Here is a 230,686-nt window from a genome sequence, read left to right on the forward strand (position 1 = left end):
ACGTGCCCAAATTTCCAAACTGGTCAAAGCCTTACGACACAGCGCATATTTCCCTTCCGTTACAGAGTCGGTCATTTTGACATTAATACGCCAGTCGGTACTTAATTTACGGGCAGGTTTGCGGACTTTATCTTCAATTAAGTTACGCTGTTTACGATACACGTACGGCTCAACTTCATTCATTAATTCCCACGCGGCTTGCGCATACACAGTCGCATCATTGGTGAGTTTTGGCGCAGGCTTAATTTCTACTGTTTTTTGCGGGTTGTTGTCATTGCTACACGCTTGCAATAACAGGCTACTGCATAACATTGAAGCAAGCAGGATTACAGGTGTTTTCAATTTCAACATATCGGTTCGCCCATACAAACAATTCGGCATCATGCTAATGAATTCAAGTATAATACACAATCTTCATTTGACCCATCGTTCAACTTTCTCCCACAAGGTGTGTCGTGTCCGTACACAATATTCAAACTGCGCCCGCAGCAAGTTTTTGGCAAGGTGCAAAAGATAGTCAGGCGATTATTTTCACCTATCTGCCTGTTTCTTTTGCTTTTGGTGTTTCTGCAACTCAATTCGGCTTTAGCGCATGGGAAGCCTTATTTTTATCTTGCTCGATGTATGCAGGGGCGAGTCAATTTTTAGTCGTTGCCTTATTGGGCAGTGGAACTTCAATCTGGATGACCGCATTAACGGTAATCGCCTTGGATATTCGACATTTACTTTACGGCCCGGCCTTACAAAACCTGATTCAAGATCGTTTAAACCTAAAAAAAACTGCAATTTGGTCATGGGGTCTGACCGATGAAGTTTTTGCCTCAGGCATGATTAAACTGTCACAGCGCCGTCAGGAATGGTCTGAATCATGGATGCTTGGACTGAGTTTATTTAGTTGGTTGTCTTGGGCATTAGGCTCTTTATTAGGCGGATTATTTGCCGATCAAGTCACTAAAATGCCACAGTTTTTGCAAGCGGCGCTCGACTTTTTACTGCCCGCTTTATTCCTTAGCTTCTTATTGGCAGCATTTGAAAAGAAACACACCTTTGTCGTGGGAATCACCATTCTAGTATCTGCCGTAGCTTGTTATTTTATTGACTTATCTGCTGCAATTTTTATTGGGATTTCTTCAGGTATTTTGGCGGGATTATTTAAACACTATGTTTTAAAACAACCCGACCCTGAACATACAGGATCAAAATCATGAGTTTAGAAATTATTTTGGTCGGTATTATAGTCGGTATCGCAAACTTCGCCTCACGTTTTGGGCCATTTTTTGTGATTCAAAAGTTTCAACAAGGCTCACAGCAACGTGGTGCTTTATGGCTTAAAATCGCTTTGGGCAGCATTGGTATAGCCGCAATTAGCTCTATGCTCGTGGTTGCAACCTTGCCACCTTTGCTTGAAACACCCAATAAAAGTTTTGCGATGTTGATTGGCTTTTTAGTGCTGACAGGTTTGTATTTTAAGTTTAAGAAAATCGTACCTGCAACGCTTACCGCAGCCATCACCTATGGTTTAATTTATACTTATGTGCCATTTTCGTTCTAATGTTGCTGAAATTTAGAGGTTGAATCGTCCAAATGATCTATTTCAGGATTCAGCCTTAACTGCTTTAAAGCACTGAATGCAATATAAGTAGATGACAAAATCATGATTTTGTTGCAAACAGGGCTTAACTCATGGAACAGTTCTGCTATGCTAAAAGCCCACTTTAGCAAGGACGATTCACATGAGCGTGACCATTGGTACTCCCCTTCAATCTTCTGCTTTTAAAGTTTTGCTATTGGGTTCAGGGGAACTCGGTAAAGAGGTGGTAATTTCACTGCAACGCTTAGGCGTAGAAGTACATGCCGCCGATCGCTACGACCATGCGCCAGCCATGCAAGTCGCACATTATGCTTATACTTTAAACATGGCAGATGCCACAGAATTAAAACAACTGATTGAAAAAATTCAACCCAATTTAATTGTGCCTGAAATTGAGGCCATTGCGACATCAGTTTTACTTGAAATTGAAGCGCAAAATATTGCAACAGTGATTCCATCTGCCAAAGCGGTAAATTTGACCATGAACCGTGAAGGCATTCGTCGTTTGGCTGCAGAAGAATTAGGTTTGCCGACATCCGCTTATCGCTTTGCCAATTCTCTCGAATCTTTCCGCGCTGCATGTGATGACATTGGTTATCCAAACTTTGTGAAGCCTGTGATGTCATCTTCAGGCAAGGGACAATCGCGTGTCACCTGCTTTGATGAAGTTGATGCAGCTTGGGAATATGCCCAGACTGGCGGGCGCGTCAATCAAGGCACTGTGATTGTTGAATCACAAATTGACTTCGATTTTGAAATTACCTTATTAACCGTACGTGCTAAAAACCCAGAAACTGGTGCGATCGAAACTTCATATTGCGACCCAATTGGTCACCGTCAAGATGCAGGCGACTATGTAGAAAGCTGGCAACCTCAAGCCATGAGTGATGCTGCCTTGACTGAAGCCAAACGAATTGCACACAAAGTGACTACTGCCTTAGGTGGTTGCGGTATTTTTGGTGTAGAGCTGTTTGTGAAAGGCGATAAAGTCTGGTTCAGTGAAGTATCTCCACGTCCACACGACACAGGTTTGGTGACATTGGCTTCACAATTCCAAAGTGAATTTGAATTACATGCCCGCGCGATTTTAGGCTTACCTGTCAATACCACACGCCATAGCGTTGCAGCCAGTGCGGTGATTTATGCAGGTGTCGATGCAACGAATCTTTCATTTTCTGGCCTGAATCTTGCATTAGCACATCCCGATACAGATTTACGTTTATTTGGCAAATCTGAAGGTTTTGAGCGTCGTCGTATGGGCGTTGCCACTGCACGAGCAGAAACCACAGAGCAAGCGCGTGAGCTAGCTCAGCATACTGCGGACACTGTTCGCGTACATTTAAACGAAAATCAAAATTAAGCTCGTCATTGCATAACGGAATTGTCCATGATCATTACATTACCCTTGCTGAATTATGTAAAAAGCAACCATGACATTCAGGCCATTAACCAATGGCGCACCGATGTCGAAAATCAGCTACAACAATGTTTTGAAAATGGACAATCCATTCGTGAAGTGATTTTGGCGCGTTCTAACCTGATTGATGAAGCGCTCACTTTCTTATGGCAACATGCTGAATTAGACAAAACCGATTTAAGCCTATTTGCGGTAGGTGGCTATGGGCGCAAAGAAATGCTGCCCTATTCAGATGTCGATATTATGGTGTTATCGGAAGATGCAATTACAGCAGAACAAGAACAACTTATTTCGACCTTTATTTCGTCTTTATGGGATGTTGGCAACTTCAAACCTGCCACCAGCGTGCGGACTATTCAAGACTGTGTGATTCAGGCAACCAGTGATTTAACTGTTGCAACTGCCTTGATTGAAGCGCGTTTAATTACAGGAAATCAGCAGCTTGCCAAATGGCCGCGTCGTATTGTTTCGCAGACTTGGACAGATAAAACCTTTTTTGATGCCAAAATGGAGGAGCAAAGCAAGCGTTACGCGCAGCACAATGACACCGAAAGTAATTTAGAACCCGATATTAAAAATGCTCCGGGCGGTATTCGTGACATCAACCAAATTGGCTGGATTGCCAAACGCCATTTTCGCGTCAATCGTATTTACGACTTGGTGCATTTAGGTTTTATTTCAGAATTTGAATTGGGTGTACTCGAAGAAGCCGAAAGCTTTTTATGGGAAATCCGTCATCATCTCCATCGTTTAACCAAACGTGATGAAAACCGTTTATTGTTTGATTATCAACGAGATATTGCAGCAACTTTTGGCTATGTTCGAGAAGAAGGTAAACCGCAAAATTACCCGATTGAACAATTTATGAAGCGTTATTATCGCTCTGCACAGCAAGTTTCCACTTTAAATGAAATGTTGCTGGCCTATTTTAATGAGTCGGTCATTACCCCGCGTTTGCCTAATTATGAACGTAACATTGAAGAAATTAATGAAAATTTTAAACTGGTCGATGGCAAACTTGCCGTGCAGCACCACAAAATTTTCTCAGAAAAACCAAGCGCAATTTTAGAAATTTTCTATTTATTGGCCAATCGTCCTGAAATTGAAGGAATTCGCGCACGAACACTGCGCCTGCTGACACTTGCAGCCAAGCGTATTGACCAAAGTTTCCGTGATGATCCAACGCATCAAGCGCTGTTTATGGCAATTTTGCGCTCACCGCACCGCTTGTATAATACCTTGGTGACTATGAAACGCTTAGGTGTATTGGGCAATTACATCCCCGCTTTTGGTCAAATTACAGGTTTAATGCAATACGACTTATTCCATATTTATACAGTCGATGCGCACATTTTACTATTACTCCGCAATTTAAGCCGCTTCAAAGAACCTGAATTCGCGAAAGATTTTCCTGTGGTCAGTTCGGTATTTCAGCGTTTAGCCCGTCGTGACATTATTTATTTGGCTGCGATTTTCCATGATATTGCTAAAGGTCGTCGTGGTGATCACAGTGAACTTGGTGCGGTAGATGCGATTGAGTTTTGCCGTAAACACGGATTTACTGAACGTGAATGTAACCTTGTGGCATGGTTAGTCAAAAATCACTTGTTGATGTCAGTCACAGCACAGAAAAAAGATATTTCTGACCCCGATGTGGTCAAGGAATTTGCTGAAAAAATGGGAGATATGGAGCATTTAGATTATCTCTATACCTTAACGGTTGCTGATATTAATGCGACTAATCCAACACTCTGGAACTCATGGCGTGCATCCTTAATGCGCCAACTTTATACGCAAGCGCGTGATGTCATTCGCTCAGGACTTGGGCGTCCCGTCGATTATCAAATGCTGATTGAAGACACCAAATTTGCGGCAAGCGAGTTACTGGTTAAAGATTTTGAACTCAGTGCTGTTGAAAAAGTCTGGCAAGAACTGGGCGATGAATACTTTATTAAAGAATCTGCCGATGAAATTGCATGGCATACCCGCGCGATTTTGGAGCATGGCGATAATCCTGCACCATTAGTGCTCATGCGCGCGCACCGAAAATCAGCACAAGACGCAGTACAAATCTTTATTTACACGCAAGACCAACCTAACCTATTTGCCACAACTGTCGCTATTTTAGACCGCATGAACCTTGACGTTCAGGATGCACGAATTATTACTGCGACCAAAGCCTTTAGTTTGGATACTTACGTGGTCTTAGACCGTTTTGGCACACTCTTAACAGACCCTGAACGTGAAGAAATGGTGATTGAGGCTTTAGTGAATGCCTTGAGCCAGTCAGATAAATATCCGGGTTTGATGCAACGCCGCATTCCGCGTCAATTACGTCATTTTGACATTGAAAATACAGTAGAAGTGACTTTCAATGCAGCGCTGAATCAAAACATGGTCGAAATTGCCACACTAGATCATCCCGGGTTACTCGCCAAAATTGGCGGCTTGTTTATGATGCAAGGCTTAGATATTCACTCCGCCAAAATTGCCACCCTGGGCGAACGTGCCGAAGATATTTTCTTCGTCACCAAAAAAGATGGCAACCCAATGACAAAATCTGAAGCAGATACCTTTGCAATCCAGCTCAAAGCTGCTTTAGATGAGGCCTCTAATCAGGTCTGTGGTCAACATTAACTTCAATTTACGGAACATCCATGAACTCAAGTTTGTCCTTATTACATCCTTACCCTTTTGAAAAGTTAAACAAACTATTTCAGGACGTACAACCTGCAAATTTGCCGTTAATTCCACTGTCTATTGGCGAACCTAAACATCCTGCACCTGAATTTGTCAAACAGGCCATTATTGATAATTTTCAGCATTTATCAACTTATCCGAACAGCAAAGGTCTGCCTGAATTACGTCACAGCATTGCCCATTGGCTGACACAACGCTTTCATTTAAAGCAAGTTAACCCAGACACACAAGTACTCCCCGTTTCAGGTACACGTGAAGCGATTTTTTCCTTTGTACAAGCCTTGATTCGACGTGAAGATGCGCCTTATGTAGTGATGCCCAATCCGTTTTATCAAATTTATGAAGGGGCAACTTTATTGGCAGGTGCTCAACCCTATTTCATCAATTGCACCGAAGACAATAATTACTTGGGTGATTTTGATGCTGTACCTGCAAAAGTCTGGGAAAAAACTGCTTTATTATTTGTCTGTACACCGGGAAATCCAACGGGTGCTGTCCTTTCAAAAGAACAATTTAAAAAGCTGATTGCCCTGTCAGATCAATATAATTTTGTCATTGCATCTGATGAATGTTATTCAGAATTATGGTTTGACCAAGCGCCTACAGGTTTACTGGAAGTCTGTGCCGAACTTGGACGCGATGACTACAAAAACTGCATCGTATTCCATTCTTTGTCTAAACGCTCAAACTTACCCGGCATGCGTTCAGGCTTTGTTGCGGGCGATGCCAACTTATTAAAACCTTATTTGCAATATCGTACCTATCATGGTGCGGCAATGCCTGTACAACATCAATTGGCATCTATTGCAGCTTGGGATGATGAACAGCACGTTGAAGATAATCGTCAACAATATCGCGCCAAGTTTGAATTATTCCAAACGGAACTTGGGCATTTACTGCCATTAAAAAAACCAGATGCAGGTTTTTATTACTGGCTCAAAGTCGACCATGATGAAAATTTTGCCAAAATATTGATGGAAAAAGCCCATATTAAAGTGCTGCCAGGTCGGTATTTATCTCGTGAAACCGCACAAGGTAACCCGGGTGAAAACCATGTTCGCTTGGCTTTGGTTGCAGATTTGGCACAATGTGAACAAGTAATTCAACGTCTTAAAGCGATTTTATAAGTTAATGATTTCAACTAAATTTAAGGCGATCATCTGATCGCCTTAATTATCTTACTTGCACAAGCGCAAGCCTTTATCGTAAAGCCTTTTCAATTTCCGCCTGCAAATCTTCAGGTTTTGTGGTCGGAGCAAAACGGTTCAACACCTTGCCATCTTTGCCAATTAAAAACTTGGTGAAATTCCATTTAATTCCGTTGCCCAAAATACCTTTACTGTTATTGGTCAGGTAACGGAAAATCGCATGTGCTTCAGGACCTTTCACATCAATTTTGCTAAACATTGGAAAACTGACACCATAGTTTTTATGGCAGAAGCTCCCAATTTGCTCATTGGAGCCTGGATCTTGCCCACCAAACTGATTGCACGGAAAGCCCAAAACTTCCAGACCTTGGTCTTTATATTGTTGGTATAACTTTTCCAAACCCGCAAATTGAGGCGTAAAACCACACTTGCTGGCTGTATTTACAATCAACAAAACCTTCCCTTCATAATCGCTAAAGGCTTTATTTTGTCCATCTAACAACTCAGCTTCAAACTGATAAATGTTGGTCATGGATAATTTCCCTCATCATTTTTTTCTTGTGTTTTGAGTTCTAAAGAAGCCGAATTGACACAATAGCGCAATCCTGTTGGCTGTGGACCATCATCAAAAACATGCCCTAAATGTGCGTCACAATGATGACAAACAATCTCAGTACGCTGCATGCCATGCGAACCATCCTGATGTTCTTCAATCACCCCAGGCTGGATTGGACGATAGAAACTTGGCCAACCGCTACCGCTGTCATATTTTGTTTCAGATGAGAATAGCGCTGTACCGCAACAACGACAGGTATAAATCCCCTCTTGTTTAGTATTCCAATATCTCCCCGTAAAAGCAGGCTCCGTGCCTTTTTGACGTGTAATCCGAAATTCCTCTGGTGATAACTCTCTTTGCCATTCTCGGTCTGTTTTATTGAGTTTTCCCATCACTAACTCCTTTAAATCTTTGACATTCAGTGTCATGCTTCAGTACTTCCATTTTTACGCTAGACCTTGCAAAATATCTAGCTAAATTTCAGCATAGATTGTGATATTTCAGTAATCTATAATTTATTTATCTTCTAATCATTGGATGGAACTATGTCCGTACTAGGTAACACGACTCCGCGCGAAATAAAAAAATCATCAAAACTTGAGCATGTATGCTACGACATTCGCGGACCTGTGTTACGAGCGGCCAATGAAATGGAAGAGGCCGGTCATAAAATTATTAAACTGAATATTGGCAACCCTGCCCCATTCGGTTTTGAAGCGCCACAGGAAATTATTAATGATGTCGCATTGAACTTGCCTAATGCGATTGGTTATACCGACTCCAAAGGGATTTTCCCTGCGCGTAAAGCGATTTGTCAGTACTATCAGCAAAAAGGCATTTTCGATATGCATGTCAATGATGTGTATATTGGCAACGGCGTGTCTGAACTGATTGTTATGGCGATGCAAGGCTTGTTAGACGATGGCGATGAAATGCTGGTACCAATGCCTGACTACCCGCTTTGGACTGCGGCAGTGAATTTATCGGGCGGTACTGCTATTCACTACAAATGTGATGAAGAAAACTTTTGGTATCCAGACATTGCCGATATGGAAAGCAAAATCACGCCAAATACGCGCGGTATTGTCATTATTAACCCGAATAACCCAACGGGTGCGGTTTATCCACGTCATGTGTTGGAACAAATTGTAGCATTGGCAAAAAAATATGACTTAATTTTATTTGCCGATGAGATTTACGACAAAATTATTTATGACGGCATTGAGCATGTTGCGGTTGCAGCTTTAGCGGGTGATCAGCTTTGTATTTCATTCAATGGCTTGTCTAAATCGTATCGCATTGCAGGCTTCCGTTCAGGCTGGATGGCGATTACAGGCGATAAATCACGCGCTGCAGACTACATTGAAGGTTTAGACATGCTTGCGTCTATGCGCTTGTGTGCCAACCATCAGGCGCAGTACGCGATTCAAACAGCATTGGGTGGTTATCAGTCTATCAATGACTTGATTCGTCCGGGTGGTCGTTTATACGAACAACGTAACATTGCATGGGAAATGCTGAACGACATTCCTGGCGTGTCTTGTGTCAAACCTGAGGGTGCAATGTATTGCTTCCCGAAACTTGATCCAAACGTCTATCCAATTGAAGATGACGAAAAGTTAATGCTCGATTTACTCAAAGCAGAAAAAGTTTTGTTGGTTCAAGGTACAGGTTTTAACTGGCCAACGCCTGATCATTTCCGTGTGGTGTTCTTGCCAGCAGAAAATGAATTACGTGAAGCAATGACACGTTTAGGTCGTTTCTTGGCAAAAATCCGCTAAGACTTCACCGAATCTCTGTTGTAAAATGCCGTGTTAAACACGGCATTTTTTATGGATTTGATTTTTATTTCTATTTTATCTTTACATCTCTTGTTCATCATCAAGTGGTCACATAGCAAAGCGATACTCAGACACTTGGGGATACACTTTTACACGCCCGCAAAAGCATGCTGTAATAGCCACAAGCGATTAAGTTTCAGGAACTGAGCATGCACTACCAAGTTCATCTTATTGATGCGCAGAAACCATCACAAAACTATATTTGGTTGCTTGAACATTGTGCCAGCAAACAAGTGGTGGTGGTTGACCCAACTGATGCCAAACCTGTTGAAGGTTTTTGCCAAAATCATGGTTTAGAGATCGCGCAAATTTGGTTGACGCATTGGCATCAAGACCATATTGGCGGTGTGCCTGAACTCATTGCAGAACGTAATTTACCTGTTTATGGGCCACGTGAAGAATTGAGCAAAATTCCGTTTATCACGCATCCTTTACAAAACCAAGACCATATCAATTTTCATGATTTACAGGTCGATGTTATTGCCGTTCCGGGACATACCTTGGGGCATATTGTGTATTTTATAGATGCGTTGGATGTATTGTTCTGTGGCGACACTTTATTTGCGATGGGCTGTGGGCGTGTTTTTGAAGGTACATATTTGCAAATGTATCAATCTTTAAACCGCTTGGCAGCGCTGCCTCCGCGTACCCGAGTATATTGCACCCATGAATATACATTGGCGAATGCACAATTTGCACTGCATGTAGAACCCGACAATGTTGCCATTCAAGAGCGTTATCAACAAATTGAAAGTTTACGCATGCTTAATCAACCCACTTTGCCAAGCAGCATCGAACTAGAACTGGAAACCAATCCATTTTTAAGAGCCGAAAGTGTCGAAGAATTTCAGAAATTACGTGAACTCAAAGACAACTTTTAAATTGATGCTTTGATCATAAAGCATCTGATATTTCTCTCGGATTATAAAATCTGATTACTGGCAGCAAACTCATCTAATTGAGTTTGCGTCACCACACGCACAGCATTCATTTCATCGACCCGCACCAAAAGTAAATTGGACAATGCAGGCTGATAACGGCGTGCGCTGCCAAAAGGCGTATAAGCCACTTTGGATTGCGAGGAAAACAGTAACCAATCTTCATGCCCAAGCATCACAGCAAAAGGCTCTAGCCCTTGATTTTGCATCTGCTTCACTATGTACTCAGCCTGCTGTTGGATTGTTTGTGCAGTCATGTTTATTTTCCAAATCTTCAAACTCAACCATAGTATAAGCTAATGTCCATTTGGTGCCGACATGCTCCACACTGATATGCATTGCGCTAAATTAAAGCTTTGCATGAAAACAATGGAAAATCTTCATGTGTTCATGCTGAAAATAAATACAGTCTAAAACCAAAAATCATCAACAAATTATTTCCAAGTCATCTTTTGGCAATATATCTAAGACCTTAAAATTAATTACGCCACCTCAGTTAAAATAATAAATATCAATAATTTACAAATAAATAATTCTTTTAAAATATTCTAATTGCTTAAAAGGACTTTAGATTTCTAAAAATCAGTGAAAAAAATGTCAAAGAAATACATTTCTGCCCTTTAAAAATTCAAGAAATATCCCTATTAATAATTAAATAAATGGATAGGAGTTCTCTCGTGAAAAAAGTTGTTAAAGCAAAAAATTTAATTGCGTTTCGTATTTGGTTAGAAAAATTAGGTTATTCAGTCAAAAATTTGGCGGATGGTCACGGTTTCACATTTAGCTTTCAAAAAGAATATGGTTTGGTCACTTGCGAGCTTTCTGGTAATGCTTTAGCAATGAAATTAGGCGAGGAATTTGAAGACCATTTAAAAGCATAAGTACTTATACAATATAGATAAGTATGCGATAACGGTTGAACTTGATAGGATGCAAAAATAAAAATTCAAATCGTATTTCATCAACACTTAAAGATGATCTTGCCCATAACCTGTTTATGGGCTTTTTTTTATACTGAACTTTAAATCTTAAAATACATCTAAGCCTTGTCAAAGAGATGCAATGATTTAAAGCTAAAATAACAGGCAATAAAAAAGCAAGGTCATTGCCTTGCTCTTTAATGTATGGTGGGGACGGAGAGACTCGAACTCTCACACCTCGCGGCGCTGGAACCTAAATCCAGTGCGTCTACCAATTTCGCCACGTCCCCAACATCGGGTACCAACTGAGTTGTTGGATTTTAATTTGGCAGAGGATCAAGGATTCGAACCTTGACGAACGGTTTTGGAGACCGTCATGCTACCATTACACCAATCCTCTGTAACTTAAAATCAAGCTGACTTGATATTTAAGTGGTGGGGACGGAGAGACTCGAACTCTCACACCTCGCGGCGCTGGAACCTAAATCCAGTGCGTCTACCAATTTCGCCACGTCCCCGATGGCTGTGTATATTATAGAGATCACTTCCTGATGACAAGCCTTTTTTATAAAAAAGCACAATGACTGTTTAAATAAAAAACAAAAAACTATTTTTTGATTTTTTCTTAAGCATATTCAGCCACTAAGCCATAATTTCAACTCTGCAATACTCGTTGCACGCTGCGAATAAGACTTTGCCAACATGTGATTCAGCAGTGGTAAAAATGCTTGTAGATGTATGGGAAGTTGAATATGCAATCTTTGACAGTGCAAATATGCCCAATCGTGGTAACTCTTTGCCTGTAAGCGTTGTTGCGTTAACCACTCATAAAAAATAATGCCTAACGCATAAATATCACTTTGTGCAGTTTTAGGCTGTCCGTGAAATAATTCTGGCGCCATATAACGTGGTGTGGCGGTCATCCCCTGACATTGAATATCTGCAACTTGCTGTGCTTGCTCAAAATCTAACAGTTTGATTTGCCCATCTAACTGCACAATATGTTCAGCTTTTAAGTCGGCATGAATCCAACCCAATTGATGCAATGCATCCACTGCTTCAAAGACACGCAAAAATATGTGTTTAATCGCTTCTGTATATTCAGGTAGATTACCCATCGCAAAAATAGCTTGCGCCTCAGACAGAATTAAAGCACGTGAATAGACCTGTGAATAATGCGATGAAATGTCATGTGAATTACCCTGCGGCTGAATATGAATGGGTGCAGCATCCATCAATTCACATGGCAATAAAAAAGATAAATGTGATGATTGCGCGTACTGTTTATAAAAGTTCCATTCTTGTGCAAAGCCCTGCTCTACTGTCGCATAAACTCCCTGTTGTTGGGCTTTCAGCCAATAAAACTGCCCTTGATGTTCAAAACGATAAATATGCCGACCATGTTGCAAACTTTGCGCTTTACTGCGCAACTCGAACTGCGCAGTATCTAGCTGTTGAACATCCAAATTTAAAACATTAAACAACACTTGCGCCAGTGCGCATTTCTGCTGCGACTTCGGTGGATACCTCTATTTGAGGTGCATTTAATAATTCTAAGCAATGTTGCAAAGTTTTACCGACACGTGCATGCGTTTCAATCGATGAAATTTTCGGCCAAGTCGCACGCTCGCCTTCACGCTGTAAAATTTTAAATAAATGTGGTTTCGGGTTTTGCAACATATAGCTGTAATGACGCAGGTTATAGCTTCCTACAATATTCACATCACCATAATAGCGTTGATCGACAATGCCATAGCCATGATCTAGCAAACGACGCACTGGCGGTACAGCTCCTGCGCGCTCACGTACAAAATCCATTACCCCACGACTAATGACTTTGCCCTGACGACGAATAATCCGTTCTGGCCAACTCAGCATATCTTTACGATAACGCTTAATATCATCCTGCATAAAAGGCACTACATGTGGATTGACCTGACTGGCGATGGTGTAGTTAATATTATACAAACGTGCCATTTTTTCCTGTGGGAAATCGCTACGCACACTGCCATCCACCCAACGGGTTTTACCCATATATGGAGTGTGTTCGCCATCATAACGCTTGTTGGTTAAACGTACTGGTGGAAATAAAATTGGCACAGCACACGAGGCCAACACCGCACTCCAAACCAACAAATCTGGCGCAGTGAAGCTGTTCATAATGCGTGAGTCTTGCGATGCATCATAAGGCGCAACCGCCACATTAATATGCAAACCTGATTTTTGAAAAGCTTCTTCAAACGTGGTATCGCCCAAGTTTTTGATCAGGAATTTTTTTAAATAATGCACATCGGCAATTCCACCATTGCCTTTAAGAATTTCGCGCATTTGTCTAAACTGAAATGCTTCGTGGAAAAATGACTCACCACCCAAAATATGCTGTACTTCTTCAGGTTTTGCGATGCCTAGCATTGCAGTCATTATTGCACCCGCGCTCGAACCCGACAGCACTTTAGGCATTAAATCCTGTTCAAGTAAGGCCTTACAAACACCAGTATGAAACAAACCTAGCGTTGTCCCACCAGAGAACATCAAGGCAGGTTGTCCGTATGCAGTTTGGCATTGCTGAAAAAACTCTATTTTTTCTACTTTGGTTAAAGCCTGACATTCATCTGAAGCGACAAAAGCCAAACTTTTACTGACTTCATCCACATAATCTTCAATAATTTTTTTAGTACCCACATAGGTTGCAGTAAACAACATCGGATGGGCAATATTGGCGATGTCAAAAGTTAAACCTTCACGCAAAATATAAATTAAATCGTGACTGCGTTCGGTGGTGCGATAACGGCGTAATAAATTTAAACGATGCGAGATAATTTCCGCATCAAAATATGGCGAACTGTTGTCATATTTCCATTCTTGCGCACCAGTTTCTTCATCTATACGAATGGCAATACTTTTCCATTCTTCATACGATTCGGCATTTTGAATTTGGCGCTTGAGTTTTTTTATGCGATAGGCTTGATGCGGATTAACATCTTCGGTGAAATCTTTAAATAACATAGCATTCCTCAATCCGTTGGTTTATTCGCAGCACTACGCTTGCCTATGCCTACTATACACAACAATATCTAAAAAATTGTAATACGCGTCAATGACTCGATTCACACTTTGATTGTCAAATCTAGGTCAATTGCGCTAGTCTTAAAGTGTAGCAATCTGATCTGCATTTTTTAAGCTGAATTATCATGGCAAACCTAGATTTACCCGACAACATCTTATTATCACTTTCTCATGTACTCCAACAACTACAGCAAAGTTTACCTGCTTTAAAACAAGAAACCGACTTTTCCGCCATCGCATTCAAATGGCAAGATCGACAATTGATAGCGATTCAACAACCAAGAAAAATTGATTTAGATGATTTAAAAGGCATCGAAAAGCAAAAAGAAAAAGTCATTCAAAACACCTTGCAGTTTTTAAATGGCTTACCTGCCAATGATGTGTTACTTACAGGCTCACGCGGTACGGGAAAATCATCTATTGTACGTGCCCTATTGACCGAGTATGCCAATCAAGGATTACGTTTAATTGAAATTGAACGCGATGATTTGTCTGAATTGCCAGAAATTCAAAAAATCATTCAGCATCGTCCTGAAAAATTTATTGTCTACTGTGATGATTTAGCTTTTAACGCAGAAGATGAAAATTATCGTAGTTTAAAAAGTGTTTTAGATGGTTCATTACAATCAGGTTCCAGTAATTTTATTATTTATGCAACCAGTAACAGACGTCATCTATTACCTGAATTTATGCATGAAAATACACCTGTCACTCGTGTAGATGTACCGCAATATACTGAGTTGCATCCTCAAGAAGCAATTGAAGAGAAAATTTCACTGTCTGATCGCTTTGGTCTATGGCTGTCGTTTTATCCAATGGATCAAAATCTATATTTAGAAATTGTGGAGCATTATTTACACAAAGCCGAAATGCCAATGACTGCCGAAGTACGTGCAGAAGCATTAAGATGGTGTCAGGCACGTGGACAGCGTTCAGGGCGTGCTGCCTATCAATTTTCTAAACACTGGATTGGCTCGCAGCAACTTAAAGCACTTTAAATATTTTAATGGGTTGTTTGCATATAGAAGATAGTCAGCAACCCACTCTATTTAAACGCGCTAAATGACTGAGCGACTACTGACCTTGTTCTGCAGCAATCCGTGCCAATGTGTCTTTATAAAATTCTTCGCCATGCGCCTGCATTTCTGCCACAGTCGGCTCTCCTACATATACTTCTTGCGGTACTCTCGCTTCAGGTGTGATAGCCGAAGGATGAGTTGCTACAGTAGTCAAACGAGTCGGTACTTCGACCTGTTGGGCTGTCACTGAACTCGGCTGATTTTCTGTACTATTTATATTTTGCTGTATTGACTCAGCCCCTTCGCAAGCGGTCAATACCATCATCCCCATCACACAAATAATGCAAAATGTATTTTTAAATCGCATGTTTATCTCAATTGGTTTTATATTAAATATCTACCAAAAATCATAGTTTAAAGTTGAAAACACAACAATTGGACAGGATTCACAGATTTAAATACTGCTGTCAGCTACTTTATGGATTTCTATAAATTGTAGGATGAGTGCACAAAAAAAATAAAGAAGTTCTATTTGAAACCAATACGTGAAATAAAGTTTGGGATAGAATATGACTATAAAATTTCAGAAAAATTATTAAAAAATATTTATATTGCAATTATTTAATTTTACTTAATAAGATCAACTTTAGTCCATTGTATTATTTTATGAACCCATTATTCGCTTAAGATGCAATCTCTTTAAAACAAACAACGGTTAAAAAATAATGTTTAAATTTAAAAATTTGTTAATTACAGTAAGTTTAATTACAACGCTTACAGCATGTACACAAGTGAAAACGCAAGAGTATTATGCCGAGAACTTAGATGAAGCTAAAAAAGTTTTGCAGAAGTGCGAAGAAATGGCCAATCAAGGTAAATCACTAGAAGGTAAAAAATTAGAAAACTGTACAAATGCAGGGAATGCTGTGATGCAAGGCATGATGAAAGATCTTACCAAAGGTTTAATGGACGCAGTTCGCTAAGTCTTAAGTATTCGTTTCTAATATTAATGTAAAAATTTAGCATATAAAGTCAGAGGCAGATTATTGCCTCTGATTGATTTTATGCTACGAACAACTTAACCCGCAGTTGGATTGGTAAGCTCCGTCATTGGCCAACGTGGTGTAGTCGTAACCGATAAACCATCTTGCTGCCCTGCTTTTAAACGCTGATAGCCCGCAAAAGCAATCATTGCACCATTGTCGGTGCACAATGCAGGTTCTGCATAATAAACCGTTGCACGAATTTTAGCTAAATCTGCTTCTAAACGCTCACGTAACCGAGTATTTGCACTCACCCCACCCGCGATCACCAAGCGTTTTAAACCTGTTTGTTTTAAAGCTTTTACCGATTTTTTCACCAAAGTATCAACAATCGCTTCTTGGAAACTTGCCGCAATATCGGCATCACGGTTTTCATCACCTAACTTTTTCATTTGTACTGAAACCGCAGTTTTTAAACCGCTAAATGAAAATTCTAAGCCTTGGTGCAACATTGGACGTGGAAATTCAAAAGCTTTGGCATCGCCTTGTTCAGCTAGTTTGGCGATATTTGGCCCACCCGGATACGGTAAACCCATCATTTTGGCAACTTTGTCAAAAGCCTCGCCTGCAGCATCATCAATCGACTCGCCTAACAATTCATATTGGCCAATGCCATAAGCTGCCATGAGCTGTGTATGTCCACCCGAAACCAATAAAGCGACAAACGGAAATTCTGGCGGTGTCGCAGACAATAATGGTGCAAGCATGTGCCCTTCCATGTGATGCACCCCAATTGCAGGTTTATTTAAAGCAAAAGCTAAAGTTCGTCCAAATAATGCGCCTGTCATGAGTGCGCCCATTAGCCCCGGCCCACGGGTATAAGCCACTGCATCAATTTCAGATTTTTTGACTTGGCTCTGCTCAAGCAATTGATTGATTAAAGGAATAAGTTTGCGCACATGGTCACGTGAAGCCAGTTCGGGTACCACACCACCATACTCTGCATGCAATTTAATTTGGCTATACAGTACTTGCCCGCGCAAACCTAACTCGCTGTCATACAGTGCAAGTCCTGTTTCATCACAAGATGTTTCTAAGCCTAAAACGATCATTAAATTGCCTATAACCTGTATCAATTCTATTGCGAAACCTATTATAGACTTGTGATATGAGATGTAAATGAGTAAAATACTGACCTTCACTTGTGATCGTGGGCAATTTCGCCCAGATCTTATCCATAACTTAATGAGGATTCTTCATGCCACAAGTTAAATTGAAAGAAGGCGAACCAGTAGACGTAGCTATCCGTCGTTTCAAACGTTCTTGCGAAAAAGCAGGTGTTTTAGCTGACGTACGTAAGCGTGAATTCTACGAAAAACCAACTCAAGAACGTAAGCGCAAAAAAGCTGCTGCTGTTAAACGCTACCAAAAGAAATTGGCGCGTGAATCAGTACGTACTACTCGCCTTTACTAATTAATTTGTGATTGCCTGTCTGGATTAAATGATGACGACTTTAAAAAACCAAATTACTGACGTTTTGAAAGCGACAATGCGCGCCAAAGAAATGGATAAGTTAACGGTAATTCGTAGTCTACAGGCGGCAATTAAGCAAATCGAAGTCGATGAGCGCAAAGAGCTTGACGAGGCTCAGGTTCTTGCGGTCATTGAAAAGCAAATTAAACAACGTAAAGAATCGGTTAAAGCCTTTGAAGGCGCTGGCCGAGAAGATTTAGCTAGTAAGGAACAAGCCGAAATTGAGGTGTTATCTCAGTTTCTACCAGAAGCTATGACTGAGGAAGAACTTGATTCCATGATTGCGCAAACCATTGAAGCGCAACAAGCTACTAGCATGAAAGATATGGGTAAGGTGATGAACTCTCTGCGTCCGCTCATAGCCGGGCGCGCCGATCCTGCTCAAGTATCTGCCAAAATTAAAGCCAAATTAAGCTAATTAGCTCACCCCAAATTTGTGCTTCTCCGAACACTGATTTAAATGTCAGATTAAGCCCGCTTTAATCTTTCTATCTAATGCTATTAAGTAAAATGCTAAACCTAGGATGAGATAGATTATCTATTCACCCTTAGACACTTCTGCTTTAACTTTTTACTTTAAATCGCAGTTCACTTGATATTTTTTCAGTAATTGCATTTCTTTAGATGTGCTGACCTGCTGAATCACGTCCTGTTTATTAATATTCTGATAACGACGATCCAAATAGGCACGGTTTTCATCTGCTGCCTGATATAAACGATCAACATAACGACTAACAATGCCGCAAAACTGCTGCTGTTGCTGCGGATTAAAACCCTGCTGTTGTGGGTTTAAGCCTCGTAAAAACTGTCGGGTATCTTGTTTATATTGCGCATTAATTTCTTCAACAGCCAACACATACTGCTCTGCACTCGCAGCATAGACATTTTGCAAGGTCATCCCCAAAGTAAGGCATAAATAAATATATTTTTTCATTTTCAAGTCAGGGTCGTTTCAACTCAAGTTCTATTTTAGCATTGTATATTCGGTGAATAACTATTCACACGACTCAATTGCCAAAAAGTTGGGTTTGTATTGCGCAAATGCTTGCTCACATGGTTCGGGAACTTTGCCTTGAGTCACTGTCCCTAAGCGTAAGCGAATAATATCGGGTAAATCTAGCCGATAAGAATAAATCGGGCTGCCACACTCCTGACAAAATACCCGTGCTTTATTGGGACTATGAAAATATTCTTTTAGATATTTTAAGCCACGCACCACTTCAAAATGTTCGCGTGCCACTGGACTATTCCATCCCATAATACCGCCTTGCGCACGACGGCAATGCTGGCAAAAACATAATATTGTTTTTTCAATTTCGGCATGGTAACGGTAATACACCGCACCACATAAACATTGTCCCTCAATCATTCTTAAACTCCCTTTCTTTATTGTTATGCCACCGTATGTACGCCCGACTTATATTTTTAACTGTCGTTCTCTTTGCATTTCAGTCACACGGTTTTTTATATTTGCCGACATCGCCTGATTGTCTTTGGCTAAACGCTGCGCGTGCAGTAATGATTTAATTGCCTCTTCTTCCCAACCTGACCAATACTGTACTTCTGCACGATACCGTAACACATTTACCGTGCGTAATGCAGAGCTTCGGTCTACATTTGCCGCTTGCTGCATTAAATTCCATGCCGATAAATCACGTGGATTTTTTTGCAAGAAATCCTTCAAAATACTTTCTGCTTGCGTAGTTTGATTTTGACGAATCAAAACCTCGGCCCATTTATAATTCAGCGCACGATTTTCAGGCATAATTCGCGCAGGTGAACCAATTGTTTTGAGCGCTAAATCAATTTTATTTTGCCCTAAATAAATGTCAGTTTGAATAAGTGTCAATAAATTATGTAAACGATTGTGACTTTTGGCCTGATCTATACTTTGTTGCGCCAAAACAAAATCGCCTTGCTGGCTATAAAAATAAGCCAAAGCCAAATTCGCCGCAAAATGGTTACGGGTTGCAAATGCTTTAAGCTGCTGTTCTGTCGCCTGCTGCGAAACCACCAAACTATATAACTTTAAAATCTCAAAGTCTTCATCACGCAGCGAGGTTGGCACTGGTGGCAATTGATTGGCACGTAAACGCGCCTCACTCATCCGCTCTGTGGTTAAGGGATGGGTAAACCAAAAGTCAGGTAAGAAGCTCACTCGACTCGTAGTACGGTGCATCACCTCAAAAAAGTCTGCCATGCTTTGTGGGTTATAGCCTGCGCTATACATATATTGCATGCCAATACGGTCTGCTTCACGTTCCTGATTACGGCTATAAGTCAATTGCTGATCCATTAAAGCGGCTTGAGAACCCATCATCACCGCTGCGCCTGCATCACCATCGGCTTGTGAGGCAACCAATGCACCAACCACAACCCCAGCCAGTGCCAACAAACCCTGTCCTTTAAATGCCTCTTGGGATCGGCTGTAATGACGTTGCGACACATGGGCAATTTCATGCGCCATCACACCCGCAACTTCATCCATATTGCGGGCAGAATTAATGAGACCTGTGTTTAGCGCAAATAAACCGCCTGGCACAGCAAAAGCATTAATTTGTGGATCATTGATAATGAGTAGCCCAATGGGTTGCCCCAACTGAGTTTGGCTGAGTAGATGCGAAAATGTATTGATTAATTGATCTTCCAACCACAGGTTTTGCGTGACAGGCATTTTACGCTGCACTTCCCGATAGACTTTTTCACCAATACTGCGTTCTTTTTGCTGATCAATTAATCCCACACCACTACCTATTTCAGGCACATTAAATTGTGGTGTGGTGGTTAAATTGGCACTTTGGGTTGTCGCAATACTGGCAAAACTCAAACCGCAAATCAGTAATAGACGTTTCAATGGATGATCTCAAATACATATCTTGCATAATGATTCACTATAACATTGAAAAATGAACGCATTTGCAATGATGTGTTATCAATTTTTACCAAATCATCTTTAACTTTAAAGCGTATAGCATGCAGGATTGACCACATATTGCGGACAACGCCCTTCCAACGCATCAACCAAATTTTTATAGGCCAAATTTGCCATTTTTTTTCGAGTTGCTGCGGTTGCCGAACCAATATGTGGCAAAGTCACGACATTATCTAACTCAAATAATGGCGATTCTTGCAGTGGTTCTTTGTCATAGACATCCAAAGCCGCGGCAAAAATTTTGCCTGCTTCTAAAGTCTGAATAAGTGCCTGCTCATCAATGACTGAACCACGCGAAATATTGACCAAAATTGCATGTGACTGCATTAAATCAAGTTCACGCTGACCAATTAAGGCTTTAGAGTCTGCATTTAAATCGACTGCCAGTACCACAAAATCAGACTGTTGCAGCAATTCATCCAGACTTAAATATTCTGCATTAAATGCCTTCGCCACTTCCATTTTTTCACGACGATTGTGGTACACCACATTCATATTAAAACCATGAAATGCACGCCGTGCGATAGCCGCACCAATATGCCCCAAACCTACAATACCAATGGTTTTACCATAAATATCCTGTCCAAACTGTGCTGCACCCACGGTACGTTTCCATTGCCCTTGTTTAGTCCACCGATCTAAATATGGCACTTGTCGTGCTGCACTCATCAATAAAGTAAAGGCTAAATCTGCTGTGGTTTCAGTCAAGACATGCGGTGTATGGCAAAGACTAATCTTTTGTTGAGTTAAATAATCTACATCATAGTTGTCGTAACCGACACTTACACTCGAAATCACTTTGAGTTTAGTCGCAGTATGCAAGTTGCTTTGATTAAGCAAGCGCCCTGCACCAATCATGCCATCCGCATCTTGCACATGCTCAAGCAACTGTTGATTCACGTCACCCAACTTCGGGCTGACCTGCACCACCTGATAATCTTGCTCTAGCTTACTTAAAATTTCTGCATCAATTTGACTAAACACTACCACTTTTTTACGCATGATTATCCCTGTTTCGTGTCTACAATTGCTTGTATATGTAGAGTTTTAAATATCTGAATTGACTTAGGCTTTAGGCTGTAACGATGTGATTTGTATCGCATCCCACAGACTTTTTTTCAACAGCGGTTGATCTAACATCTCTTGCAAGCTGGCTAAATGCAAACATTGTTCAGATTTAAAATGTGGTAATTGACCTAAAATCAGCATGTTTTTATCTGTGCTCAAGACATCAACAAAACCTTGCACATAATTTTCTACCCCGATGCCGTCTTGTAATACTTCTAAAGCAAAAGGCCATTGCAATACGTGATATTCGGCCTGTAGCGCATGTTGAATATTACGCCACAATTGTTGCTGTTCCTGACTCAAGGTAGTGCTTTCTACCAAAATGACACAATGTGGCAACTGCAAAGCTTCAATACTAAATGCTTCAATTTGCAGCATGACACGCGCTTCAGGAACAACTTCTGGCGCGGCCGCTTCAACTGTCGTATGTTGCGGAGATGGTTCTTGCTTAGGCTTTTCGTGAATAATCGGCTGTTGTTGTTTTAATTGTTGAGGTACTGCAGCAGGAACAATAATTTCGCTGTGTATTTCAGGTGCAGCTTGGTCGCGCCAAACCGATGATTGTGGCAAAGTTTGAGACACAGCCATTCTGGAAACCCAAATATCGATTCCCAAACTGGCTAAAATGTCACGCTGATGCCCCATCATGTTTATCATCACCCATCTAATTTTTCGCTGCACGTATTTATCACAGAACAACATGCAAGATAGCACCTATTCTACCTAGAAAGGCTGCACAATGCTGTGCTTTCTTTCACCCAATCTGACCTATTCGTATTTTTTCAAAATCTGCTTTAAACACACCTAGTCAATCAGTGTCACACAATCATCAAACTGTTTTGTTTTTGCATTTGCTCGACAATTTCTTCGGTTTTAAAACCTAAACGCCAATAGAGCAACTCCAAAACATCCAATTCATCTTGGGTGATAATACGGTCATTCCACAAACAAATTTCAGCAATGCCTAACACCATCAGTCGATCACGCAGCAGCAAACCTGCCATATCATTTAAAATTTCTGATAAATCAATCGGTTCATCTGAAATTTCTTCATAATCAATCAATTCATCTGCAGTTAAAACACGTTCTAAAATACGTTCACGTACATCTAACTGATTAACACTATTAATTTGCTGCACATGCAATAAAGCATCGATTAAACGTACAATTTGCGGTTTAACTTCGTGTAACGCTGCAGGTGTATGTAAAGGCAGCAAGTTCAATTCAAACTTAATACGTTCAAGCAGCAAGGCATCCAACAAACCAATCTCGCCATCTTCCTGAATGATTTTTGCCAATTTGGTTAGAAACTGCCGTGCGATACTCAGCGGCATACCACCAATATTTTTACACGCTTCATGGAAAATCGAGATATGTACTCGCCCATCCAAATGTAATAAAGCATCTACAATTGCACGACTCACTTCTGCTTCAGCAGGAATAAATTCACGATATTGGCGAATCATCAAAATAGCGACAATCACCTCACGCGAACCCGTTGCCGTTTGTAAGGCACGCTGAATTAGCTCTGGACGCGGCATGTTATTGCGAATTTCAGGCTTGAGTGGCTTAATTGCATCATTAATTGCAAAGCTAATCGGCGACAAGCGCAGCAAAGGCAAAGGTTGCGGCGAGCTCCACGGCGCATAATATTCAGCATTCATTTCTTCTAACGAGCGAAATAGGCTAAACAAAGGCTGATTGCGTAAACGCTTCAAATTTTCGAGTTGTAAGTCTTGCACCAAGGTTGGATCAAGCTCAAAAATACGGGCTTCAATACTTGGATGAATATTCATCCAGCTTTGCGGACTGAGCGAGTTAGCAAAGCACATGTGGGAAATAGATTCTGAATATTCACTATGAATTTGCGACCCTGCATGATGCACATAAATTCGCAGCAAAGTTTGAATATTGGCATTATTTTGAATCAAACGTTTGGTTTTTAAATCATTTTTAAAGGTACGTCCGCTTAGACTAATATATTTAATTAAGCGGGTAATCAACACGCCCAAGCTACCAAACAACCAGATACCACCACCTACAGCAACAAAAAAAGTCGCTAACTTATGTGGCGGTGCATCACGATGTTGTCCAAAGCCAAGTTTGGCGATGCTACTGCCCCACTTACTAAACGTGGTTAGGCTACTGTAGAGGATTTTAAGCTTGGTATTATCAATGGTTTCACCACTTAAAATATGGTTAAACTCATGGCTGAGTAGTCCATAAAGCTCTTGCTCATCCAAGTTTTGCAAAGCACCCCAAGTCAAAATAATCACAATATCTTTATGACTAAAGCCTGCAGTGAGGGCATTTACCCCAATTTCATCGGGCAATACATATACAGTAGGCGCTGGGATTTGAAAGGTATCGGCCAATTGTTCGGTCAGTTTAAGTGCGGTACTTTCTTCTGGGGTACTTTCGAACTGGGTTAAACGACGCGCACCCAATTGTTTTGCCAAAGAATGACCACCTGAGCGAAAAACGTAAAATTCCAAAATGACGGATACTGTCATAATCAGCACCAAGACCGTAATCCAGTATGGGCTTAGACTGTGCCAATAGATGGATTGGCTTGAATCGACATAATAGACCAACAGACCCAAAACTGTGTTTAAGATAAACATGGTCAAAGCGACTGCAACCAAACATAAAATTGCAGACCAAATCATATTTTTGTTTTTAATCAAGTAACTACTCACAGACCTCAATGTAAACATCCTGAATTACATTGTATTTGAGCCACCATCATAAATGAAAAAAGCGGGAATTTCCCGCTTTTCTCACTGAGCTGATCAGAAAAAAAATTAACTCTCTTTTACACCAGTTAAGTCTACTGACGCGGCATCAATATTGACATCAATATAACCATCTTTGCCTTTTTTAGCCAAGTCGTTGCGCTTTTGCTCAAGATCATTCAGATAAGCTTCGTCAATTCCGCCAGCTACATACACGCCATCAAATACTGAACAATCGAATTCAGTTAAATGCGGTACTTTATGGGTACGAACGGCTTGTTTTAAATCTTCTAAATCTTGGAAAATTAAACGGTCTGCACCAATAATTTCACGAATTTCTTCGAGATTACGGTTAGACGCGATTAATTCATCTTTGGCTGGCATATCAATACCATACACGTTTGGATATTTCACCATTGGCGCTGCAGAAGCAAAGAATACTTTTTTCGCCCCAGCATCACGTGCCATTTGAATAATTTCGTTACAGGTCGTACCACGGACAATCGAGTCATCCACCAACAGTACATTTTTGCCTTTAAACTCAAGCTCTACAGGGTTCAGTTTTTGGCGCACTGATTTTTTACGCAATTGCTGACCTGGCATAATAAAGGTACGTCCGATATAGCGGTTTTTCATAAAACCTTCACGGAATTTAACCCCTAAAGTATTTGCCAATTCTAAAGCTGATGTACGTGATGTATCTGGAATTGGAATAACGACATCAATATCGTGTTGCTCGCCCCACTCTTGGGTAATTTTATGCGCCAGTTTTTCACCCATTTTCAAACGCGCTTTATACACTGAAATACCATCAATGGTCGCATCTGGACGAGCAAAATATACATACTCAAAAATACATGGGCGATATTCAGGTTTAGCGGCACATTGCTGGGTAAATAATTCACCTGCGTCATTAATAAAGATCGCTTCACCCGGCGCAATATCACGTTCAACTTTAAAGCCAAGTGCAGTAATTGCCACAGATTCTGATGCAATAATATATTCCATGCCCTGTTCAGTTTCACGTGAACCGTAAATCAATGGACGGATACCATTTGGATCACGGAAGCCAACCAAGCCTTGACCTGTAATCATAGCAACAACGCCATAAGCACCCTTACAACGCTCATGCACACGGCTGATCACATGAAAAATATCTTCTGAAGTTGGGTTTAATTTGCCACGTTTTTGCAATTCATGTGCAAATACGTTCAATAACACTTCTGAGTCAGAATCGGTGTTCATGTGACGTAAATCTGTTTTAAACAGATCTTCGTGAATTTCTTCGGCATTGGTCAAATTACCATTGTGTGCCAAAGTAATCCCGTACGGCGAGTTCACATAAAATGGCTGCGCTTCGGCACTGCTAGATGAACCTGCAGTTGGATAACGCACGTGCCCAATACCATAATTACCTTGCAACGCACGCATGTGACGCGTATGGAATACATCACGCACCATACCGTTATCTTTACGCAAGAACAAACGTCCATTGTGGCAAGTTACGATCCCAGCTGCATCCTGTCCACGATGTTGTAACATCGTTAATGCATCAAACAACATTTGGTTAACAGGTGATTTACCAGCTATACCAACAACTCCACACATAGCAACCTCGCAGACCAGCTAGGGATTAATAAAAAGGATTATTCGTTGAGCCATCTGCGCCAGAGCGGTTTTCTTTTGCGTCAGATGCGATGTCGGAAGATGGCGCGGCATCTTTCGACTTGATGTGCTGTAAAGCCTCATTGGCAGCGTCTTTGGACAGTTCTGTTGCCCACGGTGCATACGGCAATAAAGTTTGTACAAATTTAGACTGTTTCCAATAAGGCGAGCTTTCGACCCAAGGACCAATGCCTTGAATGGTAATAAGGACAATGAGTAAGCCTTTCAAGGTACCAAATGCACCGCCTGCCAAACGATTTAATGGGCCAAGCTTCAAGCTCTTTAAAACACCATTTAGAACAGCGGTTACAATCCAGGTCAGTACCACAATTACCAAGACAATAAATGCAAAGGCTGCAATTTTTTGTACCACAGGATCGCTACTGAGTGCTGTCATCGAAGGTGCTAGGACAACTGCATATTTTGCCGCAACAATTAGGGCAAAAATCCATCCTACCAAGTTCGCAAAGGCTTTAATAAATCCTTGTCGCAAACCGTTCAACCCTCCAATAAGCAAGAGAATCAGAATAACGATATCAATGGTATTCATAAGTTATAAGGCGTTCACACAATCTTGAACCAACTCAGGACCTGCATAGATTAAACCACTATACACCTGAACCAAGCTTGCACCTGCATTTTTTTTGGCAACCGCTTGTTCGCCCGACAAAATGCCACCGACACCAATTAAAGGAATTTCACCTTTCAGTGCTGCTGAAAATGCTGCCAAACATGCAGTACTTTTTTCAAACACAGGCGCGCCCGATAAACCACCAGCTTCATCGCCATGCGGCAAGTTTTCTACGCCTTCACGCGACAAAGTGGTATTGGTCACAATCAGGCCATCAATTTTGAATTGCAATAATTGTTTGGCAATAAACTGAATATCTTCAGGGTCTAGATCTGGAGCAACTTTTAATACCAACGGCACATAATGTTGATGTTCTTCGGCTAACTCCAACTGACGCTGTTTGAGGGTTTGCAATAACTCAGTCAGCGCATCACCACTTTGCAAACTGCGCAAGTTTTTGGTATTCGGTGATGAAATGTTTACGGTGATATAAGAGGCATAGTTATAGACTTTTTCTAAACAAATCAGATAATCATCTACTGCATTTTCAACTGGCGTATCGGCATTTTTACCAATATTAATCCCCAAAATGCCTTTAAATTTTGCCGCTTTGACGTTTTCAATCAGCTGATCGACCCCATCATTATTAAAACCCATACGGTTAATAATGGCTTTGGCCTGCGGAATGCGGAATAAACGTGGATGCGGATTGCCCACTTGAGGACGTGGCGTAATGGTACCAATTTCAATAAACCCAAAGCCTAAACCAGCCAAGGCATCAATATACGCACCATTTTTGTCTAGACCTGCTGCCAAACCTACTGGATTAGGGAATTCAATTCCCATACACGTCACAGGTTTCGCTACAGTCTTTTGACGCATCAAGCCCATTTTATGGCTCGATTTCAATAGTGATAGTGTCAGCTCATGTGCACGCTCTGGTGCTAAAGAAAATAACAACGGGCGGGCTAGAGAATACAACATATCTGCAAAAGTCTACTGCTTTCTAAGTCGCCATATTATAGGCTTAGCCCAGTCAAAACGCTATGCTTGACATGGGTTTATTTTCCGAGTTTCGGACTTTATTTTTAACCTTTACTGGACTGTCGCTGTTAATTTAATCTGCCCTGCTTCAGAAATTAATTCCATTTTTTCGATACTTAAACCCATTTGCGCCAATTGGGTTAAAAAATTTGCCAACACAGCATAATTGGCATGACTCGCCACCAGTAGCATCTTGTCACCACTTTGCTGCGAAGCAACCGATAAACCCTGTTGCTGAGCCACACGCTGAATTTTATCGGCTGCACTGAGTTGTGCATCATTGGCAGGTTTCATGGTGACTGCATGACTTTGCATCACCACCACCAAATCTTTAAGGTCATTTACCCGTTTTTGCTGTTTTTCGGCTGCGGCATGCATATACCACAACGCAGAACCCACAGCAGCAACGATCACAAAGATTGTGGTAAATACCACCAAAACACGTTCACGTGTATTTAAACGATCTAGATAATCTTGTATCAGTTCAATACGTTGATCGAACCAAGTTGACATTTTTTCCATGGCTTTCATTATTGTATTTTCACCAATCCTACTGCACCTGACGCGCTCGGCTGAATATTACCCAGCTCGACCTTAAAACCCTGCTGATTCAATTGCTGAGTGAGCGCTTGTAAGGTCGCTGCCGAGTTGGCATTCAATTCCATGTTCAACATATTGGCATCAAAACTCACACGATTGGCCACAATTTGATTTTGCATCAACACAGGGCCAACACGACTGAGCAATTGCAGCGCTTGAGTATCTGCATTTTTACTCATGCGTACCTGACTTTCAAACTGGCTTTGAATATTTTGTTCGGTAATACGACTATTTGCACCAAACCAATATTGATATTGTTCTATGGCTTGAACCGCTGTTTGATCTGCTACTTTTTTAAGTTTGCTCCAACGCAGTGCATCATAGCTAAACTGTACAATTAAAATCCCAAGAAATACTGCTGCACAGGCTTTCCAATAACCTGAAACACCCGTGTCTTGCTTGGATTTTGGCAGCATATTGAATGGATGCTGTTTGGCTTTCACTAATGCAGGTACTACATAATGAAAGCTTTCTAATTGTTCTTGTGTTGCAAATGCTTCAATACTTTGCATTTGTTCTGCACTAAAGTTGGTGATTTTATAGTTTCGTTCTGCAGTTTGATAATCTAGATAAAGTGCCAGATCATCAACTGAATAACCTAAAAATTCACTTTCACGTACCAACAAGCGTCCGCAAATATTTCCAATCACCGTTTGCCCTGGTTCAGGTTGCGGCAAAATTAAAAAATCAGGTAACAATGCACTGATTTTAACTGGCAACAAACTTAATACATGCAAATAGGTTTCAATACTATGCTTGGCAACTCCCAGCACGGTTATTTGCTCAGGTGGCTGAAAATGATGAACCACCTGCATCGCATCAATTGGCAATACGGTATATTCTTCTAATAAATACTTCACGCCATCGGTACCCAATTGTTTATATTGAGCTTTAGGCAAAGTTTGTTGCATGATTTGCACATCACGGCTTGGGAAAAACACCACAGCATCTTTTCCTTGAAAAGCCTGCAATGCCTGAATCAAGGCATCAAGACTATCTGCCTCTGTCCAGTATTCCTCATTTGACCATTGCCAAACCCCATTGGCTTCTGGCATCCATAAATACAGCATTATTATCGTTCTACCGTTGAATTATATTTAACTTTATACATTTATTTTATGCGTTTGGAATAAAACTTTTGATTTGGGTTGAAAGCCCCGCAGCAATTACTGCCTGCTCATAAATCCGTGCTTCTGCCAAATGATAGGGATGGAATGATTCTGAAGTCAAAATCTCTGCCATGTGCGCCACTACATTCATGTGACACACCACTGCAATTGACTCATACGGCAATTGTGACAACCATTCCACAGCAACTTTTGCATCATCTTCAGGTTTAATGGTATTGCAGACCACCACAGGCACATCTTTAAAATATTGCTGCAAATGTGCCAAAGTTTCTTGTGCACGCAGTAAAGGACTGACTACAAACACATCGGGCTGAATGATATTTTTTAAATAATCTGCCGTTTCTTGTGCTTGTATATGACCACGCTCAGTCAATGGACGCTGATGATCATTGCCCATAATCGCAGGAGCGGCTTCACCATGACGAACAAGAGTCAGTTGCATATTATTTCCTTATTGGGTGGCGCAAATTTAAGGTTTATCTGGTTGTATATAACGCACAGTATAACCTGAGAATATGACAATTCAGTTCACCAAACTGTCATATTCCATACAAGTTTTTGCAAGTGATAGCACTTTATAGCATTGAACCCATAACTAGACTTGATGATGTGGCAAGACAAATTCCACATCGCTACGATGCCCATTTTTCATTAAAGACAAAGCAATCGTCATCGGTGGTGCACCCTCAAAAATCACTTCATAAAGCGCACAAGTGATCGGCATATATACATCCAACTCATTCGAGCGTGCCCACACCTGAACAATAGTGTTAATCCCTTCGGCAGTTTGTCCCAATTCTTCGGTGGCTTGCTCTAAAGTTTTACCTTTACCCAAAGCATAACCAACCTGATAGTTACGACTCAGCGGGCTACTACAGGTCGCAAATAAATCTCCAACCCCCGACAAGCCGAGGAAGGTCAACGGGTTTGCACCAAGTTTCACCGCAAAACGGCTCATTTCTGCCAATGCACGAGTTAAAATCATACTCTTGGTATTTTCACCCACGTTATAAGCTGCAGCCATCCCCATTGCGACTGCATAAATATTTTTCAGCGAACCGCCTAATTCCACACCATTCACATCATCGCTGGCAAAAACACGGAATAACGCACTGTGTAAAGCTTGCTGCACCGCATAACGCACCAATTCAGAATGACTGGCAATAACCGTACCTGCAGGCTGCCCCGCCACAATTTCTTTGGCAAGGTTCGGGCCAGACAATACACCATACGGCACTTCTGGCAATTCTTCGCGGATAATATCGCTCATAAAACTAAAGGTTTTGGCTTCAATACCCTTGGTTAAAGACACCACTGCTTGCGCACTAATAAAAGGTTTAATTTGACGCAACACATCACGGAAAGAATGACTTGGAATAGCCACTAAAATAATGTCACGGTCACGAACTGCAGTTTCCAAATCTGAAACGGCTCTTAAACCCTGCTCCAACTGAAAATCTGGCAAATAACGTCGATTAATATGCGTTTCATTAATTTCTTTGGCAGTCGCTTCATCACGAATCCAAATCATCGTGTCGCAGCCATTACGCACTGCTGTATTGGCCATTGCTGTACCAAAACTGCCACCACCTAGCACTGTAATGCGTAACGCAGTTTTTCGATCTATTGCTACAGGTTCAACCAAATCGGCAAAATTTAACTCTGACATTATTGTTATATCCTAAAAATAAAGACTTATGCGTTCCAATAACGAACATAAGCTTGCGTATTCAACTCAGCGCGTGCAGGAATGGCTTTAGCCGCTGTTCCCACATAAATAATGCCTGAAATTAAATCATCTGCATTTAAGTTTAAAGCTTGTTTCAGCAAGTTCGACTCAACGACTGCCCCACTACGCCACATACTGGCAAAGCCCTGCGCCTGCAAAGACAGTAAAAAGTTCTGTACCGCAGCGCCTGTACTTAAAGTCTGCTCAAAACGTGGCACTTTTGGATGATCCTGAAATTGCGTTAACGCCAACACTAAAAGTGGCGCACGAAATGGATGCTGTTTCACTCGCTCCAACTGAACCGCATCGGTTTCGCCCATGTCTGCCAAGGCTTGAGAAAGTAACTCACCAAATGCTGCACGTTGCTCGGCAGTAATCACCACAAAGCGCGTAGGTTTTAAACGATGATGATCTGGCGCGGTTAAAGCTGCCTGAAAAGCCATTTCTAGCTGCTCAGTATTTGGTGCAGGTTCAACTAACTGCCCCGTAGACTGACGTTGATGAATATTTTGATGAACGATTTCTACCGCTGTATCCGTCATTGACTTATATAACTATTTCAAAAAGCTCGGTTAAGATTAGCATAAACTCAAAAATTTGCGCTATTTCCGTATGCTTATTTGCAAGATTCTGATTAGTATTCTGTATGTCTACACTTTTAAGATAACCCAGCACAAAACATCTAAAAATAAAGCTTTGACTCATTCATCTATAGCTTAAGAGCATGAAAATACATTATGGATTGGGTTTGATGTGTATAAATGAATGACGAATTATCAACACAGCCTATACAGTGTCTACATCTAAAACCATCCAGATTATGTTCAACTAGATCAAATTGTTATTTTCAATCTCTACACATTTGAATTGAAATATCATCAACAAACAATACGCGCTACAGCGTTTTAGCCCCGAGGTAGATATGAAAAAAATAGTCGCCTTTTCTAGCCTTGCCGTTTTTGCACTTTTAACCGCATGTGCCACCACGCCAAATAATTCTCTTGCCATTCAAAAAGAAAACAACCTATATGAAGTCACAGGTTTAGGTAAAAGTAATATTATTGCCAAAAATAATGCAATTACAGCTGCCAATAAAACCTGTGGTACTCGTGCCGCTCCAGTCTTGGTTGATGAAAAAACATCTTATAACGGCGCACTCAAAGGTGTAGTCGATGAGCAAACGGGACAAATGATTCAGGCGGCAGCAACTGTTTTAGGTACAATTGCGGGACGTAATACTGATATTGCCCGTGATGATGATTATCAAACTGTGCTGACCTTTAGATGTCAGGCAAAGTAAATTATTACAGCACGACATAAGAAGCAAATACAAAAAAGTCGCTCCACTGAGAGCGACTTTTAAACTAAGAACAGCAGGATTTAAACTAAAAAATAGCTTAAATGAGTAATTAGCAATAACCATCTAAACGTGTTAATGGCAATTTTTGACCAATGGCTTTTTCAATTTCTGGTAAATAGAACGCATCATCTTCCGACAAGAAGCTAATACTCACACCACGTGTACCTGCACGACCTGTACGACCAATACGGTGCACATAATCATCTGACTGTTCAGGCAAAGTGAAATTCACCACATGCGAAACACCATCGACATGAATACCACGCCCTGCAACGTCTGTTGCAATCATGATGTTATGTTTGCCATTTTTAAACTGATCCAGCATTTTTAAGCGTTTGTCTTGGGCAATTTCACCTGACAACATCACCACTTTATAGCCATCACGCTTTAAATGATCATAAAGCTTACGCACCTGATCACGCCGATTGGCAAAAATCATGACTTTTTCAATCGGCTCATCACGTAAAATTTCTTCAAGCAATTTGTATTTATCGGTTTTGGCAACCATATATACCCGTTGCTCAACATCGGCATTGGTTTTCTTTTCAGGTTCAATTTCGACTGTAACAGGTTCAAATAACCACTGTTGAGCCAAGTTCAACACATCATAACTAAAAGTTGCCGAGAACATTAACGTCTGACGCTGTTCCTTACGCGGTGAATAACGCACAATACGTTTTACCGATGGAATAAAGCCCATATCCAGCAAGCGGTCTGCTTCATCAATCACTAAAAACTCAATCTGATCTAGCCAAACTTCTTTTTGTTCTACAAAATCAATCAAGCGCCCTGGTGTCGCAACAATAATATCGACAAAGTTTTTATTGAGTTGTGACTTTTGCTTATCAAAATCTACACCACCCAACAAAGTCACCACATTTAAGTCGGTAAATTTGGTTAAGTCTTTTGCATCACTTTCGATTTGCAAAGCCAATTCACGCGTAGGCGCTAAAACCAATGCACGTGGTTCACCACGATAACGCTGCCCTTGAATTGGGTTATTCAATAAATCGTTGATCACACTAATTAAAAAGGCAGCAGTTTTTCCTGTACCTGTTTGCGCACGACCAATGGCATCATGTCCAGCCAAAGTAAATTTTAAAACCTTTTGCTGAATTGGCGTCATTTCCTTGAAACCCAAAGCATCAATAGCCTGTTTCAATTGCGGATGTAAATTTAAGGTTTCAAAACCAGATGACATAAATATGTGCTCGAACTTATACAGACAAAAAACTGACCTATTATAAACAGAAATACAAATAAAAAACGCCCCAATCAGGATTGGAGCGTTTTTTTAGAATAATCGAGTGATTAGTCTAATGGCTGTACTTCTTCAGCTTGGAAGCCTTTTTGGCCTTTTACTACGCTGAATTCAACACGTTGGCCGTCACGAAGTGAACGGTGGCCGTCACCTTGGATCGCACGGAAGTGAACGAATACATCGTCGCCGCCATTGCGTTGGATAAAGCCAAAGCCTTTAGTGTCGTTGAACCATTTAACTACGCCTTGTTCACGAGCTGTCATAAGTTAATCCTCATTGATTAAAAAGAAGGACCACCCGGTGTTGCAAACAGCAGAGCAAACAAAGTTTAAAAATATTTTTATTTCTAAGCTTGTAATCATTCTGTATAACTATTAACAAAATCCCGGTTACATCCATTTGTAATAGGGCGACAAACAACGATTGTCTATCTAAAATCCTAAATACGCATCGAGCTTAACACGGGTTTATGACAATTAATAGATTTTTTTTGATTTATCTTGTTCAGTTTGAAACGATTTGAACAAATGGAAAATTTTTATTTCTGTTAAGTGACTTAGCACAATTTTGATCTATAAATTTTATTGCAAATATCTCACAAAATAAGCCAATTCTCTTGCCCTTATGCGCAGTAAGCCGCGCAATGAATAGCCCCGATGCTTCAGATGAAATTTATTTGGGATTTGTGAACGAATTTGCTAATATGATCATTCTGTTTTTTAAGGCGAAATTTTACTTCAATGCTGTGTGATGCTGAACAACCTATCATAGTGATTGATGCTATGGGACAACCTTGTCCTATGCCTTTATTGATGCTGAAACGTGCCCTTAAACATTCAGATTCTGCACGGTTTTTATTGAAGTCATCTGATCCGCACAGCCAGCAAGATGTGGCGCGTTATTGTCAGTTACATCAATACGGCTGTGAAGCAAGCCAGATTTCGGCAACAGAGTTTCATTATGTGATTGATGTTGCCAAGCCAAAATCATCGCAATAAGTGCATCTATTTGATTGTTCATTTGTTTTAATGACTTAATATTCGCCGCTTATTGCTATAAAGATTTACATATCTACACCAATTTTACTTATTTAAGTAGAATATTGGCATTAAGATAAAGACATCGGTTATTTTACCTACCCAATCCTATAAGGAGATCTCATGAGTGACAGCAGCAATCAGTTGATGCCCCTGTCATTATCTGCACCAGGGGTAAACCTCGGGGCTTATATTAGTACTGTTAACCAAATTCCTATTTTAACGGCTGAACAAGAAAAAGAGTTAGCCGAGCGTTATTATTACGATCAAGATTTAGACGCGGCCAAAATGTTGGTCATGTCGCATTTACGTTTTGTGGTGCATATTGCACGAAGTTATGCGGGCTATGGTTTACCGCAGGGCGATTTAATTCAGGAAGGCAACTTGGGCTTAATGAAAGCCGTGAAACGCTTTGACCCGAATATGGGCGTGCGTTTGGTGTCATTTGCCGTGCACTGGATTAAAGCTGAAATTCACGAATATGTGATTCGTAACTGGCGTATTGTTAAAATTGCCACCACCAAGGCGCAGCGTAAATTGTTCTTTAATTTGCGTAGCCTCAAAAAATCTAGCAAAAAACTGACGCTCGAAGAAGCACAATCTATTGCCAATGACTTAAATGTGACTGCAGAACAAGTCTTGGAAATGGAAGGTCGTTTAACCGCTTATGATGCGGCTTTTGAAGCACAAGGCGATGATGACGATGAAGGTTCAACTTATGTTGCACCTGCATTGTATTTGGAAGATAACCGTTACGACCCTGCACGTTTAGTCGAAAACGAAGACTACGAAGAACAAAGCACTTCTGCCCTACATGAAGCTATGGAGCAGTTGGATGATCGTTCACGTAATATTTTGCAGCGTCGCTGGTTAGATGATGATAAATCGACCCTGCATGAATTGGCAGCAGAATATAATGTTTCGGCAGAACGTATTCGTCAGCTCGAAAAAAATGCCATGGAAAAAATTAAAGTGGCGATGTCATCAAACTAAACTGACACTCTCAAGATGAATACAAACACATCGAAAAATAAAATTGGGCAAACTGCCCTTTTTTATTGTCTTGGATTTGTACAACCCACATACGGGCAGGCAATTCTCAGATTTTCCCAAGCTTAAAAATGTGCTAAGGTTAAGCGCAAAATTAAATAGGTCAATTTGCGTATGTGGATTGCAATTTCTGCCTTGAATTTAGCGGTTGCGGTATTACTTGGTGCATTTGGTGCACATGGTTTAAAAGCCCGTGCAACTGAGGTTCAATTGGATTGGTGGCAAACTGCAACAGATTATTTTTTCTATCATGCTCTTGGACTTTTGGCATTAGGCATCTTAGCTAAAGTGATTCCACAACTTCCCATTAAAGCCAGTTTTATTCTAATCCAACTGGGTATTTTATTTTTCTGCGGTTCACTTTATATCATGGCATTGGACATTGTACGCGGCTTGGGCATGATTACCCCAATTGGTGGTGTGCTCATGATTGCGGGCTGGCTGACCTTAGCATGGCAAGCCATGAAATATGCTAAATAAAGCTCAATTGTATTTTGTAATTTTGAAGATGGATTCACGGTCATGCAAATTTATCTGAATGGCGAAACACAACAGACCTCTCACACGACCCTGTTACAACTGATTCAGGCATTAGATTTAGAAGGCAAACGTTTTGCTGTGGAGCAAAACGAAAAAATTATTGCCAAAAGTAAACTTGCCGAAACCCCTATTTGCGATCAAGACCGCATTGAAATTATTCATGCCGTTGGTGGCGGCTAAACTCGGAGCACCCATGCAAGATACCTTTAAAATTGGTTCACGTACCTTTAATTCACGTTTATTGGTGGGTACGGGCAAATATAAAGATTTAACCGAAACAGATTTGGCGATTCAAGCCAGTGGCGCAGAAATTGTCACGGTTGCCATTCGTCGTGTAAACATTGGGCAACATCCAGATCAGCCAAACTTACTTTCCGTAATTCCACCAGAAAAATACACCATTTTGCCAAATACCGCAGGCTGTTTTGATGCCAACAGTGCCGTGCGCACCTGCATGCTGGCGCGTGAATTGCTAGATGGTCACAACCTTGTCAAACTGGAAGTTTTGGGCGATGAAAAAACCCTTTACCCAAATATCACCGAAACTTTAAAAGCTGCACGCACGCTAATTGACGATGGTTTTGAGATCATGGTCTACACTTCCGATGACCCGATTGTGGCGCAAGAATTGGAAAGTATGGGCTGCGTGGCCATTATGCCATTAGGTAGTTTAATTGGTTCAGGCTTAGGTATTCTTAACCCGCATACCATTTCGATTATTAAAGAAAATGCCAAAGTACCTGTATTGGTAGATGCAGGTGTGGGTACTGCCAGTGATGCTGCGATTGCAATGGAATTAGGTTGCGATGGTGTGCTGATGAATACTGCAATTGCAGCAGCACAAAACCCAGTGCTAATGGCATCTGCGATGCGTAAAGCAGTAGAAGCAGGACGTGAAGCTTATTTGGCAGGACGTATGCCACGTAAGCGTATGGCGAATGCCAGCTCACCTGAAACGGGTTATTTCTTTAAATAATCATTAGGGTCTTTTCCAAGTCCGACAACTCAAATAAAAAGACGTTAAGTGTTAACTCAACGTCTTTTTTATTATCTGATTCTGGCAAGTAAAAGCCGATTAAGGAATCAAGCCTTCATCACGCATAGCAATTTGTACCGACTGACGCGCAGCAACTTTATTACGGATTTCAACCACATGGCTATACGGAGTTAAATCATGCTCAATATAGTTTGACCAATTAGTGATAACAAACAAATACGCATCGGCTGGACCAAAGTTATCATCCACCAAATATTCATGGTCTGATGATGCAATCGCTTGATCAATATAAGTCAACAAACGATCAATTTCTGCATAGGCTTTTTCTTTGGCTTCTGCATCTAAAGGCGCGCCAAAAAATACTGCGTAAGCGTCATGTAATTCAGAGTTTAAATAACCCAACCATTCCAAAACTTTAGCACGACCTAAACCAGATGGCGGAATTAAATCCTGTTTAGGGTCTTGCTGCGCTAAAAATGGCAATAGCGCTACGTTTTCCGTCAAAATTAAACCTGGGTTAATTTCTAAAGCAGGTACATAACCTTTAGGGTTAATTTCATAATAATCGGCACCCTTTTCTGTTTTATGGGTTTTTAAATCTACACGCTCAATATCAAAATCGACATTCACTTCATTTAAAATAATATGTGCTGCCAAAGAGCATGCGCCAGGTGAATAATAAAGCTTCATATTTGATCCTTGTTATATAACTATCTCTGTTGTAAATCGCTTGTCACAAACTTGCAAGTGATTGAACCTATAAATTGCAAAAAAGCGAAAATGTCTTAAAAAGCCCTTACGCTTTGACTATCCTGCAAAAGACAGGCTTTTTCAAGTCTGTTTTGCCTGCTTTTTTATCTCTAGATGTTTTAACATACAGCCCTTTAAAGTTTCATGAAATTGAGATTGTGATTAGCCTGAAAAAAGAAGAATGGTTTTCCAATATCCGCACCGATGTTTTGGCAGGTTTAGTGGTAGGTTTGGCATTAATTCCTGAATCAATTGCCTTTTCGGCTATAGCAGGCGTCGATCCGCAAGTCGGCTTATATGCATCGTTCTGTATTGCGGTCACGATTGCTTTTTTTGGTGGGCGTACTGCCATGATTTCTGCCGCGACAGGCGCTATGGCATTACTGATGATTACCCTCGTCAAAGAACATGGTTTGCAATATTTATTGGCTGCAACAGTACTCACAGGGCTGATTCAGGTTATAGCAGGCTATTTTAAAGTTGCCAAACTGATGCGTTTTGTTTCGCAATCGGTAGTTTATGGCTTTGTAAATGCCTTGGCGATTTTAATTTTTGTGGCGCAACTGCCTGAATTATCGAAAATGGATGGCTTAGGCTATTTATTTGTAGGATTAGGTTTAGCGGTAGTCTATCTGTTTCCATACATTCCTAAAATTGGTAAAAGCATTCCCTCGCCTTTGGTCTGCATTATTGTGCTGAGTGTGGTTGCTTTATTACTTGGTGCAGATATGCGTACCGTAAGCGATTTGGGACAATTTCCCGACACGCTGCCTATTTTTCTAGTGCCTGACATTCCACTGAATTTTGAAACTTTATTTATTATTTTTCCTTATGCCATGACCTTAGCCACAGTCGGTTTACTCGAAACCATGATGACCACTACGATTGTCAATGAAGCCACAGGCACAGAAGCAGATCGGCATCAGGAATGTCGTGGTCAGGGTTATGCCAATATTGTGAGTGGCTTTATGGGCGGTATGGCAGGCTGTGCCATGATTGGGCAATCTATTATCAACGTCAGTTCTGGGGCGCGTACACGGCTATCTACACTTACAGCAGGCGTATTTTTGCTGTGCTTGGTGGTTTTTCTCAAAGATTGGTTGGCATATATTCCTATAGCAGCCTTGGTTGCGATTATGATTATGGTGTCATTCACGACTTTTAACTGGGATTCCATCCGTAATTTTAAAAAGCATCCGAAACAAAGCAATATAGTCATGTTAGCTGTGGTGATTGTGGTGTTAGCTACCCATAACCTTGCTTTGGGTGTTTTTGTTGGCGTACTGCTTTCTGCTTTATTTTTGGTGAATAAACTGGAAAGTGAAGTTAAAGTCAGTTCGTTTTTATTGGGCGAACATACCCGCCAATATGTGATTTCAGGGCAAATTTTCTTTAGCAGTTCAGAAAAGTTTTATCAGTTTTTTGATTTTTCAGAAGATATTAGCAATGTCACCATCGACTTAACGCATGCGCATATTTGGGATATTACCTCTGTAAATATGCTGAATAGCGTGGTGAACAAATTTAAAGCCCAACAAATTAAAGTGCATATTATTGGATTGAATGAGGCCAGTCATACCTTAATTGATCAATACAGTACCCATTCGTAATTATTGTATTAAAATACCGTTGATGATGTTAAATGCTGAATCTTAATGATTCGGCATTTTTTATGCTCAAAAGATGCAGATGTATCGCAATCTTGCTCGGCGCTGCGAAAAAGAGCGAAAAAATTTGACTTCAATGGCTCAGGACTTAAAATACCGCATTCGAATTTATTAGATTTGCCAAAATTATGTCGAACGATCAATTAGACCAGCACGTTGTCGAGCTGGACAACCTCAACGAGCATCGTGAAATTGTAACGTTCATGCGCCGTTCTTCACCATTGAATACGTCACAACGTAGCGCCTTGGAACAATACGGCGACTTAATTTTGGAATATCCTGTTGGCGATTTACGTCAACATTTTGAACACCCTGAACGCCCGCTTACAGTAGAAATTGGTTTTGGGATGGGGCGTTCTTTGGTACTTATGGCGCAGGCCAATCCTGAACGTAACTTTGTCGGGATTGAAGTCCATATTCCAGGGATTGCACAGTGCGTTTATGAAGCAGGTACAGCAGGTTTAAGCAACTTACGTGTCTTAGATGCCGATGCAATTCAAGTACTGCGTGAAATGCCAGACAATAGCATTGATACGGTGCAGTTATATTTCCCAGACCCATGGCAGAAAAAACGTCACTTCAAACGCCGTTTTGTTGCTCATGAACGCATGGAATTGGTAGAGCAAAAATTAGTGTTAGGTGGTACGTTCCATGCAGCAACCGACTGGGAACCGTATGCAGAATGGATGCTGGATGTATTGGACAACCGTCCACGTTTAGAAAACTTGGCGGGCAAAGGCAATAGCTACCCTCGTCCTGAATGGCGTCCACAAACTAAGTTTGAACGTCGCGGAATTGAAGCAGGTCATAAGATTAATGATTTTATCTTCAAGAAAATTAACTAATTTCTGCTAGAAAAGAATGCTTCCACTGGGAAGCATTTTTTATGTGAACTCGTTTTATCTCATCAAATGGCTAAGATTGATGCCGCTTTAAAATCTGTTGACTCATCATCGCATAAACTTTGGCAAGTTCATGTTGCTGCCCTACTGCCAATAAGTCCTGATGCATTTTTAAAATATTGTGATCGCCCCGCATGGCAGGCCCTGTTTGCATTTGACGCGGATCATTTTGGGTTGCTTTATGCGCAGTTTCCAAAATAAGAGGATACAGCAAACTAAAATCTACTTGCTGAGCATCGACCACTTGCTTAGCCATGTCATAACAATAATTACTAAAATTACAGGCAAATACCGCAGCCAAATGCAAACTCAAACGCTGTGCTGAAGTATAGGCATAAACCCTTTTGCTTAGGCTATTTGCCAAAGTCATTAAAAGCTGTTGATCTTCAGCAAATGCAGCTTCTATAAATAAAGGCGTTTCTGACCAATCAATTTCACGCTCTAAACTAAAGGTTTGTAAGGGATAAAATACCCCTGAACGCGCATGATGCTGTTGCAATATATCTAGTTTAGTACTGCCAGAGGTATGCACAATCAACACATGATTTAAGTCACGATGAACTTCCTGAATCACCTGTCCAATGGCCTGATCACTCACTGCGATAATTACTAAATCCAGGTCTGAATGAAATTGTTCTACTTCTGCAATTGCTTCTGCGCCAACCTGTGCAGCCAACTGCTGTGCCTTGTCCAGACTGCGGCTATAAATTTGCACAATTTGATGCTGTGCGTTTAAAACATGAGCCAAATGATGTGCAACGCGCCCTGCACCAATCAAACTAATTCGCATAATATTTTCAGATAAAATAAGATGAAATAATCTGCACACAGCATGCCAATAAAAAAAGGACGAAGCAATTCGTCCTGATGTTTTTTGTTTGATATTGAATAGATTTAGAATTGACGCAAAGTTAAAATCTGCTCACTACGTCCAAATGGCCCTTGAGTATCATGCAAAACTGCACTCGCTAAGCCAATTCCATCTTCACCATATTGTTGTGTTACTTCCAAGCCTAGCCATTCGCCTTGCGGTAAACGGTGTAAATGCATTTGCAAATCTAAATTTGGAAAACCCCAGCCCGCATTCGGGTCTAAGCGTGGCACTACGCCATTGGCGGTATCCACCATCCCCAATAAACGCACAAAACTGGATGTGTTTTGATTTTCAACCATATCCAATTGGTTTCTTAACCAAACGATGCCCTTACCTGCACGACGATCTAAATGCGCACGGGTTTCAATGCTTTGAATATAGCCGCCCGGCCAACAACGCATGCCATCCCAATCGGGCAAATATTCAGGGTTTTCTATCGGTAAATCTTCCAATCCTGCAATTGCGCGTGTATCTGAGGTTTTCATTTTCCATGCACGCGCCACAATACAGGTTTTTCCTTCAGCACACATTTCCGCTTCAATCAGCTCAATGGTTTTACCCGGTCGAATCATACGGGTGGTGATACTAAATTCACCAAAGGCAATTAAGCCAAAAATATCTAAACCGACCCGACCAATTCGCATATCATCACGCGGCATAAATTGCTCAAGTTCTGCACACAAAATACCCGTTGCAGGTGCCATGTGTTGTTCATGCGGATTCCACGCGCCTTGTGCATGAATGTTGCAACGATAGTGCGCAGTACAGCCACCATCGGCATGTTGTTCACGTTTGAGTAAAGTGTAATATGCTGACATTTTGTCTCTTTCCCTGATCTAACTTTTCTTGTGCGGATACTTTTACTACAAAGATTACTGACTAAATAATGTTATTGATCAACTATTTCTCTGCAAAAAAACCATAATAATTCATAAGTTGACAATATGTTTTACACTGACGAAAACCCACTTGAGTAAGCAATGCTGCCTGCGCATCTGCCGTAATTAAATGAAAATCATCGGCCAGTCGTGCAAGCATTTTTTCCGCTTGAGTCGTAGTTAAACCACAATCCAAAGCCAAATTCTGCATCCAGCGCAGTTCTATATTTTCAGTCTGCTGCATCAGATCATAGCTTAATAAAATCGCTGTAGGTTTTAATGTTTGGTAAATATCTTGAAAAAATAATGTTTTTTCTGCGACTGGCACAAAATGCGCCACCAAAATCGCCAATGCCGCATCAAACTGCAAATTTTCAACCTGCGCTTGTTGGGCAAATTGCTGGGTATCTGCCTGTATAAAACGTACTCGCTCATGCCCTGCCACAGACTGAATGTTTTTTTCTGCCTGCTGTAACATGCTTAAAGATGGGTCGATGGCCGTAAATTGCCACTGTGGATGTTGCTGCAGTAAATACTGCAACTCATAGCCTGTGCCACACCCCACCACTAAAACTTGTGCTGTTTCGGGCAAATGACTACTTAAAATTGCATTGATGTGTTGATGTACCAATTCATATCCGGGAATGAGTTTCCGAATATGACTGTCATAGCCTGCAACCACAGTTGCACTGTGAAAATCTTTTGCCATATCACATGATTCTTCTTTAATTTACTGACATTAAATATCTGAGTCTTTTTCAAGATCTGCTTAAGCCACAGCCATTGCATCTACCGACAATTCCGAAACGGTTGGCTTGGCACGTTCAGGCACTAAGCCTAATTTTTGGAACAATTGTTTGTCTTTGCCTTCGCCTGCGTTTGGTGTGGTCAAAAGCTTTTCACCTGAGAATAACGAGTTCGCACCTGCCATAAATGCCAACGCCTGATCTGAATCGGATAACGATTCACGCCCTGCAGATAAACGAATATAGCTGTTTGGCATGATAATACGTGCAACTGCAATGGTACGAATCCACTCAATCACATCCAGTTTTTCTACTTCAGCCAGTGGTGTGCCTTTAATCGGTACTAACATATTGATCGGCACAGATTCAGGATGTAACGGTAAAGTCGCTAATTCATGTAATAAACCAATACGGTCTTGGGTATCTTCACCTAAACCGACAATACCGCCACTACATACTTTCATACCTGTTTGACGCACAATATCCAAAGTGTTTAAGCGATCATCAAAACAGCGGGTACTAATCACATTAGGATAATACTCACGCGATGTGTCTAGGTTATGGTTGTAATAATCTAAGCCTGCATCTTTTAAGCGTTCTGCCTGCGATTGGTTTAACATCCCTAAAGTCATGCAAGTTTCTAAGCCCAGAGCTTTGACTTCACGCACCATTTCCAGAACATAGGGCATATCGCGTTCATGCGGATTACGCCAAGCAGCGCCCATACAAAAACGTGAAGAACCTGATGCTAAAGCTTCTTTGGCTTCCTGAATGACTTTATCAACTGCAATACGTTTTTCAGCTTCAAGCTGTGAATCATAATGCGCAGATTGCGAGCAATATTTGCAGTCCTCAGGGCATTTGCCTGTTTTAATAGACAATAAGGTACTGACTTGTACGGTATTGGCAGCAAAATGTTGGCGATGCACACGCTGTGCTTCAAAGACTAAATCCAGAAAAGGTTGTTCATATAACTGCTGAATTTCTTCTCGAGTCCAATCATTGCGTACGGTCATTATTTTCATCCTTGATTATCACGCATCATGCTTAAACTTGTGCCATCTTTTATTAAGCCGAGCATGCGATATATTTTTAGTGTGATTATTCCTGTATAGAGTATCCCTTTATCTCTGCGTGAGAAATAAAGGGTGTGTGCTGACAAAATTAAAAGGTCGATCTTGCGGCAGTAAATAGCTGAAATAATGCCTTAAGCAATTTCCTTTAAATTTAATTCTTCACGCATAAATTCACGTAATTTAAATTTCTGTGCCTTGCCTGAAGCGGTCATTGGAAATTCACTAAAGAAGCGCACATAACGTGGGACTTTATTGTGTGAAATGTGTTCTGCACAGTATTGGCGAATTGCCTCTTCGGTACATTCATGGTGTTCATGCAAAATAATACAGGCACATAGTTCTTCACCATAACGATGATCTGGCACGCCAATTACTTGCACATCGCAGACCGCATCGTGAGTATATAAGAAATCTTCAATTTCTTTCGGGAACAGGTTTTCACCGCCACGAATCACCACATCTTTAATGCGACCTTTGATTTTTACAAAGCCTTCATCATCCATTTCTGCAATGTCGCCTGTGTGCATCCAACGTGCAACATCAATGACTTCTTGGGTTTTGTCATGTTCATCCCAGTAACCCAGCATGACTGAATAACCACGCACACACAATTCTCCTAACTGTCCGCGCGGCACGACTTTGCCTTCTTCATCGACAATTTTTACTTCCAGATGTGGATGTACACGCCCCACCGTACTGACTCGACGTTCCACCGAATCTTCAGTCGAACTTTGTGCGCTCACAGGCGCTGTTTCGGTCATGCCATAACAAATGGTGATTTGCGCCATGTGCATACGGTCGATGACGCGTTGCATAATTTCTTGCGGACACGGACTGCCTGCCATGATGCCTGTACGCAAGCTAGATAAATCAAATTCATCAAACTGTTCATGCTCTAAAATGGCAATAAACATGGTCGGTACGCCGTAAGCAGCTGTACATTTTTCTTGCTGAATGGCTTTTAAGGTATCGAGCGGGTTAAACACTGCCGATGGATAGACCATGGTTGAACCATGTGTGATACAAGCTAAATTGCCCATCACCATACCAAAGCAGTGAAACAGCGGCACGGAAATACAAACACGGTCTTGTGGACTTAAATGAATTGCTTCTCCTACAAAGTAACCATTATTTAAAATGTTGTTGTGGGTCAGCATAGTGCCTTTCGGATTGCCCGTCGTGCCTGAGGTAAATTGAATATTAATGGTTTCATCGAACTGCAACTCACTAGCAATGTGTTGCAGTTTTTTCAGCATGTGTGTGGTTGGAGCTGTCAATAAATCCTGAAAACGATGCATTCCTGTATGTGCTTGATCATCAATTTTAATCACATGCTTTAAATGCGGTAAACGCTTGGCGTTGAGGACTTTATTGTCTGCCTGACACAGCTCTGGGGCAATTTTCGTTAAGATGTCCTGATAGTTGGTACTTTTAAACTGCGATGCAATTACCAAACCTTTACAGGAAACTTTGTTGAGCACAAATTCCAGTTCATTGCTTTTATAGGCTGGGTTTAAATTCACCAAAATCACCCCTGCCTTAAAGGCTGCGAATTGAGTGATCGTCCATTCCACACAATTCGGAGACCAAATGGCAAGGCGGTCACCTTTTTTAAAACCGAGTTTTAACAAACTACAGGCAAAGGCATTGACCTGTTGCTGTAGTTGCTTATAGGTCAGACGCACATTTTGATGCACGCTTACCAAAGCATCCTGATCTGCATATTGCTGGCAAGCCTGATCAAACTTTTCACCAATGGTCATGCCTAACAAAGGCTGATTACTGGTGCCATAGGCATAACTTAACCGTACTTGTGTCATTGAATCGATCTCCTTGATTCTTTGTAATTCTGTTTTCCATTATGACGACGATTACTTTTTGCCTGTTTTGTGCGTTGTTTTTACTACCCTCCCTGCTGTTTTCGCACTGCATTTACACAAAAGTCGGCAATTTGTTTGACAAAGTAATCTTTATAATTTTGATCAAACATCACATTGCGAGACGGGTTTAAAGGTTCAATCACTACAAAGGTCATGGAGCCAACCACACCTAAAGCAGCAGTGTTCAAATCTTCAAAATCAAACTCACCATTGACTTTTCCTTCAGCCAAAATTTCCTTGATGCTCTGTTTGATCAGTTGTTTACTGCGAAAACGCTCATGTTCCATTTCTGGGTCTACAGGCTCGAACATTAACGAATACGCCAATTGAGGGCTGTTCATCGCACGCTTCACAAAAGTGGTGACAGATTTTTGCAATTTTTGTTTTGCACTTAAATCTGACTTCGCAATGTGGTCCAAAATTTCGACCTCACGACGAATCGCATCCGATAAAACTTCAATCAAAATCTGACTTTTATTTTCAAAGTAGCGATACACCAAACCTGTAGATACGCCTGCGCGTTCTGCAATGGCTTGGATAGACGCTTCTTTAAAGCCCCCATGAGCAATAAGTTCACGAGCAGAATCTAAAATCGCCATGCGATTTTGTTCCATACGTTCCTGCATCAATGATGATCTTTTATAACTCATATCTTATTCTCAACCAGATAAAATGAATTGTAAATCATTTTGTGAATTTTAGTTCACTTTTTTAAATTTTCGATGTATGTTAGAACCTAAGCACAACAACAATGCTTGTTTTAGGAACAACAAATATAACCACAGGATGGATGAACACATGATTTTACAAAGCTTAGACTTCGGCTTAGATGAAACCTTAATCGCCCTGCGCGATTCAATCGCTGCTTTTTGTGCAAAGGAAATTGCACCCATTGCTCAACAGGTTGATCGTGATAACGAATTCCCTGCCCAGCTTTGGAAAAAATTTGGCGATATGGGCTTACTTGGCTTAACCGTGAGTGAAGAATACGGCGGCACTAACTTAGGCTATTTAGCTCACATCATTGCCATGCAAGAAATTTCTCGTGCATCAGCATCCATTGGTTTGTCTTACGGTGCTCATTCTAACCTATGTGTGAACCAAATTAAGCGAAATGGGACAGAAGAACAGAAGCAACGCTATTTACCAAAACTGATTTCAGGCGATTACGTCGGCGCTTTGGCAATGTCTGAACCAAATGCAGGCTCAGACGTGGTTAGCATGAAACTGAAAGCTGAAGATAAAGGCGATCATTACTTGCTCAACGGCTCAAAAATGTGGATTACCAATGGCGGTGATGCCGATGTTTTGGTGGTGTATGCCAAAACTGACTTACAGGCAGGCGCCAAAGGTATGACTGCTTTCTTAATTGAAAAAACCATGTCAGGTTTTAGCCACGGCAGCCATTTAGACAAACTCGGGATGCGCGGCTCAAATACCTATCCATTGTTCTTTGACAATGTTGAAGTACCAAAAGAAAACGTCTTGGGCGGTGTGGGCAATGGTACAAAAGTACTAATGAGTGGACTGGACTATGAACGTGCAGTTTTAAGTGCAGGGCCGCTAGGCATTATGGATGCCTGCATGGATACCGTGATTCCTTATATTCATGAGCGTAAACAGTTTGGTCAGGCATTGGGTGAATTCCAGCTTATGCAAGGCAAAATTGCCGATATGTATTCGACTTGGTTGGCATGTAAAGCACTGGTCTATGCCGTTGGCGCAGAATGTGACAAAGCTGAACACAGCCGTAGTTTACGTAAAGATGCAGCCAGTGCCATTTTATACGCTGCCGAAAAAGCCACATGGATGGCAGGTGAAACCATTCAAACCTTGGGCGGTAATGGCTATATCAATGAGTTCTCTGCAGGACGTTTATGGCGTGATGCCAAACTCTATGAAATTGGTGCGGGTACTTCAGAAATTCGCCGTATGTTGATTGGCCGTGAATTGTTTAACGAAACTGCCTAAAAATAAATCACAAGAATAGACAAGGATGTTGGCATGAATCAATTACAGAGCAAAATTAATATTCGCAGCGACGAGTTTAAAAACAACCAAGCTGCGATGCAAAGCCTAGTCGATGACCTCAGAGAAAAAGTCCAAAAAATTGCTTTGGGTGGTGGCGAAACTGCACGCCAAAAACATTTAGACCGTGGCAAATTACTGCCACGTGAACGGATTGACCACCTGATCGATCCGGGTACTGCATTTATTGAAATTGGTCAGTTGGCCGCTTATCAGGTCTATCAGGATGATGTCCCTGCTGCGGGTGTAGTGGCGGGTGTCGGTCAAGTGAATGGCGTGACCTGCATGATCATTGCCAACGATGCCACAGTAAAAGGTGGAACGTACTATCCACTGACTGTGAAAAAGCATTTACGCGCACAGGAAATTGCCGAACAGAATCACCTGACTTGTATTTATTTGGTCGATTCTGGCGGTGCATATTTGCCGCTACAAGATGAAGTCTTTCCAGACCGTGATCATTTCGGACGCATTTTCTATAACCAAGCGCGTATGTCGAGCATGGGCATTGCCCAAATTGCCGTTGTGATGGGAAGTTGTACCGCAGGCGGTGCGTATGTCCCTGCCATGTCAGATGAAACCATCATTGTGCGTAATCAGGGGACAATTTTCTTGGGCGGCCCACCGCTGGTTAAAGCCGCAACAGGTGAAGTGGTTAGCAGCGAAGACTTGGGTGGTGGCGATGTACACACTCGCCTTTCAGGTGTAGCCGATCATTTGGCAGAAAATGATGAACATGCCTTGGCAATTGCCCGCAACATCGTTGCCAATTTAAATAAAAAGCCAAACCCGCAGCCTGAGCATATAGAAGCACCATTATTCGATGCCTCTGAACTGTATGGCATTGTTCCGACTGACGCGCGTAAACCGTTTGATGTACGTGAAGTGATTGCCCGTATTGTCGATGGTTCACGTTTTGATGAATTTAAAGCGCGCTTTGGCACCACATTAATTACAGGTTTTGCCAAACTATATGGTATGCCTGTCGGGATTATTGCCAACAACGGTATTTTATTTTCCGAGTCGGCACAAAAAGGCGCACACTTTATTGAACTATGCACCCAACGCAACATTCCCCTGTTATTTATTCAAAATATCACAGGCTTCATGGTTGGACGCCAATATGAAAATGAAGGCATTGCCAAAAATGGTGCCAAACTGGTGATGGCGGTTGCCACAGCCAATGTGCCTAAACTGACTTTGGTGATTGGCGGTTCTTTTGGTGCAGGTAACTACGGGATGTGTGGTCGTGCTTATTCACCACGTTTTATGTGGACATGGCCAAACTCACGTATTTCAGTGATGGGTGGCGAACAAGCATCGAGCGTATTGTCTACCTTAAAGCGTGATCAGATTGAAGCCAAAGGTGGTAGCTGGTCTGCAGAAGAAGAAGATCAGTTCAAACAGCCAATTCGTGAGCAATACGAGCGTCAGGGTCATCCATATTATGCGTCTGCACGCTTATGGGATGATGGTGTGATTGATCCAGCACAGTCGCGTGAAGTTTTGGCATTAAGTTTAGCCGCTGCCCTCAATGCACCCATCCAACCGACCAAATTTGGCGTGTTCCGCATGTAAGAGGTGACAAAATGGATTATCAGTTTTTACAGCTCGAACAGAACAACCAAGTGGCTACGGTTTGGATTAATCGTGCGGAATTGCATAACGCTTTCAATACAGAGGTGATTGAAGAATTACACGCCTGCTTTCAGACACTGAATAGCCGTGATGATATTCGAGTGGTGATTTTGGCAGGACGCGGCAAAAGCTTTTCTGCAGGTGCAGATTTGAACTGGATGAAACAGGCAGGTCAAGCTTCTACAGCAGAAAATCAAGCCGATGCCCTAAAACTGGCAAAAATGCTGCAAAGTTTAGCGACGTTAAAACAACCGACTATTGCCCGTGTGCATGGTATTGCCTTTGGTGGTGGTATGGGTTTGGCAGCTGCCTGTGATATTTGCGTTGCCAGCACCGATGCCAAGTTTGCGACCTCTGAAGTACGTTTAGGTTTAGCACCATCTACCATTAGCCCTTACGTCATTCGTGCGATTGGCGCACGTCAGGCATCACGTTACTTTTTAACGGCAGAGCGTATTTCTGCAGAACAGGCACAGCAAATTGGTTTAGCGCATGAAGTCACTTCAGCCGAAGACTTAGACAGCAAAATTGATGAAATTGTGCAAGCCTTATTGCTTGGTGGCCCAGAAGCGCAACATGCTTCTAAACAACTGATTCAGATGGTTAATCATCAAGTTTTGACCGAAGATTTACTCCAACAAACTGCACAGCATATTGCACATGTTCGCCAAGGAACTGAGGCGAAAAATGGCTTAAATGCTTTTTTAAATAAACAAAGCCCGGCTTGGATCAAGACCACGGCAGAATAAAAGAAGGATCGCACGATGTTTGAAAAGATTTTAATTGCCAACCGTGGTGAAATTGCCTGCCGTGTAATTCGTACCGCAAAAAAACTTGGGATTGCGACTGTCGCGGTGTATTCAGATGCCGATGCGCAATCACAACACGTTAAACTGGCAGACGAAGCCATTTATATTGGTGAATCGCCTGCGGCACAAAGTTATTTGCAAGTTGAACGTATTATTCAGGCAGCCAAAAGCACAGGTGCACAAGCGATTCACCCGGGTTATGGTTTCTTATCTGAAAATGACCAATTCGCACTTGCCTGTAAAGACAACAATATTGTTTTTATTGGCCCGCCAGTTGAAGCCATTTTGGCGATGGGTCTAAAAGCAACCTCTAAAGCCTTGATGGAAAAAGCAGGTGTGCCACTAACTCCGGGCTACCACGGCAGCAATCAAGATGCGGCATTTTTAAAGCAACAAGCCGACAGCATTGGTTATCCTGTGCTCATTAAAGCCAGTGCAGGCGGTGGCGGTAAAGGCATGCGTTTAGTAGAACGCAGTGAAGACTTTCTCAGCTCACTCGCTTCATGTAAAAGTGAAGCACGTTCTAGCTTTGGTAATGAAGATGTGCTGATTGAACGCTATGTGATTCAACCACGTCATATTGAAGTACAGGTTTTTGGCGATACTCACGGCAACTACGTGCATTTGTTTGAACGTGATTGCTCGGTACAACGTCGCCACCAAAAAGTGCTTGAAGAAGCACCTGCACCAAAAATGCCAGAAGATAAACTCGAAACTATGCGCCAAGCCGCAATTGATGCCGCACGTGCTGTAAATTACGTGGGCGCAGGTACGGTAGAGTTTATTGTCGAGCAAGACGGTACTGCTTATTTCATGGAAATGAATACCCGCTTGCAGGTCGAACACCCCGTCACAGAAATGATTACAGGGCAAGACTTGGTTGAGTGGCAATTGCGAGTTGCTTTTGGTGAGCCATTGCCAAAACAGCAACATGAATTGCAAATTCATGGTCATGCCCTTGAAGCGCGTGTGTATGCCGAAGAACCAGAAAAAGGCTTTATTCCTGCCATTGGTCAAATCAGCTATCTGCATTATCCAGAGCAAAATGATGCCGTACGTGTCGATAGCGGGATTGTCGAAGGTGATGAAATCAGCACCTACTACGACCCAATGATTGCCAAACTGATTGTTTGGGGTAAAAACCGTGAAGCAGCATTAACGCAAATGCACCATGCTTTAGGTCAGTTCCACGTCGATGGTTTAGGCAACAACATTGCATTCTTGGATCGTTTGGTGCTGTGTGATTCCTTTAAACATGCCAATTTGGATACAGGGCTTATTCAACGTGAGGAAGCATTTTTACTTAACGCAAAACCTGAAGTCGCTACAGAAACTGTCGTTGCAGCTGCGTTAATTGATGTACTTTCTCGTATTCAAAACAACAAAGCGGCAAACAACGCGGTTTGGCAAAAAGACCACTTCTGGCGCTTAAATCAGCAAAGCGCCCACACAGTGCAATTACAGTGCAATGACCAAACACTCAAAATCCAGTTAAAACCATGCACTTCTGGTTTTGAGGCTCACTACAATGGGCAAACGCTGAGCGTTCAAGGCGAGCTTTTGGATGCACATCGTCTACAGGTTTGTATCAATGGTCAGCAACAAAAAATAGCATTTAACCAACATGCGCAAGGCATCACCCTGTTCCAAAACGGTCAGCGTCATGTGTTTAGCTATGTACAAGCAAACTTTAACAGCGATGATCAACAAGACAATGCCAACAATCTGACTGCACCAATGCCGGGTGTAATCACCCAAGTTTTGGTGGCAGCCAATGCCCGTGTGAAAAAAGATGATGTACTGATGACACTGGAAGCCATGAAAATTGAATATTCAATTCGTGCGCCTTTCGATGGCATTGTGGCAAGTTCGTACTTCCAAGCGGGCGATCAGGTCAAAGCAGGCGATGAACTGGTTGAATTTGAAGCCTTGACGGAGGAAGTTGCATGACTGAATTTGTCAAAATTGTAGAGGTTGGCCCACGAGATGGTCTGCAAAATGAGAAAACGCCACTCACTTTGGCAGACCGTAAAAACCTGATTTTGGATTTAATGCAAACAGGTTTAAGCAGCATTGAGGTCGGTTCTTGCGTATCGGCCAAATGGGTACCGCAAATGGCAGACAGCGATGTGCTGTTTGCCAGCCTGCCACAAAACCCAAACATTCAATTCAGTTTACTGACCCCAAACTCAAAAGGTTTTGAGTCGGCTTTGGCGGTGGGTTGCAAAGAAGTTGCCGTGTTTACCGCCGCTTCTGAAAGCTTTACCCGAAAAAATATCAACTGTTCAATTGAAGAAAGTTTGGAAAAATTTAGCGATGTCATGCGTCAAGCCAAAGCGCACAACATTCGCGTGCGTGGTTATGTATCTTGTATGGTGGACTGTCCTTATGAAGGCGCAATTGACCCGAAACAAGTCGCAAAAGTCACACAGCAATTATTGGACATGGGCTGCTATGAAGTGTCTTTGGGTGAAACCATTGGTACAGCAACCCCTGACCGTGTGCAAAAAGTCTGGGATGCATGTTTGGCAGAGGTCGATGCCAAAGTTTTAGCAGGTCATTTTCACAATACTTACGGCATGGCGATTGCCAATATTTATCAATCGCTCTTACAAGGCATTCGTGTATTTGATTCATCCATTGCTGGTTTGGGTGGCTGTCCGTATGCCAAAGGTGCATCGGGCAATGTGTCTACCGAAGACTTGTACTATTTACTGTCCAAGATGGGTTTTGAAACAGGTGTGCGGTTAGAGCCGCTGATGCAAGCCAGTCGCAACATCAGCAATATCTTACAGCGTGATAATCCATCTCACTATGCCAATGCCTACTGGCAAAAGGTTTGTGCTTAAAACCCATTTCATCCTCAATAGCATTGGAACATAAGCAATAAGGATGGCAACAACACAACATGGCAAGTGAATGCCGTGCAGAGAATAAAGAGGTGACAAATGTCCAATAAAGTATATGACAGCGCACAAGCTGCATTAAATGGCGTGGTTCAAGATGGGCATACCTTGGCGGTGGGTGGTTTTGGTTTATGCGGTATTCCTGAAGCCTTGATTGCTGCGTTAAAAGATACAGGTGTGAAACAGCTGACTTGTATTTCCAACAACGCAGGGGTCGATGGTTTTGGTTTAGGCTTATTGCTTGAAACCAAACAAATTAAAAAAATGATTTCATCTTATGTCGGCGAAAATAAAGAATTTGAACGCCAGTTTTTAAGCGGTGAACTGGAAGTTGAACTTACCCCGCAAGGCACACTGGCAGAAAAATTACGCGCAGGCGGTGCGGGTATTCCTGCATTTTTCACCCCAACAGGTGTAGGCACTGTCATTGCAGAAGGCAAAGAAGTCCGTGAATTTAACGGCAAAGATTATATTTTAGAAGAATCTTTGACTGCAGATGTCGCTTTGGTCAAAGCCTACAAAGCAGATAAAGCGGGTAATCTTATTTTCCGTAAAACAGCACAAAACTTTAATCCTGTTTGTGCTATGGCAGGCAAAATCACCATTGCCGAAGTTGAACAAATCGTTGAAATTGGCGATTTAGACCCCGACGAAATCCACTTAGCTGGTATTTATGTGAACCGCATTGTCCTCAATGCAAGCCCAGAAAAACGGATTGAACAAATGACTTTAAAGGCGGAGGCTTAAGACATGGCTTGGACGCGTAATCAAATGGCGCAGCGCGCTGCACAAGAATTAGAAGATGGTTTTTATGTCAATTTAGGCATTGGCTTACCCACACTGGTCGCCAATTATATTCCTGAACATATCAATGTCTGGTTACAGTCCGAAAATGGCTTGCTTGGCATTGGTGAGTTCCCAACTGCCGAAACTGTAGATGCCGACCTGATCAATGCAGGTAAACAAACTGTGACAGCGCGTAAAGGTGCGGCTTTTTTCTCTAGCGCAGATTCCTTTGCCATGATTCGTGGCGGGCATGTCAATATCGCTATTTTAGGGGCAATGGAAGTTTCTGAACAAGGCGATCTTGCCAACTGGATGATTCCCGGCAAGAAAGTTAAAGGTATGGGCGGTGCAATGGATTTGGTTGCAGGCGTACAAAAAGTTGTAGTGCTGATGGAACATTGTGCCAAAGATGGTACGCCTAAAATTGTATCGCAGTGCAGTTTGCCACTCACAGGTAAAGCGGTGGTGCATCGTATCATTACCGACTTAGGCGTGCTTGATATTACTCCACAAGGCGTAAAGTTGATTGAACTTGCACCCGATGTCAGTTTTGATGAAATTCAAAAAGTCACAGGTGTTGCCTTACAAAAAGTCGCAGCTTGATGAATTTATCTCGAGTGAATAACCCTCTCCTTTGCAAGTTTTGATGCACTGCTTTAAAACTTAATACAAGGGAGAGGGTTTGTTTTGACTTTCATACTTTCCCACTCAACTTATTCAATCTACTCAACAAATCACTAATTTATAAAACTATTCCTCAAACCAAAGAGCATTCAAAAATTACTTTCAATTTCGATATTTGCACGATACTTCGGCACTGATCTGCAATAAAAAAAGCCTTCACTTTGCAAAGTGAAGGCTCAATACAAGTTTAATCTTACAAGAAAATAAACCTGTTTAAGATTGAGGCGTCTTTTGCTCTACCACGCCTGCATCTTCCACACTACGCACTGTGCCTGTATCTACATTCAAGACTTCAAACTCAATCCGGCGGTTTTTAAACTGACCCTCTGGGGTTGCATTTGCTGTAATCGGCTGCTCTGAACCAAAACCAATGGCTTGCAATTGACCCGGATTTACACCACGTGATACTAAATAATCGACCACTGCTTGCGCACGTTGTTGTGACAAAGTTTTGTTGGCATTGGCATCACCTACGGCATCGGTATGCCCTTTCACGGTTAATTGCACTTGTGGCGCGCGCTGCATCAATACCGCAGCCTGATCTAAAATAGACTTATTGGCTGCTGGAATTTCAGTCGATGCAGAATCAAAATTAATGATTTGCATATTGAGTGCCGTCGCAACATCCAAAGCTTGAATATTGTCAGGGTTAATTGCAGCCAAAGCCTGCTCTGCATTGCTAATACTGCTGGTTACAGCCTGATTAACATCGGTTACTGTAGTTTCTGCAGGTTGCTGAGTCACTACGGTCATGTTTTTAGCCAATGGACGAATTTGACTGGCTAAACGCTCTGCATCGGCAGGGTTCGCGGCTTGAATAGACAGTTGATTACCCACCCAGTTTAAATTGACATTCGGTACACCTTTCAGCATTTTTAAAACGCTTGGAATCACGTCCTGATCAATAAATTCCGAATGATAGTTGGCAAAATTTTCTGCACCACAACCTGTTGGATGATTGAAAATTTGCTTCACTTCATTCTGCAGAATTTCCATATAGCTTGGATTATTCAGCAAAATTTGACAGGTCACCAAATTACCATCACTGCCTGTACTGACTTGCAACATTGCAGCCTGATTGGCTGCCACTTGGGTCTGTGTGGTTGCAGGCGCTTGGTTGCGGTCACTACATGCACGGAATAAAAATGCCAATAAACCAATTAAAATAATTAAAGCTAAAATTGGCAATAACCACGAACGGCGTTCTTCTACGGGCTCAGTCACAATGACTTCAGGTGCTTGATGTACGGTTTGGCCCGCAGCATTATTTACCCCCAAAGCAGCCAATAATGCTGTTGCCCACTGCGGTAAAGCCGCCTGAATTGAATCTAAATTGTTTTGCAGTAAATGCTGAATTGCAACTGGGTCAGATGAACCTGCCTGATTTTCCAAAAAGTTTAAACTTGGTGCAATTGAACGATTCAGGGTGTTTTCAATTTCGGTTTGCGGTGCTGTGCCGCTGACCAAATCTAAAAACTGCTGTTTTAAAGATAGATTTGAACCAAATACATCGCCCACACGTGGATTCAGTTGTCGCAGCAGATTGTCAATCAGTTCAGGTCGTGAATTTAAAATAGACAATAAAATGGGATAAAAACTATTTAATGCCTGATTTTTTTCAAGCAAATGCTGGGTTTCCCCTTCCAATACAATGGATGACACACTTTGTTTGAGCAAGTCTATAAAATCTGTTTGCATATATATGCCCTCTTTTTTGTCTTTGTTTTCAAGTTGTTTTTTAGTGTATATGCTTAAAATTTAAACAAATGTAATAAATTGTGGTGTTTTGATTTTGTTGTGAAATTTGAGTCAACGGAATGTAGAGTCTCTTCTTCGATTTTCTATTTGGGGATTGTTAAAATTCAATAAAAAAGCCAGCCGAAGCTGACTCTTATTTAAACTTGAAAATAAAATATCAATCAGAGCATATTAAGCAGTAAAGACGCGTACTGCTTTGCCTTTTACAACTTGATTAATCAAAGGCGTATTTTTGCCTTGTGACACAATCGTTTCTTTGTTCAGTGTCCATTCCACTTCTGGATCAACCAAGACCCAACCCGCTTCCTGTTCCCAACGACTTTGCATTTTTGCCACACGCGCAGGTGCAAGTGTCACTTTTTCTACCCATTCCAATGGACTGAACAGACCTTCCTGAATCAGTTGAATCCCAAATGGAATATAAGTATCAAATGCAGTAAAACCTGACAAAGTATCTGCAAATGGTGCCATTTTTGCAGAGCTATTTAACGGCTCATGATGAGTACAAATCGCATCAATCACACCATCTTTTACACCTTGACGCAGTAATGCTTTGTCTTGCTCTGAGCGCAGTGGCGGACGTACATGCGCTAACGAGTTAAAACCATCAATAATTTGATCGGTTAAATGCAGTTGATGCATCGCAACATCACAAGTGACAGGTAAACCTTTGGCTTTAGCTTGTTGAATCAATTCAACTGATGCACCACAAGACAATAAGCCAAAATGTGCACGTACACCTGTGGCTTCAATCATCAGCAAATATTTGGCAATCGCTACGGTTTCTGCCAAAGTTGGAATCATAGGCAAGCCCTGACGCGATGCAATAAAACCTTCATGCACACAGCCATCTTTAGCAATTTGCGGTTCTTCGGCATAGAACACCACGGTCATGTCCAAACCTGCAGCATATTCCAGTGTGCGAATCACGACATCATCATCTTCAAAAGGTGCATTGGCATTGGACACTGCACTACAGCCGCCTTTTTTCAGTCCCGCCATATTGGCAGGCTGCTTGCCGTTTAAACCTTGAGTTTGTGCACCAATCACTTCTAAATAAATGCCACCATCCAACATGGCTTTTTCGACCAAACCATGAATGAGTGCACCGTTGTCTTGCACGATTGGTTTAGAATCGGGTGGCGTAAATAAGTGCAGAATTCCGTTTTCACGTGCGGCCTTGCCTTCAGATTTGAGCGTGCCATGTTGTTGCTGACCAGGTTCACGTAAACGTGCGCATAAATCGACCATAGTTGGCATGAGCCATTGACCTTGGGCATCTATGCTTTCGCTAATATCTGCACTTTCTGCAACCAACTTGCCATTTTCAAGATATACCGTTTGTACGCGGTCAATTTGCTGGATTGGGTCAAGCACACGTACATTTTCAATTTTTACAATCGCCATGACTTTTTCCTTATACCGCAATCGCGTCAATCAAACCTTGTTCTTGCAATTGACCTTGCATCGCCAAGGCCAATACCGCCATACGTACCGCAATACCGTTGGTTACTTGATTTAAAATCACCGATTGAGGCCCATCGGCAATGCTTGAATCAATTTCGACACCACGGTTCATTGGACCAGGATGCATCACAATACAGTTTGGTTTTGCAAGCGCCAAACGCTCTTTGTTTAAACCGTACATTTTGTAGAATTCGGCTTGTGAGGCAAGTGCTGGCGAATCAATACGTTCATTTTGAATACGCAGGGTGATAATCACGTCGCAATCTTTAATGCCTTCTTCCATTTTGTTAAATAAACGCACGCCTGCGCCATATTCATCAAAACCGTAGGGCAACAAGGTGTTCGGTGCAATCACGCGAATGTCTTTACAGCCCAGTGTTTGCAAGGCAGCCACATCGGAACGCGCCACGCGTGAATGTTTGATATCACCAATAATCGCAACACTTAATTCTTCATAAGGTCGTTGGGTTTCACGGCGAATGGTCAGCATATCCAACATCGCTTGCGTTGGATGTGCATGACGGCCATCACCCGCATTAATAATGGCAACCTTTGGGCAAACCGTTTTAGCAATAAAATGTGCTGCACCTGAAGATGAATGACGCACCACAAAAATGTCAGCAGCCATCGCCTCTAAGTTCCACAAAGTGTCACGCAAAGTTTCACCTTTAGAGGTACTTGAACGGGCAATATCAATATTGAGTACATTGGCAGAAAGACGCTTGGCTGCGGCTTCAAATGTGGTGCGGGTACGAGTAGAGTTTTCGAAGAACAAATTCATCACCGTGCGCCCTTCGAGCAAATTATTGGTGATCAGTTGGTTTTGTTCATTGAAAAAGGACTGTGCTGTGTCCAGAATTTGGGTGAGGGTTTCTTTGGAAAGACCTTCGATGGTTAAAAAGTGTTTTAAATGCCCATCTTTATTCAATTGAATCTGGCTCGGAGTATGCAATGCCGCCAAATGCATGAGAGATTCCTTATACGTTAAGTTAACGCATTATACAGAAATTGATTTGGCAAAGCAGTGTAACTTGGCATGATTTAGTCAAAAGAAACTTATGATTTTAAAAATTAAGTCATGCAGACTCATCTACACTTTCTTTCATGCTTAATACTCTACAAAGCGATGTGAAAGGATGGCATTTATATTTAACTGCTCTGCTAGCCAATCATCTTGATATGAGCTTGATGAACATCTGGTGGGTCAATCTTCGCCTACAACTGCCTACGCAACCTTCAGGCTATGTAGGCATAGTCTGTACAATTCACCGTTTAACGCAGTGCCCCTATATAATGATGGGACACCTGCGCCCGATAAATTTCTTCAGCTGTAGGTTCAGTCAAGTCATCTATATTTTCTATATTTTCTATATTTTCTACTGCATCTAATTGCTGCGCTTCAGTCTGTGGCGACGTTATTTCTGCATCAGCATCCATTAAGTTAGCCAATATACTGTTTAAGCGCAGCGCATAACGGCACAATTCCTCATCGTGTGTAGCGAGCGCCAATTGCAGCACAGCACGTGCATAGTCTGAATTTTCAACCAGATACATGACATCAATCACACGTCCACTGACCCGTCTTAATCGCGTATAAATTAAAGTGGCAACTGAAAAAATCTCGTTATTTGCTGTTAAAGCCTGTGCCGTGTTTAAAGTAGCCGTGGTCATTTAAATATTCCCCTTATCGCTTCATTGTTGTTTTGCAGTGTTTGATGCTCATCTGCAAAATGTTCACCATCACAACAATGTATGAGCAAAATACATACCAATCATGTGAATATTCAGGTTTTTATTTTTCCGCAATACAATCACTCAAAATTTTTTAGAGATGTCATTACATCCTCATTGCCTTTTTAGAAAAAAACAGTAAAAAATGCCCTGAAGCTCTTCAAACCTAGACCTTTAAAATTCTGCACGATTCACGCTAAATCACTAAGTTTTCTAGCACAAAATACGGTAAAATAGCCGATTGCTGAATTGCTTTTGGAAATTTTCATGAATTCGAAACCCCGTCTTTCTACATATTGGGTCACCTGTGCAGATGGACTTGAAACCTTATTGCAAGAAGAAATGCAAGGTTTAGGTATTCAAAATATCGAACGTTTACCGGGTCGTTTAATTTTCAAAGGCACACTCGAAAATGCCTATCGTGTCTGCATGTGGTCACGTTTAGCCTCACGTGTCCTTACACCAATTCACACACACGAAATTGAATTTAGTCACGACGCGCGCGATGTAGCCGAAGAGCTTTATGAAGGTGCGCTGAGCTTTGACTGGTCACTGATTTTTGCGCCACAAAGTACTTTTGCAGTGCGTTTGCATATAGAGCGTGACATTAAAGTGAACAGCCAATTTGCGACCTTGCGCGTTAAAGATGGTGTGGTCGATTCATTTATGGATGCAGTGGGCAAACGTCCAAGCATTGACATCAAACAGCCTGAAATTACCTTATACGTGTTGGCAGGTAAAAAAGAACATACATACTGCCTAGATTTATCTGGCGATTCACTGCATAAACGCGGCTATCGTCGTTTTATGACCGATGCCCCAATTAAAGAAAACCTTGCCGCAGCGATTCTGCAAAAAGGTCAATTACAACAAATTCAACCCGACATTATTTTAGACCCAATGTGTGGTTCGGGCACGTTTATTATTGAAGCATTGATGATGCTGACTGACCGTGCACCGGGTTTGGTACGTCGTTTTGGTTTTAACGGTTGGCAAGGTCACGACCATGAATTGTGGATGAGCATTAAAGCAGAAGCGGCAGAACGCCATCAAACTGCATTACAACAGCCCTTGCCAAAATTCTATGCTTTCGATGCCGACTGGGAAGCAGTCAAAGCCACCAAGCAAAATATTATTGCGGCAGGTTTTGAAAGTCTGCTCGATCAGATTCAAATTGAAGAACGTACTTTGGCTGACTGGCCCGACTTTCAAGCCGAAGGTAAAAAGGCCTTTATTGTAACCAACCCACCTTATGGTGAGCGTTTGGGCGATAAAGCCTCGAACCGTGCCTTATATTTGGGTCTGTCTGCCCTCTTGCAAAAGCATTTCCCAAATCAAAAAGCAGCCGTCATTGCAGCCCAAGTTGAACAAGCCGATGTGTTGGCTTTCAATGACCCGCAAATTTTACGTTTGATGAACGGTAAACTGCCAATTTATGTCCGTTTTGGTACGATCAAACCTGCAACATTCGCACGCCCATTCTTAGCAGATTGGCAACCGCAACAGTTTGAACCCATTGAAGGCGCAGAAGATTTCACCAACCGTTTGCAAAAAAACATGCAGAGCCTGAAAAAATGGGCGGTGAAAGAAAATGTGCATTGCCTGCGTTTATACGATGCAGACTTACCTGACTTTAATGTCGCAGTCGATTTATACGGCGACCGTTTGCACGTGCAGGAATATGCGCCGCCGAAAAAAATTGATCCTGAAAAAGCCAAAAAGCGTTTTAACCTTGCCTTACAAGCCATTCGCGCTGTCACAGGTTTAGGGCGCGATGCGGTATTTATTAAAACCCGTGCCCGTCAGGAAGGTAAAAACCAGTACACCAAACAAAGTACCGCCTCGAAGCGTTTTATTGTGCAAGAAGGTCAGGCTAAAATTTTGGTTAACCTCACCGACTACCTAGATACAGGCTTGTTCCTTGACCATCGTCAAATGCGTTTACGTATTGCCAAAGAAGCACGTGGCAAGCACTTCCTGAATTTATACAGTTATACCTCAACTGCAAGTTTACATGCCGCGCTTGGCGGTGCAGCAAGTACCACCAGCGTCGATTTATCCAATACTTATTTGAATTGGTCTAAAGAAAACTTTGTATTGAATGGTTTAACGGTAGACCATGCCGATGAACAACATCAATTCTTTGCCAGTGATTGTTTTGAATGGCTCAAAGAAGGTCATGAACAATATGATCTGATCTTTATTGACCCACCAACTTTCTCAAACTCTAAAAAGTTCTACGGAACATTTGACGTACAACGCGACCACGTTTCTTTAATTAAGCGTGCCATGAACCGCTTAACCACAGGCGGAACGCTGTACTTCTCCAACAACTACCGTGGTTTTGAAATGGATGAAGAAATTGAAGCCATGTTTGATGTGCAGGAAATTAGCCATGAAACCATTGGGCAAGATTTCAAACGCAACACCAAAATCCACCGTGCTTGGAAAATTCAGCACCCGCCTGTTTAAATAAACGATATGGCAATACAACAAAGCCTGTTCATTTGAACAGGCTTTGTTTTATCGTAGATCAGTATCTAGATTATTGACCAGTTAAAAACTTCTTTTCACCATATTGATAATGCATCGACAGTTTAAATTCATCACCATCACGTTGAATTTGCTGATTGCTTTGCATCGCACTGAGTATCTGTTCCAACTCTTGATCAGACATGCTTTTACCTGCAGCATTCATATAATTATTCATAATGGTTTTGACCACTTGCTTGTTAAAACTCACATCGGTTTGCACTTCTAGCAAACTTGGGAACATTTTCGCTAAGCCTTCTACAGTGGTTTGATGCCCTGGCATCACTTTACCAACCAAATCTGCCCGAATACTGCCTGTGCCTAATTTCAACTGATTCTTCTTGGATTCGAACTGAAAGCCCTCATTAATCACAGCCAACAAGGCTTGTTGAACTTCTTTCTCAAAGTTTTCCGCTTCTAGGCATGAGTTGTTTTGTTTTTGCACAATATCAAGAAACGTCTGCATTTTACTGCGCTGCAAGTTTTTAACATCCCAATTCACTTGCAGGTCTTGCATGGCAGGCACATTATTTAAACCTAACTCGTCAATTTTAAATTTCGATTGAATATCTACCGTGCGCTCATGCAGTTGAGTATCCATACGCCAACTGAAGTCTTTCATTTTGCCTGAACCCACTGCTTTTGGGTCTTGACGCTGCATTTCTGCAATACTGAATTGGAAATAGCCCGGCTCTAAAGACTGCACATTCAAAGCCTGATTGGTTTTAAACTGCATGCCTTTTACTTGAAGATGTCCAAATTGATCCAGCACCGTCAATTGAGGCACATCAAAACTCATATTTACAATTTTCTGCTGCCCCTGACTTTGTTTCGCCTGAAACTCAATCTGCATAGGAGAAAATTTAGCTTCAAGTCCTGCTTCTTTTTTCTCTATAGCAGGTATGCTCAATTTCGTGGTCGATACACCCAACCAATTCACTTGCGTTGTCACATTTAGAGGCTGCTGAAAGAACTCGGAAAATTGTCCCTGCCCTTGTTCCAGATTCATTTTAGAATCAATTTGGTAACCTTTCCATGTCCGCTGAATTTGATCTTGTCCGTGAAACACCAGTTTTTCTTTAGCATTACATGGGTCTGCAATAATGGTCATTTTCCATTTGGCAGTACCTGTTAGAGTCCCCATGTCGTAGTCCGTATATTGGACGCTCACATTGGGTACAGGACTTAAATTTTGTTGATAATGCTCACGCAGGCTCTTATCTGCATATAAATTTCCTGCAGTGACAGCTCCTGCCAACACTGCAACCCCCATTCCACCCCATACTATTTTTGACATAGATTCTGCTCAGAATTTATCTATTCTTATTGAACAATAAATTATAATTAATCTTCTTTAAAAAAGATAATTGTTTTGCAAATAAATCACTTAAATATAATATTCATCACAAAATATTAAAAATAGCTGTCATTTTTTACCAAAAATTTTACTTATGTGACCTAAATTGTCAGTCATAAAAAACCCAGCCGAAGCTGGGTTTCTTAAAAGTTGCTTACACATAGCCAATTAGCTGAGTTTCATTTTTTCAAACAGCAAATGACCATTTTCAGCTTTAATTAAAATCGTATCACCTGCAACAAAGTCACCTGCGAGGATTTTTTGCGCCAATGTGTTTTCCACTTGTTGCTGAATTGCACGTTTCAATGGACGCGCACCGTAGACTGGGTCAAAACCTGCTTCAATCAATTGATCAAATGCAGTATCGTCTATCGACAAGCTCAAGTCGCGTTCGCTTAAACGCGCACGTAAACGATCCAATTGAATATCGGCAATGCCACGAATTTGTGCTTTTTCCAGTGAATGGAACACCACCAACTCATCAATACGGTTAATAAACTCAGGGCGGAAATGTTGTGAAACTGCGGCCATGACCACGGTACGCACTTCTTCACGTGTTGGATTGTCACCCAATTCACGTACTTCGTGTGAACCCAAGTTAGAAGTCATCACAATTACAGTGTTCTTAAAGTCCACCACGCGACCTTGCGAGTCGGTTAGGCGTCCATCATCCAACACCTGCAACAAGATGTTAAATACGTCTGGATGGGCTTTTTCCACCTCATCAAACAGCACCACACTGTACGGTTTACGACGTACTGCTTCGGTTAATACACCACCTTCTTCATAACCGACATAGCCTGGAGGCGCACCGACCAAACGGCTGACCGAGTGTTTTTCCATAAATTCAGACATATCAATCCGAATCATGGCGTCATCGCTGTCAAACAAGAAGTTCGCTAACGCTTTGGTCAATTCTGTTTTACCTACCCCTGTTGGGCCAAGGAACAGGAACGAACCACTTGGACGGTTAGGATCAGACAAACCTGCGCGTGAACGACGTACCGCATTCGACACCGCCACCACAGCTTCATCTTGCCCCACCACACGGTTATGCAAGAAATCTTCCATGTGTAGCAATTTTTCACGTTCACCCTGCAGCATTTTCGATACAGGAATGCCCGTTGCAGCACTCACGACTTCAGCAATTTCATTGTCCGTAACTTTGTTACGCAATAATTTTGGTTCTTCTTTCTCTTCAACCAACTCATCTTGTGCCAGTTGTTTTTCCAACTCAGGAATCACACCGTATTGTAAACGTGACATTTCCGCCAAGTCATTTTCACGCTGCGCTTTTTGCAATGCCATACGTGCCTGATCAAGCTGAGTCTGAATTTGCTTAGTGCCTTCAACCAAGGTTTTTTCCGCTTTCCAAACTTCTTCCAAATCATTGTATTCATTTTGAACTTCAATAATTTGTTTTTCCAGATGTGCAACTTCAGCACGGCTGCCTGCATCTTCATCTTTCTTCACGGCTTCAAGTTGCAGTTTTAATTGAATTAAACGGCGCTCTAATTTATCTAAGGCTTCAGGCTTAGAATCTAGCTCCATTTTAATCCGTGACGCTGCCTCATCCACCAAATCAATTGCCTTGTCGGGAAGTTGACGGTCAGTGATATAACGGTGCGACATTTTAGCGGCGGCAATAATCGCCGAATCTAAAATTTTCACCCCGTGGTGCACTTCGTAGCGTTCTTTGAGACCTCGTAAAATTGCAATGGTGTCTTCTACACTTGGCTCATCGACCAATACTTTTTGGAAACGACGCTCTAAAGCCGCATCTTTTTCAATATATTGACGATACTCATCTAAAGTAGTGGCACCGACGCAGCGTAATTCGCCACGCGCCAATGCAGGTTTCAGCATATTGCCTGCATCCATGGCACCGTCGCCTTTACCTGCACCCACAAGTGTGTGTAATTCATCAATAAATAAGATGACTTCACCTTCTTGTTTCGCCAAGTCTTTTAAGACCGCTTTTAGGCGTTCTTCAAACTCACCGCGATATTTCGCACCTGCCAACAATGAGCCCAAATCTAAAGATAAAACACGTTTACCTTTTAAGCTTTCTGGCACTTCACCATTCACAATACGCTGAGCCAAACCTTCAACAATCGCAGTTTTACCCACACCAGGTTCACCAATGAGTACTGGGTTGTTTTTGGTACGGCGTGACAACACCTGAACGGTACGGCGAATTTCATCATCACGACCAATTACAGGGTCTAGCTTGCCCGCCAACGCACGTTCGGTTAAATCGATGGTATATTTATTGAGTGAGTCACGTTGATCTTCGTGATTATTGCTCATGACTTTTTCATCCCCTCTAATTTTGTCAATCACGCTACGCAAACTATCTGAGGTCACGCCTACACTGTTCAGTAGTGTTTTGGTCGCGCCCACTTCGGTCAAACCCAGCATCAACCAATCGGTTGACAAGAACTCATCACCTGCTTTTTGGGCAAAACTGTCAGCCAAATTCAAGGCTTTAACCGCATCTGGACTTAAGTTGATATCGCCTGTTGGATTGGCCAAAGTCGGTGCATCAGCAATCGCTTGCTGTAATTTGCTTTGCAAATCACGTAGGTTTGCGCCTGCTTGTTGTAATAAACTGACATTGGAAGCTTCTTCGAGCAAAGTCGCCAATAAGTGAATGCCTTCAATGGCAGTATGATCTTTCCCTATCGCAAGAGATTGGGCATCGGATAAAGCTTGCTGTAGTCGGTTGGTAAACTTTTCAAAACGCATTCTTGTTATTCCTCACAACAAATTGTGTACTTGATGGATATATGGGAACGCAGGCGTAAATTTCAATTAAATTTTTTATATATTTTTCAAAATCTTAATTAAAATTAACAGATAGATTTCAGTAATAATATTGGACTGATTAAAGTAAATTTCAAGTTTAGTCTGGTAATTTTTTATTTTAGTTGAGTCATTGACATACACTTGCATATCAATCAATTAAAGGCTTTTGATTGTTATTTATGCCATTTGAAATATTTAGTTACAATGATTGGCAAAATATACCAACCATTGTATGACCTATCAGTCAAAGCTTAATCTTGTTCAATAATTTCAAAATCATGGCTAATTTCGACGCCACCATCAGATAGCATTTTACTTGCAGAACAGTACTTTTCTGCTGAAAGTTCAACCGCCTTCGCAACCTGCTTTTCCTTGACAGCCTTGCCTTTGACCACAAAATGCAAATGAATTTTGGTGAACACGGCAGGGATGCTATCGGCACGTTCTGCTTTTAACTGACATTCAACATGCGTCACTTCTTGGCGTGATTTCTTTAAAATAGTCACAATATCGAATGAAGCACAACCACCAAGTCCCATTAAGATTAACTCCATAGGACGTGGACCACGGTTTTCACCGCCATATTCTGCGGATCCATCCATCACTACAGAATGACCACTTTCCGATTTGGCTTCAAAAGCAACGTTCTCTAACCACTGAACACTTGTTTGCATTGCAACTACCTAAAAAAAACTATAAATTGACATGGGTATTTGTACACTAACATAACTTGAGTTGATAAGGAATTTCATCTCTACTGTGTGACAAGTTCAGACTAGGTCTTGTGCGATCTATTATTTATCCATTTTCGGAACCGTTAGCATGACTTCAAACTTTTCACAGCTGAGCACTGATGCATTGTCCCCTGGACAACTGCCTGACTCAGTCAAAGCATTATTAAAACGTGCATACATCAACCGTTATCCAAAACGGACAACTATTGTTGATGCAGGGACTGAATCTAAATCGTTATATTTGATTTTAAAAGGTTCAGTATCAATTATTCTTCGCGAAGATGATGATCGCGAAATTGTTGTGGCATATTTGAATCCAGGCGACTTTTTTGGGGAAATGGGTCTGTTTGAATCGAATCCACAACGTACTGCAGAAGTTCGTACTCGTGATGTCTGTGAAATTGCAGAAATTACTTATGAAAACTTCCACGAACTCAGCAAACAATATCCTGACTTAAGCTATGCCGTTTTTGCACAGCTGGTACGTCGTTTAAAAAATACTACACGTAAGGTAACTGACCTTGCCTTTATAGATGTGTCTGGTCGTATTGCACGTTGCTTGATTGATCTTTCTGCGCAACCAGAAGCCATGATTTTGCCAAACGGTCGTCAAATTCGTATTACACGCCAAGAAATTGGTCGTATTGTCGGCTGTTCACGTGAAATGGTCGGGCGTGTTCTAAAAACACTTGAAGAACAAGGCATGATTGAAACTGATGGTAAAGCCATTCTGATTTTTGATGCTTCTTTGGAGCAAAATGAATCCACTGATGGCAACTTTGATGACGAGTAAACCATCTATATGCTCATTAAAAAAGCAAATCTTCGGATTTGCTTTTTTATTACCAGCTGTTAACTTTTTACCATTTTCAATTATCAAAATACCATTATTGCTGTCACTACAATGAAGTAGCAATTTTCGCAGCCACAAGTGGCGCAAAATGGTTTCAGCTCTTGTAACATCAATATATACATATAATCTTGAGCGAGAGACAATATGCAATTTAAACCATTGGCAAAAACAGGCATTCTAGTTCCAGAAATCTGTTTAGGCACCATGACATTTGGTGAACAAAATACCCAGCAAGAAGCCTTTCAACAACTCGATTATGCGCTAGAACGAGGCTTATATTTTTGGGATACCGCAGAAATGTATCCCGTACCACCAAAAGTAGAAACTCAAGGTGCAACCGAAACCATCATTGGCAATTGGTTACAGCAACGTGGCGGACGTGACAAATTATTTTTAGCCTCTAAAATTGCAGGCCCTTCGCAAGGCGGCAGTCATATTCGAGACGGCAAAACCCGCTTTAACGCAGAGGATATTCATTCTGCACTGGATGGCAATTTAAAACGCCTGCAAACCGACTATATCGACTTATACCAACTGCACTGGCCACAACGCCCAACCAACTTTTTTGGCAAACTTGGTTATGGCAACCAAGAAGCACAAAATACGCAAGAAGTAACCGACCTTGCTGAAACCTTAACCGCGTTGCAACAAGAAATTCAAAAAGGACGGATTCGCTATATAGGTCTGTCGAATGAAACCCCTTGGGGCACCATGAAGTTTTTACACTTGGCAGAACAATTAGGATTAAGTAAATTTGTCAGCGTACAAAATCCATATAACCTGCTGAATCGTACTTATGAAATTGGCATGTCTGAAATCGCCCATTATGAAGGTGTTGGACTACTCGCCTACTCACCTTTGGCTTTTGGTTATTTAACTGGTAAATTCCGTCATGGCGCACGCCCTGCCAATGCACGTGTCACGCTATATTCACGTTTTAGCCGTTACAGTAATCCACAAAGCGAATGGGCAACCGAGCAATACGCCCAACTTGCAGAACAACACGGCTTGAGTTTGACGCAACTGGCGCTGGCATTTATCAAGCAGCAATTTTTTGTGACAAGTACCATTATTGGCGCGACGAATATGGCGCAACTTAAAGAAAATATTGATGCCTTTGACATCACCTTATCAGATGAAATTTTACAAGGCATTGAAGCCATTCATCGTCAACAACCCAATCCAGCGCCCTAATTTTATTTTAAGCACTGCTTTAAAATGAAATTAAAAATATGAACTCAGCAATAACTCATCATTTTTATGCTGTTTAAAGTCAAAAAGTCTTCATAAAAAAAGATGCGCATAAAACCATGCGCATCTTTTTTGTGTTTTATCTTAACCAGTTGAACTGGCTGAGGTCATCTTAACGACGACTTTGGTTATATAGCGCTTGTGCTGCTGGCAAGTTTTTACGCATTGCTTCAATACGCTGACTGTTCGATGGGTGAGTCGATAAGAAGGACGCACCGCCGCCACCTTCAAGCTTGTTCATTTTTTCCCAAAGGGTAATTGCAGCTTGTGGGTTATAACCTGCACGCGCCATCAGCATTAAACCACCCTGATCGGCACGACTTTCCAAATTACGTGAATATGGCAAGCCAATCCCAATTTGGGTACCCAATTGCGCTGCTGCTGCACCCAATTGACCAACGTTATTGCCTGCCGCACTTAAACCTACGTTCAAGGCAATATTGGTTAAAGCCTGTGCACCAATTTTACTTTTCGCGTGTTCTTCTAAAGCATGCACCATTTCATGCCCCATAATTGCGGCAATTTCAGCATCAGTTAAATTCAGTTTATTCACAATACCAGTGTAGAACACCACTTTACCACCAGGTGCGACAAAAGCATTGACTTGATCAGACTTAAGTACCGCCAATTGCCACTGGAAAGGCTGACCTGTTTGGTTCATTTGATTGGCATGTGGAATCAAACGCTGAAACACAGTATTGATACGTTTATACGTGGTGGAGCTTGTGTCTAACTGATTTTTATTGCGTGCGTCTTGCACCATTTCATTATAGCTTTTGGTAGCAGTTGCATTTAAGGTCGCAGTATCTGCACCCGCCATGTCTGCAACAGTCGTACACCCTGAAACTGTGATTGCGCCTGCGGCACATAAACTTAACATCAGTTTTTTGTTCATTATAATAATCTCCGCCTTGCGAGCTATCTTCATACCAATCAATTATATGAAATCAATTCAAGGCTTTAAATCTATAATCACTTCATAAACATATCATTTATGTAAACAACGCCTAAGCTGTGTACAGATTGTATGTCTGAGCGATCAATCACTACCCTAGTAAAGAAATTGATAACACAACCAAAATACTAAACAGAAAACATTTAAACCCAAGTAAATTTTAGACACTACTTCTACTTTTTCTTCCATTTCTGGATTTTTGCGTTTGTAGAGTAGGTAAGCATTTTGAATCAGAATCAGTGGCACCAAAATACAGGCAAAAATAACGCTTAAACCAATAAATGCCTGATACATAATATTCGGATCATGCTTTTGCGATAAAATCAGCATCATGGCAATGGTCGGTGCACCGCCCATCGCAAACAATAAAGAATAAAAAATCGTACTGGTAATATTTTTATGCATCCTGCATAACCTTAATTAAATTTAATTTTCTAAAGCCATTGTAACAAGCCACCCTGCTCTGCACAGCGCCAGTCATCTGCAACTTTAGTCTTGAAAAAACAACTCACTCAGCATCATCTATAATGTTTCCAAAAATGAGTCGCTATTGAAACTGAAACAACAGCAATAAAAAGCCCCATCATTTAGACAGGGCTGAATACATCATCAGAGCTTAAATGCTATGCTAAAGCACAACGACTTAAGCATCAAATGGATGACGTAATACGATAGTTTCTGCGCGGTCTGGACCTGTAGAAATAATGTCGATTGGACATTCAATTAACTGCTCAAGACGTTTGATGTAGTTCACTGCATTTTCAGGCAATTGTTCTACACTGGTCGCGCCCACAGTTGATTCAGACCAACCTGGCATTGTTTCATAAATTGGCTTTAAGTTTTCGTATGCAAGCGCATCAGAAGAACCTACACAACCTGAATCGGTATTTTCATAACCTACGCAGATTTTGATTTCTTCTAAACCGTCCAATACGTCTAACTTGGTCAAGCAGATACCAGACAGTGAGTTTACATCGACTGAACGACGTAAAATTTCGGCATCAAACCAACCACAACGACGTTGACGACCTGTAGAAGCACCGAACTCGTGACCCACAGTACCTAAGTGTTTACCAATCGCATCACCTACGTCATTTGCTGCGTCATACACCAACTCAGTTGGGAATGGGCCTGCACCTACACGTGTGGTATAAGCTTTGGTAATCCCTAAAACGTAGTCTAAATGTAATGGACCTAAGCCTGAACCAGAGCTTACACCGCCCGCAGTTGTATTCGATGAAGTCACATACGGATAAGTACCGTGGTCAACATCAAGTAATGAACCTTGCGCACCTTCAAACATAATGTTGTCACCGTTTTTACGGTAATTATGAATTTCAGTCGTTACATCAACCACTAATGGTGCAATCACTTCACGCCATTGGTCACATAGCGCTAAAACTTCATCTAACTGAACTGCTTCAACACCGTAGTATTGTGTCAATTGGAAGTTGTGATAGTCCAATAATTCAGTCAATTGAGCGCGTAGTGCTTCACCGCCACGAACCAAGTCAGCAACACGAATCGCACGACGTGCAACCTTGTCTTCATAAGCTGGGCCAATACCACGACCTGTTGTACCAATTTTGGCATTACCACGTTTTTTCTCACGTGCTTGGTCAAGTGCAATGTGGTTCGGCAAAATAAGCGGACAGTTTGGTGAAATACGTAAACGCTCTTTCACTGGCACGCCTTCTTGTTCCAAAATACCCATTTCTTTAATGAGTGCTTCAGGAGAAAGTACTACACCATTACCAATTAAGCACAGTACGTTTTCACGTAAAATACCTGATGGAATGAGGTGTAATACAGTTTTCTTACCACCAACCACGAGAGTATGGCCTGCGTTGTGTCCGCCTTGATAACGAACGACTGCCGCCGCCTGATCTGTGAGCAGGTCGACGATCTTACCTTTACCTTCGTCGCCCCATTGGGTACCAAGTACCACAACATTCTTGCCCATAATAGCCTCATTACATCATGCTGTTAAAATTGAAAACCAAGACCTGTAACATGAAACATGCCTTGGCGATTAAATTTTTTCGACTGTCCACTCACCATTTGCAAGAACCAATTGGTGCGTTGCGTATGGAACCGAGTTTAAATCATCATTACCCAACAATTGAATTACACTAAAGCCTTGCGCACGTGTGTTTTGAATAGCAGCAATTAAATCAGGTTGTGAGCCTTTAGGCGCAACAACAACAGACGATGATTCAAAACGACCTGCACTTAATACAAACAAGTCACAAGAGAAACCTGTTGCAGGGCGCGCACGTCCGAAATGCTGACCAATGCCATCATAACGACCGCCTTGTGCCAATGGTGCAGCACGATTTGGCGCATACACTGCATACATTAAACCTGTGTGATAGTGATAAGAACGCAGCTCAACCACATCAATACCAATATGCAAGTTTGGCCAACGTGCCTGAATTTCAGCTTGTGTTGCTTTCACGGCTTCAAACGCTTGCTTAAATTCGGTATTTTCCAACACATCAGCACTTAAATGAGCCTGCAAAGCAGTTAAATCACTGGCATAGCGACCTAAAGCATAAAAATCTGAACCGAAATTTAAATCTTGGGTAAATTCTGCCAATTCAGGCAATGCTTTACGCTGATATAAATCTGACAATTGACGTTCAGTGGCTTTGCTTAATTCTGCTTGTTTAACCAAGCTACGGAACAAGCCGACATGACCCAAGTCTAAATGCACACCTTCTGCCAAACCTGCTTCTTTTAGCAAGCTGAGCATCAGATCAACCATTTCTACATCGGCATCAATGCTGTCTGAACCAAATAACTCTGCACCCAATTGCAATGGTGCACGTGTGGTATTAAAACCTTGTGGTTTGGTATGTAAAACCGTACCTGCATAGCAGTAACGTGCAATGCCATCTACAGGATGTACATGCGCATCAATACGCGCCACTTGTGGTGTCATATCGGCACGAACACCCAGCAAACGACCTGAAAGTTGGTCGATCACTTTAAATGTGGCAAGGTCTAAATCTTGATTCGATTCTGAAAGAGAAGATAGAGATTCAATGTATTCTATGAATGGCGTGTACACCAACTGATAACCTCGAGATGCGAGGAAATCCAGTGACTTACGACGCAAGCTTTCAATCACTTGCGCTTGTTCTGGTAATACATCAGCTACACCATCAGGTAATAACCATGTCTCTGAAATGGGCATGTTGTAAACCTAAATTCTTGTTTGCGCGGAACGAATCCGCATAAAAAAATCGGGAGCACACCCGATTTCTCCTAGTTTAGCATGATACTTTTGCTCATGCACCTGACTTTTTCTGAAATATGCGGTAAAAAAATATGAATACACCACATCTTTCAAAGCCATCATTTAAAAGTCCTGATTTGATTTCACCGCCTTTGCCAATAAACTGACCAACTCAGCATTTTGCATTTCAAGCTGTGCGGTTTTTTGCACGGTTTTATCGAGTGCATCTTGCTGAACCTGCATCTTTTTGGCCAAATCTTGCATAATCTCCAACGTCTTTTTTAGATGCTCTTCTAAATGTAATACTTTTTGCTCGACTTGCTGTTGATGCTGCACATCACTGCTGCTGTCTGCCTGATTTTTAAACTGCAACCAAATCAGAAAAATGACGGCAAGTGCCAGCAAAAAAATAAATCCCCACAATAAAATAATCATCATGCCACTACTCTATTCAAATTTTCTATGCAAACTTTGTTATATCAATCAGTGAATTAACCGTGAATACGAAGTGTAAAATCTGTCATCACTATTACACGCTTTTCACACTTTGTATATGTCTTAAAAAGTAGCCGCTTACACCGCCCGCTGACTAAAAGATTCACACAAATCTAGTAAACGGTTGGCATAACCCCACTCGTTGTCATACCACGCAAAAACTTTGGCTTGATGACCCACGACCATGGTTTGACTTAAATCGACAATTAAAGAATAAGGTGAATGGTTAAAGTCGCTCGATACCAAAGGCTCATCGGTCACTTGCATAATTTCGGCATAATCATGCGCTGCCGAAGCACACAACACCTGATTCAATTTATGCACCGTAATTGGCGACTGAGAAATAAAAGTTAAATCAATGGCTGCAACATTGATGGTCGGCACACGAATCGAATAACCATCTATCCGATCTGCCATTTTTGGCATGACTTGTTTTAAAGCACCTAGGGCAGAAGAAGTTGTAGGAATAATATTTTGTCCTGATGCACGCGCACGACGTAAATCGCGATGCGCCTGATCCAATACAGTTTGATCGGCTGTGACTGCATGAATTTCAGTCATTAATGCGGTATCAATTCCAAAAGCGTCATCAATAATTTTAACCAGTGGTACTAAAGCCTGCGTGGTGCAAGACACACTGGAAATAATTTGGTCAGTATTTTTGACTTCGTGATGATTGACACCATAAACAATCGCAGCATCTACAGTATCGAATGGTGCAGCGCCAATAATCACACGTTTGGCGCCCGCAGTAATATGCTGCGTTGCCGCCTCGCGGGAACGAAACAACCCTGTGCATTCCAATACCACATCTACATTTAAAGCTTGCCACGGCAACTGTGCAGGTTGAGCCTGATTCAACACCTGAACTTTTAATTGCGCCAAACCTGCAGAAATATTCAAAAAAATCTGTTCATTTTCAAGGCTAATTTCCACCTGCCCTTTAAAACGACCATGGGTACTGTCGTATTTAAATAAATGAACCAAGGTTTCTACATCGGCAATGTCATTTATGGCGACGATTTCAAAATGAAAGTCTTTGGGATTTTCAAACCAAGCCCGCAGCACATTGCGCCCGATTCTACCAAAGCCATTGATTGCCACTCGTTGCATGACCGATCCTTTCATAATGAAATCAAAATTTAAGCACAGACTATGTTAATAGATTTTGAGGCCTTACTGAAAAAAATCAGATCAATTCTGCGAATTTTCACGCAATTTGTTGTTTAATTCGGCAAATCAAAAATATCAGCTTTGACTTTCTAGCTTACATTTACGTTTTCTTAAATTTTGTATTCTACTTTATGGCAGTTCGGCATACTCCGTGACCTACAGTAAACGCTTACTTTGAATGTAAATGTTCATCATCTTCTATTGCAAAGATTTATTCTGCGTAATCGCAACCAAGTTTGCGTCAGAATTGTCATCTATTCACACTAAAATGATTGGTGATAATGGCTTTTTCCGTTATAATTTGGCGTTTTTAAAATTTTAAGCCTGCATGACAGCAAAAGAATTATTTTTGTCAGACTGTCTTGCGTTTAGCCCAATCGGAAATTATGGAGTGACTTGGTTGTGAGTACTCGTTTTATGACATCAGCTGAAATTCGTGAAGCATTTTTGCGTTACTTTGAATCGCAAGGGCATACACGTGTCGCATCGAGTTCTCTAGTACCCGCCAATGACCCAACCCTGTTATTTACCAATGCAGGTATGAACCAGTTTAAAGACTGTTTCCTTGGGTTAGAAAAACGTGATTATGTACGTGCTGTATCGTCACAAAAATGTGTGCGTGCAGGCGGTAAACATAACGATTTAGACAATGTGGGTTATACCGCACGTCACCATACTTTCTTTGAAATGTTAGGTAACTTCTCGTTTGGTGATTATTTCAAACGTGATGCAATTAAATTTGCTTGGGAATTTTTAACCAGTGAACAATGGTTAGCGCTACCAAAAGACCGTTTATATGCCACGGTTTACCACACCGATGATGAAGCATTTGACATCTGGAACAAAGAAATTGGTTTAGATGCTTCTCGTATTATCCGTATTGGCGATAACAAAGGCGGCCAATATGCTTCAGACAACTTCTGGGCAATGGGTGATACAGGTCCTTGCGGTCCGTGTTCTGAAATTTTCTATGATCATGGCGATCATATTTGGGGCGGTTTACCAGGCACACTAGAAGAAGATGGCGACCGTTTCATTGAAATCTGGAACAACGTATTCATGCAGTTTAACCGTACTGCAGATGGCGTATTGCACCCACTTCCAGCACCGTCTGTAGATACAGGCATGGGCTTGGAGCGTATTTCTGCAGTATTGCAACACGTCAACTCTAACTACGAAATTGATCTGTTCCAGCACTTACTCAAAAATGCAGCACAGATTATTGGTTTAGACACGACTGCTCTTGAAGTAACTGCACAGCAAACTGGCAAGCCTGTAGACTACCCTGCTTCACTCAAAGTAGTTGCTGACCACGCTCGTTCTTGCTGCTTCCTAATTGCCGATGGCGTGAATCCATCGAATGAAGGTCGTGGTTATGTATTGCGTCGTATTATTCGTCGTGCAGTACGTCACGGCAACAAGCTTGGCGCAACAGGTTCATTCTTCCACAAAATGCTTCAGCCTTTAATTGAAGTAATGGGTCAAGCTTATCCTGAACTTGCAGCAAATCAAGCGCGTATTGAAGCGCAACTTCTAAAAGAAGAAGAACAATTTGCCAAAACGCTTGAGCAAGGTTTGAAATTGCTTGAGGGTGAATTGGCACAGCTTAAAGGCTCGGTCATTCCTGGTGAAGTGGTATTTAAACTATATGACACTTACGGCTTCCCAACAGATTTAACGGCAGATATTGCACGTGAACGCGACTTGACCATTGACGAAGCAGGCTTTGAAGTTGAAATGGCAGCGCAACGTCAACGTGCACGCGATGCAGGTAAATTTGCAGTTGACTACAACTCAATTGTAAAAGTTGAAGGTGAAACTCAATTTGATGGCTATGACGCAACGACTGGTCAGGGTCAAATTGTGGCTATTTATAAAGATGGCGAACAAGTCGATGAAGTAGTTGAAGGCGATGAAGCTTTAATCGTACTCAATCAAACCCCGTTCTATGCAGAAAGCGGTGGTCAGATTGGTGATACAGGTCTATTCAAAAACGAAACAGGTATTTTTGAAGTTCAAGACACCAAAAAATCTGGCGGTGCTTTTGTTCATCAAGGTATTGTTACCATGGGCAGTTTAAAAGCTGCGCAAGCGGTGGAAGCGATTGTAAAAGCAGACATCCGCGAAGCTACTGCACGCAACCACTCTGCAACACACTTATTGCACGCTGCCCTACGTCAAGTTTTAGGTGCACACGTACAGCAAAAAGGTTCGTTGGTTGCTTCTGATATTTTACGTTTTGACTTTGCCAATGACCAACCTGTGTCATTTGAACAATTGCAAGAAATTGAGCGTTTGGTAAATGCAGAAGTCATTGCCAATACCGCAGTTTCTACTGAATTACTGGATATTGAAGCAGCCAAAGCCAAAGGCGCAATGATGCTATTTGGTGAAAAGTATGGCGATGAAGTTCGCGTACTTTCTATGGGTTCAATCATTGAAGATAAAAACTTCTCCATTGAACTTTGTGGCGGTATTCACGTGAAACGTACAGGTGATATTGGTCTGTTCAAAATCATCTCTGAAGGTGGTGTTGCAGCTGGTGTACGTCGTATTGAAGCAATTACAGGCAGCAAAGCCGTTGAAGCCGTTCAAAAAACTGAACGCGATATCAACAGCATCAATGCTTTGTTGAAAGCACAAAAAGACCAAACTTTAGAAAAAGTGAATACATTGGTCGATACAGCATCTAGCCTTCAAAAGCAGATTGAACAGCTCAATCAAAAATTAGCGCACTTCCAAGCAGCTGAACTTTTAAGTCAAGTACAAGAACTTGCTGGACGTACCACGCTCATTACCACTGTACAAAATATGGATGCAAAATCACTGCGTAATTTGCACGACGGTGTAAAATCCAAACTCGACCAAGCAGTGATTGTACTTGCAGGTGTAGAAGGCGATAAAGTCAGCTTAATCGCTTCTGTTGCACCAGACTTTACTGCTACGATTAAAGCAGGAGACATCATCAAACACTTGGCTACAGAACTAGGTGGTAAAGGTGGTGGTAAACCTGATTTGGCACAAGGTGGCGCGCCACTTAACGAGAACTTTGCAACGGTGATGGCAGGTTTAACTGCTTGGCTTGCGGCAAAATAATCTCACTTTTTGTGTAACTGACCCTGAGCAGGTAAATTCAGGGTCATGGCTTATATGGAACAACTATGGCACTAATCGTTCAAAAATATGGCGGTACCTCAATGGGTACTCCCGAGCGCATTTTAAATGTTGCTCGTCGTGTGAAGCGCTGGCATGATCATGGCCACAAAGTAGTGGTTGTCGTTTCTGCCATGAGTGGCGAAACCAATCGCCTACTCGCTCTCGCGAAAGCCATTACCGAAACCCCTGATCCGCGTGAATTAGACCAAATGGTGTCTACAGGCGAACAGGTGACGATTTCGATGTTAGCGATGGCGCTGAATTCTATTGGCGTTGCGGCAAAATCACTAACTGGTCGCCAAGTTGGTATTCAAACTGACAGCGCATTTACCAAAGCACGTATTGAAGCGATTAATACTGACGTGTTAACTGAAAACCTAGACGCAGGCCGTGTGATTGTGGTTGCTGGTTTCCAAGGTTTTGATGCTGAAGGTAACACCACTACTTTAGGTCGTGGTGGTTCTGATACTTCTGGCGTTGCGCTTGCTGCTGCATTGAAAGCCGATGAATGCCAAATTTATACTGACGTAGATGGCGTTTACACCACAGACCCACGCGTTGCACCAAAAGCCAAAAAAGTAGATCGTATTTCTTTTGAAGAAATGCTAGAAATGGCTTCTTTAGGTTCTAAAGTATTGCAAATTCGTGCGGTTGAATTTGCAGGTAAATACCAAGTACCTTTACGTGTATTATCAAGTTTTGATAATGACAATGATGGCGCATTCGACGAAGATTTTAAACAAAATGTCGGCACACTCATTACTACTGAATTGGAAGACAACATGGAACAACCTATCATCTCAGGTATCGCGTTTAACCGTGACGAAGCAAAATTAACTATTTTAGGTGTGCCTGATGAGCCAGGTATTGCATCTAAAATCTTGTCACCTATTGGCGCTGCCAATGTTGAAGTTGACATGATCATCCAAAACGTAGAAGAAGATGGTACTACCGACTTTACTTTTACTGTAAACCGTGGCGAACTTGCCAAAGCAAAATCAATTCTTGAAGCAACTGCCAAAGAAATTGGTGCACGTGAAGTCGCTACACGTGGTGACATCGTGAAAGTATCTATCGTTGGTGTAGGTATGCGTTCACATGCAGGTGTTGCAAGCAAAATGTTTACTGCCCTTGCAGATGAAGGCATTAACATTCTCATGATTTCTACTTCTGAAATTAAAATTTCAGTCATTATTGAAGAAAACTATTTAGAGCTTGCAGTACGTACTTTACACACTGTATTTGGTCTAGATCGTGAAAGCGGTGAGTCTAGCGCACGCGCTTAATACGCCCCTGTCAGAAAATGTAATTGTCTGACAAATTTTGCGAAAAAGTACAAAAAAATAGAGCCACTATAGTTTTTTTTATAGTGGCTCTGTTATATTGAGCAATATGCTTTCATAAATTTTGGCAGCGCTGTATCTTATAAAATAAATAATGATACGTTCCGTTAAAATTTACTGGTTTTTATTTGGTTGTGACTTTTAAATTGCTTTAAAAATCAATGCAGGTTTAGCATTTTGCAAGGAGATAAACATGCTGATTCTGACCCGACGTGTCGGAGAAACATTAATGATTGGGGACCAAGTCAGCGTGACTGTGCTTGGTGTCAAAGGTAACCAAGTTCGTATTGGTGTAAATGCCCCGAAAGAAGTATCGGTTCATCGTGAAGAAATCTATCAACGTATTCAACACGAGCGTGCCATGCATGAGCATTTGCAACATTTAGATCAAGATTATCAACCTTCACTTGAAGAAGATAACTACTCGCAAAATGACTTTAATCGTTAAACGATTAAGGTAATTGAATATAAAGCGGCTCATTTGCCGCTTTAAATTTTTCTGCTGAATGCTTTTTAAAAACTCGCATCATTTCAGAGTTGCTCGCTGATTCGAAGCATGTAAAGACTATTTTACAGGCAACTCAGCACAAGTTTTGCATGAAAATTACTGTGAGTTTTCCATTAATTCTAAAGCTTTACGCACAGGTGCAAAACTACGTCGATGTGCCGCAATCACGCCATGCTGTGCAATGGCTTCAAAATGTGCTTTGGTTGGATAACCTTTATGTTTGGCAAAACCAAATTGTGGAAATGCTTGATCAAGCAATACCATTTCACGGTCACGCGCCACTTTAGCTAAAATACTGGCTGCCGAAATCTCTGCATGTAATGCATCTCCCCCAACAACGGCATCACAAGACATCGCTAAACCCTGCGGAATTTTATTGCCATCGACTAAGACATGCTCAGGTTGAATAGATAAGGCTTCCACCGCACGACGCATCGCCAATAACGACGCTTGCAAAATATTCAGTTCATCAATTTCGGCTGCAGATGCTTCTGCAATTGCCCAAGCCAAAGCCTTTTCCTGAATTTCAACAAATAACTTTTCACGCTTTTTTTCTGTCAGTTTTTTAGAATCATTTAAACCTTCAATCGGGTTATTCGGATCTAAAATAACTGCCGCAGCGACAACAGAACCCACTAAAGGCCCACGCCCTGCTTCATCTACACCTGCAATTTTCATCATCTTTTTCCAGAAAAAATAGGCTGAAATCTTCAGCCTATCTTACGATGCGAGTCACAACGAACCATTTTTAATTTTACAGAATCGGTAAAACTTATCTTACTGCTTCTGCCACACATGCATTAATGGTTCGAGATACTGCATTGCTCACAATGGTTGCACGTGCAGCAGGGTCAATTGCTGCAGTGGCTAAATCTACTGCAGTCACATTTTGTGGTGCTTTTTCACTAACACAACCACAAATTTCCGCTTGAACATTTTGCTTTTGCGTTGGTGTCATAACACGTGTCGCAGTGTGCCATGCAGGAATGTTGTTTAATTCAGTCACACACTTGGCATTAATTGCAATTTTAATCGCCGCCATACCCAATTGTTGAGTTGCTGTCGGTGCAGTTGTCGTTCCTGTAGTAGTACCTGTAGTGGTGGTACATGCAGATAAAACCAAAGCGATAGGTGCCAATACAGCGAGTAGTTTTTTCATGGATATTTCCTGTATTTAATATTCAAGTCATTTGAGTGAAACAATGCCGCTATTGTGCCTAAACTTGTTTGACGAAGGAATAGCTTTTTGCAATTTCTACATTCATGTGCTTAGGCTTAAGGCTAGGGGCTGTTGACAATTTTTCTATGTTTGCGACAACGCATATTTTTTAGCTGATATAAGGCATGAGGTAGGAAATTTAGTCATTCTAAATGACTGACTCATAACGCAATAGCAGCAAAAAATATGCTTGTCCTGAAAGGCTGTGGCTAAAACTTTCTCAGATTGCGTTATGAAACTTGGCAATAGTCTCGCTATTCCCTGCGTTTCATGCCTGATCTGCTCAGTTTTAGCCTACAGCGCAAACTATTTATGAAATATCAACAGCCCCCTCAAGAACGCTATTTTTTTTGCAGCGTTGCAGATTTTCAACACTCCGTTGCAGGTGGATACTTTTTTCGCTACATGCTGTTGTTTAGCATGCAAGCACACTATTCGCCTGAAACACAACATGAACAGTTCTCATTCATATTACACCCATACCGCACAAGTTTTACATTGGCTCATGGCGATTATTTTTATTGGTGATTCGCTTATTTTGGCGTTACACCCACCCTGCGCCACAACTGCCTGACAGCATGTCACCGTTGATGAAAACACTAGCGCATTTAGGACATCTAGGTCTGTATTTTATGCTGATTGCGATTCCAATCACGGGCTGTTTGTTTAGCTGGAGCGTGGGTAAACCTGTGCCTGTGTTGTATTTATTTGAAATTCCAGCCTTGGTGGATAAGAACCCCGAACTATTAGCAATTGTTAAACCTGTGCATACTTATTTGTCATGGTTTGCAGGGGCAATGGTGGTTGGGCATATGCTTGCAGCACTTAAACATCACTTTATAGATAAAGACGATGTATTGCGTAGTATGACGCAACAAGGTAAATAATTTTTAAAGCTTGAGTTTAAAGCGATTCAAATCGTTCTCCCACAAAAAAGCAGCTTAAATTAAGCTGCTTTTTTGTAGTCTAAGCTAATCTAAATTCAGTTTAACTCATCCCAATGCTTGAATTTGCTCAATCCATTTTTGCTTTTCTTCAGCCGAAATAAATGAAGCTTCAAAAGAATTAACCGCCAATTGTTTTAATTCAGCATTGCTTAAATCTAAAGCTTGGCTAATAGCAACAAAGTTATCATTCATATAACCACCAAAATAAGATGGATCATCTGAATTAACTGTCACTTTAACACCCTGCTGCAATAAACGGCGAATGTTGTGCTGTGCCATATCATCTACCACACATAGCTTTAAATTACTTAGTGGACATACCGTGAGCGGCATTTTTTCTGCAATTAAACGCTGCATTAATACAGGATCTTCTTCAGAACGCACACCGTGATCAATACGGTTTACTTTCAGTAAATCTAACGCTTCCCAAACATATTCGGCTGGCCCTTCTTCGCCTGCATGTGCCACGACTAAAAAGCCTGCTTCACGTGCTTTGGCAAAGACACGTTCAAACTTTGAAGGTGGATGCCCGACTTCACTTGAATCCAAACCCACAGCAATAATTTGATCTTTATAAGGCAAAGCCTGTTCAAGTATAGCAAATGCAGCATCTTCGCTTAAATGACGCAAGAAACACATAATTAAATGCGAACTGATGCCTAATTTTGTTTGCGCATCGTCACAAGCGCGTTGTAAGCCATTAATCACGGTTGCAAATGCCACACCGCGCTCGGTATGGGTTTGCGGGTCAAAAAACATTTCGGTATGTACTACACGGTCTTCAGCACATTTTTCAAAATATGCCCAAGCCAAATCGTAAAAATCTTGCTCATGCACCAACACTTGTGCGCCTGCATAATAAATATCTAAAAAAGACTGCAAGTTATGAAAGTTATAGGCTTGTTTGACTTCTTCTACGGACTGATAAGGGATGTCTATTTGGTTGCGCTGCGCAATGGCAAACATCAATTCAGGTTCAAAAGTACCTTCAATATGCACATGCAATTCTGCTTTAGGTAATGCACAGATTAGCTCAAGTTGATTCATGTTCTGTCCTTTTTGCTATTTTATGGGAGAATTTTAAAAAATTGATCAAAATAAAAAAGGGTGCAAACTGAGTTTACACCCCTTTTCAGTTTAAGAATATTAACCGCCAAACATGGCAAATTTTAATGCCCAAAGTGCAGCAATAATCCACACCATATAAGGTACAGACTTGGCTTTGCCAGTGAGTAGTTTAATCAGCGCATAGCTAATAAAGCCCATAGCGATGCCATCGGCAATAGAATAAGTAAATGGCATGAACACGACTGTTAAGAATGCAGGCACGGCTTCGGTGATGTCATCCCAATCAATATGCACAATGCCTTGAATCATCAACACACCCACAAATAACAAGGCAGGTGCAGTCGCAAAACCTGGTACCGATTGCGCAAGTGGTGCCAAGAACAAACAGGCAATAAACAACAAGCCAACAATCACTGCGGTTAAGCCTGTACGACCACCCGCTGCAACACCTGCAGATGATTCAATATACGGCGTTGTTGAAGATGTACCCAATGCCGCACCTGCAACAATTGCAGAAGAATCGGCAAAAAGTGCTTTTTTCAAACGGGGTAATTTACCATCTTGCAACAAGCCTGCACGGTGTGAAACACCCACTAAAGTACCTGTAGAGTCGAATAAATCGACTAAGAAAAATACGAAAATTACGCCAATTAAACTTGCTGTAAATAGACCTTCAAAGTCCATTTGCATAAAAGTAGGTGCAATAGATGGAATTTCACCAACCACACCTTTAAATTCGCTTAAACCTAAAGCTGTTGAAATAGCAGTCAGCACCAAAATACTGATGATAATTGCACCACGTACTTTAAAGTGATGCATTACTACAACCATTAAAAAGCCAAGTAGCGCTAACAGTACTGATGGTTGTTTTAAGTCACCCAAGCCCACCAAAGTCGCAGGATTATCAACAATAACACCTGCATTTTTTAGGGCGATTAAAGCTAGGAATAAACCAATACCACCGCCAATGGCTAGTTTTAATGACATGGGAATGGCATTAACAATGGCTTCACGGATTTTAAACATGCTAATGGCAATGAAAATAATCCCTGATACAAAAACTGCAGCCAAAGCCGTTTGCCAAGGCACACCCATGCCTAAACACACCGAGTAAGTGAAATAGGCGTTTAGCCCCATGCCTGGTGCGAGTGCGATTGGGTAATTGGCAACAATTCCCATCACCAAGCAGCCAATAGCTGCGGCTAAACAGGTGGCGACAAAGACAGCTCCATGATCCATTCCTGTTTCAGATAAAATCATCGGATTGACAATAATGATGTAACACATGGTTAAGAATGTGGTTACACCCGCCAAAATCTCGGTACGGAATGTGGTCTTGTTTTCGCTTAATTTGAATAAGCGCTCAAGCATTCCCGCTGAGGATGGATTAGGAGTCGTCATGACCTAGCCCCTGTAAATAAACTGAATTTGCAGCATGACGCAATTTTAAGTCAGCACTTAAAAGCCTGTGTCAGTTGCGGCAATGGATTTGCCCAATGAGCATGTAAAATTACATGAAAAAGATAAACTTAATTCACAATCAAGCATTTGATTTTATCAAAATCAAAAATTCGGAATGCTAAATAAAAAAGCCGCATAAATTTTATGCAGCTTTGTTCATCTTTTTTTTACTTCAGTCACTCTCAAAAGTAATGCCTTTGAGTTGTGATGAAGCAGTTTCAATTGGCAAATTATACCATAGGGATTTTTTAAAAATTCTAGTTTTTTGAATTAAAGATAAAATTTTACGATAAAGTGAAGCACACAAAAGTGTGATGAATAAAGCAATTACCACACATTATGTTAGAAATTTCTACGCTTATTCTGTGACTTGCAAAATCTGTGGTGTAGCCGCTTCTGTTTTTTCTAGCGATAAATTTGCAGATTCAGTCAAAACTCGGTTCAGTTCTGCCTGCTTTCGCGTTTCCTCTTCCAAGTAAACGAGATAACCTAATAAAACGACCAACACCACCAAAACTGGCACAAGAATGTGTTTCATGTCATTTACTTTTATTGAACAATTTTCATACATATTAGCAAAAATTATGCGCGGTGTAACTCTTAATACGCCCCAGTCAAAATTTGTGCTTCAGCGATCAAACTCAATCTATTACATTAAGCCATTGTATGAATGGTATTTTTAAAACGTTTCCAAGATACATAGAAAAATGTTGTTGCAATTGCGATTAACCATAGAAAGGAAGGCCAGACCACATCCAATCCTGCATTTCGGTATAAAATTGCTTGCGCCAATGTTACAAAATGCATTGTCGTTGCAATCAACATGATATTTTGAATAATTTCTGGCATGCTTTCTCGTGGTGTACTTGCCTCAGACAACATTTGCAAGGGAATCAGAATAAGCATCATCAGCAAACCGAATTGCGGCATCGATTTAGACACGGTTGCCATATATATACCCATTGAGGTTGTTGCAAATAAGGTCAGCAAGGCTCCAAAGAAAAATAACAGCAAACTTCCTTCTATGGGTACCTGTAATGCCCCCTGCACCACTACTTTTAAGCCTAAAAAAGCTGCTAAAAGCACCACAAGGCTCATCGATAAAACCTTTGCCAGCATAATTTCAAAAACCGTGACTAGCATAACCGTTAAATGCTTAATGGTGCCATGTTCTCGCTCACGAATCAGTGCACAAATGAAATGTGGAAAGAGGCTTCAAAGCTCTAGTGCAAAATAAAAACCAATTAGTGCAAAATAAGCCGAAAACTTACATGTGTACACCACTGTGTACATATTTTTAAACTATAAGCGAATTTATGTATCTTTAAGAAAAGCAATAAAAAAGCCCTAAATCGTTATAATTCAGAGCTTTATTACTTATATGAAGTTATGTAACAACATATAATTTTAATGTATTGGTAGGCATATCCAGACTCGAACTGGAGACCTCTACGATGTCAACGTAGCGCTCTAACCAACTGAGCTATACGCCTAAAGTGCTTCGCATCATATTCAGTTTTGATTTTTAAGACAAGTCTTTTCTGTGTTTTTTCAACACATCCGAGCAAGTTTTAAGCAAATCAAAAAACACCTGCTCTGAAACACGGTCATGTTCAGGCGCATAAGAATATTGTTGATAGCACACGCCTAAACGCTTAAATGCCTCTTGTTCATTTGCATCTACCTGCGCTGCTAAACGCTGCATCCACACACTCACTGTTTCTGCATCCTGTTTTTGCAACTGAGCGGGCAATCTTTTAGAAAATTTGTCTAAGGCACGATTTATGCGAGAACCTTGCTGACGTTTTTTCCAAAAAATCCAGCCAAAATACCCTGCTAAGATCATGAGAATACTTGAAACCAACACCGCTGCCAAAGCATAGTTTGAGTGCAGCCCTAAGCGTCCAAACCAGTGACGCTGTGACTCGGCATCATAACCCACGACCTTGCTTTGCCATTGATAACTTGCATAATCACTCCACACCCGTAAAGAACGAATAAAATTAGAATGTTGGTATTGCCACATTTGTGTGTCAGCACCCAAAACGGCCCGATCATCTGCCATTAGGTTTTGCATACCATCATCTATACGTTGAGGTGCAATGATGGCTGTCGGGTCTATGCGTACCCATTGTTGATTGAGCAACACTTCTGTCCAAGCATGTGCATCTTGCTGTCGTACTTCCCAGCTTTGTCCATCGGGTGCAAGTTCCCCACCCTGATAGCCCACGACTACACGCGCTGGAATCCCGACATAACGCATCAATAAGGCAAAACTTGAGGCATAATGTTCACAAAAACCTTGCTTACTCTGAAACAAGAATTCATCGACTCGGTTTTGTCCGAGCATTCCAGGTTTTAAGGTATAACTAAAGCCATTATTGCGATACCACTGCAATACATTCTGCACGTAGCGTTCAGGTTGTTGCTGACTTTGAGCAAACATCTGCAGGGCAAATTGCTGAGCTTTTGGGTCAGATTGCGTCTGTACCTGAACATTTAAACGCTGGCTAAAGCGTCGATAACGCTCGTTCTGTGCATCATCCCCTTGAATACGTGCAGATTCCCCAACCCACTGCAAAGCAATCGGTTGAATCCGACCATTTTGACGCTGTGGCACCATACTCCAATCACGGCGTAACACATAGCCGTGTTGATTCGGTACAGATTTTTCCAGCGCCATAATCCACTGTACACGTGGATCTGCTGCAATATATTGATACTGAAAATCGACTTGCTCTGGCTGTAATTGTGCTGCCTGAACGGGTTGTTGATTGCTGAAATTGCTTGTCCATGTGCGACCATCATATTGATCCAGTACCATCGCCCGCCAATATAGTTTTGAACGTGGCGGCAGTTGCTGCATATTCCCCACAATACGAAATGCCAAAGCAGAAGATTGTGATAATTCGGCAATATCGCCTGGTGACATCGTGTCACTAATACCTGTCACGCCTTTGGCATCAGGAATAGGTACATGCCACAATGGCGGTAAACGTGGAAAGAATAAAAACAATAATAAAAAGAATGGCAAAGCGTATGCGATAAACTTGGCGACATTTTTAAGGTCATGCTTTGCATCTTGGCTGCTCGAATGACGCGACGCATAATCTGAAAATGCACTTTTTTGAATCCGATATAACCCAATTAAACAACTGATTAAACATAGAATGACCAACACGGTCATCCACATGCTTTGGCTGTATAAAAATGAACTGGCGCTCACAAAAAGCGCAAAATTAAATAAAATAATCAGGTCGCGCTGAGTATGACTTTCTAAAGCTTTGGCAAACAAAAAGGTGCTTAATAAGGCAACCCCTGCCTCTACACCAATCAGGCTTTTATAACTCAAATAAATGCTGGCTAAGGCACAACAGGTCAATCCATAAGTCCAAACTTTAGAAATACGCGCTGTCTTGTTTTTATAGTGAAGATACAACAGCAACAACATGAGTCCGAAAATGACACTCAATGCCACAGGGCTAAACAGCATGTGAGCAGCCAAAATTAAGATCAGGCTAAGCAGAATAGATTGCTGAATCGAATTGTGCATGATCATCAAGCCTGTGCCAAAAGAATTTTTGCCTGTTTCAACTGCCGCTCACCTACGCCTTTTTCAAGGGTCGCATGTGGCAAAAACATCGCATAATTCAACTGTTGTTGTTCACATTGCTCGGCCAAACCCATCATCAAACTTAATTTTTCTTCGTGGGTCGGTGCAGGCATGTGTTCATAGTGAATGTCGATACTCTGTTGATCCTGATATTGTTCAAAAACTTTGACATATAAGCTTTGCCCTCGTGCCGCTTGCTTCCACGACACAGCTTGCAAAGAATCGCCCAATTGAAAATCACGCAGCTCACGAAACTCGTCTAAATCAGGTTGAAAGCTGTGTTGATGCTGTTTATTCTCTGCGCTATACATGGCGGCTTTGGGCGCAACCCACGCGGTACGTGTCAAATTCAAATAAGTCCACGCACGTACCAAGCCAAAAGGATAAACCGAATAAATGTGTAAATGAGGGAAATTAAACTGCCCACGTTGCTCCGCAAAAAATGTCAATACATACTGCTGCTGGGTGTCTTGAATAAGAACCTTTTCTAATTGATGATTGGCTTTAATCCATAAATAGCGTGCCTGCGCGACCTCTTGTTTGAAATGCAATTGTAATTGCAATACTTCGCCCACTTGCCCAACTTCAGTAGTCACAATTTCTATCTCTAATTCATGCAACTGCTTAAAGGTCAAATAAAAGCTGATACATAAAATGGCACTGATCAAAAAGCAAAAGCCTAAAATCAGGTTATTGCCATAATTCACGCCTGCAATAAACGTGATCAAAATCAGCACTAAATACAGATAGCCCTGTTGGTAAATAAAAACCAAAATATCTTTTTGTTTTAAGGCCTTGTGTCGATCAAATTTAAAACGTGTCTTGATCCAGTTTTGCCATGCCTGCTTAAACATGCGTGTACTAACTCACTTTAACCTGTTGCATCACATACAAAGTTTCTGCCTCACTCAATCCAATACGATGTGCAGCAACTGCCACAAATACCGCTTGAATATCATCGGCAGTGACAAAACTACGTTGCTCAATTAGAGCATGTGCTTGTGCTGCTTTTTTCAATGCCAAAACACCACGGGTAGATAATCCGTGACGCGCTTTACGGGTTTCTGTGGCTAAGTCGAGTAAGTAATCTAGCGCGGTATCTGACACATAAATTTCCGTGACCAATTGCTGTAAATTTAAAATTTCTGTTTCAGTAAAAATATGGGCCAAACTGGCAATCAGCGCATGTCTGGAGTTTTGTTGCAGCAACATTTTTTCAGCAAAACGCGATGGATAACCCAAAGACAGACGCATTAAAAAACGATCAAGCTGTGATTCTGGCAGCGCATAAGTACCACTTTGAAACAGTGGATTTTGTGTGGCAATCACCCAAAAAGGTTGCGGCAAGCTATAACGCACACCATCCACCGTAACCGCGCCTTCTTCCATCGCTTCCAACAAGGCACTTTGGGTTTTAGGCGAACAACGGTTAATTTCATCTGCCAATAAAATTTGGGTAAAAATAGGGCCTTGCTTAAACTCAAATTGATGTTCTTTTTGATTAAACATATTCACGCCAATCACATCACTGGCCAGCATGTCATTGGTAAACTGAATACGCTGAAATTGCAGACCCGCCAAGTGCGATAAGGCACTCGATAAAGTCGTTTTACCTAATCCGGGTAAATCTTCAAAAAGCACATGCCCGCCCGCCAACAAACAACTTAACGCCAATTTGGTCTGCTGTTCTTTATCTAAAATAATGGTATTAATTTCAGTCAAAAAAGCCTGAATTTTTCCAGCATAAGATTCAATCTGTGCATTGAGCTGTTGCTGCGCTTGCGTCAGTTGTTGTTTTTGAACTTTTTCTGTACCCCAAATCACAGTAAATCCCCTTATCCCCAATAAAAAACGGCGCATGTTTAAACATACACCGTTTTGCTAAATTTCCAAAGAAATCCTCGAGATATTCTAAACTGCCTAAAAAAGTAAGTTTTAAACAGCTCGTATCTCTATACGTTTCCATCGTGATACGGGATTAACACGGACACTTTTTCAAACCACCTTTTGCCGATGGATAACGCGCATCGACACAGTAGCGATAAAAAGTCTTCGGATCCATGGCTTCTAAATCTGGATGATGCTTACGCATGTGTTCCAAATAATTCTGATAATCGGGTACACCGACCATTAAACGAAAACTTTGTTGCAAACGCTGCCATAAAGTAGCGATACGCGACCAGTTTTTCGGATTCAAAATTAAATCCTTTTGCGACATGATGGTCATTTTAATGATGTTGTAAATCACCGTTTTACTCTGTTGGGCAAATTTAAGCTTAATCATGTGCTCACTCCTAATGACCACTATTCGGCTGAATCGTTTCAGGATCACGATAAATCGCTTCAGCTTCATGTACAGTTGGTGTTGGACTTGCCAAGGCACGACGAATCACCCCAATGGCAGCGAACAACATCACAAATGCCACAATCATAAAGAAACCACATAACACGGCATTAATTTGATTGGACATGACAATGGTTTGCATTTCAGTCACTGTTTTTGCAGGTGCTAAAATTTCATTGCGTTGAATTGCAGCATTGAAACGATCTGCTTGCGCCAAGAAACCAATTTTGGGATTGTCGTGGAAAATCTTTTGCCAACCTGCAGTCATTGAAGTAATGAACAAGAAAACTGTAGGGATAATCGTCACCCAAACATATTTTTCTTTTTTCATTTTAAACAGAATCACTGTACCTAAAATGAGCGCCATCGCTGCCAAAATTTGGTTACCAATACCAAATAGAGGCCATAAGCTATTAATACCGCCTAAAGGATCGACCACGCCTTGATAGACGAAGAAGCCCCAACCAGCCACCGCAACTGCTGTGCCAAGCAAGTTACCAAAGAAGTTATGTGAGTTTTTCACTGCAGGAATAACAATACCTACAGTATCTTGCACCATAAAACGGCAAGCACGTGTGCCTGCATCTACTGCAGTTAAAATAAATAAGGCTTCAAATAAAATGGCAAAGTGATACCAGAATGCCATCATTGAGCGGTTATTAAAAATCTCGGTGATGATATGTGCCATACCAATTGCAAACGTTGGCGCACCACCCGTACGTGACAGAATCGAGCTTTCACCGACTTCTTTTGCCAAAATGGTTAAAGCCTCAGGAGTCACTACAAAGCCTAAATTTCGTACCGCTTCTGCTGCACTTTCCACCGTTGTACCTAAAACTGCAGTGGGTGCATTAATGGCAAAGTACACGCCTGGGTCTAGCACCGTGGCACAAATCATTGCCATGATCGCCACGAAAGACTCCATCAACATGCCGCCATAACCAATCATCCGAATGTCTTTTTCGTTATTGACCAGTTTTGGCGTCGTACCTGAAGACACTAAGGCGTGGAAACCTGAAATCGCACCGCAGGCAATGGTAATAAATAAGAACGGGAACAATGAACCCGCAAACACTGGCCCAGTACCATCAATAAAATGGGTCACCGCAGGCATCTTCATTTCAGGCATTGCAAACACAATCCCGACAGCCAAACCTGCAATAACACCAATTTTTAAGAAGGTCGATAAATAATCGCGTGGTGCCAATAGCAACCACACTGGCAAAACTGAAGCAATAAAACCGTAGGCAATTAAACACCACGTTAATTCTGTGCCACTTAAAGTAAATAAAGGCCCCCAGAATGGATGCTGTGCAACATTTTCACCATAAATAATACCCATCATCATCAGGACAAAACCAATAATGGAAACCTCAGCAATTTTCCCCGGGCGAATAAAACGCATATAAATGCCCATGAAAATCGCAATTGGGATGGTGGCTGCAATACTAAATACGCCCCACGGACTATTGGTTAAAGCTTTCACGACAACCAAAGCGAGTACGGCAAGAATAATCACCATCACGCCCAGCGCACCCAGCATGACAATCACACCAGCAAATGAACCCAACTCTTGTTTTGCCATTTCTCCCAAAGAACACCCATCACGACGTGTAGAAATAAACAAAACCAAAAAGTCTTGGACTGCACCTGCCAACACCACCCCGACTAAAAGCCAGATCGTGCCGGGTAAATAACCCATTTGTGCTGCAAGAATAGGCCCAACTAAAGGGCCTGCACCTGCAATCGCGGCAAAGTGGTGACCAAATAACACACTTTTATTGGTGGGCACATAATCTAAACCGTCAGCCAAACGATGTGCGGGCGTTAAGCGTCGCTCATTTAACTCAAATACTTTGGTGGCAATAAATAAACTGTAGAAGCGGTATGCAATGCTATAGACACAGACCGCAGCTAAAACTAACCAGACTGCATTGACGTGTTCGCCTCTACTGACTGCCAATATCCCAAAAGATACTGCACCCAATATAGCGACCAAAAGCCATATAATTTTTGAAGTCAGACCAGACTTCGGTTGAACTGTTTCCATGTCAATCTCTCTTCTTGTTACATTTTTTAAGTGTTACTTTTATTGTCGAGATGTAGCTTTATTTCCTAAATCCTTGGTTGATCCTGCTCCTTTTATTTTGATGTCTGCTGCCCTTACATCCATAGTGTGCGCTACCGTACACTTAAATGGAGCACCAACAGTTTCCTATACTTTTCACCTATTCTTTTACCACATAATCAAATCAACAAAAAAGGGGGATGACGCGAATCATCCCCCTCTTTTACTTATGATTTATCAATAAATCATTATGCGCGTTCTAGGTATTCACCTGTACGTGTATCTACACGAACGCTTTCTTCTTGCTGTACGAATAAAGGAACACGTACCACTGCACCTGTTTCTAATTTCGCTGGTTTACCGCCACCACCAGAAGTATCGCCACGTACACCCGGATCAGTTTCGACAATTTTTAATACCACGAAGTTTGGTGCGTTTACAGTTAAAGGCACACCGTTAAACAACATAATGGTACATTTTTCGTTTGAATCATCTTTTAACCATTTTGCAGCATCGCCCATTGCGGTTTTGTCAGCAGCAATTTGCTCAAAAGATACAGGATCCATGAAGTTCCACATTTCGCCATCGTTGTAGAGGTATTCCATTTCTACTTCTACAATGTCAGCTGCTTCTAGTGAATCACCAGACTTAAATGTTTTTTCTAAAACTTTACCAGAACGAAGGTTACGAAGTTTTACGCGGTTAAACGCTTGACCTTTACCTGGCTTTACATATTCATTTTCCATGATTGAACATGGGTTACCATCAAGCATAACCTTAAGGCCTGACTTGAAATCATTCGTAGAATAATAGGCCATGACTGGCACACTCCAAACTGACTAACTTAACTATTTATGTTACAAAGCAAATGACCAACGCAGCTTTGCGATGCTCGCCATCTTGCAACATCTTTTTTCATCGGACGTATTGTAAATGAGCAAGCCATAACGAAGCAATGAAAATCCACTACCGATCACCTCAAGATATCGGTAAAATCAGCTGTTTTGTAATGATTCTGATTCAAAGCGATTAATCATTCGCGGCATTCACGCTCAATGAACAAAGAATTCATCTACGCTAAATATATGTGTACTTGGTTCCTTTCACCTCATATTTAAATCTTTTCTGGCATGATCAACTACCTGTACCAAGAACAAAACTGGCAATCTCAACTCAGTGACTTGATCACCGACCCACGCGAATTGTTAAATATTTTAGAGCTGTCTGAACAGCAGTTGCTGTCAGGTGCTTTACTGGCATCCAATCAGTTTAAATTGCGTATCCCGCGTGCATTTGTGGCCAAAATGCAAAAAGGCAATCCACTCGATCCTTTACTGTTACAGGTTCTGCCGCATCATTTAGAACTGGAAGATCATCCTGGATTTGTGACCGATCCTTTGGGTGAGGAACAAGCCAATCAACAACCTGGAGTCTTACACAAATATAAATCACGCTTTTTGCTGACCTTGACTGGTGCTTGCGCAGTACATTGTCGTTATTGTTTCCGCAGGCACTTTCCTTATCAGGAAAATCTGCCAAAAACTGAAGACTGGGACAATATCCGTAATTACATTGAAAGTCAGCCCGATATTAATGAAGTGATTTTAAGTGGTGGCGACCCGCTCACTTTGTCAAATCGTAAATTAAATATCTGGATTGAGCGATTGGCGTCTATTCCGCAAATAAAATTTTTGAGAATTCATTCACGAGTTCCGATTGTTATTCCCAACCGTGTCGATGAATCGCTGATTTCCTTACTAAAAAATAGTAGGCTGCGTATTATTCTAGTGGTACACTCGAACCACGCATCAGAATTAGATGACTTTACCTGTTCGCAACTTGCCAAGTTAGTCGAACAAAACATCACCGTTCTGAATCAAGCAGTCTTATTAAATGGGGTCAATAATTCTGCTCAGGTCTTGGTCGATTTAAGCTATCGTCTTTTTGATGCAGGGGTGATGCCTTACTATTTACACGTGTTAGATAAAGTAAAAGGAGCGCATCATTTTGATCTAATGCCATCTGACATTGATCATATTTATAAAGAGCTTTTAGCGAACTTGCCAGGCTATCTCGTTCCTAAACTCGTTAGGGAAATTGCGGGCGAAAAAAACAAGACACCGCTTTTTGGGGTTTCAACTTATTGAGTTAAATAACAACCATGAACATGAATACTTCAGATCTTTTTCAGGTTCCCAGCGAACTAAAGCTGGAGCAATTGAGTTTTTGTCAAAATACGGTTAAAAGCATTCAGGCGTGGGCAGCAGACCTATCCATTTTACAATTGGGGGATTCTTCTCAAGCCCTGTTCAATGCCCTTTTAGAAATTTCTGAACTGAAATGTCAGGAAACATTACGTTTTGACTTAATTCAAGCTATTCATCCGACACTTGAAAATGTGCTTACCAGTCTGGAAAAGCATTTTTTCAACCAGGCTTTGATTAGTAATGACCGCAACGATCATATTATTGAACTCGCGCTGTTATTACGCAGTCATTTCGCCAAAGTCTATATTAATATTTCCCGACGTAGCCACCAACAACTCACCCAACAAAAATTTTCTTTATTTGCCTTTAATTTAAAAAAGAACTTACAAACTGCACGAGTTCTATCTAGCTATTATGCTTTACAACAATTAGCTCTACTGCGCTATCAACAACACATGCTTTATAGCCACGCCTTGCCAAATCAGTGGTTAATTGCACACCAACTTTTAGATACAGCCATTCAACAACATTATTATTTAAATAATATTAATCAGTTACAAGGCACACAACATCAACTGATTAATATTGCTCAAGCCTATGCACAGCTGATTTTATTGGAAATTTTCAATACCCATCAAATTCGACCTGCAGAAATTCAAGGCTTATATCTCTGTAGCTTTGATTGGGCAAAACTGATTCAAGTTTTACCCAAAGAAACGACGCTTTCACGTTATGTGGTCGATGCAAGCAAAGATCATCCACCTATTTACAATACGCACCAAAGCCAAGGTTTTCATGCCAATATTTTTATTGCAACTCAACCCCTACTCGATCATTTAAATGAAGCTCAAGGTCGTAAAGGTGAACATTTATCACGCAATGAAAAGCTATTCTTAACCCCTGCTTTGCATTTCCACTTGCACAATATTTTGACCAATACAGCAGAACGTGTGCATGAGCGTTATGAATATTCGGCACGGATTAAAATTTGCTTTGGTTTGACTGTGGCACATTTTTATCTGTCTAATGGTAAAAACTTCAATGAAACGCTGGCTTTGGGCGATAACTACCAATTCCAGAATGAAAGCCAGTTTATCAATGCCATGCATACCAACTCTACGGTAGATTTTAGCGCTGTTAAAACCTTAGACCGTGAAGCCAAACAAATTTACAATGCCGATGTTTTAGATATTAGTGTCAATGGCTATCGTATTAAATGGACGGGTGAAACACCGAAAAACCTTAAAACAGGTGAATTTATTCTGGTTCAGGAAAATAGCCAAAGTCCGTGGCGTGGTGGTGTCATTCGCTGGATTAAACAATCTGCTGAAAAAAGCTTAGAACTTGGCTTGGAAATTTTAACCCAAGATATTTACACTTGTGCTGTTTTTGTTAAAACAGATCGGCATACAGGACATTATCATCCAGCATTATTGGTACAAAGTACGCAGGTCAATGAAGTCAATACCTCATTGATTTTGCCAAGTCTGCAATTATTACGTGACAAACAAACCGTACAGCTACGTTTAGGTGAAGAAGAACTAAAAGTGTTCTTAATTAAGCCGTTATTGATTACCCAAAGCTTTATGCGCTTTGATTTTGAGTTGTTGAATGACCAACAACAGCCTTTACTTGATGGTTTTATTCAGAAACAAGTGAATGAAGTTAAAAATCACGATTTATGGGAAGCATTAAAGTGAGAAATCCATTATTGTCTAAAAAGCTCAAACGTACCGAAACACGTTTACTCATAATCGATGACAACCAAATACGTTTTAATCAAATTTGTGAACAACTCACTGCAAATGAGCACCGTGTTCAGGCTTATCTATTAGATGACATTAAAAACTTTGAAAAACAATTACATTTAACTTGGGATTTGGTGATCTTTGGTCGTGCTTATGACCTAAAAGTCGATCAGGCACTCACTTTAATTCGTGCATCACAGCAACCAAATTTACCGCTACTTTTGCTCAAACCAGACGATTACGATGCCACGCAATACACCAGTTATGTGCGCAAAGGCATCTATGACATTATCAATTTAGATTACCCCGAACGCTTCTATTTTGGCTTAATTCGCGCACTGTCTTTTAGTCGCTTACAGCAGTCACAAGAACAACTTATGACTGAACTGGAAAATGCACAATCACAAGCTCAGGCGTTGGTCGAAGACAGTAGCAAAGCAGTAGCCATTATTCAGGAAGGAATTCATGCACAAGCCAATGCTGAATATTTACAGCTATTTGGTTTAAAAAGTGAAGATGACCTTATTGGCTTGCCATTATTGGATTTATTGCAACCGCAAGATATTACAGATTTTAAATTCCGCTTTAAGAAAGTCAGTCAAGGACAATTTGAACACGGCCGTTTTGATATTCATAGCCAAAACCCGCTTCTGGCAAAACAAAACCCGCTCAAAATTGAATTTGTTGGAGCAGCTGACGACGCCATACAAATCACCATAGATATTGAAAATACGGCGCAAAATACTGTCCCTGCTCAAACGACAGCAGACAAAGCAGCGACAAAACCAAGCACCTACCAATTGGTAAATCGCACTTTAGCCAAACAGCCTTCTAGTGCCAATGCTTTGGTGGTATTTTCTTTGGCGAACTGTCCTGAATCAATTTTCCAAGCCGACTGGCAAACCACAAAAAATTACTTTACCAACATTCAAAATTTTTTAAAAGAACAGACCAATGTACCATTATTTAATGTGAGTAATGGTTTAGTGGTTGGTTTGTTCCAAGCAGAATCGCCTGCAATTTTAGAATCGAAACTGATTGGCTTAAATTCACTCACGAAACCGCAATTACTTACGGTAGATCAACATACTTACCCACTTAATTTGCGTATTGGTTATGTGCCATTCACTCCAGACATTCAAAATGAAAGCAGTTTTGAGCAACTGATTAGCCAAGGTTTTGCCAACGCATTACCACAACAGCAAGAACAACATAACTCAGGTTTAACCTTAGACTTGTCCTTTGGTGAATCTAACTTAAATGTAATTGAATCTGCTGCAGCTGTACCACAATCGTATAGTGAATCTGCGATTATTGCAGCGATACGTCAAAGTCTTGATCGTGGTGAAATTCATCTGAAGTATCAACAACTTTATGATAAGCAAGACACCAATTTATATACCTATGAAGTAACTAGTGGCTTTATTTTCAATAGTGAATGGAAATCACTGACAGGCTTAATAGATTTGGCTGAAGACCCAGAATTATCCATTAAACTGGATCGTTGGATTTTGGTCGAAGCTTGTAAACAATTGCACAACTTCATCACCCAATATCCTGAAGCGAAGCTGATTATCAATTTAAACAAATTTGTTTTATTACAAGACCGCAGCTTCCCTGAGTTTGTGTCTAAACTGATAACGATTATTGGTAGCCGCCTCAGCCATCCATTAATTTTGCAATTCTCTGAAGAAGACATCAGCCAAAACTTAGGTGATGCGCAGAAACAAATCAGTTTATTACGTCAGCACGGCGCTGAAATTTCTCTGCGTGATTTTGGTCATTCGATTTATAGTGAATCTATCTTGAAACAAGTCGATATTCACTACTTGACCTTGCACAGTGCACTGACTGAAAAACTGGCTGCTGATGACTCGACGCAAGAATTACAGGAACAATTGAGCATTTATAGTGAAATTAAACCTGTAGAAGTGTTATTGCGTGACTTAAATGATATGAACCTGTTTGCGAATGCGTGGAATGTCGATGCGCGCTTTATTCAGGGTGATTATTTCCAGAAAAAACTCGATCATTTAATTGATGTGCAAGACCAATAAGGTCTTGTGCATTAGGGTCTATTTGTAGACCCTAAAATTTAAGGCACAAAAAAACGGGCAATTGCCCGTTTTTTTCGTACTGGATATTAACGTTTGATAGAACGTGACATACCAGCAAAACGTTGTTTGAACTTGTCGATACGACCGCCAGTGTCAACGTTCTTTTGCTTACCAGTGTAGAACGGGTGGCATGCAGAACATACGTCAAGATAAAGAGTTTCTTTACCAACTGCTGAACGAGTTTCGATTACGTTACCGCAAGAACAAGTTGCAACTAATTTTTCATATTTTGGGTGAATATCGGCGCGCATCGTCGATTACTCCTAAGATTTAAGAAGGCTTAAGCTGTCATCGCAATTGGTCACTCTCATTAAAAAAATGAGGACATGCTTTAAAAGCAGACCAACACCACAACAGACCATTCTTTTGGCCCACCGAGACGGATACCGTCAGAGCTAAGCACAACAAGTTGGGCAATATTATACGGAATAAAATATTTTAAAGCTAATTATTCTTAGGAATTTAATTCCTGAGGTTCAGTCGAATCGGGCTGCTTTTCGAGATAATTGGCTATCACACCGCACACCATCAACTGAATTTGATGGAAAATCATGATCGGTAAAACAATCATCCCCAACGGCTGCCCAATAAATAAAATTTGCGCCATCGGTACACCACTGGCTAAGGTTTTTTTGGAGCTACAAAAAAATGCGGCAATTTGGTCTTCACGTGCAAAACCCAACCATTGCGGCACAACCCACGCCAACCACATCACAAGGGTCAATAACACGGAACAAGCAATAATCAACAGCAATAAAGTCATACCACTAACTTGATGCCACAATCCTGCTACCACTGCCCCACTAAATGCACCATAAACCACCATCAAAATCGAACCCTGATCAAATACCTTGACCAGCTTTGGTAATTTCAACATCTGAGGAAAAACATAAGGACGTAATAACTGCCCCAAAATAAATGGCACCAATAACAATAAAGTAATTTGAATAATCGAATTTGTCGGGTCAAAACCGTGTTCAGACTGCCCTAAAATAAAGATGCCTACTAAAACTGGGGTAATAAACATCCCAATTAAATTAGAGAATGACGCACTGCAGACTGCGCTGGCAACATTGCCTTTTGCCACTGACGTAAAGGCAATTGAAGATTGCACGGTTGAAGGCAAAAAGCACATGAACAAAAAGCCCCAATACAGCTCCTGCCCGAGCATTGGCACTAGAATTGGCTTTGCCAGCAAACCTAAAATTGGGAATAACGCAAAGGTAAAAGTAAATACCAACGCATGCAATTTCCAATGCATCATGCCCTGAATGACAGCTTCACGTGATAATTTCGCCCCATGCAAAAAGAATAAGATTGCAATGGCAACTGTCGTAATCACACTAAAAACTTCGGCTGCTTGCCCTGACACAGGCACGACACTGGCGAGGATGACCATCACAAACAAAAGAATGGTAAAGCGATCCAATGCCAATAACTTCAACATAAACACATCCTGTATATTCTTTTACTGTTGCAAAAAAGCCCAGCAATTTTTACCTTTCGATAAAGGTATATTACTGAGCAATATTCAAAAAGCGAGCATTTTCAGGCGATGTTCAATATTTTCAAAATGAATACTGAACAACATTCAGTTTATTGCGCCATAAAGGTTTGGTTTTTACTGCTTCACTGATGAAGACTTAGTTATTACGTGCGTTCTGATCTTGCTGAATCAATTCAACTTTATAACCATCTGGGTCTTCAACAAAAGCAATGACAGTCACGCCACCTTTCATTGGCCCTGCTTCACGTACCACATTGCCACCACGCGCTTTAATTTCTTCACATGCTTTGTAGGCATCTTCTACCGCAATTGCGATATGACCATAGCCATTGCCCAAATCATAGCTGTCTGTATCCCAGTTATGCGTCAACTCTAAAACGGTGTGATTTTCTTCATCGCCATAGCCTACAAAAGCAAGGGTAAAACGACCTTCTTCATAATCACGCTTACGCAGCAAAGTCATGCCTAAAACTTCTGTATAAAATTTTAATGATTGCTCTAAATTACCTACACGTAACATGGTATGCAGCATGCGCATGTCATTCATCCTTTTGTTCAATCGGTTTTGCTTGTATGTGTTGATGGTCACGTAACAATTTCGCCACCCACACCACTAAAATTAAAATAGGGATTCCAATTAATGTGGTCATGAGGAAAAAGTTTGGATAACCAATATTGGTCACTATAGTACCTGAATAACCACCTAAAATCTTAGGAGTCAAGGTCATGAGTGAGCTAAAAATTGCATATTGCACAGCAGTAAATGACACACTGGTTAAACTGGATAAAAATGCGATAAAAGCCGCGCCCGCTAAACCTGAAGCCAAGTTATCGACAATAATCGCAAAATATAACCATGCTGTGCTATATGGCTTAATCACCTTGCCCTGAATTTCAACCATATTGTTTGAAGATGATTGAACGATCGGCAAAGGTTGTATATCTACATCCAAAGCATTGCCTTCATGTGTGTTTAAATCGACCTGATAGGTTTGGCTGTGTTGTTGTACTGTTTGCTGTCTATTCAATAATACGGCTTGCAGTTGTTTACTTGGTGAGTCTGCCAAAAGCTGCCCTGCAATCGCTGCCGTAAAAATTCCTTGTGCATCTAGTTTTGCATCAAAATTTTGACCATCTAGCTGCAGTACAATTTTTTGCTGTTCGGTTAAGGCAGGCCCTGCATATTGCCCACGTACGACAATACTGTTGCTGGCTTCATTTTCGCTAATACGATTATCCGAAGTCAGTGGTAAAAACTGGAGTTGTGCAGTTTCAATCTCAGTTTGGTGCAAATACGGCATCGACACTAAACGTGACGGCGTATCGCCCGTTTGGTATTGCGCACGTACCTGAATTTCATCCTGTGTTGCTAAAACCTGACTAGGCACAGCCACTTTCCAATATCCAACTTCATCGGCCTGGGTTTGATATTGTTGCTGCCCCACAGAAACTTGCACATCGCTCAGTTGCTGTCCTGACTTCACCAGACCAATAAAAATAAGATTGGTGGATGATGCCAACACCGCGCCAACAAACATTAATTTCATAATGTTCATACGCTGTGCCAGTAAACCGCCCAAGAAGCCACCCACTAAACTGAAAATGACCCCATAAACCTTAACCGCTTCGGCAATTTGTTCTTTGCTAAAGTTCAAATCCTGATAGAACACATTGGAAATTACACCTGCAATAATGTCTGAAACTCGATAAAAACCAATCAAGAGTAATAACACCAGTGCCAGTTTCATGCCGTAGCGTTTAAAGAAATCTGCAACAGGATGCACCCATGTTTCAAATGCCATCTGTTTATTGACTGCGCCCAATTTGACCAAAATTGTGCCCATGCCTACAGCAGCCGCACCCGATGCAATAAAACGTAAAGCTTCTATAGAAAATAATAAAAATGCATCTTTGAGTTGGAATTGTTGTTTTAAGGCTTCGGTAAAATTACCCGAAAAGACGTAGCACAATACAAAACTGAATACCGCAACAAAAAACACCGTAACCAGACGAAAATAGTCGCGTCGTTGATAATGCTTGCTGACCCGATTCACTTGCGGCTCACGAATCACCAAAGTCGTGATAATGCCAATCAGCATCACCGCAGCCATCGCCAAATAGGTAATTTTCCATGCACTATAAATATAGTTGCCTTTGGCTGTACCTAACGAGGCTGCCAAAAATAAAGCACCTGCCCCTGCGACAATCATCCCAATGCGATAGCCCGCGTTATAGGTCGATGCCAACACGGTTTGCATTTGAGTTTCAGCCAGTTCGATACGGTAAGCATCAATCACAATATCTTGCGTGGCTGCAGAAAAGCCCAGTAATACTGCACCCAATGCCATTTGATATAAATGCGCCTGTCCCAAAGCTGGGTCAGAAAATGCCATCACCGCAATTGCACAAACAATTAAACATTGGGCGATGAGCAGCCATGCCCGACGTCGCCCCAGTTTTTTGGTTAAATAGGGTACGGGTAATTCATCAATTAATGGTGCCCAGACAAATTTAAAGGAATAACCCAAGGCAGCCCAACTAAAGAAAGTGACCGCACTTTTGTCAATGCCTGCTTCGCCCAACCACAAAGATAGACTGGAAAAAATCAGTAAAATTGGAATACCTGCAGAGAAGCCCAAAAACAGCATAATCAGCGCACGACGGTCTAAAAATGCCGTAAATGCAGCTTTCCACCCTGTATTTTGTGCTGAAGTTTGCCCAGTCTGTTGTGTGGTCATTCGATTATTATTTTCTATCAAGTCAAATTGTTGTTATTCAATCGCGGAATAGCTTCTGTTTCAACAGTATTTATGAAATTATCCACAACAGCTTTGTCATTTTGTAGTAAAAATTACGGCTTAGCTTGAATTTTCCGCTTAAACCTGTATACCTTTAAACTTCTAACTGCAATATTTCGTTTTGGATTTCTACAGTGACCCAAAGACTTGATCAAATCACCCCATCAATGACAACCAACACAACAACAGCAGCGCAAGATGAACAACAACCGCTTCTCAGCTCTGCCTTTGAACAAAGCGAAATACAAACGACTTTAGAAAATACACGACTCAAAGCAACACAACTAACCCATATTCCAAATTACGATAACATTCCCGCTTCGACCCGACGCATTAAACCGCTGAATAATTTTTTAGGACAAGATCGGGCACGCGCTTCGGTGGAAGCAGGTATTTCCCTGCCATATTCTGGCTACAATATTTTTGCAGTGGGTACGGCGGGATTGGGCAAACGTACCATGGTCAAGCGTTTGCTGCAGCAACATGCCAAGAGCATGCCCACACCGAATGACTGGGTTTATGTCAATAATTTCAAACACCCGCGCCAACCGATTGCCTTGCAACTGCCTGCAGGTCAAGCGCCTAAATTTCAAAGTTTGTTACATCAAACTTGGCAAACTATTTTAAAGCAACTCGAACGTCGCTTTACCGCAGAAACCTATCACAACCGCATTGAAATGATTCGTCAGCAAGCGGGTGATGAACAGCAACAAGCCTTAATTGAGCTGACCAGTGAAGGTGAAGAACTCGATTTAAAACTGATTGCGCAGGAAGATGAACATTGCTTTGTACCCGTGCATCTGAAAAATGACAAAATGCAGGAAATGTCTAAGGAAGATATTAACGCCTTGGACAGCAAAACCCGTGCAGAAATTGCGTCCAATATTCGTTATATGAATAAAAAACTGGAGCGTTTGGGTTTGCATTTAGGCGATTTAGAAGATGACGCACGTGACAAAGTACAAGACCTGAACCGTGATATTGCCAAACAAGTGGTAATGCCACGCATTGATATTATTCACAATAAATATCCTAGTGTCGAAGGTTTGACTGAATATTTACAATACTATGCCGAAGATATTATTAATAATGTCGAGTTTGTTTTAGAACAGGAAGAAGATGATTTCCGTCCTGGCACCTTTAGCCGTATTCCTGCGCGCTACCAAGCCAATATTATTGTGACGCACAAACCCAACAGCGGTGTACCTGTTATTTTTGAAGATTTTCCAACCCATTACAATTTATTGGGGCATGTAGAACAACTCACGCAAAACGGCACCATTACCACTGACTTCACCTTAATTCGTGCAGGTAGCTTACATAAAGCCAATGGCGGCTTTTTGATGCTCGAAGCAGAGCAGTTACTGGAACAGCCTTATGCATGGCAAGGACTGAAACGCGCTTTAAAATCGGGGCAATTGAAACTTTCATCTTTGGAACACATGCTAACTTTAACAGGCAGCATTTCAATTGAACCACAAGCCATTCCACTAAATATTAAAGTGATTTTACTGGCAGAGCCTGAAATTTATTATGAAATTTTAGAGCTAGAACCCGAACTTGGCAGCGTGTTTAAAATCCGTGCCGACTTTACCGATACATTACAACGTAATGACGAAAACGAGCAGGCATATATGCAGCTGATTGCCGACTATGTGCAATCTGACAAATTATTACCATTTGACCGTTCTGCTTTGGCAGCTTTACTTACTGACTCAAGTCGTCAAGCTGAAGATCAAAGCTCACTCTCCTTACATGCCCTCACCTTGGGGGATTTAATTCGTGAATCGCATCACCATGCGGCACAGGCGGGCGATAAAACGGTTTCCGAACAGCATATCAATACCGCACTGGATCATCGCAAATATCGCTTAGGCTATTTAAGAGAACTGTACTGGCAAGATTTATCACGCGGTACGCAGTTAATAGAAACTCGCGGACATCGTTTAGGGCAAATTAATGCCCTGTCGGTCATTCACTATGCCGATGTCGAGTTTGGCTTACCTTCGCGCTTAACCGCCTCAGTCTATCAAGGCGGCGGCGATATTTTAGATATTGAACGCAGTGTTGAACTTGGCGGTTCTTTACATGCCAAAGGCGTGTTGTTGATGGCCAGTTTCCTCAAAGCACATTTTGGCCGTGAGCAAATTTTACATTTTTCTGCTGCCCTTGCCTTTGAACAAAGTTATGGTCAGGTCGATGGCGACAGTGCAACGGTAGCTGAGCTTTCAGCTTTGATTTCTGCAATTAGCCAACTACCTATTGACCAATCTTGGGCCATTACAGGTTCAATGAACCAACTTGGTCAAGTACAGCCAATTGGTGGCGTGAATGCAAAAATTGAAGGTTTCTTTGATGCCTGCAAACTGCAAGGTTTAACTGGCAAGCAAGGCGTGATTATTCCGCGTCAAAATATGCAGCACCTCATGTTACGTAAAGACGTGATTGAAGCGGTAGAACAAGGTCAGTTCCACATTCACGCCATTGATACCATTGATCAGGCCTTAGAAATTTTAATGGCACGTCCTGTGGGTAAACTCACTAAAAAAGGACGTTACAGTAAAGGTTCAATTTACGCTGCAGTGATGGAACAACTTGAGTATTGGCAAGCCATTGAAGATGGTGCCGAAATTGAAGAAGAGCCGAAGAAAAAGAAAAAGTCCAAGAAAGAAAAGGACAAAAAGGACTCAGAGAAAAAGGACAAAGCGCAAAAAGCCAAGAAAAAACCGAAAGCAACAGAACCATCTGATGCAACACCTTCTGATGAAGTCACTACCGAATCGGCTGAAATAGTTGAACTTGCAACTGAAAGCCCTGCGGTAAACTAAACGCAGTAATTCGAGTCAGCTATTCAAGTTAATTCTAGATATAAAAAAGGGTAGTGTTCAAAAAACTGTGTCATTTCCTTAAACTGTTAAAAACAGGAATGATGCATTATGGCAACTACATTTGATTTTGAAACAGCCTTAAAACAACTCCAGTCAGGACAAGCACTGACTGGAGAAAATGGCATACTCACCCCTTTAATTAAACAGCTGACCGAAGCTGCTCTTGAAGCAGAAATCGAGAATTACATTGAAGCGAATCCGAAACAAGGTAATCGCCGCAATGGCTATACTCGCAAGACAGTAAAATCTACATCAGGTTCATTTGAGCTTGAAACCCCTAGAGATCGAAATGGTGAATTTGAGCCACAGTTAGTTAAAAAGAACCAGACCAAATTATCAGAAGAAATTGACAATAAAATCATATCACTCTATGCACTTGGTATGAGCTATCGTGATATTCAAAAGCATGTTGCTGATATGTATGGATTGGAGATTTCAGATGGTGCTATCACCAATATTACAGATAAGCTCCTCCCTCAGTTACAAGCATGGAAACAACGCCCACTCGATACAATTTATCCCTTTGTTTGGTTAGATGCCATACATTACAAAGTGAAGGATAAAGGTGTTTATGTGAGCAAAGCGATCTATACCATTTTAGCTTTAAATGTTGAAGGTAAGAAGGAACTACTCGGCTTGCATTTGTCGGAAAGCGAAGGGGCGAACCATTGGCTTAGTGTACTGACAGACCTACAAAATCGTGGTGTTCAGGATATTCTGATTGCCTGCCTTGCGAAGCAGCGCTTCTCAGGACTAAAAGGTTTCCCCGAAGCCATAGCAGCGATTTACCCTCAAACAGAAATACAACTGTGTATCGTTCATCAAATCCGTAATTCTTTACGCTATGTTGCCAGTAAAGATCAGAAGGCATTTATGGCTGATTTAAAGCCAATTTACCGTGCTGATACCAAAGGGGCGGCAGAAGTAGCACTGGATGAGCTAGAAGAAAAATGGGGCGAAAAATATGGTGTGATCATTCAGTCATGGCGTACCAAATGGCATCTACTATCCGCCTATTTCAAATACCCTAAAGCGATTAGGAAGCCGATTTACACCACCAATGCCGTTGAAGCCGTACATCGTCAATTCCGCAAACTAACCAAAACCAAAGGAGCTTTCCCCAATGAGGATAGTCTGATGAAATTGCTGTATATTGGTATTCAACAGGCATCAGAAAAATGGACAATGCCTATTCAGGAATGGGGACAAACGATTACTCAATTATCCATTTACTTTGAAGGTCGATTAGATGATATAATTAAAATCTAGTCAAATTTACTGACACAGAATTTTGAACGCCCTCTAAAAAAGCGCCAAGGCGCTTTTTTTATATCAACTTTTTGTATGGATGACTTTGACCTAGTTTGACCCAAGTCCAATACGTTAAGCTTCAGGTGCTGGGCTATATTGCTCAACCAAAGGTTTTAACTCACCTTTTTGGAACATATCCAACATAATATCGCTACCGCCAATCAGCTCGCCATTAATCCACAATTGTGGGAAAGTTGGCCAGTTCGCAATTTTTGGCAAAGTCGTACGAATATCCTGATTTTCTAAAATATTCACATAAGCAAAAGGACGACCAATTTGACTGAGTGCTTCTACTGCGCGCGCAGAAAAACCGCATTGTGGAAATTGTGGTGTGCCTTTCATGTAAAGAAGAACAGCATGTTTAGCAATTTGTTCACGAATTAACGCTTCGGTATCGCGTACTTGTTCAGTCATTGGTAAATCCTCAACTCATCTGTGTGGCATTATACCCAAAACCGAGCAAAACAGTACGTCTAAAGCAATAAATCCAATTTTATTTACAATTAGGCTTTTCATCTGCAGTAGATTTTGCTTATATAAGTTTTTCCCTCCAACCTAACAGATAAGAGTTAGTCATGAATAACATTACCCTTGCTCCTGTGCAAACTGATCAACCATCACATTTGATGCCTGTATTTGGCCGTCAGCCGATCAGCTTTGTCCGCGGTCGAGGTTCTTATCTTTATACTGAAGATGGCACAGAATATTTAGATGCACTTACAGGCATTGCCGTATGTGGTTTAGGTCACGCACACTCTGCAATTACCGAAGCCATTGCAGATCAGGCGGCTACCTTAATTCACACCAGTAACTTGTTTGAAGTGCCGTGGCAGACTGCTGCTGCACAAAAATTGGCGCAAGTTGCTGGCATGGAAGAAGTGTTTTTTTCAAACAGTGGCGCAGAGTCTAACGAAGGTGCAATTAAAATTGCACGTAAATTCGGTCACATGCAAGGCGTAGCCAATCCTAAAATTATTGTTGCAGATCACTCTTTCCACGGTCGTACTTTGGCTACCCTGTCTGCAACTGGCAATAAAAAAGTTCAGGAAGGTTTTGCACCTTTGGTTGAAGGCTTTATTCGTGTGCCTTTTGGTGATGTCGAAGCCATTGAAGAAGCTGCGATTCAGCATCCTGATATTGTGGCTATTTTAGTCGAGCCGATTCAGGGTGAAGGCGGTGTGAATACTGCACCACAAGGCTTTAGCTACCTAGAAGACATCCGCCGTATTTGTAATCAACACAACTGGCTGATGATGCTGGATGAAGTACAAACAGGAAATGGTCGTACAGGTAAATTCTTTGCTTATCAGCACACCAATATTGTGCCTGATGTATTGACTACAGCGAAAGGTTTGGGCAATGGCTTCCCAATTGGTGCAGTCATGACTCAAGGTCGTGGTGTGGGCGTTCTTACTGCTGGTAATCATGGCTCAACCTACAGTGGTACTGCGTTAGGTTCACGCGTGGTTTACACTGTTATTGACACCATCCAGAAAGAAAACTTGGTAGAAAATGCAGCAAAAATGGGTGGCTACATTGTGGAACAATTGCGTCAACAACTCGCAGACCAAAATGTAAGCGTGCGTGGTTTTGGCTTGATGATTGGTATTGAATTACCAAAACCATGTGCAGAGTTGGTCGATATTGCCCGCGATGAATACAAAATGATTATTAACGTAACTGCAGGTTCTGTGGTGCGTTTATTGCCAACATTAAATATTACTCAAGCCCAGGCAGATCAATTGATTGAACGCCTTGTAGCAATGATTAAAAAATTCTTGGCTTAAATAAATCCCTAACAAAAAGCCGCAGTTTGAACTGCGGCTTTTTGCTAACTAAATGGTCGATCAGTATATTATCAACATTCAATTAAGATGCTTCTTGAAACACTCGCCCACCCGGCAATTGAGAAAAATATTGTTTTAAGGCTTCCAAACAACGATGTACTTTCATCGGTTGTTGCTCATGTTTGGAAATGATTGCATACAAGGTAAATGCGGGTAATTTCCACTCAGGCAAAATTTCAACCAAACTGCCATTAAGCAAATCTTTTTGAATATCCAAATGCAAAATTCGCGCAAGCCCATGCCCTTGCATACACAAAGATTTAGACACCAACACATTATTGGTCGATAGACGCGAGCCCAACTCTACATCCACATTTTCAGCAGTGCTGATATGCTTAAAATTGAGTTGCTGAAAATTCTTCATAATGGTTAATGGAATTAACTCGTGATGTTTTAAATCTTCAGGACGTGAAATGGGCGCGGTTTGATTTAAATAACTAGGTGATGCGACTAAAACTTGGTCAATATGGGCAATTGGAATCACATGCTGGTTTTGATCTTCAATTTTTGGACTCATACGCAGCGCAATATCAATGCGACCATCAATCAGGTCAATGTATTGATTGTCGGTTTCTAGATGGATAGATAAACCACGATGGGCCGACATCCAATGTGAAAGAGCAGGAATCACATGATTCGCACCTAACTCAGGAGTGGTGGCAATTCGTAAATCACCGACCAGATCATCTCTTAATTCATTAATGCGGATTTTTCCGCGCTCAGCAGCGGCGAGCATTTCTTGACAGCTGTGGAAAAAAGCTTGTCCTGCTTCAGTCAAACTCAGTTTTCTAGTAGAACGATGCAGAAGTGTGACTTCCATTTCTTGTTCTAATGAACGGATTTGTTGACTGACGGCACTTGTGGTGATCCCTAGATCACGCGCTGCACCGCTAAACGAGCTTTTTTCAACAACACAAGCAAATACACCCATTGCTCGAAGTTGATCTAACATAAATTCCCTCTGAAATTATACAGGTGCTCTTATCTTTCGATAAAAGCAACCTATTGTATTATACGGTGAAATTTATGTTTTGTATTTGCAAAATTTAATTTATTGGTAAAACATTAGTCGGATTGATTGGCTTACCATCTAGGCGTACCTGAAACTCCAACATGGTACGTGTAGCACCCGAAGAGCCCATTTCTGCAATTTTTTGACCCGCTGTTACGTTTTGACCACTGCTCACATTCATCTTACTGTTATGTGCATAGGCGGTGATATAACCATCAATGTGCTTGATTAAAATCAAGTTTCCATATTCTTTTAAGCCATCTGCAGCATAAACCACCTGCCCATCTGCTGCGGCATAAATTGGGTCACCTACATTGCCACCGTAACGAATTCCTTTGATATTACTTGCCAAATTAAACTGTGCAATCACAGCACCTTGAGATGGTTTCACCCAGCGCAATGTGCTGCTACGCACAGGTGTACTTGGTGTGGTTGAGCTAGTGGTCGTGGTTGTAGTCGATGTTACCGGTGCAGGTGTCACAGGTGTCGTTGGTAATGTGACTGTTTGACGTTGAATTGGTGCAGCCTGTGTTACAGGGCGAGTGCTTGTTGTACGTGGTGCATTGCCCGCTTTCAAACGAATCGACTGCCCGACATAAATACGATACGGCGGTGCAATATCATTCATTTCTGCAATGCTGAGATAGCTCAAACCATAACGTGCAGCGATACCACTTAAAGTATCACCCGAACGCACAGTATAAAAATTCGGCGCTGTTGCATAACGCGCAGAATTATTCACTTGAGGTTTAGAGGCACAACCACTCAACACGACGGTAGCCACAACAGCACTTGATAACACTAAGGTTTTCAACAATGCTGTTGGTGTGCTAAATAAACGATACTGAAACACCACAGGCATTCTTTCCTCTCTACAAATTCTAAATATTTTCTATTGCGCTAAGAGTAGCAAAAAAGTCCTTGTAATGAGGCTTACAAGCTACTTTTTCACAAAGTTATAACATTAGTTAGCCAATTTGGGAAAATTGACTGTGCAATGATTGCAAAACGTCATAATTGGTGGCATCCATCTGAATTGGTGTCACGCTGACATAGCCATTTGCTACCGCAAAAAAATCAGACTCAATTTCAGTTAAGCCTTTTTTCGGTGCAGCCACTGCCTCGCCCGACAAACCAATCCAATACACTTGACGCCCTCGTGGATCGACCTGACTAGTAATTGGCTTAGATTGGGTACGCTGTCCTTGATAGGTAATTTTTGTGCCCTGCAACACTGGCACATCTGGAATATTCACATTAAAAATATGTCGTGCAGGTAAACTTGGTAAACCTTGAGCAATAAAGTCATGTACCCACTGCGCTGCCTGCATATAATCTTGCGGATGCTGATAAGCACGTACATTATGCCCTGCAAGTGATACCGCAATCGCAGGCTGTTTCATCAAACGTCCTTCAAATGCCGCACCGACTGTGCCTGAGTACAGTACATCATCCCCTAGATTTGCACCGCTGTTAATGCCGCTGACCACCAAATCAAATTCGAAATCGAACAATCCATTCATCGACAAATAGACACAGTCTGCAGGTGTACCATTCACTGCCCAGACATCTTCAGCAATTTGCACAGGACGTAATGGTCGGTCTAAAGTCAGCGCACTCGAAAAACCACTGCGTTCACTTTCGGGTGCAACAATCACCACGCGACCCAAAGGTTTTAAGGCTTTCGCCAAAGCTTGGATACCAGGTGCAAACACGCCATCATCATTGGCTATCAAAATATTCACAGAAAAATCTCAGATAAAACAAATATAAAGGTTATATACTAAAATATAGCAACGTCGGTTCAATCTTAAACTTGTTTGTGCCTGATTCATGCCTAAGCACATTTAATAAGCACACGACAACAAAATGACTGATCAGCACATTTCATTGAAATATACAAAAGATTATATATATTTAGCGCTTAACATCCATCCAAAAATATATGTGATTCTCATGATTTTAGCTTTGTCATTTCGTCGTTTATTGGGTCTAGGTTTTGCTGCTGTATTAACGCAGTCTGTAATTGCAGAAGATTTGACTGCAGCAGAAGCCAATACGATTGTGAAAGAAGATGTTGCAGCGGCACAAGTCATGACTGAAATGTGCCCTGCACTGATTGGAAAAAATGCAAAATTAGATGCCAATATTCAAGCACTGATTCAAACTTATCTACAAGATTATTCAGAATCGAACATGACGCTTGCCAAACTACAAGCCGACGCAGAATATCAATCCGTTTTAGCTGAAGCGCGTGAAGCAGCAAAAGATACAGCCAAAGAAGAGCAAAAAGTAGTGTGTCAGGAAGCTTTAGAATTAGCACTTTAAATCACATGATTTAAATACTATTTTGAGCCTGTAAATAATTTTGCATACTCACCCTTTAAGGCAAACTTTCAAAGTTTGCCTTAAATTTTATGCTTAGTTTTTATATCTGGTATTTTTCCACTATTATTTTACGCTTTATATCAAGCCACTGATTTTCAAATTTCAGACTTTAATCTTCACTTTTTATACATGATTTGCGCTCAGATCACACAGCTTTAATACATTTTCACTCTTTCAATTCGCAAATAAATGATTCATCTTATAAGCACTTAAATGAATCGGTAGATTCAGTTCAAACAATATTTAAGGTACTTGATATGCAATTTTCTGGCTTAAAAAATTCACGTGCAGTTCATTTTTTTGGCGCAGTTGCGCTCAGTTTGGGTTTAAGTCAAGCCGCAATTGCGCAAGAAGAAAATATTGAAGTGACGCCATTACAACAAGTGACTCAGCAAGAATTAGCCGCTATTTATGTGTTATCTGAAGTTTGCCCTTCACTAGTCAAAGAACAAGATCAATTTCATCAGGGTTATACAAAACTTGCCCAAGAATATATGCCTAAAGAAAAAGACGCTGTTACTGCCTTAAGTAAACTCAGCAAACAAAAAAGCTTCCAGCCAATTTTAAAAGAAGCCCGTGCCGATGCCAAAGCTGCTGGAACAGCCAAAAACCAAGCAATTTGCCAAGAATTGACAGCATATAGCAGATAATACAATTTGGTTACAATACTTTTATCAATAAGCCGATTTCTCCCATAGAAGTCGGCTGAGCTTTGCCCTAAAATGCTAGCTCTTTTGTGCATACCTCAAGTATTGGAACCTCTTAGAATGACCCCAAAAAGCGCCCTTGCTGCATTATTACTATTACCAAGCTTTTCTTATGCAGCAACTGTCTTAGCTACACCACCAGAACTCAATAACAAATCATACGTTTTGATGGATTATGAGACGGGACAAATTTTAGCTTCAAAAAATGAAAACGAAAAACTCGCCCCTGCCTCAATGACCAAAATGATGACTAGTTTCATCATTGAACAAAAGTTATTAAAAGGCGAACTCACGGAAGATGAACAAGTCCGCATGAATGAGTCTGCATGGTGTCGTGGCAGCAGCACAGAATCATGTATGTATGTTCCTTTAAATGGCACAGCAACCGTACTTGAAATGCTACGCGGAATTATCGTGCAATCGGGCAACGATGCATCTAAAGCCATGGCAGAGCACATTGCAGGTAATGAAGGCACATTCGTTCACATGATGAATGAAGAAGCCAAACGTATTGGCATGAGCAATACCCAGTTTATGAACTCTACGGGTATGCCTGCTGAAGGTCACTTTTCTACCGCAAAAGATATGGCGACTTTAGCGCAGCACATCATCCATGACAGCTCAAAATACTACCCAATTTATTCTGAAAAAGAGTTTTCTTTTAATGGAATTAAACAAGGCAACCGTAATGCCCTGTTATATACCGACCCAAGCGTGGATGGTTTAAAAACAGGTCATACCAACGAAGCGGGTTACTGCTTAACCACTTCATCTAAACGTGGCCCAATGCGTTTAATTTCGGTGATTTTTGGTGCGCCAACCATGCAAGCTCGTGCAACTCAAACTCGTGAATTGTTAGCTTGGGGTTATGCAAACTACGAAACTGTACGTGTACAGCCTGCCAACCAAGTCTTAGCTAAAGCAAAAGTATGGTACGGTAAAAGCAAAGAAGCACAAATTGGTTTGCCAGAAAACTTTAACGTGACCATGCCAAAAGGCAAAGCCAACCAAATTAAAACTCAATTGGTGGTTCAACCTAAATTGACTGCTCCTTTGAAAAAAGGTCAAGTGATTGGTAAATATGTCGCAACCTTAGATGGTAAAGTGATTGCTGAAAAACCATTGGTGGCGTTGCAGGAAGTGGAAGAAGCGGGTTTCTTTGCACGTATGCTAGACCATATCAAACAATTCTTTAGCAACTTATTCTAAGATTCATAAGCTTAGACTAAAGCGCAAAGCACACATGCCCGCATGTGTGCTTTTTTATTTTATACTGTCCTCAATCCTAAATTTATAAGCTAAAGATTTGTCCATCATGAAAAAAAATGTGCGTGCTTATTTAGAGCAAACCCCAAAAATTGACGCAAGCTGTTATGTAGATGAATTGTCGGTGGTGATTGGTGATGTGCATTTGGCCGCAAATGTATCGGTTTGGCCATTTGCCGTGATTCGTGGTGATGTTAACCATATTCGGATTGGTCAAAATTCCAATGTGCAAGATCATGCCATGCTGCATGTTAGCCATAAAAAAGCCGACAAACCTGAAGGTTCACCGCTGATTATTGGCGAAGATGTCACAGTTGGACATGGTGTGACCTTACACGGCTGCACCATTGGCAATCGGGTGTTATTGGGCATCAACACAATTGTTTTGGATGATGTCATTATTGAAGATGATGTAATGATTGGCGCAGGGTCTTTAGTGCCACCGCGTAAGCGTTTGGAAAGTGGCTATTTGTACGTGGGTAGCCCTGTGCAAAAAGTTCGTCCTTTAACCGACAAGGAAAAAGAGTTTTTACCTTATTCTGCACGGCACTATGTAAAAGTGGCGGGGAATTATCAATAATCCACCCCTCAAAGTTCTTTTTGATTGTTGTAATTTGAGGGATTACACGTTCTGCACCGTTAATTTTAAACTCAGTGTATGAATGACATGATTAATCTTATCAAATCGAGAGGCTGAATCTTGACTTAGAGTTTTATACAAAGCTTTACGGTCAATATCTGCCTCTTTTTCTATTTGTGCAATAGCTTTGACTTTGGCAACAACACCTAGCGCAAATGAGATCACATCCAGCATCACCAAATGAATCAAAGAACAAAGTACCCCTCACATCTTCCCACAACTACACAAACCTACATTTACAGTTTTAAAGAAATCCCCTTTCAACATAGCCACATCCCCCTAAATTTTGTAGAATATGCGTTTTACCCCATGGTGCTTTTCAATGACCGCTTGGACTGCTCACGTTACTGTCGCCACCGTTATCGAAAAAAACGGAAAATTCCTGTTTGTTGAAGAACATACAGAAGGTGTGACGCATAGCGTGTTTAATCAGCCTGCAGGGCATGTTGAAGCTGGCGAAAGCTTAATTGAAGCAGCAATACGTGAAACCATGGAAGAAACTGGGCATCGGGTGAAAATTAATGCCTTACTCGGTATTTATAGCTATACTCCGCCTATGTTTCCTGACCGCACCTATTATCGCTTCTGCTTTCTAGCCGAATCGCTGCAACATGATGCGCAAGCCCAGCTCGATCCCGATATTATTGGTACAGTATGGATGTCTGCAGACGAACTGGCTGAATCAGCACGTGCCCGAAGTCCGTTGGTACTGAAAGCGGTTCAAGATGCGCTCAGTGGTCAATCTTATCCTTTATCGCTCATTTACGAGCACCAAAATTCTCCCCTTATTTCTAGTTTGGATGCCTAATCCTATGCAACAACGTGTCATCGTCGGTATGTCAGGTGGTGTAGATTCATCTGTTTCTGCTGCACTTCTACTTCAACAAGGTTATCAGGTTGAAGGGCTTTTCATGAAAAACTGGGAAGAAGATGACGGCACTGAATATTGCACCGCGATGGAAGATCTTGCCGATGCGCAAGCGGTGTGCGACAAGCTAGGCATTAAGTTGCATACAGCCAACTTTGCGATGGAATATTGGGATCGGGTTTTTGAGCATTTTCTTGCCGAATATGCCGCAGGACGCACGCCAAACCCAGATATTTTATGCAATAAAGAAATTAAGTTCCGTGCCTTTTTAGATCACGCCATGAATTTAGGCGCAGATTTTATCGCCACAGGTCACTACGCTCGTCGTGGTGGAACGCAGTACAACTCCAAAGGTGAAGCATACGCTCCACTGTTACGTGGTTTAGATAAAAATAAAGATCAAACCTATTTCTTACATGCAGTGCATGGTCGTGAAATCAATAAAACCTTGTTCCCTGTGGGCGAAATTGAAAAGCCGCAAGTCCGAAAAATTGCCGAAGAACTAGATTTAGTCACTGCCAAGAAAAAAGACTCGACAGGGATTTGCTTTATTGGTGAACGTCGCTTTAATGATTTCTTAAAACAATATTTGCCTGCTCAAGCTGGAAAAATTGTTTTAGACGATGGCAAAGAGGTTGGTGAACATCACGGCTTAATGTACTATACGCTCGGTCAGCGTGGCGGGATTGGTATTGGCGGCTTAAAAGGTGTTGCTGAAGGTGCATGGTTTGTCCTGCATAAAGATATTGAAAACAATCGTTTAGTGATTGGTCAAGGTCATGAACATCCACTCATGCAAAGCACTATTTTATGGAGCGAAGCAATTGATTGGGTGGCAGGTGAACAAGAAATTCCAGCGTCAGGCTTCCGTTGTACTTGTCGCACTCGCTATCGCCAAGATGATCAGGACTGTGTAATTTTCAATGATGACAGCATGCCTGGCGGTGTACGTGTGGAATTTGATGAACCACAACGTGCAGTCACTCCTGGTCAAAGTGTCGTATTCTATTCAGGCGAAATGTGTTTAGGCGGTGGTGTGATTCACCATACCAATGCACCTAAACCCGATTTTATTTAAGGATTGTTTTGGATGACAGAGTTACCGTTTCAACAGTCACCAACTCTGAATGTTCGCCAAAATCGTGCCTTGGCGTTAGCGGGTGTGTTTCAAGCCACCCAGCTCACGCACATGACTGCACTCACAGGCAGACAAAGTATTGGTGAAAGCGGTAACTTTTATTTTGAGCAATTAATTAAAGCCAGTTTAAATATCCGTCCAAGTAGCAATCACAGTTCGCAAACTTTGGATTTTTTTAATCATTTGGCCGATATTTCTTTGGGTTTAAAAACGCTAGAAAGCAGCATCAACCAACCTTTTAATACTGCTCCTAAATCGCGTTTACCTAAACTATCCAATACCAAACTACCCATGTCGTATGCGATGGCACTCTTACAATTAGAAAAGAAAGTGTATAGCAATCCTAAATACGTCGAAATTATTGAGCAGTCACAGCAAAAAATCTTAAAACAACTTTCATTTTTTGATCATAACTATTTGCATCCCAGTATTATTGCCAATTTAGCCCAAACTTATGTCGATACTGCGGGACAAATTAACCCGCGCATTATGGTACGTGGCAATGCAGAAGCATTTAAGGATTCTGCACATACCAACCGAATTCGAGCTTCGCTTTTTACAGGCTTACAAATGGCACACCTTTGGCGTCAACTTGGTGGCAGTTCATGGGGCATGGTATTTAGCAAACGTAAATTATTACGTGATATTCAAGATCTGGCGCGTTTACAGTATCAGGTGGTTTAAACCATGCTGAACACGCTTTTGTTTTAGGTTTAATTCCAAAGTTTAAGGAATCGATATGAACGCTTTAACCGCACTTTCTCCATTAGATGGGCGCTATGCAAGCAAATGTGATGCTCTCCGCCCTTTCCTCTCTGAGTTTGGTTTAATCCATGCTCGTGTGACTGTTGAAGTGCGTTGGTTACAAGCGCTTGCCAATCGTCCTGAAATTACCGAAGTACCTGCTTTCAGTGCTGCAACGAATGCTGCATTAGATGCAATTGTTGCAGATTTCTCTGAAGATGATGCCAACCGCATTAAAGAAATTGAACGCACCACCAACCATGACGTAAAAGCAGTTGAATATTTCTTAAAAGAAAAAATTGCCAACATTGATGAGTTAAAAAATGCAGGTGAGTTCATTCACTTTGCTTGTACTTCAGAAGACATCAACAACTTGTCACATGCTTTAATGCTTAAAAATGGTCGTGAAGTACTGGTTGCAGCGATGCAGCAAATCATTGATTCGATTGTTGCATTGGCAGAAAAACACGCAGATCAACCAATGTTGTCACGTACTCACGGTCAAACTGCAAGCCCAACAACTTTGGGTAAAGAAATGGCAAACGTGGCATATCGTCTTGCACGTCAAATCAAACAGTTCAAGCAAGTTGAGCTTTTGGGCAAAATCAATGGTGCAGTAGGTAACTACAACGCTCACCTTTCTGCATACCCAGAAATCAACTGGCCTGCACATTCTCAAGCATTTGTAGAATCTTTAGGTTTAAGCTTTAACCCATACACGACTCAAATTGAGCCACACGACTATATGGCAGAATTGTTTGATGCGCTACGTCGTTTCAACACCATTCTAATCGACTTCAACCGTGACGTTTGGGGCTACATCTCACTTGGTTTCTTCAAGCAAAAACTGAAAGAAGGTGAAGTTGGTTCTTCAACCATGCCGCACAAAGTAAACCCAATTGACTTTGAAAACTCTGAAGGTAACTTGGGTATCGCCAATGCAGTCTTGGCTCACTTAGGCGAAAAATTACCAATCTCTCGCTGGCAACGTGACTTAACTGACTCGACTGTATTGCGTAATATGGGTGTTGGTTTTGCACAAAGCTTGATCGCATTTGAAGCTTGCTCTAAAGGTATTGGCAAACTTGAATTGAACGCACAACGTATTCTTGAAGATTTAGACAATGCTCAAGAAGTATTGGCTGAGCCAATTCAAACTGTGATGCGTCGTTATAACATCGAAAAACCATACGAAAAATTAAAAGCTCTTACACGTGGTCAAGCTATGACACGTGACATGATGGTAGATTTCGTGAATGGTAATGAGTTGGAAGGCGTTCCTGCAGCAGATCGCGCACGTTTAGCGACAATGACGCCTGCAACTTACACAGGTAATGCAGCTGAACAAGCAAAACAAATTCAAGATTTAATTGCTAAAATCTAATTTGTAAAAGCATTCATCACAATACAAAAATGCGAAGCTTCGGCTTCGCATTTTTATTAGAATAAAACAAATCTTCCAACTTAAACATCACATGCAAAATCAATTCCGCATTCAACATTACTGTGCTTTAGGCTTGGTTATACTCGCCATGCTTGCTGCCAGTATTCAACCACTGGAATTTGAATCGTATCTACTGCATCAGGCAGGCACAGTTTTTATGCTCGCGGCTTTATTGATTGCGTTTAAAAAAGTAGGACTGAGTTTTTCTAGCTTTGTGCTGTATTTAATATTTTTACTGATTCATATTGTCGGAGCACATTATCTGTATTCTTATGTGCCCTATAATGATTGGATTTTGCACAGCTTTGGCTTCAATTTAGATCAGAGCATGGGTTGGTCACGCAATATGTATGACCGTTTTGTGCATTTGGCTTATGGTATTTTGCTCTATCCTGTTTTATTGCGCTTGTTTGAAGTCTGGTTTCCAAAAAACAAACCTATCGTTTTATATCTTTTGGTCATTCAATTTATCATGGCAAGCAGTTTAATTTATGAATGGGTGGAATGGCTCATTGCGCTTGGCTTATCGCCAGAAGATGCTGAAAATTATAATGGTCAGCAAGGTGATATTTGGGATGCACACATGGATATGCTTTTAGCAACGATAGGAGCAATGCTGATGGGATGCTTCTACTTGATCAAGAAACCCTAACAGGATGCCTCTTTCGTACTAAATCCAAATTTATTGCCAATACCACCACCAGAAGCCAGCTAAACTTGCGACTGAAATCATCCAGATCAACACCGTTAATACTGCAGGTTTACCTGAACCCCAAAACATGGTTTTGGCAAGCCATTTTTTAAACAATACGCTGCTTAAAGTTAAGCTCGCTAAATGCACCAATACCGCAGCTAAGAATAAATTTGCTGCAAATTCATGTAGCTCTTTTAAAGTATGACTTTGGGTATAATCGGTGAAAAATCCAACCAACACAGTTAAAGGCAATGCCAACCAAATCAACAAAATACTGAATTGAAATTCACTAGAACTACTTGACTTTAAAAACTGCAATGAAAAAAACTGCTGAGGCTGTTTCCAATAGCGTTTTACAAATTGTTGAATCATGCCTAAACGTTTAGAAATTCCTGTTGGCTGTGTGCTGTTCAACATACTCAACACCTGCCACAAAATTCGTAAAGCTAAACTAATCCCCAACGTATAGCCAAAAGCCATATGTAACTGATGCCATTCTTCCGCATCACCTGTTAAATAAGCCCCTGTAAAACTTAGCTGCATCACCACATGCAAAAAGCGAATCATTAAATCTGTAGATGTTGATTGCTTCGCGGGTACAATATTTGTTTGCATATTCAACCTATCAAGGTTTTTTTCTTATCACAAAGATATAACATCAAGCTGAATTGAAAATTAAGATGCTTAAATCAAAGACCCTATATTTTTGAATAAAAGTGAATAAAAAAATTGCGCTCAATTGAGCGCAATTTTTAGATAAATTTTAGAAGTTAGATCATCACTATTACAGTTTAGGATCACGGATTTGCAACAAACTGCTGTTGGCTTTGCTTAGGCTATCAACCAGTTTATTCATCACTGCAGGAATCAAACTGTCTGCCATTTGTGCAGCTTGCAAACCCAGTTTTTCACCCAAAGTTGGCTTTTTACGGGTTTGAATCACATAAATATCATGCTGTGGCAACAAACTTAGTAAGTATTCATCTGAGGTTTGTAACTTATCTACCAAGTTTAAATCCAGTGCATCCTGACCATACCAATGCTCACCTGTTGCCACTTTTTCAACATTCAGTTGTGGACGGTATTTTTCGACAAAGTGTTTAAATAGTACATGAGTTTGTTGCAATTCTTCTTCAAACTTAGCCTTGCCTTCTTCGGTATTTTCACCAAACATGGTCACAGTGCGTTTGTATTGACCTGCTGTGTACATCTCAAAATCTATATTTTTTTCTTTGAGCAAGCGATTAAAGTTAGGCACTTGTGCCACTACGCCAATAGAACCCAAAATCGCAAATGGCGCTGACACAATTTCTGAACCAATACATGCCATCATATAGCCACCACTTGCTGCGACTTTATCGACGCAAATCGTGAGATGGAAACCTGCATCACGCAAACGTACCAATTGTGCAGCTGCAAGCCCATAACCATGCACCATACCGCCTGGACTTTCCAAACGTACCACAACACGGTCACGTCCAGCTTTGGCCGTTGCCAAAATTAGGGTGATTTCTTCACGCAATTGCTCTACAGCAGACGCAGCAGTATCACCTTTAAAATCCAACACATAAATTTTTTGATTGTTCTTTTTACGGGCGCGCGCTTCACGTGCCATTTGTTGTGAAAGTTGTAATAGCTCGAGTTTAGATGCCGTGGTTTGCGCAATTTTTTTTCGTTGTTCATTAATTCGCGCATTCAAATGACTAATCCGAATTTCGGCAGGTAGTTTAGGTAAATGAAATAACATAAAAATGAGTTCTCAATTTAATTCGGTTTATTAGGACTACATTAGGTCAATTTAGACTTTTTCAATACTTTTTCTATCTTAAAGCAGCTTCTTTTTGAATCAATCGTAAATATCGTTTAGAAATCTGCCGAACAGCCATTAAACGTACAGCAAACCAAATTTGCCCCTGATAGCAAATCCCAATAATAAGTGCGTTGATCGGCCACCAACCAAACAGTAGAAAACTACCTCTACGCTCATGATCTGAAGGTGTAAGCATTGAATAGAAACACACTAAACCTACGCAGAGACACATTACGCAAAGAAATTCACCTACTGCACTGTGCAAGAACGGTAACTTATTTTTTTGTTGTGCTTTTACATAGCGATAAAACTTAAATTTAGCATTGGCATCGATATAGTCTCGCCAAGCCTGCCGAAAATGGGGATCACTTGCTTGCTGCTGTACCCTAAAATAAACAACAAGCACTATCACACCTGAAACTATCACAAATTGATCATACAACCAACGATGATAATTGCTCATATTGGGGCTTTGAGAAGTTGGAAACCACCCATCATGGTTAAAAAACGTTGCCAATAAAATACTCAGCAAAACCAAAAGTGCTGCTATCGTCTCTGCACTATGTTGAAATCCAAACAAGGCATCGATTATTTTTTTCGTGGCTTGGCGTGCTGGTTTTGCCTGTTGTCGTTCTTCTTGTGAAGGAAACTGCATTTTTTATTTTCGCTGCGCGTACAAAACAATCAATACTATAACAAAAAAACAGAATCCTAAGATTCTGTTTTAATAGCTTTCAGGACTTAAGCAGATTAACCAAAACGACCTGTAATATATGCTTCTGTTAATTGATGGTCTGGCTGAGTAAATACTTTTTCAGTTGCATTCACTTCAATCAAATCACCTAAATGGAAGTATGCGGTACGGTCAGATACACGCGCTGCCTGTTGCATTGAGTGCGTTACAATCGCAATCGTATATTGAGTAGAAAGTTCAGAAATTAGCTCTTCTACTTTTGCCGTTGCAATTGGGTCAAGTGCCGAACATGGTTCATCCATCAAAATTACTTCTGGACTTACCGCAATGGTACGCGCAATACAAAGACGTTGTTGCTGACCACCAGAAAGACCTGTGCCTGGTTGATTCAAACGATCTTTCACTTCATCCCACAAACCTGCTTTACGCAAGCTGTTTTCTACAATTTCTTCTAAATCGTACTTATCACGTGCTAAACCATGCAGTTTAGGGCCATAGGCTACGTTTTCAAAAATTGATTTCGGGAATGGGTTTGGCTTCTGGAACACCATGCCCACTTGCGCACGCAATAACACCACGTCAAGGTTCGGGTCATAAATGTCTTGGTTATCCAACATTACTTTACCCGTTACACGACAGCTATCAATCGTGTCGTTCATACGGTTTAAAGTACGCAAGAACGTAGATTTACCACAACCTGATGGACCAATGAAAGCAATAACTTCATTTTCATAGATATTTAAATCAATACCTTTAATCGCTTCAGATTCACCATAGTACACATGCACGTCATTGGTACTTAACTTTACATTTGATGATTTCGCTTCTTTTTTGCTTGAAGTTTGCGTATCAAATTGTGAAACAAACGAAGTCGATGATTGCTTCTGTTCTACATCGGTAGATGTAAATTGGCTTTGTTGTGGATTCACTTGCTTATCCTGTTCTAAGGAATTCTGTTTTTCTGTGCTTGCTACAGCATTCATATTCTCTGCCCTCAATTACCAGCGTACTTCAAACTTCTTACGTAACCAAATTGCAAGGCTGTTTAAGCCAATCATTAGCGCAAGTAGTACGATAATGGCTGCAGCGGTACGTCCCTCGAAGAAGTTACGCAATTCATTACCCTGCCATAAGAAAATTTGCACAGGTAACGCAGTAGATTGATCAAGTGGAGTTGCTGGTACACTGGCAACGAAAGCACTCATACCAATTAATAACAATGGTGCGGTTTCACCTAAAGCTTGTGCGACACCAATAATTGCACCCGTTAAAATACCCGGCAATGCAAGTGGGAGTACGTGGTGGAACACTGTTTGTAAACGAGAAGCACCCAAACCTAAAGCAGCTTGACGAATAGACGGCGGCACTGCTTTTAATGATGCACGCGTGGTAATAATCACTGTTGGTAAAGTCATTAAACTCAGTACCAAACCACCGACCAATGGTGCAGACAATGGTAAATGCATCCAACCAATAAAGATCGCGGCACCCAACAAACCAAATACAATAGAAGGTACAGCGGCCAAGTTATTGATGTTCACTTCAATAATATCAGTAATCGCATTTTTTGGCGCAAATTCTTCTAAGTAAATTGCTGATGCAACACCAATTGGAATCGAAATAAAGATCACAATCAGCATCATGAATAATGAACCCATGAATGCACCTGCCAAACCAGAAGTCGCTGGAGAACTACGTGAGTCTGGGCTAACAAAAATATTGGTATTGAAAGTACTTTCAATAATACCTTGTGATTCGAGCTGATCTGCCAATTGACGTACTTCAGGGCTTAATTGTTGCTGCTCATCTGGCAAACTACGGTCAATCTTGCCTTCTAACCATACATCAACGTTCGCATCTGCAAGCACTTTCACTTCTTTGGTTTGACCAATTAAAGAAGGATCAGCCAAGACCATGTCACGAACACGGTATGATTCAGAACTGGTATATAAGTAACCAAGATCATCACGCTGAGCTTCAAGCGCTTTGTCTTTCGCCACAATACCATTCACGATTACAGCATCCCAATCGACCATACCCATTTCGGTTTGCCACGCAATCATACGATCTTCGTATTGTGCTGGTGACTCGCCTGCAATCGCTTTAGGTTTTGGACCTGCATTGACAATCGCTGGATCGAAGTAAATTGGAAGGCTCATGCTGCTTTGCCAGAACGCAGGCAAACCTTTAGATAAGATACTGCCGAATAACAATACGACAAAGAATAAACCTGCAATAACTGCCGAGAACCCCATCAAACGGAAGGTTTTTTCCTTACGATGACGCTTACCCAATGAACTGGCGATGGTTTTTTTACGTTGTTCACGTAATTCGGCAGCAGCTTGTGGATCTAACTGATCCAAAGACGATGTATTTGAAGTACTCATTAGTCGTATTGCTCACGATATTTACGCACAATGTATAGTGCAACAATGTTCAAACCTAAGGTAATCACGAACAGGGTCAAACCAAGTGCGAAAGCAACCAATGCCTGCGGACTTGCGAAATCTGTATCACCTGTTAATTGGTTCACAATCGTAATCGTAACCGTAGATACCGCTTCTAATGGGTTTGCGTGTAGTAAAGGACTATTACCTGCAGCCAACACCACAATCATGGTTTCACCAATTGCACGTGACGCAGCAAGTAAGAACGCACCAATCACCCCTGGTAATGCAGCTGGCATCACCACACGACGAATGGTTTCAGATTTGGTTGCACCTAAGCCTAAAGAACCATCACGTAGCGCACGCGGCACTTGCGTAATAATGTCATCAGACAATGAAGATACAAAAGGAATGATCATAATACCCATCACTAAACCAGCAGTTAATGCACTCGTGGCATTAATATCTAGCCCAATGATTGCACCAGCTGTTTTAAGGAACGGACCAATGATCATCATGGCAAATACACCGTACACAATGGTCGGAATACCTGCTAAAACTTCAATGGTCGGCTTTGCCCATGCACGGAATTTAGGCGATGCATATTCTGCAAGGTAAATGGCGATCATTAAACCAATAGGTACTGCAACTAATAAAGCAATACCACTCACCATCAATGTGCCCCACAGTAATGGAAGTAAACCATAACTGCCATCTGCACTACCCGAGGTGCTAAAACCAGGGTTCCAGACTGTACCAAAGAAGAAATCCAGTGGGCTAACGAAACTAAAGAATCGCATCGCTTCACTGAACATGGACATCACAATACCAACCGTAGTTAGAATCGCAACACCAGAACATAATGCCAAAGAAATGTTGATGATTTTTTCAACTTGGTTACGTGCGCGGAATTGTTGTGAAACACGTTTCTTTGCCCACAGCAAACCAAATAAGGCCGCACAGATCACCACCGCAAGTTTGGCATAAGAACCAATGGTTTCAATTTTCGCTAATTGCTCTGCCGCTGCAACTTCGTATGCAGCAGGTGTATCACTTACACCAAAACCAGATGCAATGGCTTGTACGCGATCAACCAAAACACTTGTACTTGCAGGGTCTAGGCTTGCAGCAATGTGCGCTGGCACATTATTAATTACCACTTGCTCTAGAATACTTGGTTCAACCAAGTTCCAAACAATCAAAATTAAAAAAGCAGGAATACCACACCATAATGCTACCAACGCGCCATAATATCCTGGGCGTGAATGTAACATTGCAGAGTTATTTCCCTTACCTGCTAGGTTACGGCTCTTGCTTAACCCGATTTGATAGGCTACGGCGATAATCGCCAATAACACACCTATGAGTAGCAGATTCATGTATTCTCCACTGTTTTTTCAATTTGTGTTTTTGAAAAAACATTTCTTAGCAAAAAGCCGATGGCAGGTTGTTCCCTGCCATCAGCTGCTTTAACTCAAATTACTTAACCGCTTTACCAGCTTTGAAGTTAGCAAGAACTTGTGCACGCTCTTTGTCAGACATAGAGATCAAACCTGCTTTGTCTAATTTAGAACCTTTACCAGATACTTTCTTGCTCAAGAAGTATTCAGTAAATTGCGGTAAACCTTTGATTGATTTAAGGTGCTCACCTTTCACGTAGAAGAACAATGGACGTGATACAGGGTAAGAACCATTTAAAATTGTGTTTTCAGATGGCGCTACGTTGTTTACAGTTGCAACACGTAAACGGTCACGGTTTTGGTCATAGAAACCTAAGCCGAATACACCTACTGCGCTTGGAGAAGTTTTCAAACGTGCCAGTGTTTCTGTGTAGTCACCCGCGATTTCGATTACACGACCATCCTTACGGAAAGTAGTACACACTTTCTTTTGCGCATCTTTGTCTAATGCTTTGATTGCAGCATAAGCTTCACAGCCTGCATCAACCATTTTCTCTTGGAACACTTCACGTGTACCGTGGTTAGACGCTGGAATTACAAGTGTAATAGGCTCGTTTGGAAGTGTTTTGTCAATTTGGTTCCAACGTGTATATGGGTTAGCAACCATTTTACCTTTAGATGGTAATTGAGCTGCAATTGCTGCATATACATGGTAAGGCTTTAATTTGTAAGCCGCTTTGTTTGCGTTAGAAGCAAATACGATACCGTCGTAACCAATTTTAATTTCTAAAACTTGGTTTACGCCTGCTTTTTTACAAGCAGCTAATTCTGAATCTTTAATTTTACGAGATGAGTTCGCGATGTCGATTGTGTTATCACCCACACCTGTACAGAACTGCTTCAAACCACCTGAAGAACCGCCTGAACCAACAACTGGAGTTTTGAATTGTGGGAAAGTATTACCAAATTCTTCTGCTACAATACTTGCGTATGGTAGAACGGTTGAAGAACCCGCGATTTGGATGGTGTCACGAGCTGCGTTAGCAGTTGTTACAGCTGCTGCAGATACGGCTAAAGCAATGGCGATGTTAGTAAAGCGCATTCTGTTCTCTCTCATAGTATGCAAGTTCGGAGTACGTCACTTGTTATTAAGTTTTGTACTTATTTCGATAACTGCATTGTGGTTTTATAATATGACAACCATGTTACAGCTTTGTTACGCTTTGGTTATATTTGCTTTTCGTATCTAAAATAATTTTTAAATGATTTAAAATCAATAACTAATAAAACACTAGAGTGCTTATTTTTTTCAGTATTTAAATTTCAAATTGTAATAATTCATGCCAATGTCATCATTATTTATGGTTTTTTCTACCAAAATTGATGGTTTATTCGCCAATTGCGTAATTTTTATGACATCCGCAGTGCATTATTTGAGCCCAAAACACCCAATCCATCACAAAATTCAAGCAAGAACGGTACAACACTTCACTGCAATATTTTTAATCAGACACAAAAAAAGCCACCGTAGTGACTTCTTTTGTTGTATTTCATAACAATCTGAATAATGAAAGCATTAGTCGATTGGTGGCGTATAAGTACCCGCGACAATCGCATCTTTAATGCGATCTGCTTCTGCCAATACTAGGCCTAACAAGTTTTTCACGTTTTCAAGTGTTGCCACTGGACTTAAAGTCGTCATCTTCAATGATTGAACATTACCGACTTTAGTTACACCAATATTGGCCTCACCACGTGCAAATAATTCATCTGCCACGTTTTGGTTCAAGCTATCCAAGAACTCTGCAGGATAACCTTCAGGCACAACACGGAACAACACTGAAGCAAATTGTGGTTCAACCAACAATTCTAAACCTACAGTCGCTTTAATATAATCAGCAACGTCACGGGTTAGCTTCACACCATGATCAATCATAGAACCGTAAAGCTCTTCACCTAATGCTTCAATCGTCATCCAAAGTTTCAACGCATCAAAACGACGCGTTGTTTGCAATGACTTAGACACCAAGTTTGGTACGCCATGTTCTTCATCATAAGCAGAGTTCAAATATTCTGCTTCATAGTGCATGAAACGATAGTTCGCTTCATCTTTCAGTAAGAACGCACCGCACGAAATAGTTTGGAAATAATGCTTATGGAAATCCAGTGTCACAGAATCAGACAACTCAATACCATCAAGCATGTCACGATGACTGTTAGAAAGAATTAATGCACCACCCCAAGCTGCGTCAATGTGCATCCACGCGCCATATTGATTGGTGATGTCACGAATCTTTTTAAGTGGATCAATCGCGCCCGCATCGGTTGTACCCGCAGTTGCAACCACACATGCAACAATCTTACCTTCAGCTTTTAAATGCGCCATGGTTTGCTCAAGTGCAACCACGTCCATTTGTGCATTTTCATTAACAGGTACAGTAACAACCGATTGGAAGCCCATACCCATCATCGCCATGTTCTTTTGCACAGAGAAGTGTGCATTTTCAGAACAAATGACTTTCACATTACGCATTGCATCGCTTGGAATACCATCGCGCTGAACAGACCACGGATTACCGTTTTCATCTTTCCAGTTCTTTGCAATACACGCATCACGCGCCAATAACACACCCATCAAGTTAGACTGCGTACCACCTGAAGTGAACACGCCCGCTTGACCTGCACCATAGCCAACTTTTTGACGTAACCAGTCAATTAGTTGTACTTCCATCAATGAACCTGCAGGGCTTTGATCCCAAGAGTCCATAGATTGGTTGGTTGCGTTAATGAGAACTTCTGCAATTTGGCTTGCCACCATAGTTGGACAATGCAAATGTGCCAAAGAATGTGGATGATGAACTTTTAAACTTTTGTTTAAGAAAAGCTCAACCATGCGTTCCAATGACTTTTGTACACCCAAACCTTGTTTTGCAGGCTGGAAAGAAATCGCTTCACGCAATTCTTTAATGCTGCCGCCTGTGTACATTTTGTCATTTTGCAACCATGCCGCGACTGCTTGAGTCGCTTGTTCCATTGCTGCACTGTAGTCAGCAATGGATTGAGCATCATTGCAGAGTAACGCTTTACGATGTTCTGCAAAATCTACCATAAACTTATGCGCCTCGAACTGCGACTAACGCTTCAGCAACTGCTTTCTTGAAGCGAGCGATGACTTCTACACACTCTTCTTGAGTAATGATGAGTGGACAAAGTAAACGGATTACCGTACCACCACGACCACCTTTCTCAAGCAACAATTTGTTGTCAAAACATGCAGCTTGAACAGCAGCAGCCAATTGAGAGTCTGCTGGATAAGCACCTAAACGGTCTTTTTCTTGGCGTTCATCTACAATTTCGATACCAATCATTAAACCGCGACCACGCACGTTACCAATACATGGGAATTCAACAGCTAATTTTTTCAATTCAGCTTGTAAGAACTCACCACGCTCTTGCGCATTTTGTGCAAGGTTTTGTTCTTTAATGGTTTTAAGCACCACAAGACCAGTACCCATTGCCAATTGGTTACCACGGAAAGTACCCGTGTGACCTGCAGGCTGCCATGCGTCAAACTTACGTTTAATTGCAAGTACAGCCAATGGCAAACCACCACCAACAGCTTTAGACATTACAATCACGTCTGGCTCAATACCTGCATGTTCAAATGCAAACATTTTGCCTGAACGTGCAAAGCCCGCTTGAACTTCGTCTAAAATTAAAACGATGTTGTGCTTTTCAGTCACTTCGCGGATTTTTTTCAACCATTTAATTGGTGCAGTTACTACACCGCCTTCACCTTGAATTGCTTCAAGAATCACAGCTGCAGGCTTAGTTACACCGCTTTCTACATCTTCAATGAAGTTTTCAAAATAATACGTTAAAGCATCTACACCCGCTTCACCGCCAATACCAAGTGGGCAGCGGTATTCATGCGGATATGGCATAAATTGAACACCAGGCATTAAACCATTGACTGCGTTTTTTGCAGACAAGTTACCTGTCATCGCCAATGAACCATGAGTCATACCATGATAGCCACCTGAGAAGCTGATGACTGAGCTACGACCTGTATAGGTTTTTGCAAGTTTGATTGCCGCTTCTGTGCCATCTGCACCTGTAGGACCACAGAACTGCAAGCAGTATTCTTCTTGACCACCAGGCATGTGTGAAAGTAACGCTTCAGTAAAAGCATCTTTCAAAGGTGTCGTTAAATCTAGGGTATGTAATGGCAAACCACTCGCTAAAGTGTCTTGGATGCTTTGAACCACCGCAGGATGGTTATGGCCCAATGCCAAGGTTCCTGCCCCAGCCAAACAATCTAGGTACTCAGTACCTTCAACATCGGTAACCCAACAACCCAGTGCTTTCGCTATCGCTAACGGTAATTTACGAGGATAACTACGCACATTCGATTCCATCTGACTTTGGCGAGTCAAGTAGTATTCGTTTGTGGAATGGTTGGCAGGGTTTACAGAAGTAACGCTCATATCGAATTACCATCTCTGATATGGGTTGAAAGAAATAAGTCTGGTGACTTGCGGTCCTTTGACTCGGTGCTTTTTTGATCTAGCGAGATAGAGTTTTGTTCTTCAAGACTAGGAAGCGGGATAATACCTAATTTTTCTAGAAAATAAACAGGTTTAACCCAAATATTGCCTAATTTCATCGAAAAAACATATCTTGCAGATGATTCGATTGAATTATCATCTTACATTGTGACAAAGGAAAGAAAATTTAACTCTTTCCACTTCCTTTATACGTTTTTTTGCACAATCTCTCAAGTCATGCAGCATTTATTTTCAAAATAGTATAGATCATTATTTTTATTGAATTTTATAAATGCTTTTTTGCTGCAATTTTTAACGCATATTTTACAAAGCCACCACAAATTCAACTAAAAATCCTCACAAAGCAAAGTTACTATTTAAATCAATTCAAACGCTTTTCATAAATCCTGATCCCCTGAATAATAGGTCAAAATATGCGCTTACTTTCTCTCGCTGCTACCCTGTTGGCTGTTGGTGCTGCAAGCACTGCTTTTGCCCAACAAAATGAATCTTTAAATTACAATATCGTCAATGTTCAAGCCGAAGCTACACGCGAAGTTTCAAATGATCAAATGCACGCTGTGTTATATATTGAAAAAAGTCACAAACAGCCTGCTGAACTTGCATCACAAATTAACCAGTTAATGAGCCAAGCCATTGCAACTGCACGTAAGTATCCACAAGTGAAAGTTGAAACGGGCTCACAAACCACCTATCCAATTTACGACAATGACAGTCGTAAGTTAAAAGAATGGCGTGGTCGTGCAGAAGTACGTGTGCAAAGCACCGATTTTAAAGCCGCAAGCCAGTTGGTGAGTGAGCTACAACAAAACTTTCAGACCCAATCAATTAATTTTAGCGTGTCGGATGCACAACGCAAAAAAGTTGAAAACGAGTTGATGGTCGAAGCGTCTAAAAACTTTCAACAACGTGCGCAAATGTTAAGTCAGGCTTGGAATAAATCGGGCTATAACTTGGTTAATTTGAACCTAAACACCAATTCTTATTTTCCGCAACCTGTTATGCGCGCGAGTATGGCTAAATTTGCTGTCGCAGAAACGGCTGTAGCTGATCAAGATATGGCAGCAGGTGAATCTAAAATTACAGTCAATGCAAATGGAACGATTCAGTTTAAATAAACTTGAAGCATGACATGCGTTGTTTAAGTAATAAAAAACCCGCTTAGATATTCCAAGCGGGTTTTTTAATAACTTCAATTGAATGATAACTTACAGCATCATCAATAAATCGCTATGTGATTGCGATGGATCATCTCCAACGAACGTGCCTCGCCTAACACCTGATGCACTTTGTCAGAAGCCAAGCCTTTGACCAAATCTGCAGAACGTGAACTAAAATTAACACGTCCCACAGCGACACGATGACCTTGTGTATCTACACACTCCACCACATCGCCACGTTCAAAATGCCCTTCTACCGCTTTTACACCCACAGGCAATAAACTGCGATGATTTTCTTTAATGGCTTTGACTGCGCCATCATCAATCACCAAACGTCCTGCCGTTTGTAAATGTGCCGCCAACCACTGTTGATGCGCTGCAATACGGTCATTGTCAGTAATGAACAGTGTACCCAACATTTCGCCCGCCATTAAACGCGCAAGCACATTGTCACTTTCACCACTGGCAATTAAAGTTGGACAACCCGATTTAGCCGCCAAACGCGCTGCACGGACTTTGGTCAGCATGCCACCGCGCCCAAACTTGCCGCCACCACCCGCCATATCAAACAGACTTTCATCCAAAGCACGTACAGTATGGAACAGTTTTGCGTTTGGATTAGAACGTGGGTCGGAGTCAAACATGCCTTGCTGATCGGTCAAAATAATCAACAAATCTGCATGTACCTGCCCTGCCACCATCGCAGCCAAAGTGTCGTTATCACCAAAGCGAATTTCGTCAGTAGACACTGTGTCATTTTCATTAATGACTGGTATCACGCGCCATTCAATCAGGTTTTGCAATGCATCGCACGAGTTTAAATAACGACGACGATCTGCCAAATCATCATGGGTTAATAGGACTTGTGCAGTTTGAATCTGGTGTTTTTCCAGCACACTTGACCAAGTTTGAATCAAGCCCATTTGACCAATGGCAGCGCATGCCTGAAGACTGGGTAGATCGGTGGGTCGATGCTCAAGTTTCATTCGCACCATACCTTCAGCCACAGCTCCCGATGACACTAAAATAATTTCGTGTCCAGCATTGTGTAGATCTGCAATTTGTCCCGCCCAATGCGAGATTGCATCCAAATCTAAACCTTGCCCATTGGCTGTGAGTAAAGATGATCCGATTTTAACAACGATTCGTTTACAACCCTTGAGCTGACGTTGCCCATCTACCACTTCTATCATCTTGTCCTCAGTCACTTTTTGTAGCGCTTAGCGTACGTAGTACACTTCTACTTCGCCATCTTCACCATCATCGTCTTCGTCGTCATCGCCCAACATACCTGCAAGACGTTGCTGACGGCGCATCTCACGATACGCTTCTTTCGCGGCAATGGTTTGTTCACGTGTTTCAGCTTCCAGCTGATCACGGAATGCTTTCATTTCTGCTGCGTACTCAGGATCTTCAACTTCGCGTTCACGTTGTTGCTCAATTTGATCCATCAAGTAATACACCACTTGCTGTGTACCTTCAGACATTAAGCCTGAAGTTTTGAACACAGGACCATCCCACTGCAATTCTTCAAGAATGTGTTTACACCATTCTTCACGTGAATCTTCAGGAAGTTGATCAAGTTTATTCAACACCAACACGATTGGTAACTTTGCCAAAGTTGGAGAGAATTTTTCCAACTCTTGCAGAATTGCTTTGGCATTGTACGCAGGATCAGAACCATCAATAGGTTGAACATCCACAATGTGCAGTAAAATACGAGTACGCGCCAAGTGTTTCAGGAAGCGAATCCCCAAACCTGCGCCTTCTGCTGCACCTTCAATTAGTCCTGGAATATCTGCCATGACAAAAGAACGATGACGATCTGCATCCACCACGCCTAAATTTGGCACCATGGTGGTAAATGGATAGTCAGCAACTTTTGGTTTTGCCGCAGACACGGCACGAATAAAGGTCGATTTACCCGCGTTTGGCATGCCTAGCAAGCCTACATCGGCAAGGACTTTCAACTCCAGACGGATTTCACGAAACCCACCTTTCGTACCATGCGTGAATTTACGCGGTGTACGGTTGGTAGATGATTTAAAGTGAGTATTCCCTAAACCACCATCACCGCCTTGAGCGACCAATACTTTCTGACCGCTTTCGACTAAATCTGCAATAATATCGCCAGAGTCTGTATCAACAATGGTTGTGCCCACTGGAACGGTCAAAACGACAGATTCACCACCACGACCTGCACAGTTTGCGCCCGAACCGTTTTTACCACGTTCAGCGCGAAATTTACGGGTATAACGATAATCTACAAGGGTGCTTGCGTTGTCGTCGGCTTGAATAAAAATACTGCCGCCACGACCACCATCACCGCCATCTGGCCCACCAAATGGTACAAATTTCTCTCGGCGAAAACTGGCTACGCCATTGCCACCGTCGCCAGCCTCTACGGTAATGACTGCTTCATCAACAAAGCGCATCTTGCCAATCCTCTAAAACTTTAAAAGCCGTATATTCTGCCATATTTTAGAGAATTTCTCGAATTATATTTATGCAATCGTATGCGTAGATGCTTTTTATCCTTGATTGTTCAAAACACTCATTTCTTTTAGCAATGATATGATCGTTTTTTCTTATTTCTCCTTCCTCATCTAAGTTCTTATAGTGCTTTAACCCTTGTTTGCTTTCTGCCGCCATGTCTAATGCTGTTGCCACCACAACCACGCCTGCTTTATCGCCTAAATTTATTTTACTCATAGCAACCGCCTGTGGCTTGTGTGCGGGATCGGCATATTTTAATCAGCCTTTAATTTATTCAATTGAAAAAAGTTTAGGAATTAGCACCAGTCAGGCAGGCTTTGCTGTGGTTTTGGCACAAATAGGCTATGGACTAGGTTTAATGTTACTCGTGCCTTTAGGTGACTTGCTAAATAAGCGTAAATTGATTGTCAGTCTGATGGTTTTTGCTGCGTTTTCGCAAATTTTGCTGTCTTTTAGCAGCAATTTAGCCATGCTGTATTTCTTTACCGTATGTGCCACTTTTGGTGCGATTTCTGCACAAGTGCTTATTCCATTTGCATCTAGCATCAGTCCACCTGAATCGAGTGCTGCCATTGTCGGCAAATTGATGAGTGGCTTGGTAATGGGGATTATTTTATCGCGCACTTTCGCGGGTTTTGTATCGACCTATTGGTCTTGGGAAGCTGTCTATTTCAGCAGCGGCATCATCACCCTACTTTTTGCAGGCTTAATGTGGACAAAACTTCCCTCTACAGCTGCCAATAAAAATTTGACTGTGGCAGGCATTTATCGTTCTTTAATTCAGTTGGCTATAACCCAACCACATTTAATTCGTAGAGCGTGCGCGGGCGCTTTGGGCTTTGCCATTTTGTCCTTGGTTTTTACTTCCATGACTTTTGTTTTAGCCAATCCGCCTTATTATTTTAGTGATTTTCAAATTGGGCTTTTTGGTTTATTGGGTGTGATTGGAATTTTCTCGTCAAGTTGGTCGGGTAAAACGGTCGGCAAAGGTCGTGAGAATTTTGTCGCAATATTATGTATTGGCTTGATGTTGTTTTCTTGCATTCCACTCTTTTTTGCACAGCAGAATATTGTGGCTTATGCCGTTGGCGTATTGATGAGTTATTTTGGTCTAACTGCTTTTCACGTATTGAATCAAAACTTGGTGTACCGAATTGATGCCACCGCACGTTCCCGCATTAATGCGGTATATATGACTATTTATTTTTCAGGTGCAGCACTTGGTTCACTGACGGCGGTCTACGCATGGCAACACCGGGGCTGGATGGGTTGTGTTGTCAGTATTTTGGTATTTGCCATCGGGATTTTGCTGATTGATCGTTATGATTTTTCACATCGACGCACTATTTAATCATCCAGAATGTGCTTTGGAGTAGGAACATCTACAGCGACTTCCCTAAAAGATGAGTAATCCATTAGTGAGAAGATTGCTGTGAAGTTTCAGGCAAATGCTGTTCTAAATACTCAATCAGTTGATTCACTCTTGCTGCAATTTGTGAGCCTTCAAAAGTGAGTTGATATTCCACTTTAGGCGGCACCGTTGGGTAAACTGTACGTAAAATTAACCCATCTTGCTCAAGAGTTTTCAGGGTTTGCGCCAGCATTTTTTCACTCACCCCTTCAATGCGCTGTCTTAGCTCACTAAAGCGGTGCAAACCTTCGCTTAAACAATGCAACACCAACATTGACCATTTATTGGCTAAATGTTCTAAACGAATCCGTGATGGACAATCTTTAGCAAGGACTTGCCCGAGTAAGTGACTGGTTGCATATTGCATAACGGTATCCTTCTGTTATTTCTATTGTTCAGGCTTTGAAAGCTTGAAAGCAAAATCAAATCTACTTACTTTTTAGCATAGACTTTATTTTGGTAAGTTTAGGATAGCGTATTAGGTGGAAATTTCAACACTCATCCTTATATTTAAGAATGAAATAAATGCAAAAAAAAGAGCTTCATTTGAAGCTCTTTTTGATTTTAAATTCTGTATCTACAAATTATGCATTTGTTTCAGCAGGAACTTTAGGATAGCTTACGCCGCCCATTTGTTCAGCAATACGCAATACTTGGCAGCTATAACCCACTTCGTTGTCATACCAAACGTAAGCAGTTAAACGGTTGCCTGAAGTAATGGTTGCTTGCGCATCAAATACACCTGCAGTACGCGAACCAATGAAGTCACTTGAAACCACTTCAGTCGAGTTGGTATAACCAATTTGACCTTGAAGATTAGAGTGAATTGAAATTTGACGAATGTATTCGTTCACTTCTTCGCGATCTACTTCTTTCTCAAGCGTTAAGTTCAAGATTGCAAGTGATACGTTTGGCGTTGGAACACGTACAGAGTTACCTGTTAATTTACCTTGTAATGCAGGCAATGCTTTCGCCACTGCTTTTGCTGCACCTGTTTCGGTAATAACCATGTTTAATGTTGCTGCACGACCACGACGATCTGCCTTGTGATAGTTATCAATCAAGTTTTGGTCGTTAGTGAATGAGTGAACAGTTTCAACGTGACCATTCACAACGGTGTACTTGTCATGCAACACTTTTAAAGTTGGTGTAATCGCGTTTGTTGTACAGCTTGCCGCAGAAATGATGGTATCTTCATCAAGAATGTCAGCTTGGTTAACACCGTAAACCACGTTTTTCATGTCACCTTTACCAGGTGCAGTTAAAATTACGCGTGCAGCGCCTGGGCATTGAAGGTGTTGTGCAAGACCTTCTGCATCACGCCATTTACCCGTGTTGTCAATCACTAATGCATTGTTGATGCCATAAGCCGTATAGTCTACTTCAGATGGGTTAGATGCATAGATCACTTTAATGAAGTTACCATTTGCGATAATTGCTTCATTTTCTTCATCTACAGAAATAGTGCCTGCAAATGGACCATGAATAGAGTCGCGACGCAATAAAGACGCACGTTTTTCTAAATCACCATCAGATGATTTACGTACCACAATTGCTTTAAGGTTTAAGCCACGGCCAAGACCAGATTGACCAATGATTAAACGCGCAAGGATACGACCAATACGACCAAAACCGTAAAGTACAACATCTTTGCTTTCTACAGTTGTTGGATTGCCCGCTAAAGATTTCACAGCGTCTGCAACAAATGCATTTACATCGCCGCCTTTTTCTTTATATTCAACAGCAAGTTTACCTAAGTCGATTTCTGCTGAACCGATGTTGTCTACTTTTGCCAAAGCTTCAAGCAATGGGAAAGTGTGAACAACTGAAAGTTCTACGTCCATCATACGAGTACGACGGTGTGCTTTCAAAATTTGAATCACAGAACGGTTAACTAAAGAACGACCAAAAACTGAAACCATGATATTTTTTTCACGGTACAACTGACCGAGTAAAGCAATCATACGTTCCGCGATTTCTTCACGGTTTTTCCAGCGACCTTGGTGCTCTGCGTGTAGGGCGATGATAGTCTCTTTGCTCACAGATACGTCCTCTAATTAATTGTATATCTAGGCATGAATTTCAAAACCCGATAATTGTAATGGAATTGTCGTCAAGATTGAATCAAAAGCTGGTACTGACCCGACTATTTTCCTATATATTCACTATAAATTCATAAAATAGTTGTAATTATTTTTGTGATTTTAGTTTTTTCAACAAAAGTTCAATTTTTTAGAAGAAAAAGAGGATGATGCCAAACTCGATTATCCTCTTGGAAATTTGAATATCTCACCACAGCGACGGCTTTTATTGTCCAGATGACTGTTGAATCTTCTGCTGTAAATCTTGCTGATTCATTTTTTGTTTTCTTAAATGCAAACACCCTTCAACCACCAATAATGCAACTGCCAACCAAATTGGGATATAAGTCAGCCATTCCCCTGCTTCAACTCGTTCACCTAACAACATAGACACAAAAGCCAACAGCACAGGTTCTAAATAACTCAGTAAACCAAAAATCACAAAAGGCAAATGGCGGCTGGCCAAAATATAACTGCCAAGTCCCAATGCACTTAAAAAGCCCAATCCAAGTACCGACCAAATTAAATATGGAAAAGCTGCGATGACATTTACACTGTCACTATAATAAAAGCCTAAATATACCGCGACAGGAATAACTAGCAGTAAATCCCACCAAAACCCGCCCAAGTGATCGGTTTGAAAGACCCGACGTAAAAAGAAATATAAAGGATAGGCAAATGCCACATATAAGGTTTCCCACGCCACCGTGCCAATGCGCCAGATTTCATGACTGACACCTAGCACGGCTAAGGCAACTGCTGCCATCTGCCAAGTCGATAACTTTTCTTTATATAGCACACAGCCAAGCAAAACCATGATCAAAGGCAATAAGAAATAACCCAAAGAAACCTGCAAACCACGCCCGTTAATCGGCCCCCACAAAAATAACCACAATTGCGTAGTGCATAAAAAAGAACTAAAAATCAGCCAAAGTATGAATTGTGGTTGTTGTTTGAGCCGCTGAAAAATCGCGGAAATATGTTTTAAATCTCCCGACCACCACATAAACAAAGTTAGGAATGGCAAAGTTGCCAACATACGCCACGCAAAAGTTTCTTCGCTGTCTAAAGGTTTGAGTAATTGGGTATAAAAATACAGCACCCCAAAAGTGACCGATGCTAAAACCGATAGTGCAATGCCTTTATACATCCGACTCTCCCCTATATCAGTCGGCATTATACTCATATATACGTTGTTTTAGAGATTGATCGAATGTTCAAAATTTAAAATGACAGGATATAAAAAACCACGCAGCTTTTGCGTGGTCAATTGGTCTGCATACGTTTGTCTGCTTATATCTATAAGTAGCTCTGGAGCTGCTGCAACTTAGTCTGACTTTTTAGTTTGCGTATGTCTGGTATAAATCACATCACTTAAGTCATAACCGAGTGATTTGGCATAGTTCAGATATTCAGTCACGACAGCCTGATCAGGATGCGGCGTACGTGAAAGTACCCATAAATATTTACGGCGTGGTTCACCCACCAAGGCAGTTTGATAGTTATCATCTAGCTTTAACACCCAATAATCACCACGCCCTACAGGCAACCAACGAATGACTTCAGGTAAAAAGCTAACTTTGAGTTTGCTGTTAAAAGGCGCATTTTGTACAAAAGCTTCGCCCAAAGCACGCATTTGTTTGCCATCTTTTGCAATACAACGGTTATCCACCTGCACATTGCCATTTTCATTCAATGTATATGCTGCTGTTACATTTGAACCGCATTTGTTTTGGAAATATAAAGGCTTTCTTGCAACCTCATACCAAACGCCTAAATATTTATCTAATTCGACTTTTTCTACCGTTTTCATCGGTTCATTGGTTTTGGAATATGCCATAGTCGCAGCACCCAAACCAATCAGCACCACACCACCAAGGGCAATTTTGGCAAGTCGCGCACCTGCAAACGGAAGTTTTTTAGCCATTGTCCCAACCTCTAAACTCTAATGTTCAGTCAATTTTGTTTATCTTCTTCAAAAATAACCGCAAGCATTTCAATTTACTGTATGGATATGTAATTTTTGCAACTCAAATTTTACATAGCAAGTTTAGTATGCAAACTCGCACTTACACTGACAGTGCAGTTCGCCCCAATTTAGCCAGATTGCAACATTTGCGCTTTTAAACGCAAAATTTCATCACGTAAACGAGCCGCTTGTTCAAATTGCAGTTCTTTAGATGCTTTCAACATCTCTTTTTCAAGTTTGGCAATATGTTTGGCATACAGTTTAGGATCAGCCAAAATGTGCTGTTCATCGTCACTTAAAGCACGGCTTTGTGCATTGATTTTTTCATCAATTTGCTCATCGTTCAGCACTTCACCTGTGTCGATTTCTTTAATCACCTGACGCACTGCACTACGTGGAGTAATGCCGTGCAATTCATTAAATTCAATTTGTTTGGCACGACGACGCTCTGTTTCATCTATCGCCTTTTGCATTGAATCGGTAATGCGATCTGCATATAAAATTGCTTTACCTTTCAAGTTACGTGCTGCACGTCCAATGGTTTGAATCAACGAACGTTCTGAACGTAAAAAGCCTTCTTTGTCGGCATCTAAAATTGCCACTAAAGACACTTCAGGCATGTCTAAACCTTCTCGTAACAGGTTAATGCCAACCAAGACATCATGCACGCCTGTACGTAATTCGTGAATAATTTTGACGCGTTCTACGGTATCAATATCAGAGTGTAAATAAGCCACTTGAATGCCGTATTCTTTTAAATACGAGGTCAAATCTTCAGCCATGCGTTTGGTTAAAGTGGTGACCAACACCCGCTCATTCAATTCTTTACGCAAATTGATTTCAGACAGCACATCATCCACCTGCGTTAACACAGGACGAATTTCAATTTCTGGGTCAATCAATCCTGTTGGACGCACCACTTGCTCTACAATTTGTTGCGATTTTTCCAACTCATATTGTGCAGGTGTAGCGCTCACATAAATTGTGGATGGGACGATGCGCTCCCATTCTTCAAATTTCATTGGACGGTTGTCTAACGCACTAGGTAAACGGAAACCATAATTCACCAAGTTTTCTTTACGTGATCGGTCACCTTTATACATCGCGCCAATTTGCGGAACGGTCACGTGCGATTCATCAATAATCAGCAAGGCATCATCAGGTACATAATCAAACAAAGTGGGCGGTGCTTCGCCTGCAGGTCGTCCAGACAAATGTCGTGAATAGTTTTCGATGCCGTTGGTATAGCCCAATTGCTGCATCATTTCTAAATCATAGCGGGTACGTTGTTCTATGCGCTGCGCTTCTAGCAATTTGTCATGTTCGCGAAAAAACACCAAACGCTCTTTTAGTTCTTCTTTAATGGTACCAATCGCACGTTCCAAATTATCCTTAGGCGTAACATAGTGACTTTTAGGATAAATAGTCACGCGCGGCACTTTACGCACCAATTTGCCTGTTAATGGATCAAACCAACGAATCGAATCGACTTCATCATCAAATAATTCTATGCGAATAGCATGCTGATCAGATTCAGCAGGGAAAATATCTAAAATTTCACCACGAATACGGTAAGTACCGCGCAAAAACTCTAGCTCATTACGGCTATATTGCATTTCCACCAAACGACGGATCAAATCATCACGATTCACCCGATCACCTTGCACCACATGCAGCAACATGCTCATATAAGCATTGGGGTCACCCAAACCGTAAATTGCAGATACCGATGCGACAATAATGGCATCACGACGCTCTAGCAAAGCACGTGTGGCCGAGAGTCGCATTTGGTCAATATGATCATTAATAGCCGCATCTTTTTCAATAAAAGTATCGGAAGATGGTACATAGGCTTCAGGCTGATAATAGTCATAATAACTGACAAAATATTCGACTGCGTTGTTCGGAAAGAACGCTTTAAACTCACCATACAACTGCGCTGCCAGCGTTTTGTTATGTGCCATGACAATGGTCGGACGCTGTGTTCTGGCAATCACATTGGCCATGGTATAAGTCTTACCTGAGCCTGTAACCCCAAGTAATAGCTGATCATGATAGCCCTGTTCTATCCCTTGAACCAATTTTTCAATGGCTTGTGGTTGGTCACCCGCAGGTTGATAGTTGGTGACTAAATCGAAAGGTTGCTTATCACTCACAAATGCAGCTCTCAGGTTTGATGTGACCTAATATTTTAGCAGATTTGCCTACACTCAGGACATCCGAATATGTTGTGGCGATGTTGCGTAGCTACAAAGCCATTGCTCGGTTTTAATTCTGTAGTGGACGCTGTTAGAACGAAGATGTGCTACGACTAAATTGAGCACGGGGAAACTGCTTTAAGACTTGACCCACTGGCTATTCAAAGGCAACATGAAATTTCAGGACGACAACCATAAAAGCACACATTCATGACTTACCAATATCACGACGAATCAATTATCAAAAGCCTCCCTGAAGATACTGTTTTCGTATTTGGCAGTAACATGGCAGGACAACATGCAGGTGGTGCAGCACGAACAGCCAAAGAATTTTTTGGTGCCGTTGAAGGCGTCGGGCGCGGTTGGGCAGGACAAAGTTTTGCCATTCCAACCATGAATGAACATTTACAACAAATGCCACTATCGCAAATTCAGCACTATGTGGATGACTTTAAAATCTATGCCAAAAACCATCCTAAAATGAAGTATTTTTTAACTTCAATTGGTTGTGGTATTGCAGGTTATACGGTTGAAGAAATTGCCCCTATGTTTAAAGGCATTGCCCATAATGTGATTTTTCCTGCGTCGTTTCGTCCTTTTGTCGAAAAAGCATTGCCTAAACTAACGCAAAAATTACTACACACCATTTACCGTGATTCTGTGATTTTTACCCCTGCCACCGATGAATTAATTGAAGTCTTGGCATTGAGCGATAATGAAAAAGCCTTGGCTAAAATCATATTGAATACACAAATGTACCCAACTGACAGCAATGGGCGTGATCGGGTCTTTGAAATTCAGGATATTTTGCACAACTTAAATGGTAAGGTATTCGAGTTCCAAAATAATTCAGAAGGCCCAATGCTATTTGGTGCAGCGATTTTGGCTTTATTGGAATTGTATAATATCAACGAGCAAGATTTTAGCGATGTATGGCATGGCGTACGTGAAATCTCGCCGCCAAAACCTGCCAACAAAGCGCGTAAGCATGTTCGTTAATTTCAATACTTTTAAATCCCCATCAATAAAAAATGCCACGTAATTGTGGCATTTTTTTAGCGCTTACCCATCGAACGACGAGTACCACGTGGCGGTGGCCAAGTCTTATCCGCATATTGCTCAGGTTTAGGACGCACCGAATTATGTACCGCCTGATCATTATCCTGCGCTGTGTTTGGCATTGGGAATGGGAGATTCACCAATGGTTTTTTTGAAGTAGGCTGCTGCTTACTCATGACCATCACTCTTATAAAATTTGGACTATTTTAAAGTTTTTTGCCGCCCGATGCGAGAAACTTCCACCTCACAGCAGTTTTAATCACGATTTCATAGGAAATTGGTCTAATTTGGTGATTTTTTATTAATTTGATGCAATTTTAAACGACGCAGACATCGAATTTAGGCTAAGATAATATGCTTTTTATTTTTTTATCCCTATAAGAAGGAATATGCCGTGGACGTACGTCTCTCTGATCGTGTCAATGCCATCAAACCGTCCCCAACACTTGCAGTAACCAATAAAGCCGCTGAACTTAAAGCTGCGGGTCATAACGTTATTGGTTTGGGTGCAGGTGAACCGGATTTCGATACACCACAACACATCAAAGATGCAGCTATTGCAGCAATTAATAACGGTTTTACAAAATATACTGCTGTTGACGGTACGCCTGGTCTTAAAAAAGCCATTATCGCAAAATTAAAACGTGACAATAATCTTGACTACCAAGCGAACCAAATTTTGGTGTCTTGTGGTGGTAAGCAATCATTCTTTAACTTGGCGTTGGCTTTGTTAAACAAGGGTGATGAAGTGATTATCCCTGCACCGTTCTGGGTAAGCTATCCAGATATGGTGATTATTGCTGAAGGCGTGCCAGTCATTGTGGAATGTGGTGAAGAACAACGTTTCAAAATCACGCCTGAACAATTAGAAGCTGCGATCACTGACAAAACACGTTTAGTGGTGTTAAACAGCCCATCTAACCCTACAGGTATGATCTACACCAAAGCTGAATTAGAAGCTTTGGCTGCTGTACTACGTAAATACCCTGAAGTATTCATTGCATCTGACGATATGTATGAACCAATCCGTTGGGATGATGAGTTCTATAACATCGCGACAGTTGCACCAGACCTTTATGACCGCACAATCGTATTAAACGGTGTGTCTAAAGCTTATGCAATGACTGGCTGGCGTATTGGCTATGCAGCGGGCCCTGCTAAACTAATTGGTGCGATGAAGAAAATTCAATCTCAATCGACTTCTAACCCAACTTCTATTTCGCAAGTTGCTGCAGAAGCTGCATTGAACGGCCCACAAGACGTACTTGAGCCAATGGTTGAAGCATTCAAACGCCGTCACGACTTAGTTGTAAATGGTTTGAATGACATCAAAGGTATTTCTTGCTTACCTGCAGATGGCGCATTCTATGCGTATGCAAACATCAAACCATTGATTCGTGCGAAAGGCTTAAAATCTTGCACAGAATTCTCTGCTTGGTTATTGGAAGAAACTGGTGTTGCCGTTGTTCCTGGTGATGCGTTCGGTTTAGGCGGTTTCATGCGTATTTCTTATGCAACTGCAGACGAAGTGCTTGTAGATGCGCTTGCACGTATCAAAAAAGCAGCAGAATCAATTGAAGGTGTAGATGAAGCGATTGCTTCAATCGAAGCTGAAAAAGCTGCCAAATAATCTAAACCTGTTTAGATGAACAAAACCCACGATTGAATCGTGGGTTTTTGTTTTAATTACGTTTTTTCACTCATCATTTTTCCTCATTTCTGAGGAGAGAGATCACAAATAACGCTTTTAAAAAGCCTCAAGATCATTTCTTGATAGATATAAGAAATTCAATAAAAGACCAAACCCGCTGCAATCTAAACGGTTTTATACACGTGGTTTAGTTAAAATCACCATCAAAATACCACATAACACAATCAAGGTTGCCACGACCTTCAACAGGGTGAGTTGTTCGCCTAGAAAAATTACACCGCCTAAAATCGCCAAACACGGCACAGAAAGTTGCACAGTACTTGCGGTAATGTGATCAATTTTTTTCACAATGCTGTACCACAACACATACGCTCCAGCCGAAGCCAATGCACCCGACAAGACCGCCAAAACCACCCCCTGCCAAGTGATAAAACTTTCGGGTAAATACCAAAGAAAAAATACAGCAACAAGCGGAGTCGCCAGAATGAAATTAGACAGAGTATTAGTTAAAGCATGCTGCATCGTCTTTGCAGTAATGCTATAAAAACCCCATGCAATACCTGCCAGTAACATCATCAGCGCATATTTGAACGTTGGCGTACTGGCTTCAGGCAATAGCAACAAGCCCATCCCCAATACAGCACAGCCTAACCCGACCCAGCGCGGCAAAGTCATGCGCTCACCATGCAAAATTGCATAACTGATCATGGTGATTTGCACTGCGCCAAATAGAATCAATGCACCAATGCCTGCATCTATATGCAAATATGCCAACGAAAAACCGAGTAGATATACAGCAAGGCTTAATGCAGATTTCCATTGGAATTGAATTGGTTGTTGAACCTGCAAAACAGCATAGAATATGCCTAAGCACACTGCCCCACTGCCAACCCTGAGCAAACTAAAACTCATAGGGTCAATTTGCTGTTCAGCCAATGCCAAACGACACAGCAAAGAATTTGCAGCAAATGCGAGCATGGCAATGCATATTTTAATCCACACGGCTGAATATCCTTTTCAAGCTGTTCGCAAATTTTTATCGCAGTTTATAACACTATTTTGGTGCGAGTCATTTAACTCGATTCAATGCAAATCTATTTGGCTGGCAATGATCAATCATCATAGATTAAACACTGTTTTTCAACGCAGTAATCAGTTCTGATTTAGACACTGTAGGTTGAGATGTTCCTTTATATTCACATAAATAGCGAAAAGTAAAGTCTAATTCTACACGCAATTGTTTTTGTTCAGACACAGACCACACGCGTGAACGGTTACTCCCCGAAAGCGCGCTGCCCGCCAGTTGGTACAAATACAAATCATGATCACGCTGCAATGGTTTTTTTGTGCCGTTGTCTGGATGGTCTGAAAGCAATTGGCAGGTCGATTGAATGAGCCATTTTTCACTAAACCACAACTGCAATAAATCGCCCAAATACAAATCTTGAGGTGCCAAAGGCCAGACATGAATAAACGCGCCTTCTACAGCAGTGTAGTATTGTTCAGGCGTAGACAAGATAGAAAGATAATGTTCTTGATAATAAGAAAATTGAGAAAAAATGTCAGAAATGCTGAGCGTATTCATTCGCTTACTCCGATTTAGCCATTTTAGTGCTGGCAAGTTGGGTTAAATCCACACTGTTTAAGATGCTACTTAAACGCTTTGTTCTGTCACTCAGACTAACAACCGATTTTGTGTAACGCAAGTCTTGTGGGTGATTTTTTAATAAAATTTTGTTTTTTGTTCAAATAAAAAGCATATAAAGTCAAAATGAAAGAAACATGACAATTTATGCTTGACCCTTGCTTAAATCTGCTTATAATCGCATTCAGATTCTCCCATAGCTCAGTCGGTAGAGCGACGGACTGTTAATCCGCAGGTCCCTGGTTCGAGCCCAGGTGGGAGAGCCAAATTCTAAAAAGCCCAAGCATAACGACTTGGGTTTTTTATTGCCTAAAATTTATGGATGATGTGGTCTGTAAATAACCAAGCAGCGATTCATGCCTTAATCGTTCAAAAAGATGAATGTAACTGTTTTGGGCAATTCAGCTTAATGTAATTCCTAATCTTAGCCTTGATCATTTCTAAGTGACTTAGGCAACAATCCACAATCAAAATACCTAAGCAATAACTTGATTGATAAAAAAACGGAACCGAAGTTCCGTTTTCTATCTTAGATCATCTACAAGTTTTAAGCGGCTTGCACAGGCACACCACTATGAAAACGGAACAGATCATCTGGACTTAAAATAAGATTCTTTTCCACTTCACGTATATGCTGAATTCGCCCCTGAATATCTTCTTCAGGGTTTTTCAGTTTTGCTGTTTTTGCTACATCCAAAGCCAGTGCCAAATAATCTTCATAATGCCGTGATTCTGATTTCAGTAAATAACGGTAATACTTACCTAATTCTTCATCTACCAATGGCGCAAGCGCATAAAACCGCTCGCATGAACGTGCTTCTACAAAGGCACCTATCACCAAAACATCAATTAGTGCTTCAGGTTCATAGGTACGGATTTCTTTACGTAAACCGCCTGCATAACGCCCTGCACTTAAACCCTGCCACATTTGCCCACGCTTTGCCATGAACTCTAGCACCTGCTCATAATGCAGCATTTCTTCGCGTACCAACTGTGCCAGTTTGACCTGCAAATCGGTAAAAAAGCTGTAACGAAACATCAGATTCATGGCTGTGCCTGCTGCTTTTTTCTCACAGTTAGCATGATCTTGCATCAAAATATCTAAATTATTTAATGCTTCGTTCAACCATTCTTTGGGTGTTTCGCAGCCTAAAAATGCTATCACAGGCTGCATCAATTCATCATAATTTATGCTGGACATAACGTTTCAAATTTTATCTTTCAATTTTAAATATGCAGATTAACGCGCTGCATCAATCGCAGCTTTCATGCGTTTAACAGCCTGTTCCAAGCCGACAAATACAGCATCACCAATTAAAGCATGACCAATATTTAACTCATGGATGTGTTGAATAGCGGCAATTGCACCTACATTGTCCAAGTTCAAGCCATGCCCTGCATTAATCACTAAGCCACGGCTAGCTGCATATTCTACGCCCTGAACAATACGGGTCAATTCGGCTTGCTGTGCAGCTTCATTTTCTGCATTGGCATACGCGCCTGTATGAATTTCAATGGTCGGTGCACCACATGCAACGGCCGCATCAATTTGTGCAAGATCTGCATCAATAAACAGTGACACATCACAGCCAATTGCTGTTAATTCCTGAGTAGCGGCCTTAACTGCTGCAAAATTGCCTACTACATCCAAACCACCTTCAGTGGTTACTTCTTCACGGCGCTCAGGTACCAAACATACATGCTGTGGACGAATTTCTTTGGCAAACTCGATCATTTCTTCAGTAACTGCCATTTCCAAATTCATACGAGTTTTTAGCAACGGACGCATACGACGCACATCATCATCCTGAATATGACGACGGTCTTCACGCAAATGCAAAGTAATCCCCTCTGCACCCGCCTGTTCACAAACTAATGCGGCCTTCACAGGGTCTGGATAGTTCGTGCCACGCGCTTGTCTTAAAGTTGCCACATGGTCAATATTGACACCGAGTAAAGCCATAATAGGTTCCTACATTACGCTTGGGTTTGAGAATTCTGAATCCACAATTGGCGACTTTTTAAAGGTCGATCACCCAACAGTGAACTAATCATTTGTCGATACAGCCGAGACAGTAATTGTAACTGCTCTGGGTTAAAATCCCTACCTTTTTCATAGTCGCACATACTGAGGATCTGTGTACCGACTAAGTTAGCCCGTGATGCTTGTGCGGTAGGGATAAAACCATCATTCAGTTGAAAATGATAATGTAGATTGGGCTGAATTGGCTCTTGGTTCGCATCGACTGAAAAATCAATCGCATAGCCTAATTCTTCCAATAATGCATGTTCAAACTGACGTAAAATTTGTCTTAAGAATAGATTGGGATTTTCTTGACTAGATAAGTGTTGTAAATGCGCCAAAGTCTGGTGATATTGCACAAAAGTTTCTGGCATTTCCACTTCGGCAGAACATAAGCGCAGCACGATTTCATTTAAATAAAAGCCTGAAAAAAATGCATCACCAAAGAAGAAAACCGGTTGATTGACAATTTCCAGCTTGGTGAAATTTTTAAGGTCTGATTTTCCCGAAGCTTGTATGCGAATCGGTTGATATTGTGGCGGTGGCATTTGTCTTAAAATACCATCAACCCGCCCATGTTCGCGGGTAAACAAGTGCACAATATGGCTACGTTCGCGGTATTTTCGATGATGGATTAAATAACCATGCAAGATTTCATTACGCATGATAGCGTCAATTAATCCTGTTCTTTAGAGGATTCTTGTTTGGATTTTTCTTCGTCATCACCATCTGGAATGACAGCACCAACTACAGCAGCAGTGCCTTTCACCACACCCTTTGTAGTTTTGTAGGCAACTTTTACGGGAACTGTCACAACTTTGTGAATACAACCTTGCAAGACAAACATACATGCCACAATGGCCAACACTTTCATCATCACAGTTCCCTTTTCGTCAAACTTAGATATCGCTATATCCTAAGCTTTTTAATGCACGTTCATCATCAGACCAACCACCTTTGACTTTCACCCAAAGCGTCAGCATGATTTTTTGCTCGAACATTTTTTCCATGTCGACCCGTGCATCCATACCAATTTTTTTCAGCTTCGCGCCTTTTTCACCAATCACAATGGCTTTTTGACCAGAGCGATCTACAAAAATAGTGGCATCAATATAGGTACATGGTGCTTTCATACGACCCGTTTTTTCATTTAAAACCGCATCTTCAGTTTTAAATGATTCGATTTGCACGGTTAAATCGTAAGGCAGTTCTTCGCCCAATTGGCGCATGATCTTTTCACGGATAATTTCAGATGCCAAGAAACGTTCTGAACGGTCTGTGATTTGATCTAGCGAATACAACGGTGGCTGGAATGGCAAATAGCGTTCAATCGTGTCACGCAAATGATCTAGGTTCGCGCCGCGCAATGCCGATACAGGTACAATTTCGGCAAAGTTCATTAACTTGGCACGTTCTTGAATAATCGGCAAAGCCTGATTTTTATTCTCAAAAGTGTCGAGTTTGTTAATCACCAGAATCACTGGCATTTCTGCATTTTTCAGCTTTTCTAGGACTAACTCATCATTTTGCGTCCATTTTTGTGCATCCACCACAAACAAAACCAAGTTCACATCACGCAAAGCAGATGATGCAGCACGGTTCATCATTTTGTTGATGGCACGGACTTCTTTTTTATGCATCCCTGGTGTGTCTACAAACACAGCCTGAGATTTTTCACGTGAATCAATTCCCACAATTTTGTGACGTGTGGTTTGCGGTTTACGTGAAGTAATGGATAGTTTTTGACCCAATAAGTGGTTCATGAGGGTCGATTTACCCACATTCGGGCGACCAACAATTGCAACAAAACCACTGCGGAAATCAGATGGAATTTCAGTTCCCTGACCGCTAAAGAACTGGTTGATTAAGTCATTGGCGTCGTTATTCGACTCGTGATCAGCATCTACGTGATCGGAATGGATGGTCATTCAGACTTTTGCTCCAAGAATTTTAAAATATCTGCCGCTACTGCCTGCTCGGCAAAGCGACGGCTTGAACCTTCACCCTTCATTACAGGTAAACTATCGACTCGGCATTCCACAATAAAATGCTGATTCGGTGCATCACCCTGAATATCTACAACCTCGTAAACCGGGAGAGGTTTTTTACGTGCTTGTAAATACTCTTGTAAACGTGATTTAGGGTCTTTGAGTTGATCGGTTGGCTCAATATGATCTAAATAAGGGCTGTACCATTTTAGCACAATCGTTTGCAGCAAATTCAAATCACCGCTATCGACATAAATAGCGCCAATAATCGCTTCTACGGTATCTGCCAGTATAGACTCACGATGATGACCGCCAGATTTCAATTCTCCCGTACTGAGAATTAAATTTTGGCTGAGCTTTAAATCATTGGCAATTTTGCCTAAGGCTTCCTGACGTACCAGTGTTGCCCGCATGCGCGTTAAACGCCCTTCATTTTCATGTGGATAAGCCACATATAAATAATTGGCAACAATCATTCCCAATAACGAATCGCCTAGAAATTCCAGACGTTCGTAATTGTGTTTATGACTCACCGAGCGGTGAGTCAAAGCCAGTTTAAGCAATTCAGGTTGCTTAAACTGATAACCGATTCGGCTGGCTAGACGGGTCTCATTTAGCTTGGACTGAGCTTTGATCAAAACTTTTCTCGAACTTCATTACAATATCAATATTCAATAAGAAAGGTTTTCTTATTTCATATTCTTTTTTCACTTCTAAACCATCTACGTTGGTCACTTGAGCTACATCTGCAAATTTAATATCGCGAATGTTGTTCATGCTTAAACGCTTGTCCATTTCACCAATAAACTTTTGTGGTGATAGGTTTTTTGGCCCATTCAACAATTGCTCTTCAATTTGATTGTCCAACATTCGATCATCGAAATATGGTCCCCAAACCGCAATTGCCACTTTTGCCATAAATGCAAAACCAATAATTGCAATTAAAATTGCAATATAGGATGCCCCTTGTTGATGACGCATTTTTTATTTTCCTAATCTGCTGTATTAATCAATTTTGCCGTTACGACTAAATGACGGCAAATTAAACCCAGGCTCTTTATGCATCCACACATAGAATGCACGACCTGTTAGGTTTTCCTCTGGTACAAAACCCCAAAAACGACTGTCAGCACTTTGATCGCGGTTATCCCCCATCGCGAAGTAATGACCTTCAGGTACTTTGACTTCCCAATATAAACCATTTTCTGCTGAATATTTACCATTGTCTACATAGTTCAGGAATGGTGCCTGACGCGCCACGTTTACACCTTCAAGCTCGCGCATGGTAAATGTATGCGCCCCTAAAGTTTCCTGATGGTAAATTGAAGTAGGTGTATCTAGACTGTCTTTTTCACGGCTAAACTGGATTGGGGTTTTCGTTACTTTCTCGCCATTAATGCTCAGCTGACCATGATCATAAACAATATGATCGCCTGGTAAACCGACAATACGCTTAATATAACTAATGCTTGGTTGTGGTGGATAACGGAACACCGCAACTTCGCCACGCTCAGGCGAACCCACATCTATAATTTTGCTGTTAATAATTGGCAAACGCACGCCATATTCAAACTTGTTCACCAAAATAAAATCGCCCGTTTCTAAGGTTGGCACCATAGAATCTGACGGAATATTAAATGGTTCATACAGGAATGAACGCAGTACCATCACCACTGCCAAAACAGGCCAAAAATCATAAGCCCATGTGATAATGAAGTTTTCATTGCCTCGCCCTTTCGTTGCTCTTTGCTTAAATACAAATTTATCGAGCAGCCACACCGCAATAAAAAATAATGTGGCAGGAACGAGAATCAAATTAAAATCAAAATCCATGGGTTTATTATCCTTATAATTTTAGCGTTCGACTTTAAGTACAGCTAAGAAAGCTTCTTGCGGGATTTCAACACTTCCCACTTGCTTCATACGTTTCTTACCTTCTTTTTGCTTGGCAAGTAGTTTCTTCTTACGAGAAACGTCACCGCCATAACACTTCGCAAGTACGTTTTTACGCATCGCTTTCACGGTTGAGCGCGCAATAATTTGTGCACCAATGGCAGCCTGAATAGCCACATCAAACATTTGACGCGGAATCAAGTCTTTCATTTTTTCAACCAAGGCAATACCACGGTGACGTGCATCCTGACGGTGACAAATCATCGCTAAGGCATCAACTTTTTCACCGTTAATCAGTACATCTACTTTAACCAAAGATGAACTTTCAAAACGCACAAAGTTATAATCTAACGATGCAAAACCACGTGAACATGACTTCAATTTATCAAAGAAATCCATCACGACTTCTGCCATTGGAATTTCAAAAGTAATAGACACTTGGTTACCCAAGAATTTCATGTCTTTTTGCACACCACGACGCTCAATACATAGGGTCATGACGTTACCCAAGTATTCTTGCGGCACTAAAATATGACATTCCGCAATCGGTTCACGCAAATCTTCTACAGTTGAACCATCAGGCATTTTAGATGGACTGTCGATATAAACCGTTTCGCCATTTTTCATCACAGCTTCATAAATAACCGTTGGTGCTGATGAAATTAGGTCTAAATCGTACTCACGCTCTAAACGCTCTTGTACGATTTCCATGTGCAACATGCCCAAGAAACCACAACGGAAACCAAAGCCTAAAGCATCTGAACTTTCAGGTTCAAAGAACAAAGCTGAGTCGTTAATTTGTAGTTTGTGCAAGGCTTCACGGAACGGTTCAAAGTCGCTGGCATCAATTGGGAATAAACCTGCATAAACCTGCGGCTTAACTTTTTTAAAGCCTGGTAAGGTTTCTACTTCTGGTGTAGTTGCGAGTGTGATGGTATCACCCACTGGCGCACCAAAAATATCTTTAATACCCGCAATAACAAAGCCAACTTCACCTGCTTCCAAAATACCTGTTTCGGTATGTTTTGGATTAAAAATACCAACTGAGGTAATAATGTGCGTTTGACCTGTCGATTTCATCAACATTTTATCGCCTTTACGCACGCGACCTTGCTTGATACGTACCAGCGACACAACGCCCAAATAGTTATCAAACCATGAGTCAATAATTAAGGCTTGCAATGGCGCATCACGATCACCTTGTGGTGCAGGAATGACATTCACCAAGGTTTCTAATACATTGTCGATGCCTAAACCTGTTTTAGCCGAACAGGTGGGTGCATCTTGCGCTTCGATACCAATAATTTCTTCAATTTCATGAATCACGCGCTCAGGTTCTGCCTGCGGTAAATCAATTTTATTCAGTACAGGTAAAACTTCTAAGCCTTGCTCAATTGCGGTATAGCAGTTTGCAACTGATTGCGCTTCTACCCCTTGTGCCGCATCGACTACCAATAGCGCACCTTCACAAGCTGCCAAAGAACGTGATACTTCATAGGAAAAGTCAACGTGTCCTGGGGTGTCAATGAAGTTTAACTGGTATTCCTGACCATTTGGATGGTTGTAGTATAAAGTCACTGAGGTGGCTTTAATGGTAATCCCACGCTCACGCTCAAGCTCCATAGAATCCAACACCTGAGCTTGCATCTCACGATCTTGTAAACCACCACAGGTTTGAATGAAACGATCTGCTAGAGTCGATTTACCATGGTCAATATGGGCAATGATCGAAAAGTTACGGATGTTTTTAATATCAACAGTTTTTTTAGCTTGCGCCATGGGTTACCTTGAAAAATAACACGCTCTGCACCTCAAAATTCATGCAGAGCAAAAGCCGAATAGAAATTGCGAAGGATTATAGCAGATGGATTTTTCAATGTATCCATAATAATGACTTCCTTTTGCAGCCTCACGCGTTTTTCTTTTTATTCGAGAGTTTCAGGCTTTTTATGCAGAGATGTGTGTCGTAATTAAAGTGAGAATTGAAGAATACTTCATGCTATTTGAAACAGGTGAATACCCTCTTTAACAACATCGACAGCAATAACATGCAGCAACTTTCAATGACGCTACACTTGGTGCTTCAACTCATCTTAATGAATCATACTCACTAAAATCCAACGGATTCACATCAGCAGCAAGGGGTTGATAGGCTTGCGTAAATGTCGGTGACATGCGTTTTGGACGACCTGTAGCAATTTCCACACAAGCCCATTGTGTATTGCCCATAAACAGCAGACTTTTATCTTGAGGGCGATAAAACGCATATTGGCGGAATGAATACAACGCATTCAAATCACTTAACCATGTACGCAAAATCAGCTCCTCACCTTCGAGTGCCGCTTTACGATATTGCACATGATGTTCCACCGCCACCATCGCATGTTTTAGTTTTAAGTATTCCAGCACCCCTAAACCTAATGTTTCGATATGTGCCGATGCTACATCCTGCATCCACTGCACATACACCACATTATTTACATGCCCTAAAATATCAATATGTTCTGGCTGTACGGTGATTTTTAAATCAAATATGCTGCTCATGTCATCCTTTTAACTAAAACGGCGATGTCGGTCTAGTCTAACAAAAATACCGAGTTACATAAAAAAGTCGCCCTAATTCAAGAGCGACTTCCTTAAAATAAGTGGCTATTTAAAGTTTAGCAAGATTCTAAATTTTAGATAGATTTACGATTTTATGCCACATCAACTTATTGAATACGCATGCCAATAATCGCACGTTGCCCTTGACGGATAATCACCACACGCGCAATTGTACCTTGTTTCAAGGTAGATACTGTTTCAACAAATTGGTTGGCATTTTGGATGGTGGTGTTATTCAGTTGCACAATCACATCACCTGGCATAATACGTGCCTGAGCTGCCGAACCACCACGACGCACTTCCTGAATCAACACACCGCCTTTAATATCTAATTGGCGTTGTTCTGCAACGCTTAAATCACGAATCGACACCCCTAAAACAGGGCCTTTGGCTGCGGTATCAGGGTTGTTTTTGGCAGGCGTGTCGTCAGGTGCTGTGCTCACCGTAGCGGTAATATTACGGCGTTTATCATCGCGTAATACTTCAAGCTGAATACTTTGATTTGGCACTGAACGGTTTAAATAGTTCAACAATTCAGACGTTCTGGAAATAGGTGTGCCGTTGTATTTAAGAATCACATCGCCCGCGCGCAAACCTGCACGTGCCGCAGGTGAGTTTGGTGCAACTTGAGTAATTAATGAACCTTCAGGCTTACTGAGTTTATAAGATTCTGCCAAATTGCGGTCAATATCTTGCAAACTCACCCCTAAATAAGAACGAGTCACTTTACCGTTACGCTTTAACTGATCGGCAACATCCATGGCAACATCAATAGGAATGGAGAATGACAAGCCCATATAACCACCCGTACCACTAAAAATACGGGAGTTCACGCCGACCACTTCACCGCGCTGGTTAAATAGTGGCCCGCCTGAGTTACCTGGGTTAAGCGCCACATCGGTCTGAATAAATGGCACTGAAGTTTCACCCATCATATTACGCATTTTGGCACTCACGATTCCTGCCGATGCAGAATAGTCAAAGCCAAATGGTGAACCAATCGCAAGTACAGGCTCACCTACACGTAATTGATCGACATTGCCTGTACGCAGTTCTGGATAACTGCTGCCCTGCACTTTTAATAACGCGACATCGGTACGTTCATCACTACCCACGACAGTTGCATCAAGTTCACGGCGGTCATTCAGTACAATGGTAACTTTAGAAGCATCTTCAACAACGTGGTGATTGGTTAAAAGGTATCCATCTTTACTGATAAAAAAGGCACTGCCGTAACCTGTTTTTTCTTGTGGAATTTGCTGTTGAGGAATAATCACTTGATTGCCAAAAAAACGGCGTAAAATTTCTGGAACCTGTTGTTGTAAGAGTTCTTCCTGACTCATTTTTTTGACAACATTGACACTCACCACCGCAGGACTAACCTGCTCAACCAAATTAGAAAAGTCTACTGGTGGTGCTGCTTGAGTCTGCACAGTTGCCATAGTAAAAACAGCCGCATATAAACCTTTTTTTAAGTTGCGATTTTTCATAAATAGCATTCACTCAATAATAATTATGACTTTGAACTCACCTTATTTAGCACAAAATAATAGGCTTTTGCGTAATAAAATGTTGAATCTTTTTCAATTACGGTTTGGCAGGCACTGTGGAGGATAGCTGAGATAGCATCTTATATTTGACCCATCAAAAATGATGCGCCAAAGTGCTATAAATGAAAAGCGTGGAATCGAATCACAATAAAAGTGGGATATTCCATAAAAGTTGCCAGTTTATTCTTTTTTTTCATTATTCAAATCCACTTCGCACTTGCCTTTTTCTGTAAAAAGGGGTGTCATTATCCAACTTTTTTCAAATTAGCTGATGGACATGCCTAATTTAAACACAACACATCAATTTGATGTGATTATTGTGGGAAGTGGTGGTGCAGGTTTGAGTTTAGCGCTCTCATTACCCCAGCATTTCAATATTGCCGTTTTGGCGAAATCTACCCTCACTGAAGCCAGCACCTTCTATGCGCAAGGCGGTGTCGCGGCAGTGCTTGATGAAACAGATTCAATTGAACAACACATAGATGACACTATGATTGCAGGTGCGCATTTATGTGAAATGGATGCCGTCAAACAAACCGTAGAAGGCGGCAAACCTTCGGTAGATTTTCTGCTGAGACAAGGTGTTCAATTTACTTTAGATGAACAAGAACAGTTGCACTTAACCCGTGAAGGCGGTCACTCACAGCGACGTATTATTCATGCAGCCGATGCAACAGGACGCGCAATTTCGACCACTTTAGTACAACGTGTCCAAGAACAGCAAAACATCACCATTTTTGAAAATTTTATTGCGATTGACCTAATTACCTCGCAAAAATTAGGTTTAAATGAAAGCAATCGCACTTTAGGCTTATATGCACTAGATGAAAAAACACAAAAAGTGCATAGCTTCCTTGCTCCGTTTACCGCACTTGCCTGCGGTGGTGCAATGAAAGCCTATCTATATACATCTAACCCAGACATTGCCACAGGTGATGGTATGGCCATGGCATACCGTGCAGGTTGCCGTGTGGCAAATATGGAGTTTAATCAATTCCACCCGACCTGTTTGTATCATCCCCAAGCACGTTCGTTTTTAATTACTGAAGCCATGCGTGGTGAAGGTGCATATTTGCGTTTACCCGATGGTGAGCGTTTTATGCTGCGTTTTGATGAGCGTGCAGAATTGGCGCCACGTGACATTGTAGCACGTGCGATTGACTATGAAATCAAACGCTTAGGTATTCGTCATGTGTGGTTAGACATCACCCATAAACCTGCAGAATTTGTGAAAGAACACTTCCCAACGCTGTATGCACGTTTACTGGAATTGGGCATTGATATCACTACCGATATGATTCCTGTTGTACCTGCTGCCCACTACACTTGTGGCGGAGTAATGGTGGATGAACATAGTCAAACCGATATTGCAGGTTTATATGCGATTGGTGAAACTTCTTATACAGGTTTGCATGGCGCTAACCGTATGGCAAGTAACTCTCTTTTAGAATGTTTTGTCTATGGAATGGCTGCCGCCAAACATATTGAAGCCCATTACACTGCAGATTATAGCTCGCCTGAAGTTCCTGCTTGGGATGATTCGCAAGTGACGAACCCTGACGAAGATGTGGTGATTTTACAAAACTGGGATGAGCTACGTGCAACCATGTGGAACTATGTCGGCATTGTACGCACCACTAAGCGTTTAGAGCGTGCCTTACACCGTATTGAAATGCTAAAACGTGAAATCACCGAGTATTATCAGGACTATCAAGTCAGTAAAAACTTGATTGAGCTGCGTAATTTGGTTCTGGTTTCTGAAATGATTGTGCGCTGTGCCATGCAACGCAAAGAATCACGTGGTTTACACTTCACGCTAGATTATCCAGAGCTTGCGCCTGAATTGCGTAAAACTGTGCTCATTCCACCAAATTTCCAAGTGGAAACTCCATTGGTGAATGAGTGATCTGATTGCTTGTTACACAACAGCATTTGCATAAAAGTATCTGTGAATAAAGTGCATTTGAATTCTAATGCAAGAAAGCACCGAATCGTGTTCCATAACACGATTCGATATTTTATCATTTTGAATATGATGACGTTAACTTACTAAACCTCCCCCCAAGAATTCATCAAGTTGAGTTTTAGATTACGGCTGCAACTTGAGTACCATCTTGAATAAATGCTTCTAAGCGAACTTGACCAGCCAATAGTTGCTGTAATTGGTGGCTAATTATGTACTGCAATTGCTGCCGTGTCTGTTCGTCTATAGGCGCATTTTGCAATTGTTTTGACAAATGCTGTAATGCTGCTTGAGCCCCCAACTGCTGCATTTTAATTGCATACAGATAGCCCAACACCACTCCTTTCTGCACATAATTTGCAGCTAAATCATGCTGCAGATGATAAATCAAAGCACCCATCACCCGTTCATTGGCTGAGAGTTTACGCAAAGGGTCACGTGCCACACGCTGACACGGGTCTTTATAGGCATGTTCACATGAGTCCAGAAAGCTCTGTGCCAGATGCTTTAAGTTTTGCTGACGATGCGGCAACTGTGCAGCTAATCCCAACGCTACTTGTGCCGAAACAGCGCGGGTAAAATCTGCAACCAATGGGTCTGCCATTGCGACACCAATACTGTTATGCCCTATTAAACTGGATAACCAAGCCATCATGGCATGTACACCATTCCATAAACGATTTTTAATGAGTTGGATTTCGGCAATATCATCTACCAAAATCATTTGACGCATGTGTTGCAATAATGGACTGGCATTTTCCACATAAATAGGCATGTCACTTTCAGCATGAAATAAAATTAAATCCATACTTTGCAAAATGTGACTGGGCTGAAAATTGCGTCTTAAATCTTCTACATATAAGGTGGCTTGACGCTCTTGCTCAGGCTGCAATCGAGTATTGTCTTCAATTTCAATTGGCTCTGCTTCGTCATCCAACTGAAATTGCTTAAAAATATTATACTTGATGCGTAATTGGCGATATAAGTTTTGATCGCTTAATTTAGAGACCATTCTATTTACGACAGTATCGCAAAAATAATGCTGCTCCATAATTTTGGCTGCCGTATCGGGATCCAACAACGCCTCTAACGCCTGATGAATATGCGTCATCAAGAGCTGTTTTGCCCCAACTTTATTTAAAATTACCAAAATAGTTAAAGGCTGATGGAGTTCAACTTGCGCTATAAAACGGGCATATAAGCCCTGCGCAATTACTTTAGCCTCTTGCTGTAAAGCATGTTCAGGCAAACATAATGCAATTAGGCTCGACTCCACATACATTTGCTGCATCTGCTGCAAGTTCTCCGCATCAATGATGTGCATATTTTCAATTCGTTCATCATAAGAACATTGTCCATAACGAATTGAATACGTTCCAAAGGCGTTTACTGCAGAACGATATAAGGTATTCCGTGTAGAAGCATAAATACGTTTAGGACGGGTATAGCCATCCCAGTGCGATAAAATTTGGGCCAAATAGCCCCCACCTATTGCACCAAAACCATGAATCCCCACACTCAACTGATTTAAAGTTTGCGGGAAGGCCTCTTGTAAACTCGGCATTTCCAATACAGGAATAACTTGATTTAAGTCATCTAAATAAGCTTGCATACTTGCGTAATAATGCTGCGTGAGTGACAACATATTAGCATTAGGTTTTTTGATATCCCGAAATAGTATGGTTATGCCACCCGCTGCATGTGCAGATTTGATTCCATTTTCAGAATCTTCCAGCATGAAACATTCGCTGGGATCTAGATTAATTTTTTGTGCGGCTGTTATAAAAATTTCAGGATGTGGCTTGCCCTGTTGCACCTCATCGCCACAAACTAATACATCAAAAAACTTATAGACATTGGCATTAATCAAATATTCTTCGGCAATGGCACGACGACTAGACGTAGCAACCGCCATTCTCAAGCCAGACTTTCTTAACCGCTCTAATACCTGCAACAAACCTTTTTTAATGGGCACACCAAAATTGCGCACACTTTCTAGTTCTAGTTCATCAGCACGCTGACGGATCTCACGGTAAGGAATGTCTGCACTATATTCTGCTTGCGCCAGTTGTTCAGCGCTCTTTGCACTCAAACCCAAACATTGCATGAGGTATACGTCTGAAAATTCAACGCCAATGAGCTCCTGAGATGCCTGCTTCAATGTTTGAAACCGTAATCGTTCAGTATCAAACATTGTTCCATCCATATCAAAGATTGCTCCATGAACAATATTGTTCTTAAATTTAAGCATTTAGCTCCCTTGTTTTATCACTTACGGGTTGCTAGCTTAGACAAAAGCAGATTTGATCTATATGAAAAACATAAAATGAAATATTTGTGATTATTTTTTAACCAATCAAACCCTGATTTTCATGTGGTATGTGTACATATGTAACCACATGGTAAATATAAGTAACTAAAATTAAGATAAAGCTGACTTTATTCTCAGCCAATCTGTGGAATCGAATACGTCCCTGTGACATGCGCCACGGCATCATCTACACCTTCGGAATATACCCAAACCTCACCGACCACGAGGTTTTTCCCTACTTTCATTAAGCGACATTCACCACGTAAATTACGCCCTGCTGCGGGCTTGCGTAAAAAGTTGATGTTTAAATTACTGGTCACCGCCAAAGCCACCAAACCCAACTCCCCTAAAATGGCGATATAAAGTGCATAGTCTGCAACAGTCATCATAGTCGGCCCTGATACCGTACCACCTGGGCGTAAATCACGTTCATCGATGTGATAATTCACCAATGCCCCACGTGGCCTGATGGACACAATTTCACATTTTTCCAAACTTTGCGGAAACTCAACTTTTAAAAATTCAATAATTTCGTCTTTGGTCATATTTACTATTCGCTATTATTTAAATAAAAAAATCTTCTAAAGCATTTCCACTATAGAAGATTTTTCCATTCAATCAAATGCATAACCATGACCCATTGGCTTGTTATACCTTTGTTTGTTATGCCTTAGCTTGCAAATAGTGCATCGCCTGTGCAAATACTTGATCGGGGCTTTGTGTTGCATCTAAGCGCTTCACTCGCTCAGGGTGTCGCTCCCACAAAGTTTGATAGCCACCTCTTACTTTCTCAAAGAAAGTTGCTTTCTCTTGTTCAAAACGATCAAGTTCACCACGTGCCCGTGCACGGGTCATACCCAGTTCAATCGGTGCATCCAGCCAGAAAGTTAAGTCAGGCATACGTGCCACAAAGTTATTATTTAAAGTCTGCAACTTGCTTTCACTCAAACCACGTCCTGCACACTGATAAGCAAAACTCGCATCACTAAAACGGTCACACAGTACAGTTTTTCCTGCAGCCAACGCAGGTAAAATCACCCGATCTAAATGCTGTGCACGCGCTGCATACATCAACAATAACTCAGTGTCTGAACACATTTTTTCTTCATGGTTGACCTCGAGCAACAAAGCACGAATTTGCTCTGCCATAGGGGTTCCACCCGGTTCACGGGTTAAAACCACCGACTGACCTTGTGCAGTAAAATAATCATGAATACGGCGAATAAGTGTAGTTTTGCCTACCCCTTCAGTACCTTCAAAACTGATAAACATGCTTATTCCCCTGATTTTTTCATGCGCAGTACGTTTAAATATTCCTGTACGGCACGGTTATGATCTTGCAAATTGGTGCTAAATTTATGCCCACCGTTACCTGTCGCCACAAAATAAATGTTGTCAGATTGATCTGGATGCATCGCCGCTTCAATGGCTTTTTGACTTGGCAAAGCAATTGGTGTTGGCGTTAAGCCACTCATGGTATAGGTGTTGTATGGCGTTGGAGTGCGCAAATCCTGACGGGTGATATTGCCCTGATAACGATCTCCCATACCATAAATCACGGTTGGGTCAGTCTGTAAACGCATCCCCAGTTTTAAACGACGTACAAACACACCCGAAACCTGCTCTAATTCAGCATCAACATTGGTTTCTTTTTCAATAATAGATGCCATGATTAAAGCTTCATATTTATTTTTATAGGGCAAATCTGCTGCACGATTATTCCAAGCATCATCCAATGATTTCATTTGACGCTGATATAAATCGGTTAAAATTTTACGGTCAGTTTCACCTTTGGCAAAGAAATAAGTATTCGGCGCAAATAAACCTTCGGGATGTGTAAAAGGAATATTTAAAGCTTTTAGCATTTGATCATATGGCAAATGCGACACTTCTTTGGTGACTAACTCATCTTTCTTTAACGCATCAATCAATTGTTTAAAAGTCGTGCCTTCGATCACCAAAATACGGTTCATTTGTGCATTTTCAGCATTGGCGATCATTTCCATAACCTGACGTACACTCATACCCTGACGAACTTCATACACGCCTTTTTTCATGCTGTCGTGAATCATCACCCGTTGATAGAGTTTTAAAACAATTGGAAAATTCACATGATCTTGTTCTGCCAAACGATCAATAAAACGTGAGTAAGTATCACCATCATTAATTGCCAATAATTGTTTTTTGCCTTCAATAGGATAATCTTTAAATAAGCTTGACCATAAGATCATGCCAATGACCAAAAACAGTCCGAGTACAAAAATAAGCGCACCCTGAATAGCACGCTTAGACCATATAGGTTTGGTTTTCTTTTTAGATTTTAATGGACGCTTAGACATAAGAATGAATCTGATTCAGTTGAAGTTGCTTAAATAGTTCCACACACGGCTGCACATCTAAAACCTGCTGCCCTAAATGGCTGACAATTTTCATGGGCGTTAAGGCATTACAGAAAAACAGACTTTGAATCTGCGCAATTTCCGAAACATGAACATCACGCTGTTCACAATGCAAATTCTGTTGTTGCATGCGCGATAAAATTTCTGCCCGCATGACACCGTGCACGCCATTATAACCAAGTTGCGGGGTAATCCATGTATTGTTTATACGAATGAAACAATTACTACTCACACCTTCAACCACACTGCCCTGTACATCAGTAACCAAAGCTTCTGTCCAGCCTTTTTGATCGGCTTCTTGTTTGAGCAATACCTGTTCAAGTCGGTTTAGACTTTTCAGCCCAACTAAATTCGGCATGCTTAGTCCAATCGCTTGTGCCAAGATGCCACTTTGAATGATGTCATAATGATATGCCGTATCTAAAGCCGCTTGTACTTGTGGATAGAAAAACACCCAAACATCGGCAGGATGATCAGGCAAGCTGTAGCCACGCTGCCCCACACCACGACTTAAAACAATCTTCAAAGTACCATTTAACTCGCCATGCGCCTGCTTTAAAATTGTCAGCGTTTCAGTGATTAACTCAAGATTGGCATTTAAAGAAAGTTGGCGATTGGCATATTGCAAACGCGCCAAATGGCGGTCAAATAATTCAATTTGATTTTGGCGAAAACGTGCAGTGCTAAAGCATCCATCACCATAATGAAACGCGCGATCTAACACATGAATCTGCTCGGTAGGCTTGGCATTTTTATAACACTGCATGGAAGAAGTACTCGTTATTTATCTCTAAATATAGAAAACAATGAAGAAATTTATATTTATCATTTACTGATATTCACCGCATTTTAAATTATTTTTTCAGCAAATAGACTACCGATATGCTTGCCTCATTCAACAACAGATTTAATACCTGAGGTCAAACATGAACTTTACAAAACTGAAAATTGGACTACTGGCGGCAGTACTTTCGGCAACAACCTTGAGCGTTTCTGCAAAAGACTTTCTGAATGTTTCCTACGATCCAACCCGTGAATTATACGATAACTTTAACAAAGATTTCGGTGCGTACTGGAAAAAAGCCACCGGGCAAAACATTAACTTTAAACAATCACATGGCGGTTCGGGCAAACAGGCACGTGCGGTGATTGATGGTCTAGGTGCCGATGTCGTGACTTTGGCACTGGCTGCCGATATTGATGAAATTGCCAAACGCGGTCTATTACCTAAAGACTGGCAAAAGAAATTTCCGCACAACTCGACCCCTTATACATCCACAATTGTATTTTTAGTGCGTAAAGGCAACCCGAAAGGTATTCGAGATTGGGGCGATTTGGTCAAACCTGGTGTGGAAATCATTACTCCAAATCCAAAAACATCTGGCGGTGCACGCTGGAACTATTTGGCAGCGTGGGCATGGGCAAAACATCAACCTGCGGGCAATGATGCTAAAGCGCAAGAGTTTGTTCGCCAAATTTATAAACAAACCAAAGTATTGGATTCAGGCGCACGTGGCTCAACCACCACTTTTGCAGAACGTGGCATTGGTGATGTTTTGTTAGCTTGGGAAAATGAAGCCTATTTAGCCGTGCGTGAACAACCGGGTAAATTTGAGATCATCACGCCTTCTCTATCTATTTTGGCTGAACCGCCTGTGGCGATTGTAGAGAAAAATGTGCAAAAAGATGGCAATCAACACTTAGCCAAAGCCTATTTAAACTATCTCTATTCGCCTGCGGGTCAAAACATTGCTGCGAAGAATTATTACCGACCACGTAATGCTACGGTGTTGGCACAATATAAGTCGCAATTTAAACCATTGAAGTTGGTGACTATTGATCAAGAGTTTGGTGGATGGAGCAAAGTTCAGAAGCAACACTTTGAAAATGATGGCATTTTCGATCAGATTGTCAAAGCCAACCAAACCAAATAATACTCCGAAAGGTAAATCATACCAAAGCGCTAGCTGAAAACACCCAAATTGAAAAATGCGGGTGTTTTCACAAACGCATTTTTACCTGATTCACATATATCTTTTTTATTCATATAAAATTCATTTTTAATTATTTTTTTTGCATAGAAACTCTAGCTATCCTTGTTGCAGATTATTTAAAACATGAATTTTACAGCATTATCTTACTGAGTTTTGAATCCAAGTGATCACAGCCAAAGCTGAAAATGATGGGTTCAATTCATATTCAAGCGTTATTCAGATCATTATTTCAGGCTGAAATATGCGAAGGAGCATCGACATGATTCATACCGTAATTGTTCCAGGTGTAGGTGGCAGTGAATATGCGCACTGGCAATCTTGGTTACAACGACAACTCATGTCTTGCTCGCGTGTACAACAGTCAGACTGGAATAGCCCAATTTTACAGAACTGGGTTGCTGAATTTGTCAAAACAGTTGCCCCGATTCAGGACGACATTCAAATTGTGGCGCACAGTTTTGGTTGTCTGACCACAGTGGCAGCATTGGCGCAGCACCCTGAACTGCAGGCGAAAATAAAAAATGTGGTTTTGGTTGCACCTGCTAACCCTGCCCGTTTTGGTGAATCTGGTTTTGCACAACACAGCCAAAGCAATTATTCGGCTTATTTTCAGCAACTTAAATTGGCTGTACCGACACGCTTATTGATCAGTGAAAATGACCCGTGGCTAAGTTTTGCAGATGCACAGGCACTTGCCCAAGCATGGCAATTAACACCGATTAATTTAGGACAAGTGGGTCATATTAATGTTGCATCAGGCTTTGGGGCATTTCCTGAAATTTATGATTATTTGATTGCAGAAAATATGCAATCACATATCAGTATTTCTGATAACAACAAGTATTTATTCAAATTTGCAATTTAATCTTCGCAAATTATGCTTGTGCCGAATTTATCTTTTACTTTTATCTGTTTGTTTTCAAACACTCATTCTCTCTTTTGAGGAGTCATCATGTCGCAGCGATCCAAAGTGCTGCCAGGATTTGGTCTTTCTCTAGGCTTTACCCTAGCGTATTTATCCTTAATTGTTCTTATTCCCTTATCGGCTGTATTTATTAAATCGCTGGGTATCGGTTGGGATGGTTTATGGGAAATTTTAAGTTCAGAACGTATCCAAAAATCTTTGCAACTCAGTTTTAGCGCTGCGCTCATTGCAGCCTTTATTAATGTCGTCTTCGGCTTATTATTGGCATGGTGTTTGGTACGATACAGCTTTCCGGGCAAACGTATTATAGATTCTTTGGTCGATTTACCTTTTGCATTGCCTACTGCAGTTGCGGGTATTGCCCTGACTTCTTTATACGCACCGACTGGCTGGATTGGACAATATTTAGAACCATTAGGCATTAAAGTCGCGTATACCCCTATCGGGATTACCCTTGCCCTGATTTTTATTGGTATTCCATTTGTTGTGCGTACCGTGCAACCCGTACTCAGTGACTTAGAAACCGAGTTGGAAGAAGCAGCATCTGCGCTAGGGGCTAACCGCTTTCAAATTGTCACCAAAGTGATTTTCCCTATTTTATTGCCTGCACTGATTACAGGTTTTGCACTCGCATTTGCGCGTGGCGTGGGTGAATATGGCTCGGTGATTTTCATTGCAGGTAACCAACCATTTAAAACTGAAATTGCACCCTTAATGATTATTTCTCGTTTAGAAGAATATGACTACGCAGGTGCAACCACAATTGCTGTGGTGATGTTGCTGATTTCTTTTGTCATGCTGTTCTTAATTAACTTATTACAAGCATGGGCAAGTCGTCGCACAGGGAGAGCTGCACGATGAGTTTAAATACCAACAGCAATGCTTTGGCTGAAAAACTACAATCACGCGATGCAACACGTGAACCGACTTGGGTACGCTATACCCTGATTGCAATTGCCTTCATTTTCTTCTTAAGCTGTCTGATTTTGCCGCTGATTTTGGTTTTTGTCGAAGCGTTTAAACAAGGCATTGGTGTCTATGCCCAAGCATTGGTGCATCCTGACACTTTATCGGCAGTGAAATTAACCTTACTCACTGCAGCCATTGCCGTACCTTTAAACGTGGTATTTGGTATTGCCGCAGCGTGGTCAGTGGCGAAATTCAATTTCCGTGGTAAGTCGATTCTCACCACCTTAATTGATATGCCTTTTTCAGTTTCTCCTGTCATTGCAGGTTTAATGCTAGTCCTGATTTTTGGTACACAAGGTTGGATGGGCGGCTGGTTGATGGAACACGACATCAAAGTTTTATATGCCGTACCTGCAATTGTGATTGCCACCATCTTCATTACTGTACCTTTTGTGGCGCGTGAATTGATTCCTTTAATGGAAGCGCAAGGCACAGAGGAAGAAGAAGCTGCGATTGTATTAGGTGCATCGGGTTGGCAGACCTTCTGGAAAGTCACTTTGCCAAATATAAAATGGGGTTTAATTTACGGCGTGATTCTGTGTAATGCCCGCGCAATGGGTGAGTTTGGCGCGGTATCTGTGGTATCGGGGCATATTCGCGGAGAAACCAACACCCTACCGCTGCACGTCGAAATTCTCTATAACGAATATACCTTTAGTGCTGCGTTTGCGGTGTCCTCTCTCTTGGCACTTCTCGCGATTGTGACCCTGATTTTAAAAACTTGGGTTGAAATTCGCCAAGAAAAGCAAAACCAACGCAATGAAGATTCAACTGTTTCTTAAGGAATGACCGCATGAGTATTCAAGTTAAAAATATTGAAAAAAATTTTGGTGCATTCCATGCACTTAAAGACATCTCCCTCGATTTTCCAGATGGCCAACTGGTGGCGCTGCTTGGGCCTTCAGGCTGTGGTAAAACCACCTTGTTGCGTATTATTGCAGGATTAGAGTCGGCAGATCGTGGGCAAGTGATATTAGAGGGTCAGGATGCAACCGATGTGCATGTGCGCGAACGTCAAGTTGGATTCGTTTTCCAACACTATGCCCTATTCCGCCACATGACCGTATTTGACAATATCGCATTTGGTTTACGGGTACGTCCACGTGCAACCCGACCTTCAGAAGCCGAGATTAAAAAGCGTGTTATGCGTTTACTCGACTTGGTACAGTTAAGCTTTTTAGCAGACCGTTATCCTGCACAATTATCGGGTGGACAACGTCAACGTATTGCTTTGGCACGTGCCTTAGCGGTAGAACCACGCGTATTGTTATTGGATGAACCTTTTGGTGCGCTTGATGCCAAAGTGCGTAAAGAATTACGTCGTTGGTTAAGAACTTTGCATGATGAATTACACATCACTTCAATTTTCGTGACCCACGATCAGGAAGAAGCACTCGAAGTTGCCGATCAAATTATTGTCATGAACAAAGGTAATGTCGAACAAATTGGTTCACCGCGTGAAGTGTATGAACAGCCTGCAACTCCGTTTGTATTTGACTTCTTAGGTCAAGCCAACCGTTTTGAAGGACAACATCATCAAGGGGTTGTGCAAATTGGTGAAGATCGCGTACAACTTCTCAATCAACCAAATGCACCACAAGGCAAAGTGATTGCATTTGCGCGTCCAGATGAGTTGCATATTCATGCCCAACCACAGGAAAATACCATTCAAGCGACCTTCTTACGTGAGGTTTGGATTGCTGGTAAAGTAGTTGCAGAATTGCAAGATCGTCAAGGGAATTTGATTGAAATTGCACTCACCGCAGATGAAGCGAAACTGCACCAATTCCGCCCAAATCAAACGGTTTGGTTAAGTGTAATCACTTTACATTTATTTGAAAATCAAGTCGCATAAGGACATCAAGATGGAGCCTAACCCGCTCCATCCTTTTTAGGGTTGCACCACTATGAATTTCCAACAACTTAGAATTATTAGAGAAACCGTTCGGCAAAACTTTAATTTAACCGAAGCGTCTGCAGCACTATACACCTCTCAATCGGGCGTGAGTAAGCACATTAAAGACCTTGAAGATGAGCTTGGTGTGCAGCTTTTTGTGCGCAAAGGCAAACGTCTACTAGGTTTAACCGAGCCAGGACAAGCTTTGCTGAGTATTGTCGAACGCATGTTGGTTGATGCAGATAACATTAAACGCCTTGCCGATGACTTTAATAAAGTCGATGAAGGCACGCTCACCATTGCGACTACACATACCCAAGCGCGTTATGTGCTGCCGCCTATTGTGAATTTGTTTAAAAAAGAATTCCCTAAAGTACATTTGATTTTGCAACAAGCCAGCCCTGTTGAAATTGCCGAAATGCTGCTACAAGGTGAAGCCGATATTGGTATTGCAACCGAATCTCTAACCACTGAAGAGAACTTGGCAAGTGTGCCTTATTATGACTGGCGCCACAGCATTATTACCCCGCAAGATCATCCTTTAGCCAGTAAAACTGAGATTAGCCTGACCGATTTGGCAGAATATCCAATCATCACTTATCACGGCGGCTTTACGGGACGTTCTAAAATTGACAAAGCATTTACCGATGCAGGAATTGATGTCAATATCGTTATGTCTGCACTTGATGCCGATGTTATTAAGACCTATGTTGAATTGGGCATGGGCGTAGGCGTGGTAAACAATGTGGCATACGATGCAGAACGCGATTACCGTCTAAAACAAATCCAGACCGATATTTTTGGGGTAAACACCACATGGATTGCGGTTCGCAAAGGACATTTACTACGTGGCTATGGCTATGAGTTTATTTCTTTATGTGCACCAAATGCCGATATTAAAGCTTTAAAACGTATCGCCTATCCTGAAGAATAAAACAATAATGCATAAGAGAGCCCAGGCTCTCTTTTAGTTCTCTGGCAAAATTCTTGCTGATCTAAATGCCTAGAAATAATCAAAATAATGATTTTAATTTATCAGAAACATGAATAAAATATAATCAACAATAAAAAGCGTAATTTGATTTTAAACACAATTCTATAATTTAGACCAAGGACGTAACATGAAATTTCACATTTTTGTTGGATTGCTGTGTGTCCTGCCGCTAGGTTATGCCTCTGCTGCCGCTTTAGAACGCAGCAATCAATCCATTCAAGCTTTCTTTGAAAAAGGTAATTATGCGGAAGTCGCTTTGCTACACGTGGATACCAATATTTCAGGTCAGGTACAGCATCAACAAAATATTGCCGAATTAGGCGTTCAAGATTTTTCAACAGGCAATTTAGTCAATAATCAACACTTCATCCAAGCTGCATTAAAATTACAACCACATCCACAAATTTCTGTGGCGTTATTATTTGACCAACCTTATTTTGTTGATGTGGATTATCACTATAGTCCTATTCTTTCAGGTGAACCCTTACCTATAGAAAATGCAGATATTAAGTTTGACTCAAGAAATATTACAGCACTCATTGGCTATCAACCCACACAACATTGGAACCTCTTTACAGGTCTAAGTTACCAGTCATTTTCAGGTGATCTGAAAATTGGTACTCAAGTTGACTATACCTTTTTTGATTATCACGTAAATTTCCCCAAAGACCATGCGTGGGGTTGGTTGGCAGGTGTAAGCTACCAAATTCCTGAATATGCATTTAATACAGCAATTACTTATCGCTCTAAAATCAAGCACAGTACCAATGCAAGCGAAAGTATTTGGGGATTTCCTTTAGAGATTGCACCACAACAAGCAACTGAAATTCAGACCCCTGAATCGGTGAATTTAGATTTTCACACCGGTTTACCTGCACAAAATTTTCTGTACGGATCATTGCGATGGGTCAATTGGCAATATTTTAAAATTCAACCCACTCAATTTGCAGCAATTCTGCAATCTGAAGGACTAGGTAATCAGTTCAACCTGATTGATTATCAAAAGAATCAATGGTCTACGCGTTTGGGTTTTGCCCATCAATGGTCACCCAAGTGGATCACTGCGGTGGAAGGATTATGGGATTCTGGTGCAGGTAATCCTGCCTCAAGTTTAAACCCTGTAGATGGTTATGTTGGTGTTGGTACGGGCGCAGTTTATCACTTTAACCCCAAAACGTTTATGATTGCAGGTCTGCATTATTTGCACTTTACCAAGCCAGACACGGTACAACCACAGTCATTGATCACTCAAATTTCAAGTTTTTCTTCACTCGAACAACGTGAGGCTTGGGTTTATCACTTGAAATTAGCACATCGCTTTTAAGACACAAAAAAAACGAGCCGAAGCTCGTTTTTTTTGGTTTAGCTGAAACTAACGGATATTACCAGTGGTAGCTTACACCTAGTTTAGCTACTGGCATCCATTCGTATCTGTCATCGTTACGAACTTCATTAAGGTGGTCTTCAACCAATGCAGCATCTTCTAGCGTACCACCATAATAATTTACATTAGTCACAGTTGGGTTGCCTGTATAGTAAGCACCGACTTCACCAAACACGCCCCAGTTGTTGTTAATCTTTGGTGCAAAACCTACACCTAAATATGGTGCAATATCGTTACTATAATCAAGATCATAGCCAAGTTTACTTAAACCAGTATCTTCGCCTTTAACTTTGATTGTTCCACCATCATTTCGAGCTTGTAGAGCGTATTGTTGATCAATGTAACCAACACCTGCAGCTACATAGACACCTTGTGCCCACTTACTTGGACTAGTACCCCACGGACGAATCTCAGCATTTAAGTAAGTCAAGTTGTTATCCATATCAACATCATAGTTAACATCATCAACTTCTACGTCATCCGACCAAGAAATATCGCCACCGTTATAACCCAGCGCTAAACCCACATACGGGTTTGCAGTCCAAAGCAATGCACCGCCATAACCTGTTGTTCCTACTTCAGCACGTACACCTGTTGGAATTAATTGGTTACGATCAAACGCATAGCCATCTTTTACCACAGCTGTATCTGCCATTGCAGAACCTGCAACTGCTGCCAATACAGAAGCGGCTAAAATTGAGTGTAAAGTTTTCATTGTGTTTCTCCTCAAACTAAAGCTTTTTTGAATTTTCATTCGTTCGTTTTTCATGTGAAAACTATAAAGCTTATTGCGCTCAGTATTTATGCAAGATTTGCTAGGTTTATGTTATCTTTTGATACAAATTTATTTTTATTGTTTATTGCAAAAGCATTTATTTTCAAAACTTCAACAATTTAGCGCGCAACTTAACTTGTTTATCTTACTAAGGATAAATTCCAATCTGTTCCAATTTTTATCTATTCCTCACTCAATATAGTGTAAAATCTTTGGAAAATTTTTTTCTGGTAAGAACATCGATGTCTCAGCTTTCAACAATCATTGAACAAGCATTTGAAGACCGCGCTAATTTCAGCGCTGCAGATTGTCCCTCTGAAATTCGTCAGGCAGTTGAACAAGCAATTGCAGGTTTAGATAACGGCACATTACGCGTTGCTGAAAAAATTAATGGTGAGTGGATCGTTCACCAATGGTTAAAAAAGGCAGTTTTGTTATCTTTTAAACTCAATGATAACAAGCCAATTGAATCTTGCGATTTGCGTTTCTACGACAAAGTAGACACGAAATTTACAGGTTGGACTGACGAGCAATTCAAACAAGCAGGTGTGCGTGTTGTACCGCCAGCAGTTGCACGTAAAGGTTCATTCCAAGCCAAAAATGTGGTGTTAATGCCATCTTATGTCAATATTGGCGCTTATGTAGATGAAGGCACCATGGTTGATACATGGGCAACGGTAGGTTCATGTGCACAAATTGGTAAAAACGTGCATTTATCGGGTGGTGTAGGTATTGGTGGTGTACTTGAGCCACTTCAAGCAAACCCAACTATTATTGAAGACAACTGCTTCATTGGCGCACGTTCTGAAATTGTTGAAGGCGTGATTGTGGAAGAAGGTTCTGTCATTTCTATGGGCGTTTATATTGGTCAATCGACCAAAATTTATGACCGTGAAACTGGCGAAATCCATTATGGTCGTGTACCTGCAGGTTCGGTGGTAGTTTCTGGCAACCTGCCTTCTAAATGTGGCACTTATAGCTTGTATGCTGCTATCATTGTGAAGAAAGTAGATGCGAAAACCCGTGCAAAAACCAGTTTGAACGACTTATTACGCGAAGACTAAACTTTTTTTAGTTTTCTCCATCTCTACGGCCAGCAATGACCGTAGGGATTTTTGTTTTTTTACATACTGTGATGAATTTTATGAATACCCTCCGATCTTCCGCTATTCCTGTTTCTGATCCGTCTGCGGGTTTACGCATCACGGAGATTTTCTATTCATTGCAGGGCGAAGCCAATACATCGGGCTTGCCAACCGTGTTTATTCGTTTAACGGGTTGTCCATTGCGTTGCCATTACTGTGATACCACTTATTCTTTTGAAGGTGGCGAACGTCAATCTTTAGATGACATCATCCAAACCACGCTAGAATTTAAAACACCGTATGTATGTGTGACGGGCGGTGAACCTCTGGCTCAACCGAATGCACTGCCACTCATGCAACGCTTGGCAGATTTAGGTTGTGAAGTGTCTTTGGAAACCAGTGGAGCTTTAGATATTTCTAAAGTGGATAACCGTGTGTCGAAGGTACTGGATTTTAAAACCCCTGCATCGGGTGAAATGTCACGCAACTTATTATCAAATTTAGATTTTTTAAACCCACATGATCAAATCAAATTTGTGATTTGCAATCATGACGATTATCTTTGGGCGAAGCAGCAAGTTGAGCAATATCAGTTGCATAAAAAAGTCGATACAGTGTGGTTCTCCCCTGCATTTGCTGTCGAAAAAGGTGCAGTCGCCTTGCCACAACTTGCACGTGATTTGGCACAGTGGATTTTAGCCGACCATCTCCCTGTTCGTTTCCAATTGCAATTACATAAATTGCTTTGGAATGATGAAACAGGTCGTTAATCTCCTCACGAATCCCCATTCGTATTGACGTCAATCTTCACACTTTTGCTCAAGTTCTATCGCTATATTTTAAAATTTGGAGTTCAATTATGCGCCCTCGTGCCATTGTATTGTTATCTGGTGGATTAGACTCAACCACGTGTTTGGCATGGGCACAAGCGCGTTATGAATGTATTGCACTTAGTTTTATGTATGGTCAACGCTCGACTACAGAGCTAGATGCTGCACGTGCCTTGACTAAAAATGCAGGCATTGAGCATCGTGTGATTAATATTGATTTAGGCAACTTGGGCGGTTCTGCCCTGACCGATCACAGCATTGAAGTACCTGATCATGAGCAAGAAGGTATTCCTGTGACTTATGTGCCTGCGCGTAATACCATCTTCCTGTCTTATGCTTTGGCAGCTGCCGAAGTTTTTGATGCAGAAGCAATTGTGATTGGTATTAATGCGGTAGATTATTCGGGCTATCCTGATTGTCGTCCTGAATTTATTGATGCTTTTGCCAATATGGCACGCTTGGCAACCAAAGTTGGCGTAGAAGGCAAACCGTTAAAATTTGAGACACCTTTGTTACATTTATCCAAAGCAAATATTATTCGCTTAGGTATTGAACATGGCGTAGACTATAGTCAAACGGTTTCTTGCTACCAAGCAGATGACCAAGGACGTGCTTGTGGTAAATGTGACAGCTGTCGCTTACGCAAACAAGGTTTTGCCGATGCCGGTGTTGCAGACCCAACGCGTTATATACCGTCATAACAAGGTAAAGTGTATGAAAAATTTAAAATCAAACATTATAGTTTCTGCGATTATGTCTGTTGCTGCATTATTCGCAACAACGACACACGCAAATAATGACAAGTTGCAACAAGCATATAAAAGCACCAATGTAAAAGCAGCTTTAATTAATGTTTGTAAAGAAGAAACTGCAAAAGGCAAAAAACTGACTACAGCTGAAGTAAGCAAATATTGTACTTGTGCAGTAGAAGCAGATGGTAAATTAACCAACGCTCAAAAATGGGAAATTCAAAGCGCAATTAACCAGAAAAAGAGCCCTGCGACTTTAGCTTTTGTACAAAAGCAAAATAAAGATTTGCAAACTTGTTTTGGTCCTCAGCTTACAGGTAAATTAAAAACCTTAACTGAAGAAGCAATGAAAGCGGCTGAGAAAAAATAATTTTTCTTAACAATTTCAACTAGCCACTTTATGTGGCTAGTTTTTTATGTGCATGATTTTGGAGAAAAATATGAGCACGACAATTCAATTACCAAATCAAGCTTTTCCTGCAACCACAGGCGAAGTCAATTTAACCGAACTTGGTACAGATTGGTTAGTGGTGTATTTTTACCCGAAAGACTCTACCCCAGGCTGCACCACACAAGCTGTCGATTTTACTGCGCTAAAGCCACAATTTGATGCGCTTAATACCACCATCATTGGCATTTCGCGCGACTCAGTCAAAGCCCATCAAAACTTTACCGAAAAACAATCTTTAGGCATCAACTTGATTAGCGATAAAGAAGAAGTATTGTGTCAGTTGTTTGATGTGATTAAAGAAAAAAATATGTATGGCAAAAAAGTTATGGGCATTGAACGCTCTACTTTTATTTTCCATCAAGGTCAATTACTGAAAGAATATCGTAAAGTCAAAGCTGCAGGACATGCCGAGCAAGTGCTTGCGGATTTAACCGCTTTACAGGCTTAATTTTCAGCCTCTAAAAAAACACAATGTTCTGGATGATTGAAAGCTTTTTCAATCATCCTTTTTCATTTAAAAACTGGATTACTCCGTCAAATTACTGCTGTCCTGCTGCTGGTATTTGTCTTGTAATTGACGATAAATTTCCGTGTTTTGAAATGCGGTTAAGAAATCAATTGTGCCTTGCGGGAAAAAATTAGGCTGTATTTCCCCACGATAATAAGCCTCACGTGCAGGCGTAGCAGACATGGCATCTTGCAAGCTGTCTAATTCTACCATCTCCCATTCAGGGAAAAACTTTAAATAATAAGACGAGTCATCTTTAAAATGCCCAATTAAACCAACACGATCTTGCGGTTGAATCAATTCACCGACTAAAGATTTGACTAGTTTTTGCCATTTTTCATCATTGTAGACATCTACGACATGCACAAACTTAATCCGTTCTTGCATCTCAGGTGAAAAGTTAGACAAAATCATCTGCTCACGTTCTTTGGCTAAAAACGGATTTTTTAAATTGCGCTCATTTTGTGCAGAACCTAATGCCAAAATCACATAATGACTACGTGCTAACGCAATTTGAATGGTTTGCAAATGCGCCAAATGAAATGGCTGAAAGCGGCCAATGAAAACCAAATAATCAAACGTATATTGCATAATAAATACGCCAATCCTAATTTTGATAACAACATGATGCTATCTGATACGCGGAAATGTCATCCACAACCTGCGTGGTATCAACTCATTATTGTTTTTGCAAGATAATAAATCAAAAACAATAATTGGGCAGGTTTCGTGGATGACAAATGGTTTTGCCTACTTTTGCCAAAACAAAAGTAGGTCGAACCGAAGGTTAATCCTAAAATAGAATTAATAGACGTTAAGATTCCGCCTTGCTTATTCATTTTTTAAATGAACAACCCCAAATTCTAAATAAATTTCACATTGAATTAGGAACGCAAATCTCATCATTCACTAACTTTTTATGAACTCATGAGTTGTGCCAGCGCTGCGAATTTGCGACATAATGAGCCATAAATTCAAACCAATCAAAGCAAGGATAGTACGATGACACTGAGCTGTATTCAACAACCTCACCCACATTTGAATGCGAATTTAGACAATGGCGTACTGACTTTAGCCATCAACCGACCAGAAGCAAAAAACGCGCTGTATGGTGAATTATATTTGTGGATTGCACAAGCCTTAGATGAAGCAGATCAGTCCAACGCAGTACGTTGTGTAATTTTACGTGGCACAGATGCAGATTTTAGTGCTGGCAATGACATGCAAGACTTTATGAAGTCTGCTGCACTTAAAGGACAACTACCTGCTGCCGAAGGCCCTCCATTCATCTTATTAAAATCTGCAGCTAAGTTTTCTAAACCGCTGATTGCAGCTGTACGTGGGGTGGCAATTGGCATTGGTGTCACAATTCTATTACATGCAGATTTGGTATATAGCGACAATACTGCCCTATTCCAAATTCCATTTGTGAGCTTGGGCTTATCGCCTGAAGGTGCATCAAGCAAACTTCTAGTAGAACAAGCAGGCTATCACAAAGCGGCTGAACTGTTGCTAACTGCACAAAAATTCAATAGCGAAACGGCATTATCGGCAAATTTAGTTAATAGCATTGAAACCGATGTCTATGCAACGGCGCAACAAAAAGCAGCACAATTGGCAGCTTTACCATTGGCATCACTTAAACAATCTAAAGCCCTCATGAAACATAATGTCAATGAAATTGTGGCGTGGATTGACCATGAAGCAGAGATTTTTATGCAACGTGTCGGCTCAGCAGAAATGATGGAAGCGGTGCAGGCCTTTATGCAAAAACGTAAACCTGATTTCAGCCAATTTAATTAAACGTTGTTTAACTGAAATGCGATTAAACTCATTTCAAGTAAACTAGACGTTTTAAACCACATTCATCTTGGCTGAATGTGGTTTTTTCTTTATTCGCCCCCATATTCTGCAATGAGCTGTCAATCATTAAAAAATTGAGGAAAATTGTAATGTCTAATCCAAATCCAGCCGATGTTAAAGCTGAAAAAAAAGAACGTTATTTTGAACCTGCACCACAAGATATTGATGTAGAAAACTTTAAAAAAGTCATTCAAAGCCGTCGTTCGGTGCGTAAATTTACCGACAAAGCCATTCCTGCGGAAGTATTGGATGATTGTTTAGATATGGCTTTATTGGCACCAAACTCATCTAATTTACAACCGTGGACTTTTGTCGTGGTGCAAAATCCTGCCAAGAAAAAACAACTGGTTAAAGCCTGCTTAGGACAACTCGCTGCTCGTACTGCAGCAGAGCTAATCGTGTGTATTGCACGTACAGACCGTGTTGATGAAATGGCAAAAAAGAATATCAGCGAGTTCCCTTTTCCTGAAGCACCTGCTTCAGTCAAAAAATATTACAAGTTTATTCCTTATAACTACATGACTGGCTACTTAAACGCAGTAGGTAACTTTAAGAAAGTCGCTTTCAAAATTGCACGTAGTTTAGATAAACAATTACCTGTGACTGCATTTAACCCTGCAGATGCCAAACTTTGGGCAAGTAAAACTACAGCACTCGCCTGTGAAAATATGGTCTTGGCCCTTCGCGCACACGGTTTTGATAGCTGCATGATGGAAGGTTTTGATGAGCCGATGGTACGCAAACTCTTAAAACTGAATGATCAACAATTTCCAGTGATGGTGATTGCTGCAGGTGAACGTGCCGAAGATGGTGTCTTTTTCCCGCAATACCGTTTTGACCGTGACCTGTTTATTCAGAAAGTCTAGGGGCTGTTAACATTTCATAAATGGCTTGCGCTGTAGGCTAAAACTGAGCAGATTAGGCATGAAACGCAAGGAATAGCGAGACTATTGCCAAGTTTCATAACGTAATCTGAGAAAGTTTTAGCCACATGAGCAAGAACAAAGCGCTGCTTTGTTTGCTGCGCAAGGGGACGAGCATATTTTTTGCTGCTATTGCGTTATGAGTCAGTCATTTAGAATAACTAAATTTCCTGCCCCATGCCTTATATCAGCTAAAAAACCTTGCGAGATATATCTCTCACGTCGCAAACATAGATGAAGTGTCAACAGACCCTAATATTTCAACTGTATTTTTAAAACCTAGCCACATTTTGACTCGTGATAAGGCGACAAGGATGTCGCCCGTTAGACTGTGGTACAGGACGTACCATCAGTCTAACAGAGGGCTTTTGTTACTTTTCGCCCGTGAAAAGTAAAATCTATCTACGCAACTTATATTTGCCCCAATCCATATATGAGTGATCGTACAATTCTATTTTTCTTTAAAAATTGGTATTTAAGTCTTTAAAAATTGGTATTTAAGTCTTTAAAAATTAATATCTAAAAGTTGCATAAACTCAAAGGCAGGCTCTTCGTAAGGATGGCTTGCCTTGAGCGCTTTTGCGACTGCCTGAGCATTTTGCTCAGGTACAATGGTTTCCACGCGCCATTCGGCAACGTGTTCCAAAGCATCTAACTCACCAATAAACGGATTTGCTCCTTTGACAGGCTTAAATTGCCCTGTGCCTAAAACCTGCCATGCACAATGTTCATAATTGCCAATTCCACCTGCACCCGCTGCAAAAACCGCCAGTTTAGTTTCTTCAAGATGAGATTCAGGCACATAGTAAATCAGTTTGAGCATATTTAAACTTCGCTATCCATTTCACAATTAATTAGAAATTAGCATAAAAAATTGGGCATCGTTGCTATTTTGGCAACCTATACGCATCATCCAATCCTCAATTTATACAATTCCCAAAAAATTTAAAGTACGCTTCGCCACAAACTTATCCCCCATTTTGTATGATTTTAGATTTAAAAAGACAAGCCATGTCGCACGCCCCTAGAGCTTTTGTCATTTTTTTGGCATGATGCAAAACAAGCACATAGTGAATAATGATAAATGACTCAAATGCGTTGGTTAGAACTGCTTTCCACAGTTCGAATTGGTAGTAAAAAACAAAGTACAGAACAGGCGCGCAGCCCTTTTCATAAAGATTATGACCGTATTATTTTTTCGCAAAGTTTTAGACAGCTAAACCGTAAAACCCAAGTCCATCCACTGACTCAACACGATGGCATTCACACTCGCCTAACCCATTCTTTAGAAGTGTCTTGTATTGGACGTTCATTGGGAATGTTGGCTGCAGAAAAAATTAAAGATCACTTGCCTATGTGGATTTCCCCTGCCGATGTCGGTGCGATTATTCAAGCTGCTTGCTTGGCACATGATATTGGTAATCCACCTTTCGGGCATGCAGGCGAATATGCCATTCGTGAATGGTTTGATGATGCTTCACACGGCAATTTCCTCGCCAAACTCAGCGATGAAGAAGAAGCTGATGTCCGTCAGTTTGAAGGCAATGCACAAGGTTTACGTCTACTCACCAAAATTGACTATCATCCAAATGATGGCGGCATGCGTTTAACCTATGCCACTTTAGGCGCTTATTTAAAATATCCATGGCTCTCCAAAACCATTGCCGAACAAGGCAACCGCCCTGCCAATCAACGTGATAAGTTTGGTTGTTACCAAGCCGAAAAAGAAATTCTCAAACAAATTGCAGAACAGCTTGGTCTGATTCAATTGGGCGATTATCACTATTGCCGTCATCCACTGACATATTTATTGGAAGCAGCAGATGATATTTGCTATGCCTTAATTGATTTGGAAGATGGCATTATCTTAAACATGCTCAGCTATGAAGAAGTTGAACCGATCTTTTTAAACTTGATTGGTGACTACGGTATTCCAGCAGAACTGGCGATGGCACGTACCACATGGCAACAAAAAATTGCCGCTTTGCGTGGTCGGGTCATGAAGCGTTTGGTCGATGAAGTCACTACAGCATTTGCCAAACACCATTTGGAAATTCTGATGGGACAGCTCAAAGGCAGTCTTTTACAATATTGCTCGGCAGATATTGAAATTGGTATTAATCGCGCCAAAGACTTAGCCCGTGAGAAAATTTTCGAGCATCCACAAAAGGCAGGGCTGGAAATTATTGCGCATCAAAGTTTACAAAACATTTTGGATGCGTTTATTCCACTCACCACGCCACATAAAACCCTAAGTTTTAAAGAGCAGCGTTTAATGTCAATCTTGCAACGCTCAGGGGCAGATTTTGCGCATAATCACTATGACAATATTATGCAAGTCTTGGATATTATCTCTAAGTTTTCAGATCACCAAGCCTATAACTTATCGCAAGAATTACAAGGCAATAAGGTCGGCTTGCTGTAATGAATAATTTGCATATCAATACTTGTATATAAATAGTAGTAGGATTTAAGCGCAGATTTTGCCTTTTGTGAAAATGCGCTCTACTATGCGAACAGCAACTTATTTTAAATTAATCAGTGAATCACAAATATGATCGGATGTCTTATTGGCGAAGTATTGGCTTTAGAAGCACCAACCGTGTTGCTGAATGTGAATGGTGTGGGCTATGAAATTGACACGCCACTCACCACATTTTGCCAATTACAAAAAGGGCAGAAAATTACCCTGTGGACGCATTTAGCTGTGCGTGAAGATGCTCAATTGTTATATGGCTTTTTAGAAGCCCAAGAAAAAACCATTTTCCGTACCTTACTTAAAGTCAATGGTGTCGGCCCAAAAATGGCGCTAGGTATTTTATCAACCTTAAGCGTCGAGCTACTGATTCACACCGTAGAACATGAAGATATTAATACCCTGATTAAAGTGCCAGGTGTGGGCAAAAAAACTGCTGAACGTTTAATGATTGAATTACGTGATCGCTTTAAAGCCATGTCCAACGAAGTGAGCAGCAGCAATTCCACAATGACTCAAATCCAGTTTACAGGCAATTCTGCTGTTGCCGAAGCCGAAGCCGCTTTACAATCTTTAGGTTATAAACCTGCCGAAGCACAAAAACTGATTAATGCAGTTAAGGCCGATTTTACTGAAGCCAGTGATATTATCCGTGCAGCATTAAAGTCGATGAATAAATAAAAGATGCCAACAAACCTAGCGTAAGTTCATCTTTCCAATATTGGATACATGACTGGCGACATGGATGTCGCCCGTTGAGTTGGGGTATAGGGATATACCCTCAACTCAACATAAGATTTTTGTTACTTTTGATCTTTCAAAAGTAAAATCATGCCTTCGCAAAGGCATTTAAACGCAACTCATACTTTGAGGCTGTGCATGCAGCATCAAAATGCCCAGCTCAAGAGATTAGTTAACACGATATGCAAGACCGTCTAATCAGTGGTTCTGAAAAACCCGAAGATCAAATTGATCGCGCCATTCGCCCCACCTCACTCGATGACTATATTGGGCAACCTGTAGTGCGTGAACAAATGGAAATTTTCATTGGTGCAGCCCGTGGACGCGCAGAAGCACTGGACCACACCCTGATTTTTGGACCACCAGGTTTAGGTAAAACCACACTCGCCAATATTATTGCCCGTGAAATGGGCGGCAATCTTAAATCCACTTCAGGGCCTGTCTTGGAACGCGCAGGTGATTTAGCCGCCATGCTGACCAATCTTGAAGAAGGCGATGTGTTATTTATTGATGAAATTCATCGTCTTTCACCTGTGATTGAAGAAATCTTGTATCCAGCGATGGAAGATTATCAACTGGACATCATGATTGGTGAAGGGCCTGCAGCACGCTCCATTAAACTGGACTTGCCACCATTTACCCTTGTCGCCGCTACCACACGTGCAGGCTTACTCACCTCACCGTTACGTGACCGTTTTGGTATTGTGCAGCGTTTGGAATTTTATTCGGTTGAAGATTTGACCCATATTGTCAAACGCTCGGCGAGTTTAATGGATGTGCCAATGACCGATGCAGGAGCCAATGAAGTCGCTCGTCGTTCGCGCGGTACACCACGTATTGCCAACCGATTATTGCGTCGCGTTCGTGACTATGCGCAGGTCAAAGGCACAGGTGAAGTCACGCAAGAGATGGCACAACGTGCGCTAGATATGCTGAATGTCGATAAAGATGGTTTAGATACCTTAGACCGTCGTTATTTATCAATGTTATTAGAGCGTTTTGATGGTGGGCCTGCAGGTGTGGAAGCTTTGGCCGCTGCTATGGCTGAAGACTCTGGCACTTTGGAAGATGTAATTGAACCATACCTAATTCAACAAGGTTATGTAATGCGAACCGCTCGCGGGCGTATTGCGACCAATATGGCGTATTTACAATTTGGGATGACACCGCCAGAGCCAAAAGAAAAATAGCTCAAAGGAAAAAATAGCTTGAAGGGAGCTATCTCCCTTTAAGTTATTAAATATTTAGGTCAATTGGGTCTGTAGATAGACACTAATTTTCAATAATACGCACATCTTCAACAAGCATTAATTCACACGCGCCCGCCCCTGTATCATGACGGCTTAAAGAACTGCGCCACTGCCACCCATCTGCGGCAGTAACTTCAACCAATTTACCTTTCAAATAAATCAAATCATCTTCATCAATCTGTTTTAACTGTGTCGCAATCGCGGGTGTGGCAGGAATTAAATGCGTATTAGCGCTCAAACTTGCAATCTCTTGCACAGGAATCGGTGGTGCTTGTTCATAACGCCAATGATACCAACGGTTGCTTTGACGAATAGACAACTGTTTATACACTTCAGGCTTGGCCATTTCGCCCCATCCCAAAGCAAAATCGACAGGGCTAAGTTCGGCTTCACGTCCAAAATTATAATTTTCACGTGACAATACCCGAAACTCACCTTCATAGGTTTCCAAAGCTTGAATGGTATAGTCTTTAAATTGATGCACTTGCTGCGATGACTGATAGGTTGTGCTATCCGCAATTCCTCCATCTGGCTGGAACAGCGTCATCCACAACAAATACAATATGGCAATTACCACAAAAAATTTAACTAAACGGCTCATGTGCTGCTCATTGGGGTGGATCATCTGCATGTATCAGGCAGGCAGCTAATTTTAACTTAAAAGCATGTTTGAAATCTTGTGCCATTGGACGAAGCGTTGAGAATGATAAACTGCCACGCTATACACAGCTTGACTTATAGCCCCGATTCACGTCAATTTCACAGACACGGCGTAAGCTATAAGTATTGCTTATCAAACAACTTTGCAACATTGAAGCGGAACATCATCATGGCGAATAAATTTGAATTTAAAATTCGTATCTATATGGAAGATACTGATGCAGGCGGCATTGTTTACCACGCCAACCATATTCGCTTTATGGAACGTACCCGTACCGAATGGCTTCGTGCATCGGGTGTTGATCATTATTGGCATCAACAAGATTACAACTTTGTCGTGCATAAAATTAACGTGAAATATTCACGTCCAATCTTAATGGATGACCTAATTACTGTTACAGCAAGTGTAGTTTCGTGTAAAGCGTCATCATTTGTATTGCAACAAAATATTTATCGTGGTGAAATCATGCTTGCATCTGGCGAGGTTGAATTGGCCTGTCTTGGTTCAGATATGAAACCACGTCGTCTGCCAGATGAAATTCGTAGCCTTATTCTGAAAGAATTAGGACAAGATTAAAAAAATGAATTGGCACATGTAGTAACTATGGCAACACAACTCGAATCATCTCTTCAAGTATCAGATCTTATTTTACAAGCAAGTCCTGTTGTTCAGCTGGTAATGCTCTCGCTGCTTTTAGCATCATTATACAGTTGGTATCTGATTGCCAAGTTACACATGAGCTATAAAAAAGCACAGGCAGATGATCAGCATTTCCAAAAAATCTTCTGGTCTGGTGCAGAATTAAATACGCTTTACAACAACGCACAGCTCAATTCAAAACGTGTCGGTTTGGAAGATATTTTCTATCAAGGCTTAGGTGAGTTTTTAAAACTCAAAAAGCGCCAAGCGCCTGCAACACAAACCATTGAAGGCACAGAACGTATTTTACGTGTCGGTTTAAGCCGCGACCAAGCTCAACTTGAACAAGGCTTAGGTGCATTAGCCAGCATTGGTTCGGTTGCGCCATACGTTGGTTTATTTGGTACCGTCTGGGGCATTATGAATGCCTTTATTGGACTGGCAGATGTCGATCAAGTCACATTGGCAACAGTCGCACCAGGGATTGCCGAAGCCCTCATTGCCACAGCCATTGGTTTATTTGCCGCCATTCCTGCGGTACTTGCCTTTAACCATTACACCGCCAAAGGCGAAGCGATTTATTCTGATCGTGCTTTATTTGCCGAAGAAATGGTGGCTTTATTACAACGTCAATCTTTAGGCAATACTAAGGATCACGACTAATGGCCATTCAACGCTCAGGACGCTTCGAGCGCATTAAGAAACCACTCAAAAGTGACATGAATGTAGTGCCCTATATTGATGTCATGTTGGTGTTATTGGTGATTTTTATGGTTACTGCACCGATGATTACCAGTGGGATTCAAGTCGATTTACCTCAAGCCAATGGTAATCCAATTGAATCGAAAGATGCCCCTGCTTTGGTGACTTTAAATAAAGATGGGCAATATTTTTTAGAATTCAAAGAACACAAAGCCGAACCTTTGGAATTAGCCCAACTGAAACAAATTTTGACCGATGCTCAAATTCAAGCCAAAGCTGAAAACAAAGAGTTTCAGGTTGTTATTCGCGGTCATAATACACGCCCTTATGGTGATGTGATTGCGTTAATGTCTGACTTACAAGATGCGGGTTTAACCCAAGTTGGATTGCTGACCGAGCCTTTAAAGTAATTTATGAAAGATTTTAAAAAGCCACCTTTTCAACAAAAAGCCATCGCGATTGGGTTCACCATAGGTGTCCACCTTATCGCAGTGGTTGGCTTGCTTTATTTGGGCATGAGTAAAGCACCTGAGCCGCCTAAACCCATTAAAACGGTATTAATAAAACCAGAAGATTTAAAACCCTTATTAGAAACTAAATCTGCTGAAACCACACATGAAAATGTAGCAGAGCAAATTACTCAAACAGCCGAGCCTGCTCTTGAACCTGCCCCTGTCATTCCAACACCTGCAGCGGCTCCTACGCCACCCGCTCCTCAAGTTGATACACAAAAAACTGCACAAGCAGCAGAGGCTCAAGCACGTGCAGAACGACAAAAACTAGAAGCTGAACGCTTAAAAGCTCAACAAGCACGCGCCGAAGAACGTGCTCAACGAGAAGCTGACGCCAAAGCAAAAGCTCAAGCCGATGCCAAAGCACGTGCTGAAGCAGATGCTGTACGTCGTAAAGAAGCCGAAGCCCTGAAAAAAGCAGAAGCGGCAGAAAGACGTCAACTCGAAGCCAATGCAGCAGCAAAACGCAAAGCTGAAGCAGATGCAAAAGCCAAGGCAGATGCTGAGGCAAAACGTAAAGCTGACGCAGATGCAAAAGCCAAAGCTGATGCAAAACGTAAAGCTGACGCAGATGCAAAAACCAAAGCAGATGCCGATGCAAAACGTAAAGCTGCAGCAGATGCAAAAGCCAAAGCTGATGCCGACGCAAAACGTAAAGCTGCTGCAGATGCAAAAGCCAAAGCTGATGCCGAAGCAAAACGTAAGGCTGACGCAGATGCAAAAGCCAAAGCTGATGCCGAAGCGAAGGCACGTGCCGATACTGAAGCCAAAGCTTCAGCTGCCAAACAAGCTGCAGAAGAAGCTGCTCAGAAAAAGGCTGAAGTACGACGCATTGCATCCACTGCTAAACGCGATTTCGAAAATAAAATCAGACGAGCGTGGGATACCCCAGCTGGTTCTTCGGGTCAACGTGCAACTGCCCGCGTGACTTTAAGTGACAGTGGCGCAGTTCAGTCTGTCGTGGTTAATTCTAGCGACCCTGACATGAAAGCCAGTGTAGAAGCTGCTGTTCGTGCTGCCGCACCTTATCCGATGCCATCAGACCCAGATGCACGACGCGAAGCACGTAGCTTCACCTCTACCTTTACAGCGCAATAAGTTACCAGTTAGCCGAATAACATCTATTTGGCTAACTCCTTCTCAAAATATTTACGAGTATAAATAAATTTAAATTTTCACAGTGTTATAACAGTTTTATTATAAATTCATGCTTTCATTCCTACCAAAGCATGCCATTATGTACCACAATTACATCCAAAAAAGTTATGTTGATTTGAGAAAATAGCGAATGATGGAAACAACGCGTAAACACCTACTTTGTCTTGCTATTTTAACTGCGCTTAGCCCAGTTTTAAGCACACAATCTTTTGCACAACTGCATTTAGAAATTGCCAAAGCACCAGAAGAAGCACCTAAAATTGCGATTGTGCCGTTTGGCAATGATCAAAGTATTTATCCTATTGTAGAAAACGATTTAAACCGTTCAGGCAAATTCACCAGTTCATCTAAAAACCTTGCTGCAACTGCAAGCATGAACAATCCAAATGCAGCTGCATGGCAAGCCGCAGGTGTACCTTATGTGGTGACGGGAAATGTCAAAGCCACTGCAGAAGGCGGTTATGAAGTTCATTACCAACTTTATGATGTGCAAAAACAGCAATACTTATTGAATGAATTATTAAGCGTGCCTGCGTCACGCGTACGTTCTGCTGCACACATGATCAGTGATGCCATTTATGAAGCACTCACGGGCATTAAAGGTGACTTTAGCGGACGCATTGCTTATGTACTGCGCAACCCTGCAACACCTGAACAACGCTATACCCTGCAAATTGCCGATACTGATGGTGAACAGCCTAAAACTATTTTGACTTCGCGTGATCCTATTTTATCGCCTGCGTGGACACCAGATGCCAAAAAAATTGCCTATGTGTCGTTTGAAACCAAGCGTCCTGCTATTTATGTGCAAGACTTAGCGACAGGTCAGCGTGAAAAATTAGCCAGTTTCCGTGGTTTAAATGGTGCTCCAAGCTTCTCACCAGATGGTCAAAGCATGTTGTTTACCGCATCCATGCATGGCAATCCAGAAATTTATCAAATGAATTTAAGCACCCGTGAACTGCGACGCATGACCAATGACAGTGCGATTGATACCGAAGCACGTTATGCACCAGATGGTAAATCATTTATTTACACTTCAGATCGTGGTGGTTCCGCACAAATTTATCGTTATGACTTTGCCACAGGCAGCAGCAAACGCCTAACCTTCCGCGGTGCATTTAACGCACGTGGTACGCTCAGTGCCGACGGTCGTAAACTGGCATTGGTACATCGTCCAAGTGGCAGTAACTACAAAGTCGCAATTCAAGACATCAACACCAATATCACCAATATTTTAACCCCAACCAGTTTGGATGAGTCGCCAAGCTTCTCACCAAATGGGCAAATGGTAGTGTACGCGACACGCGAAGGTGCTCGTGGCTTATTATCGATTATGTCTTTAGATGGTCGCTTCCGCATGAACTTACCTAGTGAACAAGGTGAAGTGCGTGAACCTGCGTGGGCACCAAAATAATGAGTACCCGCAAAGTAAATACGTTTTCAGTTCTGTTTTAAAACCAAAAATCAAGCTTCATGGAGATGAGGATGAACGCAGTTAAATTATTGGTACTCCCTGTTTTGGCATCGGCTTTAGTGATGACAGGTTGTGCAAACCGCAAACCAACGACTGACTCACAAGCAGGTCAAACACCAAGTGGTGCAACTACAGTCAACACCCAAGGTTTGAGTGAAGATGCAGCTTTAAATGCACAAAACCTTGCAGGTGCATCTGCCAAAGGTGTAACCGAAGCCAACAAAGCTTTCTTGGCAAAGCGCGTGGTGCATTTTGACTACGACAGCAGCGAATTATCTAATGATGATTACCAGACCCTACAAGCACATGCACAGTTTCTAATGGCGAATGCCAACTCTAAAGTAGCGCTTACAGGTCATACCGATGAACGCGGTACACGCGAATACAACATGGCTTTAGGCGAGCGTCGTGCCAAAGCGGTTGAGAGCTTCTTAATCACCAGCGGCGTTAACGCAGGTCAGCTTGAAGCAGTGAGCTATGGTAAAGAAATGCCAGTCAACCCTGGACATGATGAAAATGCATGGAAAGAAAACCGTCGCGTAGAAATTAACTACGAAGCTGTTCCACCATTATTGAAATAATAATTTGCTGTTTGGGAAAAACTCGTTTAGAACGTGTTTCCCCAATACGAAAAAAGCGCTCTTTATTACAAGGGCGCTTTTTTATGACATAAAAAACTGGGCGAACGAATATTTTAAAAACTAACAGATAAGTGCAGAAATACAGCTTTGCTTCAGTTATTCCGACTCGGCATCAGCTTTTGCAGTTTGCATAGATTCAATCAAATCATGCTTGTTAAACTTTTTATATTCAGGTTTAGACTCGTAATCTTTCCAAGCGGCTTTCATCTTGTCCTCAGAAATATCGTCTAAACTAATCCCTTCGCTTGGCGTTGGAGTCGCATCAAACTTTAACGTTGTCATATCTGTGCTCCTATCTCAAATTAAATCCTTCACATCAACATAGCACTTTCTGCAGGACTTGCAAGGGTAAAATCACAGCAAATAGTCGAGTTTAATTTTTCTTTTAACGCGTTCTCATCTAAACTATTGCAGCATATTGTTATCCTCATTTTTGCAGTCATTCGGAGTTTTCCAGTCATGTCATACCGCACCCTTTCCCAATTTCTACAACAACAAACTGGAAATTTAACACCCGAACTTGCTCAAGTGATTGAAACTATAGCCAATACTTGCAAAACAATTGACCAAACATTACAAAAAGGTGCATTGGCGGGCGTATTAGGCAGTGCCCAAAATGAAAACGTACAAGGCGAAGAACAAAAGAAATTAGATGTTATTTCAAATGATTATTTAATTGAAGCGTTACAAAAACATCCTAATGTGGGTGGTTTGGCGTCGGAAGAATTAGACGAATTCACTCCTGCTCAGGAAAATGGTCAATATTTAGTGTTATTTGACCCACTGGATGGTTCAAGCAACATCGACATCAATATGTGTGTGGGTACCATTTTCTCAATTTTACCTGCAAAAAATGCCGTGACCCAAGCTGCAGACTTTATGCAAGCAGGTGCACAACAAGTTGCTGCAGGTTATGTCCTGTATGGCCCATCTACCATGATGGCGCTCACTGTTGGTGCAGGCGTGGTATTCTTTACCTTTGACCCAGAAAGCCAAGAGTTTTTGGTGACTGCAGACAACATTCAAGTTGCTGCCGATACAAAAGAATACGCGATCAATGCTTCAAACCAACGCCATTGGGAAGCACCTGTAAAACGCTATATTGATGAACTTTTGGCTGGTAAAACTGGGCCACGCGAAAAAGACTTTAACATGCGTTGGGTTGCATGTATGGTGGGCGATATTCACCGTATCCTTTGCCGTAGCGGGGTTTTCATGTATCCATACGACTTAAAAGACCCGAAAAAAGCAGGTCGTTTACGTTTAATGTATGAAGCCAATCCAATGAGTATGCTCATGGAACAAGCAGGCGGTGCGGCAACCACAGGTCGTGTGCGTATTTTAGACATCCAACCCACAGACCTACATCAACGTGTGCCTGTCATCATTGGCTCAAAAAATGAAGTCGATTTGGTCAGCAGCTACCATCAATAATTTTTAACAACAGCAGTCGGCCATTCGCTGACTGCTGTGGATTTTATCGCATGCCTACGATTTTTTTAGAATCAAAAGATAACCCGAAAATTAAACACTTACGTGGTTTAATTGAACAAAATAACTATCGCAAAAAACAGGGACAAACGGTACTTGAAGGTACACATTTGTGTCTGGCGTGGTTATATGAAAATAAAAAAATCAATTCGATTTTTACCACCGAACATGCACTAAGCCATCCTGACTATGAGCGTATTTTGGCTAAATACACAGGCGTGGTCTTTGTCATTGGCGAATCTTTATATAAAGATTTAAGCACTTTAGGCACTTCCCTTGCCTGTTTAGCCATTGTCGACGTGCCAAGTTCAAGCCAAGCTTTAGACTTTAAAGCAGACACACTGATTTTAGAAAATGTGCAAGATCCGGGTAATGTCGGCACCTTATTGCGCTCTGCAGCAGCAGCAGGTATTGAACAAATTATTTGTACCAAAGGTTCTGCCTCACTTTGGTCGCCACGGGTGTTACGTGCAGGCATGGGCGCACACTTTAGCTTGCATACCTTTGAAAATATTGAACTCGAAGATGTCTTAGCACAATTTCAGATTCCTGTATATGTGACCAGTTCACACCATGCAGAAAGTCTCTATTCCAAAAATCTGCGTAAGGCTTGCGTCTGGATTCTAGGCAATGAAGGTCAAGGTGTGTCCGATTATGCCTTACAGCATGCAGAAGCGGTAAGTATTCCACAACCAGGTGGACAGGAATCTTTGAATGTGGCAATTGCAGGCTCAATCTGTTTCTTTGAAATGGTACGCCAACGTCTGTAAATGGTTAATTTATTTTAAAAAGACTAGCCCTGCAAAAAAAATAGATTAGACTGAAAATAATAACTTGCAATGTCAACCAAACCATTGTTTTTAGCGTTATAAAAATATGATGTTAAAAATAATGGTGGGTATCCAATGACAGGATTTTCCATCTCTATGGATTTAAACCCGAAGTCGTCACACTCGGAAAATTTGAGTGCTCTTAAGAGTACGGCTGAGCAACGTCTGAAGAATTTCATGCAAGACGTAACGGGGCGTGCCTTAGTGATGATGGAAAGTGCAACGCAAGGCCAGCACGGCATAGCGATGGATTTGGTGCAAGAGGCCTTTATTTCCTTGCATAAATCTTATGCCGACAAAGCCACAGATGAGTGGTATCCCCTGTTTTACACCATTTTAAATAACAAATTACAAGATTGGCGTCGTAAAGAGGCTCGTCGCGCACAACCGTTTTCATGGTTCAAAAAAGTCAGCTTAGATGATGATGATGTTGAACAACTCGATATTGTCGATGAGCAAGCACTCAATCCTGCAGAGTTTTTAGATCAAGCTGTGACTGTAGAAGAAATTCAGGCAGCAATTGCAGGGCTTCCTGTTCGGCAACAACAAGCTTTTATGTTACGTGCTTGGGAAGGTTTTGATACGCAAACCACCGCACAAATTATGAACTGCACTGAAGGCAGTGTAAAAACGCATTATTACCGTGCCATTCAAGCTTTACGCAACAGTTTGGCACATATGAATCCGTATCTGGGAGGATCATCAGAATGAAACAAGATGATTTCTTAAAACAAATGACATCCAAACTTGATGGATTGGCTCGCCACCATCAACACAAAGCTGCGGTCATGAATCATGTCTTGGATAATATTCAAGACAAGAAAACATCGCGTTATGGGCTTTGGAAAATGTCAGGTTTTGCATTGGCTGCAGCAATTGCAGGTTTTGTGGTCTTACCAAATTCAATGGAAATGACCACACAACCGCAGAATCAGGCAGTGTCTGCTCCTAAACTTTCTCCACAAATGGTGGAAGATTTAGAAATGTTAATGGTGTTGGGTGAGGACAAAGTTCCACATGGCAGCTAAACGAATTGTGATTGCGTGTTGTGCGCTCAGTTTTTTACAAACCAGTTTTGCAGGGTTTGAACGTTTTTGGATTTTTTCCAAAGATGCAGATACGCAAATTTCAGAAACTTGGGAAACCCTTTCTGAAGAAGAACAATTGGCGTTAATTAAGCGCTATCAAAACTTAAAAGAAATTCCTGCTGAGAAAAGCGTGGCTTTGCAGCAGCGAATGGATTGGTTTACTCAACTGCCTGATAGTGAAAAGCAAAAAATGCGTGAAACTTGGCAAAAAATGAGTACGCAAGAACGTCGTGAATTAGGACAACGCTTGCAACGAGCAACACCTGAACAACGGCCCTTGATTCGTCAAGAATACATTCTTAAATATCAACAGCCTGCGATGAGTCACTAATTTTAATCTGTTTTTATAAATAATCTAGAAAGTGCCTAAACTCACCAATAATAAAAGCCTCATCGTGTAAAACAGATGAGGCTTTTGCAATAAAGACTTGGTAAATTACGATTTTCTTGGACGTTGACGATAGAACGCCAATCTGATTAAACCAAACATACCCCAGAAACCTAAGCTTCCCCCGCCACCACCACTGGCTTCATAATTGGTATTTTTCGCTGTATTTTCTAAAGTAATGGTCGCTTCAGGCGATAATTCCAGTTCATGATCGAAAATCGTGTATTTCAGCTCATAATCAAATGGGCTAAAGCTATTTCGTACTTGAACCTGAATATTGCCACCATAACAAATTTCACGTGCATAATCCCCAGGACAACGTTCTTGTCGATCTGCCGTAATTATCACACCTGAAGGCAATTGCTTAAAACGAATTGCCAGTTCTTGTCCTGTACTATCTTTATAGAATGCAGGCTTATTGGTATTTTCTTTCAGAGTGCTGATAGAACCATCGCCTGCATCGCTATCATTCAGCAATGGATTAAAACTCACTTTGAGATCTGTACCATATTCAAGTCGTACACGATCATCTTTTGCAATTGGGGCAATATTGCTAAATTTGCCTTCAAGCAAGCCCGAAGAATGCAAATTGCTGTCTAATTTTGAGGTAATGGTGTATTTACAATACGCTGAATCGGTTGCTTCTGTGACTTTATCATTCAATCGATACATCACAATCCGTTGCAACTGTGCATCCCATTCACACTTGAATAGTGGGTCTTGGGTCAATTTATCTGTGCTAAATGTGGTACCTGAGCCCGAAATTGCACCAATCCCCAATACTTCAGTGCTAATGCTAAAGTTGTCAGAATTAAGCTGTCTTAACTGAACAAATTTCCCATCTGCAGTTGGTTCATCTTGCTTTAATGCCATCGCAAATGGATCAACATATATGGCACGATATTGCTGCTTGGCTTTGGTATTGGCCAACAAATCCTGCATCGTTTTCAAATCAGTACGCGATTGAGAAACGACCGAAGATGCAGCATCTTTACTTTGATCTATCGCAGACTGAATACGGTCAATTTGTTGCTGATAATTGGCAAATAAACTTTCATAAGAGACATTACGCAAGCTTTGAATATCGGCTGCATTTAAGCGCATCACTTCTACAGAGCCAATTTCACAGGTATTTTTTGCATCAGGATTTAAAGTTAAAGTTGCATTACTCACCCGCGCTAAACCACGTTGTTCATAATCACTACACCCCATGCTGTTTACATCAATCAAATCTTTCGCAGGGTCTGAACCAAGTTTTGGATAATACAACGGCAGGAATAAATTATAAGCAGATGGTTCTTGCAAGGGCTGCAATACTTGATCAAAGCTAAGCCCTGTCAAATCCAAATTTTTAGCACCATCATAAGAACTATTTGCTGTTTCAGGCAAATCACACTCGCCTTGCTCTGTCGCTGATCCCATTGCGAATAAGGCATTGCGAATTGTGTTGATGTTGCGCGCCTGCTCTAAGCTCGCAGGGAATGCATAACGACAAGATTTACCTTGGTTAAAGGCCAACATATTAAAAGAGAGGACAATACGTGGATAATTGTCATAAAACAAAGTACTCAATGCTTTATTTTCAACAATGGTATTACTTTGCAAATACACCTGTGACAAAGTGCTAAGCGGATGATTTTCTGCATTACTTAAGTTAAAGATATGACCTTTGCTGGTATCAGCTTGGTTTTGTGCAATCGTACTGGCAGTCAACGCAAGATCTGGTTGGCCGCAAAGATCAAAAGTACTAAGACTATTTGCAGCACCATTTTTCACAATACTGCTGCGGTCAATTTTCACCATAGAGCGTGTATTGACCAAGTTGGCACTACAATCCATTGCCAACACACTACCTACTTTGGCTTGGTTCGCATGGATATAAGCATTCTCTAAATTGACTTGACGCTCCGCTTGATGAGCAACAACGTAAATTGCACCACCTTGTTCTGCATGCGAATTTTGAATTTCGACATTGTTCGCAGCTAGTGGGCCTGCCACAAATAATGCACCACCTTTGCCTGCATCTACAGGGTTCGCATTACCACCACCATTGGCATCCCCATTTTTTAGAATGACATCGTATAGCGCCACGCTGGCTTGGGTATCTGAAGTATTGATAATACGGCTATTGCCCTGTGCATTAATACTGGTTTTTAACGGTGCAATTGAAGGATAACGATGGGTAATCGGATCTACTTGGTTATAGTCGACCGCTGTCGCCCCATAAATACGCACCATAGATTGCGGGCGTAATTCTGAGTTTAAGATATATTCCCCAGCCTGCAACTGAATCATATCGGTTGCACCACGGTTGGTATTGCCTGCGCTACATCCACCGAACGCAATATTCTGCTTGGCCGCAACTAACGCTTCACGTAATGAACATTTGCTTAAGTCTTCACCATTTTGATCTTCAAAGGTCGTGACCTGAATCACACGATTATCTGCTGCCATAAGCGACATAGCAGACAGCACCATTATCCCTAATAGTGTTTTTTTATTATTTTTCATATTCATCCTTTATGCTTTTCTACGGCGTAAACCCAACAAGCCCAATAAAGCCATTAATCCGTAAGCGCTCCATGCACCGCCAGAAACTTTTATTTTATCGCTTTCCATACGATTTTCATGTTCTTGAATAACTTGGACTTTCACTTCCATATAAGGTGTTGTGCTGTTAAAACGTGTGGTACTGGTGACTAATTTAATTTTAAAAACATCTGCACCATGCCAAGCAGAATCTGGGGTATATACCAAATTCCCCAACTCATCTACGGTCAATTTTCCTTTAGAACGTGTATCGAGTTGCTCAATTTGCACACAACCTGCTTGCCATGCTTGGCCTGTCGGATTGTTTGGATAGACTTGATCACAAAATTCTTTAGGCACCAAATCACTATCACCCAACAAATCACTCACCGACATTTTAGCAATTTGACCCGCCAAAATATCTTGACCTATAAGCCCCATAGTTTCAGGAACCATCACCTCTATTGCACCACGGTCACATAAGGTAATATCTGACTGACGGTTTTTACCGCGCTGATCTGAAGCAGCACAACCGACTACCGTATTATCCCCCAGTTGTAATTGCCCCTGATTCAACACCACAGAATCTTTCAGGCTGTTATAATTGAGCAATACGCGTGGGCGCATAAAGCCCAAGAATGAGTTTTCAGGAACTTGATATGGACAAAAGAGTGCCGTTTTATCTTGACTGAGGGTTTGGCATGCACCTTCAAGCAGATTACCTGCAAGCACCGAATTTGCAGTCCATAGCGTATTTGGATAGTTGCTATCGCCTGCTCCACAGCCTGCGCCGACTAAATTATTTTGCAATCTTGTTGCATCTGAACCTGCTTGCACACAGTTTGCTGCAGTATTCACACTCACAGGATGTGGATTACCCAAAATCACACTATTGGCAATATAGGCTTTACCCAAAGGTGCGTTGAGATACACACCACGGCTGTTACCAATCAAGCTAATGTTATTGACACCAATATCATCCAGCACATTCATGACATAGCCTTCATTTGCAGTAAAAGTACTGCTCACGATCATATTCCCCATACTAGGAAAGGCTTTGATTTCTTCATCTGCCAAACTTGCTGCAGAATAGAGATTGGCTGAAGCAACTGATATGGTTTTGTTGCCTTTAAATACTGAAGTTGTAATCACAAAGCGTGGGAATTGCGTATAAATGACGCCACCTTCCTGCGCTTGGTTAGCTTCAAGCAAGCTATTTTTGATCTCAATAAAACCTGCAGGGATCTTCTCGTCAGTCATTTGTGCGAGGTTATAAATTGCCCCACCTTGATTGGCTACACCCTGACTCAGTTTCACATAGTCTAAAATTAAATGTTCATTATTATAAATCAGACCACCTTGTTGCTGACGACAGCGTTCCTCACCGCAGCCCTGTAAAGTTAATTCTTTTAAAGAAACTTTTAAGAAACGATCCTTGCTATCTTCAATGTGGAAAATTCGCTCATTGCCGCGCATCTGAATCGTGGCATTATTCAAACCTGGGGCAGTTTTATCATTCAGACTACTGTCATAGGTGGTTTTAATTTCAAGGTTTTCTGTAATTTTAAGTTGAGTATCAATTTGATAGACGGCTTTCTTTTCTAATAAAATCACACTTGAGGCATTTTTGCCGCCACAGCCCAAATAGCCTTCTTCGGGCATGCCTAAATTAATATACTCAATGGCTTCACGCAAAGAACATTGTTGATCATCTGCTTTGGTGTCAGCAGTGGTGGTGACAATGATATTACTACTATATGCATGACCTGCGATAAACAGCATACCAATGCCGATGCTCTGCTTGAGCATAAGCGTACTCCTTGTAATTTTCTTTGTTTTTTTTCTTCTTTAGTTGCAAATTCCCTGCAACTTCGAATTATTTTCCGAATAATTTGGCATAGCTTGCGCAAATTCTCAAGTAATTTTAATTTTTACCGATATTCGTCAATTAAAGCATAAATCTGACGCAGGTTTGCTCCACTTAATTTCGTTTTCTCTCCTTTAAGTAATTGCACCAACTGTTCAAGGCTTTGCAGCAAAATCGAGGTCTGCTGTGGGCCATGTAACAATAAGTAATCAATAATTTGTGGGTCGATGATAATCCCGCGACGCTCTAACACGGAACTCACTAAAGCTTGTCGGTCTGCATACAAACTGCCTGAAGGCACTTTAACACTCACTGCCTGCGTCAAACGTGATTGCAAATCGGGCAATTCAAGCTTTAATTCAATCGGTGCAAAACGTGATGAAAACACCAACTGACCACCAACCTCATTGCTGTAATTGATTAAGTGAAACACCGCACGTTGCCAATGTGGTACACCACTAATCGCTTCAATATCGTCTAAAGCAACCAAATCATAACGGTCTAAAGAGGTAATTGCTTCAGTGGGGGCATCCAATAATTCAAGTAAGGATACTTTAATAGCTGATTTGCCAATTTCTAAATAGGAATCGCAAATTGCAGACAATAAATGACTTTTGCCTGTGCCCGCACCACCATAGACATAAAAGCGATTGACCAATCCTGCATGAAGCTGTCGAACTGCATCAATCACATGCCCCCAACCCGGACCAGAAAAATCACTGATCCGTGCATCTAATTGAGGCTCGATATCTAACTGCAGTTGACGCATAGAATTGTAATCACCTAGGAGTTTTGCTGATCTGAGGGCTTTATCTTACTTGATTTTTCAGTCTGTTGCAGTGAATTTGCTGACTGAGGATCAAGCTCAATATCAATATGAACTTGTGCTGTATCAATGCTAATGTCACCCGATGCACCATCTTCCGACACCACCACAGGTTGCCCATACAAATAACTTTTTTCGTAAAAATCACGTAAATGACGCAGTAAAACCACAATCACTGCTGCTACTGGTAAAGCAATCAACATACCCATGAATCCAGCCAGTTGTGCACCTGCTAAAACAGCAAACACCACCGCGACTGGCGAAAGCCCGATTTTATCACCCAATAAAAACGGTTGTAGAATATAGCCTTCCACCGCCTGTCCAATCATAAAGACCACAAGGACTAAAACCAATTGCATCCAGTCAATGCCAAATTGTAGGAAAGTGGCAATAATGGCTGCAACAATCCCTACAGCGAAACCTAAATACGGAATAATACTAGCAAGTCCCGCAACCATCCCAATAATCAAACCGACTTCTAAACCAATCAGTTGCAATCCAGTCGCATAAACGACGCCCAACAAGATCATCACCAAAAACTGACCTTTAACGAAAGCACCTAATACACTGTGACATTCTTGCACCACAGCTAAAGTGCTTTGCTCATAAGGACGCGGAATTAAGCGACGCAGGCTGTCGAGCATACGCTGCCAGTCGAGTAGAAAATAGAAAGCAATAATTGGAATCAGCACTACGGTACCACCAATTTGAATAAAATTCAGACCAGACTGTGCAACACTCAATAACATGGCCTGAATACTATCGGCACTATAATTGGTTTGCACATAATCCATGACGATGCTGCTCATGTGCGAGGTATCAATTTCCATTTCTTCAATATGAAAAGTCGAAGACACCCACGGCAAGAAGGTCGAATTGATCCAGTTAATACCGACAGGAATACTGTCACGCGCAATCATCAACTGCTTCCAAACCAAAGGAATGATGTACCAAACTGCCAAAGTCAGCGCGATGCCAATCCCAATAAAAACCAAACTGATAGATAGCCAACGTGGCAAACCGACTTTGCAAAATTGTTCAACCAATGGGCTAAATAAATAAGCCATGAAAAATGCAACAACAAAAGGAATGACAACCGGTTTTAATAAGTACAGCACCCAAAGGAGCAGAACTATCCCAGACAGGATAAAAATGCGACGCAAGGTACGATCGACCATAGAAATTCGCCTTTTTTCAGTTTATTCGTTATAGAAGTTAAAATATTTGAATAAAGATAGCATTTTAGCGCATAAATAACATAAGAGTTTCGTATATTCAGGTATAATCGCCCCGCGAATGCGGAGACTTCATTATGAGCAACTCAACTTCTAACCCAACCACTGGTTTAAGCTATAAAGATGCTGGTGTCGATATTGAAGCGGGCGACGCGTTAGTCGATCGTATCAAATCTGTCGCTAAGCGCACGACTCGTCCTGAAGTGATGGGTGGATTAGGCGGCTTTGGCGCACTTTGTAAAATTCCGAAAGGTTATGAAGAACCTGTGCTCGTATCTGGCACAGATGGTGTAGGAACTAAATTACGTTTAGCGTTGAACCTAAACCGCCATGACACAATTGGTCAAGATTTGGTGGCAATGTGTGTAAATGACTTGCTGGTGTGCGGTGCTGAACCTTTATTCTTCTTAGACTACTATGCAACAGGTCACTTAAATGTAGACGTTGCAGCCAATGTTGTTACAGGAATTGGTAAAGGCTGTGAGCTTGCAGGCTGTGCGCTTGTAGGTGGTGAAACTGCTGAAATGCCAGGCATGTATGAAGGTGAAGATTACGATCTTGCAGGCTTCTGTGTGGGCGTGGTTGAGCAAAGCAAAATTATTGATGGCTCTAAAGTAAAAGCTGGTGACGTTCTGATTGGTGTCGCTTCTTCAGGTGCACACTCAAACGGTTACTCTTTACTTCGTAAAATTTTAGATGTAAAAAATGTTGATTTAACTCAACTGGTTGATGGTCGTCCACTGGCTGACGTTGCCATGGAACCAACACGCATTTATGTCAAATCAATGCTTGAACTGTGCAAACAAGTTGATGTGCATGCTATGGCGCACATTACGGGTGGCGGTTTACCAGGTAACTTACCACGTGTATTGCCAAATGGTGCGCAAGCAGTGATTGACGAATCATCTTGGGAATGGCCAGAACTGTTCAAATTGTTACAACGTGAAGGCGGTGTAGAACAGTTTGAAATGTATCGCACCTTTAACTGTGGTGTAGGTATGGTTGTTGTTGTAGATGCCAACGATGCAGACAAAACAGTTGAGCTTCTCAACAGCCTTGGCGAAAAAGCTTGGGTGATGGGTCGTATTCAAGACAACGCCGAATCCGTTGAAGGCGCAGATGAAAAAATTCGCGTAATTTTTGCGTGATTTGACTCAGATGATCAAAATAGCTGTCCTCGTTTCAGGCAGCGGAAGTAACTTACAAGCCCTGATAGATGCCAATCTTTCAGGGCAAATTGTTGGGGTTATTTCCAATAAGCCTGATGCTTATGCTTTACAACGCGCTCAACAAGCAGGGATTCAAACTGCAGTGATTGAGCACAAACAATATCCGAGTCGTGAATTATTTGATGATGTCATGCATCAACAATTACTTGATTGGGATGTTGATTTGGTTGTTCTCGCAGGCTTTATGCGTATTTTAAGTGCCAAATTTGTGCATGCTTGGGAAGGTAAAATGCTCAACATTCATCCTTCACTCTTGCCGCATTATAAAGGCATGCACACCCATCAACGTGTACTCAATACAGGCGATACTTTACATGGTTGTACCGTGCATTATGTCACTGCTGAATTAGATGCAGGTCAAGCACTGGCACAAGGTGTGTTGCAAGTAAACATCCACGATGATGCCGAAAGCTTGGCGAACCGTGTGCATGTGTTGGAGCATTTGATTTATCCGCAAGTGGTTGAATGGATTTGTAACGGAACCATTCAGCACACTGCGCAAGGTGTGATGTATCGCCAACAACTGTTACAACAACCTGTGCAGTTTTGCAATTTTTAAATATTCTTTAAGTATGTAGCTTTTAATATATACGAAAAAACGCCTGTTGATCAGGCGTTTTTTATGGTTCGTATTTGGTTCAGACTGAATTAAACAGAAGCAGCTTTACTCTGCTGTGCTTGAATCAAATCTTTAATCAACTGCACCGTCGCTTCAGGTTTTTCTAAAGGGAACATATGTCCACCTTCAACCACCTGATAAGCAATGTTGAATTTCTTGGCAGTAATTTGTGGGAAACCTGCTTTTAAGAACGGCCCTTTTTTTGCAATCACCAATTCTGTCGGCACTTGCAGTTTTGCTTGCGGTAACCACCACAGTGATGGATTGGTTCTAAAAATATTGACCTCGTCCATTTTTGGAATGGTCAATTGTACCCCGCCTCGTACATGGTCATCAGTCAAAGCATGCTCGATATAAGCCTGAAAACAATCGGCATCGAAATCTTGATAAAAACCTTTCGGACGCAATAAATCAGCAGCCTGCTCACGACTTTCCCAATGATCACGACGGCGCAAAGACAAAGATGCAGGCGACAGTTGATCTACTGCTTTAAGCTTAAACATTTTGGCAAAATGTAAAAACACCGATGCTTTACCCATAATTAAAGGTGGATCAAGCATGATCACTTGTTCAAATAATTCAGGGCGTTGTAAAGAGGCTTGAAACGACAACACTGCACCTAAAGAATGCCCCAACGCAATCACTTTACGTCCCTGAGCTTGACGCACAACACTGTCAATCACTTGTTGGGTTAAGCTTTGCCAATGATTATCAATCGGATAACGCTTATCTGGCCCCAACAAAGGGACGTAAATCACATCGTAATCATCTTTAAGTAAATCAAACAGTTTTTGATAAACCTTCGATGGCACGCCATTGGCATGCGCAAAATGAATCAGTGGTTTCATTGTAATTTCACGTTTTGCTCAGTCTGAATATGTTGAGATAAAGAAGTGGCAAAGCCCTCTCCCACTGCTGCACCCATACGACCCAACACAGAGTCTAAAGGACTGTGTTCAATGGTATAGTTCACTGTTTTATCTAGGTTTAAATCACGCTTCAGGCTATTTAAACTGCCAATCTTATCGGCAATGCCTAAAGTCACGGCTTGCTCACCTGTCCAGAACAGACCTGAGAAAATCGCAGGATCTTGTGATTTCAGTTTCGCGCCGCGTCCATCTTTCACTGCTTGAATAAAGTGGCCATGCACATTATCTAATACGGCTTGCACATGTTTTTTCTGTTCAGGATCAACAGGTTGTGTCATCGACAATAAGGCTTTATTTTCACCTGAGGTCATAGTACGATCTTCCACACCCATCTTCTGCATTAAACCGCTCAGCCCATAATTTGGCATAATCACGCCAATTGAACCCACCAAACTTGATGGATTGACAATAATTTCATCTGCAGCGGAAGCAATGTAATACGCACCTGAAGCGCCAGTATCGCCAATCACGGCATAGAGTTTTTTCCCTTGATGCTGTTTTTTCAGATATTGAATTTCTTGCCAGATTTCATCTGACTGCACAGGTGAACCACCCGGAGAATTAATATTTAGCACCACCGCCTGACTGTTGCTGTTTTCATAGGCTTTTTTCAGTGACTTGATGGTGTCATTGCTGTTCACACTTTGCTTATCAGATGCAATTGTGCCAACAATATCCACCACCGCGATATGTGGACTCGCTGCCGATGGATTCGTGGTCGTGGTACTGCACCCTTTGCCCATTATCACCAACAGTAAAAATATATAAGCAAAAGTTAAAAACTTAAAGAAAATCCCCCAACGACGTGCACGACGTTGTTCTTCAACTGAAGCTAAAACAGCTTTTTCTAATAGTTTCCACTCATTGCCTGTGGGCTGCTGTGCTTGTGGAGATATTTGTTGTGATTCATTTTGTGGTTTTGGTGGCCAATCGGACATGAAACAATCCAAAAAATAGTAAATTTGCTCCATTATATACACGGAATTGGCAAAAACTGTCTAAAGCCTGTATTTTCTCCTATAATATTTTACATCTTTATCCTTTCTATCAATTGATGCTGTCGTTATGACCGAACCTGCACCGACAACGGCTTTATCGCGCCTGCTTGATTTTGTCAGTCGACAACCTTTAACAGTTGCGCGTTTTTTTGCAAAATCTTTGGCTTTTTTGGTCAATACACTGCGTTTGAGTAAAACCTCTCAAACCATTCAACTCAATCTACAAATTGCGCTTCCTGAGCTGAACTCACAACAACGCGAACAGATTACCCAGCAAGCAATTCGTAACGAACTGACCTCTTATTTTGAGTTTTTTCATATTTGGGGATCAAGCAATCAAAAAAATATTCAAAGAATCCATCAGGTACATGGTTTAGAACTATTACAAGATGCACTGGCTGCACAAAAGGGTTTGGTCTTAATTGTGCCGCATTTTGGCACTTGGGAAATTATGAATGCGTGGATCGCTCAATATACGCAAATGACCATCATGTATAAACCTGTCAAAAACCCTGCGGCAGATGATTTTGTGCGCCAAGCACGTAGCCGTGAACAGGCACATTTAGTCCCAACAGATGAATCTGGGGTACGTCAAATTTTTAAAGCACTCAAACAAGGCGGAACCACTGTCATTTTGCCAGACCATACCCCAAATATAGGTGGTGAGATGATTCCTTTTTTTGGTATTCCGTTGGAATCGAGTAATTTAAGCGCCAAATTGATTCAGAAAACTAAAGCAAAAGCTTTGTTCTTATATGCGTTAAGAAATGCAGATCAAGGCTTTGATATGTATATCGAAGCGATAGATGAGCACATTTATCAGTGTGATGCCAATGCAGGGACAGCTATTATTCACCGTGCAATTGAAGATTTGATCCGTCGTTATCCTACACATTATCACTGGAGTTATAAACGCTATAAAGCCCATCCAGATTTACGCGGGGTCTATCATAAACCTGTGCAAGAAGCCTTGGCAGATGTGCAGGCTGTACGTGCCCAGACACAGAACCAAACTAACGCTGCAACCACAATTTCTGCTGCCGATACGGCTGTATAAGCATACGCTGTTGTGCATCTACAGAAAAACGTACGCTGCCCTGTTGTATGGTGTTCATGAACGGAATATTGAGCGCAGCTAAGCGTTGCTGAACTAAAGAACTAGGATGTCCATAACGATTATCAAAACCTGCAGATGCCACGGCCAATTTGGGTTTAAAATGTGCTAAAAAATCATAGGCAGAACTGTGCTTACTCCCATGATGACCCAAAATTAACACATCTACTTTTAAATCAGGATATTCCTGCAACAATTGATATTCAGTTGCCCAACCTGCATCGCCCATCACTAAAAAATGCTGATATGGCTGTGCGGATGGCACTGAAATATACAACACACATGACAACTCATTTTGTTGCTGTGCGGCATAGGGTAATTGACTCGGTTTAGGAGATAAAACTTGTATCTGTACCTGATGTGGTAAAGACCACTGTTGCCCTTGCTGACACAAATTAAACTTGCTATTTACTGCCATATCTACGGTCTGATTGGCAAAGACATGCTGAATATTGACTTCATTTTGCAAATGAGGAAATGCACCACTATGGTCTTGGTCTAAATGACTTAAAACCACCAAGTCCAGTTGTTTAATACCATGCACCGCTAAAAATGGACGTAAAATTTGCTGTCCAATACTAAACTTACTTTCATCATAAGAACCGCCCACATCAATCATCATGTTGTAATGACCTGAACGTAAAAATAAAGCTTGTCCCTGCCCCACATCGAGTACTGTTAATTCAAATGGTTGTCGTTGGCTATCGACTATAATCAGTGGAACAAAACATAAGATTGCCCAAGTTTTAGGCAATACCGATTGTGGTAAAAATAGCAGAAATAAGCCTAAACATAGACAGACATACACCGCTGCAGACATCGACAAAGTATGTAACCGTGGTACAAAAACGGTTTCCATCCCCCGAAAAATCAAGCGCAACAAAGCCATAGCTAGATCATTCAATTGAAACAGTATTGACGCCAAGGGTTCAAAAATAAAAAAGCAAATTCCTGCCAAAACATCTAAAGGCACGATCAGCATACCAATCAATGGAATTGCGATGATATTAATAAGCGGTGCAATCCACGCCACTTGTTTAAAAAACACAATCACCAAAGGAAATAAGGCAATAAAAATTTTCCATTGCGACTCGATTAGAATTTTGCTGGCATGTTTCAGTTGCTGCCAACGATTCAGCTCTATACGTGGTTGCGCACTCAAGCTCTGATAAATACGCAGTAGAATAAAACAGGCCCCGTAAGACAGCCAAAAAGCAGCAGACAGTACACTTAAAGGATCAAACCATAATAATAAGGCAGCACTATAAATCAGCAAGGCAAAGCCTTGAAGCTTCTGCTTCAGCACTAACATTACTGTCACTAGACTGCACATCAGCAAGGTTCTTAATGCAGGAATTTCAAAACCGACAAAGGCGGTGTACAGCAATACACAACTTAAAAATGGCAACATGAGCAAGTATTGTTTAGGCATCCACAAATACCAATGCGGACGGTAATACCTAATCAGCTGACGTAATGCCCAACATAGCATGCCTGCAAAAATCAGCACATGTGGCCCTGAAATAGCCAATAAGTGGCTAATTCCAAAACGCTGAAACTGTGCTTCAGTTTCTGCATCTAATAGGCTTTTATCTCCTGTGAGTAATGCAAGAATTAAACCTTGATGATGCAAAGGTTGCTGCTGAATAAACAGTCGAATTTGATAACGCTGCTGTTCAATCCATAATCGAAATTTTGCCCATAGCGTCTGTTGGGCACGCCAATGTTGTGTAAACCCCATGGCATAAATTTGTTCAGCCGAGATAGGCTGAATCTGCTCAACCCGAAAACCACTCATAATATTTTGCTGTAAATACCACCGCTCTACATCAAATGCACCTGCTGTGGCATAACTATGCGCAGGGCGAATTTTTCCACTTAATTTGTAATAGTGTCCAAGTTCTAAATTTTGCTCTTGATCTACCTGAGTTTGTGCTAAAGTTGCTAACCATGTCACTGTTTGAGGATGTCGGTTTAACACCTCAACCCTTTGTGAAATGCTGTTGTCATTTAGCTGATTTAACTGTCTGACATAAACCACGACTTCAGCAAATTCAGGTTGTAGTTCACGCCATTGCAAACGCTGCTGCATCTGCGTATCCGCATAGATCAAACCGAAAACAAGACTCAAAACACCTGCCACTCCTACATTCAAACATTTCCAATAGATTGAAGATAAGCGAGCTTGCAACAAGTATTGCACAACGATACTGCATAAAATCAGTAAAACCATTGCACTAGGCATGGAAGTCAATGAATGTATTGGAAAAGAAGAAGAACGTATTCCGACACAGGCGATCCCAATCACCCAAGCCAGACCAATCAATTGCAGCATGAATATTAAACTTATTATTTTTATTGGCATGCATCATAAAGCCCACCGAAGTGGGCTTCAACAAAACAATCTTATTCCAGCAATTACTGTTTTAAACACAATCGCTTTTGAGTGGCTTTACGAACTATGCCCCTTAAGCATCTACCCAAACACCATCTTGCATGTGCAAAATGGTATCGGCAGATTTTGCCAACTCTTCATCATGAGTCACAATCAACATCGCCATATTAAACTCTCTGCGTAATTCACGCAGCAATTCAAAAATTTTAACTGCAGTTTTGCGGTCTAAATTTCCAGTGGGTTCATCGGCAAGCATGAGTGCGGGTTTTGTTACTAATGCACGTGCCAACGCAACACGCTGACGCTCCCCTCCAGAAAGCTCACCCGGTTTGTGGGTTAAACGATGCGATAAACCGACTCGCTCAAGCAGATACTCTGCCTGTGCCTTCACCTCTTTGTAATTTGTGCCTGCACGTAACATTAACGGCATTGCCACATTTTCAAGCGCACTAAACTCAGGCAGCAAGTGATGAAATTGATAAACAAAACCGAGGTATCGATTACGCAAATAGCCGCGCTCAGCTTCGCCTAAATTGTCAAAACGCTGACCATTTAAAAATACTTCGCCTGTACTTGGTCGGTCTAAACCACCCAACACATGCAATAAGGTACTTTTACCCGAACCACTCGCTCCGACAATCGACACAAACTGCCCTTGCTGAACTTGTAAATCTAGACCACGAATCACTTCAACAGTGGTTTTGCCATCGGTAAAGTGTTTAGAAACTTGCTTGGCTTCCAGAACAATCTTACTCATAACGCAATGCCTCTGCTGGTTGAATTTTCGCGGCACGTAATGCAGGGTAAATCGTCGCCAAGAAACTTAAAATTAATGACAAGCTCACAATCACCACCACATCTTGCCATCTTAAATATGAAGGTAAGTAGTTGATAAAGTAGGCATCAAATAAGTTTAGCCCTAATACATTATTCAACCATGCAATAAAGCCACTGATACTGGACGCGAAAATAATCCCCAAGATTGCACCTGAAACCGTGCCAATAACCCCAATGACCGTACCTTGCACCATAAAAATTTTGGTAATCGTGCTTGGTGATGCACCCAAAGTTCTTAAAATCGCAATATCCGATTTTTTATCGGTCACGACCATCACCAAAGACGACACGATATTAAATGCAGCCACCAAAACAATTAGGAATAACAATAGGCTCACCATCGCCTTTTCCATTTGAATGGCGCTAAACAAGTTACCGTGAGTATAAGTCCAGTCCGAAGCGTAAAAGTTGGCAGGTAGCTCTTGCACAATATCTCGAGATACTTGTGGTGCAGCAAAAATATCATCCAGTTTTAAGCGTACACCTTGCGCACCATCGGGTAAACGCAGCAAAGTCGAAGCATCATTCAGGGCGATATATCCCATCATCGAATCGACTTCTGCACCAATACTAAAAATACCAACCACTTTGAAGCGTTTAAAACGCGGTACAACCCCTGCAGGGGATGGCGTTGCTTCAGGTAAAACCAAGGTGATGCTGTCGTTTAAACCCAAACCCAAGGCATCGGTCATTTGTTTGCCCAAAACAATACCGAACTCACCCTTTTGCAGATTGTCGATACTGCCTGCAACCATGTGGTTTTGAATGATGGATACTTTCTTTTCGTATTCGGGTTCAATTCCCGTGACCATAATGCCCGACACTTGCCCTTGTGCGGTCAACATGCCTTGCAATTGCGTGAATGGTGCAGCACCAACAACATGCTTATGTTGCTCAACTTTCGTTGCAAGTTCTGGCCAATTTGTTAAAATTTGTGTTGATGAAACAGTGGCTTGAGGTATCATGCCCAAGACACGATTTTTTAATTCACGATCAAAACCATTCATCACCGAAAGTACGGTAATGAGGACGGCAACACCCAAAGTTAGACCGATCATCGAAACTAAGGCAATAAAAGAAATAAAGTGGTTACTGCGCCGAGCGCGCGTATATCTCAACCCTATATATAGCGAGATTGGTTTAAACATACCATCAAGTCCGAGGTAATACATTATGGAAAATTTACAGCATCAAAGCGTCGCGTCTGAACGTCGTGTCATGTCACGAATTGATGCTGCCCTGAGAATCAATTACCAGATCATTTCTGACGATGTTGCGCTGAACGACCCTTACGATGCTAATTTTGTTTTACCGCGTTATTTTCTACTACTCGCAGAATTAGATCAATTTGATCATGCATTAAACTACGAATTAGAACAATTAACTGAAAAAGATCAACAAATTGCTCGAATCTTATCCTTATTCAACCAAAAATTAAACCTTATTACAGGGTCTTTATACGATGCAATTGTACAAAGCATGTTACCTATCCCTGAACAGGTCAATTTTTCAGAAAGTGGTTTCAGTTTTTATAGTGAACGTGAATTAAACACGGGCAGTTATATTCATGTCACGCTCAGCCATCCTGAAAACTTTTTCCATATAGCCGCAACCGCGCAAGTGGTTTACAGCCGTGAAGAAGAAAATGGACAATATCGTACTGGGGCGTATTTTATTACTCTACACCCTCAAGATCGCGTCAAACTTGCAGAAGCCGTTGCTTTAAAACAAGCATAATCTAAGAAATAAAATAAATCATTTCTGCATGTTCGCGTATATAAAATCACGTGGATAACGCCATCTTTGCATATCGTTAGGATGGTGTTTTGATTTTCTGAGCCAATGCCCGACTTGCTTTAAGATCACGATAAAAATACAGCACTAAGCCTGACAATAAAACCAAAGCGCCCACAAATACCATGACCGATAAAGCTTCTTGATTGAGTAAAGCACCAATCAACAAAGCAATCATTGGCGTCATGACGGTGGTTAAAGATAAGGTGGTCGCCTGAATATTCTGCACCAATTTAAAATAACAGAACATTGCAATCAAAGAAGCCATGATCACGGTATAAAGTAAAGCTGCGATAGATTTAAGACTCGGCAAACTAGTCGGTACATATTGCCAAATAAACGGCACAATACATAAAGCCGCAATGGTTGATACCAAAATCGAGCCAGTTGCCTGTGCTACAGGTTCAACTTGCGCATTAACTTTTTTCACCCAGAAAATAGACATGGTGTAGGTCAATACACTAAACAGCATTAAAACAATACCCAGAGGATGCACATGCTGTGTTTCGCCGCCAAAGCAGATGATGCCAAGCCCTAAAATGGACACTGTCATTCCGATCCATTGAATACGTGCCAAATGCAACTGAAACACAAAACGACCAATCAAACCTGCTATGATGGGGGTCAGACCAAACATCAGGGCGATAATGCCTGAGCTTAAATAAGCAGTGGCAATGTAGGTGAAAATTTGTGAACCGATCAGACTAAACGAACCTGCCAAATAACTATGCCACGCTTGTAGATGATGTGGAAATTTCACTTTTAACAGCAGCAATAAAATAATAGCTAAGGGCAAAGCAATGAAAAAACGTAGCACCAAAGCCCAAAGCATGTGTAAATCTGACACACTCCAGACAATTGCCAAAGGCGTTGTTGCCCAAATGAAAACCAATAAGGCATAGGTCATCATAATATTGGTTTTAGAAGGCATGCGTGACTCGTATTAAGCAGTTTTACGTTTTTGCTTTTGGATGGTTTGATCTAGACTACTTGAAAACTCACGTTTATCACGTTCTGAAATAGGTGCTGGCCCACCTGTTTGTACGCCTGCACCACGCAAAGTATCCATAAAATCACGCAAATGCAGACGCGCTTTCACATTGGCAACAGTATAAATTTCACCACGTGGATGAATCGCTATTCCGCCCTTTTCAATCACTTGTGCCGCTAGTGGAATATCCTGCGTGATCACAATGTCGTGTTCCTTCATGCGATCTACAATTTCCTGATCGGCGGCATCGGCACCATGCATCACTTGAATAGAGTTAATCCGTACCGAAGGCGTAATCCCGACCGATTGATTGGCAACAAAAGTGACTTCAAGTTGGTAACGATCTGAAGCACGTAAAATGACTTCTCTTAGAATTTTAGGTAATGCATCTGCATCAACCCAAAGTTTAAATGGCAGCACTGTGCAACCCTGATAATAATATGCGACTAGTGTATCAAACTCATTACATTGCAGTATGTTTAAAATGCTCAGAATTGCATGCTAAAGTGTAGATGGATGTGATTTTGTTTCTGCTGCATCGCTGTCCACAATCTGTACAAATGCAGTGGCATTACATGAAATTTCAGCCAAAGACTTGAAAAATCGAAATAACCCTCGATCTAAGAGTAAAGAAAAGAACCCAACATCTCAAAGTGCTTATGAACAATCAAAATAGACCAGAAATCATCCGCATTGAAGATCAGAACTTCGGCAGCCATGTTGAACATTGGAATTTACTCACGGATGAACCCTGCACCGAAGTTCCAAAATGGTTAGGACTGGCTCTAGATGCACCAATTATGCCAATGGGTTTATGCCGCCAAGAAGCAGAAATGGATCAAAGCACATGGCTGATTCAAGGCCCAAGCAAAGAGGCAATTCAATTGACACAAGTGATTGCGGTTGAAAATAACAAACCACAAGCTGTAAAAACGGCTTTCCCTTGCTTTGAAAGTCCTTACAAAGTTGAAGCTAAAATTGAACGCATCATTAGCTGCAAATCTAACACTCAAGCGGTGCTTCGACTCAATTTAGGCAACAACAGTATTGTCTATGCTTTTGACAGTTTATACAGCGTCAACCATCAACAATACCAAAAAGATCAAACCTACTGGGTGCATTTAAACGCATGGGCGTATGAACTTGAAGCTGTTGCTGAAGGCGAACAATTGGTGGTCGATGATCCTGCGTCAATTAAACACCATCGTGCGCTGAATGATATTTTAGCAGCCAATGATGGTGTTGCACCTGCCAATCTGCAAGAACAAATTGACGCATGGCAACCTAAGTCCGAAGATGACAAAGCACCTGTAACGGTGGATTTTTCTAAAATGGTCGCATATTTATATGGCGAAAATATCGGTCAGGAAGATGAAGCTTGGTTTCAGGGCAATGTTGTTGGTAAAACCAGTTTTGAATTCATGAATCAAGCCTATACTGTTTATGATGTCACTCTAATTCATGATGAAAATCAGCCTGCGATTTTAATTCGTCTTGCAACTAAAAATCCTGCGCACCAAAACTTTGAAATTGGACAATACATTCGTGGCAATATTTGGATTCAAGCCAATATTCACAATATAAAACAGTAGTTTATTAAAAATAAACCTCAAAGTAGCTGTCTAAATAATAAATTCATATTCATCATCCCCCCATCCTCGCCTTCTCCTCAGGGAGAAGGAACTTTCAATACTTATTTCACTGATGGCTTATAATCAATTTTTGATTGTTAAAAGCGTGCTATTGATAGTATGAATATATTGATGCTTATTTAAGCATTTTAAATTCAAAAAAATGCAGTTATCCACAGCTTTAAATTTATTATAAATTCAAAATCAACCATATTTTAAATCGAATATGTGGATAAGTTATTTTAAAACCCAAACATCTGCACCAAGCACCGTAGATAATCTGAAAGCCTTGAGTGGTGCGGATTTTAAAAATCAACACAGAATTAATTCATTATTGGCAGATATTATATTTAAAATAAAATTAGTACTTTATTTAATCAATTTTTTATGCTAAAAATATAGCCGTATTTAAATATTTAACGATAAATAGATCATCGGAAAATAATATCTATGAAAATCGTGCAAGAAGAAAACTTACAGCATGTAGAACATCAACTTGAGCAACGCTATCAGCTCGACCCAATGTCTTGCCTATTTTTTGCATTAGGCATGCTGCTCTCCGCCTACGGCTTACACTATTTTGTGTTCTGAGTTTCACTCATCAACAAGCCTCTATGACTTTTCACCTATTTCTATAAAAAAACCCAGCTAATTCAGCTGGGTTTTTGCTTTTTACTACTATCAATTAACCGTGACGTTTTGCAAAGTCATCCATAAAGTTAACCAAAGCTTGTACGCCATCTAATGGCACTGCATTATAAATACTTGCGCGCATACCACCTACAGAACGGTGACCTGCCAAGTTCAACAAACGGTTTTCTTCAGCTTCTTGCAAGAATTGTTTTTCCAGTGCGGCATCAGCCAAAGTAAACGGAACGTTCATAATTGAACGGTTTGCGCTATAAATTGGATTCGCGTAGAAATCGCTTGAATCGATATAACCGTATAATAATTTCGCTTTTTCTAGGTTAGCTTGATGAATCGCATCTACACCACCGTTTTGCAATAACCACTCAAACACTAAACCAGACAAATACCATGCATAAGTTGCAGGTGTATTCACCATGGAATCATTTTTTGCCTGTGCTGAATATTTCAAAATGCTTGGAATTTCAGGCTTGGCTTGATCAAGCAAATCTTCACGTACAATCACAATGGTTAAGCCTGCTGGGCCAATATTTTTTTGCGCACCTGCATAAATCAGACCAAATTTAGATACATCTAAAGGTGCAGATAAAATGCTTGATGAGAAATCACATACCAACGGTTTGTCTGTTTCTGGAATATTGGCAAACTGCAAACCACCAATTGTTTCGTTATCTGCATAATGCACATAGGCAGCATCGGCAGATAAGTTCCATTGGCTTTGTTCGCTAATGGCATGCTTACCTTCAATCTGAATACCCGCTTCAACGACATGAATATCGCCATAGCGCTGCGCTTCTTTTAAGGCTTTTTCAGACCAAATACCCGTGTGGATATAATCTGCCTTGTTGTTTTTACCCAACAAATTCAATGGAATCGCAGAGAATTGTAGCGATGCACCACCCTGCAAGAACAATACTTTGTAGTTCTCAGGAATATTCATGAGTTTGCGCAGGTCTGCTTCCGCTTTTTCAGCCATGGCAACATAGTCGGCACTACGGTGGCTCATTTCCATGATCGAAAGACCTTTGCCATGCCAGTCAAGCATTTCAGCTTGAGCTTTTTCAAGTACGGCAGTCGGTAATGCTGCAGGACCAGCACAGAAGTTGTACGCGCGCATGATTTTTCCTTTCAGAGTGAAACACAATAAAATGATGGCATTTAACCATATCTGGCAGGGTCTTGCACAAAATTATTTCAATCTATGAGCCAAGATAGAGTCAAAAAATCAATGTAGATTCGAGGGATAAATTTACTAAATCAAAAAAAGAGGTTGAAATGTGTGCGACAATATCTGTCGCAAATTGATCAAAAAAACCACCCACTACTCCTAATTAAATGATATTTTAAATAAATATTAAAGAAGAAATAAACAATGACAACATTCCTCAATCACTTTAAGGTAGATAAAAATTTACTTGAAGTTGACTTCTTTGACCCTAATCTGGAAACAGATACTCGCTTATACATTGATAGTTATTATTTAACTCGTTGTGAGAACATACATTCCAAGTCTGCTCTGACTACTCAGCAAAATTTTATGAAATGTTTAATGGAAGCTCTTAAAGAAAAAGATGAAATTAAAGCAAGAAAATTATGCTCCCATTTTCCTGAGCCCAAATATACTGGCATTGGTGCAACTAAAGAAGGAGTAAATGGCAAAGGATCACACGATATTAAAGTTGAATATATACTCACATGCTTAAAGTCTTCTCAGGCAGCTCAGACAGGCTTATTAGAAGATCTTGAAGAATTAATATTAGTTGCAGATGGTATAGGTCCGGACACTATTTCAGATATAACGACTAGGGTCTGTTGACATTTCATAAATGGCTTGCGCTGTAGGCTAAAACTGAGCAGATCAGGCATGAAACGCAAGGAATAGCGAGATTATTGCTAAGTTTCATAACACAATCTGAGAAAGTTTTAGCCACAGCCTTTCAGGGCGAGCATATTTTTTGCTGCTATTGCGTTATGTGCCAGTCATTTAAAATGACTAAATTTCCTGTCCCATGCCTTATAGCAGCTAAAAAACCTTGCGAGATATATCTCTCATGCCGCAAACATAGACGAATTGTCAACAAACCCTAATATTTGCTTTAAACATTTTGCAGAATATACATTAGAACAATGTGAAAAATTAGGTATAGAAACGACTGAAACAAAAGAGGCTATTCATTTCTTTTGTGCAATCGATAACGAATGGAAAAAATCAAAATTTTCACTTCCTCACGCTCCTTGGGGGCCTAATAAAGTTGTTGGACCTGTAATTTTGTTACCTCAAAATATCTTGGAATCTATGATTAGCTATAAAACTAATTATTTTTTCACTAATATTAGACCTCTTGCGAAAGTAAAAAATTGTTTATACTCATCTCATGAAATATGAAAATTTAACAAGATTTAATGATGAAGAATTTAAACGACTTGTTGGAGTTCCTCGTCCATTATTCTTAAAAATGGTATCAGTGTTACAACATGCTGAACTTGCCAAGAAAAAATCTGGAAGACCTCATTCGTTGTGTTTAGAGGATCAATTGTTGTTAACTTTAAATTACTTACGCTGTTATAGAACTCAAATTGAGTTATCCGCCGACTATAACCTAGCTGAAAGTAATGTGAATCGTACGATTCAGAAAGTTGAAAATGCTCTGATTCAATCACGGATTTTCGCATTGCCGAAAAGGAATCAAAAGTTTAATGAGGGGGATTATGTAATCGTTGATGTTACTGAGTCACAGATTGAGCGTCCCAAAAAAACAAAGAAAATTCTATAGTGGTAAAAAGAAGAAACATACGCTAAAAACACAGGTCATTTTTAACCCCCAATTAAAGCAAATTGTAAGTATACAGATTGAAGATGGCAGAAAACACGATCTGAACATTGCGCGTAAGCATTTGAAGGAGATGATTATTTATCCTTATATCATAGCAGATTTAGCCTATAAAGGATTTCATCAGATTAAGAGTAAGTTACTCATTCCAATCAAGAAACCTAACAATTTATCATTACCCCAAATAGCAAAACAGATCAACCAAGAAATCAGTCGGCGTAGGATCACAATTGAACATATCAACGGCAAACTTAAACATTTTCGGATATTAACAGAACGCCATAGAAATAGACGGAAACGATTTGGTCTAAGAATGAATTTAATTGCTGGAATGGTGAATTGGATGCTCTTAAATTAACTTTCGCAAGAGATCTATTGCCACCCCTTTATTTAAAGAAGAAGTTTTACGTAGAGATGCTTCAGCAAGCTTTATTTATTCTTTAAAATCTGTCGAGAAAAGAGTGAATGTAAAAAAATGCGAGAGCAACATCCTGAATTTCGAGGGGGGAAAAAGCAATATGGATGAATTAATCGCAAAAAATCCAAGACTTTTAAAAGAATATAGAGAAAAAGTAGCTAAAAAACGCTATTTAAAAAGAAAAGGTAAAAAAAGAAGATTAGAGGACGCATAAGCGTGCTTTTTATAGACAAATGTACAAGAAACAATACTATAACTTTACACTAGTTCTATCTGCGAACCTTTGATTTATACTAGCGGGATAACATTACCGGCTTTATATCAGTTTAGCGACTTTATGAACTTAAAGAAAAATAAAAGACAGCTTGTCTGGGGTTTAAATCTGCTTGCATCTATGATGTATGGCAGCTTTGCTCATGCACAGAGCATCAGCTTTCAGGATGCTGAACGTCAGTTGTTGCAAAATTCTTATAGCAGCCAAGCCTATCAAAGTCTGGAACAGGCTTCAAAACTTGAAGCTGAAGCAGTAAAAGGCGTAGGTCTGCCACGTGTCGACCTGAATGTTCGTGCCTATGCCTTTCACAGTGAAGTCGATATTCCATTAAAGCAATTTAAAAATAATCTGGAGAATTCACTCTCTCAAGGCGTGAATGGCCGGCTTAATGAGTGGGAGGCCAGTAATGGCGTGGATCTACCTGCAGGTATTACCGATCCACTGCGTGATGGACTTAACAATACTATTCATAGCGGAGTTGGTCTGATTCCGGATACGTCTAATGTCATCCTTGAAGATCAGGTGATTCGCCCCACTGTTTCCGTGATTATGCCAATATATACTGGAGGCCTCACCCGTAGTACCAAAGAAATTGCCAATATTCAGGTCGGTCGTAGTCAGCTCAGCAACAAACAGCAGCAAGATACGCAGCGTTTTGAACTGATTCAAAGTTATTTTAATGTGCAGCTCCAAAAGCAATTGCATGCAGCTGCGCTGTTTAATCTGAATGCCATGCAGCAGCATTATCGCAATGCCTTAAAAATGGAACAGCAAGGTTTTATCAGTAAAGGCCAGCGTATGCAATTTGAAGTGGCACGTAATAATGCCGAGCGCAGCCAGCAAAATACGCAGGCCAATTTGAATGCTGCGCTGTTCCAGCTGAATAATCTGCTTCAGGAAAGTAGCATCACTGAGCTTTCGACGCCTTTATTTGTCAATAAAACCGAGCCACAGGCCTTAAATCATCTGCTAAAAACTTTTAGTCAGAACTCTGCGCTGATTCAAAAAATGCAGCTGGATACCCAATTGGCCCAAGCCAATGTGAAAGCCCAGCAAGCAGCGAAAAAACCAAATGTATTTGCTTTTGGCGAATATAGTCTGGATCAAAATGAAAACTGGATTGTCGGGGTTGCCGCACGCTATAACCTGTTTTCCGGGATCGATAAAAACAAGAATATTCAGGCTGCCGAACTCAAACGCTCTGCAACAGAACTGCTTACTGCACGCACCCAGCAGGAAATTGAAAATCTGATTTATAAATCTTATAGCGAAGCACTTAGTGCACAGCAAAGTGATGTACTTCTGGCACAAAACTTGAAAGCCGCACAGGAAAATTTACGCATCCAAGAATTGTCTTTTAAAGAAGATACGGGCACCGCCACACAGGTCATCGATGCACAAAATATGCTGAGCGGACTACGAGCTGAAACTGCCTTGAATGCTTACAAATATGTGATGTCACTGGCCACACTATTACAAAGCCATGGCTCGATTGCAGAATTTCCAACCTACATTCAACATGCCAACACCCACTATATTCGCTAATGGAGCCGAACATGAACGAAGATCAAAAACCCAATGATCCTGTGAATGAAGTGGCTTCATCCAGCGATACAGAAAAATCGCCTGCGCAACAGGTAGAAACAAAAACTGAAATAGAAAACAACGCGACGACTTCGACCGAGCAACAACAAGCTCCTGAAATCGCTAAAAAGAAAAAATATTTATTGCTCGCCCTGATTCCAGCTCTGCTGGCAGTCATCGCTTTTGGATTGTGGAAAAGCTACCAACCGGCTCCGCTTGAATTGCAGGGTCGTGTAGAAGCTGAAACAGTTCAGGTGGCGACCAAAGTGCCAAGCCGTATTGAAGAAATCTATGTAGAAGAAGGTCAGCGAGTCAAAAAAGGCGATGTACTGGTGCGCTTAAACAGCCCGGAAATTCAGGCCAAAAAACAGCAAGCCGCAGCGGCTTTACAATCTGCGCTGGCCTTACAATCGACTGCTGAACGTGGCTCGCAGGAAGAAAATATCGCCAGTCTGTATGCCAACTGGCAATCGCTGAAAGCACAGCAAAATTTAGCCAAAGTTTCTTATGAGCGTGGTGCAAATTTATTGAAGGAAGGTGTGATTTCACGCCAGCGCCGTGATGAATTGTATGCAGCCAGTCAATCAGCGGCGCAAATGACAGAAGCAGCGTATCAGCAATACGCACGTGCCAAACGTGGCAGCACCTCGCAGCAAAAGAGTTCTGCCGATGCACAAGTAGATATTGCCCAGGCTGCGCTGGATGAAGCCAATGCTTTAGAAGCAGAAACCCAATTAGTAGCACCTGTAAACGGAACGGTGTCTAAAACCTATGGCAAAGTCTCGGAGCTGGTAGCCACCGCAGTCCCTGTGGTCAGCCTGATTGAAGATCAAATGTGGGTGAGCCTGAATATTCGTGAAGACCAATATGCCCCATTTCAGAAAATGAGCAGTATTGAAGGTTATATTCCCGCCCTAGATAAAACCGCCACTTTTCAAATTAGACAGATCAGTGCTGAAGGTGAATTTGCCACCATTAAGACCACACGTCAAACCGGCGGTTATGATGTGCGCAGTTTTAAGCTGCATCTTGTACCCACACCAGCGATTTCTGAACTGAAAGTCGGGATGAGCGTGTTATTTAAACTGAAAGAGACCCGATAATGTGGACGGGTATATGGCGCGAACTGCGCTATCTGCTCAGCGAAAAATGGGATCTGTGTCTGGTCACGCTGGCACCTGCACTGGTGATTATTTTATTCAGCAGCATGTTTGCTCAAGGGAAATCGGATCATTTACCGATTGCGATTATTGATCAAGACCAGAGTGCGCTGAGTCAAAGCATTTATCAACATGTGGCGCTGAATCATACTCTTAAAATTGCTACGGTGTCGGAACAAACAGCTGAAATTGAGCGCCTGTTAAATCAAAATAAAATTTGGGGTTATATCCATATTCCAAGCGGTGCCGAGCAACGTCTGGTTCGTGCCCAGGATGCTGACATCAGTATTGCTTTTAACCAGAGTTATTTCAGTATTGGAAATACCATTTCCTCGGCCATGCTGGTCAGTACCCTACAAGCACTCGCTGAATTTAGCGGACAGCAATATCTGGGCAACCGACTCCCCTCTCTCGAAGCACCGTCACCGCATATTAAAATATCTCCGCTGTATAATCCGCAGCTGAATTATGAATTCTATCTGGAACCCTATGTCATTCCGGCAATTCTGCATTTACTGCTGTGTTGTTGTGTGGCATTTTCCGTCGGTCAGGAACTGAAGCGGCAGACCTTAACAAGCTGGATTAGCAACTCATCCATCTGGATGGCATTGCTGTCTAAGAACCTGATCTATGTGGCTATTTTTAGTCTATGGACCTGGATCTGGATGTTCTGGCTGATTGAAATTCGCGGCTGGTTTGTTGCTGGCTCGCTCGCTCTGATTCTATCGGCACAATTTCTGCTATATAGCGCTTATGCATTTTTAAGCAGTGCAGTGGTTCTGGCAACCAAAGATTTAAGTAAATCTTTTGGCATCATTGCGGTCTATGGTGGTTCATCTTTAAGTTTTGCCGGTGTGACTTTACCTTTAAATAATGCGCCCCTATTCACCCAGTTCTGGTCCAATATTATTCCGTTTACGCCCTATGCCAAATTACAAACTGAACAATGGGTGATTGGTAGTCCATTGCATATTTCACTGCAAGCTGGATTCATGCTGCTGATCTATGCCCTAGTTTACGCTCTGCTGGCTTATCTGTTTCTTAAAAAAATAGTTAAAGGAGCAGTCCAATGAAATCCCTCTGGTTTTACTATCTGCAAAGCTTTAAGGATATTGTCAGTCACGGCACGATCTTTACCACGCTTATTCTATCCGTCTTGTTTTACAGCTTTTTTTATCCAACCGCTTATCAGGCACAGCAGGCTGAAGCCTTACCGATTATTATTGTCGATGAAGAACAAAGTAACTTAAGCACCCGTATTATTGGTCAAGTGGCACAAAGCCCCAATGTGGAGATTGAGGCGATTACCGGCAATTTTTCCGAGGCCAAACAATGGGTGGAATCACAAAAAGCCGATGGTATTTTACTTCTGCCGGACAATTTATCGCAAAGCTTAAGGCATGGTGAAACAGGTGGCATTGGCCTGTATTTAAGTACAGCCAACTTTTTAGTAACCAAACAAATTGGTCTGGGCTTAGCCACATCAGTCGAGCAAACTTTGGCAGATTATACTGAACGCTTTGGCAAGGTCTCGGATTTTTCACCTGCCCTTTCTGTGCATCAAATTCCTTTATTTAATCCGCTGTCCGGCTATGGCAGCTATGTCTTTCCTGCGGTTGCACCTTTAATTATCCACCAAACCATTCTTTTGGGTTTGAGTATGCTGATTTTGGTATATCGGGAAAGAAAAATAGAATTAAACACAAATGCATTGATTGGGATGTGTTTAGCGGTCTTCACCATTGGTTGTCTGGGATGTTTCTATTTATTCGGCTTTAGCTTCTGGCTATTTGATTATCCGCGCGGTGGCAACCTGCTCGGGATGCTGCTGGCTGTTGCGGTTTTTATCTACACGATAATTGGCATGACCTGCTTATTTGCTAGTTTTCTGGATCTGCCGGAACGTGCGGGGCATGTCATTGTATTCACTTCTATTCCACTGTTCTTTTTATCTGGTGCGGCCTGGCCGCATGCTGCCATGCCCACCTGGATGCAAGTCGTTGGCGAAATCCTGCCCTCTACCCAAATTGTGCAGATGTTTATTCAACTCAATCAGATGGGTGTGCCTACAACACTGATCTTGCCTAAATTGCTCTATCTTGGAATGATCGGTAGCTTGTGCTTTTTTTTGGCTTATCGACGTTTAATTTCTGGTCATCAAAGCAGATAGAGCATTATAGCAATGCTCCTATTCCACTTATTTACCCGATTCGCCAAAGACTTGAATATTGAAATTACGAATCTTGTTGCTACCATTCGGCTTGTCAAAACTAACATCATACTGAACCAGATTTTCCGGATAGGCAATTTCATAGCTGACCTTATATTGCCCAAGCTGATTGGTTGCTTCTTCAATCTCTTTGGTCATTAAAGTCTTAGACTTGTATTCACCTTGAGGAATTGAACGTGAAAAGCGTTTCATCAGCTTTTCATTGTCCTTAAACTGGGTTTGCAACTGCGGCTCTAACTGATCCAAAAACTCGTCATACTTCCCATCACGCAAATCCTCATAGGCTAGCTGTGCCGCCTTTTCCTGTTCAGGACTCGGATCTGGAATATTGTCCATTGAATTACAGCCACTCAATGCAACCGCTGCTGCCAACAACATTAATTTGGTTTTCATCGCTTACCCTTATGCAGTCAACGTTTATAAAAAAGGACGCCGAAGCGCCCTTTTTATCAGTAAAAAACCTATTCTTCTACTGAATTTTCACCGTCTTTTTCCACTTGCTCAGTTTCAGCAACTGCATCCGTTTCAGCCACTAAAGATTCTGCACCTTCAATCGCTTCAACAAACTCGTCTTCTTCAACAGCTTCAATCGCTTCTACACCCACCAGTGTTTCGTTTTCACCCAAGCGGATTAAACGTACACCTTGTGCATTACGACCTGTTTGCGCCACTTCAGAAGCGCGAGTACGCACTAATGTACCGCCATCAGAAATCAGCATCAGTTCTTTGCTTTCATCAATAGCAACTGCACCGACCAATTCACCATTACGTTCAGAGGTCTTAATGGCAATCACACCTTTACCACCACGTTTTTTGGTTGGGAAGTCGTCTACAGGTGTACGCTTACCATAACCATTCGCCGAAGCACACAAAACTTCGCCTGTTTCTGGTACTACGACTAGCGATACGATACGGCTGATGAGTGCTGAATCTGAACTGTCTTCATCATCGCCATCGACTTCTACATCTTCGACATCTTCAACTTGTGCTGAACCGAAGCTGACACGCATACCACGTACGCCTTTGGCCGCACGACCCATTGAACGTACATCGGTTTCAGCAAAACGAATCGCTTTACCTTCATTGGAGAACAACATAATTTGCTGTTCGCCATCGGTAATTGCAACACCAATTAAAGTGTCTTCTTCATTCAATTCAATGGCACGTAAACCATTCGAACGTACGTTACTGAATTGTTCCAATTCAACACGTTTCACTGTACCTGATGCCGTTGCCATAAAGACATAAAAGTTTTTACGCAAGGCTTCTGCTTGTGATGCAAATTCTGCAATGATCTCATCGTCTAAATCGGTTGCAGAAAGCTCTACACCCAATTGTTTCAATTGCACACGCAATGCATCAGATAAATCATCACCATCTGCTAATTCAGCAAAGGCAGCTTCTAATTCTGCATAATGTGCAGCAATGATTGCGTTGGTTTGTAGATGTGCCGCATTGGCTTTCACATAGCTACGGAAGTCTGCCAACCGCTCAGTAAATTTCTTCGGCGCATCAATGACAGGTAAAATCGCGGTGATGGTTTCGTTGGCATCTAACGGCAACAAGTTCACCATTGGACGACCTTTAGCACCACGCGATGCTTGCGGCACTTCAAACACTTTCAGACGGTACACTTTACCCACATCGGTAAAGCACAACACCGTTGCGTGGTTAGAAGTCACAATTAAATGCTGCACATAATCGTCTTCTTTCATCGACGTTGCAGATTTACCACGACCACCACGACGCTGTGCTGCGTAATCTGATAATGGCTGAGTTTTTGCATAACCTGTTTGTGAAACTGTCAGTACCACTTGTTCTTCTGGGATTAAATCTTCACGCGAGAAATCAATGCGAGATTCTACAATTTCAGTACGACGTGCATCGCCATATTGTTGCAAAACTTGCGCCAATTCTTCACGAATCACGCCCATCAAAAGATTAAAGTCATTCAAAATTGCAGTTAATTCAGCAATTTGTGCCAAAATTTCAGAATATTCCGCATGTAACTTGTCTTGTTCTAGACCTGTTAAACGATGCAAACGTAATTCTAAAATTGCGGTCACTTGCGCAGGTGATAAACGATACACCTGACCATCTAAACCAAATGGGCGATTAGGATCTTCACCTTCAATTTCGTCTGGACGTACAGAAACTGAACCAGCTTTTTCTAATAATGCGACTACACCGCCTGCTGCCCATTCGCCTAGCTGTAAACGCTCACGCGCTTCGGCTGGGTTGGCAGAAGATTTAATGGTTTCGATGATGGCATCAATATTGGCCAACGCGACGGTTAAGCCTTCTAAAATGTGCCCACGTTCACGTGCTTTACGCAACTCGAACATGGTACGGCGGGTCACCACTTCTTGGCGGTGACGAATAAATGCCGCAATAATATCTTTCAGATTCATCAATTTTGGCTGACCATTGTCTAGGCAAACCATGTTGATGCTGAATGAGTTTTCTAATTGTGTATTCAAGAATAGGTTATTCACAATCACTTCAGCGTTTTCACCACGCTTCAGATCAATTGCAATACGCATCCCTTCTTTATCAGACTCATCACGTAATTCTGAAATACCTTCGAGTTTCTTCTCTTTCACCAGTTCAGCAATACGCTCAATGGTTTTGGCTTTGTTGACCTGATAAGGGATTTCAGTAAAGACGATGGTGGTACGACCAGATTTTTGATCTTCTTCAAAATGGTACTTACCACGAATATGCAAACGGCCTTTACCTGTACGGTAAGCATCAACAATGCCTGATTTACCGTAAATAATACCGCCTGTAGGGAAGTCTGGACCTGTGATATGTTCCATCAACCCTTCAATTGAAATATTTGGGTTGTCTGCATAAGCCAAACATGCATGCACCACTTCAGTCATGTTGTGCGGTGCCATATTGGTCGCCATACCTACAGCAATACCTGCAGCACCATTGACCAATAGGTTTGGAATACGAGTAGGCATCACTTGAGGAATACGCTCAGAGCCGTCGTAGTTATCTTCCCAATCGACAGTGTCCTTTTCTAAATCGGCCAACAGTTCATGAGTAAGTTTGCGCATACGGACTTCGGTATAACGCATGGCTGCGGCACTATCGCCATCAATCGAACCGAAGTTACCCTGACCATCGACCAATTGATAACGCAAACTGAAATCTTGCGCCATACGAACAATTGTTTCGTAAACTGCAGAATCACCGTGAGGGTGATATTTACCGATGACGTCACCGACTACACGGGCAGACTTTTTGTAAGCTTTGTTGTAGTCATTGCCCAATTCGTGCATTGCGAATAGCACACGACGATGCACAGGTTTTAGACCATCTCGTACATCTGGCAGCGCACGTGACACAATCACGCTCATCGCATAGTCTAAATACGAGTGCTTGAGTTCATCCTCAATGGCAATCGGTCTAATTTCCGATACGCTCATGCATACTCCTTATTCTGCAAACAAATTTTGCTTGCATTTTATATGTCGTAAAACTTGCAAATGATTAGCCTGAAATGCAGGCTAAAAATAAAAACTAGCGAAAAATTATAGCATATACGCCTGTGTTTTTGTGCTTTAGAGATGATCTTAATCTTGTTAATTTACTTAAATTTAACGGTGATTTTTTAGGCAAAAAAATATTCACACCCAAGAAACAAAAGTGCTTCATATTTTTAAGAGTCACGTCAAAATATCTTCAACATATACTTGCTCGATATGTACCCACATATACGCTAAGTTCACATAATGTACTTAAAACCAATCACTGCATCTAAATTAAAAAAGACAATAAAAAACGCCCCTATGCTATTCACATAGAGGCGTTTTTGACTGTGTTCAGTAATTAGATTTTAGATACTAACTCTGGAACAACAGTGTTCAAGTCACCCACTAACCAGTAGTCAGCTACTGCGTTGATTGGCGCTTCTTCGTCTTTGTTGATCGCAACGATCACTTTAGAGTCTTTCATACCTGCCAAGTGCTGAATCGCACCAGAGATACCTACAGCGATATACAAATCAGGTGCAACGATTTTACCTGTTTGACCAACTTGCATGTCATTTGGTACGAAGCCCGCATCAACTGCTGCACGAGATGCACCTTGTGCTGCACCAAGTTTGTCTGCCAATGGATCAAGTACTTTGTGATAGTTCTCACCAGAACCTACACCACGACCACCAGAAACTACAATACGAGCTGCTGTTAATTCTGGACGCTCTGATTTCACAATTTCTTCAGAAACAAATTTAGAAATACCAGCATCACCTGTCACAGTAGCAGCTTCAACCGCAGCTGAACCACCTTCTGCAGCCACTGGGTCAAATGCTGTACCACGTACAGTACCTACCACAATCGCTTCTGAAGACTCTACAGTTGCAATCGCGTTACCTGCATAAATTGGACGCTTGAATGTCTTTGCAGAATCTACAGCGACGATGTCTGTGATCATGCTGACATCAAGAAGTGCAGCCGCACGCGGTAAAATGTTTTTACCTGTTGTTGTAGAAGCAGCAAGGATATGGCTATAACCTTTGCCTAATTCTGCAACAAATTTTGCTACGTTTTCAGCCAGTTGGTTTGCATAAGCCGCATCGTCAGCAAGTAATACTTTACTTACGCCTGCAACTTTAGCTGCTTGGTCTGCAACTGCTTGTGTACCAGAACCCGCAACCAATACAGTGATATCACCACCGATTTTTTGAGCTGCAGCAACAACGTTTAATGTTGCACCATTTAGTGCTTTATTGTCGTGCTCAGCGATAACTAAAATACTCATGATTTTTATCCTTCTGTATTAGATCACTTTCGCTTCGTTTTTCAATTTTTCTACAAGCTCATCTACAGATTTCACTTGTACGCCCGCTTTACGCTCAGCAGGTGCTTCAACTTTTACAGTTTTCAGCTTAGTACCTGTTGCAACGCCATAATCTGCAGGAGATTTGGTGTCTAGCGGTTTTTTACGTGCTTTCATGATGTTTGGAAGTGCCGCATAACGTGGCTCATTCAAACGTAAGTCAGTGGTGATGATTGCAGGAAGTGCAAGCTCAACAGTTTGTAAACCACCGTCAATTTCACGTGTTACCTGAACTTTGTCGCCATCTACTTTTACTTCTGAAGCAAAAGTACCCTGACCTGCACCAAGTAAAGCGCCTAGCATTTGACCAACTTGGTTAGAGTCGTCATCAATAGCTTGCTTACCCAATAAAATAAGTTGTGGTTGTTCTTGTTCAACAACACCTTTTAAGATTTTAGCCACTTCAAGTGCACCAATCTCATCGGCTGTTTCAACCAAAATACCACGGTCTGCACCAAGCGCCATTGCAGAACGAATTTGTTCCTGCGCTTCTTTAGGACCAATGGATACCACTACGATTTCTGAAACAGTTCCTTTTTCTTTTAAACGAACCGCTTCTTCCACTGCGATTTCACAGAATGGGTTAATTGACATCTTAACGTTAGTTAGGTCAACTCCACTATTATCCGGCTTAACGCGAACTTTAACGTTGGCATCTACCACACGTTTTACAGCAACAAGAGCCTTCATGTAATCCTCGGCTGTTTTAGCAAAAGTAAATATTGAGAAAAGTTAATAATAACTCTTCGCTTTAAATTTTTTAGGTGTCCTATCTTGCTATGTGATCGGCATTTCGGTCAAGTCAGAATTGTCTAAACAAGGCTAAAAATGCCGAAAATTAACTGAACGATGCGTTCATACTTTTTTATTTCTAAAAATTAACAAACCAAGCGACGATTATATAAGCAATTTTAAGCTTTGATTTATATTATGTTTTTTATCTATTTCCCTCATCAACAAGATTGATTGAAATGCAATTCAAATTGAGTTCCGCCTACAATTTAAGCAAAGTTCCTTACATAAAACCCCATAATCTGACTGTCATTAAAGATAGAAAACTTTATTTTTTGCAGTATTTTTCAGATATAAATGCTCTTTTAAAATGTGACTGCTGGTTCACAAAACTGTATTCAGCAGTTTATTGGGTATGAAATAAACAATCTGTTTTATTTTGATGGATATTTATGCGCTTTCACCACGCCACCTCCCTGATAAAGGGCATAAAAAAAACTCAGCTTAAACTTGCTGAGTTTCTAAAAAGTCACGGTGGATATGACTTAAATCTATCAATTCATAGGCCTGTAAATTAAAAATTTCCCAAACTGCAATAAAATCTTCTTTTACATCTATTTTACTGCTTGCATTTGGGCGTGCTTGCCACTGCTGATCTGAAATCCATAAATAGCTTTGTTGCGTTTGCGGATGAATCGCCTGCATTTTACCTTCAGCATTAATACCCTGCACCAAACAATCGGCAGGTAGTTCTTGCTCGATCATCGGCAAGCTTATTTCGACAAAATGTTTCACTTGACGCAAGCCATAACCTGCAAAAATTTCTTTTTGGCTTGGGCTTAATTGTTCATATTTTTCTTGAAGATTCGAAATCATGGTTTTGCCTATCATTTGATATCCAAAGTGTTATGCAGTGGAACAAAAAATAATGTCATCCATGTCTATTATTCGTGTGACCCACTCTTTCTGCTTCTTTATACTGCATAACGCACTTTTTTATTATTCTACAATAGTTGCAATGACATCTTGGTGAAAGCGCTTTTACTTAAAGTATTAAGTACAGCACAAAGGCTTTACAACTGACTGTGAGAAAAATATTTGCAGTATGAAATAGCTATATTTTAACTTGCAAAAATAATGCCGACTTTAGGTAAAGCTTTACTTTTTACTCGCACGTGGATGTGCCTGATCATAAACTCGCGCTAACTGATCAAAATCGACATGGGTATAAATTTGCGTGGTGCTTAAATTGCTATGCCCAAGCATTTCTTGGACTGCACGTATATCCCCACTATTCGACAGCATGTGACTTGCAAAACAATGTCGCAATAAGTGCGGATGCAAATCGACATTAACGCCCGCACGCTGCGCCTGAAACTTCACCCGATTTTCAATTTGGCGTGCTTTTAAGGGTTCACCTTTTTGAGTAATAAACAATGCTGCATCGGGTACAAAATCGCCCTGCCATAAAGGGTAAATCTGCAGCCATTGCATCACCGCATCTTTGGCTTTGCGACCAAAAGGCACTATACGGGTTTTATTGCCTTTACCCGTAATGCGCAGCAATTGACGGTTAAAATCTAAATCGCGGATACGTAAACTTTGTACCTCTGCTAGGCGCAAACCACTCGAATAGAGCAATTCTAAAATCGCTTTATCGCGTCGCCACATTTGTTGTTGTACTTCAGTTTCAGGTTCAGGCTGATCCAAAATTTGATGAATCGTTTCAATATCAATCAAACCCGGCAAAGGTCGTGGCTGACGTTTTAGCTGAAAATTATCAATTGGATTAAATTGTAAATACTGCCCTTGCTCGGCCCATTTCATAAACTGACGAATCGCTGACAACATGCGCTGTAAACTGCTGCTATTTAACTGTTGCTGTTCTACTTTTTGCGCTAAATAATGGCGCAAATCTGCAGCCTCTACATCATATAAGGCAAGTTGTTGTTGCTCACAAAAGCTAAAAAAATCGTTTAAATCGCGTGCGTAGGCTTTTAACGTATGCGGTGACTGCTGTTGTATTTCTCGTTCTTTGAGCCACATCTTTAATAGTTGCTGCGGATCGTACATTAGTCACGCTCCGATTGCTGAACTGCGGCAAACTGAGATAAATAAGCAGCAATGTGTTCAGCCGCCTGATCTGCATGTGTTTCTAAAAACAAATGATCACCATCATGCACAATTTTTAATACGGCTTGTGGAAATTGTTGTTGTAAAAACTCACCTACCGCCAGTGGACTTATCGGGTCTTGATCACCCCATAACAACAAAATAGGCATGTTGATTTTAGCAAAGTCTACCGTGTAATCGGCCTTTGCCTCTACAAACCAGTCAGGATAATTTAAATCACTTGCTTGATAGTCTTGTCGCCAATCTTGCACCTGAAAACTGCTTAAATCCATGCCACCAGATGTTGCAACCAATACTAATCCTTTGACTTTTTCTGGATATTGCAACGCGGCAGCAACTGCAAAAATACCACCCATCGACTGTGCAATGATAATGCAATCATCTGGGATATTCGCCAACACATAAGCCTGCAAACTTGCAAAATCATGTACCTGTGAATGTGCAGGTTGATGATTAAATTCAGGATAAGCCACAATTTTTACAGCATTCTGCCACGGCAATTTTTCAATTTTTTCGATTAGCGGATGAAAAAATGCGGTATTGCCTGAAGCGCCAGGTAAAAAAATCAGTTGCGGCATAATGAGTAGAAGTTTTTAGAGTGACATTCAGTACAGCATACCTAATCCGTGCTGCAAGATACAAAAAAGCACCATTCGTTTTGAAAAGTGCTTTTAAGTAAGATAAGAGCTGTTCATGTTAGAACGAAACATCAGCCCTGAAAATAATTTAAATCCAAACGACCGTGATAGACATTAGCAGTTGGCCCTGTCATCCACACCACATCGCCTTCACGCCATTCGATTTGCAACTTACCACCTGCCAGTTCAATTTCAACTGAATTAGACAATAAGCCACGGCGCATACCCGAAACGGCTGCAGCACATGCACCTGTACCACAAGCCAAGGTTTCACCTACGCCACGTTCAAACACACGCAAACGCGCATGTTTTTCGTCAATGATTTGCATAAAACCTGCATTGACGCGCTGTGGAAAACGCTCATGTGATTCCACTTGTGGGCCAATACCTGCAACATCGGCAGTCAATACATCAGGCACAATGGTCACAGCATGAGGATTGCCTATGTTCACCACATCAATGGTCAATGCAGCACCATCTTTCAGCGCAATGTCATATAAGTTATCAGGCTCATCGGCAATGAATGGAATCTCATGCGGCAAGAATTTTGGATAGCCCATATTCACCCGCACCCAACCGTTTTGCCCCAATTCAGGCTCTACAATGCCTGCCTTGGTTTGCACCTTGATTTTGGTTTTGGTCGTAAGCTGACGTTCATGCACAAAACGTGCAAAACAACGCACACCATTGCCGCACTGCTCCACTTCAGAACCATCGGCATTGAAAATGCGATATTTAAAATCGACATTTGGTAAATCGGGCGGTTCCACAATCAGGAGTTGGTCAAAGCCAATCCCGAAGTGGCGGTCTGCAAGGCGTTGAATAGTCAGCGCATCCAAATACGCACGCTGGCTGATGAGATCAACCACCATGAAGTCATTGCCCAGACCATGCATTTTGGTAAATTCTAATAACATCTCGAATTCCCCTTATGGCAATAAACGCTCTCTTTCCCACAGCGATTCAATGCTTTCACGTTCACGAATTAAATGTGCTTGATCTGCATCGACCATGACTTCAGCTGCACGACCACGGCTGTTGTAGTTAGAACTCATCACAAAACCGTATGC

Annotated in this window: 221 protein-coding genes, 5 tRNA genes and 2 pseudogenes (2 of these 228 only partly in view); 96 read left to right on the forward strand and 132 right to left on the reverse strand. The window is 41.4% G+C overall.

From position 1 onward, the window contains the following. Positions 1 to 351: the 5' portion of a hypothetical protein gene (locus FTU70_RS00220; protein ID WP_026438320.1), read on the reverse strand. 141 nt of this gene lie to the left of the window's left edge; 351 of the gene's 492 nt are visible here — the first part of the coding sequence; it begins with the start codon at positions 349 to 351; its stop codon lies beyond the left edge, outside the window. A 119-nt stretch (positions 352 to 470) separates the two neighbouring features. Here FTU70_RS00220 and FTU70_RS00225 point away from each other — a divergent pair, with 119 nt between their 5' ends. The 5 genes from FTU70_RS00225 (at position 471) to dapC (ending at position 6,835) form a co-directional block, all read left to right on the forward strand. After that, positions 471 to 1,208, forward strand: a complete 738-nt coding sequence (locus FTU70_RS00225; protein ID WP_179989883.1) for an AzlC family ABC transporter permease — start codon at positions 471 to 473, stop codon at positions 1,206 to 1,208. Then, the gene (gene ygaH / locus FTU70_RS00230; protein ID WP_179989735.1) at positions 1,205 to 1,552 is read left to right on the forward strand and encodes an L-valine transporter subunit YgaH; all 348 of its coding nucleotides are present in this window, start codon (positions 1,205 to 1,207) and stop codon (positions 1,550 to 1,552) included. The genes FTU70_RS00225 and ygaH overlap by 4 nt, the downstream gene beginning before the upstream one ends. 181 nt (positions 1,553 to 1,733) lie before the next feature. Beyond that, positions 1,734 to 2,951 (forward strand): formate-dependent phosphoribosylglycinamide formyltransferase, encoded by a 1,218-nt coding sequence (gene purT / locus FTU70_RS00235; protein WP_180059788.1) that lies wholly within the window; start codon positions 1,734 to 1,736, stop codon positions 2,949 to 2,951. Positions 2,952 to 2,978: 27 nt separating this feature from the next. Then, the gene (gene glnD, locus FTU70_RS00240) at positions 2,979 to 5,645 is read left to right on the forward strand and encodes a [protein-PII] uridylyltransferase (protein WP_180008169.1); all 2,667 of its coding nucleotides are present in this window, start codon (positions 2,979 to 2,981) and stop codon (positions 5,643 to 5,645) included. A gap of 20 nt (positions 5,646 to 5,665) precedes the next feature. After that, entirely contained in the window at positions 5,666 to 6,835 is a 1,170-nt protein-coding gene (gene dapC / locus FTU70_RS00245; RefSeq protein WP_104851821.1) for a succinyldiaminopimelate transaminase, read from the forward strand. 73 nt (positions 6,836 to 6,908) lie between these two features. Here dapC and FTU70_RS00250 read toward each other — a convergent pair whose 3' ends face one another. Both FTU70_RS00250 and msrB read right to left on the reverse strand, forming a co-directional pair. Then, positions 6,909 to 7,388 (reverse strand): glutathione peroxidase, encoded by a 480-nt coding sequence (locus tag FTU70_RS00250; protein WP_180059790.1) that lies wholly within the window; start codon positions 7,386 to 7,388, stop codon positions 6,909 to 6,911. Then, on the reverse strand, positions 7,385 to 7,804 hold the full coding sequence (gene msrB / locus FTU70_RS00255; protein ID WP_096902313.1) for a peptide-methionine (R)-S-oxide reductase MsrB: 420 nt from the start codon (positions 7,802 to 7,804) through the stop codon (positions 7,385 to 7,387). Before msrB ends, FTU70_RS00250 begins: the two co-directional genes overlap by 4 nt. Positions 7,805 to 7,957: 153 nt before the next feature. On the opposite strand from msrB, the gene FTU70_RS00260 reads away from it, so the two are divergent. Together FTU70_RS00260 and gloB are read left to right on the forward strand one after the other, a co-directional pair. After that, complete coding sequence (locus tag FTU70_RS00260; RefSeq protein WP_004971448.1) at positions 7,958 to 9,193, forward strand: pyridoxal phosphate-dependent aminotransferase; 1,236 nt, start codon at positions 7,958 to 7,960, stop codon at positions 9,191 to 9,193. A 209-nt stretch (positions 9,194 to 9,402) separates the two neighbouring features. Continuing rightward, positions 9,403 to 10,134 carry a hydroxyacylglutathione hydrolase gene (gloB, locus tag FTU70_RS00265; RefSeq protein ID WP_179990106.1) on the forward strand — a complete coding sequence of 244 codons (732 nt, stop codon included), beginning with the start codon at positions 9,403 to 9,405 and terminating at the stop codon, positions 10,132 to 10,134. A gap of 41 nt (positions 10,135 to 10,175) precedes the next feature. On the opposite strand, the gene FTU70_RS00270 is transcribed toward gloB, so the two are convergent. Beyond that, positions 10,176 to 10,448: a hypothetical protein gene (locus FTU70_RS00270; RefSeq protein ID WP_104851819.1), complete on the reverse strand. Its 273-nt coding sequence runs from the start codon at positions 10,446 to 10,448 to the stop codon at positions 10,176 to 10,178. Positions 10,449 to 10,868: 420 nt separating this feature from the next. Here FTU70_RS00270 and FTU70_RS00275 point away from each other — a divergent pair, with 420 nt between their 5' ends. After that, a complete protein-coding gene (locus tag FTU70_RS00275; protein WP_004971452.1) occupies positions 10,869 to 11,072 on the forward strand; it encodes a hypothetical protein in 204 nt (67 codons plus the stop codon). Positions 11,073 to 11,316: 244 nt separating this feature from the next. On the opposite strand, the gene FTU70_RS00280 is transcribed toward FTU70_RS00275, so the two are convergent. The 5 genes from FTU70_RS00280 to FTU70_RS00300 all read right to left on the reverse strand — a co-directional run bounded on the left by FTU70_RS00280 (position 11,317) and on the right by FTU70_RS00300 (position 14,117). Continuing rightward, positions 11,317 to 11,401, reverse strand: a tRNA-Leu gene (locus tag FTU70_RS00280). A 36-nt stretch (positions 11,402 to 11,437) separates the two neighbouring features. Further along, positions 11,438 to 11,511: transfer RNA gene (locus FTU70_RS00285), tRNA-Trp, on the reverse strand. 33 nt (positions 11,512 to 11,544) lie between these two features. After that, positions 11,545 to 11,629 (reverse strand) — tRNA-Leu (locus FTU70_RS00290). A gap of 117 nt (positions 11,630 to 11,746) precedes the next feature. Beyond that, positions 11,747 to 12,598 carry a protein kinase gene (locus FTU70_RS00295; RefSeq protein ID WP_180059792.1) on the reverse strand — a complete coding sequence of 284 codons (852 nt, stop codon included), beginning with the start codon at positions 12,596 to 12,598 and terminating at the stop codon, positions 11,747 to 11,749. Continuing rightward, positions 12,588 to 14,117: a DUF3336 domain-containing protein gene (locus FTU70_RS00300; RefSeq protein ID WP_180059794.1), complete on the reverse strand. Its 1,530-nt coding sequence runs from the start codon at positions 14,115 to 14,117 to the stop codon at positions 12,588 to 12,590. Before FTU70_RS00300 ends, FTU70_RS00295 begins: the two co-directional genes overlap by 11 nt. 185 nt (positions 14,118 to 14,302) lie before the next feature. Between FTU70_RS00300 and FTU70_RS00305 the strand changes: the two genes are divergently transcribed. Beyond that, the gene (locus tag FTU70_RS00305; protein ID WP_096902520.1) at positions 14,303 to 15,175 is read left to right on the forward strand and encodes an ATP-binding protein; all 873 of its coding nucleotides are present in this window, start codon (positions 14,303 to 14,305) and stop codon (positions 15,173 to 15,175) included. A gap of 76 nt (positions 15,176 to 15,251) precedes the next feature. On the opposite strand, the gene FTU70_RS00310 is transcribed toward FTU70_RS00305, so the two are convergent. Continuing rightward, positions 15,252 to 15,563: a hypothetical protein gene (locus tag FTU70_RS00310; protein ID WP_179988428.1), complete on the reverse strand. Its 312-nt coding sequence runs from the start codon at positions 15,561 to 15,563 to the stop codon at positions 15,252 to 15,254. A 358-nt stretch (positions 15,564 to 15,921) separates the two neighbouring features. Between FTU70_RS00310 and FTU70_RS00315 the strand changes: the two genes are divergently transcribed. Continuing rightward, positions 15,922 to 16,179 carry an EexN family lipoprotein gene (locus FTU70_RS00315; protein ID WP_004971457.1) on the forward strand — a complete coding sequence of 86 codons (258 nt, stop codon included), beginning with the start codon at positions 15,922 to 15,924 and terminating at the stop codon, positions 16,177 to 16,179. A gap of 95 nt (positions 16,180 to 16,274) precedes the next feature. Here the strand turns inward: FTU70_RS00315 and tsaD are convergent, their stop codons facing one another. Then, complete coding sequence (gene tsaD, locus FTU70_RS00320) at positions 16,275 to 17,291, reverse strand: tRNA (adenosine(37)-N6)-threonylcarbamoyltransferase complex transferase subunit TsaD (protein ID WP_004971458.1); 1,017 nt, start codon at positions 17,289 to 17,291, stop codon at positions 16,275 to 16,277. A gap of 146 nt (positions 17,292 to 17,437) precedes the next feature. Here tsaD and rpsU point away from each other — a divergent pair, with 146 nt between their 5' ends. Together rpsU and FTU70_RS00330 are read left to right on the forward strand one after the other, a co-directional pair. Beyond that, complete coding sequence (gene rpsU / locus FTU70_RS00325; RefSeq protein ID WP_001136722.1) at positions 17,438 to 17,653, forward strand: 30S ribosomal protein S21; 216 nt, start codon at positions 17,438 to 17,440, stop codon at positions 17,651 to 17,653. Between the two features lie 31 nt (positions 17,654 to 17,684). Continuing rightward, the gene (locus FTU70_RS00330; protein WP_179995367.1) at positions 17,685 to 18,131 is read left to right on the forward strand and encodes a GatB/YqeY domain-containing protein; all 447 of its coding nucleotides are present in this window, start codon (positions 17,685 to 17,687) and stop codon (positions 18,129 to 18,131) included. A 153-nt stretch (positions 18,132 to 18,284) separates the two neighbouring features. Here FTU70_RS00330 and FTU70_RS00335 read toward each other — a convergent pair whose 3' ends face one another. From FTU70_RS00335 to FTU70_RS00400, 14 genes are all read right to left on the reverse strand, one after another. Continuing rightward, positions 18,285 to 18,647, reverse strand: a complete 363-nt coding sequence (locus FTU70_RS00335; protein WP_004971462.1) for a hypothetical protein — start codon at positions 18,645 to 18,647, stop codon at positions 18,285 to 18,287. Positions 18,648 to 18,707: 60 nt separating this feature from the next. After that, positions 18,708 to 19,082 (reverse strand): GFA family protein, encoded by a 375-nt coding sequence (locus FTU70_RS00340; RefSeq protein WP_096902524.1) that lies wholly within the window; start codon positions 19,080 to 19,082, stop codon positions 18,708 to 18,710. A gap of 48 nt (positions 19,083 to 19,130) precedes the next feature. Beyond that, the gene (locus tag FTU70_RS00345) at positions 19,131 to 20,567 is read right to left on the reverse strand and encodes a M48 family metalloprotease (RefSeq protein WP_179996947.1); all 1,437 of its coding nucleotides are present in this window, start codon (positions 20,565 to 20,567) and stop codon (positions 19,131 to 19,133) included. A 105-nt stretch (positions 20,568 to 20,672) separates the two neighbouring features. Further along, positions 20,673 to 21,647 (reverse strand): D-glycerate dehydrogenase, encoded by a 975-nt coding sequence (locus tag FTU70_RS00350; protein ID WP_180059803.1) that lies wholly within the window; start codon positions 21,645 to 21,647, stop codon positions 20,673 to 20,675. Positions 21,648 to 21,710: 63 nt separating this feature from the next. Beyond that, positions 21,711 to 22,361 (reverse strand): hypothetical protein, encoded by a 651-nt coding sequence (locus FTU70_RS00355; RefSeq protein WP_004971470.1) that lies wholly within the window; start codon positions 22,359 to 22,361, stop codon positions 21,711 to 21,713. Between the two features lie 170 nt (positions 22,362 to 22,531). After that, positions 22,532 to 24,421, reverse strand: coding sequence for a M48 family metalloprotease (locus tag FTU70_RS00360; RefSeq protein WP_180059804.1), 1,890 nt, complete (start codon positions 24,419 to 24,421; stop codon positions 22,532 to 22,534). 96 nt (positions 24,422 to 24,517) lie between these two features. Then, positions 24,518 to 26,056, reverse strand: a complete 1,539-nt coding sequence (gene purF / locus FTU70_RS00365; RefSeq protein WP_180059805.1) for an amidophosphoribosyltransferase — start codon at positions 26,054 to 26,056, stop codon at positions 24,518 to 24,520. 25 nt (positions 26,057 to 26,081) lie between these two features. After that, complete coding sequence (locus FTU70_RS00370; RefSeq protein ID WP_004971476.1) at positions 26,082 to 26,663, reverse strand: CvpA family protein; 582 nt, start codon at positions 26,661 to 26,663, stop codon at positions 26,082 to 26,084. Positions 26,664 to 26,666: 3 nt separating this feature from the next. Next, positions 26,667 to 27,668, reverse strand: a complete 1,002-nt coding sequence (locus FTU70_RS00375; protein WP_179989335.1) for a quinone-dependent dihydroorotate dehydrogenase — start codon at positions 27,666 to 27,668, stop codon at positions 26,667 to 26,669. A 111-nt stretch (positions 27,669 to 27,779) separates the two neighbouring features. After that, on the reverse strand, positions 27,780 to 28,259 hold the full coding sequence (gene gspM / locus FTU70_RS00380; protein WP_096902527.1) for a type II secretion system protein GspM: 480 nt from the start codon (positions 28,257 to 28,259) through the stop codon (positions 27,780 to 27,782). After that, positions 28,259 to 29,398, reverse strand: coding sequence for a type II secretion system protein GspL (gspL, locus tag FTU70_RS00385; RefSeq protein ID WP_154320851.1), 1,140 nt, complete (start codon positions 29,396 to 29,398; stop codon positions 28,259 to 28,261). Before gspL ends, gspM begins: the two co-directional genes overlap by 1 nt. 46 nt (positions 29,399 to 29,444) lie before the next feature. Then, entirely contained in the window at positions 29,445 to 29,900 is a 456-nt protein-coding gene (locus FTU70_RS00390; RefSeq protein WP_004971483.1) for a histidine phosphatase family protein, read from the reverse strand. Positions 29,901 to 30,053: 153 nt separating this feature from the next. Beyond that, complete coding sequence (locus FTU70_RS00395; RefSeq protein WP_180059806.1) at positions 30,054 to 31,127, reverse strand: NAD(P)H-dependent glycerol-3-phosphate dehydrogenase; 1,074 nt, start codon at positions 31,125 to 31,127, stop codon at positions 30,054 to 30,056. Between the two features lie 26 nt (positions 31,128 to 31,153). Continuing rightward, a complete protein-coding gene (locus FTU70_RS00400; RefSeq protein WP_131261340.1) occupies positions 31,154 to 31,729 on the reverse strand; it encodes a nitroreductase in 576 nt (191 codons plus the stop codon). Positions 31,730 to 32,109: 380 nt separating this feature from the next. On the opposite strand from FTU70_RS00400, the gene FTU70_RS00405 reads away from it, so the two are divergent. Then, complete coding sequence (locus tag FTU70_RS00405; RefSeq protein WP_004971490.1) at positions 32,110 to 32,487, forward strand: hypothetical protein; 378 nt, start codon at positions 32,110 to 32,112, stop codon at positions 32,485 to 32,487. A 109-nt stretch (positions 32,488 to 32,596) separates the two neighbouring features. Here the strand turns inward: FTU70_RS00405 and rhlB are convergent, their stop codons facing one another. Together rhlB and FTU70_RS00415 are read right to left on the reverse strand one after the other, a co-directional pair. After that, on the reverse strand, positions 32,597 to 33,748 hold the full coding sequence (rhlB, locus tag FTU70_RS00410) for an ATP-dependent RNA helicase RhlB (protein ID WP_004971493.1): 1,152 nt from the start codon (positions 33,746 to 33,748) through the stop codon (positions 32,597 to 32,599). A 110-nt stretch (positions 33,749 to 33,858) separates the two neighbouring features. Beyond that, positions 33,859 to 34,071, reverse strand: coding sequence for a cold-shock protein (locus FTU70_RS00415; protein WP_004648643.1), 213 nt, complete (start codon positions 34,069 to 34,071; stop codon positions 33,859 to 33,861). Between the two features lie 477 nt (positions 34,072 to 34,548). Here FTU70_RS00415 and FTU70_RS00420 point away from each other — a divergent pair, with 477 nt between their 5' ends. From FTU70_RS00420 to FTU70_RS00440, 5 genes are all read left to right on the forward strand, one after another. Further along, complete coding sequence (locus tag FTU70_RS00420) at positions 34,549 to 34,806, forward strand: sulfurtransferase TusA family protein (RefSeq protein ID WP_004971495.1); 258 nt, start codon at positions 34,549 to 34,551, stop codon at positions 34,804 to 34,806. Positions 34,807 to 34,968: 162 nt separating this feature from the next. Then, a complete protein-coding gene (gene rpoH, locus FTU70_RS00425; RefSeq protein WP_004971496.1) occupies positions 34,969 to 35,838 on the forward strand; it encodes an RNA polymerase sigma factor RpoH in 870 nt (289 codons plus the stop codon). A 171-nt stretch (positions 35,839 to 36,009) separates the two neighbouring features. Next, positions 36,010 to 36,375, forward strand: coding sequence for a DUF423 domain-containing protein (locus FTU70_RS00430; protein ID WP_178318505.1), 366 nt, complete (start codon positions 36,010 to 36,012; stop codon positions 36,373 to 36,375). A gap of 42 nt (positions 36,376 to 36,417) precedes the next feature. Continuing rightward, a complete protein-coding gene (gene thiS, locus FTU70_RS00435) occupies positions 36,418 to 36,615 on the forward strand; it encodes a sulfur carrier protein ThiS (protein WP_104851805.1) in 198 nt (65 codons plus the stop codon). A 13-nt stretch (positions 36,616 to 36,628) separates the two neighbouring features. Then, positions 36,629 to 37,411 (forward strand): thiazole synthase, encoded by a 783-nt coding sequence (locus tag FTU70_RS00440; protein ID WP_004971502.1) that lies wholly within the window; start codon positions 36,629 to 36,631, stop codon positions 37,409 to 37,411. A 99-nt stretch (positions 37,412 to 37,510) separates the two neighbouring features. Here FTU70_RS00440 and FTU70_RS00445 read toward each other — a convergent pair whose 3' ends face one another. Next, on the reverse strand, positions 37,511 to 38,122 hold the full coding sequence (locus tag FTU70_RS00445; RefSeq protein WP_096902535.1) for a glutathione binding-like protein: 612 nt from the start codon (positions 38,120 to 38,122) through the stop codon (positions 37,511 to 37,513). A gap of 218 nt (positions 38,123 to 38,340) precedes the next feature. Between FTU70_RS00445 and FTU70_RS00450 the strand changes: the two genes are divergently transcribed. Then, entirely contained in the window at positions 38,341 to 39,792 is a 1,452-nt protein-coding gene (locus tag FTU70_RS00450; protein ID WP_131261344.1) for a SulP family inorganic anion transporter, read from the forward strand. Between the two features lie 185 nt (positions 39,793 to 39,977). After that, entirely contained in the window at positions 39,978 to 40,694 is a 717-nt protein-coding gene (trmB, locus tag FTU70_RS00455) for a tRNA (guanosine(46)-N7)-methyltransferase TrmB (protein ID WP_004971514.1), read from the forward strand. Positions 40,695 to 40,764: 70 nt separating this feature from the next. On the opposite strand, the gene FTU70_RS00460 is transcribed toward trmB, so the two are convergent. The 6 genes from FTU70_RS00460 to FTU70_RS00485 all read right to left on the reverse strand — a co-directional run bounded on the left by FTU70_RS00460 (position 40,765) and on the right by FTU70_RS00485 (position 46,855). Then, entirely contained in the window at positions 40,765 to 41,541 is a 777-nt protein-coding gene (locus FTU70_RS00460; protein WP_180059807.1) for a Rossmann-like and DUF2520 domain-containing protein, read from the reverse strand. A 104-nt stretch (positions 41,542 to 41,645) separates the two neighbouring features. Then, positions 41,646 to 42,443 (reverse strand): thioesterase family protein, encoded by a 798-nt coding sequence (locus FTU70_RS00465; protein WP_180059808.1) that lies wholly within the window; start codon positions 42,441 to 42,443, stop codon positions 41,646 to 41,648. 82 nt (positions 42,444 to 42,525) lie between these two features. Beyond that, positions 42,526 to 43,212, reverse strand: coding sequence for a class I SAM-dependent methyltransferase (locus FTU70_RS00470; protein WP_180059809.1), 687 nt, complete (start codon positions 43,210 to 43,212; stop codon positions 42,526 to 42,528). A gap of 60 nt (positions 43,213 to 43,272) precedes the next feature. Then, positions 43,273 to 44,265 carry a biotin synthase BioB gene (bioB, locus tag FTU70_RS00475; protein WP_131261347.1) on the reverse strand — a complete coding sequence of 331 codons (993 nt, stop codon included), beginning with the start codon at positions 44,263 to 44,265 and terminating at the stop codon, positions 43,273 to 43,275. A 191-nt stretch (positions 44,266 to 44,456) separates the two neighbouring features. After that, the gene (locus FTU70_RS00480; protein ID WP_096901051.1) at positions 44,457 to 46,145 is read right to left on the reverse strand and encodes an AMP-binding protein; all 1,689 of its coding nucleotides are present in this window, start codon (positions 46,143 to 46,145) and stop codon (positions 44,457 to 44,459) included. An 83-nt stretch (positions 46,146 to 46,228) separates the two neighbouring features. Then, a complete protein-coding gene (locus FTU70_RS00485) occupies positions 46,229 to 46,855 on the reverse strand; it encodes a TetR/AcrR family transcriptional regulator (protein ID WP_004971526.1) in 627 nt (208 codons plus the stop codon). A gap of 148 nt (positions 46,856 to 47,003) precedes the next feature. Here FTU70_RS00485 and FTU70_RS00490 point away from each other — a divergent pair, with 148 nt between their 5' ends. The 7 genes from FTU70_RS00490 to FTU70_RS00520 all read left to right on the forward strand — a co-directional run bounded on the left by FTU70_RS00490 (position 47,004) and on the right by FTU70_RS00520 (position 54,975). Then, the gene (locus tag FTU70_RS00490) at positions 47,004 to 48,176 is read left to right on the forward strand and encodes an isovaleryl-CoA dehydrogenase (RefSeq protein WP_004971528.1); all 1,173 of its coding nucleotides are present in this window, start codon (positions 47,004 to 47,006) and stop codon (positions 48,174 to 48,176) included. Between the two features lie 33 nt (positions 48,177 to 48,209). Continuing rightward, positions 48,210 to 49,811: a carboxyl transferase domain-containing protein gene (locus FTU70_RS00495; protein ID WP_131261348.1), complete on the forward strand. Its 1,602-nt coding sequence runs from the start codon at positions 48,210 to 48,212 to the stop codon at positions 49,809 to 49,811. 11 nt (positions 49,812 to 49,822) lie between these two features. After that, positions 49,823 to 50,620 (forward strand): enoyl-CoA hydratase/isomerase family protein, encoded by a 798-nt coding sequence (locus FTU70_RS00500; RefSeq protein ID WP_131261349.1) that lies wholly within the window; start codon positions 49,823 to 49,825, stop codon positions 50,618 to 50,620. A gap of 15 nt (positions 50,621 to 50,635) precedes the next feature. Further along, positions 50,636 to 52,630 (forward strand): acetyl/propionyl/methylcrotonyl-CoA carboxylase subunit alpha, encoded by a 1,995-nt coding sequence (locus tag FTU70_RS00505; RefSeq protein WP_167845930.1) that lies wholly within the window; start codon positions 50,636 to 50,638, stop codon positions 52,628 to 52,630. Further along, entirely contained in the window at positions 52,627 to 53,529 is a 903-nt protein-coding gene (locus FTU70_RS00510) for a hydroxymethylglutaryl-CoA lyase (RefSeq protein ID WP_096901054.1), read from the forward strand. Before FTU70_RS00505 ends, FTU70_RS00510 begins: the two co-directional genes overlap by 4 nt. A gap of 99 nt (positions 53,530 to 53,628) precedes the next feature. Next, positions 53,629 to 54,333, forward strand: a complete 705-nt coding sequence (locus FTU70_RS00515) for a CoA transferase subunit A (protein ID WP_004971542.1) — start codon at positions 53,629 to 53,631, stop codon at positions 54,331 to 54,333. Positions 54,334 to 54,336: 3 nt separating this feature from the next. Then, positions 54,337 to 54,975, forward strand: a complete 639-nt coding sequence (locus FTU70_RS00520; RefSeq protein ID WP_004971544.1) for a CoA transferase subunit B — start codon at positions 54,337 to 54,339, stop codon at positions 54,973 to 54,975. Positions 54,976 to 55,269: 294 nt separating this feature from the next. On the opposite strand, the gene FTU70_RS00525 is transcribed toward FTU70_RS00520, so the two are convergent. The 4 genes from FTU70_RS00525 to FTU70_RS00540 form a co-directional block, all read right to left on the reverse strand. Next, entirely contained in the window at positions 55,270 to 56,754 is a 1,485-nt protein-coding gene (locus FTU70_RS00525; protein WP_180059811.1) for an OmpA family protein, read from the reverse strand. Positions 56,755 to 56,985: 231 nt separating this feature from the next. Continuing rightward, a complete protein-coding gene (locus FTU70_RS00530) occupies positions 56,986 to 58,221 on the reverse strand; it encodes a dihydroorotase (protein ID WP_004971548.1) in 1,236 nt (411 codons plus the stop codon). A 10-nt stretch (positions 58,222 to 58,231) separates the two neighbouring features. Further along, on the reverse strand, positions 58,232 to 59,248 hold the full coding sequence (locus FTU70_RS00535) for an aspartate carbamoyltransferase catalytic subunit (RefSeq protein ID WP_004971550.1): 1,017 nt from the start codon (positions 59,246 to 59,248) through the stop codon (positions 58,232 to 58,234). 305 nt (positions 59,249 to 59,553) lie between these two features. Then, on the reverse strand, positions 59,554 to 59,952 hold the full coding sequence (locus FTU70_RS00540; RefSeq protein WP_180059813.1) for a hypothetical protein: 399 nt from the start codon (positions 59,950 to 59,952) through the stop codon (positions 59,554 to 59,556). 327 nt (positions 59,953 to 60,279) lie between these two features. On the opposite strand from FTU70_RS00540, the gene rlmKL reads away from it, so the two are divergent. Next, positions 60,280 to 62,484, forward strand: a complete 2,205-nt coding sequence (gene rlmKL, locus FTU70_RS00545) for a bifunctional 23S rRNA (guanine(2069)-N(7))-methyltransferase RlmK/23S rRNA (guanine(2445)-N(2))-methyltransferase RlmL (protein ID WP_004971555.1) — start codon at positions 60,280 to 60,282, stop codon at positions 62,482 to 62,484. Between the two features lie 73 nt (positions 62,485 to 62,557). On the opposite strand, the gene FTU70_RS00550 is transcribed toward rlmKL, so the two are convergent. The 3 genes from FTU70_RS00550 to FTU70_RS00560 all read right to left on the reverse strand — a co-directional run bounded on the left by FTU70_RS00550 (position 62,558) and on the right by FTU70_RS00560 (position 67,383). Then, on the reverse strand, positions 62,558 to 63,841 hold the full coding sequence (locus tag FTU70_RS00550) for a DUF945 family protein (protein ID WP_180059815.1): 1,284 nt from the start codon (positions 63,839 to 63,841) through the stop codon (positions 62,558 to 62,560). Between the two features lie 228 nt (positions 63,842 to 64,069). Beyond that, positions 64,070 to 66,649, reverse strand: coding sequence for an ATP-dependent chaperone ClpB (gene clpB / locus FTU70_RS00555; protein WP_004971561.1), 2,580 nt, complete (start codon positions 66,647 to 66,649; stop codon positions 64,070 to 64,072). A gap of 311 nt (positions 66,650 to 66,960) precedes the next feature. Next, positions 66,961 to 67,383 (reverse strand): OsmC family protein, encoded by a 423-nt coding sequence (locus FTU70_RS00560; RefSeq protein WP_004971563.1) that lies wholly within the window; start codon positions 67,381 to 67,383, stop codon positions 66,961 to 66,963. A gap of 148 nt (positions 67,384 to 67,531) precedes the next feature. Here FTU70_RS00560 and crp point away from each other — a divergent pair, with 148 nt between their 5' ends. Both crp and FTU70_RS00570 read left to right on the forward strand, forming a co-directional pair. Further along, on the forward strand, positions 67,532 to 68,236 hold the full coding sequence (gene crp / locus FTU70_RS00565; protein WP_004971566.1) for a cAMP-activated global transcriptional regulator CRP: 705 nt from the start codon (positions 67,532 to 67,534) through the stop codon (positions 68,234 to 68,236). A 204-nt stretch (positions 68,237 to 68,440) separates the two neighbouring features. Then, positions 68,441 to 69,490, forward strand: a complete 1,050-nt coding sequence (locus tag FTU70_RS00570) for an NADP(H)-dependent aldo-keto reductase (RefSeq protein WP_131261355.1) — start codon at positions 68,441 to 68,443, stop codon at positions 69,488 to 69,490. Positions 69,491 to 69,659: 169 nt separating this feature from the next. Here the strand turns inward: FTU70_RS00570 and FTU70_RS00575 are convergent, their stop codons facing one another. From FTU70_RS00575 to FTU70_RS00600, 6 genes are all read right to left on the reverse strand, one after another. Next, on the reverse strand, positions 69,660 to 70,442 hold the full coding sequence (locus FTU70_RS00575; protein ID WP_004971571.1) for a M48 family metallopeptidase: 783 nt from the start codon (positions 70,440 to 70,442) through the stop codon (positions 69,660 to 69,662). 156 nt (positions 70,443 to 70,598) lie between these two features. After that, complete coding sequence (locus tag FTU70_RS00580; protein ID WP_004971573.1) at positions 70,599 to 70,907, reverse strand: hypothetical protein; 309 nt, start codon at positions 70,905 to 70,907, stop codon at positions 70,599 to 70,601. Between the two features lie 238 nt (positions 70,908 to 71,145). Beyond that, positions 71,146 to 72,465: an adenylosuccinate synthase gene (locus FTU70_RS00585; protein ID WP_004971574.1), complete on the reverse strand. Its 1,320-nt coding sequence runs from the start codon at positions 72,463 to 72,465 to the stop codon at positions 71,146 to 71,148. Between the two features lie 69 nt (positions 72,466 to 72,534). Then, positions 72,535 to 73,701, reverse strand: coding sequence for an ATP phosphoribosyltransferase regulatory subunit (locus tag FTU70_RS00590; RefSeq protein ID WP_096901061.1), 1,167 nt, complete (start codon positions 73,699 to 73,701; stop codon positions 72,535 to 72,537). A 165-nt stretch (positions 73,702 to 73,866) separates the two neighbouring features. Continuing rightward, positions 73,867 to 74,181, reverse strand: coding sequence for a hypothetical protein (locus tag FTU70_RS00595; protein ID WP_004971580.1), 315 nt, complete (start codon positions 74,179 to 74,181; stop codon positions 73,867 to 73,869). Positions 74,182 to 74,316: 135 nt separating this feature from the next. Continuing rightward, complete coding sequence (locus tag FTU70_RS00600) at positions 74,317 to 75,351, reverse strand: type I glyceraldehyde-3-phosphate dehydrogenase (RefSeq protein ID WP_004971581.1); 1,035 nt, start codon at positions 75,349 to 75,351, stop codon at positions 74,317 to 74,319. A gap of 462 nt (positions 75,352 to 75,813) precedes the next feature. Between FTU70_RS00600 and alaS the strand changes: the two genes are divergently transcribed. The 3 genes from alaS to csrA all read left to right on the forward strand — a co-directional run bounded on the left by alaS (position 75,814) and on the right by csrA (position 80,358). Next, a complete protein-coding gene (alaS, locus tag FTU70_RS00605; protein ID WP_171062554.1) occupies positions 75,814 to 78,507 on the forward strand; it encodes an alanine--tRNA ligase in 2,694 nt (897 codons plus the stop codon). Positions 78,508 to 78,572: 65 nt separating this feature from the next. Next, positions 78,573 to 79,853, forward strand: coding sequence for an aspartate kinase (locus FTU70_RS00610; protein ID WP_004971586.1), 1,281 nt, complete (start codon positions 78,573 to 78,575; stop codon positions 79,851 to 79,853). 250 nt (positions 79,854 to 80,103) lie between these two features. Further along, entirely contained in the window at positions 80,104 to 80,358 is a 255-nt protein-coding gene (gene csrA / locus FTU70_RS00615) for a carbon storage regulator CsrA (protein ID WP_180059818.1), read from the forward strand. Positions 80,359 to 80,514: 156 nt separating this feature from the next. Here csrA and rnhB read toward each other — a convergent pair whose 3' ends face one another. Together rnhB and FTU70_RS00625 are read right to left on the reverse strand one after the other, a co-directional pair. Then, a complete protein-coding gene (rnhB, locus tag FTU70_RS00620; RefSeq protein ID WP_004971591.1) occupies positions 80,515 to 81,096 on the reverse strand; it encodes a ribonuclease HII in 582 nt (193 codons plus the stop codon). Between the two features lie 94 nt (positions 81,097 to 81,190). Next, positions 81,191 to 81,577 (reverse strand): hypothetical protein, encoded by a 387-nt coding sequence (locus FTU70_RS00625; protein WP_004971594.1) that lies wholly within the window; start codon positions 81,575 to 81,577, stop codon positions 81,191 to 81,193. 511 nt (positions 81,578 to 82,088) lie between these two features. Here FTU70_RS00625 and FTU70_RS00630 point away from each other — a divergent pair. Then, positions 82,089 to 82,524: pseudogene (locus FTU70_RS00630) on the forward strand (cytochrome b). A gap of 105 nt (positions 82,525 to 82,629) precedes the next feature. On the opposite strand, the gene FTU70_RS00635 reads toward FTU70_RS00630, so the two are convergent. From FTU70_RS00635 to efp, 11 genes and pseudogenes are all read right to left on the reverse strand, one after another. Continuing rightward, positions 82,630 to 83,631 (reverse strand): adenosine deaminase, encoded by a 1,002-nt coding sequence (locus FTU70_RS00635; protein ID WP_180059821.1) that lies wholly within the window; start codon positions 83,629 to 83,631, stop codon positions 82,630 to 82,632. 99 nt (positions 83,632 to 83,730) lie between these two features. Continuing rightward, positions 83,731 to 85,053: an NCS2 family permease gene (locus tag FTU70_RS00640; RefSeq protein ID WP_096901065.1), complete on the reverse strand. Its 1,323-nt coding sequence runs from the start codon at positions 85,051 to 85,053 to the stop codon at positions 83,731 to 83,733. Positions 85,054 to 85,471: 418 nt separating this feature from the next. After that, the gene (locus FTU70_RS00645) at positions 85,472 to 85,651 is read right to left on the reverse strand and encodes a hypothetical protein (RefSeq protein ID WP_004971601.1); all 180 of its coding nucleotides are present in this window, start codon (positions 85,649 to 85,651) and stop codon (positions 85,472 to 85,474) included. 116 nt (positions 85,652 to 85,767) lie between these two features. Further along, positions 85,768 to 86,304 (reverse strand): annotated as a pseudogene (locus tag FTU70_RS00650) (ABC transporter permease); the annotation flags it as partial. 225 nt (positions 86,305 to 86,529) lie between these two features. After that, a tRNA-Val gene (locus tag FTU70_RS00655) sits at positions 86,530 to 86,606 on the reverse strand. 32 nt (positions 86,607 to 86,638) lie between these two features. Beyond that, positions 86,639 to 88,666 carry a DUF3488 and transglutaminase-like domain-containing protein gene (locus FTU70_RS00660; RefSeq protein ID WP_179996194.1) on the reverse strand — a complete coding sequence of 676 codons (2,028 nt, stop codon included), beginning with the start codon at positions 88,664 to 88,666 and terminating at the stop codon, positions 86,639 to 86,641. A 5-nt stretch (positions 88,667 to 88,671) separates the two neighbouring features. After that, positions 88,672 to 89,580 (reverse strand): DUF58 domain-containing protein, encoded by a 909-nt coding sequence (locus tag FTU70_RS00665; protein ID WP_180059823.1) that lies wholly within the window; start codon positions 89,578 to 89,580, stop codon positions 88,672 to 88,674. A gap of 7 nt (positions 89,581 to 89,587) precedes the next feature. Then, positions 89,588 to 90,547, reverse strand: a complete 960-nt coding sequence (locus tag FTU70_RS00670; RefSeq protein ID WP_096901148.1) for a MoxR family ATPase — start codon at positions 90,545 to 90,547, stop codon at positions 89,588 to 89,590. 157 nt (positions 90,548 to 90,704) lie between these two features. Next, the gene (locus FTU70_RS00675) at positions 90,705 to 91,010 is read right to left on the reverse strand and encodes a YbdD/YjiX family protein (protein ID WP_004971610.1); all 306 of its coding nucleotides are present in this window, start codon (positions 91,008 to 91,010) and stop codon (positions 90,705 to 90,707) included. A gap of 10 nt (positions 91,011 to 91,020) precedes the next feature. Beyond that, positions 91,021 to 93,120 carry a carbon starvation CstA family protein gene (locus tag FTU70_RS00680; protein WP_180059825.1) on the reverse strand — a complete coding sequence of 700 codons (2,100 nt, stop codon included), beginning with the start codon at positions 93,118 to 93,120 and terminating at the stop codon, positions 91,021 to 91,023. A gap of 266 nt (positions 93,121 to 93,386) precedes the next feature. Continuing rightward, a complete protein-coding gene (gene efp, locus FTU70_RS00685) occupies positions 93,387 to 93,956 on the reverse strand; it encodes an elongation factor P (protein WP_004971615.1) in 570 nt (189 codons plus the stop codon). 312 nt (positions 93,957 to 94,268) lie between these two features. Here efp and epmB point away from each other — a divergent pair, with 312 nt between their 5' ends. From epmB to FTU70_RS00700, 3 genes are read left to right on the forward strand one after another with little or no spacing between them, the layout of a single operon-like run. Then, on the forward strand, positions 94,269 to 95,285 hold the full coding sequence (gene epmB / locus FTU70_RS00690; RefSeq protein WP_180059827.1) for an EF-P beta-lysylation protein EpmB: 1,017 nt from the start codon (positions 94,269 to 94,271) through the stop codon (positions 95,283 to 95,285). 14 nt (positions 95,286 to 95,299) lie between these two features. Further along, complete coding sequence (locus FTU70_RS00695) at positions 95,300 to 97,045, forward strand: GTPase (RefSeq protein ID WP_180059829.1); 1,746 nt, start codon at positions 95,300 to 95,302, stop codon at positions 97,043 to 97,045. Continuing rightward, the gene (locus tag FTU70_RS00700; RefSeq protein WP_180059831.1) at positions 97,027 to 99,150 is read left to right on the forward strand and encodes an EAL domain-containing protein; all 2,124 of its coding nucleotides are present in this window, start codon (positions 97,027 to 97,029) and stop codon (positions 99,148 to 99,150) included. The genes FTU70_RS00695 and FTU70_RS00700 overlap by 19 nt, the downstream gene beginning before the upstream one ends. An 86-nt stretch (positions 99,151 to 99,236) precedes the next feature. On the opposite strand, the gene rpmE is transcribed toward FTU70_RS00700, so the two are convergent. The 4 genes from rpmE to FTU70_RS00720 all read right to left on the reverse strand — a co-directional run bounded on the left by rpmE (position 99,237) and on the right by FTU70_RS00720 (position 103,455). Further along, positions 99,237 to 99,461, reverse strand: coding sequence for a 50S ribosomal protein L31 (rpmE, locus tag FTU70_RS00705; protein WP_004971624.1), 225 nt, complete (start codon positions 99,459 to 99,461; stop codon positions 99,237 to 99,239). Positions 99,462 to 99,664: 203 nt separating this feature from the next. Beyond that, the gene (locus FTU70_RS00710; protein ID WP_171062555.1) at positions 99,665 to 100,663 is read right to left on the reverse strand and encodes a bile acid:sodium symporter family protein; all 999 of its coding nucleotides are present in this window, start codon (positions 100,661 to 100,663) and stop codon (positions 99,665 to 99,667) included. Positions 100,664 to 100,853: 190 nt separating this feature from the next. Next, a complete protein-coding gene (gene gloA, locus FTU70_RS00715; protein ID WP_213064880.1) occupies positions 100,854 to 101,255 on the reverse strand; it encodes a lactoylglutathione lyase in 402 nt (133 codons plus the stop codon). Between the two features lies 1 nt (position 101,256). Next, positions 101,257 to 103,455, reverse strand: coding sequence for an MFS transporter (locus tag FTU70_RS00720; RefSeq protein WP_004971628.1), 2,199 nt, complete (start codon positions 103,453 to 103,455; stop codon positions 101,257 to 101,259). A gap of 194 nt (positions 103,456 to 103,649) precedes the next feature. Here FTU70_RS00720 and FTU70_RS00725 point away from each other — a divergent pair, with 194 nt between their 5' ends. Together FTU70_RS00725 and FTU70_RS00730 are read left to right on the forward strand one after the other, a co-directional pair. Continuing rightward, positions 103,650 to 106,343 (forward strand): ATP-binding protein, encoded by a 2,694-nt coding sequence (locus FTU70_RS00725; RefSeq protein WP_180059833.1) that lies wholly within the window; start codon positions 103,650 to 103,652, stop codon positions 106,341 to 106,343. A gap of 108 nt (positions 106,344 to 106,451) precedes the next feature. Further along, positions 106,452 to 107,672, forward strand: a complete 1,221-nt coding sequence (locus FTU70_RS00730) for an IS256 family transposase (protein WP_180059835.1) — start codon at positions 106,452 to 106,454, stop codon at positions 107,670 to 107,672. Between the two features lie 114 nt (positions 107,673 to 107,786). On the opposite strand, the gene grxD is transcribed toward FTU70_RS00730, so the two are convergent. Then, complete coding sequence (grxD, locus tag FTU70_RS00735) at positions 107,787 to 108,128, reverse strand: Grx4 family monothiol glutaredoxin (protein ID WP_019837647.1); 342 nt, start codon at positions 108,126 to 108,128, stop codon at positions 107,787 to 107,789. A gap of 161 nt (positions 108,129 to 108,289) precedes the next feature. Here grxD and FTU70_RS00740 point away from each other — a divergent pair, with 161 nt between their 5' ends. Then, positions 108,290 to 109,501, forward strand: a complete 1,212-nt coding sequence (locus tag FTU70_RS00740; protein WP_180059838.1) for an aspartate aminotransferase family protein — start codon at positions 108,290 to 108,292, stop codon at positions 109,499 to 109,501. 82 nt (positions 109,502 to 109,583) lie between these two features. Here FTU70_RS00740 and FTU70_RS00745 read toward each other — a convergent pair whose 3' ends face one another. The 3 genes from FTU70_RS00745 to surE all read right to left on the reverse strand — a co-directional run bounded on the left by FTU70_RS00745 (position 109,584) and on the right by surE (position 112,318). Continuing rightward, complete coding sequence (locus tag FTU70_RS00745; RefSeq protein ID WP_104851775.1) at positions 109,584 to 110,513, reverse strand: LysR family transcriptional regulator; 930 nt, start codon at positions 110,511 to 110,513, stop codon at positions 109,584 to 109,586. Positions 110,514 to 110,607: 94 nt separating this feature from the next. Next, positions 110,608 to 111,435: a peptidoglycan DD-metalloendopeptidase family protein gene (locus tag FTU70_RS00750; protein ID WP_096901076.1), complete on the reverse strand. Its 828-nt coding sequence runs from the start codon at positions 111,433 to 111,435 to the stop codon at positions 110,608 to 110,610. Between the two features lie 106 nt (positions 111,436 to 111,541). Further along, complete coding sequence (gene surE / locus FTU70_RS00755; RefSeq protein WP_096901077.1) at positions 111,542 to 112,318, reverse strand: 5'/3'-nucleotidase SurE; 777 nt, start codon at positions 112,316 to 112,318, stop codon at positions 111,542 to 111,544. A 211-nt stretch (positions 112,319 to 112,529) separates the two neighbouring features. Between surE and FTU70_RS00760 the strand changes: the two genes are divergently transcribed. From FTU70_RS00760 to FTU70_RS00775, 4 genes are all read left to right on the forward strand, one after another. Next, positions 112,530 to 112,901 carry an MCR_0457 family protein gene (locus FTU70_RS00760; protein ID WP_026438310.1) on the forward strand — a complete coding sequence of 124 codons (372 nt, stop codon included), beginning with the start codon at positions 112,530 to 112,532 and terminating at the stop codon, positions 112,899 to 112,901. A gap of 317 nt (positions 112,902 to 113,218) precedes the next feature. Then, positions 113,219 to 113,611: an MCR_0457 family protein gene (locus tag FTU70_RS00765; RefSeq protein ID WP_004971644.1), complete on the forward strand. Its 393-nt coding sequence runs from the start codon at positions 113,219 to 113,221 to the stop codon at positions 113,609 to 113,611. A 117-nt stretch (positions 113,612 to 113,728) separates the two neighbouring features. Continuing rightward, complete coding sequence (gene dacC / locus FTU70_RS00770; RefSeq protein WP_004971646.1) at positions 113,729 to 114,877, forward strand: D-alanyl-D-alanine carboxypeptidase PBP5/6; 1,149 nt, start codon at positions 113,729 to 113,731, stop codon at positions 114,875 to 114,877. 106 nt (positions 114,878 to 114,983) lie between these two features. Next, complete coding sequence (locus tag FTU70_RS00775; RefSeq protein WP_004971648.1) at positions 114,984 to 115,514, forward strand: gamma carbonic anhydrase family protein; 531 nt, start codon at positions 114,984 to 114,986, stop codon at positions 115,512 to 115,514. 42 nt (positions 115,515 to 115,556) lie between these two features. On the opposite strand, the gene FTU70_RS00780 is transcribed toward FTU70_RS00775, so the two are convergent. After that, positions 115,557 to 115,763, reverse strand: a complete 207-nt coding sequence (locus tag FTU70_RS00780) for a DNA-binding protein (protein WP_104851773.1) — start codon at positions 115,761 to 115,763, stop codon at positions 115,557 to 115,559. 133 nt (positions 115,764 to 115,896) lie between these two features. Here FTU70_RS00780 and FTU70_RS00785 point away from each other — a divergent pair, with 133 nt between their 5' ends. The 5 genes from FTU70_RS00785 to FTU70_RS00805 all read left to right on the forward strand — a co-directional run bounded on the left by FTU70_RS00785 (position 115,897) and on the right by FTU70_RS00805 (position 120,420). Beyond that, positions 115,897 to 116,382: an NUDIX hydrolase gene (locus FTU70_RS00785; protein WP_096901080.1), complete on the forward strand. Its 486-nt coding sequence runs from the start codon at positions 115,897 to 115,899 to the stop codon at positions 116,380 to 116,382. A gap of 4 nt (positions 116,383 to 116,386) precedes the next feature. Beyond that, positions 116,387 to 117,520: a tRNA 2-thiouridine(34) synthase MnmA gene (mnmA, locus tag FTU70_RS00790; RefSeq protein ID WP_096901081.1), complete on the forward strand. Its 1,134-nt coding sequence runs from the start codon at positions 116,387 to 116,389 to the stop codon at positions 117,518 to 117,520. Between the two features lie 12 nt (positions 117,521 to 117,532). Next, positions 117,533 to 118,264, forward strand: coding sequence for a high frequency lysogenization protein HflD (hflD, locus tag FTU70_RS00795; protein ID WP_004971659.1), 732 nt, complete (start codon positions 117,533 to 117,535; stop codon positions 118,262 to 118,264). 55 nt (positions 118,265 to 118,319) lie between these two features. Continuing rightward, a complete protein-coding gene (gene purB / locus FTU70_RS00800) occupies positions 118,320 to 119,708 on the forward strand; it encodes an adenylosuccinate lyase (protein ID WP_019837658.1) in 1,389 nt (462 codons plus the stop codon). 91 nt (positions 119,709 to 119,799) lie between these two features. Further along, the gene (locus FTU70_RS00805) at positions 119,800 to 120,420 is read left to right on the forward strand and encodes a DUF2238 domain-containing protein (protein ID WP_004971662.1); all 621 of its coding nucleotides are present in this window, start codon (positions 119,800 to 119,802) and stop codon (positions 120,418 to 120,420) included. A 30-nt stretch (positions 120,421 to 120,450) separates the two neighbouring features. Here the strand turns inward: FTU70_RS00805 and FTU70_RS00810 are convergent, their stop codons facing one another. From FTU70_RS00810 to FTU70_RS00850, 9 genes are all read right to left on the reverse strand, one after another. After that, positions 120,451 to 121,077 carry a cytochrome b/b6 domain-containing protein gene (locus FTU70_RS00810; protein WP_104851770.1) on the reverse strand — a complete coding sequence of 209 codons (627 nt, stop codon included), beginning with the start codon at positions 121,075 to 121,077 and terminating at the stop codon, positions 120,451 to 120,453. Positions 121,078 to 121,246: 169 nt separating this feature from the next. Further along, on the reverse strand, positions 121,247 to 122,209 hold the full coding sequence (gene sohB, locus FTU70_RS00815; protein WP_004971667.1) for a protease SohB: 963 nt from the start codon (positions 122,207 to 122,209) through the stop codon (positions 121,247 to 121,249). A gap of 73 nt (positions 122,210 to 122,282) precedes the next feature. Beyond that, complete coding sequence (locus tag FTU70_RS00820) at positions 122,283 to 122,927, reverse strand: hypothetical protein (RefSeq protein ID WP_104851769.1); 645 nt, start codon at positions 122,925 to 122,927, stop codon at positions 122,283 to 122,285. Positions 122,928 to 123,022: 95 nt separating this feature from the next. Continuing rightward, positions 123,023 to 123,949, reverse strand: coding sequence for a phosphate ABC transporter ATP-binding protein PstB (gene pstB, locus FTU70_RS00825; protein ID WP_004971671.1), 927 nt, complete (start codon positions 123,947 to 123,949; stop codon positions 123,023 to 123,025). A gap of 15 nt (positions 123,950 to 123,964) precedes the next feature. Further along, on the reverse strand, positions 123,965 to 125,353 hold the full coding sequence (gene pstA, locus FTU70_RS00830) for a phosphate ABC transporter permease PstA (protein WP_104851768.1): 1,389 nt from the start codon (positions 125,351 to 125,353) through the stop codon (positions 123,965 to 123,967). Next, positions 125,353 to 126,732 carry a phosphate ABC transporter permease subunit PstC gene (gene pstC, locus FTU70_RS00835; RefSeq protein WP_004971674.1) on the reverse strand — a complete coding sequence of 460 codons (1,380 nt, stop codon included), beginning with the start codon at positions 126,730 to 126,732 and terminating at the stop codon, positions 125,353 to 125,355. The genes pstA and pstC overlap by 1 nt, the downstream gene beginning before the upstream one ends. A 100-nt stretch (positions 126,733 to 126,832) precedes the next feature. Beyond that, complete coding sequence (locus FTU70_RS00840) at positions 126,833 to 127,855, reverse strand: substrate-binding domain-containing protein (protein ID WP_179988340.1); 1,023 nt, start codon at positions 127,853 to 127,855, stop codon at positions 126,833 to 126,835. Positions 127,856 to 128,329: 474 nt separating this feature from the next. Next, on the reverse strand, positions 128,330 to 129,862 hold the full coding sequence (locus FTU70_RS00845; RefSeq protein ID WP_104851766.1) for an aspartate aminotransferase family protein: 1,533 nt from the start codon (positions 129,860 to 129,862) through the stop codon (positions 128,330 to 128,332). Positions 129,863 to 129,866: 4 nt separating this feature from the next. Beyond that, positions 129,867 to 131,240: a diaminobutyrate--2-oxoglutarate transaminase gene (locus FTU70_RS00850; RefSeq protein ID WP_004971681.1), complete on the reverse strand. Its 1,374-nt coding sequence runs from the start codon at positions 131,238 to 131,240 to the stop codon at positions 129,867 to 129,869. A 494-nt stretch (positions 131,241 to 131,734) separates the two neighbouring features. On the opposite strand from FTU70_RS00850, the gene FTU70_RS00855 reads away from it, so the two are divergent. Beyond that, positions 131,735 to 132,439 carry an SIMPL domain-containing protein gene (locus FTU70_RS00855; RefSeq protein ID WP_096901090.1) on the forward strand — a complete coding sequence of 235 codons (705 nt, stop codon included), beginning with the start codon at positions 131,735 to 131,737 and terminating at the stop codon, positions 132,437 to 132,439. 101 nt (positions 132,440 to 132,540) lie between these two features. Here the strand turns inward: FTU70_RS00855 and proB are convergent, their stop codons facing one another. From proB to FTU70_RS00870, 3 genes are read right to left on the reverse strand one after another with little or no spacing between them, the layout of a single operon-like run. Next, on the reverse strand, positions 132,541 to 133,674 hold the full coding sequence (proB, locus tag FTU70_RS00860) for a glutamate 5-kinase (RefSeq protein WP_004971685.1): 1,134 nt from the start codon (positions 133,672 to 133,674) through the stop codon (positions 132,541 to 132,543). A gap of 27 nt (positions 133,675 to 133,701) precedes the next feature. Continuing rightward, positions 133,702 to 134,916 carry an Obg family GTPase CgtA gene (cgtA, locus tag FTU70_RS00865; RefSeq protein WP_179988339.1) on the reverse strand — a complete coding sequence of 405 codons (1,215 nt, stop codon included), beginning with the start codon at positions 134,914 to 134,916 and terminating at the stop codon, positions 133,702 to 133,704. A gap of 46 nt (positions 134,917 to 134,962) precedes the next feature. Next, complete coding sequence (locus tag FTU70_RS00870; protein WP_154320879.1) at positions 134,963 to 135,151, reverse strand: hypothetical protein; 189 nt, start codon at positions 135,149 to 135,151, stop codon at positions 134,963 to 134,965. Here FTU70_RS00870 and FTU70_RS00875 point away from each other — a divergent pair. Beyond that, positions 135,132 to 136,328, forward strand: a complete 1,197-nt coding sequence (locus FTU70_RS00875) for an MFS transporter (RefSeq protein WP_167845911.1) — start codon at positions 135,132 to 135,134, stop codon at positions 136,326 to 136,328. The two genes, FTU70_RS00870 and FTU70_RS00875, sit on opposite strands and share 20 nt — an antisense overlap. A 64-nt stretch (positions 136,329 to 136,392) precedes the next feature. Here the strand turns inward: FTU70_RS00875 and FTU70_RS00880 are convergent, their stop codons facing one another. The 5 genes from FTU70_RS00880 to uvrB form a co-directional block, all read right to left on the reverse strand. Beyond that, the gene (locus tag FTU70_RS00880; RefSeq protein ID WP_004971692.1) at positions 136,393 to 136,755 is read right to left on the reverse strand and encodes a helix-turn-helix domain-containing protein; all 363 of its coding nucleotides are present in this window, start codon (positions 136,753 to 136,755) and stop codon (positions 136,393 to 136,395) included. A gap of 217 nt (positions 136,756 to 136,972) precedes the next feature. Beyond that, on the reverse strand, positions 136,973 to 138,430 hold the full coding sequence (locus tag FTU70_RS00885) for a glyceraldehyde-3-phosphate dehydrogenase (protein WP_004971695.1): 1,458 nt from the start codon (positions 138,428 to 138,430) through the stop codon (positions 136,973 to 136,975). A 265-nt stretch (positions 138,431 to 138,695) separates the two neighbouring features. Beyond that, entirely contained in the window at positions 138,696 to 139,619 is a 924-nt protein-coding gene (gene rarD, locus FTU70_RS00890; protein ID WP_154320882.1) for an EamA family transporter RarD, read from the reverse strand. A gap of 177 nt (positions 139,620 to 139,796) precedes the next feature. Beyond that, positions 139,797 to 140,396, reverse strand: a complete 600-nt coding sequence (locus FTU70_RS00895; protein ID WP_180059840.1) for a lipocalin family protein — start codon at positions 140,394 to 140,396, stop codon at positions 139,797 to 139,799. Positions 140,397 to 140,566: 170 nt separating this feature from the next. Further along, positions 140,567 to 142,594, reverse strand: a complete 2,028-nt coding sequence (uvrB, locus tag FTU70_RS00900) for an excinuclease ABC subunit UvrB (protein ID WP_104851763.1) — start codon at positions 142,592 to 142,594, stop codon at positions 140,567 to 140,569. Between the two features lie 252 nt (positions 142,595 to 142,846). Between uvrB and FTU70_RS00905 the strand changes: the two genes are divergently transcribed. Continuing rightward, positions 142,847 to 143,635 carry a hypothetical protein gene (locus FTU70_RS00905; protein WP_004971705.1) on the forward strand — a complete coding sequence of 263 codons (789 nt, stop codon included), beginning with the start codon at positions 142,847 to 142,849 and terminating at the stop codon, positions 143,633 to 143,635. 56 nt (positions 143,636 to 143,691) lie between these two features. On the opposite strand, the gene FTU70_RS00910 is transcribed toward FTU70_RS00905, so the two are convergent. After that, the gene (locus tag FTU70_RS00910; RefSeq protein WP_004971707.1) at positions 143,692 to 143,871 is read right to left on the reverse strand and encodes a hypothetical protein; all 180 of its coding nucleotides are present in this window, start codon (positions 143,869 to 143,871) and stop codon (positions 143,692 to 143,694) included. A 218-nt stretch (positions 143,872 to 144,089) separates the two neighbouring features. On the opposite strand from FTU70_RS00910, the gene FTU70_RS00915 reads away from it, so the two are divergent. After that, a complete protein-coding gene (locus FTU70_RS00915; RefSeq protein ID WP_004971708.1) occupies positions 144,090 to 145,325 on the forward strand; it encodes a pyridoxal phosphate-dependent aminotransferase in 1,236 nt (411 codons plus the stop codon). A 195-nt stretch (positions 145,326 to 145,520) separates the two neighbouring features. On the opposite strand, the gene FTU70_RS00920 is transcribed toward FTU70_RS00915, so the two are convergent. Both FTU70_RS00920 and FTU70_RS00925 read right to left on the reverse strand, forming a co-directional pair. Continuing rightward, the gene (locus FTU70_RS00920) at positions 145,521 to 146,348 is read right to left on the reverse strand and encodes a DMT family transporter (RefSeq protein WP_180051606.1); all 828 of its coding nucleotides are present in this window, start codon (positions 146,346 to 146,348) and stop codon (positions 145,521 to 145,523) included. A gap of 124 nt (positions 146,349 to 146,472) precedes the next feature. Further along, positions 146,473 to 146,931 (reverse strand): hypothetical protein, encoded by a 459-nt coding sequence (locus FTU70_RS00925; protein ID WP_179990066.1) that lies wholly within the window; start codon positions 146,929 to 146,931, stop codon positions 146,473 to 146,475. A 250-nt stretch (positions 146,932 to 147,181) separates the two neighbouring features. Between FTU70_RS00925 and FTU70_RS00930 the strand changes: the two genes are divergently transcribed. Further along, a tRNA-Asn gene (locus FTU70_RS00930) sits at positions 147,182 to 147,257 on the forward strand. Between the two features lie 281 nt (positions 147,258 to 147,538). Here the strand turns inward: FTU70_RS00930 and FTU70_RS00935 are convergent. The 11 genes from FTU70_RS00935 to FTU70_RS00985 all read right to left on the reverse strand — a co-directional run bounded on the left by FTU70_RS00935 (position 147,539) and on the right by FTU70_RS00985 (position 156,989). Further along, the gene (locus FTU70_RS00935; protein ID WP_004971715.1) at positions 147,539 to 148,192 is read right to left on the reverse strand and encodes a tRNA-(ms[2]io[6]A)-hydroxylase; all 654 of its coding nucleotides are present in this window, start codon (positions 148,190 to 148,192) and stop codon (positions 147,539 to 147,541) included. 39 nt (positions 148,193 to 148,231) lie between these two features. Then, the gene (gene pdxJ, locus FTU70_RS00940; protein ID WP_026438307.1) at positions 148,232 to 148,957 is read right to left on the reverse strand and encodes a pyridoxine 5'-phosphate synthase; all 726 of its coding nucleotides are present in this window, start codon (positions 148,955 to 148,957) and stop codon (positions 148,232 to 148,234) included. A gap of 11 nt (positions 148,958 to 148,968) precedes the next feature. After that, on the reverse strand, positions 148,969 to 149,682 hold the full coding sequence (gene recO, locus FTU70_RS00945; RefSeq protein WP_178865723.1) for a DNA repair protein RecO: 714 nt from the start codon (positions 149,680 to 149,682) through the stop codon (positions 148,969 to 148,971). Positions 149,683 to 149,690: 8 nt separating this feature from the next. Beyond that, positions 149,691 to 149,891 (reverse strand): NF038104 family lipoprotein, encoded by a 201-nt coding sequence (locus FTU70_RS00950; RefSeq protein WP_019837686.1) that lies wholly within the window; start codon positions 149,889 to 149,891, stop codon positions 149,691 to 149,693. Between the two features lie 22 nt (positions 149,892 to 149,913). Beyond that, positions 149,914 to 150,942: a GTPase Era gene (gene era / locus FTU70_RS00955; protein ID WP_004971721.1), complete on the reverse strand. Its 1,029-nt coding sequence runs from the start codon at positions 150,940 to 150,942 to the stop codon at positions 149,914 to 149,916. Continuing rightward, complete coding sequence (gene rnc / locus FTU70_RS00960; protein ID WP_004971722.1) at positions 150,939 to 151,640, reverse strand: ribonuclease III; 702 nt, start codon at positions 151,638 to 151,640, stop codon at positions 150,939 to 150,941. The genes era and rnc overlap by 4 nt, the downstream gene beginning before the upstream one ends. Then, the gene (locus FTU70_RS00965; RefSeq protein ID WP_004971723.1) at positions 151,612 to 151,983 is read right to left on the reverse strand and encodes a DUF4845 domain-containing protein; all 372 of its coding nucleotides are present in this window, start codon (positions 151,981 to 151,983) and stop codon (positions 151,612 to 151,614) included. The genes rnc and FTU70_RS00965 overlap by 29 nt, the downstream gene beginning before the upstream one ends. A 24-nt stretch (positions 151,984 to 152,007) precedes the next feature. Next, positions 152,008 to 152,835 (reverse strand): signal peptidase I, encoded by an 828-nt coding sequence (lepB, locus tag FTU70_RS00970; RefSeq protein WP_004971724.1) that lies wholly within the window; start codon positions 152,833 to 152,835, stop codon positions 152,008 to 152,010. Between the two features lie 21 nt (positions 152,836 to 152,856). Further along, a complete protein-coding gene (gene lepA, locus FTU70_RS00975; RefSeq protein ID WP_004971725.1) occupies positions 152,857 to 154,674 on the reverse strand; it encodes a translation elongation factor 4 in 1,818 nt (605 codons plus the stop codon). Between the two features lie 309 nt (positions 154,675 to 154,983). After that, positions 154,984 to 155,439, reverse strand: a complete 456-nt coding sequence (locus FTU70_RS00980; RefSeq protein WP_004971726.1) for a thioesterase family protein — start codon at positions 155,437 to 155,439, stop codon at positions 154,984 to 154,986. 167 nt (positions 155,440 to 155,606) lie between these two features. Next, positions 155,607 to 156,989, reverse strand: a complete 1,383-nt coding sequence (locus FTU70_RS00985; protein WP_131261155.1) for a Do family serine endopeptidase — start codon at positions 156,987 to 156,989, stop codon at positions 155,607 to 155,609. 331 nt (positions 156,990 to 157,320) lie between these two features. Here FTU70_RS00985 and nadB point away from each other — a divergent pair, with 331 nt between their 5' ends. Then, positions 157,321 to 158,955, forward strand: a complete 1,635-nt coding sequence (gene nadB, locus FTU70_RS00990; protein ID WP_154320890.1) for an L-aspartate oxidase — start codon at positions 157,321 to 157,323, stop codon at positions 158,953 to 158,955. Positions 158,956 to 159,133: 178 nt separating this feature from the next. Here the strand turns inward: nadB and mtlD are convergent, their stop codons facing one another. The 5 genes from mtlD to pabC form a co-directional block, all read right to left on the reverse strand. Next, entirely contained in the window at positions 159,134 to 161,263 is a 2,130-nt protein-coding gene (gene mtlD / locus FTU70_RS00995; protein ID WP_180059842.1) for a bifunctional mannitol-1-phosphate dehydrogenase/phosphatase, read from the reverse strand. Between the two features lie 194 nt (positions 161,264 to 161,457). Further along, complete coding sequence (locus FTU70_RS01000) at positions 161,458 to 161,868, reverse strand: PaaI family thioesterase (RefSeq protein WP_180059844.1); 411 nt, start codon at positions 161,866 to 161,868, stop codon at positions 161,458 to 161,460. Between the two features lie 118 nt (positions 161,869 to 161,986). Beyond that, the gene (gene tmk / locus FTU70_RS01005; protein ID WP_131261157.1) at positions 161,987 to 162,595 is read right to left on the reverse strand and encodes a dTMP kinase; all 609 of its coding nucleotides are present in this window, start codon (positions 162,593 to 162,595) and stop codon (positions 161,987 to 161,989) included. 2 nt (positions 162,596 to 162,597) lie between these two features. Next, positions 162,598 to 163,662, reverse strand: coding sequence for an endolytic transglycosylase MltG (gene mltG / locus FTU70_RS01010; RefSeq protein WP_180059847.1), 1,065 nt, complete (start codon positions 163,660 to 163,662; stop codon positions 162,598 to 162,600). Continuing rightward, positions 163,655 to 164,488: an aminodeoxychorismate lyase gene (gene pabC, locus FTU70_RS01015; protein WP_004971738.1), complete on the reverse strand. Its 834-nt coding sequence runs from the start codon at positions 164,486 to 164,488 to the stop codon at positions 163,655 to 163,657. The genes mltG and pabC overlap by 8 nt, the downstream gene beginning before the upstream one ends. A 160-nt stretch (positions 164,489 to 164,648) precedes the next feature. On the opposite strand from pabC, the gene FTU70_RS01020 reads away from it, so the two are divergent. From FTU70_RS01020 to FTU70_RS01050, 7 genes are all read left to right on the forward strand, one after another. Beyond that, on the forward strand, positions 164,649 to 165,656 hold the full coding sequence (locus FTU70_RS01020) for a sulfate ABC transporter substrate-binding protein (protein WP_004971740.1): 1,008 nt from the start codon (positions 164,649 to 164,651) through the stop codon (positions 165,654 to 165,656). Positions 165,657 to 165,975: 319 nt separating this feature from the next. Then, the gene (locus tag FTU70_RS01025) at positions 165,976 to 166,581 is read left to right on the forward strand and encodes an alpha/beta hydrolase (protein WP_178865643.1); all 606 of its coding nucleotides are present in this window, start codon (positions 165,976 to 165,978) and stop codon (positions 166,579 to 166,581) included. Between the two features lie 87 nt (positions 166,582 to 166,668). Continuing rightward, positions 166,669 to 167,502 (forward strand): sulfate ABC transporter permease subunit CysT, encoded by an 834-nt coding sequence (gene cysT, locus FTU70_RS01030; RefSeq protein WP_096901107.1) that lies wholly within the window; start codon positions 166,669 to 166,671, stop codon positions 167,500 to 167,502. Beyond that, positions 167,499 to 168,392 (forward strand): sulfate ABC transporter permease subunit CysW, encoded by an 894-nt coding sequence (cysW, locus tag FTU70_RS01035; protein WP_096901108.1) that lies wholly within the window; start codon positions 167,499 to 167,501, stop codon positions 168,390 to 168,392. Before cysT ends, cysW begins: the two co-directional genes overlap by 4 nt. 11 nt (positions 168,393 to 168,403) lie before the next feature. Continuing rightward, positions 168,404 to 169,465 (forward strand): sulfate/molybdate ABC transporter ATP-binding protein, encoded by a 1,062-nt coding sequence (locus tag FTU70_RS01040; RefSeq protein ID WP_180059849.1) that lies wholly within the window; start codon positions 168,404 to 168,406, stop codon positions 169,463 to 169,465. Positions 169,466 to 169,517: 52 nt separating this feature from the next. Continuing rightward, a complete protein-coding gene (locus tag FTU70_RS01045) occupies positions 169,518 to 170,441 on the forward strand; it encodes a CysB family HTH-type transcriptional regulator (RefSeq protein WP_096901109.1) in 924 nt (307 codons plus the stop codon). A 187-nt stretch (positions 170,442 to 170,628) separates the two neighbouring features. Beyond that, entirely contained in the window at positions 170,629 to 171,825 is a 1,197-nt protein-coding gene (locus tag FTU70_RS01050) for an outer membrane protein transport protein (protein WP_180059851.1), read from the forward strand. A 58-nt stretch (positions 171,826 to 171,883) separates the two neighbouring features. Here the strand turns inward: FTU70_RS01050 and carO are convergent, their stop codons facing one another. Next, the gene (carO, locus tag FTU70_RS01055) at positions 171,884 to 172,600 is read right to left on the reverse strand and encodes an ornithine uptake porin CarO (RefSeq protein ID WP_180059853.1); all 717 of its coding nucleotides are present in this window, start codon (positions 172,598 to 172,600) and stop codon (positions 171,884 to 171,886) included. 302 nt (positions 172,601 to 172,902) lie between these two features. Between carO and dapD the strand changes: the two genes are divergently transcribed. The 5 genes from dapD to FTU70_RS01080 all read left to right on the forward strand — a co-directional run bounded on the left by dapD (position 172,903) and on the right by FTU70_RS01080 (position 176,223). Then, positions 172,903 to 173,724, forward strand: a complete 822-nt coding sequence (dapD, locus tag FTU70_RS01060; protein WP_131261166.1) for a 2,3,4,5-tetrahydropyridine-2,6-dicarboxylate N-succinyltransferase — start codon at positions 172,903 to 172,905, stop codon at positions 173,722 to 173,724. Between the two features lie 80 nt (positions 173,725 to 173,804). After that, positions 173,805 to 174,515, forward strand: coding sequence for a 7-carboxy-7-deazaguanine synthase QueE (gene queE / locus FTU70_RS01065; protein WP_180059855.1), 711 nt, complete (start codon positions 173,805 to 173,807; stop codon positions 174,513 to 174,515). An 89-nt stretch (positions 174,516 to 174,604) separates the two neighbouring features. Continuing rightward, positions 174,605 to 175,276 carry a 7-cyano-7-deazaguanine synthase QueC gene (gene queC / locus FTU70_RS01070; protein ID WP_136144778.1) on the forward strand — a complete coding sequence of 224 codons (672 nt, stop codon included), beginning with the start codon at positions 174,605 to 174,607 and terminating at the stop codon, positions 175,274 to 175,276. A gap of 13 nt (positions 175,277 to 175,289) precedes the next feature. Then, positions 175,290 to 175,694, forward strand: a complete 405-nt coding sequence (locus FTU70_RS01075; protein WP_004971768.1) for a hypothetical protein — start codon at positions 175,290 to 175,292, stop codon at positions 175,692 to 175,694. Positions 175,695 to 175,764: 70 nt separating this feature from the next. Then, positions 175,765 to 176,223 (forward strand): peroxiredoxin, encoded by a 459-nt coding sequence (locus FTU70_RS01080; RefSeq protein WP_096901114.1) that lies wholly within the window; start codon positions 175,765 to 175,767, stop codon positions 176,221 to 176,223. 78 nt (positions 176,224 to 176,301) lie between these two features. On the opposite strand, the gene FTU70_RS01085 is transcribed toward FTU70_RS01080, so the two are convergent. Next, complete coding sequence (locus tag FTU70_RS01085; protein WP_096901115.1) at positions 176,302 to 176,874, reverse strand: nicotinate-nicotinamide nucleotide adenylyltransferase; 573 nt, start codon at positions 176,872 to 176,874, stop codon at positions 176,302 to 176,304. A 411-nt stretch (positions 176,875 to 177,285) separates the two neighbouring features. Between FTU70_RS01085 and FTU70_RS01090 the strand changes: the two genes are divergently transcribed. After that, positions 177,286 to 178,086, forward strand: coding sequence for an enoyl-CoA hydratase-related protein (locus FTU70_RS01090; protein ID WP_096901116.1), 801 nt, complete (start codon positions 177,286 to 177,288; stop codon positions 178,084 to 178,086). A 149-nt stretch (positions 178,087 to 178,235) separates the two neighbouring features. After that, on the forward strand, positions 178,236 to 179,012 hold the full coding sequence (locus FTU70_RS01095) for a nitroreductase family protein (protein WP_180008337.1): 777 nt from the start codon (positions 178,236 to 178,238) through the stop codon (positions 179,010 to 179,012). Positions 179,013 to 179,574: 562 nt separating this feature from the next. Here the strand turns inward: FTU70_RS01095 and FTU70_RS01100 are convergent. Further along, a complete protein-coding gene (locus FTU70_RS01100; protein ID WP_104851742.1) occupies positions 179,575 to 179,892 on the reverse strand; it encodes a YqfO family protein in 318 nt (105 codons plus the stop codon). A gap of 261 nt (positions 179,893 to 180,153) precedes the next feature. On the opposite strand from FTU70_RS01100, the gene FTU70_RS01105 reads away from it, so the two are divergent. From FTU70_RS01105 to ruvB, 3 genes are all read left to right on the forward strand, one after another. Beyond that, positions 180,154 to 181,494: a deoxyguanosinetriphosphate triphosphohydrolase gene (locus tag FTU70_RS01105; RefSeq protein WP_104851741.1), complete on the forward strand. Its 1,341-nt coding sequence runs from the start codon at positions 180,154 to 180,156 to the stop codon at positions 181,492 to 181,494. Between the two features lie 129 nt (positions 181,495 to 181,623). After that, on the forward strand, positions 181,624 to 182,226 hold the full coding sequence (ruvA, locus tag FTU70_RS01110) for a Holliday junction branch migration protein RuvA (RefSeq protein ID WP_179989042.1): 603 nt from the start codon (positions 181,624 to 181,626) through the stop codon (positions 182,224 to 182,226). Between the two features lie 242 nt (positions 182,227 to 182,468). Beyond that, complete coding sequence (gene ruvB / locus FTU70_RS01115; protein WP_004971787.1) at positions 182,469 to 183,476, forward strand: Holliday junction branch migration DNA helicase RuvB; 1,008 nt, start codon at positions 182,469 to 182,471, stop codon at positions 183,474 to 183,476. Positions 183,477 to 183,558: 82 nt separating this feature from the next. On the opposite strand, the gene FTU70_RS01120 is transcribed toward ruvB, so the two are convergent. Further along, positions 183,559 to 184,137, reverse strand: a complete 579-nt coding sequence (locus FTU70_RS01120) for a hypothetical protein (protein ID WP_004971789.1) — start codon at positions 184,135 to 184,137, stop codon at positions 183,559 to 183,561. A gap of 228 nt (positions 184,138 to 184,365) precedes the next feature. Between FTU70_RS01120 and ybgC the strand changes: the two genes are divergently transcribed. From ybgC to pal, 6 genes are all read left to right on the forward strand, one after another. Further along, positions 184,366 to 184,773, forward strand: a complete 408-nt coding sequence (gene ybgC / locus FTU70_RS01125; RefSeq protein WP_004971791.1) for a tol-pal system-associated acyl-CoA thioesterase — start codon at positions 184,366 to 184,368, stop codon at positions 184,771 to 184,773. 27 nt (positions 184,774 to 184,800) lie between these two features. Further along, entirely contained in the window at positions 184,801 to 185,499 is a 699-nt protein-coding gene (gene tolQ / locus FTU70_RS01130; protein WP_104851739.1) for a protein TolQ, read from the forward strand. After that, positions 185,499 to 185,948, forward strand: a complete 450-nt coding sequence (tolR, locus tag FTU70_RS01135) for a protein TolR (protein WP_004971796.1) — start codon at positions 185,499 to 185,501, stop codon at positions 185,946 to 185,948. The genes tolQ and tolR overlap by 1 nt, the downstream gene beginning before the upstream one ends. Before the next feature lie 3 nt (positions 185,949 to 185,951). Then, the gene (gene tolA, locus FTU70_RS01140) at positions 185,952 to 187,148 is read left to right on the forward strand and encodes a cell envelope integrity protein TolA (RefSeq protein ID WP_180059857.1); all 1,197 of its coding nucleotides are present in this window, start codon (positions 185,952 to 185,954) and stop codon (positions 187,146 to 187,148) included. A 193-nt stretch (positions 187,149 to 187,341) separates the two neighbouring features. After that, positions 187,342 to 188,625, forward strand: a complete 1,284-nt coding sequence (gene tolB / locus FTU70_RS01145; protein ID WP_026438303.1) for a Tol-Pal system beta propeller repeat protein TolB — start codon at positions 187,342 to 187,344, stop codon at positions 188,623 to 188,625. Between the two features lie 71 nt (positions 188,626 to 188,696). Continuing rightward, positions 188,697 to 189,266 carry a peptidoglycan-associated lipoprotein Pal gene (gene pal, locus FTU70_RS01150; protein ID WP_004971799.1) on the forward strand — a complete coding sequence of 190 codons (570 nt, stop codon included), beginning with the start codon at positions 188,697 to 188,699 and terminating at the stop codon, positions 189,264 to 189,266. A 156-nt stretch (positions 189,267 to 189,422) separates the two neighbouring features. Here the strand turns inward: pal and FTU70_RS01155 are convergent, their stop codons facing one another. After that, complete coding sequence (locus FTU70_RS01155; protein ID WP_004971800.1) at positions 189,423 to 189,608, reverse strand: NF038105 family protein; 186 nt, start codon at positions 189,606 to 189,608, stop codon at positions 189,423 to 189,425. 177 nt (positions 189,609 to 189,785) lie between these two features. On the opposite strand from FTU70_RS01155, the gene FTU70_RS01160 reads away from it, so the two are divergent. The 5 genes from FTU70_RS01160 (at position 189,786) to FTU70_RS01180 (ending at position 193,066) form a co-directional block, all read left to right on the forward strand. Continuing rightward, on the forward strand, positions 189,786 to 190,760 hold the full coding sequence (locus tag FTU70_RS01160) for a class 1 fructose-bisphosphatase (protein ID WP_179991108.1): 975 nt from the start codon (positions 189,786 to 189,788) through the stop codon (positions 190,758 to 190,760). A 50-nt stretch (positions 190,761 to 190,810) separates the two neighbouring features. Continuing rightward, entirely contained in the window at positions 190,811 to 191,587 is a 777-nt protein-coding gene (locus FTU70_RS01165) for an RNA methyltransferase (protein WP_180059859.1), read from the forward strand. A gap of 156 nt (positions 191,588 to 191,743) precedes the next feature. After that, positions 191,744 to 192,358 carry an RNA polymerase sigma factor gene (locus tag FTU70_RS01170; protein WP_180059896.1) on the forward strand — a complete coding sequence of 205 codons (615 nt, stop codon included), beginning with the start codon at positions 191,744 to 191,746 and terminating at the stop codon, positions 192,356 to 192,358. Further along, entirely contained in the window at positions 192,355 to 192,675 is a 321-nt protein-coding gene (locus FTU70_RS01175; RefSeq protein ID WP_180059862.1) for a hypothetical protein, read from the forward strand. The genes FTU70_RS01170 and FTU70_RS01175 overlap by 4 nt, the downstream gene beginning before the upstream one ends. After that, the gene (locus FTU70_RS01180; protein ID WP_180059864.1) at positions 192,665 to 193,066 is read left to right on the forward strand and encodes a DUF3106 domain-containing protein; all 402 of its coding nucleotides are present in this window, start codon (positions 192,665 to 192,667) and stop codon (positions 193,064 to 193,066) included. The genes FTU70_RS01175 and FTU70_RS01180 overlap by 11 nt, the downstream gene beginning before the upstream one ends. Positions 193,067 to 193,171: 105 nt before the next feature. Here FTU70_RS01180 and FTU70_RS01185 read toward each other — a convergent pair whose 3' ends face one another. From FTU70_RS01185 to cxpE, 4 genes are all read right to left on the reverse strand, one after another. Continuing rightward, positions 193,172 to 195,586, reverse strand: coding sequence for a CSLREA domain-containing protein (locus FTU70_RS01185; protein ID WP_257222525.1), 2,415 nt, complete (start codon positions 195,584 to 195,586; stop codon positions 193,172 to 193,174). Positions 195,587 to 195,643: 57 nt separating this feature from the next. Further along, positions 195,644 to 197,461, reverse strand: a complete 1,818-nt coding sequence (gene rbtA / locus FTU70_RS01190) for a rhombotarget A (protein ID WP_167845887.1) — start codon at positions 197,459 to 197,461, stop codon at positions 195,644 to 195,646. Positions 197,462 to 197,583: 122 nt separating this feature from the next. After that, a complete protein-coding gene (hda, locus tag FTU70_RS01195; RefSeq protein WP_004971812.1) occupies positions 197,584 to 198,288 on the reverse strand; it encodes a DnaA regulatory inactivator Hda in 705 nt (234 codons plus the stop codon). Between the two features lie 14 nt (positions 198,289 to 198,302). Next, the gene (gene cxpE, locus FTU70_RS01200; RefSeq protein ID WP_167845886.1) at positions 198,303 to 199,523 is read right to left on the reverse strand and encodes a chloramphenicol efflux transporter CxpE; all 1,221 of its coding nucleotides are present in this window, start codon (positions 199,521 to 199,523) and stop codon (positions 198,303 to 198,305) included. Between the two features lie 134 nt (positions 199,524 to 199,657). On the opposite strand from cxpE, the gene purM reads away from it, so the two are divergent. Further along, the gene (gene purM / locus FTU70_RS01205; protein WP_004971815.1) at positions 199,658 to 200,728 is read left to right on the forward strand and encodes a phosphoribosylformylglycinamidine cyclo-ligase; all 1,071 of its coding nucleotides are present in this window, start codon (positions 199,658 to 199,660) and stop codon (positions 200,726 to 200,728) included. A gap of 10 nt (positions 200,729 to 200,738) precedes the next feature. Continuing rightward, entirely contained in the window at positions 200,739 to 201,368 is a 630-nt protein-coding gene (purN, locus tag FTU70_RS01210) for a phosphoribosylglycinamide formyltransferase (RefSeq protein WP_131261179.1), read from the forward strand. A gap of 89 nt (positions 201,369 to 201,457) precedes the next feature. On the opposite strand, the gene FTU70_RS01215 is transcribed toward purN, so the two are convergent. Both FTU70_RS01215 and sppA read right to left on the reverse strand, forming a co-directional pair. Next, entirely contained in the window at positions 201,458 to 202,276 is an 819-nt protein-coding gene (locus FTU70_RS01215; protein WP_004971819.1) for an alpha/beta fold hydrolase, read from the reverse strand. Further along, positions 202,273 to 203,295, reverse strand: a complete 1,023-nt coding sequence (gene sppA, locus FTU70_RS01220; RefSeq protein ID WP_179989048.1) for a signal peptide peptidase SppA — start codon at positions 203,293 to 203,295, stop codon at positions 202,273 to 202,275. Before sppA ends, FTU70_RS01215 begins: the two co-directional genes overlap by 4 nt. Positions 203,296 to 203,422: 127 nt before the next feature. On the opposite strand from sppA, the gene FTU70_RS01225 reads away from it, so the two are divergent. Next, complete coding sequence (locus FTU70_RS01225; protein WP_004971822.1) at positions 203,423 to 204,412, forward strand: lysophospholipid acyltransferase family protein; 990 nt, start codon at positions 203,423 to 203,425, stop codon at positions 204,410 to 204,412. Here FTU70_RS01225 and FTU70_RS01230 read toward each other — a convergent pair. The 4 genes from FTU70_RS01230 to FTU70_RS01240 all read right to left on the reverse strand — a co-directional run bounded on the left by FTU70_RS01230 (position 204,369) and on the right by FTU70_RS01240 (position 208,849). Then, on the reverse strand, positions 204,369 to 206,714 hold the full coding sequence (locus tag FTU70_RS01230) for a DNA internalization-related competence protein ComEC/Rec2 (RefSeq protein ID WP_257222526.1): 2,346 nt from the start codon (positions 206,712 to 206,714) through the stop codon (positions 204,369 to 204,371). The two genes, FTU70_RS01225 and FTU70_RS01230, sit on opposite strands and share 44 nt — an antisense overlap. Next, on the reverse strand, positions 206,707 to 206,868 hold the full coding sequence (locus FTU70_RS14270; RefSeq protein WP_253115564.1) for a hypothetical protein: 162 nt from the start codon (positions 206,866 to 206,868) through the stop codon (positions 206,707 to 206,709). Before FTU70_RS14270 ends, FTU70_RS01230 begins: the two co-directional genes overlap by 8 nt. Before the next feature lie 69 nt (positions 206,869 to 206,937). Then, positions 206,938 to 207,621 carry a lipoprotein-releasing ABC transporter ATP-binding protein LolD gene (gene lolD / locus FTU70_RS01235; protein WP_180059870.1) on the reverse strand — a complete coding sequence of 228 codons (684 nt, stop codon included), beginning with the start codon at positions 207,619 to 207,621 and terminating at the stop codon, positions 206,938 to 206,940. Then, positions 207,614 to 208,849 carry a lipoprotein-releasing ABC transporter permease subunit gene (locus FTU70_RS01240; RefSeq protein WP_004971828.1) on the reverse strand — a complete coding sequence of 412 codons (1,236 nt, stop codon included), beginning with the start codon at positions 208,847 to 208,849 and terminating at the stop codon, positions 207,614 to 207,616. Before FTU70_RS01240 ends, lolD begins: the two co-directional genes overlap by 8 nt. Before the next feature lie 25 nt (positions 208,850 to 208,874). Between FTU70_RS01240 and FTU70_RS01245 the strand changes: the two genes are divergently transcribed. Next, on the forward strand, positions 208,875 to 209,438 hold the full coding sequence (locus FTU70_RS01245; protein ID WP_004971830.1) for a PilZ domain-containing protein: 564 nt from the start codon (positions 208,875 to 208,877) through the stop codon (positions 209,436 to 209,438). A gap of 76 nt (positions 209,439 to 209,514) precedes the next feature. On the opposite strand, the gene FTU70_RS01250 is transcribed toward FTU70_RS01245, so the two are convergent. Then, positions 209,515 to 210,426: a DMT family transporter gene (locus FTU70_RS01250; RefSeq protein ID WP_104853213.1), complete on the reverse strand. Its 912-nt coding sequence runs from the start codon at positions 210,424 to 210,426 to the stop codon at positions 209,515 to 209,517. A gap of 12 nt (positions 210,427 to 210,438) precedes the next feature. Beyond that, positions 210,439 to 210,906 carry a YaiI/YqxD family protein gene (locus FTU70_RS01255; RefSeq protein WP_004971836.1) on the reverse strand — a complete coding sequence of 156 codons (468 nt, stop codon included), beginning with the start codon at positions 210,904 to 210,906 and terminating at the stop codon, positions 210,439 to 210,441. A 239-nt stretch (positions 210,907 to 211,145) separates the two neighbouring features. Here FTU70_RS01255 and FTU70_RS01260 point away from each other — a divergent pair, with 239 nt between their 5' ends. Then, positions 211,146 to 212,078, forward strand: coding sequence for a hypothetical protein (locus FTU70_RS01260; RefSeq protein ID WP_019837949.1), 933 nt, complete (start codon positions 211,146 to 211,148; stop codon positions 212,076 to 212,078). Positions 212,079 to 212,567: 489 nt separating this feature from the next. Then, positions 212,568 to 212,708 carry a hypothetical protein gene (locus FTU70_RS01265; RefSeq protein ID WP_004971840.1) on the forward strand — a complete coding sequence of 47 codons (141 nt, stop codon included), beginning with the start codon at positions 212,568 to 212,570 and terminating at the stop codon, positions 212,706 to 212,708. A 94-nt stretch (positions 212,709 to 212,802) separates the two neighbouring features. Here FTU70_RS01265 and serC read toward each other — a convergent pair whose 3' ends face one another. Then, on the reverse strand, positions 212,803 to 213,882 hold the full coding sequence (gene serC / locus FTU70_RS01270) for a 3-phosphoserine/phosphohydroxythreonine transaminase (protein ID WP_004971842.1): 1,080 nt from the start codon (positions 213,880 to 213,882) through the stop codon (positions 212,803 to 212,805). 255 nt (positions 213,883 to 214,137) lie between these two features. Between serC and FTU70_RS01275 the strand changes: the two genes are divergently transcribed. The 7 genes from FTU70_RS01275 (at position 214,138) to FTU70_RS01305 (ending at position 221,202) form a co-directional block, all read left to right on the forward strand. After that, entirely contained in the window at positions 214,138 to 214,581 is a 444-nt protein-coding gene (locus tag FTU70_RS01275; RefSeq protein WP_004971845.1) for a hypothetical protein, read from the forward strand. A 255-nt stretch (positions 214,582 to 214,836) separates the two neighbouring features. Next, the gene (locus tag FTU70_RS01280) at positions 214,837 to 215,151 is read left to right on the forward strand and encodes a hypothetical protein (RefSeq protein ID WP_035310653.1); all 315 of its coding nucleotides are present in this window, start codon (positions 214,837 to 214,839) and stop codon (positions 215,149 to 215,151) included. Further along, positions 215,141 to 215,954, forward strand: a protein-coding gene (locus FTU70_RS01285) for an IS5 family transposase (RefSeq protein ID WP_179989280.1) whose coding sequence is annotated in 2 segments (ribosomal slippage) — positions 215,141 to 215,527 and positions 215,529 to 215,954 — 813 coding nt in all. Because the reading frame shifts where the segments join, the coding sequence is not laid out codon by codon here. The genes FTU70_RS01280 and FTU70_RS01285 overlap by 11 nt, the downstream gene beginning before the upstream one ends. A gap of 397 nt (positions 215,955 to 216,351) precedes the next feature. Continuing rightward, positions 216,352 to 217,833: a TolC family protein gene (locus tag FTU70_RS01290; protein ID WP_180059872.1), complete on the forward strand. Its 1,482-nt coding sequence runs from the start codon at positions 216,352 to 216,354 to the stop codon at positions 217,831 to 217,833. A gap of 11 nt (positions 217,834 to 217,844) precedes the next feature. Beyond that, positions 217,845 to 218,975, forward strand: a complete 1,131-nt coding sequence (locus FTU70_RS01295) for an HlyD family secretion protein (RefSeq protein ID WP_178867502.1) — start codon at positions 217,845 to 217,847, stop codon at positions 218,973 to 218,975. Then, a complete protein-coding gene (locus FTU70_RS01300; protein WP_004971855.1) occupies positions 218,975 to 220,105 on the forward strand; it encodes an ABC transporter permease in 1,131 nt (376 codons plus the stop codon). The genes FTU70_RS01295 and FTU70_RS01300 overlap by 1 nt, the downstream gene beginning before the upstream one ends. Then, entirely contained in the window at positions 220,102 to 221,202 is a 1,101-nt protein-coding gene (locus FTU70_RS01305) for an ABC transporter permease (RefSeq protein WP_096901141.1), read from the forward strand. Before FTU70_RS01300 ends, FTU70_RS01305 begins: the two co-directional genes overlap by 4 nt. Before the next feature lie 27 nt (positions 221,203 to 221,229). Here the strand turns inward: FTU70_RS01305 and FTU70_RS01310 are convergent, their stop codons facing one another. From FTU70_RS01310 to lysA, 9 genes are all read right to left on the reverse strand, one after another. Then, complete coding sequence (locus FTU70_RS01310; protein ID WP_096901142.1) at positions 221,230 to 221,655, reverse strand: DUF3887 domain-containing protein; 426 nt, start codon at positions 221,653 to 221,655, stop codon at positions 221,230 to 221,232. 68 nt (positions 221,656 to 221,723) lie between these two features. Beyond that, entirely contained in the window at positions 221,724 to 224,699 is a 2,976-nt protein-coding gene (gyrA, locus tag FTU70_RS01315; protein ID WP_180059874.1) for a DNA gyrase subunit A, read from the reverse strand. Between the two features lie 403 nt (positions 224,700 to 225,102). Further along, entirely contained in the window at positions 225,103 to 226,035 is a 933-nt protein-coding gene (locus FTU70_RS01320) for an electron transfer flavoprotein subunit alpha/FixB family protein (RefSeq protein ID WP_180059876.1), read from the reverse strand. A gap of 18 nt (positions 226,036 to 226,053) precedes the next feature. Further along, a complete protein-coding gene (locus tag FTU70_RS01325; RefSeq protein WP_096901145.1) occupies positions 226,054 to 226,803 on the reverse strand; it encodes an electron transfer flavoprotein subunit beta/FixA family protein in 750 nt (249 codons plus the stop codon). Positions 226,804 to 227,349: 546 nt separating this feature from the next. Further along, a complete protein-coding gene (locus FTU70_RS01330) occupies positions 227,350 to 227,721 on the reverse strand; it encodes a hypothetical protein (protein WP_096901040.1) in 372 nt (123 codons plus the stop codon). A 282-nt stretch (positions 227,722 to 228,003) separates the two neighbouring features. After that, the gene (gene xerA, locus FTU70_RS01335) at positions 228,004 to 228,918 is read right to left on the reverse strand and encodes a site-specific tyrosine recombinase/integron integrase (protein ID WP_004971874.1); all 915 of its coding nucleotides are present in this window, start codon (positions 228,916 to 228,918) and stop codon (positions 228,004 to 228,006) included. Continuing rightward, positions 228,918 to 229,556, reverse strand: a complete 639-nt coding sequence (locus FTU70_RS01340) for an alpha/beta fold hydrolase (protein ID WP_096900946.1) — start codon at positions 229,554 to 229,556, stop codon at positions 228,918 to 228,920. Before FTU70_RS01340 ends, xerA begins: the two co-directional genes overlap by 1 nt. Positions 229,557 to 229,687: 131 nt before the next feature. Beyond that, positions 229,688 to 230,533, reverse strand: a complete 846-nt coding sequence (gene dapF / locus FTU70_RS01345) for a diaminopimelate epimerase (protein WP_004971880.1) — start codon at positions 230,531 to 230,533, stop codon at positions 229,688 to 229,690. Positions 230,534 to 230,545: 12 nt separating this feature from the next. Next, positions 230,546 to 230,686, reverse strand: the 3' portion of a protein-coding gene (gene lysA, locus FTU70_RS01350) for a diaminopimelate decarboxylase (protein WP_004971882.1). The gene runs 1,104 nt beyond the window's last position; only the last 141 of its 1,245 coding nucleotides appear in the window; its start codon lies beyond the right edge, outside the window — the gene reads right to left on this strand; its stop codon occupies positions 230,546 to 230,548.

The sequence above is a fragment of the Acinetobacter sp. YH12135 genome, assembly GCF_013418565.1.
Lineage (GTDB): Bacteria > Pseudomonadota > Gammaproteobacteria > Pseudomonadales > Moraxellaceae > Acinetobacter > Acinetobacter towneri.

Excerpts from the sequence above, each read along its gene's own strand:
- pstC (WP_004971674.1), bottom strand. The coding sequence starts at position 126,732 with ATGAATCTGCTACTCATAGGTGTGTTATTGGCGATTATCGCCGTAGCC.
- FTU70_RS00980 (WP_004971726.1), bottom strand. The coding sequence starts at position 155,439 with ATGAGCAGCATATTTGATTTAAAAATCACCGTACAGCCAGAACATATT.
- FTU70_RS00740 (WP_180059838.1), top strand. The coding sequence starts at position 108,290 with ATGAATAACATTACCCTTGCTCCTGTGCAAACTGATCAACCATCACAT.
- FTU70_RS00700 (WP_180059831.1), top strand. The coding sequence starts at position 97,027 with ATGGGAAGCATTAAAGTGAGAAATCCATTATTGTCTAAAAAGCTCAAA.
- FTU70_RS00420 (WP_004971495.1), top strand. The coding sequence starts at position 34,549 with ATGCTGTGTGATGCTGAACAACCTATCATAGTGATTGATGCTATGGGA.
- FTU70_RS00580 (WP_004971573.1), bottom strand. The coding sequence starts at position 70,907 with ATGCATAAAAATATTACCAGTACGATTTTTTATTCTTTATTGTTTGCG.
- rarD (WP_154320882.1), bottom strand. The coding sequence starts at position 139,619 with ATGTATAAAGGCATTGCACTATCGGTTTTAGCATCGGTCACTTTTGGG.
- rpoH (WP_004971496.1), top strand. The coding sequence starts at position 34,969 with ATGAGTGACAGCAGCAATCAGTTGATGCCCCTGTCATTATCTGCACCA.
- FTU70_RS00400 (WP_131261340.1), bottom strand. The coding sequence starts at position 31,729 with ATGACGGATACAGCGGTAGAAATCGTTCATCAAAATATTCATCAACGT.
- FTU70_RS01240 (WP_004971828.1), bottom strand. The coding sequence starts at position 208,849 with ATGTTTAAACCAATCTCGCTATATATAGGGTTGAGATATACGCGCGCT.
- purN (WP_131261179.1), top strand. The coding sequence starts at position 200,739 with ATGATCAAAATAGCTGTCCTCGTTTCAGGCAGCGGAAGTAACTTACAA.
- FTU70_RS01225 (WP_004971822.1), top strand. The coding sequence starts at position 203,423 with ATGACCGAACCTGCACCGACAACGGCTTTATCGCGCCTGCTTGATTTT.
- FTU70_RS01080 (WP_096901114.1), top strand. The coding sequence starts at position 175,765 with ATGAGCACGACAATTCAATTACCAAATCAAGCTTTTCCTGCAACCACA.
- FTU70_RS01185 (WP_257222525.1), bottom strand. The coding sequence starts at position 195,586 with ATGTCGCTTATGGCAGCAGATAATCGTGTGATTCAGGTCACGACCTTT.
- FTU70_RS01320 (WP_180059876.1), bottom strand. The coding sequence starts at position 226,035 with ATGAGTATTTTAGTTATCGCTGAGCACGACAATAAAGCACTAAATGGT.
- FTU70_RS01295 (WP_178867502.1), top strand. The coding sequence starts at position 217,845 with ATGAACGAAGATCAAAAACCCAATGATCCTGTGAATGAAGTGGCTTCA.
- FTU70_RS00845 (WP_104851766.1), bottom strand. The coding sequence starts at position 129,862 with ATGGTAGATTTTGCAGAACATCGTAAAGCGTTACTCTGCAATGATGCT.
- FTU70_RS00515 (WP_004971542.1), top strand. The coding sequence starts at position 53,629 with ATGTCCAATAAAGTATATGACAGCGCACAAGCTGCATTAAATGGCGTG.
- FTU70_RS01175 (WP_180059862.1), top strand. The coding sequence starts at position 192,355 with ATGAAACAAGATGATTTCTTAAAACAAATGACATCCAAACTTGATGGA.
- ybgC (WP_004971791.1), top strand. The coding sequence starts at position 184,366 with ATGGCGAATAAATTTGAATTTAAAATTCGTATCTATATGGAAGATACT.
- FTU70_RS00645 (WP_004971601.1), bottom strand. The coding sequence starts at position 85,651 with ATGAAACACATTCTTGTGCCAGTTTTGGTGGTGTTGGTCGTTTTATTA.
- gloA (WP_213064880.1), bottom strand. The coding sequence starts at position 101,255 with ATGCGCATGCTGCATACCATGTTACGTGTAGGTAATTTAGAGCAATCA.
- tsaD (WP_004971458.1), bottom strand. The coding sequence starts at position 17,291 with ATGATCGTTTTAGGCTTAGAAACATCTTGTGATGAAACAGGACTTGCA.
- tmk (WP_131261157.1), bottom strand. The coding sequence starts at position 162,595 with ATGTTTATCAGTTTTGAAGGTACTGAAGGGGTAGGCAAAACTACACTT.
- FTU70_RS00415 (WP_004648643.1), bottom strand. The coding sequence starts at position 34,071 with ATGACAGCTCGTGAACAAGGCGTAGTTAAATGGTTCAACGACACTAAA.
- ruvB (WP_004971787.1), top strand. The coding sequence starts at position 182,469 with ATGCAAGACCGTCTAATCAGTGGTTCTGAAAAACCCGAAGATCAAATT.
- FTU70_RS00880 (WP_004971692.1), bottom strand. The coding sequence starts at position 136,755 with ATGCAATATGCAACCAGTCACTTACTCGGGCAAGTCCTTGCTAAAGAT.
- FTU70_RS01230 (WP_257222526.1), bottom strand. The coding sequence starts at position 206,714 with ATGCCTAGTGCAATGGTTTTACTGATTTTATGCAGTATCGTTGTGCAA.
- FTU70_RS01260 (WP_019837949.1), top strand. The coding sequence starts at position 211,146 with ATGAACAATCAAAATAGACCAGAAATCATCCGCATTGAAGATCAGAAC.
- carO (WP_180059853.1), bottom strand. The coding sequence starts at position 172,600 with ATGAAAACTTTACACTCAATTTTAGCCGCTTCTGTATTGGCAGCAGTT.
- grxD (WP_019837647.1), bottom strand. The coding sequence starts at position 108,128 with ATGACTGAACAAGTACGCGATACCGAAGCGTTAATTCGTGAACAAATT.
- purB (WP_019837658.1), top strand. The coding sequence starts at position 118,320 with ATGAACGCTTTAACCGCACTTTCTCCATTAGATGGGCGCTATGCAAGC.
- FTU70_RS01120 (WP_004971789.1), bottom strand. The coding sequence starts at position 184,137 with ATGAGCCGTTTAGTTAAATTTTTTGTGGTAATTGCCATATTGTATTTG.
- thiS (WP_104851805.1), top strand. The coding sequence starts at position 36,418 with ATGCAAATTTATCTGAATGGCGAAACACAACAGACCTCTCACACGACC.
- FTU70_RS01025 (WP_178865643.1), top strand. The coding sequence starts at position 165,976 with ATGATTCATACCGTAATTGTTCCAGGTGTAGGTGGCAGTGAATATGCG.
- FTU70_RS00625 (WP_004971594.1), bottom strand. The coding sequence starts at position 81,577 with ATGAAAAAACTACTCGCTGTATTGGCACCTATCGCTTTGGTTTTATCT.
- bioB (WP_131261347.1), bottom strand. The coding sequence starts at position 44,265 with ATGACCGTACGCAATGATTGGACTCGAGAAGAAATTCAGCAGTTATAT.
- csrA (WP_180059818.1), top strand. The coding sequence starts at position 80,104 with ATGCTGATTCTGACCCGACGTGTCGGAGAAACATTAATGATTGGGGAC.
- FTU70_RS00335 (WP_004971462.1), bottom strand. The coding sequence starts at position 18,647 with ATGAAAAAATATATTTATTTATGCCTTACTTTGGGGATGACCTTGCAA.
- cysW (WP_096901108.1), top strand. The coding sequence starts at position 167,499 with ATGAGTTTAAATACCAACAGCAATGCTTTGGCTGAAAAACTACAATCA.
- purT (WP_180059788.1), top strand. The coding sequence starts at position 1,734 with ATGAGCGTGACCATTGGTACTCCCCTTCAATCTTCTGCTTTTAAAGTT.
- FTU70_RS00430 (WP_178318505.1), top strand. The coding sequence starts at position 36,010 with ATGTGGATTGCAATTTCTGCCTTGAATTTAGCGGTTGCGGTATTACTT.
- FTU70_RS01250 (WP_104853213.1), bottom strand. The coding sequence starts at position 210,426 with ATGCCTTCTAAAACCAATATTATGATGACCTATGCCTTATTGGTTTTC.
- FTU70_RS00805 (WP_004971662.1), top strand. The coding sequence starts at position 119,800 with ATGCAAAATCAATTCCGCATTCAACATTACTGTGCTTTAGGCTTGGTT.
- epmB (WP_180059827.1), top strand. The coding sequence starts at position 94,269 with ATGATCAACTACCTGTACCAAGAACAAAACTGGCAATCTCAACTCAGT.
- FTU70_RS00445 (WP_096902535.1), bottom strand. The coding sequence starts at position 38,122 with ATGAAGCTTTATTATTCACCTGGCGCATGCTCTTTGGCAGCACATATT.
- FTU70_RS00260 (WP_004971448.1), top strand. The coding sequence starts at position 7,958 with ATGTCCGTACTAGGTAACACGACTCCGCGCGAAATAAAAAAATCATCA.
- FTU70_RS00765 (WP_004971644.1), top strand. The coding sequence starts at position 113,219 with ATGCAATTTTCTGGCTTAAAAAATTCACGTGCAGTTCATTTTTTTGGC.
- pstB (WP_004971671.1), bottom strand. The coding sequence starts at position 123,949 with ATGAATGCTGTAGCAAGCACAGAAAAACAGAATTCCTTAGAACAGGAT.
- lepB (WP_004971724.1), bottom strand. The coding sequence starts at position 152,835 with ATGGATTTTGATTTTAATTTGATTCTCGTTCCTGCCACATTATTTTTT.
- FTU70_RS00395 (WP_180059806.1), bottom strand. The coding sequence starts at position 31,127 with ATGTCAGAGTTAAATTTTGCCGATTTGGTTGAACCTGTAGCAATAGAT.
- dapD (WP_131261166.1), top strand. The coding sequence starts at position 172,903 with ATGTCTCAGCTTTCAACAATCATTGAACAAGCATTTGAAGACCGCGCT.
- mltG (WP_180059847.1), bottom strand. The coding sequence starts at position 163,662 with ATGTCTAAGCGTCCATTAAAATCTAAAAAGAAAACCAAACCTATATGG.
- purF (WP_180059805.1), bottom strand. The coding sequence starts at position 26,056 with ATGTGTGGAGTTGTTGGTATAGCTGGTAAATCACCTGTTAACCAAATG.
- cxpE (WP_167845886.1), bottom strand. The coding sequence starts at position 199,523 with ATGGTCGATCGTACCTTGCGTCGCATTTTTATCCTGTCTGGGATAGTT.
- glnD (WP_180008169.1), top strand. The coding sequence starts at position 2,979 with ATGATCATTACATTACCCTTGCTGAATTATGTAAAAAGCAACCATGAC.
- FTU70_RS00950 (WP_019837686.1), bottom strand. The coding sequence starts at position 149,891 with ATGATGAAAGTGTTGGCCATTGTGGCATGTATGTTTGTCTTGCAAGGT.
- FTU70_RS00910 (WP_004971707.1), bottom strand. The coding sequence starts at position 143,871 with ATGAGTAAGCAGCAGCCTACTTCAAAAAAACCATTGGTGAATCTCCCA.
- pabC (WP_004971738.1), bottom strand. The coding sequence starts at position 164,488 with ATGCAGTGTTATAAAAATGCCAAGCCTACCGAGCAGATTCATGTGTTA.
- FTU70_RS00505 (WP_167845930.1), top strand. The coding sequence starts at position 50,636 with ATGTTTGAAAAGATTTTAATTGCCAACCGTGGTGAAATTGCCTGCCGT.
- hflD (WP_004971659.1), top strand. The coding sequence starts at position 117,533 with ATGACAGAGTTACCGTTTCAACAGTCACCAACTCTGAATGTTCGCCAA.
- FTU70_RS00855 (WP_096901090.1), top strand. The coding sequence starts at position 131,735 with ATGCGCTTACTTTCTCTCGCTGCTACCCTGTTGGCTGTTGGTGCTGCA.
- queC (WP_136144778.1), top strand. The coding sequence starts at position 174,605 with ATGCGCCCTCGTGCCATTGTATTGTTATCTGGTGGATTAGACTCAACC.
- crp (WP_004971566.1), top strand. The coding sequence starts at position 67,532 with ATGACTTCAAACTTTTCACAGCTGAGCACTGATGCATTGTCCCCTGGA.
- FTU70_RS00250 (WP_180059790.1), bottom strand. The coding sequence starts at position 7,388 with ATGACCAACATTTATCAGTTTGAAGCTGAGTTGTTAGATGGACAAAAT.
- hda (WP_004971812.1), bottom strand. The coding sequence starts at position 198,288 with ATGCGTCAACTGCAGTTAGATATCGAGCCTCAATTAGATGCACGGATC.
- FTU70_RS00480 (WP_096901051.1), bottom strand. The coding sequence starts at position 46,145 with ATGACACAAGTACGGTTAAGTTATGCCTATGGCACCAGTAATCAGCCT.
- lolD (WP_180059870.1), bottom strand. The coding sequence starts at position 207,621 with ATGAGTAAGATTGTTCTGGAAGCCAAGCAAGTTTCTAAACACTTTACC.
- FTU70_RS00720 (WP_004971628.1), bottom strand. The coding sequence starts at position 103,455 with ATGACCACACAACAGACTGGGCAAACTTCAGCACAAAATACAGGGTGG.
- FTU70_RS00550 (WP_180059815.1), bottom strand. The coding sequence starts at position 63,841 with ATGTCAAAAATAGTATGGGGTGGAATGGGGGTTGCAGTGTTGGCAGGA.
- FTU70_RS01000 (WP_180059844.1), bottom strand. The coding sequence starts at position 161,868 with ATGACCAAAGACGAAATTATTGAATTTTTAAAAGTTGAGTTTCCGCAA.
- dacC (WP_004971646.1), top strand. The coding sequence starts at position 113,729 with ATGACCCCAAAAAGCGCCCTTGCTGCATTATTACTATTACCAAGCTTT.
- FTU70_RS00985 (WP_131261155.1), bottom strand. The coding sequence starts at position 156,989 with ATGAAAAATCGCAACTTAAAAAAAGGTTTATATGCGGCTGTTTTTACT.
- FTU70_RS01165 (WP_180059859.1), top strand. The coding sequence starts at position 190,811 with ATGCCTACGATTTTTTTAGAATCAAAAGATAACCCGAAAATTAAACAC.
- FTU70_RS01100 (WP_104851742.1), bottom strand. The coding sequence starts at position 179,892 with ATGCTCAAACTGATTTACTATGTGCCTGAATCTCATCTTGAAGAAACT.
- rpmE (WP_004971624.1), bottom strand. The coding sequence starts at position 99,461 with ATGCGCGCCGATATTCACCCAAAATATGAAAAATTAGTTGCAACTTGT.
- FTU70_RS00840 (WP_179988340.1), bottom strand. The coding sequence starts at position 127,855 with ATGCGCTTTACTAACATCGCCATTGCTTTAGCCGTATCTGCAGCAGCT.
- FTU70_RS01075 (WP_004971768.1), top strand. The coding sequence starts at position 175,290 with ATGAAAAATTTAAAATCAAACATTATAGTTTCTGCGATTATGTCTGTT.
- lepA (WP_004971725.1), bottom strand. The coding sequence starts at position 154,674 with ATGGCGCAAGCTAAAAAAACTGTTGATATTAAAAACATCCGTAACTTT.
- FTU70_RS00270 (WP_104851819.1), bottom strand. The coding sequence starts at position 10,448 with ATGACTGCACAAACAATCCAACAGCAGGCTGAGTACATAGTGAAGCAG.
- FTU70_RS00600 (WP_004971581.1), bottom strand. The coding sequence starts at position 75,351 with ATGCAACGAGTGGCAATCAATGGCTTTGGTAGAATCGGGCGCAATGTG.
- pstA (WP_104851768.1), bottom strand. The coding sequence starts at position 125,353 with ATGAGTACTTCAAATACATCGTCTTTGGATCAGTTAGATCCACAAGCT.
- FTU70_RS00305 (WP_096902520.1), top strand. The coding sequence starts at position 14,303 with ATGGCAAACCTAGATTTACCCGACAACATCTTATTATCACTTTCTCAT.
- FTU70_RS00575 (WP_004971571.1), bottom strand. The coding sequence starts at position 70,442 with ATGAACAAAAAACTGATGTTAAGTTTATGTGCCGCAGGCGCAATCACA.
- FTU70_RS01170 (WP_180059896.1), top strand. The coding sequence starts at position 191,744 with ATGGATTTAAACCCGAAGTCGTCACACTCGGAAAATTTGAGTGCTCTT.
- FTU70_RS00965 (WP_004971723.1), bottom strand. The coding sequence starts at position 151,983 with ATGCGTCATCAACAAGGGGCATCCTATATTGCAATTTTAATTGCAATT.
- gspL (WP_154320851.1), bottom strand. The coding sequence starts at position 29,398 with ATGCTGTATTTATGGATGCCAGAAGCCAATGGGGTTTGGCAATGGTCA.
- FTU70_RS00465 (WP_180059808.1), bottom strand. The coding sequence starts at position 42,443 with ATGTCAGCATATTACACTTTACTCAAACGTGAACAACATGCCGATGGT.
- FTU70_RS01265 (WP_004971840.1), top strand. The coding sequence starts at position 212,568 with ATGAAAATCGTGCAAGAAGAAAACTTACAGCATGTAGAACATCAACTT.
- dapC (WP_104851821.1), top strand. The coding sequence starts at position 5,666 with ATGAACTCAAGTTTGTCCTTATTACATCCTTACCCTTTTGAAAAGTTA.
- FTU70_RS01305 (WP_096901141.1), top strand. The coding sequence starts at position 220,102 with ATGAAATCCCTCTGGTTTTACTATCTGCAAAGCTTTAAGGATATTGTC.
- FTU70_RS01245 (WP_004971830.1), top strand. The coding sequence starts at position 208,875 with ATGGAAAATTTACAGCATCAAAGCGTCGCGTCTGAACGTCGTGTCATG.
- tolA (WP_180059857.1), top strand. The coding sequence starts at position 185,952 with ATGAAAGATTTTAAAAAGCCACCTTTTCAACAAAAAGCCATCGCGATT.
- tolQ (WP_104851739.1), top strand. The coding sequence starts at position 184,801 with ATGGCAACACAACTCGAATCATCTCTTCAAGTATCAGATCTTATTTTA.
- cgtA (WP_179988339.1), bottom strand. The coding sequence starts at position 134,916 with ATGCGCTTTGTTGATGAAGCAGTCATTACCGTAGAGGCTGGCGACGGT.
- FTU70_RS01215 (WP_004971819.1), bottom strand. The coding sequence starts at position 202,276 with ATGAAACCACTGATTCATTTTGCGCATGCCAATGGCGTGCCATCGAAG.
- FTU70_RS01105 (WP_104851741.1), top strand. The coding sequence starts at position 180,154 with ATGACTCAAATGCGTTGGTTAGAACTGCTTTCCACAGTTCGAATTGGT.
- FTU70_RS00820 (WP_104851769.1), bottom strand. The coding sequence starts at position 122,927 with ATGCAGTTTCCTTCACAAGAAGAACGACAACAGGCAAAACCAGCACGC.
- rlmKL (WP_004971555.1), top strand. The coding sequence starts at position 60,280 with ATGAATTCGAAACCCCGTCTTTCTACATATTGGGTCACCTGTGCAGAT.
- FTU70_RS00590 (WP_096901061.1), bottom strand. The coding sequence starts at position 73,701 with ATGCCCATTTCAGAGACATGGTTATTACCTGATGGTGTAGCTGATGTA.
- mnmA (WP_096901081.1), top strand. The coding sequence starts at position 116,387 with ATGCAACAACGTGTCATCGTCGGTATGTCAGGTGGTGTAGATTCATCT.
- FTU70_RS00895 (WP_180059840.1), bottom strand. The coding sequence starts at position 140,396 with ATGGCTAAAAAACTTCCGTTTGCAGGTGCGCGACTTGCCAAAATTGCC.
- FTU70_RS00500 (WP_131261349.1), top strand. The coding sequence starts at position 49,823 with ATGGATTATCAGTTTTTACAGCTCGAACAGAACAACCAAGTGGCTACG.
- gloB (WP_179990106.1), top strand. The coding sequence starts at position 9,403 with ATGCACTACCAAGTTCATCTTATTGATGCGCAGAAACCATCACAAAAC.
- FTU70_RS00680 (WP_180059825.1), bottom strand. The coding sequence starts at position 93,120 with ATGGAAACAGTTCAACCGAAGTCTGGTCTGACTTCAAAAATTATATGG.
- ruvA (WP_179989042.1), top strand. The coding sequence starts at position 181,624 with ATGATCGGATGTCTTATTGGCGAAGTATTGGCTTTAGAAGCACCAACC.
- msrB (WP_096902313.1), bottom strand. The coding sequence starts at position 7,804 with ATGGGAAAACTCAATAAAACAGACCGAGAATGGCAAAGAGAGTTATCA.
- FTU70_RS00485 (WP_004971526.1), bottom strand. The coding sequence starts at position 46,855 with ATGAGTTATAAAAGATCATCATTGATGCAGGAACGTATGGAACAAAAT.
- queE (WP_180059855.1), top strand. The coding sequence starts at position 173,805 with ATGAATACCCTCCGATCTTCCGCTATTCCTGTTTCTGATCCGTCTGCG.
- gyrA (WP_180059874.1), bottom strand. The coding sequence starts at position 224,699 with ATGAGCGTATCGGAAATTAGACCGATTGCCATTGAGGATGAACTCAAG.
- FTU70_RS01095 (WP_180008337.1), top strand. The coding sequence starts at position 178,236 with ATGTCTAATCCAAATCCAGCCGATGTTAAAGCTGAAAAAAAAGAACGT.
- rnhB (WP_004971591.1), bottom strand. The coding sequence starts at position 81,096 with ATGAAAATTGCAGGTGTAGATGAAGCAGGGCGTGGGCCTTTAGTGGGT.
- FTU70_RS01045 (WP_096901109.1), top strand. The coding sequence starts at position 169,518 with ATGAATTTCCAACAACTTAGAATTATTAGAGAAACCGTTCGGCAAAAC.
- sohB (WP_004971667.1), bottom strand. The coding sequence starts at position 122,209 with ATGTTATTTCATTTACCTAAACTACCTGCCGAAATTCGGATTAGTCAT.
- FTU70_RS00610 (WP_004971586.1), top strand. The coding sequence starts at position 78,573 with ATGGCACTAATCGTTCAAAAATATGGCGGTACCTCAATGGGTACTCCC.
- FTU70_RS00490 (WP_004971528.1), top strand. The coding sequence starts at position 47,004 with ATGATTTTACAAAGCTTAGACTTCGGCTTAGATGAAACCTTAATCGCC.
- FTU70_RS00935 (WP_004971715.1), bottom strand. The coding sequence starts at position 148,192 with ATGTCCAGCATAAATTATGATGAATTGATGCAGCCTGTGATAGCATTT.
- FTU70_RS00810 (WP_104851770.1), bottom strand. The coding sequence starts at position 121,077 with ATGCAAACAAATATTGTACCCGCGAAGCAATCAACATCTACAGATTTA.
- FTU70_RS00390 (WP_004971483.1), bottom strand. The coding sequence starts at position 29,900 with ATGCAACTGACTCTTGTTCGTCATGGTGAAGCCGCTCCTGCGATTATG.
- FTU70_RS00355 (WP_004971470.1), bottom strand. The coding sequence starts at position 22,361 with ATGATGGGGCATCAGCGTGACATTTTAGCCAGTTTGGGAATCGATATT.
- gspM (WP_096902527.1), bottom strand. The coding sequence starts at position 28,259 with ATGAAAGCCATGGAAAAAATGTCAACTTGGTTCGATCAACGTATTGAA.
- FTU70_RS00315 (WP_004971457.1), top strand. The coding sequence starts at position 15,922 with ATGTTTAAATTTAAAAATTTGTTAATTACAGTAAGTTTAATTACAACG.
- rhlB (WP_004971493.1), bottom strand. The coding sequence starts at position 33,748 with ATGTCATCTGGTTTTGAAACCTTAAATTTACATCCGCAATTGAAACAG.
- FTU70_RS00850 (WP_004971681.1), bottom strand. The coding sequence starts at position 131,240 with ATGAGCGTTACTTCTGTAAACCCTGCCAACCATTCCACAAACGAATAC.
- tolB (WP_026438303.1), top strand. The coding sequence starts at position 187,342 with ATGGAAACAACGCGTAAACACCTACTTTGTCTTGCTATTTTAACTGCG.
- FTU70_RS01040 (WP_180059849.1), top strand. The coding sequence starts at position 168,404 with ATGAGTATTCAAGTTAAAAATATTGAAAAAAATTTTGGTGCATTCCAT.
- nadB (WP_154320890.1), top strand. The coding sequence starts at position 157,321 with ATGGACATGCCTAATTTAAACACAACACATCAATTTGATGTGATTATT.
- rbtA (WP_167845887.1), bottom strand. The coding sequence starts at position 197,461 with ATGCTCAAGCAGAGCATCGGCATTGGTATGCTGTTTATCGCAGGTCAT.
- mtlD (WP_180059842.1), bottom strand. The coding sequence starts at position 161,263 with ATGCTTAAATTTAAGAACAATATTGTTCATGGAGCAATCTTTGATATG.
- xerA (WP_004971874.1), bottom strand. The coding sequence starts at position 228,918 with ATGTACGATCCGCAGCAACTATTAAAGATGTGGCTCAAAGAACGAGAA.
- FTU70_RS00520 (WP_004971544.1), top strand. The coding sequence starts at position 54,337 with ATGGCTTGGACGCGTAATCAAATGGCGCAGCGCGCTGCACAAGAATTA.
- FTU70_RS00665 (WP_180059823.1), bottom strand. The coding sequence starts at position 89,580 with ATGTTTAAGCAGGCATGGCAAAACTGGATCAAGACACGTTTTAAATTT.
- FTU70_RS01275 (WP_004971845.1), top strand. The coding sequence starts at position 214,138 with ATGACAACATTCCTCAATCACTTTAAGGTAGATAAAAATTTACTTGAA.
- clpB (WP_004971561.1), bottom strand. The coding sequence starts at position 66,649 with ATGCGTTTTGAAAAGTTTACCAACCGACTACAGCAAGCTTTATCCGAT.
- FTU70_RS00460 (WP_180059807.1), bottom strand. The coding sequence starts at position 41,541 with ATGCGAATTAGTTTGATTGGTGCAGGGCGCGTTGCACATCATTTGGCT.
- FTU70_RS01300 (WP_004971855.1), top strand. The coding sequence starts at position 218,975 with ATGTGGACGGGTATATGGCGCGAACTGCGCTATCTGCTCAGCGAAAAA.
- pal (WP_004971799.1), top strand. The coding sequence starts at position 188,697 with ATGAACGCAGTTAAATTATTGGTACTCCCTGTTTTGGCATCGGCTTTA.
- FTU70_RS00730 (WP_180059835.1), top strand. The coding sequence starts at position 106,452 with ATGGCAACTACATTTGATTTTGAAACAGCCTTAAAACAACTCCAGTCA.
- FTU70_RS00925 (WP_179990066.1), bottom strand. The coding sequence starts at position 146,931 with ATGAATACGCTCAGCATTTCTGACATTTTTTCTCAATTTTCTTATTAT.
- FTU70_RS01050 (WP_180059851.1), top strand. The coding sequence starts at position 170,629 with ATGAAATTTCACATTTTTGTTGGATTGCTGTGTGTCCTGCCGCTAGGT.
- cysT (WP_096901107.1), top strand. The coding sequence starts at position 166,669 with ATGTCGCAGCGATCCAAAGTGCTGCCAGGATTTGGTCTTTCTCTAGGC.
- FTU70_RS01090 (WP_096901116.1), top strand. The coding sequence starts at position 177,286 with ATGACACTGAGCTGTATTCAACAACCTCACCCACATTTGAATGCGAAT.
- FTU70_RS00570 (WP_131261355.1), top strand. The coding sequence starts at position 68,441 with ATGCAATTTAAACCATTGGCAAAAACAGGCATTCTAGTTCCAGAAATC.
- FTU70_RS01340 (WP_096900946.1), bottom strand. The coding sequence starts at position 229,556 with ATGCCGCAACTGATTTTTTTACCTGGCGCTTCAGGCAATACCGCATTT.
- serC (WP_004971842.1), bottom strand. The coding sequence starts at position 213,882 with ATGCGCGCGTACAACTTCTGTGCTGGTCCTGCAGCATTACCGACTGCC.
- ygaH (WP_179989735.1), top strand. The coding sequence starts at position 1,205 with ATGAGTTTAGAAATTATTTTGGTCGGTATTATAGTCGGTATCGCAAAC.
- FTU70_RS01160 (WP_179991108.1), top strand. The coding sequence starts at position 189,786 with ATGTCATACCGCACCCTTTCCCAATTTCTACAACAACAAACTGGAAAT.
- FTU70_RS00535 (WP_004971550.1), bottom strand. The coding sequence starts at position 59,248 with ATGCATTTGGCGGCATTGCATACTCCGAGCCAGATTCAATTGAATAAA.
- FTU70_RS00530 (WP_004971548.1), bottom strand. The coding sequence starts at position 58,221 with ATGGCGATTGTAAAAATTGAAAATGTACGTGTGCTTGACCCAATCCAG.
- FTU70_RS00350 (WP_180059803.1), bottom strand. The coding sequence starts at position 21,647 with ATGCGTAAAAAAGTGGTAGTGTTTAGTCAAATTGATGCAGAAATTTTA.
- FTU70_RS01155 (WP_004971800.1), bottom strand. The coding sequence starts at position 189,608 with ATGACAACGTTAAAGTTTGATGCGACTCCAACGCCAAGCGAAGGGATT.
- FTU70_RS00300 (WP_180059794.1), bottom strand. The coding sequence starts at position 14,117 with ATGTTATTTAAAGATTTCACCGAAGATGTTAATCCGCATCAAGCCTAT.
- FTU70_RS00695 (WP_180059829.1), top strand. The coding sequence starts at position 95,300 with ATGAACATGAATACTTCAGATCTTTTTCAGGTTCCCAGCGAACTAAAG.
- FTU70_RS00340 (WP_096902524.1), bottom strand. The coding sequence starts at position 19,082 with ATGATTGAGGGACAATGTTTATGTGGTGCGGTGTATTACCGTTACCAT.
- FTU70_RS00785 (WP_096901080.1), top strand. The coding sequence starts at position 115,897 with ATGACCGCTTGGACTGCTCACGTTACTGTCGCCACCGTTATCGAAAAA.
- FTU70_RS00470 (WP_180059809.1), bottom strand. The coding sequence starts at position 43,212 with ATGGCAAAAGATTTTCACAGTGCAACTGTGGTTGCAGGCTATGACAGT.
- efp (WP_004971615.1), bottom strand. The coding sequence starts at position 93,956 with ATGGCCTATTATTCTACGAATGATTTCAAGTCAGGCCTTAAGGTTATG.
- FTU70_RS00675 (WP_004971610.1), bottom strand. The coding sequence starts at position 91,010 with ATGATTAAGCTTAAATTTGCCCAACAGAGTAAAACGGTGATTTACAAC.
- FTU70_RS00635 (WP_180059821.1), bottom strand. The coding sequence starts at position 83,631 with ATGAATCAACTTGAGCTAATCTGTGCATTACCTAAAGCAGAATTGCAT.
- FTU70_RS00405 (WP_004971490.1), top strand. The coding sequence starts at position 32,110 with ATGAAAAAAATAGTCGCCTTTTCTAGCCTTGCCGTTTTTGCACTTTTA.
- FTU70_RS00375 (WP_179989335.1), bottom strand. The coding sequence starts at position 27,668 with ATGTTGTATTCTCTAGCCCGCCCGTTGTTATTTTCTTTAGCACCAGAG.
- purM (WP_004971815.1), top strand. The coding sequence starts at position 199,658 with ATGAGCAACTCAACTTCTAACCCAACCACTGGTTTAAGCTATAAAGAT.
- FTU70_RS00370 (WP_004971476.1), bottom strand. The coding sequence starts at position 26,663 with ATGAATACCATTGATATCGTTATTCTGATTCTCTTGCTTATTGGAGGG.
- proB (WP_004971685.1), bottom strand. The coding sequence starts at position 133,674 with ATGATAGAAGTGGTAGATGGGCAACGTCAGCTCAAGGGTTGTAAACGA.
- tolR (WP_004971796.1), top strand. The coding sequence starts at position 185,499 with ATGGCCATTCAACGCTCAGGACGCTTCGAGCGCATTAAGAAACCACTC.
- FTU70_RS01020 (WP_004971740.1), top strand. The coding sequence starts at position 164,649 with ATGAACTTTACAAAACTGAAAATTGGACTACTGGCGGCAGTACTTTCG.
- FTU70_RS01310 (WP_096901142.1), bottom strand. The coding sequence starts at position 221,655 with ATGAAAACCAAATTAATGTTGTTGGCAGCAGCGGTTGCATTGAGTGGC.
- FTU70_RS01330 (WP_096901040.1), bottom strand. The coding sequence starts at position 227,721 with ATGATTTCGAATCTTCAAGAAAAATATGAACAATTAAGCCCAAGCCAA.
- trmB (WP_004971514.1), top strand. The coding sequence starts at position 39,978 with ATGTCGAACGATCAATTAGACCAGCACGTTGTCGAGCTGGACAACCTC.
- FTU70_RS00560 (WP_004971563.1), bottom strand. The coding sequence starts at position 67,383 with ATGCAAACAAGTGTTCAGTGGTTAGAGAACGTTGCTTTTGAAGCCAAA.
- FTU70_RS00330 (WP_179995367.1), top strand. The coding sequence starts at position 17,685 with ATGACGACTTTAAAAAACCAAATTACTGACGTTTTGAAAGCGACAATG.
- era (WP_004971721.1), bottom strand. The coding sequence starts at position 150,942 with ATGACCATCCATTCCGATCACGTAGATGCTGATCACGAGTCGAATAAC.
- FTU70_RS01085 (WP_096901115.1), bottom strand. The coding sequence starts at position 176,874 with ATGCAATATACGTTTGATTATTTGGTTTTCATTGGCCGCTTTCAGCCA.
- FTU70_RS00905 (WP_004971705.1), top strand. The coding sequence starts at position 142,847 with ATGACTTACCAATATCACGACGAATCAATTATCAAAAGCCTCCCTGAA.
- FTU70_RS00595 (WP_004971580.1), bottom strand. The coding sequence starts at position 74,181 with ATGATGATTATTTTATTGTGGGGATTTATTTTTTTGCTGGCACTTGCC.
- FTU70_RS01180 (WP_180059864.1), top strand. The coding sequence starts at position 192,665 with ATGGCAGCTAAACGAATTGTGATTGCGTGTTGTGCGCTCAGTTTTTTA.
- FTU70_RS00640 (WP_096901065.1), bottom strand. The coding sequence starts at position 85,053 with ATGACGACTCCTAATCCATCCTCAGCGGGAATGCTTGAGCGCTTATTC.
- FTU70_RS00745 (WP_104851775.1), bottom strand. The coding sequence starts at position 110,513 with ATGTTAGATCAACTTCGAGCAATGGGTGTATTTGCTTGTGTTGTTGAA.
- FTU70_RS00440 (WP_004971502.1), top strand. The coding sequence starts at position 36,629 with ATGCAAGATACCTTTAAAATTGGTTCACGTACCTTTAATTCACGTTTA.
- FTU70_RS00495 (WP_131261348.1), top strand. The coding sequence starts at position 48,210 with ATGAATCAATTACAGAGCAAAATTAATATTCGCAGCGACGAGTTTAAA.
- FTU70_RS00540 (WP_180059813.1), bottom strand. The coding sequence starts at position 59,952 with ATGACCACGGCTACTTTAAACACGGCACAGGCTTTAACAGCAAATAAC.
- FTU70_RS00760 (WP_026438310.1), top strand. The coding sequence starts at position 112,530 with ATGATTTTAGCTTTGTCATTTCGTCGTTTATTGGGTCTAGGTTTTGCT.
- FTU70_RS00875 (WP_167845911.1), top strand. The coding sequence starts at position 135,132 with ATGTCTAATGCTGTTGCCACCACAACCACGCCTGCTTTATCGCCTAAA.
- rpsU (WP_001136722.1), top strand. The coding sequence starts at position 17,438 with ATGCCACAAGTTAAATTGAAAGAAGGCGAACCAGTAGACGTAGCTATC.
- FTU70_RS00310 (WP_179988428.1), bottom strand. The coding sequence starts at position 15,563 with ATGCGATTTAAAAATACATTTTGCATTATTTGTGTGATGGGGATGATG.
- FTU70_RS00775 (WP_004971648.1), top strand. The coding sequence starts at position 114,984 with ATGAAAAAAAATGTGCGTGCTTATTTAGAGCAAACCCCAAAAATTGAC.
- FTU70_RS00525 (WP_180059811.1), bottom strand. The coding sequence starts at position 56,754 with ATGCAAACAGATTTTATAGACTTGCTCAAACAAAGTGTGTCATCCATT.
- FTU70_RS00660 (WP_179996194.1), bottom strand. The coding sequence starts at position 88,666 with ATGCACAATTCGATTCAGCAATCTATTCTGCTTAGCCTGATCTTAATT.
- dapF (WP_004971880.1), bottom strand. The coding sequence starts at position 230,533 with ATGTTATTAGAATTTACCAAAATGCATGGTCTGGGCAATGACTTCATG.
- FTU70_RS01325 (WP_096901145.1), bottom strand. The coding sequence starts at position 226,803 with ATGAAGGCTCTTGTTGCTGTAAAACGTGTGGTAGATGCCAACGTTAAA.
- sppA (WP_179989048.1), bottom strand. The coding sequence starts at position 203,295 with ATGTCCGATTGGCCACCAAAACCACAAAATGAATCACAACAAATATCT.
- FTU70_RS00585 (WP_004971574.1), bottom strand. The coding sequence starts at position 72,465 with ATGGGCAAGAATGTTGTGGTACTTGGTACCCAATGGGGCGACGAAGGT.
- FTU70_RS00750 (WP_096901076.1), bottom strand. The coding sequence starts at position 111,435 with ATGCCTGTGGTGTTTCAGTATCGTTTATTTAGCACACCAACAGCATTG.
- FTU70_RS00510 (WP_096901054.1), top strand. The coding sequence starts at position 52,627 with ATGACTGAATTTGTCAAAATTGTAGAGGTTGGCCCACGAGATGGTCTG.
- FTU70_RS01290 (WP_180059872.1), top strand. The coding sequence starts at position 216,352 with ATGAACTTAAAGAAAAATAAAAGACAGCTTGTCTGGGGTTTAAATCTG.